This is a genomic window from Mesorhizobium sp. L48C026A00, from assembly GCF_000502375.1.
Classification (GTDB): Bacteria; Pseudomonadota; Alphaproteobacteria; order Rhizobiales; family Rhizobiaceae; genus Mesorhizobium; species Mesorhizobium muleiense.
This window is the reverse complement of the sequence record NZ_AYWU01000002.1, coordinates 55147-281882: the sequence shown is the minus strand read 5'-3', so window position 1 is coordinate 281882 and position 226736 is coordinate 55147. Positions and strand designations below refer to the sequence as shown.

Here is a 226736-nt window from a genome sequence, read left to right as displayed (position 1 = left end):
GGTTCTTTCTCCGCCACCCTATATCAGAGTGCGGAAACCAGGAACTGTCAGTTGCAACCTATAGTCGATACTTCTCTCTGGCTGGCGCACAAGCGCCGGGCCCTCGCCAGCCCGGCTGCCGGCGCGGATTTCCTGATGCGGCGGGCGGCCGAGGAACTCGCCGACCGGCTGGGCGCAGTGGAACGCAAATTCGACAGGGCGGCCGTCCTGTTTTGCCAGACGCCGGCGGCAGTCGACGTGCTCGCGACAAGCGGCAAGGTGGCGGACATCGTGCGCGTCGAGGCGGATGCGGCTTTCCTGGGCGACGGGGCGGGGGGCGATGGAGCGGGGGGCGATGCCGCGGGACTGGTGGCGCCGTTGGAGACCGTGCCATTCGAGCCGGAAAGCCTCGACCTCGCGGTGTCGCTTTTGTCGCTTCAGGCAATGAACGACATTCCCGGCATGCTGGTGCAGATCCGCCGCGCACTGAAGCCGGACGGTCTTTTCCTTGGCGCTTTTGCCGGCGCCGGCACGCTTTCCGAGCTGCGCGAATGCCTGCTCGCCGCCGAGACCGAGTTTTACGGCGGCGCCAGCCCGCGCGTCATCCCGTTCACCGACGTGCGCGACGCCGGCGCGCTTTTGCAACGCGCCGGTCTGGCCTTGCCCGTCGCCGACGTCGAGACGGTGACGGTGCGCTACGATTCCCTGTTCGGCCTGATGGCGGACCTGCGGGCGATGGGCGAGACCAGCGCGCTCATCGACCGCAGCAGGCGACCGGCCACACGAAAGCTGTTTGCCCGCGCCGCCGAAATCTATGCCGAACGATTTTCGGATGCCGATGGCCGCGTCAGGGCGAGTTTTCCGATCGTCTGGATGTCAGGCTGGGCGCCCGACGCCTCGCAGCAAAAACCGCTGAAGCCGGGCTCGGCAAAACTGTCGCTGAAGACAATCCTGGAAAATCCCGGCCGGCGCTGACCGGTTTATTATGGACGCGGCTGGTCGGTTACTGCGCGAAAGCCTTCACAAGCTTGCTGGCATTGTCGCTGAACAGCCACGTGATTGCGTCGGCGACCTTGCCGACGCCGCCTACGATGGTAAGCGACAGCACGGCCACGATCAGCCCATACTCGACAGCCGTCGCGCCGGTCTTGTCTTCCCAAAATCGTTGCAGCAATGTTTTCATGGCCGTCGATCCCGCTTGCCGGAACCCTAGCGCGGACCTGTTAAGAAAGGTTAATGACACAGGCTTAACAGGCGATGAAAGCACCCGCTTTGGCCGGTGTCAGCAGTCGCCGCTGCGCTGGCCATTGTCGCGTATCACGCAGATCGAAGTGGGCAGCGGCTGCAGCACGCTCCTGCGCAGCGTGTAGGTATCACGACGGCCGGTCGAGCCCGTGCTTCCAATCGAACCCGTGCTTTCAACCGACCCTGTGCTCATCCTGTCGAGGCCGCCGGCAAAATCGTCGCGGGCTGATCGCGTCCGGTTGTCGAGCAAGGGCGTGGCGATCAGGGCCAGCGCCACCGCGGCCGAGCCGAACAAAAGCGTGATCCGCAATATTCCCATGCCGGCAGCCCTAAAGCTGCGGTCGGGTCGGATCGAATCCCAGTCCCTGTCGAGGCTCATGCAACCGCCCTCCGGCGAAGGCCTGGACACGACCTTCCTTCGATTTCTGCCGTCATTTTTTCACGGCCAGATAAATCTTCCATTAACGTTGTCTATGTCTCGGAGGGCAAAATCACAGAAGATCGATGAGGAACTGGATCAGCGGCGCGTCGGCCGGCGGCATCGGAAAATCGCGCATCTGGCGCGGCCGCACCCATTTCAGCACCTGCCCCTCCTTCGGCTGTGCGATGCCGCGGAAGCGACGGCAGACGAACAGCGGCATCAGCAGGTGAAAATCATCGTAGGAATGGCTGGCGAAGGTGAACGGCGCCAGGCAGGGAATATCGGTTTCGATGCCGATCTCCTCGTACAATTCGCGGATGAGGCATTCTTCCGGCGTCTCGCCGGGCTCGACCTTGCCGCCCGGAAACTCCCACAGGCCGGCCAGTTGCTTGCCTTCGGGGCGCTGCGCCAGAAGCACGCGGCCGTCGGTATCGACCAGCGCGCAGGCTGCGACCAGGAGCAGGCGCTTGCCGACAGGGTGCGGGCCGGTCATGCGCCGGGCGGCCGGCGATAATGGTAACGATAGACTTCGTCGAACCCGAGCGAACGATAAAGCGCCAGCGCCGGCGCGTTGTCGGCCTCGACCTGCAGCCAGGCTTCCCGGGCGCCGCGCAGCCGTGCCCATTTCAGCGCTGACAGGATGAGGTGGCGGCCATGGCCCTGGTTGCGCACCGATTTGTCGGTGGCGATCTCGAACAGCCCGGCAAGATCGCCGTCATGGACGCAGATCAGCGTCGCCAGCGGTTCGGTGCCGTCTTCGAGCGCGAACAGCCCGGCTTCCGGCTGGATGGCGCCGATGATCTCCGACAGGCCCGGCCGCAGAGACACATCCGAGCCGCTTACCTTGAGCGCCGCGCCGATGAAGCGGCTGATGTCCTTCAGCGGGATCTGGTCCATGGCGGCATCGAGCTGGGCGTCCGCCAGCGGCAGCCGCATCACCAGCGATTCGTCGAATGTGCTCCAGCCCTCGCTGTCGAGATGTTTGGCAAGGATCGGCCCCGACAGCGGCGATATGCGGAAGGTCAGCGGCCGGCCATAGGCGTCGAAACGGCGGCTGGCGCGGCCGATGCGATCGGCAATGTGCTGGATGTCGCCCGGATCGAGCGGGTTGACGGAATTCAGCCGCTTGGCCGGATGGCCCGCCGTCAGCCGCACCACCCAGGTGCCGTCATAATGCACGGCCGCCGCCGGCCAGGCGCGAAAGCCGGCCGCCTCGTAGCGGCGCACGATGGCAAGCACGCTTGCCGGATGTCTGGAAACCAACGCCATCAACTCCGATAATCGCCGTTGATGGCGACATACTCCTTGGTGAGGTCGCAAGTCCACACCGTCGCCTTGCCGCGGCCGATGCCGATATCGGCACGGATGCGGATCTCGTCGCGCTTCATGTAGGCCGACGTCGCCTCCTCGGAGTAGGCGGCGTCGCGCTCGCCCTGATGCGCCAGCCTGATGTCGCCGAACCAGATCGACAGCAGGTCGCGGTCGGCCGGTTCGCCGGCCTTGCCGACGGCCATGACGACGCGGCCCCAATTGGCGTCTTCGCCGGCGACCGCCGTCTTGACCAGCGGCGAATTGGCGATCGACAGCGCGATGCGCTTGGCCGAGCGGGCCGATTTCGCGCCGGTGACGGTGACCTCGACCTGTTTTCGCGCGCCCTCGCCGTCGCGCACCACTTGCAGTGCCAGCGCTTTCAGCACCTTGCCGAGCGCGCGGCGGAAGGCGCCGAGGCGCGCATCGCCGGCATTCGTGATATCAGGCGCGCCGCGCCGGGCGGCCGTGCCGGTGGCGAACATCAGCAGTGTGTCGCTGGTCGAGGTGTCGCTGTCGACGGTGACCGCATTGAAGGTCTTGGCGGTGCCGCGCGACAAAAGATCCTGCAGCACGGGGGCTGCGATCGGCGCGTCGGTAGCGATGAAGGAGAGCATCGTCGCCATGTCGGGCGCGATCATGCCGGCGCCCTTGGCAATGCCGTTGATGGTGACGTCGGCGTCGCCGAGTTTTACCGTCGCGGTCGCCAGTTTCGGATAGGTGTCGGTGGTCATGATCGCCTTGGCGGCTTCGGTCCACAGGTCCGGCCTGCCGTCCTTGACCAGTCCGGCGAGCAAATGGCCGAACTTGCCGGCATCGAGCGGCTCGCCGATGACGCCGGTCGAGGCCAGAAACACCTCGTCCGGCGTGCAGCCCGCAGCCTTGGCCGCAGCCTCGCCGGTCATTGCCGTGGAGGCTCGGCCCTTGCTGCCGGTGAAGGCATTGGCATTGCCGGAATTGACGACCAGGACGCGCGCCTTGCCGGCGCTAAGATTCTGCCGGCAGAAATCGACCGGCGCCGACGGGCATTTCGACTTGGTGAACACGCCGGCGACCGTGGTGCCGGCATCGAAGACCATGGTCAGCAGGTCGGTGCGGTTCTTGTACTTTATCCCGGCCTCGGCTGTGGCGATGCGGACGCCCTCGATGTCAGGCATTTTGGGATATTTCTTCGGCGCAAGCGGCGAAATCGTGGCTGACATGAGGACCTCGGGCGGGAGAAACGCAAGAGAGCGCCGGTTTGCCCGATAGCGGGCGCCGGCGCAAGGGCGTTTGGTGGTTGAGCACGTTCCCCTTTCTCATCGAAACGAAACGCTCAGTTGCACGAAACGGACCGTTTCGTTTCGACTGGAAAGTGTGTACGATGTGCCGACGAAAATCGTGGGCAAGGAAAACAGGATGGGGCTGGTTCCGGGGCGCAGGTCGATCGGCGCGCGGCGCAACCCCGACAGCGCCGACGCCATTCTCGACGCCGCCGAGGCAGTTCTGGTCGAGGCCGGTTATTCCGGCTTCTCGATCGAAGCGGTGGCGCGGCGGGCGCGTGCGGGAAAGCCGACAATCTATCGCTGGTGGCCGAGCAAGGCCGCCTTGCTGTTCGACGTCTATCAGCGGCTAAAGCGCGTCGATTATCCCGATACTGGGAACCTCGAGGACGATCTCGTCGGCTTCCTCAAAAGCCTGTTCTCGCACTGGCGCGAAACATCGTCAGGCAGCATCTTCAGATCGCTGATCGCCGAGGCGCAGTCGGACGCGACCGTGGCAGCCGTGCTTGCCGAATACACCAAAGGACGCCATGCCCATACCGGCCAGATGATCGAACGCGCCAAGGCAAGAGGCGAAGTCGCGGCCGACGTCGATTCCGCGCTCGTCGCCGACCTGGTCGCCTCGTTTGCCTGGACGCACCTTTTGACCAATCGCCTCGACGAAGACGAAACGACGCTGCGCAAGGCGGTTGGCTATCTGTTGAAAGGCATAGAAGCTGACGATGCCGGCTCGGTCGACGCCGCGGCTGTCCGGCGGAGGCGTCGACGTGTCATCGGTCGCACCGCCCGGTAGAGCGGCAGGGTGGCGGGGCAAGACCCTGGCGTGGTGCAGACCACCAGAGGAACAATTGTCGGAGGCTGCGCTGCCCCTCATCGCCCTGCCGGGCACTTCTCCCCGTATAGTGACGGGGAGAAGGACGCCTTCGCAACGGATTTCGCCAACCTCCAGCGTTGCAGGAATGGCGCCGGGGTCGCGGCCAGCCCCCTTCTCCCCGTCACTACACAGGGAGAAGATGCCGGCAGGCAGATGAGGGGCGGCGCCGACGCCAACAATTTTGCACAGGCGATTGCCCTCGCCTACTTGGTGTTTTCCAGCGCGTCGACCGTCTTCTTCAGCTTCTCGTCCGGGATCTCGACCTTGGCCTGGGCGCGCAGCGACTTGACCAGCGCGATGTATTTGTCGCGGATGACAGCCTGACGGGCCTGATCCTTGACCTGGTCGAAGGCCGGCGGCTGCTTGGCCCGCTTGTCCTCGACCTGGATGACGTGCCAGCCGAACTGCGACTGCACCGGCTGCTCGGTGTACTTGCCGACCGCCAGCGCGAACACCGCCTTGTCGAATTCCGGCACCATCTGACCGGGTCCGAACCAGCCGAGATCGCCGCCGCTGGTCTTGCCGCTCGGATCGCTGGTGTGCTCGTTGGCGAGTTTCTGGAAATCGGCGCCGCCATCGAGCTGCTTGATGATCGCATCGGCCTCTTCCTTCGTCTTCACGAGGATGTGACGGGCATGGACCTCGTTGGCCGGCGGCGTGTTGGCGATTTCCTGGTCGTAGCGGGCGCGAACCTCGGCATCGGTGATCTTGCCGACGACATCCTTCTCGACCATTTCGCCATGCAGGGCGCGCTGCTGCAGGAATGCCATGCGGCGCTGGAAGTCGGGATCCTTGTCGAGGCCGGTGGTGACCGCCTGGGCGGCCATGACTTTGATTTCGATCGCCGCCGAAAGGGCTGCGGCGCGGCGCTGTTCGGGCGGCATCTGCGCAAACTGCTGCGACAGTTCGCCTTCGGCAAGCGCAAGGTCGGCCTCGGTCAGCGACTGGCCATTGATCGTGGCGACCACGGCGTTCGGATCGACCGGCGCGGCCGGCTGGGCGGGTGCGCCCGGTTGGGCGGGGGCTGGTTGGGCGGGCGCGGTGTCCTGCGCCATCGCTGGCGACAGCGACAGCGCCGTCAGCCCGAATGCCAAGCCAAGGCTGGCGAGCGACGCGCGGCGGAACAATAAGGACATACAATTAACTCCAATGGGGATAGCTAGGGCGGGATGGCTTCCAGACCAGCCGGATTGTGGCGGAATTTGGCACGGTCGTCAGGGCCAGCGCGCCGTTGACATCGATTGAGCCCCCTCTTATCTGTCCAACGACTTTGCGTCCAGAACCGTTTTCCGGGCGCTTTTTGCGTTTGTCCGCGTTTCACGTGGATTTGATGGGGCCGGCCGGCACCCGTCGCAACGACTTGGAATGCTATCGAAAGGACCATTGAATGGTCAGTTTTGGCGGTCTCGCCCGTAAGGTTTTCGGCTCCTCCAACGATCGCCGGGTCAAGTCGACCCGACCGCGCGTCGAAGCGATCAACGCCATGGAAAACGAGATGCGGGCGCTCTCCGATGCCGAACTGACGGCCCGCACGGAAAAATTCCGCCAGGACGTCGCCAACGGCGCCAGTCTCGACGATCTCCTGGTGCCGGCCTTCGCCACCGTGCGCGAAGCGGCGCGCCGCGTGCTCGGCATGCGCCCGTTCGACGTGCAGCTGATCGGCGGCATGGTGCTGCACAATGGCGGCATCGCCGAGATGCGCACCGGCGAGGGCAAGACGCTGGTCGCCACGCTGCCCGTCTATCTCAACGCGCTCGCCGGCAAAGGCGTCCATGTCGTCACCGTCAACGACTATCTTGCCACACGCGACTCCGAATGGATGGGCCGCGTCTACAAATTCCTCGGCCTTACCGTCGGCGTCATCGTCCATGGCCTGTCCGACGAGGAACGCCACGCCGCCTATGCCGCCGACGTCACCTACGCCACCAACAACGAGCTCGGCTTCGACTATCTGCGCGACAACATGAAATACGAGCGCGCCCAGATGGTGCAGCGCGGCCACAGCTACGCGATCGTCGACGAGGTCGATTCCATCCTCGTCGACGAGGCGCGCACGCCGCTGATCATTTCCGGTCCGCTCGAGGACCGCTCGGAAATGTACAATACCATCGACGCCTTCATGCTGAAGCTCGAGCCGGCCGACTATGAGATCGACGAGAAGCAGAAGACCTCGATCTTTACCGAGGATGGCACCGAGAAGCTGGAAAACCTTTTGCGCGACGCCGGCCTGCTCAAGGGTGAGTCGCTCTACGACGTCGAGAACGTCGCCATCGTCCACCACGTCAACAATGCGCTCAAGGCGCACCAGCTGTTCCAGAAGGACAAGGACTACATCGTGCGCAACGGCGAGATCGTCATCATCGACGAATTCACCGGCCGCATGATGCCGGGCCGCCGCTATTCGGAAGGCCTGCACCAGGCGCTCGAGGCCAAGGAGCATGTGGCGATCCAGCCGGAGAACCAGACGCTCGCCTCCGTCACCTTCCAGAACTATTTCCGCCTCTACAAGAAGCTCGCCGGCATGACCGGCACGGCGCTGACCGAGGCCGAGGAATTCGCCAACATCTACAATCTCGACGTCACCGAGATCCCGACCAATCTGCCGGTCATCCGTATTGACGAGGACGACGAGGTCTACCGGACCGTCGAGGAGAAGTACAAGGCGATCGTCAGGGAGATCAAGGAAGCTCGCGAAAAAGGCCAGCCTACCTTGGTCGGCACCACCTCGATCGAGAAATCCGAGCTGCTGGCGGCACGCCTGCGCAAGGAAGGTTTTGCCGATTTCGAGGTGCTGAACGCCCGCCACCATGAGCGTGAGGCGGCGATCGTCGCCCAGGCGGGTAAACCCGGCGCCATTACCATTGCCACCAACATGGCCGGCCGCGGCACCGACATCCAGCTCGGCGGCAATGCCGACATGCGCATCGCCGAGGAGCTTGGCGACATGCCGGCCGGCCCCGAGCGCGACGCCAGGGAAAAGGCAATCCGCGACGACGTCGCCCGGCTGAAGGAGAAGGCGCTCGCCGCCGGCGGCCTCTACGTGCTCGCCACCGAACGCCATGAATCGCGCCGCATCGACAACCAGTTGCGCGGCCGCTCGGGCCGCCAGGGCGATCCCGGGCGCTCAAAATTCTTCCTGTCGCTGCAGGACGATCTGATGCGCATCTTCGGCTCCGAGCGCATGGACGGCATGCTGCAGAAGCTTGGCCTCAAGGAAGACGAGGCGATCATCCACCCCTGGATCAACAAGGCGCTGGAAAAGGCGCAGAAGAAGGTCGAGGCGCGCAACTTCGACATCCGCAAGAACCTGCTGAAATATGACGACGTCTCGAACGACCAGCGCAAGGTGGTGTTCGAGCAGCGCCTCGAGCTGATGGACGGTGAAGGCCTGTCCGAGACCATCGCCGAAATGCGCGAGGGCGTCATCGAGGAGGTCGTCGCCAAGGCTATTCCCGAAAACGCCTATGCCGAGCAGTGGAACGTCGCTGGCCTCAAGGCCGAGGTCGCCGAATTCCTCAATCTCGACCTGCCCATCGAGGACTGGGTCAAGGAAGAGGGCATTGCCGAGGACGACATCCGCGAGCGCATCAGCCAGGCCGCCGAGACCGCTGCCAAGGAGCGTGCAGAGCGCTTCGGCCCCGACGTGATGGCCTATGTCGAGCGCTCCGTGGTGCTGCAGACGCTCGACCATCTGTGGCGCGAGCACATCGTCAACCTCGACCACCTGCGCTCGGTCGTCGGCTTCCGCGGCTACGCCCAGCGCGATCCGCTGCAGGAATACAAGGGCGAGGCGTTCGAGCTGTTCCAGGCGATGCTGGGCAATCTGCGCCAGGCCGTCACCGCACAATTGATGCGCGTCGAGCTGGTCCGCCAAGCCGCCGAAGCGCCGCCGCCCGAGGCGCCCGACATGTTCGGCAGTCATCTCGACGGCACCACCGGCGAGGACGATTTTGATGGCGGCGAGACCGGCCTTCTGGTTCGCCAGGAGACCCACGCCACCGTCGCCCCCGAGAACCGCGACCCGCAAAACCCCGCCACCTGGGGCAAGGTCGGCCGCAACGAGGCCTGCCCGTGCGGGTCAGGGAAAAAGTACAAGCATTGCCACGGGGCGTTCGCGTAAGCACCCACTTCCCTTCTCCCCGTTCACGGGGAGAAGGTGCCCGAAGGGCAGATGAGGGGCGACGCCAACGCCCACGATTAGCCAATCTCCCCACCCGTGGGGGGATGGCCGGCTGGCGAGAGGGGGGCGCTGTCCCGTCGACACCGGAAATGGGCCTTCAGCTCTTATTTCTTTCCATCAGCTGGCCTGTCGTTTCGTCGCGTTCTGCCGCGAACGGTGAACATGGCACAAAGCCGGCGCCCCTCATCCGCCTGCCGGCACCTTCTCCCCGTGAACGGGGAGAAGGGAACACTCCTACCTCCCACCCAACCGTTTCTTAATGTGTTTTGACTACACCTAGACCCGAAAAGAAGCCGAGAACGGAGTGTGATCAGGGTGCGCTTTTCCGCGGCGACGACAGCCGGGCGGTTCCTGCCGCAGCGCCTTGCGCTGCGCGCAAAGCCGCTGCTTGGCCGCATCGATGCCGTGCTGTTCACCGCCGACGAGCGCGGCGAAGCCAGCCGCATGTCGCTGATCGCCTTTTCCATCCGCATCGTCAGCGCCGTCATCGCTTTCGTCAGTCAGGTGCTGATGGCGCGCTGGATGGGCTCGTTCGAGTATGGCATTTTTGTCCTTGTCTGGGTGACGATGGTGATCGTCGGCAATCTCGCCTGCCTCGGCTTCCACACCTCGATCATCCGCTTCATTCCCGAATATCGCGAGCGCAACATGCTGGCCGAACTGCGCGGCATCGTGCTGACCAGCCGCCTGTTCGTGCTGGTCGCCTCGACGGCGATCGCCGGACTGGGCGCGCTCGGCGTCTGGCTGCTCTCGCCGTTTATCGAGAACTACTATGTCGTGCCGTTCATTCTCGGCCTCATCTGCATGCCGATGATCGCCATGTCCGATCTGCTGCAGGGGCTGGCGCGGGCCAACTCGTGGGCGCTGTTTGCGCTGGCGCCGACTTATCTGGTGCGGCCGGTGCTGATCCTGGCGCTGATGGCGCTGATGCTTCTGGTCGGCTTTGCGCCCGATGCCAGGACGGCGATCTTCGCCTCGATCGCCGCCACCTATGCCACCACGCTCGGCCAGCTCATCGGCATCACTGCGCGCATCGGCAAAAAAATCCCGGCCGGGCCGAGGAAGCTGCATTTCGCGCAATGGTTCCTCGTGTCGCTGCCGATCTTCCTGGTCGAAGGCTTCTTCTTCCTGCTCACCAATGCCGACGTGCTGATGGTCGGCGCCTATATGAATCCCAACGACGTCGCCGTCTATTTCGCCACGGTCAAGACGCTGGCACTGGTGCATTTCGTCTATTTTGCGGTCAAGGCGGGCGTTGCCCAGCGCTACGCGCAATTCACCCATGGCGAGCCCGAAAAGCTCGCCGCCTTCGCCCGCGAAACCGTGTCGTGGACGTTCTGGCCATCGCTGTTGATGGCGCTGCTGGTGCTGGTGCTGGGCGAGCCTATGCTGAGCTTGTTCGGGCCTGAATTCGTTGCCGGCTACCAGCTGTTGTTCCTGCTGGTCTTCGGCGTCGTCGCCCGCGCCGCCGTCGGCCCCTGCGAAAGCCTGCTCACCATGAGCGGCAACCAGAATATCTGCGCCGCCGTCTACGCCATGACGCTGGCCTTCAACATCGGCCTCAATCTGGTGCTGATCCCGCTTTTCGGCCTGTGGGGCGCGGCGATGGCCACCGCCTTCGCGATGATCTTCGAAGCCGGCGCGCTGTCCTTCACGGTCTGGCGCAGGCTCGGCATCGTCATGGTCATTTTCGTAGCCGCCAAAGGAGCCGCGTGATGGCTGCCATCCCGTTGCTCGAGGAAACCAGCGGCGGCCCGGCCGGCGCCCTGGTGTCGGGCCTCGCCGGGCTCGCCCGCGAAGCCGATCCCGCCCATATCGAATTGTTGGCCAACGGCCGGCCCCAGCGCAAACTGGCAATTTACGCCGCCTCCGCCGGCTTCGACCTGGTCGAGGAACTCGACTATCTCTGCGCCCGCACGATCGAGCCCAACGTGTTCTTCAACCCGCGCTTCCTGGCACCCGCCATGCCGCGACTGGAAGACCGCGAGGTGCGGCTGGCGGTCATCCGCGACGGCGACGAATACCGCAACCGGCTGCGCTTGCTGGTGCCGTTCTCGGTGGAGCGGCCGGCGACGCCGCTCGGCGTGCGGGTGATGCGCACATGGTCGAGCCCGTTCGGGCCGATCGGCACGCCGCTGGTCGACCGCGACGATCCCGTCGGCGTCATCGAGGATTTCTTCGCGATGCTGTCGCGGCCGCATCTCAAACTGCCAAAAGTCTTCGTGCTGCCCGACATCCGGCTCGACGGCCCGGTGGCCAGCCTGCTGGCCACCGTCGCCGAGACGCGTGGCCTGACGCTGGTCACCACCGGCAAGGCCGAACGGCCGATGCTCGAAAGCGAGATCGACGGCGATGAGTATCTGAAGGCCTCGCTGCGCTCGCACCATTATCGCGAGTTCCGCCGCCTAAAACGCCGCCTCGCCGACCTGGGCAGGCTGGAGCATCAGGTGGCGCGCGGACCGGAAAACATCCGCCATGCCATCGAGCGTTTTTTGACGCTTGAGGCCGCCGGCTGGAAAGGCCGCGAGCGCACCGCCATGGCCATCGACCGCTACCGCGCCGCCTTTGCCCGCGAGGCCGTGCACCGGCTGGCCGAACGCGACCTGTGCCGCATCCATTCACTGACGCTCGATGACCGCACCATCGCTTGCCTGGTCGTCTTCGTCGAGGCCGGCGTCGCCTACACCTGGAAGACGGCCTATGACGAGACGCTCGCCGCCTATTCGCCGGGCACGCTGCTGATGATCGAGGTGACCAGGCAGCATCTCGACGATCCCAACATCATGATGACCGATTCCTGCGCCGTGCCCGACCATCCGGTGATGAGCCGGCTATGGACGGAGCGACGGCCGATCGGCACGCTGGTCCTCGGCCTGACGCCGGACGCCGACCGCCTCGCCCGCCAGGCGGCGTCGCAGATCCACCTCTACCGCGAAACCCGCAACATGGCGCGCCTGCTGCGCAACCGGGTGAAGAGCTTGCTGGGACGGCGGTAGGGCAAAGTGCGGCTCCCCTTCTCCCCTTGTTGTGGGAGAAAGTGGCCTCGCGAAGCGAGGTCGGATGAGGGGGTGCTCCAGTGGCACCCAACAGCACTCCGTCCAGTAACCGTCTTGGCGCTGCGCGCCAATCCACCGCCCGGGGCGAGTCACGGGCCTCGCCCGCCCTTCGGGCCCCACAAGGGGAGAAGGNCCGTCTTGGCGCTGCGCGCCAATCCACCGCCCGGGGCGAGTCACGGGCCTCGCCCGCCCTTCGGGCCCCACAAGGGGAGAAGGCAGAGAGGGGCAGCGCCGGCTGGTGGTCGCGGCGCATCATCCAGGACCATCGCCTGGTCTACCGCGCCGCCGCGTCGCTTCGCTCCTTGCTCCGGCCTGGGAATGACGAAGGCGCAGGGGCTTACGCTAATCACCAGCGCTGGAAATTGGCAGCTGCAGGCCGGACGGCACCGACCGTCCACAGTCCCTTTCAGACTCAGTCGAAGAACTGTGTCGAAGGCCTAGGTCATCAGGGTTAATTCTCCCAACCAGCGGAAAGGATTAGCATCGGCGACAATCTCGGCCGCGCAACCAGCATCATTGCCGCCTCGGTCCTGCACGGCCAGAACAAAAATCTGGGAGGAATGCATGACGAAAAGAATTCACTTCAGGCGTCGCAGTATTCTCGCTTTGACCGGCCTCATCGGCGCCTGCCTGATTGCGGCCGCGGGTCAGGCCGCCGAGCCCGGCAAGGTCGAGATCGATGCCCTGAAACAATCGCTTTCGAAGTACGAAGACTACAAGGCCGCCATTCGCGACCTCTACCTGTCGACGGTCGGATGCGTTTATTACAGCGGCGAAAAAGTGGCTGGAGCTATGGATTACCCAAAGGGCGCGATGGGCATTCATTTCGTCAACGTCGCGAGCGTCAGCCCGACACCAGATCCGACGCGCCCCAATGTCCTTATCTATGAGCCGGTCGACGGCGGCTTGCGCCTGGTGGCCGTGGAATGGCTTGTTCCGCTGACGCCCGACACCAAGGAGCCGCCGAAACTGTTTGGACAGACGTTCCAGGGGCCGATGGAGGGGCATTATCCGCTTATTCCGTTGGAGTTCTACCATTACGATCTTCACGTCTGGCTGTTCAAAGACAACCCACTTGGAATGTTCAGCCCGACGAACCCCGACGTGAAATGCGACAATTACGCGTTTCCGATGCCGGAGCAGCCGACCAAGATGGTGCCGGGGCCGATGTAATGGCGACTTAGTCTACGCAATGGCCCGGCCTCAATTGGGGTATCCCAGGTGCGCCTGGGATAACCTCCCACCGAGCTTTCAAGGTGTCTCGGGTAGAAAATGGTGCCCCTAGCCGGGAGGCAAGATTTGAACCTTTTCAACGCTCAATTTCGAAAGTGGGACAGAATAGGCCATTCAAGATCCTTATCTTTTTCGTCGAGATTGTCTCACCGAAACCTAGCTAGGACAGGACCTCTTCGATGCCTGACCGGGACCAATCGATAGCGATCGACCGGCTAACTTGCACGGCAAAGGGGTCGCAAGTTCAAACCGTGCCGCTGTAGACGTCACAGCATCGGAATGGCTTGAAAGGGGCCGGCAGGAGACGGTCAGCTCCTGGCTACGGATCTTCTAGGGCGGACATTCAGGTCACGGTGGGCATCGTCGTGATCTGACCCGTTCCAGAAGTTCGGGTGCGAGCGCACAATGACGCAAGGCGGCCCCTCTGCCGACCTTCCGCACCCAATATTCCTTGCGAAGGATGATCCCTTTGAGGGCAACCAGCGCTCATAACACAATTGCTTCAACGTAGCGACCCAGTCGGTCTTCTGCGGGGTCGCGCTCGGACAGCCGTTCACTCCGGCAAGCCCGCGAACCGCATGTGTCCGATCCAGCGCTCAAGGGCTCCGGGGGCGGTGTAATTCTTCTCCCACTGCTTGCGTTGTTTGCTGATGGAGTCGCCGGGCGAGTCTTTGAGGAAAACCGCAAGCGCTTCCTTTGCCTCCCGCTTGTTTCCCAGACAAGCGTGGATCCCCGCAAGCATTCGGTGTGCGCCGCTCGGGATTCTGGACATTTTCCGCATCGCCGTCAGCGCAGCCCGGCAATCGTTCTTTTCGTAGAGCGCCCAGCCCATGTCCCAGTGGAACCAGTCAGGGTGGAAAGGATCGATGCCCATAGCCTGCTTGATCCGATCGATAGCTTCGTCGGTGCGGCCAACATTCAGCAGCACGCCCGCACTGTTGACGAGGGTATCCGAATTGCTTGGGTTCAGGGCTATCGCCTGATCGTACCGGACAAGGGCCTGCTCCACCTCGCCGGCTTCCGCATGAATTCTGGCGCGGACATGATGCGCTTCAGCATCATCAGGAGCGAGCAGGATGGCCTTGTCGGCGTATTCGGCGGCGCGCTTCAACGCCTCGTCAGGGTTATTTTCCTGCTTGTGCCAGAAAACCGCGTCATGGCGATAGGACCAGGCCAGCCCGATATAGCCGAACTGGGAGTCCGGATCCGCTTCGATCGCCTTGAGGCTGAACTGCCGTAGCAGCTCGTTCCCCGCGGCAGAGAAATCCTTGTCGGTCTCGGCAAACCCAATCAGGACATAGCGGAGCGCGCTGACCTGCGCGGCGTCGCTCCTTGGCAAGGGTCGCTCGATCCTGCGCCCGACCCTATCCGCAAGCGTGCGGATGATCTCCTCCTGGACGACGAAAAGATCGGCAATTTCGCGGTTGTAAGTGTTGGCCCAGACATGCGATCCGTCATGCGCATTCAGCAACTGGGCGGTCACTTTCAGCTGGTCTCCGATCTTCTGCTGGCTGCCTTCGAGGAGGTAGTCGACGCCGAGTTCATCTCCGATCTGCCTAGCGTCAACCGGGTGGCCGCGGTACCTGAAGCTCGAGTTCCGGGCGATGACGGCATAAGTCTTGCTCCGAGCAAGCTCGGTGATGATCCCCTCGGCGACGGCATCGCTGAGATATCCCTTGTCCGCGCCGGTACTGAAATCGTCGAAGGGAAGGACCGCAATCCTCGGCATGTCGCTCGAACGAACCGGAGCGGCCCGCCATATTTCCGCGCCGTAGTATACGCCGATCGCTGCCGCAACGAGAACGAGTGCAGCAAGAATGAAGCCGCGTCGCGAGAATCTTGCCTTGGCTCGTTCCGTGCCGGCTGCGGCGTGCAGCCACGGCGCGTCGGCGAAGAGGTTGACGTTGTAAACGCGGACCGGTCGATCAATGTTCTTCAGCGTCTGCTCGCCAGTGTCCTCGAAGGTCAGATCGAGCCGGTTGCCGATATGGTCTCGCACAGAGCCGGACACGGCGACGCCGCCGGGCCTGGCGATGCTCTCGATGCGCGCCGCGATGTTGACGCCATCGCCATAGATGTCGTTGTCCTCGAAAATGATGTCGCCGAGATGAATGCCGATGCGAAATTCGATGCGGTGGTCCTCCGGCACGTCGACGTTGCGCTGGCGCATCCTGCGCTGGATATCTGCGGCGCAGGCAACTGCATTCACCACGCTCGGGAATTCGACCAGCATACCGTCGCCGGTGACCTTGACGATGTGGCCCTGATGCTCGGCGATCTTGGCGTCCGCCATCTCGCGCCGGTGCGTCTTTAGCGCCGACAGCGTACCGGCCTCATCCAGCCCCATGAGGCGGCTGTAGCCAACCACGTCGGCGGCGAGGATCGCAGTGAGCCGGCGCTCCATGAGGGAAATCCGGGTTATTCAGAGGAGCCTAATTATCATGTTCAGCGCTGCGTGCCATACGAAATCCCGCTGGCGCGCCGCCCCGAGCATCAGGAGTGGCTCGGAAACGGTTCGATAAACCGAACCTGCGCCTTTGCGGTACCCGTTTGGCGCTTTTTGGCAGGCGAGCCGCGCCTGCGCACCCCATGTCCGGAATTGGCGCGGCAAGCCGACGTTGGCGCAGCGATCTGTACAGATCCGTAAATGGCGCATTCACGTCTGTCAGCGGTCGCCGGGAAGGTCGGCTTTCAGGCGGCGATCAAGTAGCCCTGAACGGCTGACATTGGGCGCAAAGCAGCCATGCCGCCGTCGCGTGTGAGACTCTGCTTCGGGTCACAAGCAGAACAGCAGCCCCCTACGGCTCGTCACCTCAACGCTTCGACGGCGGACGAGCAAAGCGTTCCCCGTAAGGGATCGGCTTATCCCTGCGACCGCGGAGTTGTGGGGTTTCGACATGGTTGGGGACTACGTCCTTGTCCCCGACGATTAGAGGATTATCCTTGACACGTTTGGGCGAGGCGATCGCCCATGGAGGTTGTCATGGCAGACGACAAGTCAAAGCGTGGTCCGCAAGATAGAGCACGGGTCGACGGTGGCGAAGACTATGAAGTCGGGTACCTCATGAAGAAGCACCATCTCGAACGGGCTGATGCCCTCAGGCTGGTAAAAAAGTATGGAAACAACCGCGCAAAGTTCGAAGAGGAACTCGTTGCCCGAAAGGTTTGATCGTGTATTGCCGAGAGGCTGGCATAGAGCCAAGCACGCCTGAGTGTGACCAGGCTGCAGGCATAATCATGGCGCTTTTCAACAACGGCATCGGCACTGCTGAGGAATTGAAGACAGCGCTCCAGTTCCGTTTAGAGAGTGAGTTGCGACGGTACGGTCAACGCCTATCCCGCCTAGCTGAGAACCGCTCTAGATCGTAATTGTACATCGAATTCCAAGTGGAGGTCGCGTTAGATGCAAAACGCGAGCCCTCTGAAAAAACCCATTGTCCAATTAAGGCAGTGGGTTTGGAGGATGTATGAAAGGGGTCGTTGTTTGGCGCTATTTCACGGGCATGCCGTGTCAGATGCACGCGGACCTCCGGGGAGTAACATGCTGCTGAGGCTGCACCGGATCGACAAATTCTACCCCACTGGCGAGGGGCCGTTGCATGTTCTGCACGGGATCGATCTTTCGCTGGAGGCGGGCAAGAGCCTTGCGCTGACCGGCGAGTCTGGCAGCGGCAAGAGCACGCTTTTGCACCTTGTTGCAGGGCTCGACAGCCCTGATGCGGGAGAAATCCACCTTGGCGGTACCAATATTGTGGGGCTGAACGATACAGCCCTTGCCGCCCTGCGGCGGGGAACAGTCGGACTTGTGTTCCAGCAGTTCAACCTGATCCCTTCGCTTGATGTGGCGGCCAACCTTGCCTTTCAGGCTCGGCTTGCTGGCCGCCCTGATCCGGCATGGTTGAAAGTCCTTTCCAAACGGCTGGGCCTCGCCCAAGTCCTCACGCGCTACCCTGAACAACTGTCGGCCGGCCAGCAACAGCGGGTGGCGATCGGCCGGACGTTGGCCGCTCGGCCCCGGCTGGTTTTGGCCGATGAGCCCACGGGCAATCTCGATGAAGCAACAGGGGACGCTGTACTCGATCTTATGCTGTCGCTGGTGGCTGAAACGGGTGCCGCCCTGTTAATGGTTACCCATTCCAACCGTCTGGCAAACCGGCTGAACGCCCACGTTCACCTGCACGCGGGACGGCTGGCTTGATGGTGTGGACCGGGTTGTCAGCGCTCTTGTCGCATTGGCGCAGGCGGCCTGTCCAACTGGCGATGCTGCTTTTGGGGCTATCGCTGGCAACGGCGTTGTGGTCAGCGGTTCAGGCGATCAACGGTGAGGCGCGGGCGAGCTATGACCGTGCAGCGGCGATCCTTGGGCAGGACCGGCTCGCGCAACTGGTGCGTGAGGACGGGGCCCGGATGGATCAACAGGTGTTTGTGAGACTGCGGCGAGCAGGCTGGCTGGCTTCGCCGGTGATTGAAGGTGAAATGCGGTTTGGGGATGTGCGGTTGCGCGTCCTCGGCATTGACCCACTGACTTTGCCGCCGCAGGCGCAGCAGGTGGATGTTGCGGTGGGTGATGAGCTATTGCCGTTCATCACGGCGCCCGGTGTGCTCTATGCAGCTCCGGAAACCGCGGCACGACTTACCGAGCAAGCAACACCTCCCGTGCGCGTGGCCGAGGGTTTGCCGCCTGGTACAGTCCTCACCGACATCGGGCAGGCGCAGGTCTTGCTTGGGACAAAGGACAAGATCTCTCGTCTTTTGCTCTGGCCGGACCAACCGATTGGCCGTGCCCCTCTAGAGGTGACAGCCCCCGGCCTGACCCTGCGCGAGCCGAGCGAAACGGGGGATCTTGCCAGGCTGACCGACAGTTTTCACCTGAACCTGACGGCTTTCGGTTTTCTTGCCTTTGCGGTGGGGCTCTTCATCGTGCATTCCGCCATCGGTCTGGCTTTTGAACAGCGCCGCCAGGTATTTCGCACGCTGCGCGCACTGGGCTTGCCGTCCCGCGTGCTGGTCCTTTTGCTGATCACCGAGCTGCTGATCTTCGCCCTCCTCGCGGGACTGGTGGGCGTGGCACTTGGCTATGTAGTCGCCTCGGCCCTTTTGCCCGACGTCGCCGCCACCCTGCGCGGGCTTTACGGGGCCGATGTGCCGGGAACGCTCTCGATCCGCCCCGCAGTGTGGGCAGCGGGGCTGGCGATCGCGGTAATCGGCACGCTGGTAGCGGCCGCACAGAGCCTCTGGCGGCTATGGCACCTGCCGCTGCTTGCGTCGGCCCAGCCTCGGGCCTGGGCGCGGGCTTCGGAGCGGGCACTGCGCGCGCAAGGCGTGGCTGCGATGGTGCTCCTGTTGACGGCGGCGGGAATTGCACAGTTCGGATCCGGCCTCGAGGCGGGTTTTGCGCTTCTGGCGGCACTGCTGTTGGGGGCGGCACTGGCGCTGCCGCTCGTGCTGACGGGGATATTGCACCTTGGCGGCCGCTTGGCGCGTGGACCATTGGCTGAATGGTTTTGGGCCGACACGCGTCAACAGCTTCCCGGCCTGTCATTGGCGCTAATGGCACTGCTGCTTGCGCTGGCCGTCAATGTGGGCGTCAGCACGATGGTGTCGAGCTTTCGGCTGACCTTCACCGGCTGGCTCGATCAGCGTCTCGCCTCTGAGCTTTACGTGACCGCCCGCACTGAAGCAGAGGCCACGGCGATACACGACTGGCTGGCCCAGCGCAGCGACGCGGTCCTGCCGATCTGGAGCATTGAGGGCCGGGTCGCAGGCCAGCCCGCGGCAATATACGGCGTGGCCGATCATGCCACCTATCGCGACAACTGGCCGATCCTCTCTGCAGTGCCGGAGGTGTGGGACCGGATCGCCACAGGCGACGGCGCCCTGATCAACGAACAACTGGCGCGGCGCCAGGAGTTGGGCTTGGGGGACCAGATCACGCTGCCCGGTGGCTGGCGGGCCAGCATCGCCGGCGTCTATGCCGACTATGGCAACCCGATCGGCCAAGTGATCATCGGGATCGACACACTGCTCCAGCACTATCCTGACGTCTCCCGCCTGCGCTATGCAATTCGGATTGCCCCCGGCAAGGCCGAAGCACTGGCTGCGGGTTTGCGGGCGGAATTCGGGCTGCCCGCGCAGAATGTGATTGACCAGGCCGGGATCAAGGTCTTTTCGCTCAAAGTGTTTGAGCGCACATTCAGAGTGACAGCCGCGCTGAATGTGCTGACGCTGGGAGTCGCGGGGCTGGCGATGTTTGCGAGCCTCATGACCCTGTCGGGGATGCGCCTACCGCAACTGGCGCCGGTCTGGGCCATGGGTCTGCCCCGCCGCCACCTCGTATGGCTGGAGCTTTGGCGCGGCTTGTTGTTGGCAGCCTTGACCATGCTGGCCGCTCTGCCTGTAGGTATCGGGCTCGCCTTTGTTCTGCTGGCGGTGGTGAATGTCGAGGCTTTTGGCTGGCGTCTGCCGATGCACCTTTTTCCCGGTGACTGGGCGCGGCTGGCGGCGCTCGCGCTGCTGGCGGCCGGACTTGCAGCCGCCGTGCCTGCCTGGCGGCTGGCGCGTCTTTCGCCATCGGATTTGCTGAAGGTATTTGCACATGAGCGTTAGAGCATTGCTGATCTATATGTGCTTGGCCGCACCTGCCTTTGGCCAAGGTTTTGCTGGGCTTGGCACAGAGGCTGACGGGTTTTCAGTGCCGCAGCCGGGGACTGCATTCAACTTTCCGGCAGACCACGGCCCGCACCCCGGTTACCGGATCGAATGGTGGTATTTGACCGCCAACCTGCAAGCTGCGGATGGAGCGGACTATGGCGTGCAATGGACTCTTTTCCGATCCGCCCTGGCCCCGGTGGAGCGGTCAGGCTGGTCCAGTCCGCAGCTTTGGATGGGCCATGCGGGGCTGACGTCGCAAACGCACCAATTCGTGGCCGAACGGATGGCACGGGGCGGCATCGGCCAAGCGGGGGTTACGGCTGCGCCCTTTGCGGCCTGGATTGACAACTGGCAGATGGCAGGCCGGGCCCTGCCAGAGGCGGATGCGCTGTCGGCGCTCGATCTGCGTGCGGCGGGACAGGCGTTTTCCTACGAACTGGCGCTGGACGCCAAAGGCCCTCTGGTGCCGCAGGGAGTGCAAGGCTATTCGGTGAAATCCGAGAAGGGGCAGGCGAGCTATTATTACTCGCAACCATTCTACCACGTGACCGGCACGCTGACCCTTCCGGCAGGCGCGATTGCGGTGACCGGTCAGGCGTGGTTGGACCACGAATGGTCCTCGCAGCCGCTGGCTGAGGATCAAACCGGGTGGGACTGGTTCTCGCTGCATTTCGACAGCGGCGAAAAGATGATGGGCTTTCGCCTGCGCGACAGAGGCGCGGGCTTTACATCGGCCACATGGATCAAGGCCGACGGCAGGCCGCAGCCGCAGGCCCCCGGCGCGCTAAGGGTGACGCCGCTCGAAACGGCGGCAGTCGCGGGACGTAGCGTGCCGATCCGCTGGAGGGTGCAATTGTCGGAAAAAGGGGTGGATGTGACCATCCGGACGCTAAACCCAGAAGCCTGGATGGACACACGCTTTCCCTATTGGGAAGGCCCGATCCGATTTGAGGGCACCCATGCCGGGCGCGGCTATCTCGAGATGACAGGCTATGAGTGACTGGAGGACGCTGCTCGATCGCGAGATCGCGACGGTTGGCGAATTGCCGAAAATGGAGAAGGTTAGTTTCCAGCGCCCTTCCCTCTACCATTTAGACGTTTAACGGCATGATATTGTTGGATTTTTTCGGCAAAGAGTCGGAAAAATGGCTCCGGCGTCAGTCCGGGTTCTGACCGCCTTGGTGCCGCCACGCGACAGCCGGCAACAGAGATCGACTGGCGCCGCTTCCGGGCAGTTCACCCTAGTCGGGGTTTGCATCCTCAGGGATAAGGGGTCCCGGCAGGAAACGGAGTGGGTCGCCACGGAGGTCGTGGAAGCGGACCGAGCGGTCATTCCTGCTTTGTATTTGAACGGCTGTTTTCGCTGGATCAGCGGAATTAGCCGACGGCGCAATTACCTCGACGTAGAAGTTCGAATCCCGCTCGGCTCGGTCTTGGGACCGATTGCACGCCATCCCGCGGGTTCGTTCCCCGGAGGCTTTCGGACGCCGGCTCCGGCACCAGGCCAACACGTGGAACCGCCCGCATCCGAAAGCCATCACAGTAGCGGATGTTGGCTTGAAGAAAACGCAAGTCTGCTTGGAGAACATTCAACCCCGGCGCCATTCCCGAGTGGCTTGATCCCACTTGAACTGGGCGGGATCCGATGTCCGCGTATTCGATCGGGCCGATGTCGAGGTTGGCGACCAGACTGCCTCGGCTGGCGGCGTCGCGCATGCGGCCAAGCTCGTTCTGTAAAGCAAGGAAAGCCACACCGGCTGTGGTCGCTACCCGCGAATACTGCTGCCCGCGCGCGTGGGGGAACCCTCAACGCGTATGCACCGTTAAGACGATTGCCAGGGAGAATCGCCATGAATAGCGCGGACCCGACCCACCGAATTCAGCCTGAAGTGCGCGCCGCAATTAGCGCCTTCCTCAACGAGGTCCAAAGAGACCTGAAACCATTTGCTCTCTCGGAAGCCCTAGCAGCAATAAGACAGATCTTTCCTGAACTGGAAATCTCCGACGCCGATCTTGCCGACGCCATCGCGAGTGAAGCTCTATCGGCTGGCGTCGGCATTGAGTTCGACGTGCTTAAGACGCGTAAGGCGCTCGAACGGAGGGCGATCGAGCGATGGGAGAATGAAGGCGGCGCTAGCGGAAGGAAGAAGAACTCAGATCGGGCTCAAAGCGACGCGGCGCAGCGAGTTAAAACCAATGACACCAGTGGCACGAGGCGACGGGCAAACGAATCTAAGGAGCGGCATCGGTTGATCTAGCCAAGTCACTTCCTTAAGCCGCCTCTTTCTTCCGCCGGCGTTCGTTGCGCTTGGTAGCCGAGGGCAGTCGCCGATCAAGAACTCCATCAACGCAATAGCGCTGCTTGTGCGTGAGTGCCGCGTATGGTTTCTTTCAAGCGTATCGGGAGGACATGGAATGGCAAAGCTTTCGGCTCCGTGCCCGATTTGCAGGAAGGCGACGAAACAATTACAACTGACTGCCGGTGACTATCTGGAGTTCGACTGCTCTGACTGTGGGTACTTCCAGATATCCAGAGCATTTCAACAGGTAGCCTCGAAAACAGCCGGTTTCACGAGGCGGCAATCACTTGAGCGGGCGAGAATAAGGGCGAGATACGGTCGCTGCCGACCGTCACTACCTACGACCTGCCATAGCGACCGGGTGATCAGAACGGCGCCATCGCCTCCGCCCTCTCTCGGGTTGTTCACGTCGGCCCACCGGAACGCTCGATTCCCAACCCGCCATGCGCTCGTAGCTCAACTGGATAGAGCACCGGACTTCGAATCCGTAGGTTGCAGGTTCGAACCCTGCCGAGCGCGTCATTTTGATTTCCTTTGGTTCCCCGACGGACTATTGAAATGGGGCATTCCGTGGTTTGCTGCCCATCTAGGAGGCGAGCATGATCATTCCCAGCGACGACCAAGAAGCCCAGAGTATCATAGCCGAGATCAAGGCAATCCTTGCCGAACTATCCGCGATCGACGTTCGGACTGACCTCGCCCGGTGGATGGCGTTGGAGCAACGGCACCATGAGCTTGCGGGGAAGCTTTATGAGCGGCGCATCGATCGTCCGTCCTAGTGTGTCGCTCTACTTAGGCGAAGAATCGCCGAACCGCGCACTTCCCGCCGGAGACACACATGAAGCGCAAGCCCAGCAAAACGGGATACAACAGACTGCTTGCCAGCGATGCCCACCCTAATCTCACACGAGATCCGCTGATCGGTATTCTTGAACTGGATACCGATTCTGACCCGATCGAACTGGCCATGAACCGAAAAGTTGCCGAGCGTCTGATGTCGACCGTTGTCGAATTCCTTCAGGCTGCCGAAAGAGCCGACGCGCCGACATTTGGCGGTCGAGCGCCTGGAGCAGGCCGCAGACGGAGCGGCGGCGGAACCGAAAAGAGGCGAAGAAGGACGTCTTTAGGCGCCTCGCGCTGCTGTGAATGGCGCGCGGCGCGAGCATCACCGCGAGGCATTAGTAGGGCCGCGCCTTAAGCCTCGACCTTCTTCAGCTCCGAGAGCCGCACAAGGCCGTTCTGGCTGCGGAATGTCAGTGTCGCATCCGTACTTTGCGCCTGGGCGATCCCCGAAATAACGTGATCGCCGGTGTCGTAGATCGTGCGCCGGCCGGCATCCTCGATGACCAGTCGCCGCGTGTCGGGATAGATCGCGTAGCGCAAATGGTTCTGCGATCCAGTCGATGAGGGTGTGCCGAGTCCGCCCGGCCAACTTTCAGGTACCTGCTGATGCGATCTATAGCTCACTTCGGCAGGCTCATTATGGGCAACCTCAGGATTCTCCCGCAGATAGGCTGCGAGATCCGTGGCCACAGCGTTCAGCTTCGCCCTTAGCGCATCGTTGAACATGTCGCCGACCATTGTCATGCCTGATGACCACTGCGACATGCCGGCCGAATTCGGCATGGCTGAATTGGGCCATGGAACCCCCGCCCGAGCGCAGGGCACGCAGCACGGTTTCTACCGCGTCCCTTGACAACCCGTGCCGCGCCGCCAGCCGCGCGACCAATGCCGTCTCTTTGAGATCAGCCGCCGTACTGCCTCCCTCTTTTCGCCATTTAACACTGCGATAGGGACATCGTTCCACATGCCCTATCCTCCGAGCACGCCAAGGGGCAATTACAGCCCTTGCCCACGGGCCAACGCGTGTAGGCCGACATCTTTCCGCCTTTGCCGGCATGGGCCTCAACGAGGCACTCTGGGCGACCAAGATATGTGCAACGAGCACCTACCACAGTTTGCGGCCGCGCGCCTGCCCTGAGCGGAACGTTCGAGTTCCACGCCGCCTTTTATGAAACTCTACATTGACCACGGAATCGACAGCGGTGCAGCTTGCAATTTTTCGCCGAACGGCGTCACACGGTGATGGTCGTGCAGCACCAGCCCGCGCACAAACGATCGCGGACTCCTTCCTGCAACTGGCGCAATCCCCGAAAGTCCTGCGGAACCGTTGCGGAGGCCTTCACTTCGATACCGACGACCCGACCGCGCGATCCTCGATCACGACGTGACCTAGTCCTGATCCTTGGTCCGGTAGTGTGAGAAAGACACCCGTCGCTCTGACCACGACGCGAGCTTCAGGAATTCAGACACCACGAAGCTCTCGAGCAAAGCACCGAACCGCGATCGGTCCTACGTCCTTCATCTACGGCCGGTCACCAGATTGTCAACAATCTTTAAAAGTTTTGTTGACAGGTGATTGATTTGAGCCTTCACTCACAAAAGTCCGCGTATCGGTCGAGTTCTGTCGCAACAATGCGCGGCCTCCAAGGGGAAGAACAATGATCAACAGACGTTCAATAATCACATTCGCCGCGCTCGGCGCCGTCTCCGCACTGGCAATCATGGCCGGCGGCACAATCACGGTGCACGCCGCCAACAAGGAACTCAAGATCGGCTTTGTCGGCGTGACGAGTGGCGCGGCCGCTGCGTGGGGCACATCCAACGTCCGCTCGATGCAGACACGCGCCGCCTGGATCAACGAAACCGGCGGTGTGAAGATTGGTGACGAGACCTATGACATTAAAATCGTCACCTTCGACGACCAGAAGGACCCGAAGCGGGCGATCGCCGGCATGGAGAAGATGGCCCAGGAGGGCATCCACTATGTCGTCGGTCCGAATGTCGACGACGGCGCGGCGGCGGTGCGTCCCGTGGCAGAATCCAAGGGCATCATCTATTTTCCCTACGCATTCCCGAAGGAACTCTACACCCCGCCGGCGTCTAACGCCGTGCTCGGCATGATCGCCAACTACCAGTCGGCTCCGGCGATCTACAAATATCTCATGGAAAACAGGGGCGTGAAAAAAGTTGCCTTTGTCGCCGCCAACGAATCCGATCCGCTGAGCCAGCGGGATGGCGGTGTTGCCGCGGCAAAGGCACTCGGGCTCGAGGTTGTGGCTGCCACGGATGTCTACCAAAACGATACCCGCGATTTCACGCCGGTACTGACGCCGATCGTTTTGCAAAAACCGGACCTGCTGGTGCTTTCGGGCGTCGCGCCGGGCAATGCGCCGCTGCTGATCCGCGCCGCGCGCGAGCTCGGCTACGAAGGCCTGATCTCCACCGAAACGGCGCAGGATGCCAAGGTGCTGGAAGAGGGCGCGGGCGAGTTGGCCAACGGCTTCATCTCGGTCGGCGGCGCATCGACGCCCGAAATCGCATCCGACACGATGAAAGAGTTCGTCGAACGCTATACGAAAATGTTCGGCGAATACAATGACGAGTCCAACACCAAGGTCTACGCGCTCGAATACATCATCGAGACGCTGAAGGCGAACCCGGCTGCGATCGACAATGTCGAGGAGTTCAAGAAGACGATCGACACTTTCTCGGCGCCCAATCCCTATCTGAAGGACGATGCCAAACTGACCTATGTCGGAATGACGTCGTTTGGCCAGAAGCGCCAGCTTTCGGTCCCGATGGTGGTCACGGAATACCGCGACGGCAAGTTCGAGACGCTCTTCGTCGCTCAAGTCGATTGACGCAACTGCACCGAAGCGGATTGCCGCACAGGCTCGAGCATTCGTCTTCAGCCTCTGAACGGCCGGAACCATCTTGATGGAACAAGTCATCGCCAACGGGCTTTATCTTGGCGCGCAATACGCCTTGATCGCGCTCGGTCTGACCCTGATCTTCGCGCTGATGAACGTGCTTAACTTTGCCCATGGGCAGATGTACGTTCTCGGCGGCTTCGTCACCTACACCGTCTATGGCCAGCTCGGCATACCTTTCGTCGTCGCGCTCGTCGCGTCCGGGATCACGCTGCTGGTCATTGGAGCGCTGGTCGAGAAATTCCTTTTCAGAACGGTGATTAGGCGAAGCGTGCGGGAGGAAAGTACGATGCTTCTCGCGGCGGCGGTCGCATTCTTCCTCGACGCCGTGATCCTCCTCCTGTTCGGTGAAAAGCAGCGCGGCGTGCCGAAGATCGTCAACGGCGTCTTCGTCTCCGACAGCCTCATAATGCCTTACGACCGGCTGCTGGTCGGCGCACTCGCCATACTGTTCATCGCCTCCTTCGTGCTTTTCATGCAGTACAGCAAGCCGGGACGCGCCATGCGGGCGCTGGCGCAGGACCGGGTCGCGGCGCAGCTGATGGGCGTCGAGGTCGACCGCTATTCGATGATCGGCTTTGCGCTCGGCGCCATGCTTGCCGGCATAGTCGGCGGGCTGCTGGTCGCCATCACCGGCGTCAATTCGGGCATCGGCGGGCCGATCTCGATCAAGGCGTTCTTGATGGTGATGATCGGCGGGGCCGGCGTGGTCAGCGGAGCGATCGCAGGCGGCTTCATCCTCGGCATGATGGAATCGGTCGGCCTGACGGTGCTACGCCAATATGGCGACGTCACTTATCTCGTCATCTTCGCCGCGCTGATGGTGTTCCTGAGCATCCGCCCGAACGGGCTCATGGGCAAGCCGTGGGGATGATGAACATGAAGCGTACACGCAACATCCTCGCCGTCGCTGTCTTCCTGCTGGTCGTACTCGTCGGCGTGCCCTGGCTGATCGAGGCGACCGGTCGGCTCGACCTCTACTACACGCTGACCTCGGTCGCGCTGCTCAGCATCGCCAGCGCCGGGGTGTGGGTGACTTTCTACATCGGCCGCATCAATATCGGCCAGGGCGCCTTCGCGCTTATGGGCGGCTATGTTTCGGCCATTCTTGTCGTCCAGTACGGTGTGTCGTTCTGGCTGACACTGCCGCTGGCTGGGCTATTCTGCGCCGCTGCAAGCGTGCTGATCGGACTGCCCATCCTCAGGCTTCGCGGCGTCTATTTCGCCATGGTCACGCTGGTTTTGACCGAAGTGGCGCGGCTGCTGGCGCTGGCGCTGCCGATCACCAACGGCGCCAAGGGCATGGTCAGCATTCCGCTCCCCGGCGGCATCTCGATCTTCGGGCTGACCATCCTTCCAGATTTCGCGACGCTCGCCAATCCGCGTCCCGCCTTCTATCTGGTGTCGGTTGTGCTGATGGTGCTGTGCTTTGCGGCGCTCTACCGCCTAGTCCATTCGCGCATCGGCAAACTCTGCCAGTCGTTGCAGCAGAACGAGGAACTGGCCTCCTCGATCGGCGTCAACATCGCCTATCTGCGCGTTATCGCCTACGCCATCTCCTCATTCCTCGGCGGTCTCGGCGGTGCGATGTTCGTCGCCATCTCGCAGTCGATCTATCCGTCGAGCTTCACCGTCACCGACTCGGTGAACTTCATGCTGAACTGCTTCCTCGGCGGGCTCGGCCACGTCTTCGGGCCGATGATCGGCACCTTCGTGCTCTATTTCGGCTGGGATTTCCTGTTCGAGACCGGCGAGTTCCAGTTGCTGATCTTCTCTTCGGTGCTGATCGCGCTGATGCTGTTCCTTCCCAATGGCCTGCTCAGCCTCAGGCTGTTCGGCAAGAAGCAGGGCTAGGACCATGACTGAGCTTCTCCAGATCAAGGCCGTGACCAAACGCTTCGGCGGGCTGGTCGCGGTCAACAATGTTTCCTTCGCGGTCCGCGAACGCGAAATCCTCTCCGTCATCGGCCCCAACGGCGCCGGCAAGTCGACGCTGTTCAAGCTGATTTCCTCTTTCCTCAATCCGACCTCGGGCGAAGTGCTGTTCCGGGGAGAGCGGATTTCAGGCCTGGCGCCGCATATCGTCGCCCGGAAGGGCGTGGTGCGCACGTTCCAGGAGACGACGATCTTCAAGGGCATGACGGTGCGCGACAATGTCATCATCGCGCATCACCTGCGTTCCAATGCCAGCCTTGCCGGCTTCTATCTCGGCACGAATACCGCACGGCGCGACGAGGATGAATTCGGCCGCTCGGCCGACGAGATCATCGACTTCCTCGATCTCGGCGCGCAACGGCATGAGATCGCCAGCACGCTGCCGCACGGCCATCTGCGCGCGCTCGGGATTGCCATCGGGCTCGCCACCAACCCGACCGTTGTTCTGCTCGACGAGCCCTTCGCCGGCATGAACCATGACGAAACCGTGCGCGCGGTGGAGATGGTGCGCGGCGTGCGGAAGCGCGGCGTGACTGTCCTGCTGGTCGAGCACGATATGCCCGCCGTCATGAACATTTCCGACCGCATCGTCGTCCTGAACTTCGGTGTGAAAATCGCCGAGGGAACGCCGAAGGAAATCCAGGAGAACGAAAAGGTCATCGAGGCCTATCTCGGCGCCGAAGATGAGACGATCGGATTTTAGCCATGAGCGAACTGCTGAAAGTCTCCGACGTCGAACTCTACTACGACCATGTCTATGCATTGAAGGGCGTGTCGCTCAACGTCAACGAGGGCGAGACCGTCGCGCTGATCGGCGCGAACGGCGCGGGCAAATCCTCGATCCTGCGCGCCATCACCGGCCTGAAGAAAGTCCGCAGCGGCGAGATTCATTTCCGGGGCCACCGCATCGACGGAACGCGCCCGGACGAGCTGGTCAGGATGGGCATCGCCATGGTGCCGGAGGGTCGGCGCGTCTTTTCCTACATGACGGTGCGCGACAATCTGATGATGGGTGCCTTCACCCGCACCGACAAGGCCGAAATCGCCAGGACGCTGGACATGGTGCTCGGGCGCTTTCCGCGCCTGAAGGAACGCTATTCCCAGACGGCGGGCACGATGAGCGGCGGCGAACAGCAGATGCTGGTGATCGGGCGGGCGCTGATGGCCAAACCGAAGCTTCTGCTGCTCGATGAACCCTCGCTCGGCGTCGCGCCGAAGCTCGTCCAGGACATCGCCCGCTCCATCGTGGCGATCAATCGCGACGAAAAGGTCAGCGTTCTCTTGGTCGAGCAGAATTCGCGCATGGCGCTGCGCATCTCGCAGCGCGCCTACGCGCTGACGACCGGAAAGATCGCGCTGGCCGGACATTCGGCTGAGCTGCTTGGCGACGACCGGGTCAAGAAACTCTATCTCGGCGGCGAAATATGAAAGCGCAAATGGACATACTCGTCGTCAATCCCAACACCACCGCGTCCATGACCGAAAAGATCGGCGAGGCGGCGCGCGGCGCGGCTTCGGCCGGCACCAAGATCATCGCCGTCAATCCGAAGGACGGGCCGCCGAGCGTCGAAGGCTATTTCGACGAGGTCTTCGCCATCCCGGGAATGATCGGCGAGATCCAGAGACATCCGGCGGCGAGCGCCTGCGTCATCGCCTGCTTCGACGACACCGGCCTCGACGCAGTACGCTGCGTTGGCGAGATGCCGGTGGTCGGCATCGGCGAAGCGGCGTTTCACATGGCGAGCCTGATTGCCGGCAAGTTCAGCGTGGTGACGACGCTGTCGCGTTCGGTGCCGGCGATTGAGCACAATCTGGTGCGCTACGGCCTCGCCAGCCGCTGCGCCAGGGTGCGGGCAAGCGACGTTCCCGTTCTGGAGCTCGAAGCGCCCGGCTCCAACGCCCGCCATCGAATTTCGGAGGAGATCGAGCGCGCCATCCGCGACGACCGGGCCGAAGCGATTGTGCTGGGATGCGCCGGCATGGCCGACCTCGCCGCCGCGCTCAGCCGCGAACATGGCCTTCCCGTGCTCGACGGCGTCGCCTGCGCGGTAAAACTCTGCGAGAGCCTCGTCGGCCTTGGCCTGTCGACCTCGAAGCGCGGCGGCTACCAGCTTCCACTCGAAAAATCCTTCGCCGGAATCTTTGCGCCCTTCTCGCCCTCCGGCCGTGCACCCTGATGCGTGCAAATTTGTTGACATTCCCGCACAGGATGTTCGATGTCCGGCCTGAAACGCGGTGTTCGCGCCGCTATGCGATCCGGCCGCCGGGACAATGAGACGATGGACCTGCTTCGACCAAAGACACGGGACGACAAGCCGGCGATGCGCTGGTTTCCGGTCTATGCCGGCCTGCGCGATGCCATCGTCAGCCACCGCCTCGCACCGGGCACAAAACTACCCGAGGACGAACTCGCCTCGATCTATTCGGTGAGCCGCGCGGTGATACGCGCGGCGCTGCAGGCGCTGTCGCATGACCGCTTGGCCCGGCTCGAGCCGAACCGCGGCGCGTTCGTCGCCCAGCCGACCAAGCAGGAAGCGCGCGAGGTGTTCGAAGCGCGGGCGCTGATCGAGCCCAAGGTAGCGGCGCTTGCCGCCGACGTGGCAAAGCCGGCCGAGATCGCGCAACTGCGGCTTCATCTCGAAAAAGAGCACGAGGCCCTGCATGCCGGCCGCGACAGCGACGCCATAATGCTGTCGGCAAAATTCCATGTCGGCATCGCCGAAATCGCCGGCCATTCGATCCTGACCGGCTTCGTCAAAGACCTGTTGTCGCGGTCGTCGCTGATCATCGCGCTCTACTGGCACCGCCGCGACACCACCTGCGAAAGCCACGCCCATCGCGCCCTCGTCGATGCAATCGAAAAGCACGACGCAAAAAACGCGTCCGACCTGATGCGAAGTCATCTCATCGACCTTCTGTCGGGCCTTGATCTGTCGCTTGGCGAGAAGAAGCCCGAGAGCCTGTCGGACATCTTGCGCTGATCTCCGCTGTCAAACTCTTCGCCGGAGTTCGCCTATGTCCGCACCATGCTGGGCGTGCATAGCATGCATCGGCCCATGAGGACTGCTTCTTCGTTCCTGCTGTCATAACAGTAGCGCTCGTTAAGTCCGCGGCGCTGCCCTCCAACTGCACCTGCTCCTGCTGGGCCATAGAGTCCCTCCCGCACAACGGTCGGGCAACGCGCCCGATCAGAGCTTGACTCAGCGCAGTCGCAGCAAGGATTGGGCAAACTGCCGGTTTTTCTTATGGCCTTAGATACGACCTGATGCGATCGGTCGGCCCTCGCGAGAGGCCAGTTCCAGACTGCACTTTTATGCGACTTTGGGCGAACAAACGTCCAACAACGTCAGAACGACTTCGCTCACATGCTGGGATCCGCTGTTCGTCATGGGCTCAGTTGTGCCAAGAGCGACCCTTCCGAGCCGAGAACCAAATGTGCCGCATTAGGGCCGACAGCGGACTGGCAGCTTCCAGCTGCCGATCTTCAAGAGCGGACATTCAGTCCGGTGTCAGTATTGTCGTGACCTGACCCTCTGCTGCTCTTCAAGCCCTCGTCTCGGAACGTCGTGATTGGTGGAGCATTGCCAGCAGAAAAATGTATGACGCGAGCACACCAGTTTCCCGACGTTCGCGATGCGCTGCCAAAGCAGACTTTCGCGTAACCACCGGAGTCGACCCCTTGCGGACCCTTCCATCGAAGGCGTCGTACGGGAAGACCTGACCCATCCGGCAGCGTGTAGCAGATAAGTCCTACCCCTCGACAATGTCGCTTTTCATCGGAGCCAAAAGACCGAGCAACTCGTCTTTTTCCTGCTTTGGCACCTTGAAGTGATCGAGCGCCGCGGTGAGGTCTTCAACCAGGGCGTTAAAGTCCGCCTCCGTAATCCCCAAGCCTTGGTGAGCGGCTTTCATGTCCTTGCCGGTGTAAGTGCAGGGTCCGCCCGAGGCCTGACAGACTTGATCGACCAGATTGCTCTTGAAGGCCGGAATATCGGAGTTGGCGAAAAAGGTGTTGATGCGCTTGTCAGCGGCGAGATTAGCGACGAACCTGTCCACGACTGCGGTAATCGCCGGCTGTCCGCCTAGGCGCTCATAAAGGCTCTTCTGCTGCGCGCCCGCCGCGAGCGTGACACCAATCACTACCGCCGCTGCAAGCAAAAACTCCTTGGCGATTGATCTCATTGCGACTTCCTCCCTTTGCCAGGCAGCGCGCGAGAGGCGCTGGGGAAGATTGCAGCGTCTAGTCCCCTCAACGCCCTAGAAATTCTACACGTAAAAGCTTGCTCCAGCTATGCCAATTTCGCGATCAGGCCGTATAGGCGGCGAAACGCAAAGCGTCCCTTCGATTTCCAGTGATTTACCGCGCGGTGTGCCGCTGGACCGGCAAGCCGCCGCGCCACCTGCAAGGGTGATGCGGACACTCATTGGCTGGACCATGAAAGACCGCTCCTGGCGCGAGTTCGCCGTTTACTGACCCAATCCGGCGGCTAGAATCGGCGGCGCAAACCGGTTCTGTTCGGGTTTGAGCTTGCCGTTCACAATACCTGCGCCATAATGGTCATGTGGGAATGGATTTTCGCAACGCCGTCGATGAAGCGACCGATGGGTATCAAGATCCGCTGGCTGGAGTGACCGGGCGATACAGACAAGTCGCCGGCGCTGGTGGCCAGAGAGCGTCCTCGGTTCAGGCTCACGATCGGCGGCCCCCGGTCGAGATCGTCTCTTGAACGGAAGGCGGCCCCGTTGCCGCAGGTGATTTGAGATGCACAATCACCCGAAACAGAGCCGGGGCACCGATCGACTGAGTCCACAAAAGCACAGCGATCGGCCGAGGGAGACCGACAACAAGCGCTTTGCCGAGCAGATTCGCAAGTTTCTCCGCAAGCACTATGCGAGCAAATATCGGGTGCGGTAAACAGTGGTCGCTGCACCAGGAACCCCGATGTGCAATAAGGGAGATCGTCATGGCAGAGAGCATTGCCCAGAAAACCTGTACGCCCTGCCGTGGCGGCATACCGCCGCTGACCGAGAAGGAAGCCGGCGGATATCTTTCCCAGACGCCCGGCTGGGATCTTCTGGAGGCGGGACACCTGATACGCCGCAAATTTAAGTTCGCGGACTTCCGGGAAGCACTCACCTTCATCGACGAGGTCGGCCGGTTGGCGGAAGAGGAGGGGCACCATCCGGACATCTGCTTCGGCTGGGGCTACGCGGAAATCTCGCTGCAGACCCATAAGATCAGGGGCCTGCACGAGAACGATTTCATCATGGCAGCGAAGATCAATCAGCTAGCCGGTTTGTAAAGGGCGCTCGGCTCTGAACGGCCGGAACGGGTCTATTGCCCGGTTCGCCAACGGCTCAGTCGCGCCAGGAGTGACACACCGATTCCTTAGATTGGGAGGGTTCGACGGCGGTGATTGCCATCGGGCCGGCTCCCTTGGCGCGACGCTCACGGATTCCAGCCGCCGCTGCCGTACGGACGCGTGATGATTTCGAGCAGATGCCCGTTCGGGTCTTCAAAGTAGAGACCGCGCCCACCGTCGTGGTCGTTGGTCTCCCCCCGGCTTTCGTTGGCCGGGGTCAGCCCAGTAAGGCAAGTTCCGTTCGCGGATGCGGTTGAATATCTGTTCGAATTCGGCGTCGTCGACCAGAAAGGCGTAATGCTGGCGCACGACCTTCTCCTCGGTATCCATATAGTCGAGATTGGCGTCGTTGTCGGTCGTGACCATTGGAACGGCCCCCAGCGCCGCGGCGCCGGCAGCCCCAGCATGTCGGCCAGGAAATCTGCCGAGGCCTTGCTGTCGCGAGCCGGCAGAATCGTATGATTGAAATGGATCTCCATATTAGGCCCTCTGCAACGAGGTGAGCTTCATTTTCGAAGGAGGCTTCGCCCGGTTACACCCGGGCCTGCCCGTTGTTCCGGGCCTCGCGAATTGAGAGCTGAAAGCCGAATGGCCGCAAATCCTGGCGTGGATACCGGCTGCCGCGCCTGGCACCAGCACGGCCCTATGCCGCCGCAATGCGTGCGCGACGCCACCACCGCCTATCTCAAGGCCGAAGACGCCATCGGCCAATGGCTGGCCGAATGCTGCGCGCAAAGGCGGCGAAGTGCCGACCAAATGCGCCTACGCACCGTGGAAAAGCTGGGCGAGCGCAACAACGAAACCTCGGCTCGAAAAGGCGTTTACGCAAAAACTGGAAGACCGCGGCTATGGGCAGCGACACGGCCATGGCACCGACTGGTTCTACCCGGCTTCAGCGTCCCGGAAAACGAGACCGAGCTGGCGGAACGCGAACGGCAGGTAGCTTATGAAAACCGCCGCTACGGAGGTAAATCGTGGGTTTCAGTGACTTGATTCGCCTGAAAAGGGAGCACCCCGCCCATCCCGCGCAGACCTCCGCCGCGCATCTTGTGCATCGGCCCGCGCAGCCGCGTGACGACAAGGGCCGTTTCGCCCAAGCCGCCAAGGATCAGGCGCGGCAATTCGGGTTGGCTCTGGAGATGGAGGAAGCATTGTGAACACGCACAAGGATGCGATGGCTTGGGTTATGCTGATCAACAACGTGATGTGCCTGTGTGCCCGCAATCCCGCCGCATCTGGGCCGAAAGCGGTAAGTCCGCTTGCGGCGCAGGGAGAGCGTTAGCGGACGTTTAACTTGCGAGGCCCGCTGGCGCGGTCTGACCCTCTCCGGACCTTCGTGTCGATTCGTCGGAGGGGCTGCAATAAAGTGGATAGCGGACTTGCAGGCAGGTAACCGCGGATTCCTTGGTACCCGTGAAAGGGTGCGTACTGTGGTCGGGCTGCTTGCCGTCCCATTTGCGGTCGCCGCCTTAACCCGAGGCGGAAGGCGCCTTCTGACGCACCTTAACCTCCAACGGGGTTGATCCGGGCCTGGTGCCGCGACATGTTTGGTGTGAGATCGGACCGGCGTTCGCTTAAAATGGCCGCCGCCTTTGTTCTCGCGTCGTGGGCCAGGAGAGATTCATGAGTGCTCTAGCCCTGTGCCGAGCGTTGCTGGCCGCGTTTGTCGCCGTTGCCGCCGTCTTCGTTTCGACGTCGGCGCCCGCCCAGGACCGCGCAGCGGAGCGTGCGGCCATGATCGAGACGATAAAGGGGCACGCCCGCTCCGGGGCACAGAGTATCGATCCGGCGGTGCTCAGGACGATGGGCACGGTGCCGCGCCACCGTTTCGTATCCGAGGCGCAGCGCGGCGCGGCCTATGATGACCGGCCCCTGCCGATCGGGCACGGTCAGACGATCTCGCAGCCCTTTATCGTCGCGCTTATGACCGACCTGATCAATATCCGGCCAGGCGACACCGTTCTCGAGATCGGCACCGGCTCGGGCTATCAGGCAGCCGTCCTGTCGCCGCTCGCCGACAAGGTTTACTCCATCGAAATTATCCCGGAATTGGGCAACAGGGCAGCGGCACGACTTGCGGAGCTTCGCTTCGACAACGTCGAGGTGAAGGTGTACGACGGCTACTACGGCTGGCCTGAGCGCGCACCCTTCGACGGCATCGTGGTGACTGCGGCGGCCAGCCATATCCCGCCGCCGCTTGTCGAGCAGCTCGCTGAAGGAGGCCGAATGGTCATCCCTGTGGGAGGACCCTTTGCAACCCAGTTTCTCATGCTCGTCGAGAAGCGACGAGACGGAGGCGTCACGACCCGGCAGCTGCTGCCGGTGAGCTTCGTTCCGCTGCGGGGAGGTCCCTCCCGGTGAGAGCGGGCCGCATGCTGCCAGTCGGTCTCATTTCGGCAGCGGTTCTCGGTTACGAACTGCTGCTGATGCGATTGTTTTCGATCGTTCAATGGCACCATTTTGCCTACATGATCATCAGCATCGCGCTCTTGGGCTTCGGCGCGAGCGGTACGTTCATTGCGCTCGCACAGCGCTGGCTAGTGGAGCGGTACCCGGCTGCTTTCGCGGCGTCGGCAGCGCTGTTCGGCATGACCGCGGTCGCCAGCTTCGCCATCGCCGAACGTCTGCCGTTCAACGCGCTCGAGATCATCTGGGATCCGCGACAGCTCGGTTGGCTCGCGGCCAGCTATGCGCTTCTGATCCTGCCGTTCTTCTTTGGCGCGACCTCCGTCGGCCTTGCTTTCTGCCGCCATCCCGGACAGATCGGACGCGTCTACGCCTTCGACTTGGCCGGCGCAGGGATCGGTGCGCTGGGTGTCGTCGGGCTCCTGTTCCTGGTCTTTCCATCTACGGCGCTGCGTTTCGTTGCAGCCCTGGCATTCGCGGCGGCTGCCTTTGCCGCGTTCGGCATGGTCCGCCATCGGTGGCTCGCAGCGGGCGGCCTTGGGTTAGCAGCGGCGTTCGTTGCAGTATCGCTACCGCCGTCCTGGGTGGCCCCCGAGCCGCATATGTCGCAATATAAGGGCCTCCGCATGGCCCTGGAGGTTCCTAACGCGCGGGTGATCGAGGAGCGGTCGAGCCCGCTCGGGTTGCTGACGGTTGTCGAGAGTCCGACCATCCCCTTCCGTTACGCGCCTGGCCTCAGCCTTGCCAATACCCAAGAGCCGCCTGCGCAACTCGCCGTCTTCACCGATGGCGACAGTATTGCGGCGATCACCGCCTATGGAGGCGATCCGGCGAAGGTCGCCTATCTCGACCGGACAACGGCGGCGCTGCCGTACCGCATCCTCGAGCGGCCGCGGGTACTAATCCTCGGCGCCGGGGGCGGCGAGCAGGTGCTGCTGGCGCTGCGCGCCGGGGCCGATACGGTGGATGCGGTAGAAGTCAACCCGCAAATGATCGACTTGGCTCGGAATCGCTTCGCCGACTTCGCTGGCGGTATCTTCAGCCGACCGAACCTGCGCTTGCATTTGGCCGAGGCGCGCGCCTTCGCTGCGACTGCCGGCGAGCGCTACGACCTGATCCAGATGCCGCTCCTCGATTCCTTCAGCGCGGCCGCAGCCGGCGTGCAGAGCTTGCATGAAAATTACACCTATACCGTGGAGGCAATGCGGGATTACCTCGCGATTCTCGGACCAGAGGGTGTCGTCGCTATCACGCGATGGCTGCGAGTGCCGCCGCGTGATAGCCTTAAGCTGTTCGCCACCGCCATAGCAGCGCTCGAGGCGGAAGGCGTGGCCGAGCCGGATCGGCACCTGGCGCTGATCCGGAGCTGGAATACCGCAACTTTGCTCGTCGCCAAGTCGCCGTTCAAAGGCGAAGACATTGCGGTCATTCGCAGCTTCGCGGCCGAGAACTTCTTCGACATCTCTTGGGTGCCGGGCATCTCCGCGAGCGACGTGAACCACTTCAACCAGCTCGATCAGGAATATCTCTACGAGGGAGCCCTCGCGCTCCTCGGCCCTGAGCGCGCCGACTTCATCGAGCGCTACAAGTTCGCCATCGCACCGGCCACCGACAATCGGCCCTATTTCTTCGACTTCTTCCGCTGGCGCGCCCTGCCCGAACTCCTAGCCCTGCGCACCCAGGGCGGGGCAGCGATGCTCGACTGGAGCTACCTGATCCTCGTGACGACTCTGGTCCAGGCTGCCATCCTCAGCGCCATCCTGATCCTCCTGCCGCTATGGATTCGCAGAGACGCGCTCGGAAAAGCTTTGCACCGGCTGCGCTTCGGGCTCTACTTCCTTGCCTTGGGGCTAGCCTTCCTCTTCATCGAAATCGCCTTCATCCAGCGCTTTGTGCTGTTGCTCGGTCATCCGTTCTACGCTGTCGCTGTCGTGCTTGCGGGCTTCCTCGCATTCGCCGGTCTCGGTAGCGCCGTTGCCGCACGCTGGGCCGCGACGGTTGGGCGCGGGTCGGCGGTGCGCGGCATCGCCCTCGCTGTCGGGGTTATCGCGATCCTGGCTGCCACCTACCTTCTCGCGCTGCCCTCAGTATTCGAAAGGCTGCTGGCGTTCCCGGACGCCGCTAAGATCGCGATCGCGCTCCTTCTCATAGCGCCGCTCGCTCTTTTTATGGGCATGCCGTTTCCCCTCGGCCTCGGGCATGTCGGCGCGCGTTCGGAGACATTCATTCCCTGGGCGTGGGGAATCAACGGCTGTGCGTCCGTGCTGAGCGCGATTCTCGCCACGCTGCTTGCAATGCATGTCGGGTTCTCTGGCGTCGTGATGATCGCCGTGGTCCTTTATCTTGTCGCCCCAGCCTTGCTGGCAAATCGGCTCACGATCCGAACCATGATTCCTTTCCAGTCGTGAAGCTCTTCGCGCCCACGTGGCGCCATCGACCAGATCACCTCCGCACTTGACCCCGAATTGGTTGCCGAGATGCTCGGCGTCCAGGGAACTTGCCGCCGACGGCATCACGCTCTTGATGGTCATCCAATGCAATGCGTTTCGCTAGCAGCGCCGTTTTAATTCATGAAGGCCGCATCGACGAGATCGGCCCGCCCGGCAAGGTCTTCGCCAGCCCTAACACGCCCGACCCGACTAAGATTCAACGGCTTATCGTGCCGATCGGCGCGGAGACCCCCATGCCGATTGACACCCGGCCTATTTCGGCGCCGCGGCTACGGTTTCGCCCGGCGGCATGATCCGGAACATGAAGCTCGACACCTTTTCCCCCGGTTTGAACGGGCCCGGGACCTGGTTGCCCACCGGCTTCACGCTTTGAAGGAATGCTGCGATCGCCGTTGCGTCATCGGCCGTCAGATGCGCAAAAGCGTGCCAAGGCATAATCGGCGCAAGGATGCGGCCGTCCGGCCGTTCGCCCGTCTGAATCGCGGCAACGATCTGCTCGGGGGTCCAACTGCCAATCCCGGTCTCCTTGTCCGGCGTGATGTTGCGGCCGACAAAAACACCCTGACCAGGAATCTCGAAGCCTACGTCCGAGCCGCCAAGAAAGCGCGACATGTCGGGCCTTCCGAAGAAGTAACCCGGCGTGGCAGTCGTTGCATCCGCCGATCGTGACGAGGTATTCGCCGCGCTTAATCTGCGCGTCGTCGGCAATGGCTGTGACCAAAGAAAGCGCAGCTAACAACGCGGTCAAGAACGCGAGGCGAACTGGTGTCCGAAGCATCGTTTCCTCCCTTTCATTATCGCAACGCGGCCGGGCTTTGTGGCGTCATTACTGCACTAGCCCCGCTTGGCGCAGGCCAACGGTAAACTTCTCGGCATCCGAGGGATCCCTGAACGGCAAACGGCCGATATGCTCGACGGGGGAGTACCTCGGATTGATTTCCTTGAGTTCGCGCCAAACTTCGCCGGCCTCGTCCAATTTGCCAAGGTGGCCCAATGCTGAGGCGAGGAACGCGCGCGACAAGTCCGTGGTGGGATTGAGCGCGATACGATCCCTGAACAGAGCCGCCGCAGTCTCGTAATCGCCGGCTACGAAATAAGCGGTGCCCAGGAAGTGTACGTGCTGCTGTCGTGAAATCGGATCGAGGCGTATCGCCCGTTCAATCATGGGAATGGCTTTCGCCGGCTCTCCCGTATAAATGTGAACGGTACCCCGCATGTTGAGCGCGGGAGCGTAGTTGGGATTTAGCAACAACGCCCGGTCGGCCTCATGGGCCCATCGCTCATAGTCCCTCATGAACATGGCCACCATTGCGGCGACATAATGGGCGAAAGGGTCCTGGTCGTCCCTGGCGATCGCTTGGGCTGTGAAGCGATCGGCTTGATCAAGTGACTTCTCGGGCGCGTCGGTCCAATGGTTCTGATAATCTAGGATATAGGCCATGCCCAGACCCGCATAAGCGGCGGCGTAGGACGGATCGATCTCGATCGCCCGACGGAAATAGGTGGTCGATTGATCGAACATCTCACGATCTCTCTTGAGCCCAAGGATCAACTCGCGACCCCTCAAAAAGAGATCGTGGGCGTTCACGTCTTTCGTGCCGCCATCGACAATCAAGGATTTCTCCGCCTCGCTGAGCCTGACCTTCAGCGCAGCAACGATTTGTTGCGTGATGTCGTCCTGGACCTCGAAAATGTCAGTGAGGTCACGGTCGTAGCGCTCGGCCCAGAGATGTCCGCCACGTGTGCCATCGATCAGCTGGGCGGTGACGCGAACCCGGTCGCCGGCCTTTCGAATGCTGCCTTCGACAGCGAACTTGACGCCGAGTTCGCGGCATACGTGAGGGACACTGAATGTCTTTTCTTTGTAGACGAAAGCCGAGTTGCGCGCGATGACGAACAGGCCGGATGCCTTGCTGAGATCGGTGATGATATCCTCAGTGATGCCGTCACTGAAGTATTCTTGCTCCGGATCGCGGCTCATGTTGTTGAAGGGAAGGACCACGATCGATGGTCGTTCCGGGAGCGGCATCTGATCAACACCGGGCGACGACGCCACGGTGTCACGAACCCAGCGCCAGATGCGGACCGGCCGGTCGATATTCTTGACCCGCTGTTCCCCCAGATCCTCGAACGGCAACTCAATGCGATCGCGCACCTGGTCATAGACTGCCGCCGATACGCAAACACCGCCCGGTTCCGCCAATCCCTCCAAACGGGCCGCGACGTTGACACCGTCTCCGTGGATGTCGTCGCCATCGATCACCACGTCGCCCAGAAAGCTACCAAAGGGCGTTTCCCCTGATCGTGACCGACACGGAAACGTGCGCCTGTACTTTCGCGCCCTCGGCCGGTCCAAAGTCCGACTACGGGAGAAGCCGGGGACAAAGGAGTTTGAGGCCGAGGTGGCTTGTGCTGGCTAAACGTTCCCTACGCGCCTCTGAAACTCAGCGGCACCGCGGACCGAAATGAACCGGTGTCCCAGAGGGACTTTCGCTGGCTATGCCAGGAGTACAAGCGACGTGTAAGGCTCTCACCCAAAATCCTTGCTCGACGGTCATCGGTTCTCGATGAAATCTGCAACAGCGAGCACAAAAGCGGCAGCAAGCGGGGGACACTCCCCTTCGACCTCCTGGAGCGGAAGCACGTCCTCGAAATTCGAGATGATCTCCGTTCGACGCCAGGTGCTCAGAATGAGGTCGTGAAGGTCATCTCGGCCATGTACGGTTGGGCGATTGAGAACGAGATCGTCCGGAGCAATCCAGCTCTCGGGATCAAGCGCCTGAAATCTGGCGATGGATTTCACACATGGTCCGTCGCAGAGGTGCGTCAGTTCGAGGCACGCCATCCACCTGGCAGCAAGGCACGTCTGGCACTGCATCTGGGACTGTTTACGGGACTGCGTCGCCAGGATCTTGCCATCCTTGGGCGCCAGCACGTCAGGAATGGATGGCTACACATCCGTCCCCAGAAGACCAGCAAATCGTCGGGTGTCGAGGTGGAGCTTCCCATTCTTCCTCAGTTGAGGGCGACAATCGACGCCAGTGCCTGCGGTGACCTGACCTTCTTGACGTCGGAATGGGGAAAACCATTCACCGTTAATTCACTTGGTAACAAAATGCGGGACTGGTGCGATCAAGCGGAGTTGCCCCACTGCACCCTTCACGGCCTTCGAAAAGCAGGAGCCACTATAGCAGCCGAGAACGGTGCTACTGACGAGCAGCTCATGGCGATCTTCGGTTGGACCACCAAGCAGCAAACGACGCACTACACGAGGAAGGCGCAACGCCGCCGGATGGCTGGACAGGCCGCCCATCTCTTGGTTATTCCGGAACAAAATCTGGACGAAATTGTCCCACCGAAAAAGTCGATGACAAAGAGTGGGACAAAAATCAGAAAAAGGTCCGGCAAATCAACACCGGTATAAAGGTGGTGGTGCCCCTAGCCGGGATCGAACCAGCACTCCTTGCGGAACTCGATTTTGAGTCGAGCGCGTCTACCAATTCCGCCATAGGGGCTCAGGCCGGGCGGCCTGGATGGGCGCGGACTATACGGTTGGAGGCCTGTTCGTCAACTGGCCAATTCGGGGTGGCCAATTCCGGGCATTCGGCTTTCGCTCGGCCGCGGCCTTTCGATTTCGTGAAGCTACGGCCATTGTGCGGCGCGAAAAATCTTTCTAGACAGGCAGCGCATTGAAGCGCGCCGCGTCTGGAGAGATTCATCTGGCGTGCTTTTGGTCTTGGTTTTTATGCATTGTTGTCCCAAAGGCGCTGCGCTTTTTTGGGCGACGTGCATCAGGAGTGCCGATGCTTCGCGGACTTTACGACTGGACCTTGTCGCTGGCGGCGAAGAAATCCGCCGAATGGTGGCTGGCCTTCATCGCTTTCGTCGAAAGCTCGGTATTTCTCGTGCCGGCCGACGTGCTCTATCTGCCGATGGCGCTGTCGCGGCCGGATCGCGCCTATCGCTACGCGCTGGTCGCCACGCTGGCCTCCGTTCTGGGTGGCATAGCCGGCTGGTACATCGGCAACTACGCCTATGACACGGTGGCGCGGCCGATCCTTGTATTCTACGGCAAGTATGACGACTTCGAGACACTGCGCGTCTCGGCGGGCACCGGATTCATCGTGCTGATGCTGATCACCTCCGGCCTCGCCCATCTGCCGCCGATCAAGGTGGTGACGATCCTGTCCGGCGTCATCGGCACGCCTTTGCTGCTGTTCATCGTGCTGGCGATCGTGGCGCGCGGCGCCCGTTTCCTGTTCCTCGCCTGGCTGCTGCGCCGCTATGGCGAGCCGATCCGCGAGTTCATCGAAAAGCGCCTCGGCATGATCGCCGGCGCCGGCGCCGCTGCCCTGATTTCGCTCTATATCGTCGTCAAATACGCGTTTTAGAGCATGATCCCGAACCGAAGGTCAGCGTAGCAAAAAGTGGGCGCCGGCTTTCGGAAAAGTTCATGCTCAACAACAAGGCGAACGGCAGATCGATGACAGCGACCGTGAATGCCGACCCTGGACGCCAGCGCATGCGGACGGCGTTGTTCCTCGCCGCCGCCATGGCCGCCACCGTCGGCTCGGCGCTGGCCTTCCAGCATCTCGGCGGCTACATCCCCTGCAAGCTCTGCCTGGAGCAACGCACCCCCTATTACATCGGCGTGCCGCTGATGCTGCTGGCGGCGCTTGCGACGACCTTGCGCTGGCCGGCCTGGCTGACACGCGGCCTGCTGGCCGTCGGCGGCCTGCTGATGGTCTACGGCGTCTATCTCGGCGTCTATCATTCCGGCGTCGAATGGGCGTGGTGGCCGGGGCCGACCGACTGCGGAGCGGCTGCCGGACCGGTCGACACCGGCGGCAAGGGCGTGCTCGATGCGCTCGACAGATTCGTCCCGCCCTCCTGCGACAAGGCGGCCGTGCGCATCCTTGGCTTGTCGCTGGCCGGCTGGAACGCCATCGCCAGCTTCGTCCTGGCAATCATCGCCTTCCGCGGCGCCTTTGCCCGCGGCTGAGCTGCACAGCGCAGAGTTCGTCCAGAAATTCGTCAGGCCGGAGCGCATGACGTGGGTTTCGAGAACCGGAGCGGAGCGTACTTACAGTACGTGAGCAGAGCAACGGAAGCGCAGAAAGCTGCGTCAGGCGACCGGCATGGCGGATTTCTGCCGAACTCTATGGCTCCAGTTCGACATCCCAGTAGAGATAATCCATCCAGCTTTCATGCAGATGGTTGGGCGGGAACAGGCGGCCATTGTTGTGCAGATCATGCACCGTCGGCTGAAAAGGTTTCTGCAGCGGCCACATCTTGGCGTGCGCCGGCATCATGCCGCCTTTCCTCAGATTGCAGGGCGAGCAGGCGGCGACGACATTCTCCCACGTCGTTGCGCCGCCGCGATGGCGGGGAACGACATGGTCGAAGGTCAGATCCTCCGGCGTGCCGCAATACTGACACTGGAAACGGTCGCGCAGGAAGACGTTGAAGCGGGTGAAGGCCGGATGCCGCGATGGCTTCACATAAGCTTTCAGGCTGACGACGCTCGGCAACTTCATCGAGAAGGTCGGCGACGACACCGCGTGCTCGTATTCGGCGACGATGTTGACCCGCTCGAGGAACACCGCCTTGATGGCGTCCTGCCACGACCAGAGCGACAGGGGGTAATAGCTGAGCGGACGGTAATCCGCGTTCAGCACCAGTGCTGGAAGCCCATCCGGAGATACGGCAACCGTCACGTCATTGACCTCCTTGGTCCAGTGCATGACCCCGAAAATCGAATCGATTTTCGGAAAGGATCATGCACAGATTCAAAAAGTCTTACAGCGTCCTTTGCGCATCCAGTCGGATGCGCGGCGCTGTAGCCTGTCGGCGCGGATACTGTAAGCCCGACATGACAGGGATGTGAAGCGGCTTGTCGATCAATCGCAGCGCTAAAAATGCATGATTTTCATGCTTTCTTACGGATTCAGCCAGGCGGCGCGGCGTCCCTGCCCCGGGTTTCACGATAATACGCCCAAAAAAGCCGTGATGCGACACCGCGCCACGGGCTCCATGATTCGGCGAGCTTGATCAGCGTTTTCTCGGGCGGGCGCGGGTCGATGCCGAGCGCGTGGCCGACCGCGCTCTGCAGGGCAACGTCGCGTGCCGGGAAGACGTCGGGGTGGCCGGCGGCGAACAGAAGATAGACTTCCGCCGTCCACGGACCGATGCCTGACACCTTGGTCATCGCCGCGATCGCCTCCGCGGCGTCGAGCAAACAGAGATGATCGAGGTCGAGCCCATCGACCACCGCCTGGGCGACGGCGATCAGCCCGCGCTGTTTCGGCCGCGACAGTCCGGCTTCGCGAAAGATGGCTTCGTCAGCGGCAAGGATGGCTTGCGGCGTCAGCGGATCGACGAGTTTTGTCAGCCGCCCGAAGATCGCGTCGGCGCTGGCGCGGGATACCTGCTGCGAGACGATGATCGAGGCAAGGCTTCTGAACCCCGGCTCAGACAGCCGAAGCGGCACCTCGCCGGCCATGCCGCGCACCTTTTCCAGGCGCGGGTCGAGCAGGCAGAGTGCGTCGAGCCCTTGCGAGACGTCGTCGAGCGTGGCGATGCGTTGCATGTCTGCTTGTTCCCGGCCCAAAGTGGCAGATGTAATCAGGCGCAAAGTAGCAACTGGCGAAAGCGCCGCACAACCCGATTGCCGCCGAACGATGACACTCCTGACATTCCGTTTCGCGCCGAGCCCGAATGGCGAACTGCATCTCGGCCATGCCTATTCGGCGCTGCTCAATCAAAAGTTGGCCAGCGCAACCGGCGGGCGGCTGTTGCTGCGCATCGAGGACATCGATACGACGCGCTGCACACCGGAATTCGAGGCCGGTATTTTTCGCGACCTGGAATGGCTCGGGCTTGGCTGGGAACAACCGGTGCGCCGCCAGTCCGAGCATTTTTCGGACTATCAGGCGGTGCTCGATCGGCTGATCAGCGAGGAACTCGTCTACCCGGCCTTCATGAGCCGTGGCGAAATCCGCGCCTTCATTGCCGACCGCGAAAGGCGCGGCCGCGACTGGCCGCGCGACCCGGACGGGGTGCCGCTCTATCCCGCCGTCGACAAGGCGCTGACTATGAAGGAACGCCAGCAACGGATGGCCGAGAATGTGCCCTTCGCCTGGCGGCTCGACGTCGATGCTGCGGTGGCGCGCGTCGGCACGGGTCTGTCATGGCTGGAATTTTCCGATGAAAGCCTTTCCGCGACACGCACGATAGAAGCCCGGCCGCAGGACTGGGGCGACGTGATCGTGGCGCGCCGTGAAATCCCGACAAGCTATCATCTCGCCGTCGTCGTCGACGACGCGCTGCAAGGCGTCAGCCATGTGGTGCGCGGCCAGGACCTCTATTCCGCCACCGGCGTGCAGCGCCTGCTCCAGGAACTCCTCGGCCTGCCGCAATCAGGCTACTTCCACCATCGGCTGGTCCTGGGCCCGGACGGACGAAAGCTGTCGAAGAGTTTTGCCGATACCGGCCTTGCCGCCTTGCGCGAGGCCGGCACATCACCGGAAGACGTCCGGCGGTTGGTTGGGATTTAGTCCCAGACACGGTCGTTTTTGACAGGGCAGCGACCGGCAGCGAACGGCTCAAAATAAAAGCGCTCTGTAGCGATCCTTCGCGCCCCCCTCTGTCCTGCCGGACATCTCCCCCACTTGGGGGGAGATCGGACTTCATCACTGATTTCGCCAACCACCAACCGTGCAAAAAAGGACGCTGTCCGCGAAGCTGCCGATCTCCCCCCTTGTGGGGGAGATGTCCGGCAGGACAGAGGGGGGCGCGAAGGATCACGACAGATGAGCATTTATCCGAGTGGAACTGGATCATGTTTTGATCCTCCCTGATCCAGGGCGCATCCTTCAATTCGGATGAGCCTATGGATCAACCGTTTGGTTTTGCTAGCAGGGTTGAACCGCATTACAGCAGTCCCGTACAAAACCCCTCACCGAGCACGCGGCAGCCTTTCAAAAATGCGCAGCATCAAGCGGTTCATCCCCGCCTCCTTTGTCGTCCTGTGGGCGACCGGCTTCATCGGCGCGCGTTATGCCATGCCGTGGGCCGAGCCTTTCACCTTCCTGGCCGCTCGTTTCGTGCTGGCCGCCGTGCTGTTGGCCGCCTTGATGGCAGCACTCGGCTCCAGGCGAGCGACGCGCAAGGAGGCGTTTCACGCGACCGGCGCCGGCATCCTGATGCATGGCGTCTATCTCGGCGGCGTGTTCTGGGCCATCCACAGGGGCATGCCGGCCGGGTTATCGGCCTTGATCGTCGGGCTGCAGCCGCTGATCACCGCAGTGATGGCCGGCCGGTTTCTCGGCGAGGCGATCCTGCCGCGCCATTGGGCCGGCCTCACTGTCGGACTTGCCGGCGTGGTCATCGTGCTTTGGCCGAAGCTCGGAACGCTCGGCGGCGGCGTGACGGCCGAGACGCTGGCCGCCTCGCTTGTCTCGGTGCTTGGCATGAGCGCCGGCACGATCTGGCAGAAGCGCTTCGCCTCCGGCGGCGATCTCGTGGCGGCCACCACTTGGCAATATGTCGGCGGTGCATCGGTGATGGCTTTGGCCTCGCTCGCTTTCGAGACGCGAACCGTCATCGTCAATGGCGAGTTGATCTTCGCCATGGGATGGCTGGTGCTGGTGCTGTCGATCGGCGCCATCTTCCTGTTGATGGTAATGATCCGCGACGGCGAGATGTCGAAAGTCGCTTCGCTGTTCTATCTGGTCCCGGCCGTCACCGCGGTCATCGCCTGGCTGTTGTTCGGCGAACAGTTGAACCTGGTCCAGATCGTCGGCATGGCGATCGCGACGCTCGGCGTCGGGCTGGCAACCGCTCAGTCGACCAAAGCATGACCCCAAAAAGTGGGAACCGGTTTCGGAAAAGATCATGCTCAAAACAAGAATCAGCCAACGCGCGCGCGTGCCTCCAGATAGCGGCTGATCGCGGCATTGAGTTCACCGCCGAGAATGAAGATCGCCGAGACCATATAGAGGAAGACGACCGCGACCATGATCGAGGCAAGGCCGGCATAGGTCGTCACATAGGACGAGAAACGGTCGAGATAGGCGGCGAAGATGGTCGACCCGATAAGCCAGGCAATCAGCGTGAAGATGATGCCCGGTATGATCGAGACGAAGCGGCGCTTGCCGGCAGGCAGCCAGTAATGCACCGCGAACAGCCCGCCGACGATGACGACCGAGGCGATGATGTAACGCCACAGCGTGATCGTTCCCATATAGGGTTTTACCCATTCGAAATTGGCCTCGGCCAGCCGCGCCAGCAACGGCGCAAACACCAGAAGCACGCTGATCGCCAGAAAACCTGCCGTGGCGATCAGCACGAAGGCGATGCTCTGTACCCGGCGGTATATGATGCCGCGCGTTTCGGAAACGCGGTAGGCGCGGTTGAGCGAGGTGCGCAGCGCCTCGATGCCGTTCGAGGCGAAGAAGGCGGCAAGCAGCACGCCATAGGTCAACAGGTCGGTGCGTTGCACGGTGAGCACGTTGAGCACCTCGCGCGCGATCGGCTCGGCGATCTGCTCGGGCCAGGTGTCGAAGACGATATGCACGGCGGTGTCGGCAAAAGCCTGTGCGCCGAGGAAGCTGGCCAGCGTCGTGGCGAAAATCAGAAAAGGGAATAGCGCCATCAGCGCCGTGATCGCCAGATGACTGGCCATTGCCCAGCCATCGTCTGCATCGAAATGGCCGAACGCGTCATAGAGCACGCGCTTGAGGGCTACGATCTTCCGCAACAAGAACCGCGTTCCCTTCGATTGTCTCGACGCCGCGAATATGGGAAGGGATTGCGGCAAATGGCAAGCCTAGGTCAAAGCACGCTTCCTCCTGGAGAAGAGTTGCGCACCATCATCGTCACCGGAGCTTCTTCCGGGATAGGCGCCTATTGCACCCGGGCGCTGAAGGCGGAAGGCTGGCGGGTGTTCGCGACGGCACGCAAGCCGGAGGACATCGCCGCCCTCGAGGCCGACGGCATCGAGGCTTTCTATCTGGATTATTGCGAACCGGGATCCATCGAGACGCTGGTGGCGTCGGTGCTGGAGCGGACCGGCGGACGGCTCGATGCCCTGTTCAACAACGGCGCCTACGCCCAGCCCGGCGCCGTCGAGGACCTGCCGGTCGCGGCGCTCAGGGAGCAATTCGAGGCGAATGTCTTCGGCTGGCATGACCTCACCCGCCGTGTCGTGCCGGTGATGCGGCGCCAGGGCCATGGCCGTCTTGTCCACTGCTCCTCGATCCTCGGCCTGGCGCCGCTGCCCTTTCGCGGCGCCTATTCGGCGTCGAAGCACGCGATCGAAGGGCTGATGCTGTGCATGCATCAGGAACTCAAGGGCAGCGGCATCCATGTCTCGCTGATCGAGCCGGGGCCGGTGACATCGAAGATCGCCAGCAACGGCCTTGTGTGGTTTCTCAGGAATATCGACCGTGAGAATTCCGTGCACCGCCTCGCTTACGAGGCGCAGCTGCAACGGCTGCAGGCCGGCGGCAGCACGTCACGGCTGAAGCCCGGGCCGGAGGTGGTTCATGCGGCCTTGCGCCATGCGCTTCTGTCGCGGCGCCCGCGTCCGCATTATGTGGTAACGGTGCCGGCCAGGATCGGCGTTATCCTCAAACGCATCCTGCCGGCACCAATGCTCTACCGCCTGCTTGCCAAACGCGCCTGAACGCAATCGACTGGAAAACACACTATGGCAACCGTCTTCAACATCCTCGCTGTTCTCGTCATGGTCGCCGTGGTGATCGTGCTGATCCGCGGCCTTATCAATATGATGCGCGGCGGCTCCGGCATGACCTCCAACAAGCTGATGCAGACGCGCGTGCTGCTGCAGTTCGTGGCATTGGTGCTGATCATGCTGGCGGTGTATTTCACCCGCAAGTGACGAGGGTGGCGATTTCGGGAGGCAGAGCGTGGTCAAGCTCAACAAGATCTACACCCGCACCGGCGACGACGGCACCACCGGCCTCGGCACCGGTGAACGGCGGCTGAAATCCGATCTGCGCATCGACGCCTATGGCACGATCGACGAAGCCAATGCCTGCATCGGCATGGCCCGCATCCACACCGCAGCAACATATCCGGCGATCGACGCTATGCTCGGCCGCATCCAGAACGACCTTTTCGACCTCGGCGCCGATCTGGCGGTGCCGGATGACGGCAAGCCGCTCGGCTATGAGCCGCTGCGCATCACCGCTGTGCAGACCGACCGCGTCGAAAAGGACATCGACCTGCTCAACAAGGATTTGCAGCCGCTCAAATCCTTCGTGCTCAACGGCGGCACCCCGGCGGCGGCGGCCCTTCACCTTGCCCGCACGGTGGCGCGGCGGGCCGAGCGCATCATGGTGGCTTTGGCGCAAAACCCAGGCGAGCATCTCAACCGCGAGGCGATAAGATACATCAACCGCGTATCGGACTTTCTGTTCGTCGCCGCACGCGCGGTCAATGACAATGGAAACGCCGACGTGCTATGGATTCCCGGCAAGAACCGCTGAATCTGCCGAGACGGGAGGGGGTCCGATGTTCATCCCGCTTTATGACACCAACCGGCTGCGCCACATCAAGCAGCAATATGTCACGATCGGCCTGATCGCGTTCAACACGCTCATCTACTTCGCCACCGCGCTTGGCGGCGAGCAATTCACCAACGCCGCGGTGCTGGGGCTCGGCTTCATCCCGTCGGTGGTCCACGACAGCGCCGAACTGGCTCCGCAGTTTGTGGTCATCCCGGAGAGCCTGAGCTACGTCACCTATTCCTTCCTGCATGCCGATATTTTCCATCTCGGCGGCAACATGCTGTTCCTGTGGGTGTTCGGCGACAATGTCGAGGACGCGCTCGGTCATATCCGCTTTCTCGCCTTCTACCTGCTGTGCGCCATCGCCGGCGCCTTCTTCCAGGGCCTGATCGCGTGGGACTCGCAGGTTCCGCTGATCGGCGCCTCAGGCGCCATTGCCGGCGTGGTCGCTGCCTATCTGATCCTCTATCCCAGGGTGAAGGTATGGGTGCTGGCCTTCGCCCGCATTCCGCTGCGCATCCCGGCCTTCATCCCGCTCATCCTGTGGATCCTGTTCCAGATCGTGATGTTCGCCGCCGGTGGCGAGGATCAGATTTCCTGGGCCTGCCATGTCGGCGGCATCATCGCCGGGGCCGTGCTGGTGCTCATCTTGCGCAACCGCGCCGTACCGCTGCTTGCCGGTGCGGACGAAGAGGCAGTGGTGGTCGCCGGCCAAATGCCTGTTGCCGCAGAGCCGGCGCCAAGCGAGCCGCTGCCGGCGCAGCCGGCGCCGCGCTGGGGACGGGCAAGCGCCTCCAGTCCGGACTGAACCGATTTGAGTGCGTCGCGGATGATTTGGGCGCGCCCCGGATATTGACGTGCGGGGTCGCCGCAACTACGGAAGCGTTCCCACACCAATGCATGTCGCGCAAAACTGTGCAGCGGTTTTGCGATAACGGCATGCATGGAACACACAACCTGAAGCGCGTCGCGTGAGGTCGGCCAAATGCGACGCGCTTTAGACGGTCGGAGACCAGAATTCCGTCCGGAATGTCGGCTTTCGACAACTCTGAAGAGGCGCACGCTGCTATAGCGCGCCGATTATCTTGAAAAAGGTGACTATCTTGAAAGAGGTGGCTATCGTGAAAGAGGTGACAGGCAAATGAAGATCCTTGTGCCCGTGAAGCGGGTTGTGGATGCGAATGTGAAGGTTCGTGTGAAGGCTGACGGTTCGGCGGTGGAACTCGCCAACGTCAAGATGGCGATGAACCCGTTCGACGAGATCGCGGTCGAAGAGGCGATCCGGCTGAAGGAGGCCGGCAAGGCGGAGGAGATCATCGTTGTCTCGATCGGGCCGCAGCAGGCGCAGGAGACCTTGCGCACCGCGCTCGCCATGGGCGCCGACCGCGCCATCCTGGTCAAGACCGACGAGCAGACCGAGCCGCTGGGTGTCGCCAAGGTGCTGAAGGGCGTGGTCGAGGCGGAAAAGCCCGGTCTCGTCATTCTCGGCAAGCAGGCGATCGACGACGATTCGAACCAGACCGGCCAGATGCTGGCCGCACTTCTGGGCTGGGCGCAAGGCACTTTTGCCTCCAAGGTCGTTATCGATGGCGACAAGGCCAAGGTGACGCGTGAGGTCGATGGCGGCCTGCAGACGGTGGAGCTGAAGATGCCGGCGATTGTCACCGCGGATCTTCGCCTCAACCAGCCGCGGTATGCCTCGCTGCCCAACATCATGAAGGCCAAGAAGAAGCCGCTCGACGAGAAATCTCCCGCCGATTACGGCGCCGACGTCAAGCCGCGGCTGAAGGTAATCAAGACCGAGGAGCCGGGCGGCCGCAAGGCGGGCGTCAAGGTCAAGAGCGTCGCCGAACTGGTAGACAAGCTCAAGAACGAAGCCGGCGTGCTGTAGGGCTGGGAGGGACAAAAAAGATGACAATTCTTCTGATTGCCGAACACGACAATGCGACGCTTTCCGACCAGACCGCCAAGGCGCTTTCGGCGGCACTGCAGATCGGCTCCGACGTGCATGTGCTGGTCGCCGGCAACGGCGCCAAGCCGGCAGCGGACGCCGCCGCCAAGCTCAAGGGCGTGAGCAAGGTGCTGCTCGCCGAAGCCGACGAACTCACCGAGCGTCTCGCCGAACCGCTGGCGGCGCTCGTCATCGGCATGGCCGATGCCTATGACACGATCGTCGCGCCGGCGACCTCCTCGGGCAAGAATGTCGCGCCGCGCGTGGCAGCCCTGCTCGATGTCGCGCAGGTGTCGGAGATCATCGAGATTGTCTCGCCCGACACCTTCAAGCGGCCGATCTATGCCGGCAACGCCATCCAGACGGTGCAGTCGAGCGACGCCAAGAAGGTGATCACCGTGCGCACCGCCTCCTTCCAGGCTGCACCCGAGGGCGGTTCAGCCCCGGTCGAGACGGTTCAAGCAGCAGTCAATCCCGGCCTGTCGAGCTTCGTCGAGAACAAACTTTCCGAGACCGACCGTCCGGAGCTGACTTCGGCCAGGATCATCATCTCGGGCGGCCGCGCGCTGGGCTCCTCGGAGAAGTTCCAGGAAGTCATCCTGCCGATCGCCGACAAGCTCGGCGCCGCCGTCGGCGCCTCTCGTGCCGCAGTCGATGCCGGCTATGCGCCGAACGACTGGCAGGTCGGCCAGACCGGCAAGGTGGTCGCACCCGATCTCTACATCGCCGTCGGCATCTCCGGCGCCATCCAGCATCTTGCCGGCATGAAGGATTCGAAGGTCATCGTCGCCATCAACAAGGATGAAGAAGCGCCGATCTTCCAGGTTGCCGACTACGGCCTCGTCGGCGACCTTTTCGTCATTCTGCCGGAACTGCAAAAGGCGCTTTGACGCCTTCTGCCAAAGCGTATTAAATTGTGAAGGGCGGGGTAGACGAAGTCGCCCCGCCCTTTTAGTTTGCACCGCACAAAAAGCAGGCCGCAAAGGCCATTTGACGGGATCGGTGTAATGAACAAGATCGAGACGATCGGCATCATCGGGGCGGGCCAGATGGGCGGCGGCATCGCCCATGTGTCCGCGCTGGCGGGCTACAAGGTGCTGGTTTACGACATCTCGCCCGAGCGCATCGAAAAGGGCATCGCCACGATCAGCGGCAACATGGCCCGCCAGGTCGGCTCCGGCAAGCTCGAGGAAAAGCTGCGCAACGAGGCGATGGCGCGCATTTCGTCAGCACCGACCATGGCCGACCTTGCCGGTGCCGATCTGGTGATCGAGGCAGCGACCGAGGACGAGACGGTCAAGCGCAAGATCTACGCCCAGCTCTGCCCGCAGCTCAATCCGGAAGCCATCCTGGCGACGAACACCTCATCGATCTCGATCACGCGTCTCGCCGCGCAGACCGACAGGCCGGAGCGTTTCATCGGCATCCATTTCATGAATCCGGTTCCAGTGATGAAGCTGGTCGAACTGGTGCGCGGCATCGCCACCGAGGACCAGACCTTCGAAGCGGCAAAGGCCTATGTGAATCATCTCGAGAAGACGATCACCGTCTCGGAGGATTTTCCGGCCTTCATCGTCAATCGCATCCTGCTGCCGATGATCAACGAGGCGATCTACACGCTCTATGAAGGGGTCGGCTCGGTCGACGCGATCGACACCGCCATGCGGCTCGGCGCCAACCATCCGATGGGACCGCTGCAGCTTGCCGATTTCATCGGCCTCGACACCTGCCTGTCGATCATGCAGGTGCTGCATGACGGCCTGTCGGACTCGAAATACCGGCCCTGCCCGCTGCTGGTCAAATATGTCGAGGCCGGCTGGCTCGGCCGCAAGACCGGACGCGGCTTCTACGACTATCGCGGCGAGCATCCCGTTCCGACGCGCTGACCGGCGATACGAGCCAGCGGACATCGCGCGCGGCCGCGCTGAGTGAAGACCATGCGGCTGTTCTGTCGACAGCTTGGTGGCCGCGGATCGAAGACCGGCCGATCCTTGCCCGTTTGCTTTGCTCGCCGACCGCCGAAGCCCGATCGATTTGGCTCAAACCAGCTCGGCAGGGCGTTTCACGTCGACGTTGACTTTACAACTGGTCGAAGTGGCTGCACTCTGGTAATGTATTGTAGCTGGAGCAATATTTGCGCGGGGAGGAACCCATGGCGGCGTTAGTAAATTTCACAGCAGTTCAATCTAGGAAGTATTTGCGAATCACTGACAAATTCCCCACCGTTTCACACTCGGATGGTGGTTTGGTGGAGATTGGCGCTGTTTTTCCTTTCAAGGTTGAGACTTACGATGGAGAAACAGGCACAGTAAAAGTCGAGGTGAGTAGGGACGGAACAAATTTCGTTTCTCATGACGACGAAATGCAAGTCGTTCACGAAGAGTTATACCCGATTGACGATAGCAAGCTTCCAGTACCGCCTCCAGAAACGAAGACGCAACAGTCGCCAACCTAACGCCAATTGCTGTACGCACAGTTGCACGTTTTGCGACGAATGCTAGCCTTAACTTCCACCTCCCTGGTTCAGCCGACCGCCTCGATGTGCCAGCGCCATATTGTTTCCGTAGGTATTGGGACTGCGGTTTCCGGGAAGATTAGCATTCAAGACGATCTCTTCCGCAAAGTCTTTACTTGCGGCTAGTTCCATTATTGGGGTCTTTTTTGTGATCTGCCACATCTTATATCCCAGGTTTTCAAAACCGCATCCTTTTGCGTTGGGCTCCTCCACTCCTGGGCGGAATACGAGTAGCTTTGGCTTGTCATAGCGATAGCATTGGCCCTCGAACGCATATCCGTAGACGGCCGCAATTGCCATGATGTCAGGATCCTGTGGATCGTCTGATCCGATCGGCACAACGGCCAGGCGGATGAAGTGTCGTTCAAACGGAAGATTGGCCATCTTGGTAGGTGCGAGGTTCAACGTGACCCCGTAAAGTGTAATCTGATCTGGCCAATACCTATTTGCATCGGGCGCATATGGAATATCTTCAGACGACATAATGCTTCTCCTTACGATCGGCCGTCGCGGCCTTAATCCATCATCCGGCATGCGCTTCTCCTCACAAGATCTCGCGCCAGGCGAAGTTGTCGATGACGCTCCGGGCAAAGCGCTTCGCGCGGCCGCTCTCGGCCGCCACAATCATCATCTCCGCCGCCCAGCGATAGTCGAGGGTTTCCGGCTCAAGCCCTTCCCATGATCGGACCAGGATCTCGCCGACGAAATCCCGGGCCTCTTCTAGCGCCGACTTCAGGATAAAATGCCGGCTATCGTTTCCGCCGAGCGAAGCCGAAAGCTGCTCCTCAAGTTCCTTTTCCGAAAGTTCGCTCCTGAGGTCTCGGAAATCGCGCGGATCGAGATCGGAAAGCCCGCGCTCGAAAAGCAGCACCTGATAGATCTCGACCAGGATGTCGAACAGTGCGCCAGCGAAGGGTTTGGAGAGGTCGTGCACCTCGGCGCTGACGTCGCTCATCCGCAGCGAATGGCTGAACAAGCGCACCTGCTTTTCATCGGAAAGCTCGCCAAAGCGGTCAAGCTCGTTTGCGATCAGCAAATTGCCGCGCGTCCGGCGCAGCAGCAGATCGAGGGCCGTATCGAAGTGCAGGAGGCCGATCAGTGCGATGAAGTCGGCGACGGCCTCATGATAGGCGAAGTATTCGTGCGGCGGGTCGACTCGGGGTGCCCCCATAACGCCAAAAATAATCAGATGGCCAGTCTCGTGCGCAAGGGCGTCAAAGTTTAGCGCGAAGGGCTGCGGCTCGCCGCGCGCCTCGTCCTCTCCCATCTCCAGAAAACCATAGCCCGACTGCGCATTGTCCCACCGGAGCCTCGGCACAATCTCGAGGCGGTCATAGGTCGGTTCGAAAAACCAGGGAATCTCACGCCCGAGATAACTCTCGCAGATGTCGAGCACGCGCCGGATGCAGGCGTAGGCATGCGCAGCCTCGAATTCCGGCGTACCGATCGGAATACTGTCGAAGTGACCATCCGGACCCGCTTCCGCAGGCGGTCTAAGGGCGCCGGCATAGGGAGGTAGGTAAGGGAACTGATAGGGTTGCTTCTCGACCAGCGGGTCGATCACGTACATCCGGCGGTCGGCCGGCCCCGGGCCGATCCGGTTGGGCGGAGTGGAGATCCAAATCGTCTCCGGGCGCTCATAGCCAGGGATAAAAGGAGGTTGCGGGAAAATGAGAAATCGGGTCCCAAGGCGCCAAACGGGAACCCGCTCGCCAAACTGCAATTGCCCGGTAGCATCCATGCCGCCGCTCCCACCTCTCCGCTACACGGATGGCCGAAGTCATTCTTAAGTCATTCAGGTGTTGTCTGCAAGAATTGTTGGAATATCGTCGCCCCAGAGCCCTGCCGCGTCGAGGTCGTACGCCCATGCCTCGGTCAGTTGGAAGGGTGGAGTGTCCGGGCGCTTGCTAAACAGTTCCGGATAATCCGCGAGTTTCGACAATAATCCCGTCGCGTCCTCACGCTTGCGGTCGATCGCCCCCGACGGGAGCCAGTCGGCCAGGCGGTCGACAGCGCCGTTTAACCGCCCAGATAAGGTGGACCGTGCATCGGCGAGCAGGCGGGGGTAGCTGCGATTTACAAAATGCGTGTCGCGCGCCAAAGCTTCGAGCGTGTGCCTTTCCTCGGCCGTCACTATTCCGGCGCGCATCGCGCGACGCAAGGTGAGACGAATATTGATGAGGGCTTCGCTCAGCGGAGCTGCGCCTAGCTCGGGAGGGCACATCGCCACTGCAACTTCATCGTCGTCCGCGAGGAGCGTCAGCGAGTACCATCGATAGATGAAACCGTGGCCCTGCATCCCTACCGCCGCAAGCTCGGCTGCTCGCAGGGCACCCATGCTCGCCGCCCCGAATATCGGGATTCCCTTCGCAAGCGCCCACAGGATCTCCTTGTGACGCACGGCCGGCACTTTTCCGAACGAGCCGTCGATTAAGACGATCGCTCTCGGCAGATATGTTCGCACCGCACGCACGACCGAACCCTGCTCAGCGGGTGGCAGATAGGTGGCCTCGAGAACCGCTGCGGCTTCAGCACGCGGCAGCGTCGGTCCGAGGAAGACAATCAGAGAGGCCGCCATCCTATACTCCGGTGACGTCTCTGAGCGGGGGGACGACGAGGCGCACCACCTCGACGTCCGGATCCCTGCCGCCGTAGAGAGGTACGACCAGCGCAGCCTGTCCTCCGGCATCCCTAAGCGCATCGAGCACGTAACGGAGCGCGGCGGCCGCAGAGCCGGGTCCGTCGCGCTCATCGGTAAGCACGTGCGTTTCGCTTGCGGACAGGAATGCATGTCGGCGCGCATCGAGATCTTCGCGGTCGTAGCGCTCCGGGTAGGACGCACGCGTTATGTCCTCGCGGGCGCCCGCAAGCGCGGTCACCCGCGCCTGTGCCGCCTCCATAAGGGCTCTCACCAGGGCGCGGTCGTGGGTGAAATCGCAAGCAAAACCTTCACCCGGCATCGGCGCAATCTCCCGATGGCTCTGCGTCTCGATAACCTCGCATCGGAAGACGGGCAAGCCGTGATCGCCCGGGACCAGCCAGATGCCGGCAGCAAGGTCCGCGGCGCTGAGGCGGGCGATCGTCCTCGACGAAAGCGGTCCGCTGGCGTTGGCCGGATCGATGCGAATCTCCGGATAGGAACGCGGATATCGTCGTGCGCCTGCTACGTTCGCCCGTTCCAGGATTTCGAGCGCCCCATGTATGATCGCTGCAAGCAAGGTTGGACCAGCGGCAAGTCCCCGCGTCGATCGCGGAAAAGCGACAGGGTGCGGGGAGGGAAGCGTGTAGATCGTATCGACCAACGCGACGGGCACCGGCAGCACGCGTTTCGAGATCAGATCGTAGCCGTCCGTCCAGCCGAGCCTGAGCTGATCCCAGCCGGCGTCGAAACCATGAACGCGGCAGCCGGCGTAGAGATTGCGTATCTCGTCGCCCAAGTCCCGCGCGCTCGCGACCGTAATGCGCTCCACGGCAATCCTTTCCGCCGCCCAGCACTCCAGCGCTTCCATCATAGCGGATGCGGCCGCTTCCATGAGGTTCTCGCCCTTGCCCTGGGAGACCGCGTTGGAAAGCGACAGCGGCCGCACCACTTGAGCGACCACGACGCCGGCACTATCCAGCCGGGTCAGCGATCCGATCCGCGTTATTCCGAAGCGTCGCCGCGCAGAGAAGAACGCCCGGACGAGCGCTTCGGTAGCTCTAGGCTCCCGGCCTCGGAAGTCGCTGCAGGCGCCAAGTTCGCGCTCGAAGCGTTCGGCTAGCTCGGCGACGGGTGCCACATGTGTCCCGTTCATGTACCAGGGGACCGGTCGGCGTGCCGGTCTGGGGGCAGGCCTCGAAGTCCGAGCCGCTTTAGATCGAGGCGCACCCGCGAAACGAGCGCCGCGGCGCGCTGTTCCGTCGCGGCTTCGAGCGCGCGACTGAGGTCCAGCGCGACCGCCTCTTCCGTCTCATGACGGGCACCGCCAAGAAGTGCCCGCTGCCGCAGCAGTTCCGCCAGCCAGTACACTTGGCCGCTCCGAGTCGAGGCAGCGATTGCGTTGTCCAGGATAGACAAGGATTCGTCGTTGCGTCCAGCACGCGCGAACAGCTGCGCGCGCATGCCTTCATAGACCGGCACGCCCTCGGGGGTGGCGATCTCATGTTGGCGCGCCAGGCCGGCTTCGAATTCCACCAGTCCACTCGCCGGGTCCCCGCTCAGGCCTCGCGCCCAGGCGCGAAAGAGCACCGCCTTGGCGAGCACGCCCGGCGCGGCTCCCGCGAGTTCGCCGATCCTGTCCGCCACCGCGATCACGCCCGCATGATCGTTCCGATAATGTTTCAGCTCGATCTCGAACTCCAACGCATGAAGTACGCTGTTCAGATGGTTGATGTGCTTGGCCCACTGCTTCGCCGCATCAATGCTTTCCGACGATCCGGCGTCGTCGCCCATGAACCAGAGAGAGAAGGCCCGTTCGCCCAAGCCGCAGACCTTCGCGTCGTGGCCGCCGTAGCGACCGCGGCTGAATCGTGCGCGGTTCTCGTCGTAAAGCTTGAGTCCGTCCTCGACGCATTTCAGGCAGTGCGAGTGGAGCCCGGCATCTTCGTTCGTCGCCCACGCGCAATGGAGCGACTGGAGCCGGACCTCCGGATCGGCCGAGTCCTTGAGGTCGCGCAGGAGGATGTCCGATCTCACGCGCTGCGTCTCGTAGTCGGGAGCGGTAAACCACCAACCCCAGTAAAGCGGGAACCATTCTGCACGATCCCGATCCTTAATCGCGGCGCACAGTGATACCCCGCACTCATAGATCGCACGCGCTTGCTTGCTGCCTCTACCGAAAAGAGCCGCAACGACCGGCCCGCGAACTGTGAGGAGGCGAAGCAGTTGCTCATTCGACTCGGCATTCCTGCCGGCCTGAGCGAGTTGTTTCTCAGCGAAATCCAGCAGGTTTTCTGCTTCCTGCATTGCTGACCGAACATCGCAAGCCTCTGCCGCCTGAATAGCATGGCGCGCCGCCTGCAAAGGCTGTCCGGCCTGCCCGAAATGCCACGCCATCGTCTCGTCGGAGAGCGGCGGAGCAGCGCCAGATTGAATGAGATTTACAACGCTTGTGTGGATTTCCTGCCGCTCGGATTTCAGGAGGCTCTCGTAGGCCGCTTCCTGGATCAGCACGTGGCGGAAGCGAATCTCCATACCGCCAGACTTCCGACGGATAATCCCGGCTTGGACAAGACCTTCAATTGCTTCGTCCAAGGGTGTGGCAAGATACCCAAGTTCAAGCACACAAGCCAGCAGTTTCCGTCGGAACTGTCGCCCCAGGACGCTTGCGATTTGTGCGATACGTCTCAATGGCCCCAGGCTGGCGAGGCGGGCTGCGATAAGATCCCGGAGATCCAGAATGCTATCCGCACGAAGCAACGCCTCCAATCTAGCCCGATCGGGCAAGCCAGCGTTCGCTCGTTCGCGGATCCAAAGCGCCAGCTGTTCGGCAAACAGGGGCACGCCATCGCTCTTCTCGTAGATAAAGGCGACCAGTTCATCTGGTGGCGAATCCTCCCAGATCGTGCTGATCAGCTCCGCGGTAGCTTGAGCAGTTAGGCCAGACAAGGCGACGGCAAGCACGTTTGGATCGCCGAAACCGTCCGGCGCGATGGCCTCGCGCGACGTTACTGCGGCAAGGATCGGCCGTGTTTCGATCCACCCACTCAGCTTGGCGACAAGTGCTTTGGTGAGCGTGTCTGCCCAGTGAACGTCCTCGATTATCAGGAGGAGCGGTCCAAGAGCGGACGGCGACGTCAGAAGTGACAGCATGGCCTCGACAACACGCGCCCTGATCTCCTCGTCCGAGAGATCGACCTGCCAGGCTTCGCCAGAACCCCCTTCCGTCTCGCCCGCGACAAGGAATGTGATTATCTCGGCATTCAACGGGCTAAGTTCCGAGCCATGTGACCGCAGGTAGCGCGTGACTGCATCCCGATCCAGGTCGGCGTTGCCGGTCGTTTCTGCGATTGCCTTTCTGAGAGGTTCCAGAAACGGGTGCAGCGGTTCCGAATTGCCGCGCGGCTGACATTGAAACACCAGGGTGCGCACACCCTTAGCGGCGAGATCACGGCGGAACTCGGCGATCAGCCGGGATTTTCCAATCCCCGGGTCGCCATGGAGAAGAATGAACTGGCCATTGCCGCTTGCAGCTCTAACCCAACGCCGGCCACACAATTCAAGCTCGTCTTCGCGACCGATTAGCGGCGCGGAAACGCGCCGGTACGCTGTGAAGCGGTCGAACTGCTGACGGCGAGTTATTGGCCGCCACAAAAGCACCGGTTCGTCAAATCCTTTCACGTGCCTTGGACCGATCTCCTCGAATTCGAACGCGCCCATGGTAAGCCGATAGGTGGATTCTGCGACAGCAACACTGTTCGGCGCTGCTTCGGACTGGATGCGCGCAGCCAGTGCCGGCGCGACGCCAATAAACTCGGTGGCGCCCGGAAGGTTCGTTTTCGAAGCGTCAGCGATGACGACCACACCTGTGGTGATGCCGACCCTTACCTTGAGGCTGGATTCGGACTGTCTCGCCAGTTTCTCGCACCACTCGACAATCTCGATTGCCGACGCAACCGCACATTCGGCGGCATCTTCCCTGGACTCGGGAAAGCCGAAATAGGCGCAGCCGCCGTCGCCTTGAACCCGCTCGAGGTAGCCATTGTAGTCGCTGATCAATGCAGCCGCTCCATTGTGGAGCGAACGTTGCATAGTGCCGAATTCTTCGGGGTCCAGCTGATTTAACAAAGTGGTCGAACCAACAATGTCATAGTACAGCGCGGTCACATGCCTGCGCTCACCTGCAAGCGACCCGGTCTGAACTCGTTCCCTGTTGGTCATAGGACGTCCTGCAACACGCCTGAGAGCGCCACGCGGCTTTCTCGGATGTTATCGAAGCTCCATCGCGAGCACTAAGGCTTAGAATAGTCCCATTGGCAACGGCATACTATGTTCCTGGCCTACCCGTCCGCTATCCATTCGCAACTCAGCCGTGATCATCAAGGCGGGCTTTCAGTTCACTGCAACGACAGGAATGGGTTGCCTTTAGCCTAACAGGAGCATCGGCTGGAGGAGCGCGCCCGGTCTCCGCTCGCGCGCCGTCGCTACCAGCGCACGAAAAGCCGCCCGCCGAGGGCGCCGAGCGCGGCGAGGATGGCAATCGCGATCGTGTACCAGGTGGCGACGAAAAGCGGCGAATCGTCGAAGCAGTGTGCGGCATAGAAGGTTGCCGCCAGCCCGCCGGCGAGCAGGCCCCCCACCGTTCCGGCAAGCACCGGCCGCGTCGGCGCGCCATAGCGCAGCACCGCCAGGAAGACGGCAAGCGGACCGATGCCGATCAGCGGAATGAAGGTCAGGCAGATAACCATGTTGCTTCCGACCAGCCGCCGGCCCCAGTCGGCCGCAGGTACCAAAAGGAATTCCAGCACTACGGCAATGACCACCAGCAGCGGTGCGGCAATCATCCAGGCCGCCGCCCTGCTCGTCGCTGCACCGGGAGTCGACAGGGCGCGGATCAAGGCGAAGGCGCTGACCGCCAGAGCCATCGTGAACACAAACTTGGCAACGAAACGCGTCGTATACATGGCGGTGGCGATGTCGGTGCGTGGGCCGATCGCCAGCCAGAAAACCACCGCCGCGATCAGCGTAGCCGCACCTGCGCCTATCCACCAGGCCGAGCCAAGCGGCATCGCCGTGCTGCGGACATCGGCGTCGAGCGCCTTGATGAGATCGTCGGTCCTCATGTTATTCCCGCTTGAATTGTTTGGCCCGCCCGAATTGTTTGGCCCCGAACCGTTTGGCAATGGCGGCGAGACCGCGATGCAGCGACACGCGCACCGCCGTCTCGCTGATGCCGAACTTCGCTGCCGTCTCGCCGATGGAACGGCCTTCGACCGACACCGACGAAACCACCGAACGCTGCGCCGGCGGCAGGCCCTCCAACGCCCGGTTGATGTCACGCCCGCTGACCGTTTCGGCCTCCGGTTCGGCGAAGGTCTCGGCGATCTCGTCGATCTCGATCTCGATGCGCCGCCCGCGCCGTCGAAAGGCATCGATCAGCTTGAAGCGCGCGATGGCGTAGACCCAGGGCAGCACAGGTAAATCCTGGCGCCAGGTATGCCGCTTCACATGAATGGCCAGCAAGGTTTCCTGCACGACATCCTCGGGATCGACCCCGCCCTGAACGATCTTGCGCCTGATGAAGCCGCGAACGAGGGCAGCCGTCCGGCGCAGAAAGTCGGCGTAAGCCCTTTCATCTCCCGCAATCGCGGCCCGCATCAGCCGGGAAAGCTCGGCCTCATCCTTGCCGGTCACAAGAGTTAACTCCCCAGTATTCGCGCCTCGGCCCGATTTGTTACGTGGCCGGCGAAATAATGTCCAAGCCAAAATATGGGAATATCACGACGGTTTCACCTCCGGCGGCCGATTGCGCAGCGCATCAATGTTGACTACACCGATCAGGAATTGATAGTGCAGTCATGCTAAATCAAAGACCATCGAGATCGAGCGGGATGACGTCCATGAAACATGCTCTTTCCGTGCTTGCCGGAGCCACAGCACTTGCAATCAGCCTGGTCGCCAGCCCGGTTATGGCCCAGGACAGCGGCATCGTCGTCTACAATGCCCAGCATGAGAGCCTGACCAATGCCTGGGTGGAAAGTTTCACCAAGGAAACCGGCATCAAGGTCACCGTTCGCCACGGCGGCGACAGCGATTTTTCCAACCAGATCGTTGCCGAAGGCGCCGCCTCGCCGGCCGACGTCTTCCTGACGGAAAACTCGCCCGCCATGGTGCTGGTCGAATCCGCCGGCCTGTTCGCGCCGGTCGACGCCGACACGCTGGCGCAGATTCCCAAGGAGTACCAGCCGGCCAGCGGCAAGTGGGTGGGCATCGCCGCGCGCGCCACCGTCTTTGCTTACAGCAAGACCAGACTGACCGGCGAGCAGTTGCCCAAGTCGCTGCTTGAACTCGCCGATCCGAGCTGGAAGGGACGCTGGGCCGCTTCGCCCTCCGGCGCCGATTTCCAGGCGATCGTCAGCGCGCTTTTGCAGCTCAAAGGCGAGGCCGCAACGGCCGACTGGCTGAAGGCGATGAAGGAGAATTTTACCGCCTACAAAGGCAACAGCACGGTGATGAAGGCGGTCAATGCCGGCGAGGTCGATGGCGGCGTGATCTATCACTATTATTACTACGGCGACCAGGCCAAGACCGGCGAGAACAGCAAGAATATCGGTCTCCACTATTTCAAGAACCAGGATCCGGGCGCGTTCGTCTCGGTTTCCGGCGGTGGCGTGCTGGCCTCGAGCAAGCACCCGAAGGAAGCCCAGGCCTTCCTGAAATGGGTGACCGGCAAGGCTGGTCAGGACGTGCTGAAGACCGGCAATTCCTTCGAATACGCGGTCGGCAAGGGTGCGGAGTCCAATTCGGCGCTGGTGCCGCTGGCCGATCTGCAGGCGCCGAAGGTCGATGCGACGACGCTGAACTCCAGGAAGGTGACCGACCTGATGACGGCAGCCGGCTTGCTTTAGTTCGCGTTCGTCCTAAAACGGCAGCCGACTGCGCTCCTGCGGGAATTCGCTTCCGCAGGAGCGCTCTGTTTTTCGAGGTGGCATTCGTCCATGACGACAAGCTGCATTTTTGGCCGTGTTTGCGGCTCTGCGATCGTTTCCGCCACCGGGCGGCAACGGCTCGGCGTCTGAGCTGATGCAGCCTGCGGCCGACCTTGCACGTTCAGGCTTGCCGACCGGCGTGGCGGCTGGGCAATGGAGGCGCCGGCGGCCGATATCCTGGATTTCGCTCGCCGCCATCCTGGTCTCACTGTTCTCGCTGCTGCCGCTCGCCTTCATCATCTGGATTGCCGTGCAGACCGGCTGGGACACCGTATCGGCACTGGTCTTCCGGCCACGTGTCGGCGAGCTCCTGGTCAACACCCTGCTTTTGGTGGTGCTGGCGGTGCCGATCTGCATTGTGCTCTCGGTGGCGCTGGCCTGGCTGACCGAACGCAGCAGCCTTCCCGGTGCACGCCTGTGGGCCTGGCTGTCGGTGGCGCCGCTCGCCATCCCCGCCTTCGTCCACAGCTACGCCTGGATCACCCTGGTGCCGGGACTGCACGGGCTGTGGGCCGGCGTCCTGGTTTCAGTCGTCGCCTATTTCCCGTTCCTCTATCTGCCGGTGGCGGCAGCCTTGCGCCGGCTCGATCCTGCTCTCGAAGACGCCGCGGCAGCCGTCGGCCTCGGGCCATGGCGCGTGTTCCGGCGGGTCGTGCTGCCGCAGCTCAGGCTCGCCATCTGCGGCGGCTCGCTGCTGGTCGGCCTGCATCTCCTGGCCGAGTACGGCCTCTACGTTTTCATCCGCTTCGATACCTTCACCACGGCGATCGTCGACCAGTTCCAGTCGACCTTCAACGGCCCCGCCGCCAACATGCTGGCTGCGGTGCTGGTGACATGCTGTTTCGTGCTGCTCGGGATCGAAGTGCTGGTGCGCGGCGAGGAGCGCTATGCCCGCGTCGGCTCGGGCGCCGCGCGGCAGCAGCAACGCACAAGGCTCGGCCGCGCCACCATCCCGTGCTTGGCTCTGCCCGTTGTCACCGCGCTGCTGGCGCTCGGCGTGCCGTTCGTCACCATCGGCCGCTGGCTTGTGGCCGGCGGCGCCGATGTCTGGCGCCTCGATGATATCGGCCTGGCGCTCGGCCAGACCCTGTTCCTGGCGCTCGCCGGCGCCCTGCTCGCCACTATCGCCGCCATGCCGATGGCTTGGATTTCGATCCGGGCACCGGGGCCGCTGCAGCGCCTTCTGGAGGGCTGCAACTACATCGTCGGATCGCTGCCCGGCGTCGTCGTGGCGCTGGCGCTGGTCACCATCACGGTGCGCATCGCCCTGCCGCTCTATCAGACCCTGTTCACGATCCTCGTAGCCTATGCGCTGATGTTCCTGCCGCGCGCCCTGATCAGCCTGCGAGCATCGATCGCGCAGGCACCGGTCGAGCTCGAGCGCGCCGCCGCCAGTCTCGGCCGGCCACCGCTCAGGGCGCTGTGGTCGACGACGATCCGCGTGTCGGCGCCGGGTGCCGCGGCGGGCATGGCGCTGGTGGCGCTCGGCATCATGAATGAATTGACCGCCACCCAGATGCTGGCGCCCAACGGCACCCGCACGCTGGCGATGGCGTTCTGGGCCCACAGCGGCGAGATCGACTATGCGTCCGCCGCACCTTACGCGCTCATCATGGTGGCGATGTCGCTGCCGCTGACCTGGCTGCTCTACGTCCAGTCGAAGCGGATGGCCGGGCGATGAGCTTCCTCGAACTCACCGATGTGCACAAGCACTACGGCCCGGTGGCCGCACTGGCCGGCGTCGACCTCAGCGTGGCCAGCGGCAGCCGCACGGCGATCGTCGGGCCGTCCGGCTGCGGCAAGACGACCTTGCTGCGGTTGATCGCCGGTTTTGAGGCGCCGGACCAGGGTCGCATCGTGCTCGACGGCGAGGTGCTGGCCAATGGCGGCGCTGCCGTGCCGGCATATCGGCGCGGCATCGGCGTGGTGGCGCAGGACGGCGCCCTGTTCCCGCATCTGAGCATCGCCGCCAATATCGGTTTCGGCATGCGGCATCACCAGGACAAGCGCAGCGAGCGTATCGCCGAGCTCGCCTATATCGTCGGGCTCGACAAGGCGATCCTGAAACGGCGGCCGCACGAGCTCTCAGGCGGCCAGCAGCAGCGTGTGGCGCTGGCCCGCGCCATGGCCATGAAGCCGCGGCTGATGCTGCTCGACGAACCGTTCTCGGCGCTCGACACCGGCCTGCGCGCCTCGATGCGCAAGGCGGTGGCCGAGCTTCTGGAGGCCGCCGGCATCACCACGATCCTGGTCACGCACGACCAGCCCGAGGCGCTGTCCTTTGCCAGCCAGGTCGCGGTGATGCGCGACGGCAAATTCTCGCAGGTCGGCACGCCGCGCGAGCTTTATCTCAAGCCGAAGGACCGGATGGTCGCCGAATTCCTCGGCGACGCCATCATCCTGCCGGCCAGGATCGCGGACGGCTTCGCCAACTCGCCGCTCGGCCGCATCGCCGTCGACAGCACCGAGCGGCGCGATCTCGTCCGCATCATGCTGCGGCCGGAACAGGTGCTGTTGAAACGGACATCGCGCGAAGGCATGTCGGGCACGCCGGACATGCTGTTCGGCGAAGTGACGGAATCCGAATTCGCCGGCTCGATGTGCACCATCGCGGTGCGGCTCTTGAACAGTCCCGATCCGCCGGACGCAGCCGCGATCGGCAACACGCCACTGGTCCTGCGCAAGCCAGGCATGGACACACCGGTGGTTGGCGAGATCGTCCGACTGACGGTGTCGGGCAAGGCGCATGTGTTTGCCTGAACGCTCGGGTAGCGCGCCGATCAGGCCGACAGGCCGGCTTCAATCGACCCGCTTGCCGGCCTGATCGAACCAGTGCAGCTTTTCGGCAATGGCCACGACACGCAACTGGTCGCCGGGCTTTGCGGTGGCGCGCCCTGAGACGCGCACGATGATACGGCTGCCGGCTGCGGCGCAGTGAAGAAAGCTTTCGGCCCCGACCGGCTCGACCGCTTCGACTGCCGCCGGCAGGACGAGCGCACCGGGCAGCGCCTCCGCATTGAAGGTGACGTCGGTATCTTCAGGGCGAAACCCCAGCGTCACAGCTTGTGTTCCGGGAGCCGCAAAGCCGATCGCGGTTCCGTCAGCCAGCATCGGGCCTGAGGAACTTCCGGTCAGCGCCAGGAGGTTCATCGGCGGCGCGCCGATGAAGGAAGCGACGAAGATCGACGCCGGCTTTTCGTAGATGTCGAGCGGCGCGCCCGTTTGCTCGACCAGCCCGGCGTTCATGACAACGAGGATGTCGGCCAGCGTCATCGCCTCGAGCTGGTCGTGGGTGACATAGACCGAGGTGACGCCGAGCGTGCGCTGCAAGTTCTTGATCTCGACCCGCATCTGCCCGCGCAATTTGGCATCGAGATTGCTGAGCGGCTCGTCGAACAGGAAGACTTTCGGATTGCGCACGATGGCACGGCCCATGGCGACACGCTGGCGCTGGCCGCCGGAAAGCTCGCGCGGCCGGCGGTCGAGCAGCGCCGAAAGCTCCAGCACCTTGGCGGTCGAACGCACCCTGCTGTCGATCTCGTCCTTCGGCGTGCCGCGATTGCGCAGGCCATAGGCCATGTTGTCATAGACTTTCATATGCGGGTAAAGCGCGTAGTTCTGGAACACCATGGCGATGTCGCGCTCGGTCGGGCCGATGGCGTTGACCACCTTGCCGTCGATGGCGACTGTGCCGGCGGAAATGGTCTCCAAACCGGCGATCATCCTCAGCAGCGTGGACTTGCCGCAACCGGAGGGGCCGACCAGCACGCAAAGCTCCTTGTCGGGAATGGCGATGGAGACCCCCTTCACGGCTTCGACGCCGCTGGGATAGACCTTCTTCACGTCCTTCAAATCGACGGTCGCCATCAGCTTCTCACTTTTCGGATTCGACCAGGCCGCGCACGAACCAGCGTTGCATCAGCACCACCACCAGGATCGGCGGCACGATGGCCAGCATCGCGGTGACCATGACCAGGTGCCATTCGGTATCGGCATCGGCGAAGGAAACCATCTTTCTCAACGCGATGACGATGGTGTTCATGTCGTTGCTGTTGGTGACCAGCAGCGGCCAAAGATACTGCGTCCAGCCGTAGATGAAGAGGATCACGAACAGCGCCGCGATGTTGGTGCGCGACAATGGCAACAGGATATCGAAGAAGAAGCGCCATGGCCCGGCGCCGTCGACGCGCGCCGCCTCGACCAATTCGCCCGGTATGGTCATGAAGAACTGGCGGAACAGCAGCGTCGCGGTGGCCGAGGCGATCAGCGGGATGATCAGGCCGGCATAGGTGTCGATCATGCCGAGATCGACCATCACCTTGTAGGTCGGCAGGATGCGCACCTCGACCGGAAGCATCAAGGTGATGAAGATCAGCCAGAAGAAGGTCATGCGCAGGGGAAAGCGGAAGAAAACGATCGCATAGGCCGACAAAATCGAGATGCAGATCTTTCCCACCGCAACACCGAGCGCCATGATCGTGGTGTTGAGGAGCAGTTGGCCGACGCTGACACCGCCGATGCGGCCAATGCCGCCGAACAGCGCCTCGCTGTAGTTGTTCCAGAGCTGGCCGCCGGGCAAGAGCGGCAGCGGCGGCCTGAGGATGGTTTGCAGCGTGTGCGTCGAGGCAACGAACGTGTAGTAGATCGGGAAAGCCACGATCAATATGCCGAGGATCAGCACGGCATGGGCGATGAAAGTGCGGAGCGGGGACTGGCCGATCATCGCTGCCCTCAACCGTAGTGGACTTTGCGTTCCACGTAGCGGAACTGGATGGCGGTGAGCGCAATGACGATCGCCATCAGGATGACCGACTGCGCCGCCGAGTCGCCCAGGATCAGATTGACGAAGCCGTCATTGTAGACCTTGTAGACCAGCGTCTCGGTCGCCTTGCCCGGCCCGCCGCCGGTGACGGCATGAACGATGCCGAACGTGTCGAACAGGGCATAGACGGTGTTGACGACCAGCAGGAAAAAGGTGGTCGGCGCGAGCAGCGGGAAGACGATGGTCCAGAAGCGCTTGGTCTCCCCGGCGCCGTCCATGGCCGCCGCCTCGATCAGCGTTTTCGGCACTGCCTGCAGACCGGCTACGAAGAACAGGAAATTGTAGCTGATCTGCTTCCAGGCAGCCGCCGACACAAGCAGGATCATGGCGTGGGTTCCGTTGAGCAGCGGATCCCATGCGATGCCGAGGCTTCTCAGCAAATACGCCAACGAGCCGATCGAAGGATTGAACAGAAACAGCCACAGCATGCCGGCAATCGCCGGCGCCACGGCATAAGGCCATATCAACAGCGTGCGGTAGAGGCCTTTGCCGCGCACCGCCTTCTCGGCCATGACCGCAAGCAAAAGGGCCACGCACATCGCGACGATCGCGGTCGCAAGCGAGAACACCACGGTGACCTTGATCGAATTGAGGTAGGCCGGATCGGCCAGCACCTTGCGGAAATTGGCAAACCAGACGAACCTGGTCCTCAGCCCGAACGGATCCTGTCTGAGCATCGACTGGTAAAGCGCCTGACCGGCCGGCCAGTAGAAGAAAACCAGTGTTATGGCGAGTTGCGGCGCCACCAGAAGGAAGGGCAGGATCTTGTTGGGAAAGACGACGCGTGGAGACAGGCTGATTTCCTTCGCTATCTCGGGAGACGCCCACGCGAGCTCGCGTGGGCGATATTCAAACCGACACCAACCGAGATAATCTCGTCAGTTCTCCAGCGCTTCCTTGATTGCGGCGTTGCCGCGCGCGACCGCGTTGTCGAGCGCCTGCTGAGCGGTTTGCTGGCCGGCCAGCATCTTCTCGAACTCCTCGTTCTGGATATCGCGCACTTGCGGCAGGTTCGGCAGGCGCACGCCCTTCGAGTTGTCGGTCGGCGCCTTGCCCGTCATCTGCTGGATGGGTGTCTCACGGCCGGGGTTCTTGTCATAGAAGCCCGATTTCTTGGTCGCCTCGTAGGCAGCGAGCGTCACCGGCAGGTATCCCGACTTCTGGTGCAGATATTCCTGCACATCGGTCTTGGACAGGTAGGCGAAGAATGCCGCAACGCCCTTGTATTGCTCGTCCGACTTGGCGCCGAACACCCACAGGCTGGCGCCGCCCGGCGTGGTGTTCTGCGGTGCGCCCTTGGCGTCGCTGTCGTAGGGAAGCTGGCCGATGCCATAGTTCATGCCGGACTTGACGATGTCGCCGAGGCCGCCCGACGATTCGGTGAAGATGCCGCATTCGCCGGCGAGGAAGATCTGCTTGGCTTCGGAGGTACGCCCACCATATTTGAATGTGCCGTCCTTGGCGAGGTCTGCGAGCGCCTGGAAGTGGTTGACGAAAATCGGCGCGTTGATCTTGAGTTCGACATCACCGCCGGCCAGACCGTTCTGCTGGGTCGCCCACGACACATCATTCCACGCCGCGAAATTCTCCAGATGGATCCAGGTCAGCCAGGTCGAGGTATAGCCACAAGGGGCGGCGCCGCTCGTCTTGATCTTCTTGGCGGCTTCCCACACCTCATTCCAGGTCTTGGGTGGATTGTTCACGTCGAGGCCGGCCTTCTGGAAGATATCCTTGTTGTAGTAGAGGATCGGCGAGGAGGAGTTGTAGGGGAAGGACAGCATGGTGCCGTCCGGCTTCGAATAATAGCCGACGATACCGGGCAGATACTGGCTCTTGTCGAAGGTCATACCGGCACCGGTCATCACCTCGGCAACCGGCTTGATCGCACCCTCGGCCGCCATCATCACGCCGGTGCCGACGTCGAACACCTGGAGGATATCGGGCGCCTGGCCAGCGCGGAAGGCGGCGATGCCGGCGTTCAGCGTCTCCGGATAGGTGCCCTTGAACACCGGAACCAGTTCATAGTCGCTCTGGCTGGCGTTGAAATCCTTGGAGATCTTGCCGACGACCTCGGCGTTGGCGCCGGTCATGGCGTGCCACCAGCTGATCTGCGTGACGGCGAAGGCGGAGGTGGTGGAAAGCAGGGTCAAGGTGGCGGCGACACCGGCCGCGAAGCCGAAGAACTTCATGTTTCATCTCCCGTTTGTCATTGGCGAAAGGGGCACTCTCGCAAAGCCAATATGTGCCGCCCGTGACAATTGGACAACGGTTTTGTTGCGGGCCGATGAACTTGATTTCCACTTAAAGTAGCGCACGCTTCCGAATAGGAGCCGGTGGAAAGGAATTGCCAAGCCGGCTTACGAACAAACCGGCAATAATCACCGGCGCCTAAAAGCGCGTCGCACTTTGCGCGACATGCATTAGTCCGACTTGCCGAGCGCCGTCTCGACCAGCCGCTTGGCGTCCGGGCTCGACCATTCTGCCGGGCCGTTCATGTGGGCAATCAGGCAGCCTTCACCGTCGATCAGCATGGTGACCGGCAGGCCGAGCGCCAGGCCGCGTGTCTTGAGATCGTTGAACAGCGCCATCGTCGAATCGCGGTAGTAGCCGAGCGCCTTGACGCCGGTCTCCTCGAGGAACTTCTTCGGTTTGGCGTCGTCGCCAGCATCGACATTGACCGCGACGACCTCGAAGGCGTCGCTGCCCATTTCATTCTGCAGCGCGTCGAGCGCCGGCATTTCGGCGCGGCAGGGCGCGCACCATGTCGCCCACAGATTGAGCAGCACCGTCTTGCCGGCATGGTCGGCGAGCGTCATCGGCTTGCCGTCGGGGCTGTTGAAGGCAAGGCCCTTCAGCGATTGCGGCGGATCGGCGGGCAAAAGTGCTGCAACCTGGCCGGTGGCAGCCGCCGCGACCGACTTGGCGCGGTCGGCCTTGGCGGCGCAGGCGACATCGTCCTTGCTGTCGCCAACCGCCACTTGAGCGGGGGCGTTGTTGCCAGAACCGCTTTCGCTGACATATACCGCGATCGCGCCGGCAAGCACGCCTGCCACCAAAGCGGCGAGGATGAGGCGCGGGGCCGGGAAAAATCGATTGCCGTCTGCCATTTTTTAAAACTGCTCCGGAGCACGGGTTATAGCGATGAGCGACAAGAAGGCCAGCAACCAGATGTGGGGCGGACGTTTTGCCTCGGGTCCGGCCGCGATCATGGAAGCGATCAACGCGTCGATCTCGTTCGACCGCAAACTCTACGCGCAGGACATCCGAGGCTCGATCGCCCATAGCGAGATGCTAGCGCAAACCGGCATTATTTCGGCGGCCGACCAAGAAAAAATCGCTCACGGGCTGAACACGATCCTGGCAGAGATCGAAGCCGGCACGTTCGAGTTCTCGACCAGGCTGGAAGACATCCACATGAATGTCGAGGCCCGCCTTGCCGAGCTGATCGGCCCGGCTGCCGGCCGCCTGCATACCGCCCGTTCGCGCAACGACCAGGTGGCGGTCGATCTCAGGCTATGGGTCAAGGACGAGTGCTTTCGCGTCGCCGAGGCGCTGAAGGGCCTGATCACGGCGTTCCTGGAGCGGGCCGAGGAGCATGCGGCAACGGTGATGCCGGGCTTCACCCACATGCAGGCGGCGCAGCCGGTAACCTTCGGCCATCACTGCATGGCCTATGTCGAGATGTTCTCGCGCGACCTGTCGCGTGTTCGCGACGCTATCGAACGGATGGACGAAAGCCCGCTCGGTGCGGCCGCGCTTGCCGGCACCAGCTTTCCGATCGACCGGCACCAGACGGCCAGGGCGCTCGGCTTCCGTGAGCCGATGCGCAATTCCCTCGACAGCGTTTCGGACCGCGATTTCGCGCTCGAGTTTTTGGGGCTGGCGGCGATCTGCGCGACGCATCTGTCGCGGCTGGCCGAAGAAATCATCATCTGGTCGACGCCGCAATTCGGCTTCGTCAGGCTGTCGGACTCATTCTCCACCGGCTCCTCGATCATGCCGCAGAAGAAGAACCCCGACGCCGCCGAGCTGGTGCGCGGCAAGACCGGCCGCGTCACCGGCCATCTGGTCGGCCTGCTGACTGTGATGAAGGGCATGCCACTGACCTACGGCAAGGACATGCAGGAAGACAAGGAATCCGTGTTCGACGTCGCCGAGACGCTCGACCTGATGCTGGCTGCGATGACCGGCATGGTGCGCGACATGACGGTGAATGCCGCCGCCATGAAGAAGGCCGCCGGGTCAGGCTATGCGACCGCGACCGATCTTGCCGACTGGCTGGTGCGCAGCCTTGGCTTGCCGTTCCGCGAGGCGCACCACGTCACCGGCCGCGCCGTGGCGCTGGCCGAAGAGAGGAAGATCGGGCTCGACAAGCTGCCGCTGGAAGACTTGCAGTCCATTCACCCCGGCATCACGGCGGACGTGTTTTCGGTGCTTGCCGTGCAGAACTCGGTGAAGAGCCGCACCAGCTTCGGCGGCACCGCGCCGTCGGAAGTGAGGAAGCAGACTCGCTACTGGAAAAAGCACATTGCCAGGGCGTGATGCCGGGGTGCAATGCCAGCAAAACTCCGCTAAAAGCGGCGGGCAAAAGTTTCGGACGGATGGATCGATGACCGCAAGCAGGATTTTGGTGACGCTGACGCTGCTGGCGGCGCTGGCAACCGTAACGGCCTGCGGCAGGAAAGCCGGGCTCGATACGCCCTATGAGGCGGCCGTGCAGGCGCGCAAGGACGCACAAAAGGCAGAGCAGCCCGTGCCGCCGGAGCCGGAAAAACCGGTCGAGGACAAGAAGTTCATTCTCGATCCGTTGATCTAGAGCCGATGAGATCGGCCGATCTCATCGTGCTCCAACTTCCGGAACCACTCTCGTGAACCATTTCGACTACCGCGACGGCGTGCTGCATGCCGAGGACGTGGCGATATCAGAGATCGCCGCAAGCATCGGCACGCCGTTCTATTGCTATTCGACGGCGACGCTGACCAGGCATTTCCGCGTGTTTGCGCAGGCCTTTGCCGGGCTCGACGCGCTGGTCTGCTATGCCATGAAGGCGAATTCCAACCAGGCTGTGCTAAAAATCCTGGCAAAACTCGGTGCCGGCGCCGACGTGGTCTCGGAAGGCGAACTGCGCCGCGCGCTGGCCGCCGGCATTCCGGCCAACAAGATCCTGTTTTCCGGCGTCGGCAAGACCGCGCGCGAAATGGATCTTGCACTCTCGGCCGGCATTTTGTGCTTCAACGTCGAATCCGAGCCGGAACTGGAATTGCTGTCAGCCCGCGCCGCGGCGTTGGACAAGGTGGCGCCGATCTCGTTGCGCATCAATCCGGATGTCGATGCCAGGACCCACAAGAAGATCTCCACCGGCAGGGCCGAGAACAAGTTCGGCATTCCCTGGCAGAAGGCGCGAAAGGTCTATGCCCGCGCAGCTGAGCTGCCTGGCATCAAGGTCACCGGCATCGACACTCATATCGGCAGCCAGATCACCGAGTTGCAGCCCTTCGACGACGCTTTTGCGCTGCTGGTGGAGCTGGTCGGCGTGCTGCGCGCCGACGGGCACGCCATCGAGCATATCGACCTCGGCGGCGGCCTCGGCATTCCCTACCGCGTCGACAACAGCCCGCCTCCCCTGCCGGACGCTTATGCTCAGATTGTCAAGAAGCACGTCGCCAAGCTCGGGCTGAAGGTGATGTTCGAGCCGGGCCGGCTGATATCAGGCAATGCCGGCATCCTGGTCTCGCAGGTGATCTTCGTGAAGGAGGGCGACGCCAGGAATTTCCTGGTCGTCGACGCCGCGATGAACGATCTGATCCGGCCGACGCTCTATGACGCCTTCCATGACATCAAGCCGGTGGTGCAGCAGCCGGCCGCGGCGCCGCGCATGACGGTCGACGTGGTCGGCCCGGTCTGCGAGACCGGCGATTATCTCGGCCTCGACCGCGATCTGCCGCGGCTGAAGGCCGGCGACCTGATCGCCGTCGCCACCGCCGGCGCCTATGGCGCGGTGCAGGCCGGCACCTACAACACCAGGCCGCTGGTGCCTGAAGTGCTGGTCGACGGCGACCGTTTCCATGTCGTGCGCCGGCGCCAGACCTATGACGAGCTGATCGGCCTCGATTCGCTGCCTGATTGGCTTGAATAGACCCATGATCCCGAAAAAGTGAGAACCGGTTTTCGGAAAGAATCATGGTCAAACAAGAATAGATCGTCTGCGGCGCTACAGCCGGTGCTGGAGGAGCGCCCTGGTCTCGGAGATCCTGCCTTCGTCGCGGCGATAGAACGTCCACTGCTTGATACGCTTGCTGCGCAGAAGGCCAGCCTGGGTCAGCACCCGCATATGCTCGCTGAGCGTCGCCTGGGTGATGCCAAGCTTTTCCGCAATCAGCAGCGCGCAGACGCCGTCCTCGACCAGATCGCCATCGGTCTGCGGCGGAAAATGCGCGCGCGGATCCTTCAGCCAATCGAGGATTTGCAGCCTGCGCTCGTTGGCGATCGCCTTGAAGACATCAACCTCTTGCATTTAGCTATTTTGCTAAGTTACTAAGTGATGTCAACCCTTGGGAGCAGACCATGCTGAACGGCAATAGCATCACCCGCGAACGCATCGCCGCAATGGAGCCGCGCATCCGGCCCTTCGTGCGCCACACGCCGGTGCTGCGCGTCGACATGGCCGATTTCGGCCGTCAGCCTCTTGGCGTCGACCTGAAGCTCGAATGCCTGCAGCATTCCGGCTCGTTCAAGGCGCGCGGCGCCTTCACCAATCTTCTCGAGCGCCTGGTTCCCAAGGCTGGCGTCGTCGCCGCATCGGGCGGCAATCATGGTGCCGCGGTCGCCTACGCTGCCATGCGGCTCGGCCACAAGGCGACCATCTTCGTTCCCGAAGTCAGCCCGCCGGCCAAGCTGGAACGCATCCGCGGCTATGGCGCCGAGCTGGTCGTCGGTGGCGCACGCTATGCCGAAGCGCTGGCCGCCAGCGAAGACTTTGCCGAAAGGTCCGGCGCGCTGCAGATCCATGCGTTCAACCAGGAGGAAACGCTGATCGGGCAAGGCACGCTCGGCCTTGAGATCGAGACCGACCTGCCTGAACTCGACACGCTGCTGGTCGCCGTAGGCGGCGGCGGCCTGATCGGCGGCATCGCCGCCTGGTTTGCCGGCCGCATCAGGATCATCGCCGTCGAGCCGGAGGGCGCGCCGACGCTTCATCGCGCCTTCGGGGCCGGCCGGCCTGTCGATGCGCCGACTGAGGGCATCGCCGCCGATTCGCTGGCGCCGAAGCGCGTCGGCGAAATGATGTTTCCGATCGCCGAGGCCTTCGTCGAGCGTTCCATACTGGTCAGCGACGACGAGATCATCGCCGCACAGACGGCGCTTTGGGACCGGGTGCGAATCATCTCCGAGCCGGGCGGCGCCGCGGCCTTCGCGGCGATCCTGTCAGGCCGCTACGCGCCGGCTGCGGGCGAGCGTGTCGCCGTGCTGGTCTGCGGTGCAAACGCCAATCCGGGTAAATTCTGACGATAGCGGGGGCAGTCCTGTTCACGTTTTAGGGAACTGCCTCGCCTTCGCCGTGTTTCTTGGTATGTTTGGAGCGACGTGCATCTAAGACTTTGAGTCCTTCGCATCCGATTTTCGGGCCGGTGCGATAGATTTGTGAGGTTCGGGTTATCCCGCCCGAACAGGAAGGGCCGATGACGCAACGACCCACCTTCACCAGCGATCGCAGCCTGGCCAGGCGCCTTGCCCTGAGCCGGCTGGCAACGCGGGTCTCGATGACGGTCGAGCGTGGCTGGCCGTTGCTGCTTCCACTCGTCATCGTCGCCAGCCTGTTCCTCAGCGTCTCGTGGCTCGGCCTCTTCCTTTTGCTGCCCGACATGGCGCGCATCGGTCTTGTGGCTGTGTTCGCCATCGCAGCCCTTGTCGCGCTCTATCCCCTGCGTTTCTTCCGGGTGCCGTCCAGTGCCGAGATCGATCGGCGCATCGAGGCCGCCAACCTATTGCTGCACAGCCCGGTGCTGGTGCAGACCGACCGGCCGAGCGGCAGGGAAAGCATTTTTTCGCAAGCGCTGTGGCGCGAGCACCAGAAACGCATGGCCGAAAAACTCGGCAACCTCGGTGGCGACCTGCCACGCACCCGGGTGCCGGAGCGCGACCCGTGGGGGCTGCGCGCCGTGGCGGCGCTTGTGTTGGTCACCGCTTTCGCCTTCTCGTTCGGACCGTCGGGCGGCCGCATCGCGGACGGGTTCAGTGCCCACGCGGCGCGCGACGCCGTGCCGCCGCGCATCGACGCCTGGGTGACGCCGCCGGCCTACACCGGCAGGGCACCGGTCTTCCTCACTTCCCCAGCCTTCGCCAACCCGGCCCTCGCCAGCAATGACAATCAGGCTGCGTCCACCTTCACCGTTCCGGAAGGCAGCGATGTCTCGCTGCGCGTCACCGGGGGCTCGGGCGAGGAAACGCTGAGCTATGCCGACGCCGACGGCAACGCCCGCACTATCGAGCCGGCCGGGCAGCAGGCCGACGCGGCCAAGCCGGCGGCGGCAACGCCCTCCACGGCAACGCCCTCCACGGTGCGCCAGTTCACCGGCAAGCTGACGGCCAACGGCACGCTGACGCTGAACTCGGGCGGCGACGAACTCGGCAGCTGGGCCTTCGCGGTGATCCCGGACAAGCCGCCACAAATCCGCTTCGTCGGCGAGCCGAAACGCGCCGTCAACGGCTCCTTCGAACTCAACTACCAGATCGACGACGACTATGGCGCGGCCTCCGCCAAGGCGGATTTCGTATTGGCCGACCCACCGGCGCCGAATGCGCATCCGCTCTATGGCCCGCCCGAAATGACGCTGACGCTGCCGCGCCGCGGCGTCAAGGGGAATGCCGCCAAGACCACGAAGGACCTGACCGAGCATGTCTGGGCCGGCGGCGACATCAAGCTCAGGCTTGTCGCCACCGACGATGCCGGACATACCGCAACCAGCGAAACCAGGACCCTGGTGATGCCGGAGCGGCCATTCTCCAATCCGCTGGCCAGGGCCGTGATCGAGCAGCGCCGCGCGCTGGCGCTCGACGCCAACGCCAAGAGCCGCGTGCTCGACCTGATGGATGCGATCACGCTCAGGCCCGAAGACACGTTCGACGATATGGCGCACTACCTCGCCATCATGAGCGCCCGCACCCGGCTGAAGATGGCCGACAACGACGACAAATTGCGCGACGAAGTCGCCTATCTCTGGGAGATCGCGCTCGGCATCGAGGAAGGCAATCTTTCGGACGCCGAGCGGCGGCTGCGCCAGGCGCAGCAGGCGTTGCAGGACGCGATCAAGAACGGCGCCAGCGACGAGGAAATCGACAAGGCGATGAAGGAACTGCGCGAGGCGATGAACCAGTTCCTGCAGGAATTCGCCCAGCGTGCGCAGCAGAATCCGAACGCGCCGCAGATGCAGCAGAACGGCCAGGAACTGCGCCAGAGTGATATCGAACGGATGATGGACCAGATCGAGAATCTGGCGAAGTCCGGCGATCGCGACAGCGCGCAGCAATTGCTTTCGCAACTGCAGGACATGATGAACAACCTGCAGGCCGGACGTCAGCAGCAGGGCGGCCAGCAGAACAGCGAAATGCGCCAGCAGATGGACAAGCTCGGCGAGATCATGCGGCGCCAGCAGGAGATGATGAACGAAACCTTCCGCATGGACCAGATGCAGCGCGGCCAGCAACAGCGTGGGCAGAACCGAGACGAGCAGCTCGGCGAGAACGGCGAGCAGGGCCAAATGGGCGAACAGGGCGAGCAGCCCGGCCCAGGCGAAGACCGCGATCCGCTCGGCCGGCCGAAGCCGATGACGCCGGAGGAATTCGCCGACGCGCTGAAGCAGTTGCAGGAAGGCCAGGGCAAACTGCAAAGCGAGCTCGACCAGTTGAGAAAGGGTCTCGAAGGTATGGGGCTCGAGCCCAATGAGGGATTTGGCGAGGCCGGCAAATCCATGGGCGATGCCGAACAGGCGCTTGGCGACAGCGATGGCGATCAGGCGGTCGGTCACCAGGGCCGCGCGCTGGAGGCGTTGCGCAAGGGCGCCAAGGACATGATGAAGCAATTGCAGGCCATGCAGGGCGACGAGGGCGACGGCCAGCGCGGCGGCCGCCAGCAGAATGCCGACCGCGATCCGCTCGGCCGGCCACGCGCCACCGAGGGTCCAGATTTCGGCGATTCGGTGAAGGTGCCGGACGAGATCGACGTGCAGCGCGCCCGCCAGATCCTCGACGCCATCCGCAAGCGGCTCGGCAACGCGCTCAGCCCCGATATCGAGCGCAGCTATCTGGAGCGGCTGCTGGAGTTGAAGTAAAGCCGGCCTGCTCTACCGGTTGGTGAACGCCTCGCGGATCGCCTCTTCCATGCTGACGATGGCCTCGCCGGAAGCGTTCGCATTGCGCCGCAGCACCACATTCGAGGAATCGATGTCGCCGAATCCATCGGCGGCGGTAAGCTCGCGGCAGCCGGCCGGGATGTTGCTGCGCGAGATCGGCGCAATCGCCAGCCCGGAGGTGACGGCAAGCCGCAGGCCGCCATTGGTATCGCTGGTATAGGCGACACGATAGGCGAGACCACGCTGTTCCAGCGACTTGATCGCAAAATCCTTGCACCAGCCGGCGCGATTGTAGAGCGCGATCGGCACCGGCCGCTCCTCATGCATATGGTGCAGCTCCGACGTCACCCACACGGTCGGATCATGCATCAGCACTTCACCGCCGGAGAGGTCCTGCCATTCGAACACCACCGCCAGATCGAGCTCGCCGGCGGCGAGCGCCGCGATCTGCGCACCGGAATGCGCGTAACGGACGGTGATGTCGACCTGAGGATGGCGCTTGGCAAAGGCGCCGAGCGCGCGCGACAGGATCGCGTGGCCATATTCCTCCGGAATGCCGATGCGCACCGGTCCGCCAAGCGGCGCCGCGACCATCGATGCCGCCGTCTCGTCCAGCAGCGACACGATGCGGCGGGCGTTGACGATAAGTTCGCCGCCGCGGCGCGTCAGCGCCACACCCCGCGAGCCGCGCTCGAACAGGCTGTCGCCGACCATATCCTCGAGCTTCTTCATCTGCATCGAAACCGCTGACTGGGTACGGCCAGCCTGCACCGCAGCCTTGGTGAAATTGCCGGCGTCGGCGACCGCGACGAAGGTGCGCAGCAGATCGCTGTCGAGCGTGGGCTTCATTTGTCCGCCATAAGAAAATCTGATTGCTGGCATCATTCCAATTCGTTTGCAACATGTCAAACGGCGGATAATAGTCGCTTCACCCATTGGATATGCGGCTGCGAAATCGGCTGCGGACCAACGAAGTCCTCACTCGTACCCGCTGCCCGAAATGGTGGCGGGTTCTTTTTGATGCAGGTCGCCCAAAAGCATGCCCTCGGGCCTGACCCTGGGCCTGACCCGAGGGTGCGAAGCGGTTTTGGGCGATGTGCATAAAACAAAGTTACGCGGGCCCGGCTCTCGGGCCACGCACGCAAGGAGCCGTCGAACGCCATGCAGAACCGGATCGTCCTCGGCATGGCAAGCCTTTGCCTCGGCGTTCTGGTGTTCTCGCTCCAGGATCCGCTGATCAAGGCCGTATCGGGCACCTATCCGGTGACCGAGGTGATGGCGATCCGCTCGATCGTCGCCCTGCCCATTCTTCTCGTGCTGGTTCATGCCGATGTCGGGCTCAGGGCGATCTTTTCGAAGCGGTTTCGCATGCTGACGATGCGCGCCTTGATCCTGTTCACCTCCTACACGCTCTACTACCTGGCGATCGCCGCCCTGCCGCTTGCCGACGCGGTGGCGCTCTATTTCATGGCACCGCTGTTCATCATGGCGCTTGCCGGCCCCTATCTCGGCGAACGGGTAGCGGGGCAGACGCTGGTCACCGTCATGGTCGGCATGCTCGGCGTGCTGGTGATGCTGCGACCCGGCGCCGGGCTGTTCGACTGGGCGGCGCTGCTGTCGCTGGCCTCGGCGGTGCTGTACGGTTTTTCGCAGTTGATGGCCCGCAAGATCGGCGACACCGAATCATCCACGGTCATGGCGTTCTATCAAAACGGCGTCTATCTCCTGGGCGCTGCAGCGGTCGCCGGGCTGTTCTGGCTGGCAGGAATAGCTCATGCCACGCATCCGAGCCTCGAATTCCTGGTCAGGCCATGGATCTGGCCGACGTCAATCGACTTCCTGACGATGGCCGCCTGCGGCGTCGTGGCTTCGGCCGGGATGATCTTGTTGTCGCAGGCCTACCGGCTGGCGCCGGCCAACGGCGTCGCCACCTTCGAATACACCGGCATCATCTGGTCGCCGCTGTGGGGCTTCCTGTTCTTTGCGGAAGTGCCGCGATCGACCACCGTCATCGGCGCCGCCCTCATCATCGGCGCCGGTCTGTTCGCGCTCAACGCCAGCCGGCGCCGGAGCAGCGCGCCGGCAATCGCAGCGACCTGCGATCCGGCCTGACCGCGCGGAATCTTAAGCAAAACAGGCGAGCGCCTGTTCGACGCGCGCGCGGATTTCGGCCAGCGTGAACGGCTTCTGCACGACGTTCAATTCCTCGGCGCGCTCGCGCTGGTCGGCATAGCCGGTCATCAGCAAGATCTTCATCGCCGGGAAAAGCGATGCAGCCGCCTTGGCCATTTGGATGCCGTCCATCTCCGGCATCCGGATATCCGAGACGACAAGGTCGTAGCCGCCACGTGCAGCGCGGATCAGGGCAAGCCCCTGCGCGCCGTCGGCGGCGATGTCGATCATATGCCCGGCGCGTTCGAGCGCGCGAGCGGCGAGGGTGCGGACGGACTCATCGTCCTCAACGATCAGGAGCTTTGCCATAGCCGAATGTTGGCGTGGAAAAGTTGACTTTTCCTGAACCGCAACCGCATCGAAGATAAATCTAGGCGTCGCCCTTTACGACGCCGACAAACGGCAGTTCGCGAAAGGCGTGGGCCACATCCATGCCGTAGCCGACGACGAAATAGTCGGGGCAGTCGAAGCCGACATAGTCGGCGTTGAGCGTGGTCTGGCGGCGCATGCGCTTGTCGAGCAGCACGGCGATGGCGCAGCTTTTGGCGCCGCGCGACAGCATCAGGTCTCGGGTGAAGGACAGCGTCTTGCCGGATTCGAGGATGTCGTCGATCAACAGCACGTCTCGGCCGGCGACCTCATTGTCGATGTCGCGCAGCACCCTCACCTCGCCGCTGGTGGTGCCGGCGCCGTAGCTGGAGATGAAGATGAACTCGACCTCCGGCGACAGGCCGACATCGTGCATGGCGCGGATGAGGTCGGCGGCGAAGATGAACGATCCCTTCAGCACCGAAATCACCAGAAGGTCGTGATAGTCGTGCCCGGCGATCTCCTTGGCGAGCTCCAGATTGCGGCGGGCGATCGCCGACGCCGAAAACAGGACCTCGATATCCTTGCCGCGCACGATTGGCATTGGCTGCCCTTCCAGAAATGATCGCCGCTAATTGGCGAAGGTGACCGAGACGGTCTTGACCCCGTTTCTAGGCACGTCGAGCCGGCTGGAAAAGCCAAATCTTTCGCCGGGCGCCAGCGAACGGTTAAATGTCGCCAGCCTATAACGGGTTGTGCGCCTGTCATTGCCGGTGACCCGGACTTCCAGCGGTGGCAATGGCGACGGGCTGGCGCCGTCANGTCATTCGCGGCCTCGCCACCGACGAACAGGACAGGTTGCGGCCCGGACGCATCGATACGCGACGTAACGCCTGAAATGGTCAGGGCAGCGCCCGCTTGTCGCGCCGCCAGAAGAAGCGGCGTCTGGCGCACCAGCGCGTGCCCGCCCGAGATCCAGAAGGCTGCAAACGCGGCACTGAGGCCGGCGATCCAGAAGATCGGCCCGCCGCGCGACGCCCGCAGCCGTTCCATCGCGGCTACCGGCTTGCGCAGCATGTCCATGCCTTTGATCGATGGCGTGGTGATCACGCGCAAAAGCGGCGGTGAAACGCCCGTGCTGGCGGTTAAACGCGGCAGCACCTCGTAGTCGGCGTCGACGATGTCACCAGGCGGATCACGCATGATGCGTTCCGGCGCAGGATTTGCGGCCGTATCGGTCATGATTTCGCCGGAAACCGGGCGCGCGGTTCGATCGTCAGCCATCGCGGCCCCAGCACTTCGCACTTGTTCGCTCTTCGTTTCTTATGCGTAAACGGAAATGGTTAACGTTTCCCCCGGAAACCCCTTGTGACGCGCCCAAAAAACCCCAAAATTAACCGCCGGTTAACCATGCCGGCCGATGGTCTTTTCTCAGAGAAGGCTGCCTCGTCGCCGCCGCAAGTTTCAGGTCGTCGAACGTGATCCGCTTCGAAAATGTCGGCCTCCGCTATGGCATGGGTCCGGAAATCCTCCGCGACATTTCCTTGCACATACCGGAGCGCTCCTTCCAGTTCCTGAGCGGCCCTTCGGGCGCCGGCAAGACGACGCTGCTGCGGCTTTTGTTCATGTCGCTCAAGCCGACGCGTGGGCTGATCACCATCTTCGGCAAAGACCGCTCGCGCATCTCGCGCGCCGAGCTGCCGCATCTGCGGCGGCGCATCGGCGTGGTGTTCCAGGACTTTCGCCTGCTCGACCACATGACGACCTATGAGAATGTGGCCTTGCCGCTGCGCGTGCGCGGGCGCGAGGAGGCCAGCTACCGCACCGATGTGACCGAGCTCTTGAAATGGGTCGGCCTTGGCGAGCGCATGCATGTGCTGCCGCCGGTGCTGTCGGGTGGCGAGAAGCAGCGCGCCGCAATCGCCAGGGCGCTGATCGAGCAGCCCGAAATCCTGCTTGCCGATGAGCCAACCGGGAATGTCGACCCGCCGCTGGCGCGACGCCTGTTGCGGCTGTTCATCGAACTCAACCGGCTGGGCACCGCCGTGGTGATCGCAACGCACGACCTCGGCCTGATGGAACAGGTCGACGCACGCCGCATGATCCTGTCCGGCGGAAGGCTGGATATCTATGACTGACCTGTCCGCTCGCCATGTCGAAGACCAACACGCTGAGAGGGCCGGGACGCAGCGCGTTCAGCGCAAGATGGCGCCGATCGTGCCGGCGCAGAACATCGCCGGCCGGGCGCTGGTCCTGGTCATTGCCATCATGACGTTCCTCTCCTGCCTGACTTTCGGCGCGGTGACGCTAGTGCGTGACACCGCCTCGGCCTGGGAGAACCAGATCTCACGCGAGGCGACGATCCAGATCAAGCCGATAGACGGCCTCGACATCGAGGCAGCCCTTGCCCAGGCCTCGCAGATCGCCGGCGAATTTCCTGGCGTGAAGAGCGCCAGGATCGTCGACCGCGATGCCACGGCGCGGCTTTTAGAACCCTGGCTGGGTTCGGGTCTCAACATCGACGAGTTGCCGGTGCCGCGTCTGATCATCGTCACCATAGACGAGACCAACCCTCCCGATTTCGCCGCAATGCGCGCCGCGATCACGCCGAAACTGCCCAGTGCCTCGCTTGACGACCATCGCACCTGGGTCGACCGGCTGGTCGCCATGGCCCGCACCACGGTGACCATCGGCATCGCCGTGTTGGCGCTGATGCTGGCGGCAACCGTGCTGACCGTGGTATTCGCGACGCGCGGCGCCATGGCCGGCAACGGCCACATCATCGAGGTGCTGCATTTCGTCGGCGCCGAAGCGCGCTTTATCGCGCGCGAATTCCGCCACCACTTTCTCGTCACCGGCATGAAGGGCGCCGCCGCCGGGGGTGCGGCGGCGGTGTTCGTCTTCATCGTCTTCTCGTGGTGGTCGTCGCGAAACATGGCGACGCCGCAGGCCGATCAGGCGACCGCCCTGTTCGGCAATTTCGCCATCGGTTCGGCGGGCTATCTCGGCGTTGTTCTCATGGTGCTGGTCATCGGTGCGCTGACGGCGGCAACCTCCCATGTCACCGTCGTCACCTATCTCAGCGACATCGATGTCCGCCAGCCGGACGCAGGGTGATCACGAATAGAGAATTAGCGTAACGAAATTTGTGCTTTCCGACCTACTAAACGCCGTATTTCGGAGTTAACGATAAGGACGATGGACGCGCGCGACTCGACCGGAATGGCTGGACAGTTGCCCTTGGTGATCACGCGTTCTAGCGAGCGCGTCAAGCCCCGCCGATTGGTGAGCGCGCTACGCATCTCAGCTTTCTTTCTGCTCGTGCTGGCAACGTTGTTTGCCGGCGGCTTTGGCTGGTTCGCCAGCACCGTCAGCCGTCTCGCGACGCCCGCCAATCCGGCAAGGGCCGATGCCATCATCGTGCTGACCGGCGGCCATTCGCGTCTCGACGCGGCCATGGGCCTGCTGGCGTCCGGCAAGGGCGAGCGGCTGCTGATCAGTGGCGTGCATCCTTCCGCCAGCCGCCGCCAGCTTCAGGTCGCGACCCGCGGCGACAAGGAATTGTTTTCCTGCTGCGTCGACATCGACCGTGCCGCGCTCGACACGATCGGCAATGCCGAGGAAAGTGCCAAGTGGGTGGAAGACCACGCCTATGGCACCGTGATTCTCGTCACCAACAACTATCACATGCCGCGCAGCCTGCTGGAAATAGGCCGGCTGCTGCACAAGGCCAAGCTCGAGCCCTATCCGGTGGTCAACAGCAACCTTGGCAATGGCGGCTGGCTGACCAAGCCGAGAGCCTTGCGCGTGCTGTTCACTGAATACAACAAATATCTGCTGGCGCTGGCGCGCGGCATCGTGCCGGTCAAGCCAACGCCAACCGGCATCGCGCTGGCCGAGGCTGTTGCGCCGAACTGAGCCGATCTGGAACCGGCAGCGCTATCATTCCTTGAGCGTGGCGCTTGAGATGCTGCGCAGCCGCGCGATCTCGTGTTCGAGACGTTCGATACGCTTGTCCCGCTCGGCCAGCGCCGCCGCCACATCGGCCGCTTCGAAACGCTGTGGAATGTGCTGCGGGCAATTGGAATCCCAGGCCGAAACCGTGAACAGGATGATCTGCTCCGGGCGCGCCTTGTAGCCTTCCGGCATCAGCTTCGCCTTCAGTTCGGCGTCCTGCTCGACGACCCGCGCGGTGCCCCAAATCTTGATGCGCTGCCGATGCGCATAGTCGATCAGGAACAGGAAAGCGCGCGGGTTGTCGTCCAGATTGCCCTGGGTGATGAATTGCCTGTTGCCAGAGAAATCGACGAAGCCGATCGTCCGCTCGTCAAGCACCTTGAGGAAGCCGGCCGGCCCGCCGCGATGCTGGATGTAGGGCTGGCCCTCACCATTGGCCGTCGACAGGAAGACGCTGGTCTGCGCCTCGATGAAGGCGGCGAGCTCGGGCGTGATATCAGCTTGCCAACTGCCGCGCTGTTCGACGCGGGCATAGGCCTCGCGTGAGCCTTTGCGGGCCTGGATCGCCTTGACGGTTGGCGTAAAGGCGACATCGCTGGTGAAGACTTGAGCATTCATCGAAAGCCTCCTTCAAAGGCCGAGTTCCGATAGAGAGGGATGACCGTCCGGCCGGCGGCCAAGCGGCCAATGATATTTGCGGTCGGCCTCGAGGATCGGCAGGTCGTTGATGCTGGCGATGCGCAGGCGCATCAATCCAAGCTCATCGAACTCCCAGTTCTCATTGCCGTAGCTGCGAAACCACGAGCCGCTGTGGTCGTGCCATTCATAAGCGAAACGCACGGCGATACGGTTGTCGCGGAAGGCCCAGACCTCCTTGATGAGCCGGTAGTCGCGTTCGCGACCCCATTTGCGTGTGAGGAATGTCTGGATAGCCTCGCGCCCTTGCAGGAACTCGGCCCGGTTGCGCCAGCGGCTGTCGATTGTGTAGGCAAGCGCGACCCGTGCCGGATCACGGGAGTTCCAGGCATCCTCAGCCATGCGTGCCTTCTGTGCGGCGGTCTCGGCGGTGAATGGCGGGAGCGGCGGGCGGCTTTCAGACATGGGAACTCCTTGCGACTGACTCAGGCTGCCCTGCGGGCAGAAACGACCGGAAAGTCGATTTCCGTCCTGGCGACCTCATTGACATAGTTGGTCCAGACATTGAGAGCGACATGCTGGACGATCTCGATGATCTGCGCATCGTCGTAGCCTGCGAGCCTGACGGCGCTGAGATCCTCGTCACCGATATGGCCGCGGTCGCGCGCAATCTTGGTGGCGAAACGCACGGCTGCGGCGGCCTTGGGATCGTTGGAACTGCCCGCGCGATTGGCGACCATTTCGGCATCATCAAGCTTGGCGAGATTCTTGCCGAGATAGGTGTGAGCGGAAAGGCAGTAGTTGCAGCCATTGACCTCGGCAACCGCCAGAGCAATGCGCTCGCGCGTCGGCGCGGGCAGTCGGCCTTTGGCAAGCGCTCCAGACAGGCTGAGATAGCCTTCAAGCGCAGCCGGGCTATTGGAAACAAGCCTGAAGAGGTTAGGCACGACGCCGAGTTGCTTCTCGACGGCATGTAACATCGGCTGCGACGCAGCAGGCGCGGCCTCTATGGACGCTGGTGTAGGGATACGGGGCATCGGCATTCCTTCTCGTTGATCAGCTCGCCGCCAAAACATGGCCCCTTCCATCGCTCGGATGTAGATGCCATATTTGCAACCTATCCTTCTATTTTCCGGGAGAAATATGGATCGCCTCGAGGCCATGTCGCTTTTTGTCGCCGCGGCGGAGGCCGGCAGCCTTTCGGCCGCCGGACGCCGTTTCGGCATCCCGCTTGCAACGGTCAGCCGCAAGGTCTCCGACCTGGAGCGGCATCTGAAGACGCGTCTTCTGAATCGCTCGACGCGGCAGCTGACGCTGACCGACACAGGTCACGCCTACCTCGCTGCCTGCCGTCGCATTCTCGACGAGGTCGGCGAGGCCGAGCGGACTGCCGCCGGCGAATACAGCGCCCCGACAGGCGAACTGATCATCACCGCACCGATCGTCTTTGGCCGCCTGCATGTGCTGCCGGTCGTCACCGGCTTTCTCGCTGCCTACCCCGACGTGGCTATTCGGCTGATGCTTGCGGACCGGATAACCCAGTTGACCGAGGAGCACATCGATCTCGCCGTCCGCATCGGCCAGCTTCCCGACTCCAGCCTTGTGGCCACCCGCATCGGCTCGATCCGGCGCGTTGTTTGCGCGAGCCCGGCCTATCTGGCCGAGCACGGCACGCCGGAGGCGCCGAAAGACCTCGCAGCACACAACTGCGTCACCTTCGAGGGGCTCACCGCTCCCGCCGCATGGACTTTTGCCACGGGCAAGACCGACCTCACCGTTCCGATCCGCTCACGACTTCGGGTCAACACCGCGGAAGCGGCGATCGATGCCGCGATTGCCGGCATCGGGTTAACAAGGGTGCTTTCCTACCAGATCGCAGCTGCAGTGCGGTCGGGCACCCTCCGCACCATGCTGGAGGCATTCGAGCCGCAGCCATGGCCGGTCAGCCTGGTGCATGCCGGCAATGGCCTGCTGCCGGTGAAACTGCGTGCGTTTCTCGATTTCGCCGTCCCACGCCTGAAGAAACGGCTGGTGCAAGAGACGTGGCAGGCCTGACGAACGGGCCGCGGCTTCATCAAGGCGGATCGATCTCCGGCCATCGCACGGTTTCCTTTTTGCCCGCGCTTGGTGTAACCAACGCACACCTCCTCACCGGGCTCTTCCTGCATGCTTTATGTCCGCTCGCTGGCGTTCAACTTCGTCTTCTACGTCAATCTGATCGTCCAGATGATCCTCTGGACCCCGTACTATTTCCTGTCTCCGCGCCACCGTGCCTGGTTCGTGCCGAAATTCTGGTCACACACCAGCATGTGGCTCTATGACAAGATCGCCGGCACCAAAAGTGAGATCACCGGCCAGGAAAACCTGCCCGAGGGTTCCTTCATCCTGGCGCCGAAGCACCAGTCCTTCTGGGACGCGATCGCCTTTTTCCCGTTCCTGCAGGATCCGATCTACATCCTCAAGCGGGAACTGACCTGGATCCCGTTCTTCGGCTGGTACATCCTGAAAATGCGGATGATCCCGGTCGACCGCGGCAGCCGCTCGAAGGCGCTGAAAGCGGTGGTCGCCGCGACCAGGCAGGAGCTGGCGCGCAATCCCCGCCAGCTGATCATCTATCCCGAGGGTACGCGCCGGGCGCCGGGCGACGAGCCGGCCTATAAATACGGCATCGTCGAGCTCTATACCCAGCTTGGCATTCCGGTGGTGCCGGTCGCCCATGTCGCCGGCCTCTACTGGCCGCGGCGGAAATTCCTGCGCTATCCCGGCACGATCAAGGCCCGCTTCCTGCCGCCGATCCCGGCGGGTTTGGGCAAGCAAGAATTCATGGAACGGCTGATCGGCGAGACGGAAGCCGCCTGCGACCAGCTGCTCATCGAGGCGTCCCAGGCGCCAAACCCGCCGCCAATGCCGCCGACGGCGGTAAAGCGGCTGGGGGAACTTGGCTCCGATACCCCGACCTGACCATCTAAGCTTGCGGCACTGTCCCCTAGCGAATCACAGCCAGCGCCGTGGTCAACACCAGTGTTGCCGCGAACGTCAGATTAATGATCCGCGAGGCCAGCGGCTTGCGCAGGAACCGCGCAAACGCTGCCCCGGCGAGAAGCCACAGGACATGGATGGCGACGATCATCGAAGCGAGGACCGCCAACCTGAGCCCTGCATCGAGCTCACCGGCGGACGACGTGCCGGCAAATACGGCGGCAATCGCCACATAGGCTTTCGGGTTGGCGACGGCCAGAAGAAACCCGCCGAGGAATGTGGGACGCGCCGCCCCGCCGCTACGCACGGCCAGAGGCGGGGCCGTTGCTATCTTGAAGGCGAGGTAGAGGATGTAGGCTGCGGATGCCACTGCCAGGAGCGGTGTGAGCGTCGGCACAGAGGCGAGCATGGTCGTAATGCCCGTCGCCACGACCAAAAGCACGGCGACCGTACCAAGAATGATGCCCGAGGCATAGCGGAGCGAATCGCGCAGGCCGAAGGCGGCGCCGACGGCGGTGACGCTTATCGTCGCCGGCCCCGGACTGCCCATCACAACCGCCGATGCCAGCACAAGCGCGAGCAATTGCTGCCATAGTTCCGGATGGGAAAAGACCTGTTCGGCCATCTGTATACCAGTATCCAGGCGCGATGCCGGCAAGGGTATGGCAGGGCACACCAGGGCGTCTTGAACGATCGTGCAGGGAGCCTTCCGGCGCAGGCCACGCAGGGTTCTTGGCTGCTGTTTGATCAAGCCGCCGCTTCGCGCTGGCGTCTATGCGCTCGCGCTGTCGAGCTCGGCGATATCGTCCGGACTGAGCTCCAATGATGCGGCGCGGACGAGGCTGTCGACCTGGTCCAGCGTCGTGGCGCTGGCGATCGGCGCAGCTACGCCGGGCCGCGCGATCACCCAGGCGAGCGCCACTTCCGCCGGCTTGGCCGAGTGACGCGCCGACACAGCGTCGAGTGCCGCCAGGACGCGCATGCCGCGCGCGTTGAGATAGTTCTTCACGTCGTCGCCACGCGCGCTTTTGCCGAGATCGGCTTCGCTGCGGTACTTGCCACTCAAAAACCCCTTGGCGAGGCTGAAATAGGTGATGACGCCGATATCCTCGGCCATGCACAGATCGCGCAGCGGTCCATCGAAAGAGGCGCGATCGTAGAGATTGTATTCCGGCTGCAGCACCGAATAGCGCGGCAGGCCCCGCAAGCTTGCCACGTCGAGCGCGGCGCGCATCTGGCCGGCATCGAGATTGGAGGCGCCGACGTGGCGGATCTTGCCCTTGTCGAGCAGCTTCTGATAGGCGCCAAGCGTTTCCTCGTAAGGGGTGGCCGGGTCCGGCCAGTGCGACAGATAGAGATCGACGACATCGGTCTGCAGCCGCTTCAGCGACGCATCGAGGGCCTTTTCGATATAGGCCGCGGAGAGGTCTTTCCTGCCCTGCCCCATGTCCGACCCGACCTTGGTGATCACCACAACCTTGTCGCGATTGCCGCGGCTTTTCATCCATTTGCCGATGATCGTTTCGGATTCGCCGCCCTTGTTGCCGGGAACCCAGCGCGAATAGGCATCGGCGGTGTCGATGGCGTTGAGGCCGGCGCCGACGAACCGGTCGAGCAGGTCGCAAGAGGTTTTCTCGTCGGCGGTCCAGCCGAAGACGTTGCCACCCAGAACCAGCGGCGCGATGGACAGGTCGGTTTGACCGAGACGACGTTTCTGCAAGACTGATCTCCGTGGGGAATGGAAAGAAGCGGGCGAAAAGCCCCGTGACCGGCTTAACCTATGGCGGGCCGCACCAACGTCAAAGGGCCGGCCGACTTTTCCACCGACCAGCGCTTCACAAAGGCGCGATCCGTTTCGCCACCTCTTCCAGCCAATGGTCGCGGATCCCCAGCGCCTCGAGGTGCTCCAGCGTGCTGGACACGTAGTCCTCATTCTTTCCCGACTGGCCGACGGCGCCGCGAACGACGCTCGCCGCATCGGCCGCATCGAGCGCACCGGCATATTGCTCGTGGGTACGGTCGACGACATAGGCGACAGCCTCGACCGTCTCGCCTCCGTCCGTCTCGCCGCCATTCTCGCCCCAACCCTTGTCGGCCTCACGCGTGCCCCCCTTGTCGAGGCGAATGCTAAGCATGCGCTCAAGATAGACATTGGTGACCAGTTCGCGCTCGCGCAGATAGGTGATGACCTCGTTGCGCAGATCGCCGGGGACGCGGAAAGCCAGCCCGATGCAGGAGCCGCCACGGTCGAGGCCGAGCACCAGGCCGGGCCGTTCGCGCGTGCCGCGATGCACGAAGGAGTAGACGCACAGCGAGCGGCGATAGCCATGGAGGCGGGCCCGCCGCGTCTCGACATGCGCAAATCCCGGCCGCCAGATCAGCGAGCCGTAGCCAAAAACCCAAAAATCGCCCATATCGCCAAGCCTGGTTGCAGCACCGCACTGGAATCGGTGTTTTTTTCAATCCGTCTCCGTCTACCCGATCTTGCCGGAAACGACACCTCTGCAACACGCGCCAACGAGAGCCGCAGCATGACGTCAAATGACGAACGCCCGCCGAATTTTCTCCGCCGGCTGTTCTGGCTCGGCGTTTTCATCGTCGTGCTGTTTGGCCTCTACAGCGCCGGCTGGTTCTACCTGGCAGACAAGGTCAAGAGCGAAGCCGGCAAAGCGGTGGCCGAGTTCAACGGCAATGGCATCGAGGCGGACTGCGTCAATCTCACGGTCAGCGGGTACCCCTTAAGCTTCGCCGTTACCTGCGACAGCCTGGCTTATCAGGACGACAGCAGGAACGTCGCCGCCTCGCTCGGCAGCCTCAAAGCAGTCACGCACATCACCCAGATCCTGTCCCCTGGCGCCGACCTGCAGGGGCCGCTCAGGACCTCCGTGCCGGGGATGGCGCCGCTGTGGATCGACTGGGATAATCTGCGAGCGAACGTCAAACTGTCCTGGCCCCTGCCCCAGCGCGTTTCACTGGAGGCAGAGGCTCTGTCAGCCCAGACCGATCCCGCCGATGGCACAGACCCGGTCGAGCTGTTCAGCGCTGGGACAGCGGTCGGAGAATTGCGTCCGAACGGCCAGGACATCGACTATGCCGGGGGTTTTACCGATCTCGAAATCGATCCGGGCGCGATCGATGGCCGCGTGCTGCCGCCGCTCGACGGCAGCGGCGACGTGACGCTGAGGAACGGCGTGGCGCTGATCAAGACACAAACAGAGAGCCTGCGCGGTCAGGCGGTGGATATCGGCAAGCTCGATCTGTCGTCGGGAAGCGCGCGCGTCACCGTTTCCGGGCCGGTCTCGGTCGATGCCGACGGGCTGATCGACGCCGATTTGATGATCAGGTTCAGCGATCCGAAGGCGGTGGCGGAAATCCTCGGCAAAGCCATTCCCGAGCAGAAGAGCCAGATCAAAACCGGCTTTGCCGGGCTGGCGCTGCTTGGCAACGAACCGTCGATGCCGCTCAAGATCGTCAAGGGCAAGGCCTCGCTCGGTTTTATCCCTCTGGGCAGCATCAAGCCGGTTGATTAGGCGATGATTGCGAACCTCCAGTTCGGAAAGACCATGGCCAAACAGGAAGATAGATGAACCGCCCGGTGAAGCTCCTGAGTGTTGGCGCGCTGACGCTCGATACGATCCTTCGCGTCGACACGCTTCCGGCGCGTCAGGGCAAGTTCATCGCGTCCGACGGCGTCCAGATCGCCTCGGGCATGGCTTCGAGCGCGGCCTGCGCCGCACGCCGCCTCGGCGCGGAGGTATCGCTGTGGGCGAGCGCGGGAGACGACCTCGTCGGCGATCAGCTGGTCGCAGGCATTGAGGCCGAAGGCGTCGATTGCAGCTTTGTCCGGCGCGTCGCCGGCGCGCGGTCGGCACTGTCGGCCATCCTGGTCGACACCAATGGCGAGCGCATTATTGTTCCATTCTATGACAAGCTCGCGCAGGCCGACCCCGAAGCGCTCCCCATTCAGGATCTCACCGCATTCGACGCCGTCCTGGTCGACGTGCGCTGGCCGGGCGCGGCAGCTCTGGCCCTGACGGCGGCGCGCGCAAACGGCCGTCCAGCCATACTCGATGCCGACACCGCGCCACGGGCCGTGCTGGAACGGCTGTTTCCGCTCGCCTCGCACATCGTCGCGTCGGAGCCGGCGGCGTTCATCCTCTGCGGCGAGGAGCGAGGCCCGCAGGAGGCCTGTGAAGCGCTGGCCAGACGCACCGATGCATTCGTAGCGGTGACCGGCGGCGCAGCGGGAAGCTGGTGGTTCGACCGTTCGGTGGCGTCGGTGCACCACGTCGCCGCGCCAAGGATCAAGGCAGTGGATACGCTTGCCGCCGGCGACGTGTTTCATGGCGCCTTTGCCGTCGGGCTGGCCGAGGCCATGCCGATCGAACGGACATTGCGCTTTGCCAGCGCCGCCGCCGCGCTCAAATGCCTGCGCTTCGGCGGCAGGCTGGGCGCGCCGGACAGGGCCGAGACACTGGCGATGATGGCGGCTCACTGGCCGGATTGAGCGCGAGGCGGCCTTCAAATCGGATGGTACCGCCGCTCTATCTTTTGCTTGAGCATCGGATTTCACCTAAAACCGGTTCGGGTCCGATGCTCTATCCCTTGGCCGGATGCTCGACTGCCTGCCGGCCAAAGTCCGGCACGTCGATGTCCTGGCCGGCCTCGATGATCGAGCGGCGCACGGCGCGGGTGCGGGTGAACAGGTCGAACAGCTTTTCGCCGTCGCCCCAGCGGATCGCCCGCTGCAGCGAGGCCAGATCCTCCGAGAACCGCGCCAGCATTTCGAGGATGGCATCCTTGTTGTGCAGGCAGACGTCCCGCCACATCGTCGGGTCGGACGCGGCAAGGCGCGTGAAGTCGCGAAAGCCGGAGGCCGAATATTTTATGACCTCGGACTTGGTCACCGACTCCAGATCGTCGGCGGTGCCGACGATGTTATAGGCGATGATGTGCGGCAGGTGCGAGACGATGGCCAATGTCATGTCGTGATGCTGGGGATCCATCGTGTCGATGTTGGAGCCGCAGCGGCGCCAGAATTCCGAGAGCCTTTCCAGCGCCTCGGGATCGGTGCCGGGTAGCGGCGTGAAGATGCACCAGCGGTTTTCGAACAATTCGGCAAAGCCGGCGTCCGGGCCCGATTTTTCAGTGCCGGCCAGTGGATGGCCGGGAATGAAATGCACGCCGGCAGGCACATGCGGCTGCATCTGCGCGATGACCGACGCCTTGGTCGAGCCGACATCGGTGAGGATCGCGCCCTGCTTCAGCGCCGGTGCGATTTCCTCGGCGACCTCGCCTGAAGAACCGACCGGCACCGAAACGATGACCAGGTCGGCATCGCCGACCGCCTCTTTCGCATCAGTCGTGTAGGAGGAGCCGAGGCCGAGTTGCTTCGCCCGCGCCAGCGTCGTTTCGCTGCGCGTCGAGATGGCGACGTGACCGGCAAGGCCTTCCCGATGGATGACGCGGGCCAGCGACGAGCCGATCAGGCCGATGCCGACCAGCGCGATCTTTTCGAACATCGGTGATGTCATGGTGTTCTAGCTTTTCAGAAATGTCGCGAGGGCGGCGACAACGCCGCGATTGGCCTCTTCGGTGCCGATGCTCATGCGCAGCGCATTTGGGAAGCCGTAACCGGAAACGCGCCGCAATATGTAGCCGCGCGCACAGAGGTAATCGTCCGCGGCTGCCGCAGAATGTTTTTTGTCCTCGGGAAAGTGGATGAGGACGAAATTGCCGACGCTCGGCGTCACCCGCAGTCCGAGCCTGGTCAATTCCTCGCTGACCCAGGTCAGCCAGGTCTCGTTATGCGCCACGCTTCGCTCGACATGGGCGCGGTCGCGGATCGCGGCAATGCCGGCCTCGATTGCCGTCGCGTTGACGTTGAAGGGACCCCGCACCCGGTTGATCGCATCGATGACATGCATCGGCGCGTACATCCAGCCGATCCGCGCACCGCCAAGGCCGAGCTTGGAGAAGGTGCGGGTCATAACCACGTTTTCCGCACCAGCCACCAGTTCGACGCCGGCTTCATAATCGTTGCGGCGGACATATTCGGCATAGGCTGCATCCAGCACCAGAAGCACGTTTCGAGGCAGGCCAGCATGCAGGCGGCGCACCTCCTGGAACGGCAAATAGGTGCCGGTTGGGTTGTTGGGATTGGCGAGGAAAATGATCCGCGTACGCGGCGTCACCGCAGCGAGGATCGCATCGACGTCGGCGCGCTCCTTGGTTTCCTTGACCGAGACCGGGACAGCACCTGCCGACTGGATGTAGATCTTGTAGACCATGAATCCGTGTTCGGTGATCACAGCCTCGTCGCCCGGCGCGAGATAGGTCTGCGCAAGCAGGCCCAGAATCTCGTCGGAACCATTGGAACAAACTATGTTCGCCGGGTTGAGGCCATGCACCTCGGCGATCGCCTCCCGCAGGCGCCTGGCGGTGCCGTCGGGATATATGTCGAGCTTGGCCGCGACGTCGCGCGCGGCTTCTATTGCTTTCGGCGAGGGGCCGAGCGGGTTCTCGTTCGACGACAATTTGTGGACCTTGGCAACGCCGGCCGGCGCCGTGCTTTTGCCCGGCACATAGGCTTCGATGTCCATGATCCCCGCGCGGGGCGTTGGACGTGCCTGATCCGATACTTGGTTCATATTGCAAAAATCCGTCGAGAACGCTTCCGCTGCTCCAACGCGATGCGAATTTCGGATCCGCCACACTGGAAGCCGCCGCGGAAATACAAGCCGTGGCCTGGAATGTCGAGAGGCGGCAATGATCGGTGCGTGGCTGGCCGTTGACGGCGAGGCGCGCCGGTCCTAGAAGAAGGCGAAATCCCGTGGTGATTTGGCCGGTCGGCTTGCAGCCACGTTAAACAACTCGCTAAAGGGCCGTTTGCATCTTGTAACCGGCTTTGCGAAGGCAATGCCGGTTTTTTTGTTGTCCGCAGCCGGCCGGACAGTCGCATCGACCCGAAAATCTTAATCGACTTTCGGAAAACACGATGGGTTAATGTAAGAGGATGCGATGGTCGCGCTGCGCACGAAAAGAACCAACAACGAGGCCGACGAGCCGTCGAGCCCGGTGTTGCGGTTCGGCGCCGACAAGCCGCTCAAGCTCGATGCCGGCACGCTGCTGTCGCCGTTCCAGATCGCCTACAAGACTTACGGCACGCTCAACGACGCCCGCTCCAACGCCATCCTCGTCTGCCATGCACTGACCGGCGACCAGCATGTCGCCAGCACCAATCCAGTGACCGGCAAGCCGGGCTGGTGGGAAGTGCTGATCGGCCCCGGCAAGATCATCGACACCAGCCGCTTCTTCGTCATCTGCTCGAACGTCATCGGCGGCTGCCTCGGCTCGACCGGCCCCGCCTCGACCAATCCCGCCACCGGCAAGCCGTACGGGCTCGACCTGCCGATCATCACCATCCGCGACATGGTGCGGGCGCAGTTGATGCTGGTCGACCATTTCGGCATCGAAAAGCTGTTCTCGGTGCTCGGCGGCTCGATGGGCGGCATGCAGGTGCTGCAATGGGCGTCGAGCTATCCGGAGCGCGTTTTCTCGGCGCTGCCGATCGCCACCGGCGCGCGTCATTCCTCGCAGAACATCGCCTTCCATGAGGTCGGCCGGCAGGCGGTGATGGCCGATCCCGACTGGCATGGCGGCAAATATTTCGAGCAGGGCAAGCGTCCAGAAAAGGGGCTGGCCGTGGCGCGGATGGCCGCTCACATCACCTATCTGTCGGAGGCGGCCCTGCACCGGAAGTTTGGCCGCAACCTGCAGGACCGTGAAGCGCTCACCTTCGGTTTCGACGCCGACTTCCAGATTGAGAGCTATCTGCGCCATCAGGGCATGACCTTCGTAGACCGCTTCGACGCCAACTCCTATCTCTACATGACCCGGGCGATGGACTATTTCGACCTCGCCGCCGATCATGGCGGCCGGCTGGCCGACGCCTTTGCCGGCACCAGGACCCGTTTCTGCCTGGTCTCCTTCACCAGCGACTGGCTGTTCCCGACCGAGGAGAGCCGCTCGGTCGTTCACGCGCTGAACGCGGCCGGCGCCTCGGTGTCCTTCGTCGAGATCGAGACCGATCGCGGCCACGACGCCTTCCTNCGCCTTCCTGCTCGACGAGCCGGAGCTGTTCGCCGCCATCAACGGCTTCATCGCGTCGGCGGCCCGCGCCAGGGGGCTCAGCGCATGACCCCCAAAGATTACAGCCTGTTCGAACCGGCATCTTGCGCCAGGCATCAGCGCATGGCCCCGAAAAGTTGCAGACTTTTCGGATCAAGGTCATGCGCCAGTCAAGAGGCACGATCATGAGTGTCAACCACGCCCAGCGCGTCGACCTCGAAGTCGTCGCCGATCTCATCCCGCCGCAGTCGCGGGTGCTGGACGTCGGCTCCGGTGATGGCCTGCTGCTCGAATTGCTGCAGGCAACGAAGCAGGTCGACGGCCGTGGGATGGAACTGTCGCAGCGCGGCGTCAACGAATGCGTGGCACGCGGCCTGTCCGTCATCCAGGGCGACGCCGACAAGGACCTCAAATTCTATCCCGACAAGGGTTTTGATTTCGTCGTCCTGTCGCAGACCTTGCAGGCGACCCGCAACCCGAAGCTGGTGCTCGACGAGTTGCTCAGGATCGGCAAGCACGCCATCGTCTCCTTCCCCAATTTCGGCCACTGGCGGGTTCGCCTTTCGCTGTTCGTCGAAGGGCGGATGCCGGTGACCAAGGACCTGCCCTATTCCTGGTACGACACGCCCAACATCCATTTCTGCACCATCCGCGACTTCGTCAATCTCTGCGAAGAGCTCGGCGCAACGGTGGAAAAGGCAACCGCGCTCGACGCCAATGGCCAGAAAATCGGCCTGTCGATGCCATGGTGGTTCTGGAATTTCTTTGGCCAGCAGGCGGTGTTCCTGCTGAAGCGATAACGGCGACCCGTCGCTTCGGCCAGCCGGCCCGAGTCCGGAGACATCTGGGACTGATCGCCGTTCGTCGAGGTCTAACGATCAAGTTCCGGAAAATACGGATCGGAGAAAAACCGCCGACCGCGCTCGCCTTGCAAACAGTCGACCGGTGCTGCCGCGTCGACCGGGACGGACCCGGGATCGGCCCCGGGACCGGCATTAGGATCGGTAACACCGCTGACCTCGAGGACCAGCTTGCGGCGTATGGCGGTCACGAATTCCGAAGCGGCATAGACCGGCAGCACGAAGGAGCCTGGCCCGCCAGTGACGCACTCGGCATAGTATTGGTCGAGATGGCTGAAGCTGGGCGACGGGCTGATCAGGATCGGCAGGCCATTGATGACGATGCCCTTTGCTATCGCGGCGTCGCGTGTCGTGGCGACGGGCATCCCGATATTGTTGGGGCCATCGCCTGAGATGTCGATGACGCTGCGCGTCGCGTCGAAGGCGGCTCCATCCAAAAGCTTGGCGCCGAAGGCGAGCGCACTGGAAATCGAGGTGCCGCGAAAGCTCCTGAACGGGCGCGCCTCGATCTTGCCGGCGAATACCTCGGCGCTCTCGGCATCGTCGATGACCTGCCAGGCAATGACGGCGTCGTCGCGGACGGTGCCTGCCCATTCGAAATAGGCCAGCGCAATGCGGCCGTTCACGCCCGAACGCACCGCATTGATGAAGTCGGGGTGGCGCAGCGCCTTGACATAGCCGGCGCGCTGCAGGGCGAATTCCTTTTCGTCCATCGAGTGCGAGATGTCGACCGCCAGCACCAGTTCGACGTCCACGGCAATGGTGTCGGCAGGCGCGGCCAAAGGTGCTGCCTGGGCACGGGCAAGGCAGGCAAGCAGGCAGACGCAGGTCGCCCAAAAGCGCGCAGCGGTTTTGGGGTAACGACAAGCATCGAAGCAAAGACTCAAAGCGTGTCGCATGAATCCAACGCCGCAGGCTTCCGAACGATGCCGGCAATCTTTCGCCGCGATCACGGCAAAATAAAGCTTACGGCCGGCTATGCCTGTTGGTGGGCTTTGGCGACGGCCGGGGGTGGTTCGATCGCGCCGGCCCTGACGCGGACTGGCTTGAGAGCCGGTCGCTCGACGTCTTTCACGATCGCCAATGAGCGCGGGAAGAATTCGATATTCTGCTGGCCACGGCCGATATTGAGGATCGCGGCGTCGGCAAGACGCGCCTCCAGCATCGACAGCACCCGCCGCAGCGTCGCGCCGTCGAACGTGTCCAAAGCCTCATCGATGATCACCCATTTCGGCTGCCGCAAGACCAGCCGGGCAAAGGCAAGCAGGCGCTGCTCGTCATCGCTCAATTCGCGCTCCCAGCGCGCCGACCGGTCGAGCGAGGATGACAGCCGCCCGAGACCGACCTCGGCAAGCACCGCCGAGATCTCGGCGTCGCTGACCGCGGCATCGGCGTGGTCGAGCACCTCGCGCAGCGTGCCGAGCGGGAAATAGGGTTTTCGGGGAACGAAGGCCGGCACCTCTCCGGCCGGCATGCCGATCCGCCCGCTTCCCCACGGCCACAGACCGGCAATGGCGCGGAAGAACAGCGTCTTGCCGGCGCGCGGATCTCCGGTGATCATGACGCGCTCGCCGGCGCGGATCTCGACATGGGGCTCGGCGAGCTTGGTGCATCCATCCCGCGACGCAATTTCGAGCTTGTCGAATGTCAGCCTGCCGTCCGGATTTTCGCCGAACTCGATGCGCCTCTCGCTGTGGTGGAGCACATCCGTTTCGGCAAGCGCGATGCGGAAATCGGCGACGCGCATCAGCGTGGCGCGCCAATCGGCGATGCCGCCGATATTGTTGATGAACCAGCGCAACGAGGAATGCACCTGGTTGAAGGCGCCGACAGCCATCATCAGCCCGCCGAAGCTGATGTCACCGGCGAAATAGACCGGCGCGGCGACGAGGATCGGCGCGACGACAGTGATCCAGCCATAGGTGTCGGTCACCCAGGAAAGATTGATCTGGGCGCTGTAGATGCGCCGCATCGCGCCCAGCACCGTGCCGAGGTCGAGCTCAAGCCGCCGTCGCGCGTCGGCCTCGCCGTGCGCAAGCGCGATGGCATCGACATTCTCGTTGACGCGGACCACCGAGGAGCGCAGCTCCGCCTCGCGCGTATAGCGGTCGCTGTTGAAGCGGATGAGCGGCCGTCCGACCAGCCAGCTCAGCCAGGAGGCGGTGCCGGCATAGAGGATTGCGGCCCACACCATGTAGCCCGGAATCGCCAGCGAATAGCCGCCGACATGGAAGACGAAGCCGGAAGACAGCGACCAAAGGACGCCGACGAACGAAACAAGCAGAATGAACGACTGCAATAGCCCTATGCCGAGACCTGTCGAAAGATCGGAGAGATGCCCGGCATCCTGCTGCAGGCGCTGGTCGGGGTTGACGCCGATGGCGCCGGCGTTGGCGAGCCGGAAAGCCCGCGCCGGCCGCATCCATTCACCGATCAGATCGACGGTCAACGCCTCACGCAGCTTCAGCCGGATCGTCTGGTCGAGCCAGGTCTGGCCGACATTGAGCACCACAAGCCCGCCGGCGATGGCGGAAAACACCAGAAGCTGGTGCAGGAAACCCTGCATGTCGCGCCGAGCCAGCGCGTCGTAAAAGGGCTCGTTCCAGCGATTGAGCAGAACCTGCCCGATCGAGGTTGCCACAATGACGGCGACTATGCCGAGGCAGGCCCAGAGCAGTTGTTTGCGGATCGGCGACTTCGCCAGCGCCAGCCTGATTGTCGCCAGCTGGTCGCGCAGGCTGCTAGCTTCGACCGACGCGGCAATCGGCTTGGCGCTGGCCTCGAAATCCGGATGATCAGCCATTGATGAAGACCCTTCGCAAGCGGTGCTGAAACCGGTGAGCAAGTCGACTCAATCGGGTAGCAAACCCGCCCACGACAGATAGGTGGGAAAAAGCGTGATTCCGATCACGAAAACGTCATCGACGGCCCGGCGACGGCGCGTTCCCGGTCGGCGATATCCGGCCGAGCCTTGTGGCGCCATGCGGCGAGAAAACCGGCACGAAGACGCGGCGAGAGGCGCGCTGGACGACCGGCACACCCTGATAGAGCCGCTTCTGCGCCTCGACGACGATGACGCCGGAAAAGATCGGCCAGAACCTGCGGCCGGCGCGCTCCAGCACATTGTGGAACCGCATCATGAAGCGTCGCCGCGATGGCGGGAAGAACAGGGCGTCGGACCAGGCCGCGGGCGTGAAATTCGCTTCGCGCAGCAATTCGGTGAGCTGGCCGCGCGAGAAAGGCCGGCCGCTGCCGAACGGCGTATGCTCGAAACGGGCCCAGACACCGCGCCGGTTGGGCACGACGATGACGACGCGGCCTGCGGGCGACAGCACCCGCCAGATTTCGTTCAGCGTCTCGCGCGGGTTCTCGGCATGTTCGAGTGAATGGACGAGCAGCATGCGGTCGATGGAGGCATCGACCAACGGCAATTCCTCATCGAAGACCAGCGCGGTCGCGGTCGGCCCGGTGGCCGGCCAGACCACCGCGCCTTGTGTCGCCGGCATGAAGGCAAAGACACGTTCGGCATCGGTGCCGAACCGCTCCAGCCACGGCAAGGTGTAGCCGAGGCCGACCAGCCGCTCATTGGGCACGACAGCCCATATCGAGGACAACGCCATGGTGATCGAGCGTTCGGCCAATCGCCCGAGCGTGGTCGAATAAAAGGAGCGAAGGTCGACGATATCGGAATGCATGCGCGGCACGCTATCTTCGATGCTGTCCAAGTTCAACAAAGGCGCCCAGTTCTACAAAGACGGATGACATCCGCGGGCAAGCGCCCTATGTCTGCGGCGACTGCTGCATCGGCCAGAAATCGGTTTCGATTTCGGAAGACACGATGCAGCAGGTAAAAAGTGTCAGAAGCGTCCTTTGTGCGTCCAACTGGACGCGCGGCGCTCTCGTGGAGAGATGCGATGCCGGTTGAAATCGAACAATTCATGTGCCGCAGCGACAATTTCGGCGTGCTGGTGCATGACCCGAAAAGCGGCCAGACCGCGATCATCGACGCGCCCGAGGAGGCGCCGATCCTGGCTGCGATCGAGCGCACCGGCTGGACGCCGACTATGATCCTGACCACCCACCACCATGTCGACCATGTCGAGGCCAATCTGGCGCTGAAGGAGCGCTTCAAGCTGCGCATCGTCGGACCGGAAGCGGAAAAGGCAAAAATCCCCGGCATCGACGAAACCGTCGAGCAGGGTTCCGTCATCCACCTCGGCGAGGAGAGGATCGACGTGATCGCCACGCCCGGCCACACGGCGGGCCATGTCTCCTATCATTTGCCGGAGTCGAAAGTGGCGTTCACCGCCGACACGCTGTTCGCACTCGGCTGCGGCCGGCTGTTCGAATGCAAGCCGCCGGTGATGTACGATTCGTTGAAGAAGCTCGCGGCGCTTCCGGCCGAGACGGTCGTCTATTGCGGCCATGAATACACGCTTTCCAACGCCCGCTTCGCGCTGACCGTCGACCCGACCAATTCGGCATTGAAGGAGCGCGCCGCGAAAATCGAAGCGCTGCGCGCCGACGGCAAGCCGACGCTGCCGACCACGATCGGTGAGGAACTGTCGACCAATCCGCTCCTGCGCTGGCACGATCCGGCAATCCGCAAGCATCTCGGCATGGAGAAGGCCTCCGACGCCGAAGTGTTCGCCGAAATACGCAAGCGCAAGGATAATTTCTGAGCACCGTTGATGGTCTGGCATCCATGAAGGTCTGAGGAAAATGACCAGTCCCGCCGAAATCATCGCGGCGCTCGGCCTGAAACCGCATCCGGAAGGCGGCTGGTATGCCGAGACCNCCGAGACCTTTCGCGATGGCGCGGAAGGCGCTCGCGGCCATTCGACCGCGATCTATTTCCTTTTGGAGCAGGAGCAAGTGTCGGCCTGGCACCGCGTCAAGGACGCCGCCGAGGTCTGGCATTTCTATGCCGGCGCCCCGCTGGCACTGTCGATGCATCGGGAAAACGGGCCGGTGATCGAGCAGGTGCTCGGCACGGCATTGGCGGCGGGCGAGCGGCCGCAGATCGTTGTGCCGGCAGGCTGGTGGCAGTCGGCGCGCAGCCTGGGCGAGTGGACGCTGGCCGGCTGCACCGTGGCGCCGGGCTTCGATTTCGCCGCCTTCGAGCTGGCCGAACCAGGCTGGAGTCCTAGCCCAGCAGGAAACCCATCGTGATCGCCAGCTGGGCGGCATAATACAGCACCCAGACCGCGCGGCGCGTCCAGATACGGTGCGGCGAGATGGCGGTCAGCAGGAACTTTTCCGCGGCGAGCAGCGCGTCGGACGCCATGAACAGCACGGCGCCGACGACGACCCAGAAATTGCTCAGGGTCAGCGCCGAAATGCCCATGGCAAAAATTGTCGCGATATAGACGCTGATGGGAAGGCGCAGGGCGGGGCCGACACGGCGCCAGAGCGCAAAAAGCATGGCGAGCGCCAACACGGCCATTGCCACGGCAATCGCCGCGCGCCACGGCTCGGCCGAGAGCAGCCCGACCCCCTCGCCGGAGCGCAGGAACAGCGCGATGTAAAGCCCATGCGCCACGAGAAAACTGGCCAGCCCGCCGACAAAAGCCTTTTCACCGTCGCGCGACAGAAATGCGTCGCCGATGGCGCTGAGCGCCAGCGCCGCGATGAGCAGCCACGGACCGCCCTGCAGCGATGCCAGCACGGTGAGCATTGCCACGGCCAGCGTCTTGACCGCGGAACGCGCAAGCTTCGGCGGCATGTCGATGGTGAAGGCGTAGATCACCGCGGCGGCCAGCGAAAACAGCAGCGTCGCAGTGGCGTCGGCGTCGATGCCGCCGGGAAACGGCATCACGCCCCTGCCTCGCTCGCAGCCCTCTTGCGCAAGAACAGCGATTTCGCCGCAAGCGCTGCGCCGCCGGTGATCAGCACGCAGGCGGCGAGGATGCGCAGGGACGGCTCGGCGAAGCCGGCTGATATCAGCACCAGCGTCGACAGCAGCGGCGCGGCATAGCTTGCCGCGCCCAGCACCTGGATGTTGCCGCGCTTGACGCCGATATCCCAGGCGTAGAAGGCCGCGCCCACCGGCATCAGGCCGAGGCCGAGCACGGCCAGCCACTGGCCGGCGCCGACAGGCAGCACCGTCTCTTCCAGCATCAGATGGCAGACAAGCGAAAGCGCTGCCGTGGCCGCACAGAACCAGGTGACGATGCTGGTCGGCACCGACGGAAAGCGGCGCGACAACAGCGAATAGGACGCCCACAGCACGGCGCAGAGGCCGGCCATCGCATAGCCGAAGGCATAGCGCGCGTCGAAGGCAAGCCCGCCGCCCTTGGTGACGATCAGAAAAGTGCCGGCAAGGCCAAGCAGTGCGCCGACGACATGGTTCCAGGCCAGCCGCTCGCCCGGCATCAGCGCCGATCCGAGCACGATGAGCAGCGGCCACAGATAGGCGATGAGGCTCGCCTCCACCGCCGGCGCGTTGCGCAGCGCAGTGAAATAGAAGAAGTGATAGCCGAACAGGCCGGCAATGCCGATCAGCCAAACTTGCGGCGGTATCTTCTCGCTCCCGGCGGTGGCCGGCATGAACAGCCGCGCGACGAGCCCGACGCCAGTGCCGATCGTGAAGGTGATCGCCGAGAGCAGGAATGGCGGCACCGCGCCGGAAGCGTCCGTAAGCAGCGCCAGCAGCGCCCACATGGCGACCGCCGAGAAGCCGATCAGTGTTGCGCGCCCCATGTCCGTCTCCGGCGGCGCGCGATCGCGCCTATTCTGTCGCTTCGAACCGCTCCGCGCTGACGGTGAGGGTGCCGATTTTCGTGCCGACCGTGGCGTGGATCGGCGCATATACGCCGGTTTGGCCGACCGGTGCAAACGTCACCATGATGCGGCTGCGCTTTCTCAGGTAATCCAAGGATTTGCGGTTCTTGCGATAACCGGCCACCGGCTCAAAATCCAGCCGGCAAGTGACAGTATCGCCGTTGTAGCCGCGCACCGAGGTCGAGCCTTTCGACTCGTAGGTCAGCGTCAGATCGGCGCGCATCTCGCCGTCATAGAGCTTCACCGTGCGCCCGCAGACCTTGTCGAGGCTATCGGCATGGATGACGGTGGCGGCCATTGGATCGAGCACCGAGGCGAGATGGCTGGCGGCCAGCGGTATCCATTTCTTGGAATTGCGCTTCTTCGGCGCAGGCACGACCTTGGTCGCGGTAACAGTGCCGTTGGCGAACTGGATATCGATCATCGATGCCTTGTCGCCCGATTTGTAGTCGGCGCGGAACGCCTGCGGCTGCAATTGCTTGCCCAAAATCTTGCCCTTCGACGAGACCGTGCCACGCGTGTCGTCGAATATTGTGGCGAGGCCGGCGCTGGAGACGCTGCCTTCGATCGAATAGGTATCGCCTTCGTAACTGCTGGAAAAGCTTGCCTTGGCGACCGAGAAGCCGTGGACCGAAACCGTATACTCGCCCTTGAAGGATTGTTGCGTGGCGGCAGAAATTGCCGTCGGCAGCGCCACGGCGAGCGATGCAAGGAGAGCATGAGACGAACGAAGCATGGCGGGATCGATCCTCGATTTCAGCAGAAGCGCGCAACTCCAGCCTGGCATCTCCTTGTGCGACCGCTTATAGACTGAATTTCGGCCTTTATGTGAAAGACGTCGTCACACCCGGGCGCAAGCCGGAGCTTGACGCATCGCCGAAATGCAACTATGGAACGCCAACTTTTTCCATAAGGCCGCCTGACCGAAACCGCGTGCCACCCGGCGCGGGTTGAATGTTTGGCCAGACCGAGAACTGAAGGTTTAGAACCATGTCCCGCACCTGCGAACTCACTGCCAAGGCAGTCATGTCCGGCAACAATGTGAGCCACGCCAATAACAAGAGCAAGCGTCGCTTCCTGCCCAATCTCGTCAATGTGACGCTGATCTCGGAAGCGCTGAACCAGAATGTGCGCCTGCGCATTTCGGCCAACGCGCTGCGTTCGGTCGAGCATCGCGGCGGCCTTGATGCGTTCCTGGCCAAGGCCGACGCCAAGGAGCTGTCGCAGCGCGCGCGGCTGCTGAAGAAGCAGATCGCCAAGAAGCTCGCCGAACAGCCGGCTGCTTAATTTTTCAGGCAGCCGCCTTCGGCATCGGACCGAAAAGTGCGAAGCGGTTTTCGGAGAAATCCGATGGCCAAACAGCAATGGAGTGTCGTCCGAACTCGGCATGACACCCCGCTGGTTCCATTACCCAGGATAAAAAAATGAGCTTTTTCTCCCGATATCTGCCCTTTGTTGCGGCCATGGCGCTTGTCGTGGTGGCGTCGAACGTCCTCGTGCAGTTCCCGCTGCAGGGTGCAGTCGGCGGCCTGTCGCTGGCCGACATTCTGACCTGGGGCGCCTTCACCTACCCGTTCTCCTTCCTGGTCACCGACCTTGCCAATCGCCGCTACGGCCCGGCTGTGGCGCGCCGGATCGTGTTTGTCGGCTTCACGGCGGCAGTGATCTGCTCGGTCGTCATCCCGCCCTTGCTGTTCCGCTACGGCCTGATCGAATTCGAAACGGCTGCCGACCGGCTGGTGCGCATTGCGGCGGCTTCCGGCACCGCGTTCCTGATCGCGCAGCTGCTCGACGTGACCGTGTTCAACCAGTTGCGCCGGCAGAGCTGGTGGCGGGCGCCGATCGTCGGCACGCTGGTCGGCTCGGTGTTCGACACCGCGGTGTTCTTCACGATCGCCTTTTCGGCGGCTTTCGCCTTCGCTGGCCCGAACGATGGCTTTGCGCTCGAAACCGCGCCGCTGATGGGCGTGCTGCCGGTCGAGGCCATGCGCTGGGTGTCATGGGCGCTCGGCGACCTCGGCGTGAAGCTGATCATAGCCGTGGTGGCGCTGATCCCCTACCGGCTGCTTGCCGCCCGCTGGAGCCAGCCGGCACTGGCGGCATAGAGCATGATCCCAAAAGTGGGAACCGGTTCGGAAAAGATCATGCTCACAGGTTCTCAAGCATGATCCCATGGGTCCAACTCGATACCGCGAAAACGCCTGACGGCGACCATGAGCTCCGCCTGAAACAACGCGGCGCCGAGTTCTCGATCATGCTCGGCTCGAACGAGCTGATGAACAGCCGCCTCAGCGGTTCTGAGGAAGCGCTGGCGAGGCTGTCCTGCCACAGGATTTCCGGCCGCCGGCAGCCGAAAATCCTGATCGGCGGGCTGGGCATGGGTTTCACGCTGCGCGCCGCGATTGCCGAGCTTGGCGCCGATGCCGGCATCGTTGTCGCCGAGTTGGTGCCCGCCGTGGTGGCGTGGGCGCGCGGCCCGATGGCCTCGCTGTTCGGCGGCTGTCTCGACGATCCGCGCGTGACCATTCGCGAGGCGGATGTCGGGCAGATCATACGATCGGAAGCCTCGGCCTGGGATGTCATCCTGCTCGACGTCGACAATGGGCCGGAAGGGATCGTCCACAAGGCCAACGATGCTCTTTACAGTATAGCCGGGCTGATCAGCGCGAGAGCAGCGCTCAAGCCCGGCGGCGTGCTGGCGGTCTGGTCGCAGGGATCCGACAGCGGTTTTACCCGCAGGCTCAAGCAGGCGGGCTTCGCGGTCGAGGAGGCCAAGGTGCGAGCCAATGGCAGGCGCGGGGCACGCCACGCCATCTGGATAGCGACCAACGGACCCCGGCCTGCCGCAACCGGCGCCAAGCTGTAGCCTGTTATCGGCCGTTCTTTGCCGACCGCCTCTCAATCCTCGTGCAGCAGAAATTCCAGATACAGGTTACGCTGCAGCATCGAGTGGTTGTCGTCCGAGACCAGCGAAACCATCAGCGCGCCGTCGTCGCGGGTCCAGACGTCGAGCCCTTCCATATTGTCGATCTGGTAGCCCATGTCGGCTTCCATCAGCACCGGCCCGTCGGCAACGGTGCCCCTCTCGACGCTTTCGCCATAGATGCGCCGCAGCCGCATCTTGACGCCGCCGGCCATCGAAAAGCTGCGCTCCAAAAGCAAGAGGTCGCCGTCCGGCAGGAAGGCGCCGTCGGCAATGTCGAAATTGCCGTTGCGCTTGACTGTGAAGACGCCCTTGTGCTGCCCTTCGATAACAGCCGCATAGATGTTGCCTGATTTGTCGAGGCTCTTTTCCGACACCACGACCAGCCCGCCTTGGTGCTGGCCGTCAGGATTGGCGTGGGTGACGGTCTCAAAGCCGCGATTGCGGCGAAGCTCCCAAGCTAGAATCAGGAAGTCCAATTGCCTGAACTGCGGCTTCATGTCGTCCGGGTCTATTCTGAACTGGGCGACACGGTGGTTGCGCTCGAAGCCGACCGTGGCAATGCCGTCCTTGAGCGCAAGGCCTTCGGCGTCGACCTCCCATTTCTCGTCGATCAGCTGGCCCGCCTCGTCGGCCATCTGCTGCATACGGAAATTCCGGATGCCGGATGGGCGCTTGTCGGCATCATGGGTGACGGTGCCGAAGAACCAGAAACCGGTGTCGGCGACGCCGATGAAATCACTGCCGGGCTTACGGAAGCGAAACGCCGACAGCGCGCCGAAATCACGTGACGGCGAGGTCATTTCCAGCCCGCCGACGAATTCGAGCGGGCCGAACCGCTTTTCGTCACCGCCGATATGAAACCGGTCTATCGGCCGTGCCGAGATTTCGATCGGCTCGACCGAAGCGGTGCCGGCAGCGATGGGAGGCGACAAGGCGATGCCGGCAACGAACAGCGCTGTGGCGGCGAAAAGCGTCTGCCGAAAGCCGCCCCGCGAAAAAATCATCCGGCGCGCCGCATGCCGCCGCGTCGCGTGTCGCGCATGCTTTCCTCGCCAAACAGCGAGGCCAGTTGCTCGGTCATGGCGCCCGCCAGTTCCTCGGCATCAACGATGGTGACGGCGCGGCGATAGTAGCGGGTAACGTCGTGGCCAATGCCGATGGCCAGGAGCTCGACCGGCGAGCGTGTCTCGATCAGTTCGATGACGGCCCGAAGATGCCGTTCGAGATAGTTGCCCGGATTGACCGACAGCGTCGAATCGTCGACCGGCGCGCCGTCCGAGATCATCATCAGGATCTTGCGCTGCTCCAGCCGGGCGATCAGGCGGTTGTGGGCCCACAGCAGCGCCTCACCGTCGATGTTTTCCTTGAGCAGGCCCTCGCGCATCATCAGGCCGAGATTGCGCCGCGCCCGCCGCCATGGATGGTCGGCGGATTTGTAGATGATGTGGCGCAGATCGTTGAGCCGCCCAGGATTTGGCGGCTTGCCTTCCTTCAGCCATTTCTCGCGTGCCTGCCCGCCCTTCCAGGCGCGGGTGGTGAAGCCGAGGATCTCGACCGAGACGCCGCAGCGTTCCAGCGTGCGCGCCAGAATGTCGGCGCAGGTGGCGGCGACGGTGATCGGCCGGCCGCGCATCGAGCCCGAATTGTCGAGCACCAGCGTCACCACCGTGTCGCGGAATTTGGTGTCGCGCTCCTGCTTGAAGGACAGCGGCTGCATCGGGTCGATGACGACGCGCACCAGCCGCGCCGGATCGAGATAACCCTCTTCGAGATCGAAATCCCAGGACCGGTTCTGCTGCGCCATGAGGCGGCGCTGCAGCCGGTTGGCCAGCCGGCCGACGACGCCGGACAGGTTGGCAAGCTGCTTGTCGAGGAAGGCGCGCAGCCGATCCAGTTCTTCCTCTTCGCACAGATCCTCCGCACCCACCGTCTCGTCGAAGGCGGTGGTGAAGACCTTATAATCGATCTCCTTCGACAGATTGGTGAAGGGATTGTCGTTGCGGCGCGCCTCGCCGGGTGTCTCGGCATCGGCGTCGTCATCGTCGGACAGGTCGTCGGCGGTAGCATCGGATGCCTCCGTCTCGGCCGATTGCTCGTCGTCGGACGACGCCTCGGTATCGTCCGACTGCGACTGCTCGGAGCCGGAATCGTCTTCGCCGCCCTCCTCGCTCTGGTCCTCGCCTTGCGGCTGGTTTTCATCGTTGTCTTCGGAGTCTTCGGTCTCCTGGTCGTCACCGAGTTCCTCGGCCATTTCCATGGAAGCCAGCATCTCGCGCACGACACGGGCGAAGGCCTGCTGGTCGTCGAGCTTTGCCGACAGTCCGTCGAGATCGGCACTTGCCTTCTCCTCGACCCAAGGGCGCCAGAGGTCGACCAGCCGCTCGCCGCTCTTCGGCACGGCGCGGCCGGTCAGCTTTTCGCGCACCATCAGGGCCAGCGCTTCCTCGATCGGCGCATCGGCCTTGTCCTTGACATCGATGAGGTTGGCCCTGGCGTATTTGTCCTCGAGCATCGAGCCGATATTGTCGGCCACACCCTGCATGGCGCGCGAGCCGATCGCCTCGACGCGGNACGCGGGCCTGCTCGACCGCATCGTAGATGGCGCGGGCCTGTTTGCCCTCCGGCGCCAGCCTGGTGTGGATGCGCGTGTCGTGGCAGGCGCGCTTCAGCGCCATGGAATCGCCGAGCCCTCGGGTGATGGCGATGTCGGCCTTCGAGGCTTTCTTCGGCAGTTCAGGCAACCGGGCGCGGCTGCCGGCGAGCGCCGGCCGATCCTTGGCGAAACCGACCTCGAGGTCCTTGTCGCCGGCAATCGCGCGCATGCAGACGGTGACGGCGCGCTTGAAGCTGTCGGCTTCAGACCCCGTCTTCGACTTGTTGCGCGTGTTGTCGCCCGGACCCGCCATCGATCATTCCCCGACGCATGACCCCGAAAATCGGAAACGATTTTCGGAAAGGATCATGCGCGAAATCAAAGTTCTACAGCGTCCGTCGCGCGTCCAATTGGACGCGCGGCGCTGTAGCGCACGACCTTGTCCGAAAAGCGTTGCGACTTTTCAGAGCCATGCTTAGCCCAGAACCACGTTGGCGGCGCTCTCCGGCAAATCCTGGCCGAAGGCGCGCTGGTAGAACTCGGCCACGAGCGAGCGTTCCAGCTCGTCGCACTTGTTGAGGAAGGTCAGCCTGAACGCCATGCCGATATCGCCGAAGATCTCGGCATTCTCAGCCCAGGTGATGACCGTGCGCGGACTCATGACGGTCGACAGGTCGCCATTGATGAAGGCCGAACGCGTCATGTCGGCGACACGCACCATCTTGCTGACGATCTCCTTGCCCTTGGCATCGCGATAGTGCTTGGCCTTGGCCAGCACGATGTTCACCTCATTGTCGTGCGGCAGATAGTTCAGCGTGGTGACGATCGACCAGCGGTCCATCTGCGCCTGATTGATCTGCTGGGTGCCGTGATAGAGGCCGGTGGTATCGCCGAGACCGACGGTGTTGGCGGTCGAGAACAGCCGGAACGCCGGATGCGGGCGGATGACCCGGCTCTGGTCGAGCAGCGTCAGCCGGCCGGACGATTCCAGCACGCGCTGGATGACGAACATCACGTCCGGGCGGCCGGCATCGTACTCGTCGAAGCACAGCGCGACATTGTGCTGGTAGGCCCAGGGCAGGATGCCGTCGCGGAATTCGGTGATCTGCAGCCCTTCCTTGACGACGATCGCGTCCTTGCCGACGAGGTCGATGCGGCTGACATGGCTGTCGAGATTGACGCGCACCATAGGCCAGTTGAGACGGGCGGCGACCTGCTCGATATGCGTCGACTTGCCGGTGCCGTGATAGCCCGACACCATGACGCGGCGGTTGTAGGCAAAGCCGGCGAGGATCGCCATCGTCGTGTTCTTGTCGAACAGATAGTCGGGATCGATGTCGGGCACATGCTCGCTCGTCACCGAATAGGCCGGCACCACCATCTTGGAGTCGAAGCCAAATTTCTCCTTCACCGGCACGGTGGTATCGGGCAGGTTGGCGATGTCGCGATCGACCTTGTTCATCTTTATCAACGTCTCCACGGGCGAAGCGCCTGATTTCGCCGGCAATCGAATTTGTCCGGGGGCGGTCTTAGAGCCTTTTCCAACCTTATGAAAGTTGGAAAGCGACACGAACCGTAAGGTCGCTCAGCACAATCCTGCCTGCTTGAGCACGCGATAGGCCTGGAGCACATCGCGGAACCGGTCTTCCGAACCTCTGTCGCCGCCATTCGCATCCGGATGGTGGCGTTTCACCAGTTCCTTATACCGCGCCTTGATATCCTTGCCAGTCGCCTTTGTATCAAGGCCAAGCGTTTCCAGCGCCTTGGCCTCAAGCGGCTTGGCCTTGCGCTCACGCGCCTCGCGCGGATCTTTTGGGCCTTTGAACAAGTCGAACGGATCGCGCATGCGGTTGTAGTAGCCGGCGCGGCCGGAACGCTGCTGCGCGAAATCGGGCGAGGAGCGCGTCGAGGCGCCGTTGACGCCCATCTTCCATGTCGGCCGGTGGCCGGTCATCGCTTCCTTCTGGAAGCGGGCGATCTCGGTGTCGGGGACACCGGAGAAATAATTGAAGCCCTTGTTGTACTCACGCACATGATCGAAGCAGAACTGAAAATACTCGCCCTCCTTCATGCGCCCGACCGGCGCCCGATGGGTGCCGGCCTCCTTGCAACCGTCCCACTGGCAGATCGGCGAACGAGACTTCAGCTCCGCATCCTTCTCCGGGCGGATGCGAATTTTCTCGAAATATTTGGGGTACGGTTTCATCTCACCCATTTATGGGCTGTTCGCCGGTGCGAAACAAGAATTGACATTTTCGCGATGATCGCCCTAACCGCTGAATCGCGGCATAAAGCGGGCGATCGGCGAATTTTGTCGCGACGGCGGCGCCGCGCGTCCTTCCGGACGCGCAAACGGCACCGATTTTCGGGGGTCATGCGCCAGCCATATGTGGTGAAGGGAAGTACGAATGTCCATACAGTCGACGATGGAAGGCAAGTTGAAGAAGGCGTTTTTGCCGGAGCGACTGGTCATCATAAACGAAAGCCATCTGCATGCCGGCCATCACCATCAGGACTCCGACCATCACGGAATCTATGACGGCACCGGTGAGACGCATTTCCGCGTCCGCATCGTCTCCTCAGCCTTTGCCGGCATGAGTCGCATCGAGCGCCACCGCGCGGTCAACGCATTGCTGGCCGACGAATTGAAGGCTGGTGTCCATGCGCTGGCGATCGAGCCGGCCGCGCCGGACGAAAAGACCAGGTGGTAGACCTCAGACGAGCGCTGCCTTCAGGAAAATCATCACCGCACCGGTCAACGCGTCGCCTTCGTCGCCGAAATCGCGATTGATCGACATGTGCGAATAGGCGCTGCCGTCGAACAGTGTCACCTCCGTTCCGGTCGCCTGCAGGCGACCGGCGAAGGCCCGTGAGGCTGCCGCACGACCCGCTGCGCGCGAATAGGCGATGAAGGTCGCCGGATGTTTGCGGCTCCCGACATGGGTGGCCGGCGACAGCGTTCGCCACTGCGCCGGGTCGGGAAAGGCCTTTGCATAGGCCCGTGTCATGCCGCCGCTCCTCGCAAGCGCCTCCAGGTCATAAGCCCTGGTATCGTTCAGAACCAGCGCCGCGACGCCGGGCAGACCGCCGCGCAGCCCGGTCAGTGCGGCGAGATGGCTGCCGGCCGAATGGCCCATCACCGCAATCCGGTTCGGATCGCCGCCGTATCTGGCAATGTTGGCGTGCACGTAGCGATAGGCCTGCTCGACATCGTTGGCCTGGGTGGCGACATCAGCCTCAGGCAGCATCCGGTAGTCGATCGAGACGAAGCAGAAGCCATTGTCAAGCAGGAAGTCCGGCTTGACGTCGACGTTGGTGCGATTGCCGGCTCGCCAGGCACCGCCATGGATGAAAACGATCACAGGCAGGGAGCTTGCGCCGGCGCGCGCGTAGATGTCGAGCCTGGCCGGACCGTAGTCGATAGTTTGCGGAGATGGCGAAAGCCGGCGCGACGCCGCCGAAGCCCTGGCCGTCAACAAAGCCATCGACGTCAAAAGCAGGGTTCGCCGATCGATCACCGTCACCTCCAGACAGCCCGGTCGAAAGTGCACGCCGGCGCGGCGAACGTCCAGGATTGATTAGCCGCGAAAGAACCTATCAGAACTAAATCTCGCCGGCCGGCCTGATCCTCAGCCTTGCAATCCGGTTCTTGTCGCGCTTCATGACGACGAAGCGCTTGCCGTGAAAGGTGAAAGCCTGCTTCTCGTCCGGGATCAATTGCGTCTCGTGGATGACGAGACCGGCAATGGTGGTGGCTTCTTCGTCCGGCAGGTCCCAGTCGAGCGCGCGGTTCAGGTCGCGGATCGACACAGTGCCGTCGACGACGACGGAGCCGTCGGCTTCCTGCTTGACGCCCTGCATGTCGATATCGTGCTCGTCGGCGATCTCGCCGACGATCTCCTCGATGATGTCCTCCAGCGTCACCAGCCCCTCGACCTCGCCATACTCGTCGACGACGATAGCGAAATGCGCCTTGCGCCGCAGGAAGGCGTTGAGCTGTTCCTGCAGCGTCGTGGTATCGGGCACGAACCACGGTTTTGAAGCGATCTTCATCACATCGATCTTGGAAAAGTCGTTGCCGACATCGTTCAACGCGCGCAGCAGGTCCTTGGCGTGCAGCACGCCGACGATGTTGTCGAGCGAGCCCTTCCACAAGGGCATGCGGGTATGCGGGCTCTGCAGGATCTCGCGCACTACCGCTTCCGGCGGATTGTCGGCATTGACCGAGCGCATGTTGGTGCGATGGACCATGACATCGGACACTTCGAGCTCATCGAGATCGGATAGGCGACCGATGCGGGCGCGATCCTCGCGCACCACCTGTCCGTCGCGACGAAAATCGTCGACGGCGCCCCGCGATTCATCATGGTTCGAATGCTGCGGCTCGATGCGCTGCAATTCATAGCCGAAGGCGGCGAGCAGGCGCGCGCGAAAGGCAAAGGCAAGCAGGCCGAGCCCGGCAAGGACAGCAGCGACAATCCAGCCGGCCTCGTTCATCCCGGTCGGCCTCTCGGCTGACCCGGTCGGCCTCCCGGCCGACCCGGGCGGCTGTTCTGCTGACCCGGATGGTTCTCCCTCATAAACGACAGCACTTCCGACGCCGGCACATCCTTGGCGATGAAGGCCTGGCCGATGCCGCGCGTCAGGATGAAGGTCAGCGCGCCGCGCGACACCTTCTTGTCCTGGGCGATAAAGGCAAGCAGCGCCTCGGCGTCAGGCAATTCACCCGGAATATCGGCCACGCGCCAGGGCAGGCCAACGGTGCGAAGATGCGCCTCGACGCGCGCCGCATCGTCGGGACTTGCCAGGTTGAGGCGTGACGAAAAGCGATAGGCCAGCGCCATGCCGATGGCGACGCCCTCGCCGTGGACGAGACGGGCGCTGTCATACCGGGTGGCAGCCTCGAGCGCGTGGCCGAACGTGTGGCCGAGATTTAGCAGCGCGCGGTCGCCGGTCTCGAACTCGTCGCGGCCGACGACATCGGCCTTGGCGCGGCAGGCCTCGGCGATGGCCTCGGTCCGCTGCGGGCCGCCGGCGAACACCTTGCCCCAGTTTTCCTCCAGCCACGCGAAGAAGTCGGGGCGATCGATGAGCCCGTACTTGGCGAGTTCGGCGTAACCCGCCCGGAATTCCCGGATCGGAAGCGTGTCGAGCACTTCGGTGTCGGCCAGCACCAGTTTCGGCTGATGGAAGACGCCGACGAGGTTCTTGCCGCGCGCACTGTTGATGCCGGTCTTGCCGCCGACGGAAGAGTCGACCTGCGCCAGCAGCGAGGTCGGGATCTGCACGAAATTCATGCCGCGGCGCACGATGCCGGCGGCAAATCCGGCCAGATCGCCGATGACACCGCCACCGAGCGCGACGACGACATCGCCGCGTTCCAGTCTTGCGGCGAGCACGCCGTCCACCACCTCTTCGAGATGCGCGAAACTCTTGGTCTTTTCCCCCGCCGGCAGCGTGATGACGGCGGGCCGAATGCCGCCCTTTTCAAGGCCGGCCCTCAACGTCTCAAGGTGGGCGGCGGCGACATTGACGTCGGTGACGACCGCGGCGCGCGTGCCGGGCAGGCGGCGCGAAATCTCGGTGCCGGCGCGCAACAGCAGGCCGGAGCCGATCAATATGTCATAGGCGCGATCGCCGAGCCCGACTTCGACGGTGACTGTCGCATTGCTGCTCATGAGCCCACCTCGCCTGTCGCGGCTGCCACGCCGAAATACCCGCAAAGCGCGTTCACCACCTCGGCGGCGATGACCTCCTTGCGATCGTCGCGGGTCGGCACGGTAACATCGGCGCTTGCGTAGACCGGATAACGCTCGGCCATCAACCGCTCGATCACTGCACGGGGATCGGCGCTTTTCAGGAGCGGCCGGTTCTGCTTCTTGGAAACGCGGTCCATCAACAGGTCGATCTCGGCCTTCAGCCATACCGACACGCCATGGCCGGCAATGGCCTCCCGCGTCGGCGCGCTCATGAAGGCGCCGCCGCCCGTCGACAGCACCTGCGGGCCGTGTTCCAATATGCGCAGGATGACGCGCTGCTCCAGCGCCCGGAACTCGGGCTCGCCATAGCGTTCGAACAGTTCCGGGACGCTCATCCGCGACACGCTTTCAATTTCCTGATCACTGTCCATGAAAGGCAGTCCCAGCATCCCCGCCACCTTGCGGCCGATTGCCGTTTTGCCGGCGCCCATAAGACCGACAAAGACGATGGAACGGCTGCCCAGCCGGCCGAGCAGCGCGGCATGGCTCTCATCGGGAGGATTGGCGGGCAAAGCGTTCATGACACCATGATGTTTCTAAGCAGGTCCGCAAAAGTTGTCCCACGGTTTTGCGACAGAACCTGCGACAAGCCAAAGAATCCAGGCAGGCATTTTCTGGCTAGCCCGTGAATGCCTGCTTAGACCCCTCTTTGCCGGCGTATCGACATCAAAAGCCTGATTGCGTCAAGCGTGGCGCCGCCGCACGTCGTCCGCGCTTCGCCCTTGAATTGGCCGGATTGGCGTCTCATAAGGCACTGGGTTTGGAAACGCAGAACAACAAGACGGGCGAGAATTGATGCCGACACTGTTCCGCTTTGTCGTGACGCTCACGATTCTGGCCGGCATTGTCTATGGCGCGATGTTCGCTCTGGCGATGTTCGTCGAGCCGAGAAAGGCCGAAATGAGCGTGCGCATCCCTCCTGAAAAGCTGAACCCCAAAAAAAATGACCCGAAGCAATGAACAGCGCGGCCCGCATCGAAGCCTTTCTGGAAATGATGAGCGCCGAGCGCGGCGCTGCCGAAAACACGCTTTCCAGCTATCGCCGCGACCTCGAAGACGCGTCAGCCGAGATCGACGGCGGGCTCGCTGGTGCCGCCGCTGCCGATATTCGCAACTATCTCGACGAGATAGCCGCACGCGGCTTTGCCGCCACCTCGCAGGCACGCAAGCTGTCGGCGATGCGCCAGTTCTTCAAGTTCCTCTACGCCGAGGGTCTGCGCGGCGACGACCCGACCGGAACCCTGGACAGTCCGAAGAAGGGCCGGCCGCTGCCGAAGACGATGAGCGAGGCCGACACCGGCCGGCTGATCGACCGAGCGGCGCAGGAGGCAGCTGACGCCTCGCTGAACGATGGCGACGGCCTGGCGGCGCTACGTCTGCATGCGCTGGTCGAGGTGCTCTACGCCACCGGCCTGCGGATTTCCGAACTGGTCGGCCTGCCGGTGACGGTGGCGTTGCGCGACGATCGTTTCTTCATGGTGCGCGGCAAGGGTGACAAGGAACGCATGGTGCCGCTATCGGCAAAGGCGCGCGTGGCCATGCGGGCCTGGCTCGCTGCCCGGACAACGGTGCCGGCTTTAGCGGATAGCCCGTTCCTGTTTCCGGCGGCAAGCGACAGCGGCTATCTCTCCAGGCAGGTCTTCGCCCGCGACCTGAAGGGCCTTGCCGCGCGGGCCGGCATCGCCTCGGCGAAAATATCGCCGCATGTGCTGCGCCATGCTTTTGCCAGCCATCTCTTGCAGAACGGCGCCGATCTCAGGGCCGTGCAGCAGTTGCTTGGCCATGCCGATATTTCAACGACGCAGATTTACACACATGTTCTGGAGGAGCGGCTGGTGCGGCTGGTCAACGATCATCATCCGCTTGCCGACTAGGCGTCATATCGCTATGTGAGGACGACGTTCCACCGCCCGGAGCCTCTATTTTCCAGGTTCCGTCAGTCATTGCCTCCCGGCTTATCGGTCCGCTCAAGAATGTACAATTACCTCGATTTCGAAAAGCCGGTCGCCGATCTCGAAGGCAAGATCATCGAGTTGAAGAAGCTCGCCGAGAATGGCGAGGCGGTCGATGTCGGCGATGAGATCAGCCGTCTCGAGAAACGCGTGCGCGACGCATTGCGCGACACTTACAAGGCACTGACCCCGTGGCAGAAGGTGCAGGTGGCGCGCCATCCGGACAGGCCGCATTGCGTCGACTACATCAAGGGGCTGTTCAACGATTTCACGCCGCTTGCCGGCGATCGCAATTTTGGCGAGGACCAGGCGATCGTCGGCGGCTTCGCCCGCTTCCGCGGCGAGCCGGTGGCGATCATCGGCCAGGAAAAGGGCTCGGACACGGCCAGCCGGCTGAGGCATAATTTCGGCTCGGTGCGGCCGGAGGGCTATCGCAAGGCGGTGCGGCTGATGGAACTCGCCGACCGCTTCAATATCCCGTTGCTGACGCTGGTCGACACGGCCGGCGCCTATCCCGGCGTCAATGCCGAGGAGCGCGGCCAGGCCGAAGCCATCGCCCGCTCGACCTCGGCCTGTCTTCGCCTGAAGGTGCCGTCGATCTCGGTGGTCATCGGCGAAGGCGGCTCGGGCGGCGCCATCGCGATCGCCACCGCCAACCGCGTCTACATGCTCGAACACGCCATCTATTCGGTGATCTCGCCGGAGGGCGCCGCCTCGATCCTGTGGCGCGACACCACCCGCTCGAAGGATGCGGCGACCAACATGAAGATCACCGCCCAGGATCTGCTGGAGCTGAAGATCATTGACGCCATCGTTCCCGAACCGCTCGGCGGCGCCCATCGTGGCCCGGATACGGTGATTGCCGCCACCGGCGATCTCATTGCGAAAACGATGAAAGAATTCTCCGGCGCCAACACCGATTTTCGTGAGCAGCGCCGCGAGAAATATCTGGCTATGGGGCGAAACCTCTAGACCATGATCCCGAACCGAAGGTCAGCGCAGCAAAAAGTGGGTACCGGTTTTCGGAAAGGCATAGTCAAACAAGAGGATTCAGGCCGGCCGATTTCAATCGAACGGACCGCCGGACGGTTTCGGCGCCGCAATGTGGCGAGATTGAGCACCTTCGCCACAAAAATGCCGCTGCGCTCGTTTCAATCGGATTGCCGTAAGGCCCGGCGCTTGCGGTAAGGAATTTTCAAGGTTAACGGGCTTAGGGTTGGGGCTGTCGGCGCCAATGCCTGCGGTACGAAAGAAAAGACATAGCCATGTTTGCCAAGCTTGCCCGCACCGCACTTGTGATTGCCGCGATAGGCGTCGCCGGCTGCAATGATTCTTCGATGAAGGATTTTGCCCCCCACGCCAACAAGCCGTTGCCCGACAAGATCCTGGCCAGCATGAAGGCCAAGGGGATGACCCGCACCTCGCCGGTGATGGCCCGCATCTTCAAGGAAGAGGGCAAGCTCGAAATCTGGAAGGCCAAGACCAACGGTCGCTATGACTTGGTCGCCAGCTACGACATCTGCAAATGGTCGGGCAAGCTGGGTCCCAAATACACCGAAGGCGACCGCCAGGCGCCGGAGGGCTTCTATACGGTCCGTCCGGCGCAGATGAATCCGCGGTCGAGCTACCACCTTGCCTTCAACATCGGCTATCCCAACGTCTACGACCGCGCCAATGGCCGCACCGGTTCCCATCTGATGGTCCATGGCGCCTGCTCGTCGTCGGGCTGTTATTCGATGACCGACGCGCAGATCGAGCAGATCTACGCCTTCGGCCGCGACGCTTTCCAGGGCGGGCAGACCGAGTTCCAGATCCAGGCCTTTCCGTTCCGCATGACCGCCGCCAACATGGCGCGCTATCGCAAAGATCCGAACTACGAATTCTGGAAGATGCTGAAGGTCGGCTACGACAATTTCGAGATCACGAAAGTGCCACCGAAGGTCGATGTCTGCGAGAAGCGCTATGTCTTCAACCAGGTCGCGCCTGACGGCGAGACCTTCGATCCGACCGGCGCCTGCCCCGCGACGACGCAGCCGGATTCGCTGAAGAGCGCCTTCAATGCCTACCAGAGCACCTACGAGGCGGCTTTCAGCGGCGCGGTCAAGGCCAGCGTGCCGGCGCCCAAGCCGACCATCGGCGGGATCAAGGAAGCCAGCATCGTTTCCGAGTGGTCGAAGAAACGCGCCCGTGGCGAACGCGTGCCGATCGATCCGCCGTCGTTCAACGCCGACGGCTCGGTGACCGAGACGGCGCGCATGGGCCGCATCGATTCGCCGGCGGGCCGCAAGATGGCCGCGCTCGACGCGGAGAAGGCCGCCAAGCAGAAGGCCGAGGAGCAAAGGCTTGCCGCTATAGAAGCGGCCAAGGCCGCGAAAGAGGCGGCCAGGGCTCAGGCTCTGGCCGAAAAGCAAACCGCCAGGATCAATTCGCTGGCCGAAGAGGAGGAGGCCAGGGCCGCAGCCGAAGCGCCTGTCGCTACCGCGACAATCGCGTCTTCCCCCGATGCCGCCCCGGCCGCAACGCAGGCGGCGAATGCCGGTGAAAGCAGGACGACAAGGCTGAAGAAGAAGCTGCTCGGCATGTTCGGCGGCTGAGCTTCATGCCTGAACACGGAGATGGGGGCCAGGAAGACAGGCCCTCAACCAGCCCCGCCCCCGCCCCTGTCTACGACCTCAAAGGCCTGAACTGCCCGTTGCCCGTGCTCAAGGCAAAAAAGCGGTTGGCCACAATGCGGCCGGGCAGCCGCCTATGGCTCGAAACCACTGACCCCCTCGCCGTCATCGACATTCCCGCCTTCTGCGCCGAGAGCGGCCATCGATTGATCGAAACGGCAGCGGTTTCCGGCGGCCATCGCTTTCTGGTCGAGCGCGGCGGCTGAGAGCTAATCTCCCCCCTCGAGGGGGAGATGGCCGGCAGGCCAGAGGGGGTTGCCTCGCGTGAAGCGCCAACCTTGATCTGCCGCAGGAGGCCGCGTCCGGTCGCGCCGACCCCCTCTGTCGCCTTCGGCGACATCTCCCCCTCGAGGGGGGAGATCAGCCGCTTCACCGCCCGGCGATGGCCAGCGGGTTGTTTTCCAGCGCTGCGCGGTCCGGTGTGTCGATCGACGGCCGGTTGGTGAAGGCGGCAAACAGCCGGCGGACGTAATCTTCCGGCATGTCGAGCGTGATCAGCACCAGCCTTGTGCCGCGTTGGCCGTCCGGCCAGGACGGCAGCCGCGCCGGCGGATGCAGGATCTTCTGCACGCCGTGGACGACCAGTGGCCGTGACGGGTCTTCCAGCAATTCGATGACGCCCTTCATGCGCAACAGGCGCTCGCCATGTGCTGATCGCAACAGGTCGAGGAACATCTCGATCGCCGAAAACGGCACCGGCCCCTCATGAACGAGCGAGTAGGAGCGCACCCGGGAATCGTGCCGATGGTCATGATCGTGGTCGTGGTCGCCGTGGTCATGGTCGTCATGGTGGTGGTGATCATGGGCGGCTTCCTCGCCCAGCCAGCGCCGCACGTCGGCGGACTTGGTGGCCGGGTTGTAGAGGCCGCAATCGAACAGCGCCGCTACATCGGTCCTTCTGTCACCCGCATCGAGCAGTTCGGCACCCGGATTGATCTGCCGCAGCCGCGCCCGCAAGGCCTCGACGTCGCGCGGATCGGTGGCCAGATCGGTTTTCGTCAGCACGATGCGGTCGGCGACCGCCGCCTGCTTCACCGCCTCGACATGGGCGTTTAGCGTCGCATCGCCGTTGACCGCGTCGACTAGCGTGATGACCCCGTCGAGCCGGAAGGCCTCGACCAGCGCCGGATGGGCCATGATCGACTGCAGCACCGGCGCCGGATCGGCGAGGCCGGTGGTTTCGATGACGACGCGGGCAAGCCGGGCGATGCGGCCGGTCTGCAGCCGGTCGACGAGATCGGCCAGCGTGTCGACCAGTTCGCCGCGCACCGTGCAGCAGAGACAGCCGTCGGAAAGCTGGATGATCCCGTCGGAGGCCTGTTCGACCAGGAGATGGTCGATAGCCACCTCGCCGAACTCGTTGATGATGACCGCGGTGTCGGCGAGCGCGGGATCCCTGAGCAGCCGGTTGAGCAGCGTCGTCTTGCCGGCGCCGAGAAAACCGGTCAGCATCGAGACGGCGATGGGAAAGCCGCTGCTCATCAGGCTAGTTCACGGCCTTGGCGGGCTCCTGGGCCGCAGTGGCGGAACCGATCACTGCCGGCTCGGCGCCGGGCGGCGGCGGCAGGTCGGGCCGCCAACTCGGCAGCGGCACGTCGGCATATTCCTGGCCCGATGCATCGAGCATGGCTTTCGGTATCGGCCCGGTGGCGCCGCCAAGGCCGACTGCGACCAATGTCGGCGCGTGATCGAGTTTTTTTCGATAGGTAGATTTTGCCGCATTCTTATCGCCGACGGGGGGAGCTTCCGACTGCTCCTTAGCCGGCTTCTTCCTGCAAATCTCGTCATTCAGGTTGTTGATCGATGTGGTGTCGCCATAGGAAGGCAGCGCGGCCACCGTCAGCCAGCCCGGTGTCGGCGTGGCAAAGCCGTGGTCGAGCAGCCTGGCGACGGTCTCGGCGCGGGTGATGGCCGACTTCTCGCCAAGCACCACCGCCACCAGCGTGCGCCCGTCGCGTGTTGCCGAGCCGATCATGTTGAAGCCCGAGGGACAGACGAAACCGGTCTTCATGCCGTCGGCGCCGGGATAGCGGCCGATCAGAAGATTGTAATTCGGGATCTGCTTCTTGCCGACGGCCAGGCCCTCGATCGAGAACCATGGGGCATATTGCGGAAATTCCGTGCGGATCGCCATCACCAGCAAGCCGAGATCGCGCGCAGTCGTATACTGGTCCGGCGAAAACAGCCCGTTCGGGTTGACGAAATGCGATCCGGTCATGCCGAGCCGGCGCGCCTCGGCGTTCATGCGTTCGGCGAAAGCGGCCTGCGAACCGGCGATGTTCTCGCCGACGGCCATGGCGACGTCGTTGGCCGATTTGACCAGCATCATCTTCAGCGCGTTATCGAGCCGCATGACCGAGCCCGGCTTGAAGCCCATCTTGCTCGGCGGCTCGCTGGCGGAACGCTTGGTGACCTTGATCGGCGAATCGAGCCGGACCTCGCCCGCGGCAATCGCACGAAATGCCACATAGGCGGTCATCAGCTTGGTCAGCGAGGCAGGATACCAGCGCTTGAAAGCCTCCTGGTGCTGGAGGATCTTGCCATTCTCCAGGTCGAACACGATCGTCGGATTGGCGAGAGCCGGACCGGCCAGCGCCGGCAGCGCCACGGCGCCCGCCAGCAATGCATGTCGCGCAAAAGTGCGCAGCGGTTTTGCGATAACGACATGCATAAAAACAACAATGCTAAAGCGCGCCGCATGAGGCCGGTCAAACGCGACGCGCTTTAGTTTGAGGAAATGCCTGTACCGCATGGTGGAATCCGAAATCGCCTCTTGCCGCAGTCGCCTCTGGCTCCGTAAGATTTGTTACGCGATCGCCAGCATGGTGATCCGGTCCCTCTAACCGGATCACTGTCTTGCGGTGCTATTTAGCCTATGTGACGTCAAGATGGCAAAGTGCCTGAATGACAATTCTAAAACAGCAGGCACAATTGCAAAGCAGCAGGCTGAATCCGTCTGCTCCAACAGCGAGATGGAACATCATGCCGATCCTGAACCGCGCCGCCGAAATGCAAGACGAGGTCGCCGGCTGGCGCCGCCATCTGCACCAGACGCCAGAGCTGAATTTCGACGTCTTCGAGACCGCCGCCTTCGTCACCGAGAAGCTGAAGGCCTTCGGTTGCGACGACGTGGTGACCGGCCTCGGCAAGACCGGTGTCGTCGGCATCATCCGCGGTCGACTGGGCGAAGGCACGAGCGTCGGCCTGCGCGCCGACATGGATGCGCTGCCGCTCAACGAGATCACCGGGAAACCCTACGCCTCGACCATTCCAGGCAGGATGCACGCCTGCGGCCATGACGGCCACACCGCGATGCTGCTCGGCGCCGCCAAATACCTTGCCGAGACGCGCAATTTCGCCGGCTCCGTCGCAGTAATCTTCCAGCCGGCCGAAGAAGGCGGCGGCGGCGGCAACGAGATGGTCAAGGACGGCATGATGGAGCGCTTCGGCATCTCCAAGGTGTTCGGCATGCACAACATGCCGGGCCTGCCGGTCGGACAATTCGCCATCAAGCCGGGCCCGATCATGGCGGCGACCGCCGAATTCACCATCACCGTCAAGGGCAAGGGCGGACATGCGGCGATGCCGCACGGCACAATCGACCCGATCGTCGTCACCAGCCAGCTCGTCGGCGCTCTGCAGACGATCGCCTCGCGCAGCACCGATCCGGTCGAGGCTGTCGTGGTGTCGGTGACGAAATTCCACGCCGGCGACGCCTACAATGTCATTCCCGAGAGCGCCGAGATCGCCGGCACCGTGCGCACGCTGAAGAAGGAGGTCGCCAGGAAGGCTGAGCAGCGCCTGCGCGCCATCTGCGAGGGCGTGGGCGCGGCCTTCGGCGCAACGATCGAGGTCGATTACAAAGCCAATTATCCCGTCACCTTCAACCATCCGGAGGAGACGGTCTTTGCCAGCGATGTCGCCGCTGAAATCGCCGGCGAGGCACAGGTGCAACGCGCCATCCAGCCGGTGATGGGCGGCGAGGATTTCTCCTACATGCTGGAAGCGCGGCCGGGCGCCTTCATCTTCATCGGCAATGGCGACACCGCCGGTCTCCACAACCCTGCCTACGACTTCAACGACGAGATCATCCCGCACGGCATGAGCTATTGGGTGAAGCTCGCGGAGACGGCGCTGGCCGCTTGATGCGTCGGCCATAAAACCGCCCTGCGGCTTGATCCGAGGGGTGCGCCGTGATTTGGGATGGCTACAAGGCGGTCGGGCCTGGGACGTGGCGATGCTCCGATCGTCACTTCCGACCGGACCGCCTCCGCGCAAGACCCAGGGCAATGCCCAGGGCGATACCGATTCCGATACCCGCAATAATATTGTCCAATGCGACGCCGATAGCCACGCCGATCACGACGCCGAGTGTGATGTGTTTGGCATCTATCATGCCGGGTCATGTAGAGTGGAAGGGGAGAGCCGCAACCGCTGGTCGGCTGCCATCCGATGTTGCCTGGGACCGCTACGGCCCGCTCTTCGGGTCGTCGACCTCCAGCGCCTCCATGACGGGCGCCAGATCACTCTCTTCGGCCGGATCGGCAGCCGGCGGCTGTTCGCCTGTCCTGGCCTTGCTCAGAGCTTTCTCAATGGCCTCTTCGATGTCGCCGATCTCGTCTTGGCGCACCTCGTGACCATAGCCGGCCGCATCGGCATCCTGCTCGAATTGCTGAACCAGGACGGCCACGCTCACTTCGCTTTCCGCGGGCAGGTTACCGACGTTCTCCTGGAGCCAGGTTTCGAAGAATTCTTTCGTGGCACTCATGCGGGTCTCTCCTTCGGCACACTAAAGCGCGGCGGTGGTCCGAAGTTCCGCTGTTTCCGGCTCATCTTTGCGGTCCACACTCGTGGTTCAATCGTAGGCTGACGAGGATGCAATTTCGAATTGTGAGCAGAAGCCTCTCGACGGCTATGCTTCATCGGCCATTGTCGAAACCGATTGATTGGGTACAGAGCGCCTCTTGGCGAAACGATCCGAAGCGGTTATGTGTCGGCCGCGTGGTCCCGTAGCTCAGTAGGATAGAGCGGCAGATTCCTAATCTGTAGGTCACAGGTTCGATTCCTGTCGGGATCACCACGCTATTCAATTACTTAGCGAGCCACCGCCGTAACCGGGGCAAAACCGGTGGCGGACGCGGCGATATAACTCGGGTGTATCGGGTTAGAGCGGGTGGCGGTTTGGCGGGCGGCGTGATTCTGTCGGGCTATGGCGAAGCCACCGCGGGCAGCATGAGCGGTTTTTTCACGACCATAGCCGTGGCAAGAGCGAAAACCAGAAGCAGCACTGAAATTAGGACGAGGCCGCTGCCACCGATCAGCAACGGCACCACCACCACCAGCGCCTGCGGCATCGGAGAGACTCTTTCGCGGACGTTGCAATAGGCCCGAGCAGTGCAATTCGGATGCTTACGCCCGATGTGGCGAGCGGTCCGGCCGGCTATCTGTGGCCATCATAAGATTGCCGCGGCAAGTGACTAGCGGAACAGATATTTTGATACCTCTGGATTGCCTCGTCGCCACATAACGTTATCCAGGAAGTAGTGGTGCACGTTGATGAATATCCACGCTATGAAGAGGAACAGCGACGAGCCGAGCACCTCTTCATTATAAGGAATCAAAGCAGACAACGCGATCGGGACCAGCCAGAAACCGAGAATCCCAAGAATACTGCCAATGATGATAAAGCCCAGCACTCGCAACCTATACATCGGGCCAATAATGGACAGGACCTTGAATTCGGGTTCTATAACAGCATCTGAACGGTCGAGCTCTACATTGGTCTGATAACGCCAGACCACCGCCAGGTACTGCAACGAATGGAGCGCCGGCACCACAAGCAACCAGAGCGGGTTTATCCTCACAAATAGAATCCAGGCGTATAGAGACACGACGTAAGCGACGACGCCGTTGTACGGTAGCGTGCCACCATGCTTGCGCCAGCGATTGATCAGCATCACGACCGTGGCTGCCGTGGAAGCAGCGGCGGCAAATNAGCGTGCCACCATGCTTGCGCCAGCGATTGATCAGCATCACGACCGTGGCTGCCGTGGAAGCAGCGGCGGCAAATACGGCAATATTGGTGACCCATGAGGGGGCGGCAAATGTGTAGTAGTCCAAGCCCCAGAATTGCCTTTCGGTGATCACCGCGTTTGTCTGAAGCCAAGCGAACAGCCATACGGCATAGCCGTTGAACAGCAGCACTTTCTTGTCTTGCTCGTTGAAGAACCTGCGCTTCAATACGGCGTCCACCATCAGCATGCCGTAGCCTTGCTTGACATAGTGCCAGCCCACAAAAAAGGCCATCGCATTGCCAGCATACCCCAGCAGGCGCGCATTCCCCGCTATTGAACCGTAAGCAAAAAAGCCGCCCATGATCAGCGGGACGACAATGCCCGCGAAGATGTAACGGACCTGAAGGTTCTTGTCATATCCGTCTCCGCGCACCTTCCGCCCGAAATTGCGATAGAAAAGTTGATACGAGTGGGCAAAGTGCGGATGGTTTATCAGATGAGCCAGCAACAACATCGTTGCGCCCACGAAACCTTCGTATTTAAGAGGGACAAAAAACAAGACCGGCAGGATGAGGAACGCGCTCCCGCCAAGCATGAGAAAGTCAGCGNTTAAGAGGGACAAAAAACAAGACCGGCAGGATGAGGAACGCGCTCCCGCCAAGCATGAGAAAGTCAGCGACCGGACCAAAAAGATACTTCTGTGGGGCCGCCGCCACAGGAACCGCATCCGCCGAAAGGTGAAGTGCCATATTTATGCCCCTTGGGGAAACTCATTTAACAAGCCCGTCGTTTCCTAACGGTTAACGTGAAACGGTTGTGATCACGATAATTGTTGGTCGTTCCATCGCTGCGGCATTCTTCTTCTTATGCCCGTCGCGATAGCGTTCCAGGCAAAGCGCATTGTGGGATTCGCAATCGCGTGCATGCCGACGATCTCGTCGGCATGCGCCAACCCGAACGCGATGGCGATCTCATCACGATAGAACTGGATTGCTGCCGCCGCCGAAGGAGTAAGTCGGCGCGCTCCACAGGCTCAGGGGTACGGCAGCGGTGACAACTGCCCTGACGCCACTGTCGCCATGATCCCATACCCAAATGGGTCATGCGCGGCCCATGGAACCACTCTATTCTCGATGAGGGGTAGCTTGCTGCGAGCAAAATCGCACTTGGCAATTGGTGGGGCAGGGGGAAACTACGATCATTCCTACGACCGCGCTGATGTCAAAGCTCAGTGGGCGGCGAGCGAATGCCTCAGGCCTTGCTTCATGCTGGAGGGCAACATGCGCGCCTCTTTTCGACGTATGTTCATCAATCTGGATCGAGTACTCCTTAAGCTCGCGTCAGCTGTACTTCTCTTTTGCGCGTGGAGCGGGGATATCCATGCCGGAGAGTTCAAGAAAACGAATTGCTGGTTCGAGGTTCCGCGCGACCGTGGTATGACGTGCGGGACTCTCAATGTCCCTGAAAACCGCAAGAAAGCTTCTGGGACCGAAATCACTCTATCGGTGGTGGTCTTCGAACCTGACCGCGAGCGGCATGAGCCCATTGTGTTTCTCACGGGCGGGCCTGGCCAGCCCACCGATATTGGCGACAGGGAAGACATCGAGGCATGGTGGCAGTTCATAAGTGATCAAAATTGGATGATCGGGCGCCGAGTGGTCGTGGTCGCCAACGAGGGATAGGCAAGTCAATTCCCAGGCTCAGCTGTTCGCGATACTTCAAGGCCGGTCATTGGAACTCCATTTCGCTAAGCGTCGACGCTGAGATCAGCTTTGACAAGCTCATGAGAGATGAGGTGGTCGCGTGCCGAAGCGCGCTGATAGCAAAGGGCATTGACCTCTTCGCTTACAACACCACCGAAAATGCAGCAGACGTCAACGACGTTCGGAAGGCTCTTGGCATAAAGAAGTGGGTACTCTACGGCGTCTCTTACGGCACAAGAGTTGCCTTGGAAGTGATGAACGAGCATCCAGAGGGCGTCTCGGCGAGTATTCTGGATTCCGTTCTTCCCCTTGATATCGACCACCTCAAGGAAGATGGGCGAAATCTGGATCGTTCTTTGCGCCTGCTGGAACGAGATTGCCAAAAATCGAAAAATTGCATGCGCGGACTGGGAGACGCGGTGCGAGCGATCGTAAAGCAATTGGACAAACAACCGGTGCTTTTGCGGAGCGCAGACAAAGAAAACGCGCCCGCGCAGTACAGATATGTCTCTGGCGCAGATTTTCTCGAGATTATATTCGGGTCGTTATATGATCGCTACGCTATCGAAAATATGCCGACGTTAATCGAGAGGACATACAAAAACGATTTTAGACCGCTTGCGGATATGGTCTTTGAAGAAGACGATATCGAGATTTCGCAAGGCATGGATTTTTCGGTCACTTGCTCTGAGACCAGCAGATCCGAGCTGCCTGACAAGCGCTTCGAATACTGGACGAAGTGGATCGGAGAGGCCGACTATACCTGGGTTTGCCCGCTCTGGTTTCCCCAGGGAATGACGGTTTCGCAAAAGCATCCCCGCCGCCTGGATATCCCGACCCTGCTGTTGTCGGGCGAGTATGATCCGGCAACACCAACTCACTGGGCATATCGTGCGGCCAAAAGCCTTCCTTTTGGGCAGGTCGTCGTGCTTCGCGGGATTGGGCACGATGTGATCGATTCCGACCCTTGCGGATCGGAGGTCGTCGCCGACTTCCTGGCAAACCCCAGACGCAAGCTGAAGACTGAGTGCATTGGGCGGATGCAGGCTCCGCAGTTCACCGCCGCGGCGGAGGAGCAGTGGCAGGAGCCAGCAACACAGCGGGCTGCGGCGATAAGGTCGCCAAAGCAGATGAGGTCGCCGTTCCGGTTCAGGCATCGCTCTTCAACATTGCCCAGAAAACACTAGTTCTCCTGGCGGCAAGCACCGCCAAGCTGCATCACGATCGCGGGCGGCCCTGAGGGCGGCCCGACTCGCTATTCGAGATTCGGTGTGTTTAGATAGGTGCCTACCAAGGGGCTAGCGGTGGGCGCTGCTTTCGATTTTGACGCGATCGGTGTTGCCTTTGTCGAGGCAGCCCTCGATCCATCACGCTGGGATGCCGCGATGGAGGTGGCCGAAAAGGCCACCGGGAGCGCCGGAGCGCTTCTCTTCGACATAAAAGGGCATCTGCCACTCGTGCCTTGCAGCCGCACTATGGCCCCTGCTCTCGACACCTATGTCCGCGACGGCTGGATAAACCGCGACGAGCGGTATCGCCTCGTCAACTTCCTCGATCGGAAAGGCGTCACCTCGGAGTTCGACCTCCTGACTTCAGACGATATCGCCAAGCATCCATACTACCAGGAATTCCTCGCGCCTTTCGGCCTGCGATGGTGCGCGGCCGTCAAAATCGCTGCAGGAGACGACTTCTGGGCACTGTCGCTGCAGAGGTCGATCCAACAGGGTCCGTTCACGCCAGACGAAATGAGACAGCTGGCGGACCTTTCGAAACAGCTGGGCTCTGTGGCCGCAGTTGCGCGGGCAATAGGTTTCGGGAGGGCCGACGCGGCACTGGATGCGTTTAGCGCCACCGAAACGCCTGCCGTCATGTTGGATAGGAGCGGCAATGTCCTCCGGTCCAATGCTCCGGCGGAAAGGCTTCTGGGGCGAGGCCTGCAGATTACGCGCCGGCGTCTGGTCTCCTTTGACCGAACCGCGACAGATGCTCTCGACCGATCGCTGAAAGCGCTGCTGTGTTCGCCGGACACGGCCGCATCGATGCCACCCGTGCCGCTGCCCAGACTGCAAGGGCGGCCGCTCCTTGCCTATCCGTTGCGACTGCCGAAAGTCTCCTACAACGCGCTGGCGCCTTCCAGGCAATCGTCATCCTCATTGATCCTGACGCGAGACCTCCTGCTGCCGAAGCCGTGCTGCAGTCCTGCTTCAGGCTGACAGCGTCCGAAGCGAGGCTGGCGAGAAAGATTTGCTCGGGACACGGCGTTGAAGCGGCAGCCGACGAACTTGGCGTTTCCTATGAGACCGGGCGCAACCAGCTGAAATCGGTCTTCGCGAAGACGCAGACGCATCGGCAGTCGGAGCTGGTCGCGCTTCTCACAAGGCTCTCGAGCGGCCGATAGTTCGGGCATGACCGTTCTGTCCAGTGCCATCGGGCACGTTATTGTCGGTGGAAACGCGTTTGGCGACAGGCGCCGCAATTGGTACTGCGACGCTTTTGCGTGAGTATCGTCTTGGCGTCGGCGAACCCGCCGCGCAGGCCACGCCAATCACATACGCCGGCCGGTTTTCGCTTCGAACAGGTGGGCGCAGGCGCGATCGACTTCGATCCGTATCGGCGCGCCCTGCTTGAGCGGCAGCCGCTCGCGGAACAGGCAGGCGATTTCCTCGCCGGCGCAGTCGACCTTGGCGAAGATTTCCGAACCCGTGGCTTCCAGAAGCGTGACCGTGCCCGGCATGCCCTCGGCAGTTGCGCGGATGTGCTCGGGACGGATGCCGTAGACAAGTTCGCGTCCTGCAGCGTCGGTCGGACGGGCGCCTTCCGGCAGCGGCAGGATCAGCCCACCAGCGCTGCGGAACACGCCTTCCTCGATGCGGCCGGCAATAAAATTCATGGCGGGCGAGCCGATAAAGCCGGCAACGAAGAGGTTGGCCGGCTGGTCGTAGAGGTCGAGCGGCGCGCCGATCTGCTCGACCAGGCCGTCATGCAGCACGACGATCTTGTCGGCCATCGTCATGGCTTCGATCTGGTCATGCGTGACGTAGATGGTTGTGGTGCCGAGCCGCTGGTGCAGCGCCTTGATCTCGCCGCGCATCTGGACGCGCAGCTTGGCGTCGAGATTGGAGAGCGGCTCGTCGAACAGGAAAACCTGCGGGTCGCGCACGATGGCGCGGCCCATGGCAACGCGCTGGCGCTGGCCGCCGGAGAGCTGACGCGGATAGCGCTCAAGCAGCTTTTCCAGGCCGAGGATATTGGCGGCATTCCTGACGCGGCCGGCGGTATCGGCCGGATCGGCTTTCTTGATCTTGAGCGCAAAGCCCATATTGTCGGCCACGGTCATATGCGGATAGAGCGCGTAATTCTGGAACACCATGGCGATGTTGCGGTCCCGCGCCCGCAGATTGTTGACCATGCGTTCGCCAATGGTGATCTTCCCGCCCGAGATCGTTTCAAGTCCGGCGATCATGCGCAGCAGCGTCGACTTTCCGCATCCCGACGGGCCGACCAGGATGACGAATTCGCCGTCGGCGATATCGACACTGACGTCGTGAATGATCTTGGTGGCTCCGAAAGCCTTCTGCACGTTGTTGATGGTTACCGATGCCATTGGATTTCTCCGGGAGAAAAATTGATGTCGAGCTAGAGTTCGTCTTCAGCCGCCCTTGACCGCGCCGGCGGTCAGTCCGGCGACGATCTGCTTTTGCGCGAACATGGTCAGCACCAGCACCGGCAGCGTCACCACCAGTGCGGCGGCGGCGAGCGGCCCCCAGCTCACCTGCTCGTAGGAAAGCATATTGTAGACGGCGACCGGCAGCGTCCGCGTCTCACGGCTGGCGAGCACCACGCCGAAGACGAAATTGTTCCACGAAAAGATGACCGACAGGATGAAGGCGACAACGATGCCCGGCTTGGCGATGGGCAGGGCGACCAGCCGGAACACCTGCCAGGAGCTGGCGCCGTCGATATTGGCCGCCTCTTCCAGTTCCATCGGCGTGGTTTCGAAATAGCCGATCATCACCCAGACCACGATCGGCACCGTCACCACCAGGTGGATGATGATCTGCGGCCAGAGCGTGCCGAGTATCCCGATCCACTGGAACAGCAAAAACAGCGGGATGAGATAGGACAATCCCGGCGTCATGCGGGCGATCATGATGACGACCGCCGATTTTTCGGCCTTGAGCCGCGCTATGCCATAGCCGGCCGGTACGCCGATCAGCAGCGCCAGCAGTGTCGCCGTGCCGGTCACCAGAACCGAATTCCAGAGATAGAGCAGGAAATTGTTCTCCTCGAACACTTTTACATAGTTCGACCAGGCGAAGCGTTCGGGGATCAGGATCGGCGGATAGGCGCCGTTGTCGATCTCGAATTTCAGCGACAGCGAGATCATCCAGAGAAAGAAAAGAATCGCCGGCGAGACGATGACCAGGGCCGCGAAAAACAGGCCGATCTGGTTGAGCAACCGTGAGCTCATCTATTTGCCCTCCGCGTCGTTCCACTGCGAGCGCTGGCGCAGCATCAGGAGAATGAAGGACAGCGCCACGATGACGATGAAGAACACCACGGCCATGGCCGAGCCATAGCCGATGTCGTAGTAGGAGAAGGCGGTGTTGTAGAGATAGATGTTGATGGTTTCCGACGCGGTGCCCGGTCCGCCCTGGGTCATCGCATAGATGATGTCGAAGCTCTTCAGCGCATCGATGGTGCGGATGATCAACGCAATCATCAGGAACGGCGCGATCATCGGCAAAGTGAGGTAGCGGAATTGCTGCCAGGCATTGGCGCCGTCGATCTCGGCGCTCTCGAACGGCTCGCGCGGCACCGAGGCCAGCCCGCCCAGCACGATCAGCATCACCAGCGGCGTCCACTGCCAGGTCTCGACCGCGACCAGCGAAGGAATGACCGTGTTGGCGTTGAATATCCATTCCTGCGCCGGGATGCCGACCAGCGATAGAAGGTAGTTGAGCACGCCGAGCTGGGGATGGAACATCATGGTCCAGACCAGCGCCACGGCAACCGGCGTTGCCATCATCGGCATGACGAAGACGCCGCGCAGCAGGCCGCGCAGCGGAAACCTGGCATCGAAGATCAGGGCGGCGACAGTGCCCAACAACATCGGCGCTGCCACCGACAGCGAGGTGTAGGTCAACGTATGAACAAGCGATTCCCAGAATCGGGGGTCGCTGGCCAGACGGAGATAGTTTTCCATCCCGGCAAAGCTCCGTGACTGGCCAAGCGTCCAGCGGTTGACGCTCATCCAGAGCGTGAAAGCCCAGGGAAAGACGATCACGGCGCTAACGACGACGAGCGCCGGGACGACGAAGGGCCAGTAGTTGGGAGCCAGCCGGATCGTCTGGCTCCCTTCGATGGCCTGTTCAGTCGTCACCGCGGTGCGATCCGTCGTCGCCCCGGTGCGTTCTGGGGCGATGACAGACATCAGCCCTGCTCGCTCCTGTCGAGAACCGGCTGGAACTGCGCGGTGGCCTTCTTCAGCTCTTCGGCAGGATCGGCACCGGCAATCATGTTGGTCAGCGCCACGCCGTAGATGTCGCGGAACTCGGTGACCGGGATGATCACCGGCAGCGCCAGCCGGCTGATGTTGCCGGACTGAACCACCGCATCGAGCCAGCTTGCCGGCATGGTGACGCCTTCGCGCACCTTGGGATCTTCCAGCACCGACTTGCGGAACGGCACGCCGGCGCCGGCCTGGAGCAGGCGTGCGCCCATCGCCGGGGAAACCGCCCACTGACAGAACAGATAGGCGGCCTCCTTCTTTTCACTGGAGGCGGTCACGCCGAGGCCGTCGCCAAACGTCCCGGAGGCATGCGCCTTGGGCCCCTTGGGCATGACGCCGTAGCCGACCTTGCCGACCACGCGCGACTTTTCGGGATTTTCCATCGGCGGGGCAAAACCGACGCCATCGAACCACATGCCGATCTTGCCTTGCAGGAAGGCGGACTGCGCTTCCGCCCAATTGAAGCCGGTGACGCCCGGAGGGGCGGACTTGGTCATCAGCCTCTGGTAGAGGGCAGCGGCCTCGATCGCCTCGGGCGTTTCGGTGCGCAGCTTTCCCTTGTCGTCGAGCGGCGTCATGTCGTAGCCGAGCATCAGCGACGTCCACACCGGCGTGTTGGCATTCTTGAGGCCGCGGGCGACGAAACCGAACGTGTTGGTCGATGGATCGGTCAGCGCTTCGGCGGCGGCCACCAGTTGGTCGAACGATTCAGGGTATTTGAGGCCCTTGGCCTCGAACAGCTCCTTGTTCCAGTAGACGATCCAGTAGTCCACCGAGAAGGGCAGCGAACGCAGCACGCCCTGGTTGTCCTTGGCGAAAAGCATGCCGGCCTCGGCGAAATCGCTTTCGACCAGGCCGGGATCGGTCAGGGTCGGATCGGCGAGATAGCCGGCAATGTCGGCCAGCCAGCCACCCTTTTCGAACTGGCGCTTCTGCACGTGATAGCTCAAATGCACGACATCGAAGCTCGGTCTGCCGGAACTGAGCTCGATCACTGTCTTCTGCCGCTGCTGCTGTTCCGGCGTCGCCTCGGCATTGACCTTGATGCCGGTCAGTTCCTCGAATTCGGCGATGTATTTCAGGATGGTGTCGCTGCGCGGGCTTTTCACCAGATTGACGTCGAGCGTGGTGCCGGCAAAGCGCTTCCAGTCGACACCGGCGGAAAAGCTCGGGCGAAGGCCGGCCAGGCCGACGGCTGCCAGCGCCGTGGTTCCTGCAAGGACTTGCCTTCTCGTTGGCTTGAACGGATTGGACGACATTTCTTCCTCCCTTGGGTTGCTGTCGTTGTGGATAACGTCGCGGCAGCCGCGAACCATACGTCCTCAGATCTGGAGCGCCAACCGGCGCGCATTGTCGATATGCCGACTGATCGCCTCGACCGCCTTTTGCGGATCGCGGCTCTCGAGCGCTTCGATCACCGTCAGGTGCTCCTGCATCACCGGCACGACGCGCCCATCGATGCGGAAACGCTCCTGGTGGATCAGCCTGATCTTTACCGAATTGACCAGATACGCCTTGGCGATGATCTCGTTGCCCAGCGCATCGATGAAGGTGTCGTGCATGGCCCAATCGATGTTCTGGGCCTTGGCTTCCATTTCCGGCGTGGGCGTCTGCGACAAGGCTTGAGCCAGCATGTCCTCATGTTCGCGCCGCAGGCGGGCAAGCACGGCGTCGGAGGCGTTGACGGTGAACAGCGCCACCGCCTCACGCTCCATGAACAGGCGAAACTGGAAGGCCTCGCGGATCAGGTTGATGTCGATATGGGCGATCTGCATGCCGCGCTGCGGGATGGTCGTCAAAAGCCCTTCGGCCTCGAGACGCGGCACGATCTCGCGGATGGCGCCAAGCGGCAGCCCGGTAAAGGCAACCAGTTCGCGCTGCGACACGAACTGTCCCGGCCGCAGATCGCGGGCCAGCAAATGCCGCGTGAAGCTGGCATAAGCTCTTTCCCTGAGGGTTGCCGGTTCGCTGCTGTCGTCCATTTCAGCGCGCTTCCCTTTGCCGGTCAGGCCGGCTCTGTCGCAAACAGCCTGTCATAGGCGGCAGCAAGCTGTTGCCGCCCCTGCGAACCGATCGGCTCCAGCGGCGGACGGACCGCCAGCCAGCGCTCGTCGCCGGTTTTGCGCGCCACCATGACCTTCACCGCCGGGATGACCGAATATCTAAGCAATTCGAGCACGAAGCTCTCGACACGGGCATCGTCGCGCCCATCCTCGGTCATGGCGCGGATTTCGCCGGTTACGAAATTGGCCATGCCGGAAATGGCGCCCTGCCCGCCCTGGCGCACGCTTCTGGCCAGGTGCCGCTCGTCGCCGATCAGGATCACCATATCGCCATGGGCTCTTAGCAGCGCCTCGCTGTAACTCCAGTCGCCACCCGAATCCTTGACACCGGCGATCACGCCGGGGAAGGCCGCACACAGCCGACCGATCAGGGTAAGCGGGAGCGGCACCATGGTGACAGAGGGGATGTTGTAGAGGAGGATGCCTCGAGCCAGCGGCCCGAGCGCAGCGAAGACGGCAGAAAACCATCCGAACAGCCCGTCCTCGCCGACATTCTTGAAGTAGCTCGGCGGAGCCAGCAGGATATTGCGGACGCCGCACTGCAAGGCATGCCGCGCCTGTTCGGCGGCGTCTTCGGCTGCATCGACCAGCACGCCGGCAACGAGCCGATGTGCCGGAATGCCGGCGGCCAGCATGGCCTCGGTAACAATCCGCCGCTCTGCCGTGCCCACGGAGGCGCCTTCCCCGGTGGTGCCAAAGAGCGTGGCGCTGCTGCAGCCGGCGCCAAGGCAAGCCCGGGCCTGCGTGACCATGGGAAGGATGGCGATTTGCCCGGACGCATCGAAAGGCGTGGCGAGAGCAACCGAAAGACCAAAGCGCGAGACCACTATTCTCTCCAGATGTCGATGTGCAGCACTCCTAGCGCACTAACATGTTAGTTGTAAACTGCGGAGGGGCTTTTCGAACACGGCGTCGACATCAGACGAATATATGATGCGGATTTGGGCGGCTGCCGTCTTTCCGGCAGCGCGATCCCTACTGTCCCGTCGCGTCCGCGTAGATATCGAGGACACGGGTGATGCTGCCGATCAGAATCTCGTGAGCGAGGGGCTTGACCCGGCGTGCGGCAACCTCGGCGCCGAGTTGCCCCAGATACTGGCTGATCAGCGGCCGGGGTATATCCTTCTCGCCCAATACGTCTAGCAGCATCCGTGTTGCGCGCTGCGCCTCCGGCGTCGGCCAATAATAGCGGATGCGGTCACTAAACGAGAAATGCCGCTGCATGCGCTGCTCGTCCGGCGTGCCCGGATAGTATTGCTGCCAATTGTCCGGCGACGCCAGCATGATGCGTTCCATCGCGGCAGGCAGGCTTTCGCACGAAAAGTCCGGCGCGAGGATATCGGCGATATGGCTGAGCCCATACAGCGCTTCGCGAAGCGCGAAGGTCAGCCAGGGGCCGACCTTGAGGATGGCAAAACCGTCGCGAACGAGAGCATTGAGCGCTTCAGCCGGCTGGTAGTCGGTCGAATGCGCCTCAAAAACCAATTGCGGCATACGGTCGAGCACAGCCACCAGTTCAGTCGCCTTGGCCGGTGCATAGGGCACGATCTCGGTGTTGCCGAACTCGACGCCGGGCTGGACGACGACACCGACCGCACGGTCAAATGCGGCTTCGAGGCCGGCGCGGGAAAACGCTCGCGCGTGGATTTCTACGGTGCGCAAGGCATCGCCGGGCGCCGTCACATGCAGGTGGTCGAGCGCCTCCAGCGCCCCGCCCGGGACCGGAACTTCGGTGCCGATGACGTAGACCGGTTTTTCGCCGCCTGCCCGCTCGACCGCCGCCTCGGCGATTTCAGCAAGTTCGGCCGCACGCGCGGCGATCGTTTCATCGGCAAGCACGGCTGGATCGTCGGCGCAGGCCATGCTCGTATCCAGATGCATCTTGGTGAAGCCGGCGCTCGCATAGGCATCGATCATCGCCGCAGCCTTCTTCATCGCGGCGGCCGCAGCCATGTGCTTCCAGGGATTCGGCCCGAGATGATCGCCGCCGAGGATCAGGCGATCGACGGGGAAGCCGACTTTGTGCGCTTGCGCCTCGACGAAGCTGCGGAACCCCGCAGGTGTCATCCCGGTGTAGCCGCCGTCGTGGTTGACCTGGTTGCAGGTGGCCTCGATCAGCACATCCGCGCGCCGCGCCGCGCCATGGCGCAGGGCAGCCTCGATGACCAGCGGATGCGCCGAGCAGACCGAGGCGATGCCGCTTTTCTCGCCTGCGGCGCGCCTCGCCGCAATGTTCGCAAACCTTCGCGTCGCGTCACTCACTGCGTGTTCCCCGTGGCGATGAATGCCTCGACCGCTTCAAGCGGGAAAATGCCCTCCATCGGCCCCTTGCGGGTGACGGCAAGCGCACCGCAGGCATTGGCGATCCGCAGGGCTTCGGCAGGAGCCGCCCCGCGCAGCCAGAACGAGACGAAAGCAGCACCGAAGCAATCGCCCGCGCCGGTCGGATCGACCTCGTCGACGGTAAAGCCGGACGAGGCGACCGCACCGTGATGATCATGATAGACGGCGCCGGCGGCGCCTTTCTTCAGGACAATGCAGGACAGGCCGCGGGCCAGCAGTTCGTCGACTGCACCCTTCTCGTCCCTGGCGGATGAAAACAGGAAGAGCTCCTCGCCGCTCGGCAGGAAGATGTCGGCTCGCGCCAGCACTTGGTCGAGTGCTTCGCGCATGCCGGATGCCTGCATGATCTCGCGGCGGATGTTCGGATCGAAGGACACGGTTCCCCCTCTGGCCTTGACCGTCTCGATCGCCGATAGCGCCACCGCGATGGCGCGGTCGGAAAACAGCGACGAGCCCATGACATGGACATGATCGGCACCGGCGAGCAGCTTTGTCGCCGCCGCATTTGTCTCGATCAGGCCGGCGGCGCTGTTGCGGATGTTGAAGACGAAATGCCGGCTGGCGTCGGCCCGGTAGGTGACGAAGGCCGTGCCCGTCGCATGGCCCGTGTGAACCGCGATCGCCGACACGTCGGCGCCCAGTGCCCGCAGCCGATCGATGTTCAGCCTGCCGAAATCGTCGTCGCCGACGGCGCCGATGAGACCGGCCGGCTGGCCGAGCGCCGCCGCCTGGCCGATGAAGATCGCGGGCGCGCCTGACGGGTAGGGTCCAAGCAGCGGACCAGGCTCGAGAAAGCTCTGGCCGATCCGCTCGGCCATGATCTCGACCAGAATCTCGCCGGCACCGACCAGCTTCTTCATCTCGCGGAATCCCTCAAATTCGCCTACTGCACTCAAATTCGCCTACTGCAAGTGAATACGGCTTGTGCATTTTCGCGTCAATTAATAAATTTACGCATGGAAACTATACAATTTTACTGTAAAGTTTCGCCTTGCATTCGAGGGCTTTGATGTCGATGCCGCACAAGACGATGGAGGATTTTGCTCGCTCTTGCGGCGTCTCCAGGCCGACACTGTCGAAATATTTCGACGATCCGACCAGCGTCAAGCCGGCGACACGTCAGCGGATCGAAGTGGCGCTGCGCTCGTCCGACTACCAGCCCAATCTGTTTGCGCGCAACCTCAACCGCAAGCGGACCCGCAGCATCGGCATTGTCGTGCCGACGCTCGCCGATCCCTTCTATTCGGAAATGGTGAGCCGCATCGAACTCAGGCTGCGCGACGACGGCTACTGGCCGATCGTGATCTCCTCGCACGGCTCGCGCGAGCTCGAAGTGGAAGCGACGCGAACCATTCTTTCGCTAAAAGTTTCCGGCGCGCTGATCGCGCCGCTCGGCCTACGCTCCGACGAGCGCACGCTGGAGAAGCTGACACAGACCATACCGATCGTCTATTTCGACACTTATCTCGAGGGCGACACGCCGTTCGTCGGCAACAACAACAGCCAGAGCGTCTCGACCATCGTCGATTATCTCTGCCGCTCCGGTGACGCCCCGGTCTATTTCGACATCCCGCACGTCAACCACAATTCGCGCGAGCGCCTGAACAGCTATGTCGGCGCCATGCAGCGGCTCGGGCATGAGCCGGTGCTCATCGGCACCCCTTATGACTACACTTGGGATTTCGAACGGATCGGCTACCAGCAGATGGAAGCGATGCTCGCGCGTGGCGGTCTGCCGGGCAAGACCATTCTGTGCGCCAACGACCGTCTCGCCTTCGGCGTGATGGCCGCCGCCTACTCGCAAGGCCGCAAGGTCGGCCGCAAGGGCGATTGCGACCTGCGGGTCGCAGCCCATGACGACCATCCGCTGAGCCGCTACACCTGCCCTGCCCTCACCACCATGGCGCAGGACTTCGCTTCGATGGCCGGACGCAGCGTCGAGACGCTGCTGGCCTTGCTGGATGAGGACGACGCGACAGTTGCACGCAAGGTCAGTCTCGACGCGACGCTGGTCATGCGTCAGTCGGCCTGAGCGTTTCCAAACACAGGATCGAAGCCGCGCCATGCGGCAACTGCCGCGCCGACCGCTTGCCGCGCCGCCGGACCATGGCGGCCCATCGAAACGAAGCCGTGGATCTGGCCGGGCCAGCGCCGCAGAACGACCGGCACCTCGTCATCTTCCAGACGCTTCGCGTAGGCCTCGCCTTCGTCGGCGAGGATATCATGGCCGGCGATTGCGACAAAAGCCGGCGCTGCGCCGGCAAGGCTTGCGGCCTTGAGCGGCGACACGCGCCAGTCATCAATCTCGCCAGCATGGTTGATATAGTGGTCGCGGAACCAGGCCATGGTCGCCGAAGTCAGGCCATAACCGTCGGCAAAGCGGCGATAGCTGTCCGCCGCCTGCGAGGCGTCCGTGTTCGGATAGAACAGCAGCTGCGCCGCCGGCGGCTTCTTGTCGCCGCGCGCAAGCAGGCAAAGGACGGTAGCGAGATTGCCGCCGGCACTGTCGCCGGCGACAGCGATCCGTTCGGCGTCGATGCCGAGATCGCCCGCGCCGCCCTGCATGAAGGAAAGTACGGCGCGGCAATCTTCGATGGCCGCCGGAAATTTGTGTTCCGGCGCCAGCCGGTAGTCGGGAGAGACGACGACGCAGGCCGCCATATTCGCAAGCCAGCGGCAGATCTCGTCATGCGACTCGAGATTGCCGATCACCCAGCCGCCGCCATGCAGATAGAGCAGCGCCGGGGCAGCGGCTCCGACCGCGCCCTGTCCGCGATAGATTCTGAGCGTCAACGGGCCGCCGGGTCCGGTGATGGTGCGCTCGGTCAATGAGCCGACCGGCTCGCGCTCGCCCTGGAGTGCCGGAACGCCCTCCTCATAGGCGCGGCGCGCCTCTTCAGGCGTGCCGGCTTCGAATGGCGGGGCGGCCGCCTGCCGGTCAAGGTCGAGCACATGCCGGGCCTCCGGATCGAGCAAGGGTGAAAGCAATGTCGTCATCGTAAGCCCTCCGATATCAGGCGAGCAGGCTCGCCGCTTCGGCGTCCTGGAAGAGCGGCGGCTGATCGACCGTTGCGTTGACGGCGACGGACTCGCGGCTCTCACCCGAAGCGAGGATCGCCTCCATGATTTCCAGCACATGAAGCGCAAGGTCGCCGGACGCCCGCGGCTTTCTTCCTGTTGTCAGCGCGCGCGAAAGATCGGCAACGCCGAGCATGCGGTAATTCGCGCGGTCGGGCGCGGCGAAGGGCCAATTGCGCGCGCCATAGAGTTCGCTCTCGCTGTGGAAGTCGGCCCAGTCGGCCCCTCGTTCCGAGAGCGAGACGGTGCCGCCGAACGTATCCGGATCGGGCAGCCTGAGCGAGCCTTCCGTCCCATGCAGCTCGATCGGGTGGTTGGAGTGCCTGAAGACATCCCACGAGGCGCCGAAGGTGACGGTGGCGCCTGAGCGGAACTCCAGCAGCGACAGGATGTTGGTCGGTGTGCCGACCTTGAAGCTGGTGTTCCGGTAGGGGCCTTCGGCGGTGATCAGCCGCTCCTCCTGGCCCCGCGTCGCCATCGCCATCACGCGGGCCACCGGCCCGAGCAAATTGACCAGCATCGTCAGGTAGTAGGGACCCATGTCGAAGACCGGTCCGCCGCCGGGCTGATAATAGAATTGCGGATTGGGATGCCAGTGCTCCATGCCGCGCCCCATCATGAAAGCGGTGCCGGTCACCGGCCGGCCGATCGCACCCTCGTCCATGAGGCGGCGTGCCCGCCGTCCGGCGGCGCCAAGGAAGGTGTCCGGGGCCGAGCCCAGCAGCAGCCCGCGCTCCGCCGCCTCGGCGACAAGCCGCCTGCCGTCCTTGGCCGAGGTCGCCAGCGGCTTTTCGGTGAAGACGTGCTTTCCCGCCGAAAGCGCCGAAAGCGAAATATCGAAATGCGCCGCCGGGATCGTCAAGTTGAGGACAAGGTCGATGTTCGGGTCGGCCAAAAGCGCGTCGACGCCGAGCGCGCGGATGCCATATTCCTTGGCGCGCAGCGCAGCCATATCGGCCGAAATGTCGGCGCAGGCGCTGAGCTCGACCCCGCCGAACAAAGCCGCATTGCGCAGATAGGTCATCGAGATGTTGCCGCAGCCGATGACGCCAATGCCAAGCTTTGTCTTTGATCTCCCGTGCATTTTAGATCGTACCTCCCAACGCGGTGATGGTCTGCCTCAGCCGTTGCGTCCAACGGATCACAGTCGAAAGCCGCTATACAACATTTTAAATATTGACGTGCGTAAAATTATTACAGAACATGCGAAAATGATGGCGCAACATTGGAGGCCAGCCTTGAGGAGGAGAACATGACTGACGGCCAACAGCCGATGCGAATCCCGTGGGTCATGCGCGCATTGGATCTTTCCGTCGCGGTCAGGGACCGAGATGGGTTCAGGCATAGATCACCTTGGCCCCGGTCATCTCAAGCTGGCTGCGTATTGGACCGGGCAGGCCATCGTCGGTGATCACCACATCGACGGCCGACAGCGAAAATGCCTTGGAGGTCCCGCTGACGCCCCATTTGCTCGAATCGGCGAGGAGGACAACGCGCCGGGCCATGCGAACGAGGTTTCGCTTCGTTCGCGCCATGTCTTCGTTCACGTCGACCACATCCAGTGACGAGTCTATCGCATGCGCTCCAACAAAGACCTGATGCGCTACCAAGCCGCCGAGAGCCGTATCGGCATCGGTGATCAGCGTGCTCACCGTGTCGGGATAGACCCGGCCGCCGATCATATGAACGTCGAGCCCGGGACGATGCATAAGATGCTGCACGATATTCATGGCCGTGGCCGCGACCACGACATTGCTGAGCGGCGGTAACTGCATGGCAACCTGCATCAATGTCGAGCCGCCGTCGAAGATGACCGATTGGTTGTCCTCGAACAGGTCTAGCGCCGCCCGGGCGATGCGCTTCTTTGCGTCGAGGTTCGTTTGCATCCGCCGGGCGAACGCGGCCGTAGTCGAATCGGTGGTCCGGGTCACCGCCCCTCCACGGGTCTTGGTCAGTAGTCCCTTGCGATCAAGTATCTCGAGGTCGGAACGCACCGTGACCTCCGACACGCCAAACCCGTCTGACAGGTCCTTCGTGCGCACCTGTCCGCTGCGCTGCACCTCACCCAGGATCGATTGGCGTCTCTGCTCCGACAACATTGCCCTGCCCTTCCCTCGCCAAGCAACCGCTCCGGCCTCGGCTCAGCTTACCAAAAATATGCAAATTCGAAAGCTTTCGAAAGATTGTATTTCTTGTTTCTTTCGGAAACACTGGGTCCAGGATTTTGAAATCAAACGATTGGGGAATTTTGCACTCATGAGCCTAGGAACCAAGGTGCGTCTTGCGCGCCTCTTCTCGCATCCATCGGGGAAACTTTTTGGCGGCGCGGTCGACCACTTCGTCGGCTATGGCGACGTGCGCAAAGGCGGCCTTGCCGACCTGCCGGGTGCGCTCGCACGCGTCATGGTGGGCAAACCCGACTACGTCAGCATCCAGCCTGGCACCGCGCGCCATCTGTGGCCGCAATATGCGGGCAAAGCTTCCCTGGTGATTCAGGCGGGCTGCTTCACTCCGGACGATCGCATCAGCGAGTTGATCGCAACGCCCGAGGATGCGGTGCGCGCGGGGGCCGATGCGTTGGCCGTGGCCATTCCGGTACGCGGCGCGACCGAGGGCAAATACATACGCTGGCTGACCGATTCGGTAAATGCAGCGGCCCGCTACGGCATGCCTGTGGTGGCGCATATCTACCCTCGCGATTTCACCGACGGAGCAAAAATCGTCTTCACCCCCGACGAGATCGCCTATGCGGCGCGCATCGGCTACGAGTCCGGCGTCGACGTGATCAAGATCGGCTACACGGGCGATTTCGAGTCGTTCCGAGAGACCGTCCGGACCTGCCCGGTGCCGGTCGTGATCGCGGGCGGTCCAAAGACAGATACGCTGCTCGGCGCGCTTCAGCAGACGGCGGACGCCATCCGTGCCGGCGCACGCGGCGCCGTGGTAGGCCGCAATCTCTGGGGGCATGGCGATCCGGAGAAGGCAGCGCTTGCCTTTCGGGGCGTCATCCATGACGGCCTTTCGGCGCAAGACGCCCTGGCGAAGGCGGGTGCCTGAACGATGCCCACCGTCCCCGCGATCCTCGGCTTCGGCGCTATTGCGATCGACGACATCGTCTACGTCGATCAGCCGTTGTCGGCGGGCAAGGGGAAGGTTCTGCAAAGTGCCCGCGCTTTCGGGGGAAATGTTGCGACGGCGCTGGCCGCCGTCGTGCGACTCGGCGGAACCGCCGGGTTCGCCGGATGGCTGGGCAGTGCCGCGGACGACGCCGTGCTGCGCGATCTCGTTGCGAGCGGTGTTGAAACCGCATTCGCGCCGCGCCACCCCGACGCGCGCCCGGTGCGCTCGCGGATCACCGTCGGCTCGGACGGGGAACGGTTCATCGCGTATGACGACGATGCGATGCTGGGCACCGCTCCGGATTTTCCGGACGATATCCTCAGCCGCGCGACCGTCCTGATCGTCGATAGCTACGCGATCCGGTCCCTGGATGTCGTGGCTCGGGCTCGCGATCTCGGCCTTGCGATCCTCGGCGATATCGAATGGAGCAGCGGCCCAGCCACGGAGCGGCTGATTGCGCTCTGCGACCATCTCATTCTTCCACTCGGCTTTGCGCGGACTGCCACGGGGTGCCGATCGCCCGCCGAGATGCTCGATGCATTGTGGTTGCCGTCGCGGTCCGCAGTGGTTCTGACCGACGGTGGCAGGGGCGTGTACTATCGCGGGCGTGAAGAGACAGGTCTCTGGCACCTGCCTCCGCACAGGATTGTGGTCGTCGACTCGACCGGTGCGGGTGACTGCTTTCATGGCGCCTATGCCCATGCGTTGACGCGCGGAGCCGGCACCGCAGGCCGGGTGGCATTCGCGGCCGCGGCGGCAGCCCTTTCGATAACGGGCCGTGGCGGGCGCGAGGCGCTTCCGACCGACGACCAGGTTACGGAACTCCTGGCATCGACGAACGCGCCGTCAGCAGTCGAACTGAAAAAAACGCATGTCAATACTGGAACATAGCTAGAAACTATACGATGAAATATTTCGCAGGTGAACATGATCCGAGGAGGGTTATAAAAATCAGCGGCTTATACTTGCGGAGGGAGGAATATGGCAGAAGTCATTCTTGAGAATATCTGCAAAACCTACGGTAACAATTTTCGCGCAATCGACCAATTGAACCTATCGGTCGAGGACGGCGAGTTCTTGATTCTCGTCGGGCCGTCCGGCTGCGGCAAATCCACCGCGTTGCGAATGATCGCGGGATTGGAGGACATCACCAGCGGCAGCCTTCGGATCGGCGGAGTCGACGTCGTCGACATGCCGCCCAAGGACCGCGACATCGCGATGGTCTTCCAAAGCTACGCGCTCTACCCGCATATGACGGTGTTCGAAAACATCGCCTTTTCGATGCGGCTGGCAGGCAAGCCGAAGGCCGAGCGCAAGAAGCGCGTGGACGAGATCGCCAAAACCCTTCAGCTGACGTCTTTGCTGGACAGCAAACCCGCGAACCTTTCAGGCGGACAGCGTCAACGGGTTGCCATGGGCCGCGCCATGGTGCGCGAGCCGGCCGCCTTTCTCATGGACGAACCCCTTTCCAATCTGGACGCGAAACTGCGCGTGCAAATGCGCGCCGAAATCACCAGTCTGCAAAAGCAGCTCGGCGTAACGACCATATACGTGACCCACGATCAAATCGAAGCGATGACGATGGGGGACAGGGTCGCGGTGTTGAAAGGCGGCGTGCTGCAGCAGGTCGATACACCCAAGAGGCTCTATGAATCGCCGGTGAACGCCTTCGTTGCCGGCTTCATCGGCTCTCCTTCGATGAACCTTTTCGAGGCGACCCTGACGGGCGACGAACTGATGTCCGGCACCTTCGCCATCCGGCTGCAGGAGGCAGCGTTCGAGCGCAGGCCGGGCTTGAGGTCGTTTGCGGGGCGCAAGGTCGTGTTCGGCATACGACCGGAGGATCTTTATGACAGCAGCCTCGAATCCGGTCGCAAGTATCAGACGATACCGGCCAAGGTGACCTCGATCGAAGAACTCGGATCCGAACATATTGTCCATCTGGACATCGACGCGGTCCGGGTGGACTCCGGCGATCCGGACGCGGTGGACGATTTTGGCCTGGCATCGAACGCGGTGGCGAGATTCGAGCCGATCAGCGCCGTCCACTCCGGCTCGGAAATCCGGTTGGCCCTGGATGATGCCAAGTTCCATTTCTTCGATCCCGAGACGCATCTGGCGATCTGAAGATCTGCGGCAGACCGCAGGCGAGAGCGAGGCGCCTGCGAAATGCAAGAAGGCTTCTGAGTAGAGCAGACGATCGTCCGCATTGTGCGGTCGATCTTAAAGAAGGAGGAGAAAATGATGTTTCGGATACAACCCGCGATGCTGAAAATAGCCGCGGCCGCATGGTTGCTTGGCGCAACCGGCGCCATGGCGGACACGACGCTGGAATTCACCCAATGGTGGGAGCCAGAATTGCCGGCCGGCTCGCTCAGGGCAATCATGAATGACTTCGAGGCTGCAAACCCCGGAATCAAGGTGACGCTGGTCAGCGGCCCCTATGCGACCACGCGAGACCAGATCTCGGTTGGTGCTGCAACTGGAACGCTTAGCGACGTCGTCGGTCTCGACGGCGCCTGGGTGAACAATCTGAACGCGCAGAATGCGCTGGCCGACATGAACCCGATGATGGATGCGAGCGAGTTCGACCAGACCCAGGTCGCGGATATCATCAAAGTGGACGGCAAGGCGGTGATGTTTCCCGTGGCTTCGTTCGTCTATCCGGTCTTCGTGAACATGGATCTCGCCGCCCAGGCAGGCGTGACCAAGCTGCCGTCGACCCGCGCGGAGTTTCTCGAAGCCGCCAAGAAGATGACCCATGCCGACAAGAACCAGTATGGCTGGGTGCTGCCCTTGTCGCTGCAAACGCCGTCCGGTGTCCAGAACGACCTGATGTCGTGGGTCTGGGCCTCGGGTCAATCGATGATGGCTGACGGCAAGCCGGCTCTCGAGGGCAAGCCGGTCGTCGATATGCTCACCTTCGTCAAATCGCTGAACGACGCCGGCGTCATTTCGCCCGGCATTGCCACCAAGACCGAGCAGGAAAAGGTCGAGGAATTCGTGAACGATCGGGTCGGAATGATGATCGACTCGCTCGCGCATGTGAACCTCATTCGCAAACGCAATCCCAAGCTGAACTTCGACCTCATCCCCGTCCCGGTCGTGGAGAATTACAACGGCAAGCGCGGCCTTCCCTACGCCTCCTGGGGCATCGGCATCTCTGCGGCCTCAAAACATCAGGAGGAAGCCTGGAAGCTCGTCCAATATCTGATGAGTGAAAAGGTGAACGCCAAGCTCGTGACGCTTGCAAACGCCTTCCCGGGCAACGTCAATGCCAAGCCCGATTTCGTGACCTCGGACAAGGCTTTCGCCAAGGCTTTCGAAATCTTCAAGACCGGCTATCTCGCCAACGAGTTCACGGGTCTGCCGGTGGCTGAAGACCTGATGACCCAGTTCGACGTGGAAGCCCAGAAGATGCTCGCCGGCGAGCAGTCTCCGGAAGAAGCCGCAGCCAACGCTCAAAAGGGCTGGATGGCGAAATTCTGAGCGACCTGTTCCCCGTTGCTATCTTCCACCGGGTAGCCTGACTTAGGGCAGGCCACCCGTCAACAACGGATCGGCAATTTGAGATGGACCTCTTTCCGAAGCTTACCTTCCTCTTGAAGGCACATCCCAAGGGTTGCACATGACTCGGCAGAAGCGCTCCCACCATCGACTGAAACGAGCGGTCGCACCCTATCTCTATCTGTCACCCTCGCTCCTCATCATCGGCCTTCTGATGCTACTGCCGATGGTGACGGTGATTGGCTATTCGTTCCAGAACAGCGCGGTGCTGCGTCGCGACCCATCCTTTGCCGGACTGAAACACTACCACGCGATCTTTGCCGATCCGGTGTTCTGGGCCTCGCTGTGGCACACGCTCTACTTCACCTGCATGGGTGTCATCTTCCATATGACCATCGGCATGGTCTTCGCACTCATGCTGAACAGCGACCGCATCAATCCGACGCTGCGCAACATTCTGCGCGTGCTCTACATATTGCCTTGGCTGTTCACCGCGGTGATTATCGCCGTGATCTGGCGCCTCCTGCTCGAGCCGAACGGTGTCGTGAACAGCGTTCTCATGCAGATGGGCATCATCGGTTCCAAGGTCGAGTGGTTTTCCTCGACGGCGACCGCGCTGCACGCCGTCACCTTCGCCAATATCTGGGCGGGCTACCCGCTTTTCATGGTCAGCTTGCTCGCAGGCTTGCAGGGCATTCCCAAGGATTTCTACGAGGCCGCCGATATCGACGGGGCGAAGGCCTACCAGAAGCTGATCTTCATCACCATCCCGCAGCTGATGCCGATCATCATCAGCATCTCGCTGCTCGACTTCATCTGGACCATGCAGGTCTTTCCATTGATCTGGATAACGACGGGCGGCGGTCCGATCTACTCGACCGAGGTCCTCAGCACCTACACGTACAAGCTGGCGTTTTCGAGCTACAACCTGTCGCAGGCGTCGGCGAGCGCCGTGGTCATCCTGCTGATCTCTCTCGGCCTGACGCTGTTCTACATCCGCTATCAAAAGGCTCGGTAGTCACCATGAGGAAAAGGCACACACCGAAAGACAGACTGATCACCGTCGCGCTCCATGTCGCGCTTGCCGCAGGGCTCTTTTTCGCGGCCTTCCCGATCTACTGGATGCTGAGCAGCTCGTTCAAGTCGAATACCGAAATCTTTGCCCTGCCACCAACCGTCCTGCCGAAGGCCTTCACGCTGGAAGCGTATGCGGCCATCCTTGGCGACCCGGTAAAGCTGCGCTTCTTCTTCAACAGCTACTTCGTGGCCGGAGCGGTGACCGTGCTGACGGTCCTGATCGCCTTGCTGGCGGCTTATGGGTTCAGCCGTTTCAATTTCCGCGGAAAGGGCAGCCTCAACACACTCATCATCAGCACGCAGACGATTCCGCCGATCACGCTTTTGATCCCCTTCTTCGGGCTTGTCGTCTCGTATGGCATCTTCGACACCTACGTCGCACTGATCCTGACTTACCTGGTGTTTACGCTGCCCTACGCGATCCTGCTGATGACTGGATATCTGAACACCTTGCCCCGCGATCTCGATGAAGCGGTGGCTGTCGACGGCGGCACCAGCTGGACCGCACTCTGGCGGGTGATCGTCCCGATTTCACTGCCTGGTATCGTGGCGACGTCGGTCTACACCTTCCTGTTGTGCTGGAACGAATTTCTCTTTGCGCTGACGCTGACGAAGTCAACGTCCATGCGCACCGTCCCGATCGGCATCCAACTTTTGATGGGGCAGCACGCCTTCGAATGGAACCAGATGATGGCGATGAGCGTGCTGGGCTCGCTCCCGCTCTTGCTCATCTACCTCGTTGCCCAGAGGTTCTTCCTCGCCGGCATGACCGCGGGCTCGGTCAAGTAGGATGTCCCTCCCACGGAGAACCGATGGGGAAGGCCGCGCGTCGAAATCGATGGATTGGACCTTCTCTGCTGGCAGGCGATATCGCCGCGGCCTCGGGCGTCTTCATAGCGCCGCTGAATCGTGCTCGTGCTGTTCATCCAGCGCCACATCAACAAAGGGCTGACGCAGGGCGGCATCAAGGAATGAAAGCATGAAAGACCTGAAAGTCGGTTGCCAGACCTTCACCTGGGAAATGCTCGGAGACCGGTTTGCCGGTGGTCCCGACGATCTGCTCAAGGCGATCGCCGATGGCGGTTATGCCGGCATCGAGATCACCGACACGATGATCGGCCGCTATGCAGACAGGCCGGCGGAATTCGCCGCGGCGCTGAGATCGGCCGGCCTCACCCTTGTTTCTTTCGCCTTCGGCTCGAAGAGCGGCTTTACGCTGATGGAGAGCATCGGCGCCGACCTGGAGACAGCGAAACGCTGGATCGATTTTGCCGCTGCCTTTCCAGGCGCGCTGGTTTCGATGGGCTCGGCCACCGTCGTGTCCGACGGCCCGCGTGACGACAAGTTTGCCATCGCGGCCGAGGTCTACAACAAGGCCGGCGAACTCGGACGCAGGGCCGGCGTCGACATCGCCGTCCATCCCAGTTCCCACCACAACACGCTGCTGTTCGACCGTGCCGACTACGATCGGATTTTCGAACTGGTCGATCCGTCGCTCGTCGGCTGGGTGCCCGACACCGGACACATATTGCGCGGCCGTCAAGACATGATCGACACGCTCACCACCTACCGCGACCGCATCCGCTACGTGCATCTGAAAGACGTCGATCCCAGCGGCACTTGGGCGATGCTCGGCAAGGGCGTCTGCGATACCCAAGCGGTGATCGATATCGCCAGCGCCGCACCTCGTTTCAACGGCTGGCTGGTGCTGGAAGAAGAATCCGAGACCGCCGCCGGCGATCCGGCCGCCGCGGTCAAGACCAACCGCCAGACGATGCGCGGCTACGGCGCGTGAGGAAGAGACCATGATCCGGAAGCAAGACCGTCGCCTTCGTGTCGGCGTGCTCGGCTGCGGGCCGATCGCCCAATTCGCCCATCTCGAATCCTGCGTGAAGGCCGGCAACGCCGATCTCTATGCGATCTGCGATGCCGCCCCCGATCTTCTGGCGCGTATGGCCGCGACCTATGAACCCGAAAAAGTCTATGGCGATTACGATGAGATGCTGGCCGACCCGCAACTGGAAGCGGTGATCGTGGCGACCTCCGACGCCTATCACGTGCCGATGTCGATCAAGGCGCTCGAGGCCGGCAAGCACGTGCTGTGTGAAAAGCCGATCGGCGTCTCGGTCGAGGAAGGCGAGATGCTCGCCGATGCGGTCCGGCGCTCCGGCAAGGTGCTGCAGGTCGGCCATATGAAGCGCTTCGACCCGGCACTGGAAGCGGCGCGCGATTTCGTCCGCGATGAGATCGGCGAGATCCTGGCGCTAAAAGCCTGGTATTGCGATTCCACGCACCGCTACACCAACACCGACGCGGTCCAGCCGTTGCCGGTCACCAGCAAGCTGGCGCGCAAGCCGGGCGGCAATCCGAAGGCTGATCTCAGGCAGTATTTCATGCTCGCGCACGGCTCGCACCTCGTCGACACCGCGCGCTTCCTGTGCGGCGAGATCGTTGCCGTGCGCGCCCGCCTCAACAAACGTTTCGGCGCCTATTGCTGGTTCGTCGAAACCGAGTTCGCCAATGGCGCGCTTGGCCATCTCGACCTCACCGTGGCTGTCCGCATGGACTGGCACGAGGGTTTTCAGCTCTATGGCGAACACGGCTCGGTGATCGCGAAGACCTTCAATCCCTGGTATTTCCGGGCGAGTGAGGTCGATATCTTTCACGAGAAGGATGCAACGTCGCGAAGGCCGCTCGGCGCCGACGGGCATTTCTTCAGGCGCCAGCTCGAAGGCCTCGCCGAGACAATCCTTGACGGCAAGCCGATGCGCGGCGCCAACGTCGAGGACGGACTTGCCTCGATCCGCGCCATGGTGGCGATCGCCCGTTCGGTCGAAACCGGTGATCGCGTCGAGATCGCTTCCGTAACGGGGGCGGTCTGATGCAGATCGGGGTGTTCGCCAAGACCTTCCCCGGCAGCGAGCCGGCTGGCGTGCTGGCAGCGGTCCGCGACGCGGGATTTGCCGTCACCCAGTTCAACCTTGCCTGCGCCGGGCTGCCGTCGATGCCGGATGCGGTGCAAAAAGACGCCATTGATGCCATCGCGGCCGCATCGAATGCTTGCGGTGTCGTCCTTGCAGCGCTCTCGGGAACCTACAACATGGCCCATCCCGCCAAAGCTGTGCGCGACGACGGCCTGCGTCGGCTTGGCGTGGTCATCAAGACCGCGGCAGACATTTCCGTTCCGCTGGTCACCCTGTGCACGGGAACGCGCAACGCGGACGATCAGTGGGCATATCATCCCGACAATACCGAGCCCTCGGCATGGGACGACATGGCGAGCGAGATGGAAAAGGCGTTGCAGCTCGCGGAGCGCCACGGCGTCGATCTCGGCATCGAGCCCGAACAGGCCAACATCGTCACCTCGGCGTCGGACGCGATGCGCCTCATCGCCGAGATGGGGTCGACACGGCTGCGCATCGTGCTCGATCCGGCCAACCTGTTCGAGCAGGCGAGCTCGGCCGAAGCACGCGCCATCGTCGCCGCCGCCGTCGAACGCACTGCGGGCCACGTCGCCATGGCGCATGCCAAGGACCGTTTCGCTGACGGCCGCTTCACGACGGCCGGCCGGGGTGTCGTCGACTTTGCGGATTTCGTCGCCAGGCTGAAAGCATCGGGCTTTGATGGGCCGCTGGTCACGCATGGCCTCTCGGCCGAAGAGGCACCCAGCGTTGCCCGCTTCCTCAAAGGGCTGGTGTGATGGCGCGCCTGGCCACGCTGCTTCGCGATGACGCCAAGCTTCGGATTTCCGATAGTGGCGACGGCATTGCGGTCATCTTTCAGCATGGGCTGGGCGGTGGCGACGCGCAGGTCGCCCAGGCCTTCCCTTCCGGGCCGGGCTTGCGGCGCATCACGCTGGAATGCCGCGGGCACGGCGCGTCCGGACTGGGCAGCCGCCGGCCGTTTTCCCTGGAGATGTTCGCGGACGATGTTGTTGCCGCCGCCGATCAGGCCGGCCTCGATCGTTTCGTCGCCGGCGGCATTTCCATGGGCGCGGCGATCGCCATGCGCCTGGCCTGCCGTCATCCGGACCGCGTCGCGGGTCTTCTCCTGGTGCGGCCGGCCTGGATTTTCGACAGCGCGCCGGTGAACCTGCGGCCGATCGCCGAGGTTGCCAGGCTTATCCTGGACCACGGCCACGACAAGGCGAGGGCGATCTTCGCGCAATCGGAAACCACCGCGCGCCTGCAGCGCGAAGCGCCCGACAACCTTGCCTCGCTGTTCGGGTATCTTGACCGGCCGGACGCCGCGCCGTTCGCGCAGGTCCTCGCCGACATTGCCGCCGACGGCCCGGGAGTTTCAGCGAGTGACGCCGCTGCCCTTGGCATCCCCACGCTCGTCATCGGCAATGCCATGGATGCGGTGCATCCGCTGCCGGCTGCGCGCTCGCTTGCCGCCGCCATTCCCGGCGCGACCTTTGCCGAAGTCGCTCCCAAGGCGCTCGACAGCGTCAGGCATTTCGCCGAGCTGCAGGCTGATATCACGACCTTCCTTCACACCTCCTCGAACTTCCGGAGCCTCATTCCGTCATGACGACCAAATCCTTGTCCGGTCCCGACGCCATTGCCGCCCTGCCGCGCAACCGGCTGCTCGGCGAATTTTCCTTGTGGTCGGCCGACCTTGCCAATATGGAGCGCGACCTGAAGCGCATAGAACCTCACGTCGACCTCCACCACATCGACGTCGCAGACGCCCGCTTCACCCCCGGCTTCCTGTTCTTCCCGGACCTGGTAGCGCGGATCGCCAGGCTGACGGCAAAACCGATCCATGTGCACCTGATGGTCGAAGCCGAGATCGTCGAGGAGCAGACGCGTCAGTTCATCGATGCCGGTGCCGACATGGTCAGTGTGCACGCCGAAAACGGCGAAGCCGGCCTGCGCGCCGTGCGGCTGGCGCATGCGCTCGGCGCCGAGACCGGCGTGGTGCTCAGGCTGGAAACGCCGGTGGCCGCGGTCACGCCTTTCCTGTCGCAAGTGGCGTTTGTGACGCTTCTCGGCACATCCATCGGCATCAAGGGCCAGAGCCTTTCCGAGCAGGCCTGCCCACGTTTGGTCGAAGCGCGCGCACTGATGAGAAAAGCCGGTCGCGAAACCGATATCATCCTGGCTGCCGACGGCGGGATCCGCCACGAGACGGTGCCGCGCCTGCGCGCCGCCGGGGCCGAGACGGTGGTGCTCGGATCGCTGGCATTCGGCGACCCTGACCTCGCGCAGCGCATGGCCTGGCTGAGTGGACTGAAGGTCGCCGCCTGATGACAAGACTGGCCCTCGCCTTCGATCTCGGCGGAACGGAGCTGCGCGGCGCGCTGGTCGAGAGCGGCGGCCGCATTGTCGCGCAGGTTTCGGCGCCGACGATGGCGATAGCGGGATCGGATGCGGTGATCGGCCAGATCATTGCACTGGCCGGGGCGCTTCTGGCACAGCGCCCACAGGCGGATGTCGCCGGCATCGGCATCGGCGCGCCGGGACCGCTCGACCCCAAGGCCGGCATCGTGATCGCGCCGCCGACGCTGGCCGGCTGGCACGACGTGCCGTTGATCGACATCCTCGGCAAGCATTTCGGCCTGCCGGTGCGGCTGGAAAACGACGCAAACGCGGCCGCCCTTGGCGAATGGCGCTTCGGCGCCGGCCGGGGCAGCGGCTCCCTGGTGTTCGTCACCGTGTCGACCGGCATCGGCGGCGGGGTCGTTGCCGACGGCCACATCTATCACGGCCGGCGCGGGCTGGCGGCCGAGATCGGCCACATGACCATCACCGGCGAGGGCGACCGCTGCTTCTGCGGCGCCGTCGGCTGTTTCGAGGCGGTCGCCTCCGGAACCGCGCTCGGGCGGCGTGCCACAGCGCTGACAACGCCGGGCGACGGCTCCCGGCTCAGGCGCCTTTCGGCTGACGGCAACGTTTCGGCCAGGCACGTCGTCGAAGCCGCACGTGCCGGCGATATCAGCGCGCTCGAATTGATCGAGGCGGAGGCGAAGTGGCTCGGCATCGGCTTCACCAACCTGCTTCACCTCTATTCGCCGGACCTGATCGTCATGGGCGGCGGCCTCGCCAATGGCTTCGACCTGTTGGCTCCAACCATCAGGGCGACCGTCGAGCAGCGGGCGATGCCGGCCTACAGGGATGTACCGATCGTGCCGGCGCAGCTTGGCGACCGCGCAGGACTGATCGGCGCGGCCAGCCTGATCCTGTGGGAAGGCGAACCGGGCGTATCTACTTGACCAGTGGCCGAATGCGCCATGGTGCAAAACCCTTGAGGGCCGGCAGGACAGAGGGGGCGCCAAGGATCGCTGCAGTCTTCATTCTGCGCCGCTGCATCGCCCGACTGAGCTTGNGGGACAGCGCCCCCCTCTGTCCTGCCGGACATCTCCCCCACTTGGGGGGAGATTGGCTGTCATCGCCGCTTTCGCCAATCGCCAACGCTGGACGGATCAAGCTGCGGGTGAAGCAGCCAATCTCCCCCCAAGTGGGGGAGATGTCCGGCAGGACAGAGGGGGCGCCAAGGATCGCTGCAGTCTTCATTCTGCGCCGCTGCATCGCCCGACTGAGCTTGGCGGGCGCGCAGCCTGCCGCCTACTTCCCGCAATGGTGATCGTTGATCTTGTTCAAGGCATTCGCGTCGGGTCCGACCCTGTGGTAGGAGCAGGCTCCTGCGGCTGTCGTGAACAACTGCCGATCATAGTAGCGCGGGCCGCCGAACAGAATGTCGATGATGTTGCCTTCGGCGGGAACGTAGCGATCACGGTCAGGCCGATCATCGCGATCTCCAGCCAAGGCCGCGACAGACATGCTGCACCCCATTGCGAAAACGAGAGCGCGGATCGCAAAACGTTTTGTTGTCATCGGGGAATGCCTTTCTGGCCGTTCGGCTTCTCACCATACATCCAAAATCGCCAGCCGGACAAAAGTTCCCTCACCCTGGCTGGACCAAGCTCACCATATGACCTGTCACAATAGGTTTATCCTGCGGCACTGCGCGGCAATCTACCCCGCGATCTCCAGCAAGGACGATACCAGCAACCGACGTTCGTCCTGTGAGAGGACGTCCGAATCGAAGAGATTCATGCTGCGAAGTCCTTCGATGGCGAGGTAGCAGACCAACAGCGCCTTGAGGTCCGGCGTCTCTCCCTTGAGCCGCTCGAAAACCTGCCGCCTGAACGCTTTTATCGGCGTCAGGAAATCGGGGTCCTCGGCGATCGCCGAAAATATCCAGGAGGCTGACGGTTTCGATTCCGCGGCATGTTCGGCCGAAAGCTTGATGTAGGTCGCAAGCGGGCTCTCGCCGCTGACGCCGGCAGTGCGGGCGGCGTCCAGCGCCTGCTCGAAGGCGCGCAGATAATCCTCAACCAGCGCCTGCATCAGTTTCGCCTTGGTCGGGAAATTGTACAGCAAGCCGCCTTTCGACACCCCGGCCCGGCTGGCGACGGCGTCCAGCGACAGGCTGCCGGGCCCTGTCTCGCGTGCCACATCAGCGGCGGCGGCGAGAATTTTATCACGCGAATTTGCTCTGCGGGCTTTCATCAATCGTTCCCCTATACATTAGCCTACGCGGAATTGACAAGACCGTCCAGACGGTACAGTAAGGTCGCCGTCATTTGATATCGGGACCAGTCACAGATATGTGTTTGGGTCATCCGACTGTTGTGCCGGGCCATGGCCAAGGGGACTGTTCGTGATCAAGCGTTTTATCATTGCCTTCATTCTGCTCGTGCTGGTCTGCGGCGGCATCGTCGGCTTCAATTTGTTCCGCGACAATGCAATGCAGCAATTCTTCGCCACGATGAAACCGCCGGCCGCGACCGTGTCGACGACAATCGTCAAGCCGACGGAGTGGACGCCGGGCGTCGAGGCGATCGGCACTGTCAGCGCGGTCCGCGGCGTCGACCTGACCGTCGAAACCGCCGGCATCGTCAAGGACATCCTTTTTCACGCCAATCAGAAGGTTGAAGCCAACGCGAGTCTCCTTCAGCTCGACGATGCCGCCGAACGCGCCGATCTCGATGCGACGAAGGCGCAAGCAGCGCTCGACCAGACGGCGTTGACACGCGCCCTTGAATTGCAGAAACGCGATGTCGGCTCGGAATCGACGCTCGATACGGCGCGGGCAGCCGCATTGGCTTCCGCTTCGCGGGTCAACAGGCTGCAGGCGGTGCTCAAGCAGAAGCTGCTGACAGCGCCCTTCGGCGGCACCGTCGGTATCCCCAGGATCGACCTCGGCCAGTATCTCTCACCCGGCACTTCCGTAGCGACCCTGCAGGATCTGGAGACGATGCGGGCCGATTTCTCGGTTCCCGAACAGCAGCTTCCGCTGCTGAAGATCGGCCAGACGGTGCGGCTGGGCATTGGTGACGGCGAACTGCCGTTCGCCGGCACCATCCGCGGTATCGACCCGAAGATCGATCCGACCAGCCGGCTGGTGACGGTCAGGGCCGAGGTCGCCAACCCCGAAGGCAAGCTGACCCCTGGCCAGTTCGTGCAGGTGCGCGTCGAACTGCCCGAGGAAAACAACGTGCTGACGGTGCCGCAGACCGCGCTGACCTCCAGCCTCTACGGTGACTTCGTCTACGTGGTGCGTCCGGCAAAGCCAGCCGCGGCCAACGGCGCCGCCCCTGCCGCTGCGGAGCCGGAAGAAAAGCCGGCCACAGACCCCGCGGCCGAAGCGTCCGCAGCAAAACCCGAGGAACAATCGGCTGCTGCGCCGGCCGAACCGACGGCGGAAGAACAGAAGCCGCAGCTCGTGCTCGCCCAGGTGTTCGTCAAGCCAGGCCGCCGCAACGCCGGCCTGGTTGAGATCCTGGAAGGCATCGCCCCCGGCGACGAAGTCGTTACCGCCGGCCAGAACCGCCTTTCCAACGGCATGTCCGTTGCCGTCGACAACACCATCGATCCGTCCAAGCCGGCAAACCAGCAGGCAGCCCAGAAATGAGCTTCTCCGACATCTTCATTCGCCGTCCGGTCCTTTCGACCGTGCTCGCCTTGATGATCCTGCTTCTGGGTTTCCAGGGCATCTTCAGCCTCTCGATCCGGCAGTATCCGGAGGTCGAAGAAACGGCCATCACGATCACCACAGCCTATCCCGGCGCCAGCGCCGACCTGATCCAGGGGTTCATTTCCGCGCCGATCGCCCGTGCCGTCGCCTCGACCGAAAACATCGATTACGTCACGTCGGCGAGCCGGCCGTCCTCAAGCACCGTGACGGTGCAGATGAAACTCGGGTCCAACCCCGACGTCGCGCTGAACGAAGTCTTGTCGAAGGTACAAAGCGTGCGCGGCGACCTGCCGGACGAGTCCGAAGACCCGGTGATCGTCAAGGGCACCGGCGAGCAGTTCGCGATGATGTATATCTCGATGCAGAATCCGAACATGACGCCGGAACAGCTCACCGAATATATCGAGCGCGTCGTGCGGCCGCGCATGTCGACGGTCGAGGGTGTCGCCGACGTGCAGATTTTCGGGGCCGCCGAATATTCGATGCGCGTCTGGATCGACCCGATCAAACTGGCGGCGCGCGGCGTGACGGCGTCGGACGTGCTGACCGCCATCAACGCATCGAATTTCCTCTCAGCACCCGGAAATACCGAAAGCGAGTACGTCGCCTCCTCGATCACCGTCCGCTCGACGCTGCAGACGCCGGAGGCTTTCGCCGCTCTTCCGCTTCGTTCCACAGACGGCAATGTGGTGAGGCTGCGCGACGTGGCGCGCGTTGAGCTCGCCGCGGCGAACACCGACACCAGGGTTACTTTCAACGGCAAGCCCGGCATCTTTCTCGCCATCTTCCCGACGCCGGCCGCCAATCCGCTGACGACAGCGGAGGCGATCCACGAAATCGTGCCGACGATCCAGGAGACGCTGCCGCAAGGCATGACGATCGAGATCGTCTACGATTCGACCGAGCAGATCAGCGCCTCGATCGAGGAAGTGTTCAAGACCATCGGCGAAGCGGTCGCTATCGTCATCGTCGTCATCCTGCTCTTCCTCGGCTCGTTCCGCTCGGTGCTGATGCCGATCGTGACCATTCCGCTGTCGCTGATCGGCGTCTGCTTCCTGCTGTTTACATTGGGCTATTCGATCAATCTCTTGTCGTTGCTGGCCATGGTGCTGGCGATCGGCCTCGTCGTCGACGATGCCATCGTGGTGGTGGAAAACATTCACCGCCACATGGAGGAAGACGGCTTGTCGCCGATGCAGGCGGCCTTCAACGGCATGCGGGAGATCTCGTCCGCCGTCATCGCCATGACGATAACGCTGGCCGCCGTGTTCGCGCCGCTGGCCTTCACCGGCGGCCTGACCGGCGCACTGTTTCGCGAATTCGCGGTAACGCTTGCCGGCTCGGTGGTGCTTTCGGGTGTCGTTGCCCTCACCGTCACGCCGATGATGTCAGCACGCATCCTGAGGGCCGGCTCGCACAGCCGCTTCCAGCGCATTGTCGACAACACGTTCAGGCGCGTCGAAAACGTCTATGAGCGGCTGGTCAGCGGCTCGCTAAAATATCGTCCGGTGACGCTGATGATCGTCATCGCACTGGTCGCCACTACCGGCTTCATGTTCACCAAGACCGCCGGCGAACTGGCGCCGGAAGAAGACCAGGGCTTCTTGCTGTCTCTTGTGAACGCGCCGCGCTACGCGACGTCGGACTACACCGAGACCTATGTGAACCAGATTCTCGGGCTGATGAATGATATTCCCGAAACCAGGGCGCGGTTCTCTGCCGTCGCCTTTCAGGGCCCGACGAACAGCGCCTTCGTCGGCTTCGCATTCAAGGACTGGGCCGAGCGCGAGCGCAGCTCGAAGGAGCTTCAGGAAGACATCACCGCCCGCCTTACCAAGGTGGCGGGCGTCGAGGCTTTCGTCTTCGCCCCACCGACGCTGCCCGGCTCCGGCGGCGGCCTGCCGGTCACCATGGTGGTGCGCTCGACCGGCGATGCCTCCCAGGTGTTCGAGGCGGCCGAGGACATCAAGAACAAGGCGCAGGCCTCCGGTCGCTTCCTCGCCGTGCAGAATTCGATGTCCTTCGATGCGCCGCAAGTGACGGTGACGATCGACCGCGACCGCGCCGCGGCGCTCAACCTGCCGATCGCCGACATCGGCCGGACGCTGACCCTTTTGGTCGGTGGCGCCGAGGTGGCGCAATTCGACCGCGAGTCCAACAGCTACGACATCATTCCGCAGGTGCCGCAGAACTTCCGCGACAACCCTGAAAAGCTGGCCGAGTATTTCGTGCGCAGCGCGTCGGGCGAGATGGTGCCGCTCTCGGCGGTGGTGAAGATCTCGACCAACGCCTCGCCGGCCGTGATCGAGCAGTTCAACCAGTTGAACTCCGCGACGATTTCCGCTCTGCCATTGCCCACGCTGACCACCGGCGACGGGCTGAGGACCATCGAGGACATCGCCAGAGAAAGCCTGCCCGACACGTTCTTCATCGACTATACCGGCCAGTCGCGACAGGAGAAGGAACAGGGCTACACGATCATCATCGCCTTCGCGGCAGCTGTTCTCGTCATCTATCTGGTGCTGGCGGCGCAGTTCGAAAGCTTCCGCGATCCGTTGATCATCATGATGTCGGTGCCGCTGTCGATCTTCGGCGCAATCGTGCCGCTCAATCTGGGGCTGGGAACGCTCAACATCTACACGCAGGTCGGGCTGATCACGCTGATCGGCCTGATCACCAAACACGGCATTCTTCTGGTCGAATTCGCCAACCAGCAGCGCGAGCTCCACGGGATGCGGCGGCGCGATGCGATCGTCGCCTCGGCCAGGGTGCGGCTAAGACCGATCCTGATGACGACGGCGGCGATGGCGCTCGGCGTGGTGCCGCTGATCATTTCCAGCGGCGCTGGCGCCGCAGCGCGCTATTCGATGGGCCTGGTGATCTTCACCGGCATTCTGGTGGGAACCATGTTCACCCTGTTCGTGGTGCCGATGTTCTACACCTTCATCGCCAGCAAGGACCTGCCGCATCACGCCGAGAAGCCGGACCCGAAGCTGATGCCGGTGCCGGTTGATTGATTGACAAAAAGGCCGGAAACTTCCGGCCTTTTTTCTTGGGCAGTGATGTCCGAATCGCCTTCTTTATCTATTTGACGATGACGATCCTGGTGTTGGTCGGACCGAACATCTCGAGAAGCTGGTAGAAGTCGGCGGCGTTGTCCGGATGCAGCCGCACGCAGCCATGCGAAGCCGGCTGGCCGAGGCGCCTGACGAAATTGGTCGCATGCACGGCGTAGCCACCCTTGAAGAAGACCGAATGCGGCATCGGCGCGTTGTCATATTTCCTCGAATACCACATCTGGTGCATGCGGGTCGGCTTGAACGACCCGGTCGGGGTGAGATGCCCCCTACCGCCGGTCGAGACTTTCCACGCGAAGGTCGGCCGGCCGTCGACGAGGACTTCCATCGTCTGCTGCGAAAGCGAAATCCGCGCCACGATCTGATTGGCGGCCCGATTGGCAGCATCGGCAACGCCGTTGTCGGCGCCGAACAGAAGAACCGTGCCCGCGGTGACGGCGGCGGCGATGTTGATGAGCTTGGCGGAAATGGCAGTGTACATGATATCCCCTGTCTGCCGGGTATGGCCCGGCTCCAATTCGATGACTGGGCTTGTCGTTGGGTCACGTTTCGAATTGATTTCGCACAGCCGACGTTTCTGTTTCGAAACTGTTTCCTCTGGTTAACGGCCGGAGGCCCATCCGAGGCATTTGCAGGGGTGAAACCAAGGACAGGACGGTTTGCCTGGTCGAGCTCGGACCCGCGAAAAGGTACTCTGTCGTCTCTGGGGAAAGTGCGATCTTGCCTCACATGAAAGAAATTTGACTTGGCTCGAAACCAATCGGCAACAAAGCGCGGACTCGAGCGGCATGATCTGGATACAGGCCGCCCGCAGAGTTGACCCAACGAAAACAGCCGGCACAAACGAAGATGAACATGCAGTCTAACGCGATCTCCTGGCTGTTCAGGATAAGCATAGCCGCAGTGTTGATTTGCATGCCTCACTGTTTTCGCCACGGTCTGGATCGTCTCCAGCCTGCGCATAACCGGCTCAAGGCCCTCTGGCGGGTCGGTTTTGGGCTGAAGAAGATGCGCGGCACCTCCGGCAACTTGCAGCCGAGAGGACCGAAGGCCCGCGCCGCAACGGGGGGCTCCGATGGCGGCGCGGGCACTTCGGGGTTTTCCCTGAAGCGAACCTGAAACCAAATTTGGGGGACGAAAACGATGAACACGAAATTTGCAGCTTCGGTACTTTCCGCACTGCTCTACGCACAGGGCCTGCTCGGCTTTGCCGGCCTCGCCACCGTGCTTCTCAGGGATCGTGCCCATGCCAGCGAATTCGTCGCGGCCAGCGAAATGCCGTCAGGTCCGTCGCTTCTCGTGGTGCGCTGAGCGTCTGGGCCTGTGGACAGTACGGTGAGGGCCGCGGCCTCAGTCGGCGAACTGCGTCGGCGGATCGAACCGGTAGCCCGCACCCCGTATGGTGGTGATGGTTTCGGTGTCGAGCTTGCGGCGCAGTCGCACGATGCGCGAATCGATCGAGCGATCGAAGGCATCGGCATTTTCGGCGGGCGCGGCGGCAATGATATCGTCGCGCGTCAAGACCTTGCGCGGACTGGCCAGGAACAATCTGAGCAGCGCCACCTGACCCGGCGACAACTGTTCTTCCGTGCCGGAGCGATGCATGACCATGGCCGACCGGAGGTCGACCGTCGCGTTCTCCAGCACGACCAATTCCCCGGCGTTCCGGCCGCGCCGTGCCAGCAAGCCGCCGATACGGGCGGCGAGTTCCCTGACGTTGAGCGGGCTCTCGACGACGTCGGCGGCGCCGAGCTCGAGCGCCAGCACCTTGTCGACGAGATCGGCCGGCCGGCAGATCAGGATGAAATCCGGCCCGCCCTCGCCGCCATGGCGCTTGAGCAGGTCACGCCCTTCCGCCTGGCTGAGGCTGTCGCCGACGACAACGACATCGATGCCGTTTCCGGAAAGCAAGGATTCGGCCTCCCACGGCTGCCGCACTGCGCGCACGTCATGACCGCGCCGTTCGAGATGGTCGGCCAGATCGGTTGCGACCACTTCGGCGACGGAAACAAGCGCGATGATGGATCGTGCAGCCATTTTTTTCCACCCTGCAACCCGGCAACCCAAGATGAGTGCTGGACATGATGTTTATACCCAATCTACTTTCCGCTGAAAGTGGGAGCGAGAGCATCGTGCGGGCACGAATTGTCGTCGTCGAGGACGAGCCGGATCTGAGGGACGCGGTTGCCGAGTATCTCGACGCCAGCGGCTACGATGTCGCTACGGCCGAGAGTGCCAGCGCTGCGCGAACCTTGCTGGAAACGCAGTCGTTTCACCTGGCCATCCTCGACATCGCCATGCCGGGCGAGGACGGCCTGTCGCTTGGCCGCTGGATGCGCTCGAAAACGCCGATCGGCATCATCTATGCCACTGCCGCCGGCACCGCGCTCGACCGCATCGTCGGGCTGGAACTCGGCGCCGACGACTACATCGTCAAGCCCTACGAATTGCGCGAGGTGCTGGCGCGGGTCCGCAGCGTGCTGCGCCGCGTGCCGCAGCCGGCCGAGCCGCAGGCCGCCAAGGCCGAAACAACTGCCAACCGCCGTTCCATGAGCTTCGGACCTTTCCATGCCGATCTCGACGGTCGGTTCGTCACCGGCACCAATGGGACGGTCATCGACCTGGCCAAGAGCGAGTTCGACGTGCTGGAGGTCTTCCTGACGCGTGCCAACCGCTTGCTGACGCGTGCGGCGATCTCCGAGGCGATCGGCTTCGCGGAAGATCCTGAATCCTCACGTGCAGTCGATATCCGCATCATGAGGCTGAGGAAGAAGATCGAGGCGGACCCGGCCAATCCGAAATTCCTGCGCACAGTCCGCGGCGAAGGCTATATCTTCTCGCTGCCGACCGGCGAAGGCAACTGAGCGGCGCGACCAACCACTCTCGGTGGCACGACTGTGAAATGACGGCTGACCATGACGGCTGAAGCACGCAGCGATAGGCACGGCGTCAGGCAGGGCGCGGCGATGGCCGCTGTTCACATCGTTCGCCGGCTTCACGAAGCTGGCGACTGGCAGCGCGAGATGGGCAGCATCCTTGAAACGCTGTGCGGGGCCATGGATTGCCAGCGCGGCATCCTGTTTCGGCTGCGCGAACTGCCCGGCCAAGGCTTTGCCCAATCGGTGGCGGCCTACTGGATCGACCCCCGATATGGTGGCGAGCTGGCATCGCCGACGGTGATCATGCAGTCGGTTGTCAATTCGGACCCACTGCTGGAACGGTTGGCGGAGGACGAGCGGCAAGGCAAGATCTTCGCGGGACACACGCGCGACCTCGAAGGCTTTCTGAGAACCGACTTCGAAAAGCAGCACATCAAGTCGTTCCTGTCGGTGTCGGTCTTTGCGCATGGCCATCTGTGGGGCACGCTGGCGGTCAACGACTGCGTGAACGAGCGCGAATGGACCGACGAGGAAGTGGCGACGCTGCACATCGTGGCGCTGGCCATCGGCGACGCCATCGAACGATCGCTTTCCGATGCCCACGCCAGCGAAGTCATCCGCCGCACCATGCTGCAGGCCTCGCTCGACGCGATCATCGTCATCGACGAGACCGGTTCGATCATCGAGTTCAATCCGGCGGCCGAAAAGATGTTCGGCTACCAGCGCAGCGACATCCTCGGCAAGGACCTGCTCGACACCGTCGTTCCGGACTATTATCGCAAGGGCTATGTGTCGGGCGCCGAATACATGTCGGGCCGCGGCGCGCCGATGGTCGGGCAGCGGATCGAGACCGTCACCCAGAATGCTGCCGGCGAGGTCTTTCCGATCGAATTGACGGCAACCGAGATGCGGGTCGCCGACCGCCGCCTGATCTTCGGCTCGATCCGCGACCTCCGCGACAAATTGCGTGCCGAGGAGGAGATCGGCCGCCAGCGCGAAAAGCTGCACCAGAACGAGAAGATGGCGGCGATGGGCTCGCTGCTTGCCGGCGTGTCACACGAGCTCAACAACCCGCTTGCCGTGGTCGTCGCCCAATCGACTTTGTTGCACGAGTTCGCTTCAGACCCGCAGACCAAGGTGCGCGCCGAAAAGGTGCGCGCCGCCGCAGAGCGCTGCGGCCGCATCGTCAAGAGCTTCCTCTCGATGGTCCGCCTGCATCCGGCGTCGCAGGCCGAGACCGACCTCAACCAGGTGGTCCGCGCGGCACTCGAAGTGACCGCCTACGGCGCCAGGTCGACCGGCATCATTATCGATACCGATTTCGCCAGCGGCCCGCTGCTGGCCATGGCCGACGCCGACCATGTGACGCAAGTTGCCGCCAACTTCCTCATCAACAGCCAGCACGCTCTGGCCGGCATCGGCGGCGACCGGCTGATCAAGGTTCGCACGTTTCGCAGCGATCGCGGCAATCCCTGTTTCTCGGTCGAGGACAACGGGCCGGGCGTGCCGGAAGCGATACGCTCTCGCATCTTCGAATCGTATTTCACCACCAAGCCGGTCGGCGTCGGCACCGGCATCGGCCTGTCGATTTCGAAATCGATCATCGAACGGCACAATGGCAATGTCTGGTTCGAGGAAGTTCTGCCGAGAGGCGCCCGTTTCGTTGTCCAGTTGCCGGCGATCGCCGGCGGCGCGGCCGCCGCCGGCGAAAACCCGTCGCGCTCGAGCGGATTGCGCCACGCCCTGATCATCGACGACGAGCCGGATGTCGCCGCCTCGCTGTCCGACATTCTGGAGTTGATGGGCATCAAGTCGCGGATCGTGCCGGCCTGGGCGTCAGCCGCCGCGACCTTGTCGGGCCATATGCCGCCGGACATCGTCTTTTCCGATCTGCGCATGCCCGGCACCAGCGGCATATCGATCTATCGCGAACTGCTCGCCGAAAAGCCTGATCTGGCGCGGCGCTTCGTTCTGGTCACCGGCGACCTGATCGGCGCGAAAGCCGAAATCGAGGCATTGCCGGCGCCGCAGCGGCCGCAGATCCTGGAAAAGCCGTTCAGCACGCTGGACGTGCGCGGGGTGCTGTCGGCCATCGCCGAGCAGGCCGCATTGGGCAGCTAGGACTTCGGACTGGTGGAAATCGGTTTTTGAAAAAATCCGATGCTCAACAAAGGGGCTTTCCAGAGAAAAAAGACTCCCGGCCGAGGATGCGGCGGGAGCCTGCCTGGAGCGCTGGAGGGGTCGCTCGGGCATCAAAAAACGTTCGGCGTATCGGTCAGCGGCGCGGCATTGGCGATCACGCGAACCGCGCGGGCCTTGTGAATGCCGGATTGCTCAGCAATGACGCGCAGGCACTCCGCACTCTCGGCGCCCCAGGCCTGCCCCTTGCAGACAAAATCGATCTCCGGCATCGGCAGCCGCGCGGTCTTGGTCGTGGTCGGGGCGCCCTTGACGATGTTTGCCGGCGGGTTCAGTGAAGCAAAGGCGGGACCAACAGTCGGCGCGAACGCCATGCCGGCGAACGCGGCGGCGCCCAGCACCACGAACAGCGCCATCGGATGGTCGTTGGCGCGCTGGCGCAGCGCCAGCTTCGGCCGCCGATCCTTGCCCTTCAGCGCTTGCAGACGGCGGTCATTGCAGGCAGTCCGGATTTTCGTATACATCGCGCTTCCCTTCGTCGATCTTCTTTTTTTGTTGAAACGAACTTAGTCGCACCTTGTAACGGACGAACGACGCACGCAAACTGACCGTGTAACAGCTTTGAAACGGGATTTCGGCGGGCACATCCGGTCATCGCAGGGGCGCGGGATCAAATCGCGCCGCCGCTCCGGCCCGGCGACGTCCGGTCGCCACTTTGAGACGCCCTCGCCTGCACCATGGGGCGCTGGTGATTACTGCAGATTAAATTCCCTGAGGATTTTCTGTGCCGCAATGCGCCCAGCCACGATTGCGCCTTCGACATAGCCCGGAAACGACGGCGACAATTCCGAAGATGCAAAATACACCGGCGGCTCGCCGGCCAGGATAGTTTGTTCGGCCTCGGTGGCGCTTGTATCGATGATGAGATCGGCGTAGCCGCCGCCGCTCCAGCGATCATCGGTCCAGTCGCGACAGCTGAAATCGGTGAACTTGCCTGCATCCGTGCCGAGCGCCTGCTGCAGCCGCGCCGTAACCTCGGTGCGCAACGCGGCATCTCCAAGTTCCCGCCAGCGGAGGGCAAGCGGCCCGCCGACAAAGACGACCAACGCGGGGTGGCCGTCGTCCTTGCTGGCGTCACAGGCAAAAAGTGCGGGCGGATCGCGCCACATCACCATGCCGCTCAGGCCCTTGGCGCGCCAAAACGCGGTGGCATAGCGCATTTGTACTTTGATCACCGCGCCGCTCTGCCAGACGCCGAGAGCCTTTTGCAAGGCAGCCGGCAGCGGCGGCGCGAAGTCCAGCTTCGAAGCCATCATCGGCGGCATGGCGATCAGCGCTATTCGAGCCGTGATCGAGCCCGTCGTCGACGCGAGACGAACGCGTCCCGGTCTGCGCTCGATCGTTCTGACCGGTGTGTTCAATCGCAGGCGGTTGCCGAGATCGCCAGCCAGATCATCCGCCAGGGACTGCATGGTTTCGTGCACGAAATACTGCAGCTCCGACACCTCGTTGGTGATACGGCGGTCATTGTCGATGAGGTGCCAAAGCGGCAGTTTTTCAAGCGCTTGGCACCACAGGCCCTCGATCATCGAGCGGAAAGCCGCCTTGGCCTCGCCGGGATCGTTCTGGCGATCGAGCCATGCGGCGACGGTCAAGCCGGCGATAGCCGGATCGCCCGGTGCGATCGCGTTCATGCGGTCGCGGATCGACATCGAGGCGTGGTAGATTCGCTCGACTTGCTTTGCGCCGGTCAGCGGCTGGGCAACGAACTCGCCCTTAGCATAGGTCTCGACCAACGTCTTGCCGCGCGTTCGCACCAGGGCCATCAGTTCCGGCATGTCCTCGCACAGGAACTGACCGCCGCTGTCGATCCGCTCGCCAAGCCCGTTCCACTGGGACTCGACCCGCCCGCCGACGCGGCCGCGCGCCTCGAGCAGCGCAAGATCGATGCCGGCCTTGCTCAATTCATGCGCGGCTGACAGGCCGGTAAAGCCGGCGCCGACGATGGCGACATCGGTTCGTACGGTCTGGCGCTTCAAGAGCCGGCCCTGAAGGTCTCGAAGTCCGCAATCATCCGCGGCTTGAGCTTCGGAGACAACGTTCCTGTCGAGATCATCAAACCCCGCTCGATCGAATTGCAGGTTGCTGGCTGCTCCGCCGGGCGACCCGCTTTAGCCAATGGTCTTTTCCAGCATGCTTATCCAGTTGCGGTAGGCGATCTTCTCGATCAGCGCGCGACCGAAGCCGCGCGCGGCGAACGCGTCGAGCAGCTTCGGCAGGCCGGTGACGTCGCCGACCACAGCCGGGATCATGGCGCCGTCGAAGTCGGACCCGAGCCCGACGCCGTCTTCGCCCAAAGCCTGCAGCAGTGAATCGACATGGCGCACCATGACGTCGAGACTGGTATCGGCATTCATCCTGCCGTCTTCGCGCAAAAACCCGGTCGCGAAATTCAGCCCGACCATGCCGCCCGAGTCGCGGATCGCGCCGAGCTGCCATTCGGTGAGGTTACGCGAATGGCCGCAGATCGCATGGACATTGGAATGGGTCGCGACCAGTGGTGCGTCGCTGATCTCGGCGACGTCGCGAAACCCCTTCTCGTTGAGGTGCGAAAGATCGACCATGATGCCGAGCTGGTTGCAGGCCTTGACCAGCGCCTTGCCGGCATCGGTCAGGCCAGGTCCGGTGTCGGGCGTCGACGGGAAACGGAACGGCACGCCATGGCCGAAAGCGTTCGGGCGGCTCCAGACGATGCCGAGCGAGCGCAAGCCGGCCGCATGCAGCACGTCGAGCATGGTCAGTTCGGGGTCGATCGCCTCGACGCCTTCGATATGGAACACCGCTGCGATCGACCCTTGCGCCATCGCGTTTCGCACATCGCCGGCGCTGCGGCAGACGGTGAGCGCCGACGCTCGTTCCAGCCTGAACAGGATCGAGGCCATGGCGATGGTGGAAGCAAGCGCGTCGGCGCGCGGAATTTCGGGCGGCAAGGGCTCGATATCGCTTGGCGCGGGAGGAACCGCACTGCGCTTGGATTTCTCGACCGGCGGCGGAAAGATTGCGAACATGCCGCCGGCAAAGCCGCCCTGTTTCGCACGCGGCAGGTCGATGTGGCCACCCGATGTTCCCTCGATGAACAGCTTTTCGACATCCGCGTCTTTCGACTGATAGAGCCTGAGCAGCGTGTCGTTGTGGCCGTCGAAGACGGGAACAAGATCGGTTTCGGTCATCAAGGGATCATTTCGGTTCGATTGGTCGGGCGGGCAATATCCTACTTAGGCAAGGCAATACCCACTAGGCAAGACGAGCGCTCGAACGATCGGGTAGGGGACGCCGAATTGAAGGCGAAGGGCTTTGGGCGCGTTCTTGCCTTCTCCCCTTGTGGGAGAAGGTGGATCGGCGCGCAGCGCCGAGACGGTTGAGGGGTGTTGGACGGAGTGCTGTCGGTGCCAAGCTGGAGCACCCCTCATCCGACCGAGCTTCGCTCGGCCACCTTCTCCCACAAGGGGAGAAGGNTGCCAAGCTGGAGCACCCCTCATCCGACCGAGCTTCGCTCGGCCACCTTCTCCCACAAGGGGAGAAGGTGGAGCCACTGGCGCCAGGACCGGCGCTATTGCTTCAGCACGTCGGCCCATTCCTGGTGACGCCGGAACTGGGCGTTGGCGAACGGGCAGAGCGGAATGATCTTCTTGCCCGCCGCGCGCGCGTCCTCGACGGCGCGGGTAACGAGCCTAAGTCCCGCGCCCTGGCCGCGAAACGCATCCGGCACTTCGGTGTGGTCGATGATGATCTGGTGCTCGCCGACCTTGGTAAAAGTCATCTCCGCCTCGGCGCCGTCAGGCCCGCGCAGGAGATAACGGCCCTTGGAACCGCGATCCTCCAGTTCGACCTCCGGCAATTGGTCAGGCATTGCTTACGCTCCTTCTGCCGGCGTAGCGGACAGGAACCGCCGCGCCGCCTCGATCTCGTTCGACTGCACCTCATGGCCGCCGTCGTGCCACTCCACTGTGACATCGGCGCCATCGGCGCGCAAATGGGCTTCTAGCCGCGACGTCAGGTTGGGCGGACAGATCGGATCGCGCCTGCCTGCTGTGACCAGGATGCGGCGGCCGGCGAGACTTCCCTCGATTTCCGGCTCGAATGGGATCAGCGGATGCATCAGCACCGCCGCGTCGAACAGAGAGGGCGCCGCGAACACCACCGAGGCCAGGATGTTGGCGCCGTTGGAATAGCCGAGGCCAAGCACCGACGCGGGCTTTGACGCCTCGACATGCGCCCCGATATGCGCCTTGACGAAGCCAATCATCTTGTCCGTCGCCCGCGCCAGGTCGTCCATGTCGTAGACGCCCTCGCCGGTTCGGCGAAAGAAGCGCGCAGCACCGTCTTCCGAGACATCGCCGCGCGGCGAAACGATAGTCGCCTGCGGCGCGAGATCACGCCCGAGCGACAGAAGCTGGTTCTCGTCGGCCCCGGTGCCGTGGAAGACGAAGAGCAGCGATCCATCAGGCGAACCCGGCAGTGTCCTATAGGTGTAAGCGTCCTTGCTCATGGCCTTGTCCTTAATGCATGTCGCGCAAAAGTGCGCAGCGGTTTTGCGATGACGACATGCACAAAACCAAACTAAAAGCGCGTCGCCCAACCTGGTCAAACGCGATGCGCTTTTAGTCTTCCAGCTTTTGCAGATGTTGCTCGAGATAGGGCCTCAGATGCTGGTGCTGCGACGGCAGCTTCAGCGCCTCGCCGAGATGGGCGGCGTCCTCGTCGCGATCGAAGCCCGGCTCGTTGGTGGCGACTTCGAACAGCACGCCGCCCGGCGTGCGGAAATAGATCGCCCAGAAATAATCGCGGTCGATCACCGGCGTCACCTGGTAGCCGGTGTCCATCAGCGCCTTGCGCACTTCGAGCTGCTTGGCGCGGTTTTCGACAGCGAAGGCGACGTGGTGGACCGAGCCGGCGCCGAGATCGGCAAAAGCGGCGCCCTGCAGCGATTCGATATCGACGATGTTGGCGCCGTTGCCGTCCTTCAGCGCCAGCCTTTTTACAGTGCCGGACGTGTCGACTTCCTCATAGCCCATGAAATTCAGCAGCTCTTCCGTGGCGCCGCCGTCCTTCAGCCTGAGCGACACCGAGTGAAAGCCGCGGATCGCCTCGTCGGACGGAACATCGCCCTTCGCCCATGGCGCGCGGGTGTCGGCCTTGTTCTCGACCAGCGCAAACCCGTCGCCATCGGGACCGGCGAAGCCAAGGCGCTTGTCGCCGAAGCTCTCTTCGCGCGACAGCCCGGCGACGCCCTCATCGGCAAAACGCTTTTCCCAATAGGCAAGCGTGCCTTCGGGCACCGAATAGACCGTGGTGCCGACCTCGCCAACGCCGTGGCGGCCCTTGCCGATGTTGGGGAACGGAAAATAGGTCATCACCGAACCGGGCGTGCCGAGCTCGTCGGCATAGTAGAGATGGTAGACATCCGGCGCGTCGAAATTGACGGTTTTCTTGACCCGGCGCAGGCCGAGCTTTTTTGTGAAGAACTCGTTGTTCTGGCGCGCATCCCTGGCCATCGAGGTGACGTGATGCAGACCCCTGATCTGGTTGAGCATTTTCCTGCTCCTTCCTTGTCCTGTGCGGCCCATGCCGCGGTCCACGCCAATATGAGGAGCCGCCAGCCGGCGGCAAAGGCCGCAAACACAGAATAGACTGTGCTTTATAAGTGAACAATAAAGCGACTTTTGTTCACCATTTTGCGAACACCTGAGGCTTGTGTCGCCACAAAAATTCGGCTCCATGAGCGACAGGTTTTCAATGAAGGACACCAGCATTGGTCAGAAAAGACAGACGCCCGAATGTTCTCCTGATCACCTGCGACCAGTGGCGCGGCGACTGCCTGTCGGCGGCAGGCCACAAGGTGGTGCGAACGCCGAATGCCGATGCGCTCGCCGCCGAGGGTGTGCTGTTTCGACAGCATTTTGGCGGGGCGGCGCCCTGCTCGCCGGCACGCGCCTGCCTCTACACCGGCCTTTACCAGATGAACAACCGCGTCTGCCGCAACGGCACGCCGCTCGACGCTCGCCATGGCAACATCGCACTCTCGGCACGCAGTCTCGGCTATGATCCGACGCTGTTCGGCTATACCGACGTGTCGCCCGATCCGCGCACGCTGACGCCAGGCGACCCGCGGCTGAAAAGCTATGAAGGCGTGCTGCCCGGCTTCACCGTGCGCCAACTCCTGCCGGAGCACCAGAAACCGTGGCTGTCATGGCTCAAGGCGCGCGGCATCGATAGCAGCGCCGGTTTTCCCGATATCCATCGCCCAGCGGACGAAATCGTTGCTGCCACGACGGACGGCGCCGTGACCACCTCACCGCCCGTCTACTCGAAGGACGAGACCCCAGCCGCCTTCCTGACCGGCGAATTCGTCCGCTGGCTCGGCGAACAGGAGCGCGGTACACCGTGGTTTGCGCATCTTTCCTTCCTCAGCCCGCATCCGCCCTTCATCGTGCCGGAGCCTTACAACAAGATGTATGATCCAGCCGACGGAACAACCTTCCGCCGCGCCGCGAACTGGCAGGCCGAGGCGCAGAGCCACCCCTACCTTGCCTATGAACTTGGGCAGCAGCAGCGGGCAAATTTCCGCCCCGGCGCAGAGGGCAAGGTGCGCGACTGGGGCGACGACAATTTTCGCCGCATCCGCGCGCTTTATTACGGCATGATCTCGGAAGTCGACGCGCAGCTTGGCCGCATCTGGCAGGTGGTCAAGGCGGCGGATGCCTGGGACGACACCATCATCGTGCTGACCTCTGACCATGCCGAGATGATGGGCGACCATTTCATGCTGGGCAAGGGCGGCTTCTTCGACGGTAGTTTTCATATTCCGCTGATCATCCGCGACCCGCGTCGCCGCAAGGCGGCCGGCGCCAGCGTCGACCGCTTCACCGAAGCAGTCGACATAGCGCCGACATTGCTCGATCTGCTTGGCGAGGTATTCCCGCCGCATCTCGACGGACAATCGCTGAAGCCGTTCCTGGATGCCGGGGAGCCGGACAATTGGCGCGAGGCCGCGCATTGGGAGTTCGATTTCCGCTCGGTTGCCGACGCTGATGCCGAGCGCTATTTCGGCATCGGTCCGCGCCAGTGCAATCTGGCGGTCATCCGCACGAAACAATTCAAATATGTACATTTCGCCGGCGGCCTGCCGCCGCTGCTGTTCGACCTGGAGAAGGATCAGGACGAACTGAGCAATGTCGCTGCCGATCCGGCCTATCTGCCGGTCCGGCTGGAGCTTGCCGAAAGGCTGCTTGCCTGGCGGGCCGAACATCTCGATCAGTCGCTGGCGCTTGCCGAACTGACCGAGGATGGCGTGGTCGGCCACGTCGCAGGCCTGCCACCTTTCCCATCATGAAAAGGCCCGCGCCGTTGCCGGCGCGGGCCTCTTTCATCGTTGGCGCAAGCTAGCGCATCATCATGCGCTGGGTGTCGCGGTTTTGCGCATATGTGGCCTTGTCATAGGGGGCCTGCGCCTCGAGCTGCTCCTTGGTGAAGTTCGTGTAGAGATAGCGATTGCCATCCTTGTCGGTCATGAATTTAAGGTTGTCCATGCCGATCGCCACTTCCTTCTCGCCAACGCCGAGGAAACCGCCAACGTCGATGATGACGGCGTCGACCTTCTTGTCGCCGGTCAGCACGACGTCACCAATCTCACCGACGTTGACATCGTTGGCGCCATAGACCGTGGTTCCAACCAAATCCTCGGAGCGGATTTCGTTGATCGGCATTTCGGTCAGCGCCGACTTGTCGATCGCCGCGGTCTTCGTCTGGTCGGGGGTTGCGTCAGGCGTTGCTGCAGCCGGAGCCTCGGCTGTCTTGTCCGCCGGTGCCGGAGCAGCCGGGTCAGGCGTTGCTGCAGCCGGAGCCTCGGCTGTCTTGTCCGCCGGTGCCGGAGCAGCCGGGTCTGGCGTCGTCGCCGGAGCCTCGGCTGTCTTGTCCATTGGAGCCGGAGCAGCGGGTTCAGGCGTTGCCGCCGGAGCTTCCGCAGTCTTCTCCGCCGGGGCTGGAGCCGCAGTGACAGCAGGGGTGGTGGTCACTGGCGCCGGCGTCGCCGCGTCAGTCGATGCGGTTGTCGCCGGGGCGGGATCATAGGGCTCGCGGTCGAACTCCGGCAGCGCCTCCAGGTCTTCCTTCGTGGTCTCGGCGACCAGCCAGCGGTCGCCGTCCCTCTCCGCCCACTTGGCCTTGTCGAACTGATAGGCGACATTCTTTTCGCCAACCTCAAGGAAGCCGCCGACGCCAATGATCAGCGACTCGGCCTTGCCATCCTTGGCCAGAACGATGTCGTTCACATCGCCGATGTTTTGAGCGTCGTCGCCAGTGCCGTTATAGACGGTTTCGCCGATGATATTCGTGGCAAGGTTGCCGTCGGCACTCTTCACAGGTTCGGCCGGAGCTGCGGCGCTATCGGCTGGAGCCGCCGGAGCATTCTGCGCCGTTGTATCCGTCGAGGTCGATGGAGCGGGAGCCGTAGCCGTGGTGTCGGTGGCCGCAGGAGCCGGATCATAGGGCTTGCGATCGAAGTCCGGCTGAGCCGTCAACTCATCTTTTGTGGTTTCGGCAATCAGCCAGCGGTCGCCATTCCGTTCGGCCCATTGCAGCTTGTTGTAGTCGAAAGCGACATTCTTGGCACCGACGCCAAGAAAGCCGCCGACGCCGATGACGACGGATTTCGCCTGACCGTTTTCATCGAAGACGACATCACTGACCTCACCGATATTCTCGGCATCGTCGCCGGTGCCGTTATAGACGGATTCACCAATGATATTGGTCATCAGGCTGCCCTCGGCCCGCGCAACGGGAGCCGCCGGAGCGGTCTCCTGGACCGCCGGGTCCTGGGTGGGCGCCGGTGTGGTGGCTTCCTGCGCATACGCACCGGTCGCAATCAACGCTGCCAGTGCGGTGGTGGATAAAAGGGTGCGGATCATCGTAATCCTCCTCGTGCGTTATCTCTGGCCGCGAGCAGGGGAGATCGGTCGCGGCGTTACACATTCACAACGTCGTGACCGCGCCGTTGTTCCGACACCAGGGCGAGCGTTGTGAAAAAACCACCCGAATCGCGCTCAATTATGCGTTTGGCCGGGTGAGATTGGCTCCTGTATTTTCGTTAGAGCTGCGGAACTTTTTTTCAACCGCCCCGTTTCGGCCCATGGCTCGGTCTGTTACGGCCGATGATTATCCAATGGTAGCCAAGAAAAATCGGAGCGGGGGAATGCGATTTGCGGCGGTGCTGAACCAGGAGGGCGGCACCCTGCGAACGGTTGATCTCTCCGCCTTCACCGACCGAATGCGCCAGACATTGGAGGCAGCAGGCCACCGCATCGATATCGAAATCGTTGCCGGCAGGGACATTGTCGCAACGCTGGACCGCATCGCTTCCAGGCATGGTGTCGACATTGTGCTGGCCGGTGGCGGCGACGGCACCATTTCGGCCGCGGCGGCTCGGTTGATGGGCAGCAAGAAAGCGCTTGCCATTTTACCGGCTGGCACGATGAACCTGTTCGCGCGCGGGCTCGGCATTCCACAAACCCTTGACGCGGCCGTGAAATCCTTTGCCGACGGTGAGGTTATTGCAGTCGATATGGCAACCGCCAACGGCAAGCCATTCGTGCATCAATTCTCGATCGGCATGCATGCTAGGATGGTCCAGCTTCGCCAAGCCATGGAGTATGGCTCGCGGTTGGGAAAGATGCGGGCCTCGGCAAAGGCTGCCTGGGCGGCGATCAACAAACCTTCGGCGATGAAGGTGACGCTGACCATCGGCGAGGCCGAGATCGTGACGCGCACCACCGGCATCGGCATCACCAACAATCTGTTCGGTGAGGGTCATCTGCCCTATGCCGACAATCCCGCCGGCGGCGTGCTCGGCATCTATGTCACGGTGGCGCGGCGGCGTGGCGAACTGGTCAGGGTCCTCTTCGACATGGCGCGCGGCAAATGGCGCGACAGCGAGCATGTGGAGATCCACCAGGCTGACCGGGCTGTTTTGAAACTCCACTCGGCTGCGAAGAAATTTCGCGCCGTCATGGATGGCGAACTGGTCAGGCTTGACCGCGAAACGACGATGGAAATTCATCCTGGTGCGCTGAACGTTCTCGTCCCGGCGCGCGCCGTCCAAGCGAGGGCAGCGTGATGCATCCCGGCACAGTCGATCGGAAGGCTTCAGCCTCTGGGAATCTCGCCCTGCTCATTCCTGGGAAGCTCGCCCTGTTCGGTTGTCGGCGTCCGGTCTATCATGTTGCCGTAGATCTCGGCGATGCCCCAGGCGATAAACGCCAAAAGCAGCGCAGCGATCAAGATACGGAAGGTGTGCCACCCCCAGCGTCCCTGCCGGGCTTTGTCTTCAGGAACGATCTTGGGCATGATCGGCCTCCATTTCGGTTGGCGCTGGCATTTCGTTTGGCGCTGGCATGTCGGTTGGCGCTGGCGGCGCGGCTGGCAAAATGTGGTTGGGTAACGGTTCCTCAGGGCGAAGGTTCCGGTTTCAGGGCCCGGCAACTGGGCCCAGCGCGGATGGCTGCAAGCCGATGCATCTGGGGGACTTGTGGATAGCAGGGTAGTGACAAAGCCGAATCTGCCGGTCGATGTCCTTAGCGTGGTAACGGCGCAGGATCGGCTTGCCGTGCTCCATGATCTCGATGCAATCGACACGGCGGCCGATCCTGACTTCGACACTATCAGTGGGCTCGCCGCCGCGGTGATGCAAACACCTGTCGCGCTGGTGACGGTCGTCGATGTCGAGCGGCAGTGGTTCACGTCCTGTGTCGGCCTGGACGAGACCGAGGCCGCGACCGATACATCCTTCTGCGCCCACACCATTGCTGCCGGCGACCAGCCGATGGTGGTGACGGATGCGACCATGGATTCACGCTTCAACGCCAGCCCGCTGGTCACTGGCGAGCATCATTTCCGTTTCTATGCGGGTGCGGCGATTGTGGTGGCCGGTGCCCGGATCGGCACGCTCTGCGTGCTCGACCGGAGGCCGCGCGGGTCGCCGTCCGCCGCCCAGCTCGAACAATTGACGGCGCTCGCCAGCCTCGCTGCCAGCCTGTTCGCATTGAAGGACGCCACCCGCAACGCCGCCAGCGCCGCTGCGGCACTGGCGCGCGAGGAAAAGCGGCGCGGCATTGCGCTCGATGCCGCATCGCTCGCGAGCTGGGCATGGGATATCCATAGCGATATGATCGAATGCGATGCCCGATTATCCGAGCTGTTCGACCTGCCGCGCTCGACCCGGCTGAGAGCACGCGATATCCTCGCCGCCATCGACCCGCGTGACGCCTACCAGACCGAGACGCGCTTTCGCGACGTGCTGAGCGGCGGCGACGATTATTTTGGCGAATACCGCGTCAAGGGCTTCAGCCCGCCGCGCTGGCTCGCTACGCGCGGCCGGGTCATCGAGCGTGACGGCGACGGCAAGCCGACGCTGATCTTCGGCGTCAACTACGACATCACCGAACGCAAGCTCGGCGATGAGCGGCAGCGGCTGTTGCTGCGCGAGCTGAACCATCGCGTCAAGAACACGCTGGCCACCGTCCAGGCGCTGGCGACGCAGACAGTTCGCCATGCCCGCCAGCCGAGGAATTTCCTCGACGCCTTCAGCGCCAGGCTTCAGGCGCTGGGCGCCGCCCACAGCCTGCTGTCCGACCGCGAGTGGCGCGGCATTGGCATCCGCGAACTCGTGCAGATCGAGGTCAAGCCGTTCGACACCGCCGATCAGCCGCGCATGACGATCTCAGGCGCCGATCTGCTGCTTTCGCCTGACCAGGCAGTCGGGCTTGGCCTGATCCTGCATGAACTGGCCAGCAACGCGCTGCAACACGGAGCGCTGTCGGCGGTGTCGGGCACGGTCGATCTCGACTGGAAGGCACAGGTTAGGAAAGGCGCCCGGCGCCTGGTCCTGACCTGGCGCGAAAGCGGCGGGCCTGAAGTTGCCTCGCCCGAACGCCACGGCTTTGGCTCGATCCTGATCCGCCGCAGCCTGGCCAAGGTCATCTCCAGTGAAGTGACCCACGAATTCCGGCCGGAAGGCGTGTTCGCTGAAATATCGATGCCGCTGGAGGATCTGCCGAAGTGACCGCTCGACTATGGACCCGAACCAAAGGTCCGCGTCAGGGAAAAGTGGAACCCGGTTTTTCGGATCATTGCCGAACAAGAAGAAACGCTTCGAGCTATTTCGCCTCGCCGGCATCCGGATCGTCGGCATCGGGCTTTGTGTTCTCGCGGTAGATGGCGTAGGCGGCGAGCGCAATCGCCGGGGCGAGTATGGTGCCGAGGCCGCCTTTCCCCTTGAGTAGCGCCGGCAGCACGGCGAGCGCGGCCGTGATGCCGACCGCCTTCATATCGGCATTGCGCCTCCGCGCCCGGCGTCGGGCGCGCGCGCCGGCCGACAGCTGATGGATGAGCAGGAGGAGCCCTGCGGTCACCAGGAAGCCGACCCCGAAACCAAGGCAGGCTGCCATCGGCCCATAGCGACCCGCCACCCAGACATAGGCCGCTCCGACGAGGAAACCGAGGCCGCACAGCGCTGCAAGTGCTGCGAGCGCATAGACGATCGCAGCCGTGCGCGCGCGGCGCACGGCGGCAACGGCTTCACCCGAGGCGAGGCCCGAGATCAACGATGCCAGCATTCGCATCTGGGCTGAGACTAGCGGCGCGCGAGAAGCGCAAACAGAAAGCCGACGCCTGCCGCGATTGCCAGCGACGTCACCGGCTTTTCGCGCACGCTCGCCACCACTTGCGCTTCGAGATCCTTGGCGTTGCTGCGCATATTTTCAAAGGCTGCTTCGCCTTGGGCGCGCAATTGCTCGACCCCTTCCGCAGCAACGCGACGGGCAGTCCCGTAACCATGTTGGCCGGTCTCGGCCAGCTGTTCGGTGAGTTTCTGAATGTCGACTTTCAGCTGCCTGATGTCGTCTTCAAGGTCCGAATTCGGCCGGCTTTCGTTCGGGGACTTTCCTGCGGCAGTCGCCATTGCTTGACTCCTTGCATTTGCTCGGGTCGAAACGTTCGACCCACCCCAAGGTTCCGAAATCGGAACAACTGCCATGAAAGGGTTTTTGCGCAGCCGAGTCCAGCCCGGCACGTCTCCGGCAGCCGCTCAGATCAGCGGTCGGCGACCTTCGCTCAACCCTTCCCAGCGGGCGAGGTCCTTGAGCCTTTCGTTGTCGACCACCTCGCAGCCGCCGTCGCGCCAGAAGATAAGCTTGCGATCGATCAGCTTGCGGATCGTCTTGTTGGTGTGGACCAGCGACAGGCCGAGCGTATCGGCGAGGTGCTGCTGGGTGATCGGAATCTGCACGGGCGTCCTGCCGTTCCGCCCGACCACCCTGGCGCGAGTGGAGATGAAGGCGATGAGATAGGCAGCACGCTCGAGCGCGGTGCGTCTGCCGATACTGAGCAGGTTCTCGTCGAGCATGCGCTCCTCTCGCGCGGCGATCCAGGTGATGTCGTAGGCGAGGCCCGGATGGCTGCGGTAGAGTTCGGGGAGGGCCTCCCGCTCGAAGAGGCAGAGCAGCATCGGCGACAGAGCTTCCACGGAGTGCTGCATTTCGCCCATCAGACTGCCTTGCAGACCGATGAGGTCGCCTGGCATGGAATAATTCAGAATCTGCCGGCGGCCATCCGACAGCAATTTGTAGCGGAAGGCCCAACCCGACAGCACTGTATACAGATGGGCACTGCGGCTTCCCTCAACCAGAACCGTGTCGCCCTTCTCGACGGCCAGTTCGCCCTTCTTGAAGCCATTGACGAAGACGAGTTCCTGCTTCTCGAACGCCCGGAACGCCGGCAACGGCCGCAGCGGGCAGTTCTCGCATGAATACCGGCGGGCGGACAAGGAACGGCCGTTCTGGCCAGACATTTCAATCCTCTTCGAAGCCCTCTTCCGGAGGGCGATAGCAAACGTCCTGCAGGCGTCGAGGTTCCGCCATCTGCGGCGGCATGTCTTTTTTAAATGACAGGATGCGAAATAACTTTAAATGACAGGAAGCCAAATAGGGATCATGACTCCTCTAGCCCTTGCGCTCCCTGTTCCCTGCGCCCCACGGAGACATCGCCACGTGCCCCCATTGCTGGACGGATTGCGGATTCTTGTTCTGGAGGATGAATTCCTGATCGCCATGGATGTCGAGCAGCTTTGCCGCGACTATGGCGCCGGCGATGTGGTCATCGCCCGCGATCTGGCTGAGATCGATCGGCAGAGCATTGCCTCGCAATTCGACGCGGCCATCGTCGACCTCATGCTGGGCGGCACTTCGACACTCGATTTCGCTTCGCGGCTGCGCGAATCGGGCGTGCCTTTCGTGTTCGCCTCGGGCTATTCCGAGATGGACGAAATCAGGGTGGCGTTTCCGGATGTCAGGTTGGTCACCAAGCCCTATTCGGGAGACGATCTCGTGGAGGCGGTGGCGTCGGCGTGCGGGCGCGGACCTGTTGTTTGATGTCCGCAAACCGGAGCCCGATTACCGGGCCCGACATTAATTACAGGGTCCCACATTACCGGTGCTGCGTATTCAGGCGGCGTTCGACCCTGTCACCTGAGCCGAGATCGCATCCGGGCCAAACTCGTCGTCGCCGGAAATCTTCAGGATTTCCTGCAGCCGCGTGCGGGCGCGGCTGACGCGGCTCTTGATCGTTCCGACCGCACAGCCGCAAATTTCGGCGGCTTCCTCGTAGGAAAAGCCCGACGCGCCGATGAGGATGATGGCTTCGCGCTGGTCCTCTGGCAATTGCTCGAGCGCGCTCCGAAAGTCCTTGAGGTCGAGCTGGCCGTGCTGGGCCGGATGGACGGCCAGTCTGGCGGTCATGATGCCGTCGCTATCCTGCACCTCGCGGCCGCGCTTGCGCATCTGCGAATAGAATTCGTTGCGCAGGATGGTGAACAGCCATGCCTTGAGATTGGTGCCCGGCTCGAAGCTCTCATGCTTGTCCCACGCCTTCACCAGCGTTTCCTGGACCAGATCGTCGGCCTTGTCGGCGTTTTGCGTCAACGACACGGCAAAGGCCCGCAGGCTCGGAATCGAGGCGAGCAGATCCGTCTTGAAGCTCTGGGAGACGGCCGCCATGCCTCAGTCCTTTTTCCGTGCAGGTTGGGCCTGTTCCAACTGGCTGAGCAATTGGGCGAAACGATCCGGCACGCTGTCGGAGACCAGCTCGTCGTAATATTGTTTGAGTTTGCGGCCGATTTCCGAGTTTGGCCCGAGCGGGTCGCCGGAAGCAGCCCGGCGCCTGTTCTTTGCAGCGCCAGCCGTGTTGTCTTTCCTCATGTCGTCATTTCGCCCTTTGTTCCCAGCACCCTGCCGCCCTTCAATACGCGACGCAAAGCAGCCGGCCCCCTCGTCTGGTTGCCCGTCCCGATCTCAAACGCCTTCCGCTTACATTAGTTCCAACCCCTCGGAACTTTTTCGGAAAGCCGGCGTTTATGCTTTCAGGGTTTATTCTCGGGGCTTGTCATTAGCTTGGCCTGCAATCTATGCAATTACGTCAGAGGGAGACGTCTATCATGAGCCTATCCGCAACCATCGCTCCACACCTGCCGTTCCTGCGCCGCTTTTCGCGGGCCGTCTCCGGATCGCAGGAGAGTGGTGACGCGCTGGTCGCCGCGATGCTCGAGGCCATCATCGCCGACGTCGACATCTTTCCAAACGCGTCGAATGACCGCATCGCGCTCTACAAGGTCTTCGCCAGGCTATTCACCTCGGTCGCCATCCGCGTTCCGCAGGAACACCCGCAGTCGGCGTGGGAACAGCGCGCCGCCGCCAATCTGAACGCGATCTCACCCCGCCCCCGCCAGGCCTTCCTGCTGGTCGCCGTCGAAGGTTTCAGCGAAGACGAGGCGGCGGAGATCCTCGACGTCGACGATCAGGAGTTCTCCGAGCTTCTTGCCGAGGCCAGCAACGAGATTTCCCGCCAGGTGGCAACCGATGTGCTGATCATCGAGGACGAGCCGCTGATCGCCATGGACATCGAGCAAATGGTCGAGAGCCTGGGGCATCGCGTTGTCGGAACGGCGCGTACCCATGCCGAGGCGGTGGCGATGTTCGCCAAGACGCGGCCGAAGATGGTGCTGGCCGACATCCAGCTTGCCGACGGCAGCTCGGGCATCGAAGCGGTCAACGAGATCCTGTCGACCACCCCGGTGCCGGTGATCTTCATCACCGCTTTTCCCGAGCGCCTGCTGACCGGCGAGCGGCCGGAGCCGGCCTTCCTCGTCACCAAGCCGTTCAATCCGGAGATGGTCAAGGCCCTGATCAGCCAGGCGCTGTTCTTCGATCGGCACGCGAAAGCCGCTGCATAGGCCGGGCAGCCCGGCCCTGAGCGGCCCTTTCCACAGTTCCTCCGATCGCCCGTTTTCCACAGATGAATAACGCTGGCCGCTTGCGGCCGGCACACGCCACTTGCAACTCACCTGCACATGACGATCCAATTCGAGCGGGAAAGCTTTCCGGGGCTCGTCTTTTTCGGGAAATGCTGGAACAAACGGCAGCGAAAGACGTTTTTGGCATACTATTTGAAGGAGATGGACCATGCTTTACTGGGCCCTCGTATTTCTCGTCGTCGCGATCATTGCAGGCGCTCTTGGCTTCGGCGGCATTGCCGGCACCTCGGCTGGTATAGCGCAGATCTTGTTTTTCATCTTTCTCGCTTTCCTGATCATTTCGCTTATTGCGGGCTTGTTCAAACGCGCGTCGTGAACTGCGATCGAACACTGGGAGCCGCACCCCTCAAGCGGTTTCCAGCTACCGCCGGGCGGTGTCCTTAGCAGGACGTCGCTCGGCGGACTCTTTTTGGAACCCAATTTTCCGTCAGCCGTTCAGCCTGCATTGGGCGGGTGAAGTGACCGATGCAATCCAGAGCTGGAGACATGAAAGACAGCGGACGGAGCGATGAGATCATCGCTTTGCAGTCCGCTGAGAGTGGAATGCAGGTTGGCCGGGCCCTTCTCCATGCACTGCACAATGCCGGTATTTCGGTTCTCTATCAGGATCGCGAGATGAAAACCGTCTGGGCCCGCAACATGCGCCCGCCCTGGATTGCCGACACGGGGATTTCCGGCACGGGGGTTTCCGACACGGGGGGTTCCGACACGGGCGACGGCATCGGCATCCTGCCGCTTGCGCAGGAGGAGCGCATCGGCGCGGCCAAACGCAAGGTCGTCGCATCCGGCAATCCGGAACATCTTGAGTTCAGCATTCCGGCCGACGATGGCGTCCGCTGGTTCCAAATATGGGTGGACGCGGATCATGACGACGGCGGTGCCGTGCAGGGCGTCGTCACCACCATGGTCGAAACGACCGAGCAGAAACGTCGCGAGCAAACCCTGAAGACGCTGCTGCGCGAGGTCAGCCACCGTTCGAAGAACCTTTTGGCGATCATCCAGAGCATCGCCACCCAGACCAGCCGTTATTCGGACACGCTCAGTGATTTCCTGACGCGCTTTCGCGGCCGGCTGCAGTCGCTTGCCTCATCCCAGGACCTGGTGACCTCGTCCAACTGGCGGGGAGCGGCACTGCGCGAACTGGTGTCCGGCCAGGTCGGCCGCTATGGCGCCGACCCTGTGCGCAGCCTGCGTTTTCGCGGTGCAAACCCATACCTCAATCCCAATGCGGCCCTGCATATCGGCTTGGCCATGCACGAGCTTGCCGTCAATTCTGTCAGCTACGGCGCTCTGTCGCGAGCCGACGGCTTCGTCGAGGTGACGGCCGATCTGACGGCCGCTGCCGCTGGCGAGACCGCGCTGTCGCTGACATGGGCCGAGGCCATCGGAGCCAATGACAATCAGCCCAGCGAGAAGCGCTTTGGCAGCGTCGCGCTCGAGCGCGTCGTGCCTGCATCGTTGAACGGCACGGCGAAACTTGAAATCAGCGGGGATCGTCTCGAGTACCATCTCGTCGTTCCTCGCAGCAATTTCGAGACGGATTGAACGGGCAACAGCCGAGCCCAAGAGAGGTGGCCGAGGGGGGTTGGGGCCAAGAGGGGTGGGGATTGATACCAGCCGCGCCGGCTTTAACCATCTGTTCACCATAAGGTTCGATGCTGTTTTTCTCAGGCACCACTCCGCACGACGTTTTCGATCGTAGTTTGCTGCGCACTACAGGAGAAATGGCTTTGACGGTTGCCGACATCAACAGGCTGGAACAGGCCGCACGCGTTTCGATGAGCGGGTTTCAGGATATCGAAGCATCCGCAATGCGGTCGCCCCGTGATTCCCTGCCGATTCCCGGCCTCGCCGCAATCGGGCTAGCTGCAGTGGTCGTCCTGGCCGCCGCGTTCCAGTTGGTCTGATGCATTCGCGCAGAAGCAGGCCCCTCGGGCCTGAACCAAGGGTGTGCAGTGGTTTTGCGATAACAATTTTAAGCAAAGCGTCGGACGCAAAGCGGCCGGCGGCTCGTGCTTGCCTGATGTCGGCCTGTTCTCCATGGTCGCGCGGGCCTGTATCGCCGGAACTTTGGCGGATGTGGCCCGTTCTATGGCGGGAGGACCGTCGCCATGGAACATATCGCTGCCGTGCTGCTGGTCATCGGCTGTTCGAACACGATGACCGAGTGCCGCGAACTGCCCGTATCGGTGAGCGTTTTCGAAACCGCTCAGGAGTGCACCGCGGCGCGTCCGTTTGCCATGGGCGATGTGCAGGGTCAGGCTCCGCGCATCATTGCCAAATGCCTTTCCGTCGATCCGGCACTTGAGGATGACTACGACCGGATCGTCTGGAACGTACGCCCGGACGGCACCCTCGACGCTTCCGTGGAGATTTCCGACCTCGAGCTTGCCTCGAGCGGCGCGCGCCCCGAAAAAGATTCTCTTAGCCAACAATGAAATCGAGCAGGGCAAAACACTTTTTCGCGTGATAAATGACGGGCGGAGCTACAAGTGAGGACAAAGGCGAGGAGTGACCCTATGCGGAAGATGATTATTGCCATGGTTGCCGCAATCGCGGTCAGCGGTTGCAGCACCACCGAACAGGATGTCGGCATCGGCGCCGGTGTCGGCGCTCTGGCCGGCGGCCTGATTGACGGCGGCAAGGGTGCGCTGGTGGGCGCAGCCATCGGTGCCGGTACCGGCCTGCTGGTGCGCAACCTGCGCAATGGCTATTGCCAGTACCGCGACAACCGTGGACGTCTGTTTACGGCGCGCTGCTGATCCGTTTCAAACGCAAGAGGCATTGGAAGCGGAGACCGGACGAGCCGGTCTCTGTTTACTTGGACGCTGTATTTTGGGACGCTGTATTTGGCACGCTGTATTTGGGGCGCTGCATTTGGGCGCCTTTGAAATCGGTCGGTTTGCGGCAGTGTTTCAGTCCGACAGCGGGATCCTGATTTCCACGCTTAGCCCGCTATCGTGAAAATCGCGATTGATCGTACCGCGCAATTCGCGCGTCACGTTCAGATCGATCAGCTTGGTGCCAAAACCTGTTTTGACCGGTGGTTCGAGCTTCTTCTTGCCGGCTTCGCGCCAGTTGAGAACCAGCGTTCGGTCGCTCCTGTGGCCTTCGACCGACCAGTCGACCTTGAGCGACCAGTCGCCGTTCCTGGTAATGGCCGAATTGCCGGTTTCGCCATATTTTAGCGCGTTCGTCGCCAGTTCGTGAAAGGTCAGGCCGAGCGCTTGCGTCGTCGTCTCGTCGAGCAACACCTCTGGCCCCGACAATATCCCGTCGGGAAGCTCCTTGCCGAACACCTGGCCAAGCTCGATGCGCAAGAGATCGCCAAGATCGGCCTTCTGCCAGCGCGAGCGCGTCAGCATGTCCTGGGACGCCGCCATCGCTTGCAGCCGAGCCGAAAAAGAGGACGAGAACTCGTGGACGTCGGTGGCGTGCGACGCCGTCTGGCGCGCAATCGCCAGCACCCGCGTGATCGAGTTCTTGATGCGGTGCTTCATCTCCTGCAGCATCAGGTCTTTTTCGAGCAGGCTTTTTTCCGTCGTCTCATGAAGCAGCGAGACCGCGTCATAGGCCCGCTCCTGATAGCGGGCCACCAGCGCGATGGTGCCCGCGAGCAGCAGCCCGAACAGGCCGAGCATCACCGGAATGGCGCGCGAGGACGGTTGCGAGAAGGCGCTTGTCGGCCTGAACAGGACGGTCCATGGACGTCCGGCGATGGTGAGTTCGCGAGAAACCAGTAACCTGTCGCCGAAGCCCGACGCCGGCGGCGTTTCCGACTGGAACAAAAGATGGTCGGCATCCACCTTGCCGTCATAGATTTCGATGTTGACCGGCAGCAGCGGCGTCCGGCTGAGCGCGGTCTGGAACAGGTCGCGGGCGCGGAACGCCGCATAAAGCAAGCCTGTTGTCGAGGATCTGGACGCATCGATGCCGTCCGCCGCGGTTTCGATGTTGAGCCGCACGAAGACCAGGAAGCCGGTGAAGGTCTGCGCAGCACCTGTTTCCTGGCCTAGCTGCACGCGCCCGCTCGCGTGCTGCTGGTTGTCGGCCATCGCCCTTTCGATCGCCTCGCGCCGCACCGGTTCGGTGAACATGTCGTAGCCGATCCCGGATTGATTGGAAGGGTCCAGCGGCTCGAACAGCGTGATGGGCGCACGCCATGGCAGCGTCGTCGTGGCCGGATAGATCGCATCGCTGACGCCATAGTCGTGCAGGATGGCACGCTCGACCGCTGCCTCGTCGCCGGCTCTCACCAGCCGGAGAAAGCCGATGCCGCGCAGGCCAGCGAAATTGTCGTTGATACCCAGCGCATCGAAGAACGCCTTGAACTCGCCCCGCGAAATGTCACCATTGCGAGCCTCGAACAGCGCATGTGTCGATCGCAGCAGTGACAGATGCAGGTCGATGCGGCTATCGATCCGGTTGAGGGCGTCGTCCGCCGTCGCCTCGAATTTGATGCGCGCCGCTTCCTGGGTGGCGAAATAGGCGAATCCCGCCATTGTCAGGCTGATCAGCGCGACGGCAATGAACGCGACGATCGGGAAGAACTTCTTCAAATTGCTGCTGCGACCCATGGTTTCCCATCTTATGGGCAACTCCCCGTGGCAACACAATGGCGCGGCCAAACCATCATGACGGCTGGCATATCACATGACAGGTATTTGACGCTTCAGGCGGCGATCTTCAGCGCGCCTGGTCCCGGAATGGCGCCGGGCGGGCACTTGCCCAGAATGATCATGCCGAGCACCTCGTCCTGGGTGACGTCGCCGGTGCGCGCCGTTCCAACGACCCGGCCATTCTTCATGACGCAGACGCGGTCGGCAAGCTCGAAGACATCGTGGATGTCATGGCTGATCAGGAAGATGCCGATGCCGTCGGCCTTGAGCTGCATGACCAGTTCGCCGACCTGCGCCGTTTCCTGCGGTCCCAGCGCCGCCGTCGGCTCATCCATGATCAGGATGCGGGCGTTGAACAGGATGGCCCGCGCGATCGCCACCGACTGCCGCTGGCCGCCCGAAAGCTTGACCACCGGCTCCTTGAATCGCTGGAAGCGGGGATTGAGCCTGCCCATCACCTTGCGCGCCTCGGCCTCCATGGCGCCATCGTCGAGCGTGCCCCAGCCGGTCATCAGCTCGCGGCCGAGGAACAGGTTGGCGGCGGCGTCGACATTGTCGGCGAGCGCCAGCGTCTGGTAGATCGTCTCGATGCCGTATTTCTTGGCGTCGCGCGGATTGGCGATCGAAGCCTCCTCGCCATTGACGAAGATTTGGCCCGAATCGCGCTTGTAGGCGCCGGACAGGATCTTGATCAGCGTCGACTTTCCCGCACCGTTGTGGCCGAGCAGCGCCACGACCTCGCCCGGGAAAAGGTCGATCGACGCATCGTCGACGGCGTGAATGCCGCCGAAGGCAATCGAGATGTTGCGCATGTCGATCAGTGGCGTGGGAGCAGTCGTGTCAGCCATGATCGTCCCTTTCCATGGTTTTGCCGAGCATGATGTTGGACCGAAACGGATGTCCACTTTTCGCTGACGCGGACCTTCGGCTCGGGATCATGCTCAGACCCGCTTGCGGTAGACTGTGTCGAGCCAGACGGCGACGACCAGCACGGCGCCGACGACGACGCTCTGAAGCGGCGAATCGATGCCGAGCAATACCATGCCGGACTGCAGCGACTGCATCAGAAGCGCGCCCAGCATGGCGCCGAGCACAGTGCCGGAGCCGCCGGCCAGCGACGTGCCGCCGATGACGGCTGCTGCGATCACCAAGAGTTCGTCCAGCGTGCCCAGCGCATTGGTCGCCGCATTGAGGCGGGCCGAAGCAATTGCCGCGCTGATCGCGGCCAGAACGCCCATGATCATGAACACTTTCATGGTCACCCAGCGCGTGTTGATGCCGGCGAGTTCCGCCGCTTCCGGGTTGCCGCCGATGGCAAAGACGTAGCGGCCGAAACGGGTGCGCCGGGTGATGAAGGTCATGACGATGCCGACTGCGACCGCGATCAGCACCGGTATCGCGATGCCATGGGCGATGAACAGCCCGCCTTCGGGGATGGTGATGCCGTTCCGCTGGGCGTATTGGCGAACGATGCCGATCGGCCAGGGGTAGGAATTGGCGATCCAGACGGCGCCGAGGATGGCGGCGCAGGCGACAACACCAAGCAGGCTCTCCGCCCAGACCGGGCGCAACGGAAACTTGAAGCGCTTGCGCTGCGACCGGCCGTTGAGCAGCATCAAGGCGACGGCCACACAGGCGAGAATGCCGACGATCCAGCTCGCGGTCGCCCCGATCGAGCCACGCGGCCCGCCACCCATGAGCTGGAACGTGGCATCGAGCGGCGCGACGGTGCGCCCGCTCGTCATCAGCCACGCCATGCCGCGCCAGATCAGCAGGCCGCCCAGCGTCACGATGAAGGCCGGAACCTCGAGATAGGCGATGATGAAGCCCTGAAGCGCGCCGATCATGAGGCCGAGCACCACGCCGGCAGCCAGTGCGATGACCCATATCCAGGGATTTCCAAGCTGGAATCCCATGACGCGGATGAGGAATTCTGCCTGCGCAACGCCCATCACCATGCCGATGACGCCTTCGACGGAGCCGACCGAAAGATCGATGTTGCGCATCACGATGACCAGCACCATGCCGGTCGCCATGATCGCGACCGAGGAAGTTTGCACCGACAGGTTCCAGAGATTGCGCGGCGTGAGGAAAAGCCCACCCGACAGGATGTGGATTCCAACCCAGATGATCAGCAGCGCGCCGACCATGCCGAGCATGCGTATGTCGAGCTCGGTTGCCTTGAGGAAGCGGCCGAAGGGGCTGAGCTCGGATTCACGCGCCCGGTCAGCAACCGGCGTGTTGGAAATCGTGTCGGTCATGATGTCCTCCCACCGTTGCCGTCTGCCGCGGATGCCGGAAGCAGCTTAGAAATTACCCGCGAGACGCGGAAAAACAACTCTTTTGAAAAAAACGCCGCGGCGTGAAGCCGCGGCGTTTCAGGTTTTTTGGCGAAGGCGGATCAGTTGCAGACCGGGACGGTGCCCGCCGCCACGCCGGCGCAGACCTCTTCCTGCTTGATCCAGCCGGCGTCGATGACGACGTTGAGATTGTCCCTGGTGATGGCAATCGGCGTCAGGAACAGCGACTTGACGACATTGCCGCCCGGCGTGGTGAAATCCTTGACACCGGCAATGTCTGTCATCGGCTTGCCGTCGGCCAGCTGCGAGGCGATCTCGGCGGCGTTCTTGCCGAGCTCGCGCGCGTCTTTCCACACCGATACGGTCTGTGTGCCGAGCGCGATACGGTTCAGCGCGGCATGGTCGCCGTCCTGGCCCGAAACCGGGACGGATCCGGCCAGGCCTTGCGCCGTCAGCGCCGCGACGACGCCACCGGCGGTGCCGTCATTGGCGGCAACCACCGCATCGACCTTGTTGTCGTTGGCGGTCAGGAACTGTTCCATGTTCTTCTGGGCGTTGGCGGGAAGCCAGCCGTCCGTATAAGCCTCGCCGACATTCTTGATCTTGCCGCTGTCGATGGCATCCTTGAGCACTTCCATGGAGCCGGCGAACAGGAAATCGGCATTAGGGTCGGCGCCCGAGCCCTTGATGAAGACGTAATTGCCTTCCGGCGCCACCTTGAACACTTCGCGGGCCTGCATGCGGCCGACTTCCTGGTTGTCGAAGGTCAGATAGAAGACGTCCTTGTTCTCGATCAGCCGGTCATAGCCGACGACCGGAATGCCTTCGTCCAGCGCCTTCTGCACCGCCGGACCGATGGCCGAGGCATCCTGCGCAAGGATGATCAGCGCGTTGGCGCCCTGCGAGATCAGGCTTTCGACGTCGGTCAGCTGCTTGCCGGGATTGGACTGTGCGTCAGCGGAAATATACTTGTCGCCGGCGGCCTCGATCGCCGCTTTCATGGCGGCTTCGTCGGTCTTCCAACGCTCTTCCTGGAAGTTCGACCACGAAACGCCAATGACCTTGTCCTTGGCCTGCGCGACCGACGCGAGCGTCAGCGACATGGCGACCCCCGCCAGAATGGCGGCTGCGAATCTCTTCATGATATTCCTCCCTGCGCCGCGTAGGGCGCGACCAACTGGCCCGAAGGCCGGCACAAAGGCTCTATTTTTTCGAGCCTCGAAAAAATACTGGTCCAACGCCGAAGCACTGTCAACACCAATTCTGATGTCCTGTCGGGCTTTTTTTCGAGGCTCGGAATAAATAATGACAGCCCCTTCTGCTTCTGCCAGTATTTGTCCGACATACCGACGGCTTCCGATTCATGAGCGGCCGCGGCAATGAGGAGGAAACAAAAAATGTCGGTGGGAATCCGTCATGACGATCTGCGCCGGCGCAACCGGGCGATGGTGATTTCGGCCGTGCGCCGGGCAGGCCAGCCGTCGCGGACCGAGATCGCCGCGACCACCGGCCTCAGCCATTCGACCATATCGGCGATCTCTGCCGACCTGATCCAGGAAGGCATCCTGGCCGAGAGCAAGGCGAGCGAGACGGTTTCGCTGAAACGCGGCCGGCCGCAGGTCGGCCTCAGCCTCAATCCGCAAGCCGCTGCGGTGTTGGCCGTCGTGTTGTCGCTGAATTTCCTGTCGGTCGCCGTCATCGATTATGCCGGACAAGTGGTCGCCGAGGAACAGCGCCGGCTGGACACGCTGACCATGTCGCGTGACGCGCTGATCGACGAATGTGTCGCCATCGTCCGGCGCCGGCTCGAAGATCCCGACCTCGATGTCCAAAGCGTCGCCCGCATCGCGCTGGCGATCCAGGGCATCACCGATTCCCACGCGCGCGCCATGTTGTGGTCGCCGATCACGCCGCAGACGAACATCGCCTTCGCCGACATTCTGGAACGCGAGTTCGGCATCCCGGCCATCATGGAGAACGACTGCAACATGATGGCCGTGGCGCTGCGCTGGCGCCACCCGGATCGCTACCGCGACGATTTCATCGCCATCCTGCTCTCGCACGGCATCGGTATGGGGCTGGTGCTGAAGGGCGAGCTGTTCACCGGCACCCACTCCTCAGGCGGCGAATTCGGCCACATGATCCATCGGCCGGGCGGCGCGCTTTGCCGCTGCGGGCGGCGCGGCTGCATCGAGGCTTATGCCGGCAACTACGCCATCTGGCGCAACGCAAGGCTGTTGAGCGAGAACGCCGAGCCGGTCGCCGATGTCAGCGACGCCGACATGCGGGCCTTGGCGGCCCGGGCGCGCGAGATGGACGGACCGGAGCGGGAAGCCTACCGCAAGGCCGGCGAGGCGCTCGGCTTCGGGCTCGGCAGCCTGTTTGCGCTGATCGATCCGGCGCCGGTGGCCATGGTCGGCGCCAGCGCTGCCGCCTTCGACCTGATTGAGCCGGCGTTGCGCGAGGCTATCGCCCAGACCGCCGGCGGCCAGCATTCGGGTTCGATTTCCTTCGACACCGAGCCGAACGAGCTGCCGCTGATCCGCGAAGGCTGCGCCATGCGGGCGCTAAGCTTCGTCGATCAGGAGATTTTCGCGCCGAGCATCCAGGCACGAGCCGGCTCGGTCGGAAAGAACGTGGCTTGAAGGATTCCCGGGTCGCGACTTGGGGTGTGTTGAGATTCAGGTCAGGCCGAGTCGAGAATGGTGGGTTCCGAGAACCGGAGCGGAGCGTACTTTTGGGTACGTGAGCCCGCGCATGACCCCGAAATCGAGGTCGATTTCGGAAAGGTCGTGCGCAAAATCAAAGTTCTACAGCGTGCTTTGCGTGCCCAACAGGGCGCGCGGCGCTGTAGGTAAGCGCAGGTATCAGCCGTTCGCAGGCCGGCATCACCTGAATATCAGCACATCCCCTAGTCTTCCCTGATAGCATAGCCCGCGCCGCGGATGGTGCGGATGACATCGGGCATGCGACCATTGTTGACCGCCTTGCGCAACCGGCCGACATGGACGTCCACCGTGCGCTCGTCGATGTAGATCGTCTCGCCCCAGACATTGTCGAGCAACTGACTGCGCGAGAAGACCCGGCCGGGGTGGCGCATCATGAATTCGAGCAGCCGGAATTCGGTCGGCCCGAGCCGGATCTCGCTCTTCTTGCGATATACCCGGTGCGATTCACGATCGAGCATGATGTCGCCGACCTTGAGCACGCTGGACAGCACTTCCGGCTTGGCGCGGCGCAGCAGCGCCTTGACCCTGGCCATGAATTCCGGTGTCGAGAACGGCTTGACCAGATAGTCGTCGGCCCCGGTCGAAAGGCCGCGCACCCGGTCGCTCTCCTCGCCGCGCGCGGTCAGCATGATGATCGGCAGCCGCTCGGTTTCGGGGCGCACCCGAAGGCGCCGGCAAAGCTCGATGCCGGAAACCGCCGGCACCATCCAGTCGAGCACCAAAAGATCGGGCACGTTTTCCTGCAGCCGGATTTCGGCCTCGTCGCCGCGCGTCACCACCTCGACCTGATAGCCTTCGGATTCAAGATTGTAACGGAGGAGGACGCCCAGCGGCTCTTCATCCTCCACCACCATGATGCGCGGCGCGATCATCGGCCGGTCACTCCTGTCATGTCGCCGGCGCCGACATCGTCGTTTCGTCGAGCTTCGGGCGATCCGCCGGCAATTGCTGCCCGGTCACGACAAAGTAGGCGTTTTCGGCGATGTTGGTGACGTGATCGCCGATACGCTCGAGATTCTTGGCGCAGAACAGAAGGTGCGTGCAGGCGGTGATGTTGCGCGGATCCTCCATCATGTAGGTCAGGAGCTCGCGAAAAACCGCCGTGTATTTCACGTCGATCTTCTGGTCGTCGGCGCGCAGTTCCTTCAACGCGCCGGCATCGCGCGACACATAGTGCTCGACCACGCCGCGCAGCTGCACAAGAACGAGGTCCGCCATCGCGTCGATACCGTGCGACAGATTACGCGGCGTCGCGCTCTGCCCGACTGCGCTGACCCGCTTGGCTATGTTCTTGGCCAGATCGCCGATGCGCTCGAGATCGCCCGCCATGCGGATTGCGCCAACCACGGCGCGCAGATCCTGCGCCATCGGCTGCCGCTTGGCGATCAGCGTGATGGCGCTGTCATCGAGTTCGCGCTGCCTCGCATCCATGATGGCGTCGTCCGAGACGACGCGCTGCGCCATCGCATTGTCCGACGCAAGCAACGCGCGGATCGAGGCCGCGACCATTGCGGCGGCGAGCTCGTCCATGTCGCGGATCAGCCGGTCGATGTGCTCCAGTTCCTCGTCGAAAGATGCGACGGTGTGTTCACCCATGGTGCTGTCCTCGTGTTCGAAATTCGCCGGACCGCTCAGCCGAACCGGCCGGTGATGTAGTCCTGGGTGCGCTTGTCGTCGGGGTTGGTGAACATCTTGTCGGTCGCGCCCTCCTCGACCAGATAGCCGAGATGGAACATCGCCGTGCGTTGCGACACGCGCGCCGCCTGCTGCATCGAATGGGTGACGATGACGATCGTATAGTTCTGGCGCAGTTCGTCGATCAGTTCCTCGACGCGGGCGGTGGCGATCGGATCGAGCGCCGAACAGGGCTCGTCCATCAGGATCACTTCCGGCGACACCGCGATGGCGCGCGCGATGCACAGGCGCTGCTGCTGTCCGCCGGACAGTCCGGTACCCGACTCGAGCAGGCGATCCTTGACCTCGTTGAACAGGCCGGCCTTCTTCAGGCTCGATTCGACGATGCCGTCCAACTCAGCCTTGCTCCTGGCCAGGCCGTGGATGCGCGGACCGTAGGCGACGTTTTCGTAGATCGACTTCGGAAACGGATTCGGCTTCTGGAATACCATGCCGACGCGAGCTCGCAGCTCGACGACATCGATTTTCGGATCGTAGACGTCCTCGCCGTCGAGCGTGATCTTGCCGCTCACCCGCGCGATATCGATGGTGTCGTTCATTCGGTTCAGGCAACGCAGGAACGTCGACTTGCCGCAGCCCGATGGCCCGATCAACGCCGTCACCTGATGCTCGCGGACATCGAGATCGACGTCGAACAGAGCTCGCTTCTCGCCGTAGTGAACAGAGACCTTTTCGCCCTTCATCTTGATCGAAGGGGCGTTGGTTGCGCTGCTCAGTTTCTGCTCGACGCCGGCTTCCGTCATGATGTTCATATCCTCTACTCCTTACCAGCGCCGCTCGAAGCGCCTGCGCAGTATCACCGCGATGGCGTTCATGATGACCAAAAACACCAGCAAAATCAAAATCGCCGCCGAAGTCTTCTGCTGGAATCCCGCTTCCGGGAAATCCGCCCACATGAAAATCTGCACCGGCAGGATCGTCGCGGGATCGGTGAAGCCGCCGGGAATGTCGACGATGAAGGCGACCATGCCGATCATCAGCAACGGCGCGGTTTCGCCGAGCGCATGCGCCATTCCGAGGATGGTGCCGGTCATGATGCCCGGCATCGCCAGTGGCAGGACGTGATGGAATACGGTCTGGACCTTGGACGCTCCGATGCCAAGCGCCGCCTCGCGGATCGAAGGCGGCACGGCGCGCAGCGAAGCGCGCGAGGCGATAATGATGATCGGCAGGGTCATCAGCGCCAGCACCATGCCGCCGACCACCGGGGCTGAGCGCGGCATGCCGAAGAAATTCAGGAATACGGCAAGTCCAAGCAGGCCGAAGACGATCGAAGGCACCGCCGCCAGATTGTTGATATTCACTTCGATCATCGTCGTCAGCCGGTTCTTGGGCGCAAATTCCTCAAGATAGATCGCCGCTGAAACGCCGATCGGGAAGGCGATTGCGAGGGTTACGATCATGGTCAGGAACGATCCGACGACCGCGCCCCAGACACCAGCCAATTCCGGCTCGCGGCTTGCGCCGGTGAAGAAGAAGATCGAGTTGAACCGGCTTTCGATCAGGCCGGCGCTCTTCAGCGTGTCGAGCCAGACGATCACCTTGTCCGAAATCTTTCGCGATGCTTCCGGCGTCTCGATGACGCGCAGGAATGCCTGGCCGCTCGCGGCGGGCGCCGTGCTGTCCAGCGCCTCGATCACCGTGCCTTTTGCGATCACCGTGCCGTTGGCCGCAGACGACAGCGAGGTCAGCTTGACCGTGCCGCCATTGAACGCGACCAGCAGCGACGACGCGCCGCTCGTCAGCGTAAACATGCCGTTTTCGCCCTCGGTCGCACCATGGCCGCGCGCCAGCGCCAGCATGGCATCGTCGCCGAAGGTCAGATCGATGTCGCCGCTGGTTTCCGAAGGCGTGACGCTTGTCGAAATCGCTTCGTCCGAACCGACGTCGGCAAGCAAACCCTTGAGATAGAGGTCGGCAAAATCGTCAACTGGAACCGCATAGTCCACCGTTCCTCCGAGCATCCCCGGATCAGCCGCAATATCCTTGCGCAGGAACACGCCTGTGCCGGTGGAAATCAGCCCGCGCAGAAGGCGCTTGTCCTGGCGGCTCTTCACATCCGGAAATTTTGCCGTAAGCGCTTCCTGAGCGATGGCGTCGTAGTTCACTTCGTCGAGTTTCGCCGGGTCGACCTTGGCCGCTGAAAGATCGATCGGCAGCGTCACATAGTTCTGCCGCAGCGCCGGAATCGCCTGCGTGACGATCGTCGACAGGAGCAGCACAAGGAACAAGCCGGCCAACGCGACAGCTGCGGCGCCGAGCCATTTGAACCATTTTTCCGTGCGGTAGCGGCCCTTCAGCCGCGCCTTCGCGGCATCGTCGGTATGAACGCTGACCGGCCGTCCGACGCCGCCGAATGACGAGATCGCATCAGTCATATTGCTCTCGGTATTTCTGGACGACGCGCAAAGCGACGATGTTGAGGGTAAGCGTGATGCAGAACAGCACCAGGCCGAGTGCGAAGGCTGCAAGCGTCTTGGCGCTGTCGAACTCCTGGTCGCCCACAAGCAGTGTCACGATCTGCACGGTCACGGTGGTGACCGCTTCGAGCGGATTTGCCGTGAGGTTTGCCGCCAGCCCCGCCGCCATGACTACGATCATCGTTTCGCCGATTGCGCGGCTGACGGCAAGCAGCATCGCCGAAACGATGCCCGGAAGGGCAGCGGGAAGGACCACCTTGCGGATGGTTTCCGACTTGGTCGCGCCGAGGCCCGCGGAACCGTCTCTCAGGGATTGCGGAACGGCGTTGATCACATCGTCGGAAAGCGAGGAAACGAAGGGAATGATCATGATACCCATGACCACGCCTGCGGCGAGCGCGGATTCAGACGCGACGTTGAGGCCCAGGCTTTCGCCGATACCGCGGAAGTAGGGCGCAACCGTCAGCGCGGCGAAGAAGCCGTAGACGACGGTCGGAATGCCGGCGAGGATTTCCAGAACCGGCTTTGCGACCGCGCGGACGCTTTTGGAGGCGTAATCCGAAAGGTAGATCGCAGCCATCAGCCCGATAGGCGCAGCCACCAGCATGGCGATGAAGGTGATGAGCAACGTGCCGGCAAAGAGCGGCACCATGCCAAAAATGTCCTCGTTGACCGCCCCGGCCTCCGCTCCCGCGCCGGTGAAGGCGCTCTGCGGCGACCAATGCGTGCCGAACAGGAACTTGTAGAACGGCACCTGTTGGAAGAACCGCAGCGACTCGAAGATCAGCGACAGGACGATGCCGATCGTCGTCAGGATCGCGACCACCGAACAGGCGATCAAGAATGCGCGAAGAACGCGCTCGACCACGTGGCGCGCCCGGTAGGCCTGTGCGATGCGTGAATAGGCCCAGTAAAATCCGGACGCGGAAAGCACGAGCGCGACGGTCCAGATGATCCAGGTGCTGGTCGCATGGACCGATTTGTAGAGCGCGGCGGCCGCCTCTTTCGTTGGATCGGCAAAGCCGACAAGCCCGCCAAAGGCCATCGCGCGAGCGTCGCGGATGAAAGCTTCGACCTGCGGGACGCCCATTCCCGACAACTCGGAGGAGAAGCGGTCGGTAACGATCGACGATTCAATTCCTGGCGTCACCAGCGACCACAACACGATCGCAAGCAGCGCGGGACCGGCAGCAAAAAGCGCCAGAAACATGCCATGCTGGCCAGGCAGCGAATGCAGTCGCGCGACGTTGCCATTGACGCTGGCAATGGCGCGGGTCCGGCCGAGCCAATAGGCAGCAGCGGCCAGAACCACCAGAAGAACAACGAGATAACCGACCATGATTCGGGACGTCCCCTCGACCGCCGGTCATTCACCGGCTCAAAGCACGGGACCTATGGTCCCGCGCTTTGTGCTTTAGGATATGAGGGGTCAGAGCGGTACGCTCGGACCCCCGAAACATCAGGAGCCCATGCCCTTCAGGGCCTTGGCGTTTTCGGCCGACTTGGCGCGCTCGGCGTCCGGCAGCGGGATCAGGCCCTTGTCGGCCAGATAACCATCAGGACCCCATGCAGCCTCCGAGGTGTACTCGGCGATGAACTCCTGCATGCCGGGGATGACGCCGACATGCTCTTTTTTGGCATAGACAAAGAGCGAGCGGGAAACGCCGTAATCGCCGGATGCGATGTTCTCGAAAGTCGGCTCGACGCCATCGACCTTGTGGCCCTGCAGCTTGTCGGCGTTCTGGTCAAGGAACGAGAAGCCAAAGACGCCGAAGGCGTTGGGGTTGGCTTCCAGCTTCTGGACGATCAGATTGTCGTTTTCGCCGGCCTCGACAAAAGCGCCGTCTTCGCGGATCTCGCCGCAGCCCTTTTCATTAGCCGCCTTCACTTCTTCCTGGCAGGCCGCATCCATGACGAGCTCGACGAATGCATCGCGCGTGCCGGAAGTCGGCGGCGGGCCAAGCACCTCGATTTTTGTCGCGGGAAGCGATGCATCGACATCCGACCAGTTCTTGTAGGGGTTGGGGACGACCTTGCCGTCAACAGCGACGTTCTTGGCGAGCGCCTTGAAAACCTGTTCCTTGGTCAGATCGACGACAGTCCCTGCCTTCGAGTTGGCCAGTACGATGCCGTCGAAGCCGACCTTGATCTCGACCGGCGTCACGCCGTTTGCTTTGCAGGTTTTAAGCTCGCTATCCTTGATGGCGCGCGAGGCATTGGTGAAGTCGGCGGTGTTTTCGCCGACGCCCTGGCAAAACAGCTTCATGCCGCCGCCGGTGCCAGTCGACTCGACGACCGGGGTCTTGATCTTTCCGCTCTGGCCGAGCTTTTCAGCGACAGCCGTCGTGAAGGGGAACACTGTGGACGAACCGACGATTTGAATCTGGTCGCGCGCGGCGGCATAACCAGCCGACGCGGCGAGCGCAAGCGCCGCGGCCGACGCCGTAAGGAGGAATTTTTTCATGTGGCCTGCTCCTGTTCGGAAAAATGGTCTCTCGGCGCCATTCCTTCGGCGCCCGCTGAGGCCATAGCCCCCGATTATTACAGTCACATGACAGTTTGATGTCAGCCCGGTAACCGCCGCACAGCCCTGTCAAAAGGAAGGGCCGCGGGTCTCGCCGGTACGGCCGTGGTTTGCCGCTGGAATCAGCAGCTTGCGCGAATTGCGGCCGGCATTTGCCTGGACAGGCGAACAACTGGCGCCGAAAAAGAAAATCCGGGCGGAAGCGCGTTGCATGCGGCCAAGGAGGTCATGGCCGTGCCATCGCCGAAGCAGGTCCGTTGGGGTAAATCTGACCCTGCTTCTTGCCGGCGGTCGCTGCTCCCGCCCGTAACTGGAGGAGCGGAACTCGAATGCGCTTATTGTTCCAACCGGACGCATGCTTTGGTATGGTGCGATCGCACCATAGTCTTGTCGCAACGCGTCGCCGAATCGGCTGGACCTGATAGGCTGACGTGGCTATCTCGCGCTTGGATTTCCCGTCCGCGGACCTTTTCGAGCAAGGCGCCGCCTGGGGCTAATGGGCTTAGGGCTGATGGGCTTGGGCAGGCAATCGTACATGCCCGACCCAATCGCGCCGAAGTCGCGCCAGGGACGCTGCGGCACTTTGATTTTTGCGCATGATCCCCAGCGAAATCGATTCCGATTCTCCGGGTCATGCGCTAGCCTTGCCCGCAGTGTATTCCGACGGTTGTCGGTAGAACCGAAGCCGCGTTATAGATCCCGCAAGGGTGTTGCCGATGTTGCGACGGATCCTGCCTTTTTTCGTGTGCCCGATGCTGCTGCTAGGGGGCGGCTGCTCGCGCAGCTACGACGGCACCGTCGTCATTCCAAGGCCGCTCGATGTCCGGCGGTTCTGGGACCGGCCGCAGCAGCAGGCGCAAGCCGAACAGCCGCAGTTGCTGCAGACCGATGTCTTTCCTGCGGCGCCCGAAACGCCGGAAACAGCGGCGGCCCGCAAAATCGACACCTCCGCGGCGCCGAGAAGGAAAATCGCCAGGATTGCCAAACAGCCGCCGACGCCGTCATCCGAGCCGGCGAAACCGCTCACCTGCAGGAACGTCAGCCAACCCGGAAAACGGGTCCGCATGGTCTGCGAATAGCCAGCCGGCATTCAAGCGCTAGCAGCTAAAAAGATGCGCCGCCTTGAAAACGTTGCTGCGCAGCTGCCGCAGCGGTTCGGTCAGACGCGCAGGCCGAAAGCATGAGCCGAGCTGGTGGGTTTCGGGCTGCCTGATCGGCGTTACCGCCAGCCGCGTTGAACCTTATCCGGCCTTCGACGTTAAACAGCCATTGCAGCGCCGCGCGTCGCTTTGGACGCACAACACACGCTGTAGCGTTTTGATTTGGCGCATGGTCCTTTCCGAACCGAAGGCAGCGGAGCGGAGATCGATCCCGATCCCTGGGCGCTGGATGGTCAAAGGAGACCGAACACATGTCGATCCACTTCATTGTCTCGGACGTGACCAGAAATCTGTTTCACTTGCCCGGAAATCTGCTTCACTCGCCCAGAAGTCTGTTTCACTCGCTGAGAATGGACCATGAGCGCGCGCCGAGACCTCTCAGTCCTGAGCAAAGTCTTTTGCTGGAATGCTATCTGGCCGGTCAGATTCCGGAATCGGCCTGGAGCGACTACGTCTTCGAGACGCCGGAATTAGCACGCCATGTCAATGCGAGACGCGGGCAACACTGATATCTGGTGAACCGGTCCGATCGCTCAAGGTGACGCCACCGAACAACGCTTGGCTGAATCGGCGGCCCGATCAGCGTGCCGTTGCGCTTGAAGCTGAGGGTGCCCGACGACAATAGCCCTCCAGACAAAAAGGCCGGCACATGGCCGACCTTTCCTTCCACCTCGACCGCGCCAGTACATCCGTGGTCACGGGTTGGAGGTGAATTGCCGACCAGTAGATAGGGATTTGGTGAACGAATCCTTAACCGACGGGAACCGCTCGTCGACGCGTCGTGGCCAATCTGATTTGCGTCTTCGTGATCAGTGCAGAAAGTCGTCTTTAAATGCGGCACATATTATTAATCGTTGTACACCAACGTGTTAGCTTATGAGGCATATCGAAGATGCATGTCGCGCAAAAGCATGCCCTCGGGCCTGACCCGAGGCTGCGCAGCGTTTTTGCGATAACGACATGCATAAAAACAAGAACTTAAAGCGCGTCGCATTGGATCCGTTCAGCCGCAACGCGCTTTAGCCTATTCTGGAAGTCGACTTATGGCCGTGCTTGGCGCTCTCCCTCCTGGCGTTCACTGTCGACCAATTCGCGAAGCAGATTGGCAAGGAGTGGTCGACTGCCTGTGCCGGGGGTTTCCGAAGCGTGACCGGAGTTACTGGATACAGGCGCTGACCCGTTTGTCGCAGCGGCCTCCCGTCGCCGAGTTCCCACAATACGGCTTGGCCTTGGAGAAGGCCGATCGGATCGTCGGCGTTGTGCTGACCCTTTATACCCGTTATCCCGGGCAGGAAGGCGACGAAGTCCGCTGCAACCTTTCAAGCTGGTCCGTCGATGCAGAATTCCGTCCCTATGGCGCCAAATTGGTCACGACGATTCTCAAGCGAAGGGACGTGACCTACACCAATATTTCGCCGGCGCCCGCAACGTTGAAAGCCAACTGGGCGCTCGGTTTTCGGCCCTTCACCACCGGACAATTTGCCTTCTTGCCGGCTTTTAGTTCGGCGCAGCGGTCATGTCGCGTGCTTGAAGCTCGTCCCGATCTTGCGGAAATGGCGATGCTGTCCGACAGCGAGAGGTACATACTCTCGGAACACTCAGCACTTGGCTGCCGGTCATTGATTTGCATTTGCGACGGAGCAGCGTTTCCTTTCGTATTGATGCCGCGCCGGATATTGCGCGGTCTTATCCCATCCTATCAGATCGTCTATTGCCGCTCCCTCGCGGATTTGAGCCGGTGCGCCGGTGCCATCGGGCGCTTTCTCTTGCGAAGCGGCATCCTGCTTTGCGTCGTCGACGCCAGGGAGCCGATTGGAGGTCTGTTCGGGTGGTACCGCGCCAACAGCGGGCTGAAATATTTTAGGGGTCCCAGACCACCCTCGCTTGGAGATCTGTCGTTCACCGAGCTTGTAATGTTCGGTCCCTGAACGACAAGCGCAGCATCAGTCATGCCGCACCGCTTTGCAGCTGAAATGGCAAAAGCGAACCCCCGCCTCTCGGGGCGAGGGTTCCTTTTTGAAAACGACGATCTGCTACTGAACAGGGGCTGTCTGAGCTGGCGGGGTTGCGGGTGCCGGCGTCATCGTGTCGGCTGGAGGTGGCGGCAATTGGCCAGCGGTCGTCGCCTGCGTTCCTCCCGATTGAGTTTGGTCACACGCCGCCAGGGCAGCAAGCGCCAGGCCGAACGCGGCGAATAAGGGTAGTTTGCGGGTCATATATAGTCCTTCCATGGACGCCACCCGCGCTGGCCCCATCATCGGGATCGATGCCCGCAGGTCAACCGTCGCTCCTTCGTCGACGCTTCAAACATTCTTACGTCCGGTAAAAGGCGGCGGGCCCTCGGGCTCGGTTTAGATCGGCCTGGGCAAGCAAAACCGTGAGAGTGAAAGCCTCACGCGCCTGCCTGCGACTTCACATAGGCGATATAGCCGCGCACGTCAGCCGCCGGCTCGGCATAGGCCTTGCCGAGCTTCTTTTCGATCGCCGCCATATACTCCTTCGCCCATTGCGGCAGCGCGTAGTCGATGGCGGCCAGGAATTCGAGCGTCGCCGCCAGGCGGATGTCGGCGATCGACGGGTACTTGCCGCCGATGAACGGCTTGCCGTTCCTGAAGAAGCTGTGAAAGACCTCCAGCGGCTCGGCTATCGCTGCTATAGCGGCCTTCTGGGCTTCCGCCTTCTTGTCGGGATGAGCGTCGCTGTGGCCGACCTCGCCGGCATATTGCGGGAAATTCAGCGCAGGATAGGTGGCGCGCGCGACATAGGGGTAGAGCGTGCCGATCAGGTAGAACATGGCGCTGTCGATCATCGCCCGCTTGGCCGGCGCCTTGGGATATAATTTGTCCAGCCCGTGCTTGTTGGCGAGATACTGCATGATGGCGCAGCTTTCCCACAACACGCCCCTGGGCAGGCCCTTGTCCTCGATCATCGGGGTCAGATGGGCCGGGTTTCGCGCCATATACTCGGGCGAGCGCGTGTGGCCCCATACGTCGGTCTCGGAATGGTCGAGCCCGGCCGCGCGCGCAAACACCCGTACGCTCATATTGTTGACGCTCGGCTTCAGCATGCTGAGCATCAGTGCAGACTTCTTTCCTGATTTCGCCTTGGTCTTCCGCGCCGATTTCGCGGACGCCTTGTCTGCAGGTTTTGCGGCGGCTTTCGTTGCCGACTTGGCGGAAGCGCCTGACGCCTTGGCCGCAGGCGTTGTCGCCTTGGCCGCAGGCTTTGTCGCCTTGGCAGCTGGTTTCGTAGCGGCCTTGGCGGCCGGCTTCTTCGCACTTTTCGTGGTCGTCTTTGCCATTGTGTTCCTCCCTTTTTTGGCCTGTCGTCAGTATGGATTTTTCGGCGCGCGGTCTTCTGACAAGGTCGCACGGGAGCGCTCGACCAGCGCCTGGATCGCGTCGGCGAGATGCACTTCGGCGATTGCGTAGTCGCCGCGCGCGACGCGAAGCTTGTGCGCCTGCATCAGCACGTCGGCATGGGTAAATCCCGCCGGCGGCTCGAAACGGTAGGAAGCGAGCTCGATCAGCAGGCCGAGCGGATCCTCGAAGTAGATCGAATCCATAAAACCGCGATCCTTGACGCCGCTGTGCTTGATGGCGCGCTCGTCGAGCCGGGCGACCGCCTGCAGGAAGGTGACCCGCGACACCGCAAACGCGATGTGATGGACGCAGCCCGGATCGGTCGGCGTGCGCCGTTTGACCGGCGTGCGGCTCTCGTCGGTGAAGATGGTGATCAGCCGGCCGTCGCCCGGATCGAAATAGAGGTGGCTTTCGCTGGCCTTGTCGAGGTTGGGCTGCTCGAAGATGAAAGGCATGCCAAGCACGCCTTCCCAGAAATCGATCGAGGTCTGGCGCGCGGCGCCGACCAGCGTGATGTGATGGACGCCTTGCGATTGCAGCTTCTGCATTGGCCGTCTCCCTGGCAGCCGGATGTCGTCGTCGTGTTCACCTCGCCCCGGTGCCGCTCGCAGTTGTGCTGCCTTGTGCCTGACACGAGGATTATCAGGAGATGCTAAATCAACCGGTGACGATGCGCCAGAAGCCAGGCCACATAGGGACGCTTGCATTGGAAGGCCATGGGTAGCGCAAACGGTAGCTAAGCGCTGCGAGCCTTTCGGCCGCCCTCAAGCTCGATGATTCTTTGAGCCGCCTTCGCGATAAAGCCGGACCGGGTATAACCGTGCGCCTCGGCAAAGGCGTCAATTTGGCTTGGAACATCTTCAGCGAGCGTGATGTTGACGCGGACAGCTTTCTTGGCCTCGGTCTTCACCGCAACCAAGATTGCGACGCCGTCTCGATTATCGGCGTCGGCCATGACATCTTCCAAGCTGGAGGGTTCTGGAATGGCTTCGCCATCTTCCACAAGCCCTTCGATGTGAAGGGCAAGGGCCTCCTCAGCCATAGCACGAGCGTCGTCCAGATCGGTGCCGGCGGTGACAACGCCGGGAAAATCAGGAAAGGACACACCGAAGTCGCTGCCGGTACCGTTACCGCTTCGGCGGATTGTAAGACCACTGGCAACGGTGGCAGGCCATTGCGAGGACGATAACAAGTCTGCAACGGCCTTAGAATCAAAACCCCGCTCCGGCGGGGTTTTGTGTATCGCCGCCTGACTATCCCTTCTTCGGTAAGAGGTTATCGCCTCGCGTTCTCCGCCAGAGGCGCGGGCTTTTTCAAAATGACAGTTCATAAAGTCCGTGGGCCTCATGAAGGGGCCTGGTGATCTGGTGAGCCAGTTATCCGATCCCCCGCTCAGAAATTTCTACCAAACATTCCGGCCCCTAATGCAACCATTCTGTGACCTGCGAGTTGCGGCCCTTGGGCGGGTTGGGACATGCAGACATGGCAAAGCGTGATGCAGCGGGCCATAAGACCCTTGCCGACGCCGTTCGGGAGCTGATCGGCACCGAAGACAATCGTCATCACGTACACAAGCTGCTTGGGCTGGAGGTCGAACCAGAACTGCCGCCAACTCTGGCATCATTGTTTGAGGCAATCGGCAAGGCCGGGCGGGACGAAACTCCATAGCTGCCCTTACGGGTCCTGCTAAGGGGAGCCCGCCGCCGTTGAGGGACAAGCGACGAGCCCACAGCGGCTGTGCTTCCACGGAGAACTGACCGCCGCAATTCTAAACACGCGCGAGTTCGTGAAGACCGAATTGGTCGGCGTCAGCTATGCCTGCAACAATGTCCGAGGTGCATCCGAGCAGCTGGTCCAAGCGGGGACCCAAGTGGAAACGTGCATCGGCCCTCTGCCCTTCAAGCCTTAGGTGGCGAGGAGGAGGGGTACTATGGCCATGAAGCTCTCACTTTAGTTCGCATGAGCCTGTTGGCCCGGATATTCCGACCCCTCCTTTTGACCCCGTTGAACCCGCTCACCCGAATTGTCTATCCGAGCTAGCTCAAGCGGCCGATTTGGGGGCGATCTTTATCGGCTACTAATGACCTGTCGCTTGACGCTGGGTTGGGTGGGCACGCGCGTCAGGCCGGAGTGTAGGCTGGGGTACGGAAGTCGCAATCTTTGAAGGCCCGTCCCCGGCCGCACTCTTGAGACACCCGCCCGGGTGGCCTTTGGGGCCGGCACTAGCCGGTGTAAGACTGACAGGGTGCCCAAGGCTCCGCTGTCTGGGTCCTGTCATCGCTCAGTCACTATTTAGTTGTGCTGCCACTGCACCCCGCGAAGGCAGCTCAAAGCAGCGGGGACTAACCCCAAGCCCCCCACCCGGTCCCCGCTGCTCATTTCACGCCAGGCTCTTCGGACGTCCAGCCCCTTAGACCGAGCAACGCGGCGTCAGCCTCGATGCCGTCGGGCAGTGTTGACTGGCGAGCGGTCAAAATTTTACATTAGAAACTTGGAACATAAGTGAGGCAGAGAACATTGTTGGCGCCATGGACAAGAACGATGGCGACAATCTTCCTGAGGGGTTTCCGGGCAACCTGCCCGAGGATCCAGTGATCCGAGCCGATATCGCGAAAAGAATTTCGAGAGAAGCTGAGAGTAAAATTGGGCCGCACGGTTTGGTGGTCACGAAGGCCCAGGCGGGATCGCAATCTGATCGAGGAACTGGAAAGAGCTGACCCCGCCCTCGACAGCCAGCCGTCCGTGCTTCCGTTCCTGGTTCTGTATGTGCTCTCAATGTTGGGCTTGGCATGGTACGCCCTCGCTGGCAGGTATTTTCTATAGCGCCTGAGTTTCCGTTACGCACGGCGAAGGTGTGCACGTCGCAGCCCGAGCTTTGAGTAGCGAGAGCGAGAGTCAATGGGCGGCCCAGCAGTCAGTTGGAGTTGGGCGGGTGGCCGCTGGGCCTGACCGGCGAGGGGGCGTCTGCGGGACGGTCGCCGGCTACTTCTACGATAGGCGGCTAAAAGCATCATTTGTAATTTAGTAAAATGGTCACGTTCCGTTCCCCTGGCTGTCAAATCGGATGAGCCTAGAGTCAATTTGGTGCCTAAAAGAGTGAGTGCCGGCGCTGGCACAAGGGGCCGCCAGGACGCGCGAGGTGCTTCGGCGGTGTAGGACAGCGGCCAGCGGGAACGCACGCTGGCGAGGCTCTGTACGGCACGGAAAAACCACGGCGCCCGTGGGCCTGTCCCACAGTGGGTCATTTGCTGCTGGCACCGCAATTGCATGGTCAGCATCGGGGCGAGTGGGGGGCCCGCCGCTTCGCAAATGGAGCGGCGGGGCTTTTTGCAGTTCAGCCATCACCGCAAGTTCGAGCGGCCCGACAGCCACTATTGGGGGTGACCAACAGCCGGCCTCCGGGCCTAACCAGCAAACGGGGTAGGTTCGCCGGCTGGGAAGACTGTAGGCCGCTCAAGCATCGCTGCTAACTTAGCAAGACGGCTGTGTTCGGTTCCTCTAGCCCTCAAATCGGATGAGCCTAGACTCGGTTCCATGAGTGGGTGTCGGGCAGGCTTGTTCAACGCTTTAGTCAGAACGCGCATTTCTTGTATTTAAAGGCACCAACCATCGCATCAAAGCGCTCAAAGTGGGTTGCGTCGATGATGCGGAATGACCATGAAAAGTTCCGGGATACAACAGCGTCCGCACAGGTTAATAGGGCGGAGAAGCGGTCGTTCTCCTCGTTGACTTGCGAGATCGTGCAGGCGCCCCCAACCGGGCCCTTTGCCTTGTTGCCGGTAATGATGAAACCGTTCTCGGACGAATAGGTACGGTCCTTGAAGCGGACTTTCCCCTGGATCTTCTCGAACACCCTCGTGCAGTCGGCGCGTTCCCCGACCCAGACGCCTTGCAAAACCTCAAGAGCATCGGCCCATGCTACGGATGCGCTAGCGGCGAAAAGTGCCGATCCCAGGAGCAGTGCTGCCTTCGAACGATTGGACCGCCATCTCAGTGCTGCTATGACGAGGTGCATCAGGAATCTCCAAAGCGGTTTCAGTTGATGCCCCTCCAACCGCAAAAGCGGAAGTCACTAGAAAGCTTTTACCGGCAGAATGTTGAACGACTAAGGCCACTAGCTTTGGTTCGATGCAAGCTTCCTCCGAATTGCGCTAATGGCGTTGACGATCGCCTCCGCTGCCTGGCGGTCGAGCGCAACATCCAGGCGGCCTTCTGTCGTCTGGTTGAGAGGATTCCGAGATTGCCGATCTTGTCCGTGACCGTTCCGACATGAATCTCTGTCGGCACATAAGGCGGCTTTTCCATAGGACCCATCGCTTACCTCCTGGTAGCGGTGTGCTGCTGGAGATCTCTCCTTTGACAACTCCCAAGGGCAGCATCGCGCCGATCTGGCGCAAAGGCAAGCCAGAGCAATCCGCATAAAGGGTTATCGGCATAAAAGTGTAGTTTCAAGTGCAAGGGCGCGCTGACGATTTCCGCGTTATTTCTTCCTCAACCTCACCCCGGCGCCGCCGCCGTTCTCCGGGATGAACTCGATTCGCCCCTTAGTCATCATTGCTGGCGTCCATGTCACGGCTGTTTGATGCAGAACAGACGCAGATGGCGGCCGCCCGTGAGGCATGTTGCTACAATCCTGCCGTTTGCATCTGATTGGAGTGCCGGACCACTCGCTGAGATGCTTCGGCCGGCATCAGAGAAGCAGTAGGCGCTCAGCAGGAGTTCGCCAGCATCGCACGATGCACCAGCGCTCACCGCGTCAACGATCCGATATGCCGAGCCGGCTGGCTCTTGTGGTGAGTCACCGCAGCCCGTCAGGATTGCGGCCGCAAGCAATATCGCGGACAGCGGGATGGTCGGTCGCCCTTTACACATCATCATCACCGACGATCCCGCCCTCATTTTCCAGCCTTTCGATCGCCTTGACCTCACGGCGGTTGAACTTCAGGCGGACACCCGCACCGCCTCCATTTTCAGGGATAAAGACGACGCCGGCGGATTCGAGAGCGCGCTTCACCTTGTCTCGGGTATCAGCATGCATCCCGCCGCGCTCGTTTTCGTAGCGCGTCAGGGTGGCAGTCGTCACGTTCGCCATTTCCGCCAAATCGCGGACACCGATCTTAAGCGCGGCCCGAGCCATTCGCATCTGGGAAGGCGTCAAGTTATCACCCTGTGCTGAGTAGTCATTACTGCGTGTTGACATTAACACCAGATACAAAGTATCTATCACAATGTAACAACTTTTCAAAGGGAAACACCATGCCGAACATCACTGTTCGGGCTGCCGCCGAAGGCATGCCCGCAATCAACCGCCGCCGCCTGCTCAACCTAGAGCGACCATCAATCAGAATCGACCGGCGGCGAATGCTGCTCGGCATGGGGGCAACCGCGGCGGCCTTGGCTGCCGCTTCAACGATCGCGCTCGTTCACACGAAAGTGGACAACTTGTCCAGCTTCGCCAAAGACACAGCCGGCGAGTTAGACGCTGGCGCGATCCCATCTACGGGCAAAGAAAGTCTCGACGCATTGCTGCTGCAGCTGCCGCCGGAAGAGGCGCACCGATTGAGGATAGAATTTATTGCGATCATCNCTGTCGCTGACGCGATCCCATCTACGGGCAAAAAAGTCTCGACGCATTGCTGCTGCAGCTGCCGCCGGAAGAGGCGCACCGATTGAGGATAGAATTTATTGCGATCATCTCCACTGTCAGAGAGATGTGCGCCCGAGGCGAAGATCGCCAATTGATCAGGGATTTTGTCAGAACCCGGTGTCAGCAAAAACGAGATGGACTGGAAGAGGGAACAGGGAATATGAGCACCGCACCCGATCGAGATTGAACGGAAACCAACCTGATGCCAACCCGCCTCCGCGAATGCCCATTCGACAAAAGCCGCGAGCTCCAGTCGAGCATTTCGACGGCGACGACTATCACGTCAAGTGCAAGCGCTGCGGCGCACAGGGGCCGCCTGCTGGCACATGGGCAGAAGCGGAGCGTCTTTGGAACGATCGCGACGGCAGAGACAAGCACTAAACCCGCCACACCAGAAGCCCGCTGCCTCACGGTGGCGGGCTTTTTATGCTTTGAGAGCGGGCCCTTTGACCGCGCATGGAAGAAGGTGGCGAAGTCACCGCCGCCTAAGGACAAGCCAAAGGCGGGCGGAGAAGTAGCGGCTACTTTCTACCCGCGATCTTTTTCGGCTCATACAACGCCGCGATCTGCTCTGCATCGTCCATCCCGCCAGACAAGACGCTTGCCTTTTTCAGGATGTAGGCGGGGTATTTGGTCGGCAGATATTCGTGCCTAAACCACCGTCTGAATTCGGGTAGCGCGCTATCGGGATATGCCCACGGCAGCTGCGGGTTGCTGGCTGATTGCGGGTAGTAGTTGGGGTAGTTGTGCTCGAACTTGATGCGATCATCGTGGTCTTCGCTGAGGCCGCTGTCTTCCCAATGCTTGCTCCAGCACTTGCCAACGCTAATATCCGGGATGGTCTTGTCATTGACCGGCAGGCCGGCGCGGATGAGATCGACCACCATACCCGTAGTTTCCTTGAAAACGATGAAGTAGCCATCGGGCGAACTGTCTTGCAGGATGGTCACGCGGTCATTGAAATAGACCCACTTGTCGGTCGGCTTATATCCAAGGGCATCGTAGATGAACCGGTTGAGGCCATACCGGGCAAGTTTGCGGAAGTTGCGTTGCGCGGTGTCATTCGTTCTTTGAGCCTCGAAGGCAAAGAACTCGATGAAGGCCATACAGACGACCTCAGGGTAGGCATAGTGAGTTGTTCCGTTGTGCTCTATTTCCATATAGAGGGTCGGATCGTCATAACCAGCTTGCCTCAGATAGTCGGAGAAATAGAGCGACCGCCCGCGCTGAAGGTCGAGACCGAAGTTGCCTTCCCATTCTTTGGAGATTTCCTGGATCGTGGAACGGGCCGCGCCGCAGATTGCGGAAAGTCCTCGTTGCGTGAGATAGGTCATGCCATTTTCGAGCACGCCCATCTCAATGCCGTTTACGTCTCGCTCCACCTCGATTCCAAGGTCAAGGCGAAGCTGTCTAGGGGTGGCCGGCAGTCGTGGCGATTTTGCTATTAAACTATTGATCCTTTAGATAAAAAGGGTGGCCGGTTTCGAGAGGTTCAGCAACCCATGATTCGAGTTACGCAAGGTAACACAACCTGAGCGATTCCTAATGGTGGCTCACACTGAATAAAACGTGATGCCCGCCTTCCCACATGGGCCCCATTCCTAACAAGGCGGTTCCGGCTCGCGCCAATCTGTTCGCTGAAATTCGCGGGGGTTTATTCGGTGGATATTCGATGAAATCGGCCCGGTGAGGCTTAAGTGCTTGATTTTGCTGGTACGCCCAAGGGGAATCGAACCCCTGTTCCCGCCGTGAGAGGGCGGTGTCCTGACCGCTAGACGATGGGCGCGTTCAAGAACCGGCGATATAGGCTGACGGCCGGGAAAAAGCAACTGGGCTTCTGGCAGTCAATGATGTCGGGGAAATATCCGTTGCAGGCCTATCGTTTTGGCTCGATCAAGTCCCAGAGATTTCCATGGAGATCGGCGAAAACCGCCACAGTGCCATAGGGCTCAACGCGGGGCGCCTCACGGAATTCAACGCCCTTTTCGAGCATTGCCGCGTGGTCGCGGACAAAATCGTCGGTCTCGAGGATCAGAAAGACGCGGCCGCCGGTCTGGTTGCCGATGCGGCTTGCTTGCATATCGTCCGACGCTTCGGCCAGCAGCAGTTGCGCGCCTTGTCCGTTCGCCGGCGCCACCGTGACCCAGCGCTTGCCGCCGCCGAGATCGACGTCCTCGGTGAGCAAAAAGCCCAGCCTGTCGACATACCAGGCGATCGCCTCATCGTAATTTGCGACGACAAGCGCGACGGTGGCGACGCGGCGATTTTCGGCGAAACCAATCATTTGTTGCGGATCGAAAAGCGACCGATGATGCGGCGCTCAGTGATGTCGTAGACAAAAATGGCGCGGCTGCCGTCGGCAAGCTCCGCATCGATGGAGACGCGGTCGCCGGAAAGCGACTGGCTGATGACCTTGGCGCCGACCGGCAGCACGATGTCGCCGGTCAGCGGCTCGCCTGATGGCACGTGGATGTCGCCGGCAAGGGACGGGTCTGCCGGTGGCGCGGTGCGCGTTTTGTAGACAAGGGCTGCAATCACCACCATAAGGGCGAGGAACAGCAAGCCGAGATTGATAGCGACGAAGCGGACGAGCTTCTTGCGCACCTTTTCGACTTCGGGGTCGAGCGGCTTTTCCTCGTCTTCATCGGCAGCAGCCATGGCAAACCATTCCGGAACGATTTTCGATGAGCGCTCATAACGAAGAGACCCCGATATTGATAGAGGATGGATTGACGGGCGGATCGCCAAATGGGGGATCGCCAGACGGATCGGTCGTGCTGGAAGCAGGCCCCGATGCGGCGGGCCAGCGGCTCGACCAATGGCTGGCGGGCAAGCTCGGCCCGGACATGTCGCGCAGCCGGGTGCAGATGCTGATCCGGCAGGGCGCCGTCAAGGTCGGCGGCCAGCCGGTCATCGAGACCAAACGCAAGATGGCAGCCGGTGACCGCGTATCGGTCGACATGCCGGAGCCGGAGCCGGCGGAGCCGCAAGGCGAGAACATCCCGCTCGACGTCCTCTATGAAGACAATGAATTGATCGTCATCGACAAGCCTCCGGGGCTGGTCGTCCATCCCGGCGCCGGCAACTGGACCGGCACGCTGGTCAACGCGCTGATCCACCATTGCGGCGACAGTCTTTCCGGCATCGGCGGTGTGCGGCGGCCGGGCATCGTCCACCGCCTGGACAAGGAGACCAGCGGCGTCATGGTCGTGGCCAAGACCGACCGCGCCCACAAATCATTGTCGGAGGCGTTTGCCGACCATGGCCTGACCGGCGATCTCAAACGCGCCTATCTGGCGCTGGTCTGGGGCATTCCGATGAGACCGACAGGCACGGTCGACGAGCCGCTTGGCCGCGCCGCCGACCGCGTGCGCCGTGCCGTGGTGCCGGAGGGCCGCGACGATGCCCGCCACGCCGTCACCCATTTCACGGTGGTCGAGCGCTTTGGCGAGCAGCAAAAGGAGTTTGCCACGGCGAGCCTGGTCGAATGCCGGCTCGAGACCGGCCGCACCCATCAGATCCGCGTCCACATGGCTCATATCGGCCATCCGGTCGTCGGCGATCCGGATTACGGCCAGGCCTTTCGCACCAAGGCGAACCGGCTGCCCGAGCCGCTGAAAGGCCAGGTGAAGGCCTTTCCGCGACAGGCATTGCATGCCCGCCTCCTTGAATTTCGGCATCCGACTACCCATTTACCGATGAGGTTCGAGGCGCCGCTACCGAGCGACATGGAGGAACTCGTGGACGGCTTCCGCAGACTCTGAACCAGCTTCATCCATTCAAAACCAGATCGGCAAAAACCTGACCCGCGTTGTTCACTTTGGCGTGACACACTGTTTCGTGTTGAACCAAATGCTGTCCTTTCTGGTTTTGTTCCTGTATACATCCGCTGTCGCGAACGAGCCTTTTGGCGTTCGTGACATATGCCCGCCGCGTTAGGGGGCACCACTCCAAGAGAGAGGGGCGCTATCATGGCCCAGTCACTACCCAGTATCGTTTCCGGCGAAGGCGGCCTCAGCCGCTACCTGGAAGAAATCCGTCGCTTTCCGATGCTTCAGCCGCAGGAAGAGTACATGCTCGCCAAGCGTTACGCTGAGCATGAGGACACCACGGCTGCGCACAAGCTCGTCACCAGCCACCTTCGGCTCGTCGCCAAGATCGCCATGGGCTATCGCGGCTACGGCCTGCCGATCGGCGAAGTGATCTCGGAAGGCAATGTCGGCCTGATGCAGGCCGTCAAGAAATTCGAACCGGAGCGCGGCTTCCGGCTCGCCACCTACGCCATGTGGTGGATCAAGGCCTCGATCCAGGAATACATCCTGCGCTCGTGGAGCCTGGTCAAAATGGGCACCACCGCCAACCAGAAGCGCCTGTTCTTCAACCTGCGCAAGGTGAAGGGCAAGATCCAGGCGCTCGACGACGGCGACTTGAAGCCCGAGCAGATCGCCGAGATCGCCACCCGCCTCAACGTGTCGGAAGCGGAAGTGGTGTCGATGAACCGCCGCCTGTCGGGCGACGCCTCGCTCAACGCGCCGATCCGGGCAAGCGAAGGCGAGTCCGGTGAGTGGCAGGACTGGCTGGTCGATGACCACGAAAGCCAGGAAGAGGCGCTGATCGAGCAGGACGAGTTGGAAAACCGGCGCGGCATGCTGTCCGGCGCTCTTGCCGTGCTCAACGAGCGCGAGCGGCGCATCTTCGAGGCGCGCCGCCTGGCCGAGGAGCCGCTGACGCTGGAAGAGCTGTCGGCCGAGTTCGACATCAGCCGCGAGCGCGTGCGCCAGATCGAGGTGCGCGCCTTCGAGAAGGTGCAGGACGCGGTCAAGGCCGCAGCCAAGCGCCAGATGCAGGCGCTGCGCACCATCGAGGCGCAGCCGGCGGCGTAAAACCTTCCGACGGAAACAAATAACGGCGGCGTCAGGTAACTGGCGCCGCCTTTTTATGGTCCACCGACTGCCGGGAACTGTCCCTTGGTGTCATATTCCAGCTGGGTTGCCGGTTCCGCCGCGCCGATCCGTCGCCATAAACCGCTCAATCATCGGTGTGATCAGCCTGGCCGGCTCATAGCGGCATTATAGCAATTTTCCCCAAGCCCTGGAAACCGCAACGCTGCAAATTGTGGCGGCAATGTTCCGGCGCCGACACGGCTTCCGTCGCGAAATTTCACGAGGCGGCGCTTGCGGCAAGCGGGCGCGACAACGGGCCGTCGGGGCTTCGCTGGGCAGTTGAGCTCGCCTACTTGGAAACCAAAGGCAGTATGACGATGACGATTTCTCCGTTTCTCACCGCTCTCGGATCCGACGGTCCCCCAGCCGACCGAGCGAAAGACATGAACCTGTATGGATGGCTAATTGGAAGCTGGGAAATGGACACGGTCCACTACCGCGACGACGGCACAATCCAGAAATGGGATGGAGAATGCCATTTTGGCTGGGTGCTCGAAGGCCGCGCGATTCAGGACGTCTGGATCAGGCCCAAGCGCCCTGCGCCATCCACGATGTATGGCACGACTTTGCGCATCTTCGATCCTGGGATCGATGGCTGGCACATCATATGGAATGACCCGCTCAACCGAGATCACTCGCGCCAGATCGGGCGGGCCGAGGGTAAGGACATTGTCCAACTCGGCACTGATTCGCGCGGTCTGAAAACTCGATGGCGTTTCACCGAGATCACCGCCAGCAGCTTCCATTGGATCGGCGAGGAAAGATCTTCCGAGAGCGACCGTTGGCAAATCACGTATGAACATTTAGTCCGCCGAACAAAACCCTGAAGCTAGACTGGCTGGCGTCTGCGCTGCCCCTCATCCGGCTGCCGGTGTCCAGTTGATAGATGGGTACCTTCTCCCCGTATAGTGGCGGGGAGAAGCGGCAGATCGCACCGCCGGCACTCTTTGTTGCAACGTCGAACATTAGCGAAATCGTCAGTGAAAGCGTCTTTCTCCCCGTCACTATACGGAGAGAAATGTCCGGTCCACCCTCCGCAGCTGCAGCGCAGCTGCTGGGGAGGACGGGCAGGACAATGAGGGGCGGCGCTGGCTTCCGGAATGCGAAGTTCCGTCTGCCAACGACTCCTCAAAGGCAATCGAGCGGAAATTTCAAATAGCGGCGGCCGTTGGATTCCGGTTCCGGCAACCGCCCGCCATTCATGTTGACCTGCAGCGCGTGCAGGATCAGCCTCGGCATCGGCAGCGTCCTGTCGCGCGCCTCGCGCAACGCAACGAAATCGGCCTCGGTCCTGCAAGCGGCAACATGGGTGTTCTTGGATTTTTGTTCCGCGACCGTGCTCTCCCACAAGGGCTCGCGCCCCTCCGCCTGGTAGTCATGACCGACGAACAGACGTGTCTCGTCCGGCAGCGCGAGGATATTTTGGATCGAGCGCCAGAGTTGCGCGGCACTGCCGCCGGGAAAGTCCGCTCTCGCCGTGCCGCTGTCCGGCATGAACAGCGTATCATGGATGAAAGCGGCGTCGCCGATCACATAGGTGATCGAGGCCAGCGTGTGGCCCGGCGAAAAAAGCACCTTTGCCGGAACGCCGCCGACCGAAAAGGTCTCGCCGTCGGCAAACAGCCTGTTCCACTGGGATCCGTCAGCAGGAAACCCCGGCCAGTTGTAGATTGCCTTCCACAGTTTCTGGACGTCGACGACCTTCTCGCCGATCGCCGTCGGCGCTCCTGTCTTCGTGCTGAGATAGTGTGCCGCCGAGAAATGGTCGGCATGCGGGTGGGTGTCGAGGATCCATTCGACAACCAGCCGTTGATCTCTAATGAAGTCGAGCAGGGCGTCGGCATTTTTCGTGGCAGTGCTGCCGGACTTCTCGTCGAAATCCAGGACCGGATCGATGATTGCGCATCGTCGCGTCTGCGGGTCGGCAACGACATACTGGATGGACCCGCTCGGCTTGTCGTAAAAGCCTGCCACCTGCAGCTTGGCCGATGATGCGTCCAATCCCGGCTCCCTCAACTCCCACCCGGCAGGAATGGTTTTCCCTGCCGGAGTAAAAGAAGAGCATGGTCATTCGCCAGCGCCACGCCGTCAAGCACCGCATGCTTCGCCGAGGCAAAAAGGCCAAAAATCCTTCCGTGCCGCCTTCTCAGGCGGAGGGCTGCTTGGTCTTGCGGAGATACGGCAGGATCGTCTCGAAGGCGCCGAAACGCTTGACCGCATCCTCGTTGGAAACGGCGGCGGTGATGATGACGTCCTCGCCCTGCTTCCAGTTCGCCGGCGTCGCCACCTGGTGCTTGGCGGTCAACTGTATGGAATCGATCGCACGCAGGATCTCATCGAAGTTACGGCCGGTGGTCATCGGATAGGTGAGAACCAGCTTGATCTTCTTGTCTGGGCCGATGACATAAACTGAACGCACCGTAGCGTTGTCGGCGGGCGTGCGGCCTTCCGAGGTTTCGCCGGCTCCCGCCGGCAGCATCTCGTAGAGCTTGGCGACCTTGAGGTCCTTGTCGCCGATCAACGGGTAGTTCACCGATTGGCCGGTCGCCTTCTTGATATCTTCCCGCCATTTGCCATGGCTCTCGACCGGATCGACGGAAATGCCGATGATCTTGACGTTGCGCTTCTTGAACTCGCCTTCCAGCCCGGCCATCGTGCCGAGCTCGGTCGTGCAGACCGGCGTGAAATTCTTCGGATGGCTGAAAAGCACCGCCCAGCCGTCACCGATCCATTCGTGGAAGTTAATCGTCCCTTGCGTGGTTTCGGCCGTGAAATCCGGCGCGGTGTCGTTGATACGAAGGCTCATGATGCGTCCCTACCCTGTGATTGCAGCCGGCATGGACCATCCACCGGCCCTGCTTCCGCCTTTTTACCACTGCGGCGTCATCCTTCATACGCCTGTTGCACCGGCACCGGGGCCGGCGACGACAACTTTTTCGCCTTTTGTCGTAAACAGCAGCATTTCCCGCCCATTGATGCCGTTGCAACAGGGGCGCGATGGCAGTGGAAGTCTAGGCCTTGTTCACCGCCAGCGTCGTCGCCAGATCTTCCATCCGCTGGGCGAGCGCGCCAAGCGCCTGGGTCAGCACGGAATCGTTCTTGTCGGCCTTGGTCAGCGCATCGTCACGCGTCTTGCGCAGCGTCAGCACTTCGCTTTCCATGCCCTTCACGCGTTTTTGCAGTTCCGAAAGCTCGTCCATGACCATGATGCCGGCCATCACCGTCAGCCGCTGGTCGCCGATCTCGCCGAATGAGTCTTTCAGATGCGAGACATAGCGGTCGAAGCGTTCGGCAAGGTCGATCAGATGCTCTTCCTGGCCCTCGTCGCAAGCCATGCGATACTGCTTGCCATCGATGGAAACCGTGACTTGTGCCATTGGGCCAGCCCCTATCTATCCAACACGGCGCGGATGGTTTCCATGGCGGTCACCAGCCGACGCGACACTTCCTTGTTGGCGTCTTCCAGCCGTTCGGCGCGCGCTTCGGAATTGTCGAGTTCCTGCGCCAGCCGCGAGCGGTCGGCGTTCATGCGCTGCACCTCCGCCTCGGCTTCCGTATAGTCGCGCTCGTGCTCGAGCTTGGCCGCGACGGCGTTTTCCAGCCCCTCGATGGCCTTACCCAGCCTGGCGATGACTTCCTTGAGTGTCGTTTCCCCGGTCATGGCTTTCGTCCTGCGCCCTGCCCATCACCGAATCATCCACGTTCAGAATGCGTTATGTCTGAAACATTACGCGCCGTGTGAAGCCAACGTCAATAAAGCTCTCGCGACTGTCCCCTGCTAACGCTAATTTAGGTCACCAAAGCCCTCCTGGCGCCATCGCAAGACCGGCAAAACGCCGGTTTACTGACCAACAAGATCGGCAAAAGTGCGCCGGTTTGTTGACTAAAAAGCCGCGCCTGCTATGTGTCGCGCACCCCTTTCCAGGGCTCTTCCAAGGCCCCGACCCCCCACATTGGAGGAAGCATGACCTCGCGCGAACAACATGACCGGATGGCCAATGCGATCCGTTTTCTTTCCATGGACGCCGTCGAGAAGGCCCAGTCCGGCCACCCGGGCCTGCCCATGGGCTGCGCCGACATCGCCACGGTGCTGTTCACGCGTTTCCTGAAATACGATGCGAAGAACCCGCATTGGCCCGATCGCGACCGCTTCATCCTGTCGGCCGGCCACGGTTCGATGCTGCTTTATTCGCTGCTCTATCTGACCGGCTACGAGGACATCACCCTCGACCAGATCAAGCATTTCCGCCAGGTGGGGTCGAGGACGGCAGGCCATCCCGAATATGGCCATGCCGCCGGCATCGAGACGACGACCGGCCCGCTCGGCCAGGGCCTTGCCAATTCGGTCGGCTTCGCGCTCGGCGAGCGCATCATGAATGCCGCCTTCGGCAACGACCTCGTCGACCACTACACCTATGTGCTGGCCGGTGACGGCTGCCTGATGGAGGGCGTTTCCCAGGAAGCCATCGCGCTTGCCGGACATCTCAAGCTGAACAAGCTGATCGTCTTTTGGGACAACAACAACATCTCGATCGACGGCCCGGTTTCGCTGGCCGACAACACCGATCAGGTCGCCCGCTTCCAGGCGTCCGGCTGGAACGCCAGCCACATCGACGGCCAGGATCCGGAAGCGATCGCCTATGCCATCGAGGCGGCGCGCCATTCCGACAAACCGACGATGATCGCCTGCAAGACGACGATCGGCTTCGGCGCGCCGACCAAGGCCGGCACCAACAAGGCGCACGGTTCGCCGCTCGGCGCCGAGGAAATCGCCGGCGCGAGAAAATTCTTCGGCTGGGATTATCCGCCCTTCGAAGTTCCTGCCGATATCCTCGATGCCTGGCGCGACGCCGGCAAGACCGGCGTCAAGGCACGCACCGACTGGGAAGGCCGCCTTGCCAGGGCCGACACGCAATTGCTCAGCGAATTCGAGCGCCGCATCAGTGGCACGCTGCCGGCTAATTTCGACTCCGTCATCACCGACTACAAGAAGAAGCTCAGCACGGACAAACCGAAGGTCGCTACCCGCAAATCGTCGGAAATGGCGCTCGAGATCATCAACGGCGCCGTGCCGGAAACCATCGGCGGCTCGGCCGACCTGACCGGCTCCAACAACACCAAGACCAGCCAGACCAAGAACATCACGGCAGACGATTACGGCCAGCGCTACGTTCACTACGGCATCCGCGAGCACGGTATGGCCGCCGCGCTCAACGGACTGACGCTGCATGGCGGCCTCATCGCCTATGGCGGCACGTTCATGTGCTTTTCCGACTACGCCCGTCCGTCGATGCGGCTTGCCTCGCTGATGGGCATCCGCTCGATCTTCGTCATGACCCACGATTCCATCGGTCTCGGCGAAGACGGCCCCACCCATCAGCCGGTCGAGCATCTGGCCGCACTGCGCGCCATTCCGAACCACAATGTCTTCCGCCCGGCCGACGCGGTCGAGACCGCCGAATGCTGGCAATTGGCCATCGAACAGGAAAAGACGCCTTCGACGCTGGCGCTGACCCGGCAGAACCTGGCTACGGTGCGCAACGACTTCGTTGCGGAAAATCTCAGCCGCCAGGGCGCCTATGAGCTGGCCGCCGCCAGTGGCGATGCGGCGGTGACGATCTTCGCTTCGGGCTCCGAGGTCGAGATTGCGCTGGCGGCGCGCGAGGCGCTGGAGAAGCACGGCCATCCGACCCGCGTCGTCTCTGTGCCCTGCTTCGAATTGTTCGACAAGCAAAATGCTGATTACCGCAAGAAGACGATCGGCAACGCGCCGGTCAAGATCGCCATCGAAGCCGGCATCCGCCAGGGCTGGGATCATTTCATCGGCATCGACGGCATCTTCATCGGCATGACCGGCTTCGGCGCCTCTGGCACGATCGAGCAGCTCTATCCGCATTTCGGCATCACCGCCGAAGCGACGGTGAAGGCGGCGGAAGCCCGCCTGCACGGCGAGTGAATGTGCTGGTCTCCGGCGAAGCGCACATGGCGGTTTCGCCGGCAGCCGCGACCTAATGGACTTAAATCCAACCCATCGACGGCTGGATTCTTTGCCAGCCCGCCGTTATGAAGCTGCGGACTTGATCTTCGGCCTCCAACTCCCAGGGAGAGAAAAATGACCGTCAGAGTTGCCATCAACGGATTCGGCCGCATCGGCCGCAACATCCTGCGCGCCATCCACGAATCCGGCCGCAAGGACATCGATGTCGTCGCCGTCAACGACCTCGGCCCGGTCGAGACCAATGCGCATCTGCTGCGCTACGACAGCGTGCATGGCCGCTTTCCGCATGAAGTGACTGTCGACGGTGACCAGATCACCGTCGGCAGCGAAAAATTCAAGGTCACCGCGATCAAGGACCCGACGCAGCTGCCGTGGAAGGAACTCGGCATCGATATTGCGCTCGAATGCACCGGCATCTTCACCGCACGCGACAAGGCCGCCGCGCACCTCGCCGCCGGCGCCAAGCGCGTCCTCGTCTCGGCGCCGGCCGAGGGCGCCGACCTCACCGTCGTCTATGGCATCAACCATGACAAGCTGACCAAGGACCACATTGTCATCTCGAATGCCTCCTGCACCACCAACTGCCTGGCACCGCTGGCAGCCGTGCTGCATGAGGCCGTCGGCATCGAGAAGGGCATGATGACGACGATCCACTCCTACACCGGCGACCAGCCGACATTGGACACCATGCACAAGGATCTCTACCGCGCCCGCGCCGCGGCGCTGTCGCAGATCCCGACCTCGACCGGCGCGGCCAAGGCGATCGGCCTGGTGCTGCCCGATCTCAAGGGCAAGCTCGATGGGATCTCCATTCGCGTGCCGACCCCGAACGTCTCGGTTGTCGACTTCAAGTTCATCGCCAAGCGTTCGACCACGGTGCAGGAAATCAACGAGGCGGTGATCGCCGCCTCCAACGGCAAGTTGAAGGGCGTTCTCGCCGTCACCAGTCACCCGAACGTGTCGATCGACTTCAACCACGATCCGCATTCCTCGATCATGGCGCTCGACCAGACCAAGGTCATGGACGGCAACTTCGTTTCGGTGCTGTCCTGGTACGACAATGAATGGGGTTTTTCCAACCGCATGGCCGACACATCAGTCGCCTTCGGCAAGACCATCGCCTGATCGCGGAACCATCCTCTCGCGACATGAAAACGCCCGGCCTGTCCGGGCGTTTTCATGAGAGCGCCCAGCGCCCTTTTGAATGCGCAACGACGCTCTAAGGGTTTGTTTGGCAAGACCCGCGCCTTGAGCGCCAAAACACTCGAAAATCAGCGGCATAGGGCAAAAAACCACCCTAACGCCTTGCACCGGTCATGTCTTCGCCTCACTCTCCCGTAAAGCGAGAGGGACACGAATTCGAGGGGCAATTGGCGGATGGAGCATGCGATCTATCTCGTGACGCTGGTCGGTGCCGCGCTCGTCGTCGCCGCCGCGTTTTCGAGCCTGATCGCCTTCCGCTTCGGCGCCCCTCTCTTGCTGCTGTTTCTCTGCATTGGCCTGGCCACTGGAACCGACGGCCTCGGCATCCAGTTCGACAATGCGCGGCTGGCTTATTTTGCCGGCTCACTGGCGTTGGCGGTGATCCTGTTCGATTCCGGCTTCGGCACACCGCTCAACGCCCTGCGGCAGGCGGCCGGACCGGCGCTGTCGCTGGCGACCGTCGGCGTCCTTTTGACCACCGGCCTGTTCGGCGCCGTCGCCCATTATCTGCTCGATCTTAGCTGGCTGGAATCCTTCCTGCTCGGGGCCGCTGTCGCCTCGACCGACGCGGCAGCGGTGTTCTTCCTGTTGCGCGCCGGCGAGATCAATTTGCGCGAACGCGTGCGTTCCACGCTCGAGGTGGAATCCGGCACCAATGACCCGATCGCCATCTTCCTGACCATAAGCCTGGTCGAGATCATCGCCGCCAACGCCAGCCCCGAGGCCAGGGTGCTGGTTACCGACCTCGTCCTCGGCTTCCTTCTCAACATGGGGCTTGGCGCCGTCGTCGGCATTTTCGGCGGCCTCGCCATCGTTCGCCTCGTCGACCGGCTCAATCTCGACCACGGGCTGCTGCCGATCTTCGTGCTGACGCTGTCGCTGATGGTGTTCGCCGCCGCCGGCGCCATTGGCGGCTCCGGCTTTCTGGCGGTCTATCTCGCCGGCCTCATTGCCGGCAATTCCGACATCCGCGCCGTCACCATCCTCAAGCGCTTCCAGGACGGCATGTCGTGGCTGGCGCAGATCATCATGTTCCTGATCCTCGGCCTGTTCGCGACGCCCTCGCAATTTCCGGCGATCCTGCTGCCGGCGGTGCTGCTGGGCCTGTTCCTGATATTCGTGGCGCGGCCGATCGCCGTCTGGCTTTGCCTGATGCCGTTTCGTCTGCCGCGCCCGGAAGTCGCCTTCGTCTCATGGGTGGGTCTGCGTGGCGCCGTGTCGATCCTGCTCGCCATCACGCCACTGCTTGGCGGTCTTGAGAATGGCCGCCTCATCTTCAACACCGCCTTCATCGTGGTGTTGGTATCGCTGGTCATCCAGGGATGGACCGTCGGACCGCTGGCGCGCCGGCTCGGTCTGATCGTGCCCGCCCGGCTGGGTCCGTTGGACAAGGTCGAGCTCGAACTGCCTGGCTCCGCCCATCACGAACTGCTCGCCTACCGCGTGGCACCAGGCAGCCCGGTGGCGCGCGGCGAGCGCATTCCGCGCTGGGCGCGGCCGTCGCTCGTGCTGCGCGACGGCCGCTCGATGCGCTTCCAGGACATGGGCAGGCTCGCCGCCGGCGACCATGTCTACATCTTCGTGCCGGATCGCTATCCGGCCCTGCTCGACAAGCTGTTCGCCAGCCGCGCCGTGGTCGATCCCGAGGATGCCGACTTCTTCGGCGCCTTCGCCGTCGATCCGGCACGCTCCGCCGCAGAACTGGAAGCCGCTTACGCGCCGGGCCTGACCGAGGAGGAACACAAGCTGACCGTCGGCGACCTGGTGACGGCGCGGCTCGGCGGCCATGCCGAATATGCCGACCGCGTGCTGATTGGTCCGATCGAGCTGATCGTCCGCGACGTCGACGACAAGGGCAGGATCACCGGTCTCGGTCTTTCCCTCGAGCCGACCGCGCCGGTGGCGCGGGTGCCGGTGTTCCTGAGTGCCGGCGAAATCGCCGACCGCATCGTTGGCTTTGTTCGCAATTGGCGCAAGCGGACCAAAAGGCCGGGTGCCGAGGCGCCGGACGACGCGGAACCGGCTCCACAGCCAGTGATGAAAAAAACAACCGGCGAGGGCTGACTGCTTGCGACCGAGGCGTGGATCATATTTTCCGTGAACTCCCATGCAGGTCTTGCATCGTCGTTGATGCGGGGTAAGGTCCCCGCGATTTTTCGCGAAAGGGAACAGCATGGCCGGCTTTAAGACACTTGACGACATCGGCAATATCGACGGCAAGCGCGTGCTGGTGCGCGTCGACCTCAACGTTCCCGTCGCCGACGGCAAGGTCACCGACGCCACCCGCATCGAGCGCATCGCGCCGACCATCGCCGAGCTTTCCGGCAAGGGCGCCAAGGTCATCCTGCTTGCCCATTTCGGCCGGCCCAAGGATGGACCTTCGCCCGAATTCTCGCTTGAGCCGATCGCCATGCCGGCCGCGGAGGTGCTTGGCCGCCCTGTCGGCTTCGCGGCCGATTGCATCGGCGACAAGGCCGCGAGCGCCGTCGCCGCCATGAACAACGGCGACGTGCTGCTGCTCGAAAACACCCGCTTCTACAAGGCCGAGGAGAAGAACGACCCGGCCTTCACCGAAAAGCTCGCCGCAAATGGCGACATCTTCGTCAACGACGCCTTTTCCGCCGCCCACCGCGCCCATTCGTCGACGGAAGGGCTTGCGCACCTGCTGCCGGCCTTCGCCGGCCGTACCATGCAAGCCGAGCTCGACGCGCTGGAAAAGGGCCTCGGCAATCCCGTCCGCCCTGTCGTCGCCATCGTCGGCGGCGCCAAGGTCTCGAGCAAGATCGACCTCCTGATGAATCTGGTGAAGAAGGTCGACGCGCTGGTCATCGGCGGCGGCATGGCCAACACCTTCCTCGCCGCGCGCGGCACCGCCGTCGGAAAATCGCTGTGCGAGCATGATCTCGCCAACACCGCCAAGCAGATCATGATCGAGGCGGCCGAAGCCGGCTGCGCCGTCATCCTGCCCGTCGACGGTGTCGTCGCCAGGGAATTCAAGGCGGGCGCCGCCAGCGAAACCGTCGCCATATCAGAGGTGCCGGCCGACGCCATGATCCTCGATGTCGGCGAAAACACCGTGAAGACCGTTGCCGACTGGATCGACCGCGCCGCGACGCTGGTCTGGAACGGCCCGCTCGGCGCCTTCGAGATCGAGCCGTTCGACCGGGCGACGGTGGCGGCGGCCAGGCACGCCGCGGCCCGCACCAAGGTCGGCAAATTGATCTCGGTGGCAGGTGGCGGCGACACGGTGGCCGCCCTCAACCATGCCGGCGTCGCCGACGACTTCACCTATGTCTCGACCGCCGGCGGCGCCTTCCTGGAATGGATGGAGGGCAAGCCGTTGCCCGGTGTCGACGTACTGAAGCGCTGAGGCCCTAGGCCCTGGGCAACAGGCGAACAGGGGCGTTTGCGCGTTTCAATCGATTCGAGCTTTCCGCTTGGAATGGTTCGACTTGAACCTGCTTTGCTCTAGTGGTCTGCTAGCCCGGATTTTCACACTGTTTGGAACAACCGGTTCAGGAGGATGCACAATGAGCGAACGACTCGAGGACATTGCCGCTGCGATGGTGGCCGACGGCAAGGGTCTTTTGGCCGCCGACGAGAGTTCCGGCACCATCAAGAAGCGCTTCGACGTCATCGGCGTCGAATCGACCGCCGACAGCCGCCGCGACTATCGCGAGATGATGTTCCGCGCCAGGGAGGCGNCGTCATCGGCGTCGAATCGACCGCCGACAGCCGCCGCGACTATCGCGAGATGATGTTCCGCGCCAGGGAGGCGATGACCAGATACATCTCCGGCGTCATCCTCTATGACGAGACCATTCGCCAGAAAGCCGCCGATGGCACGCCGCTGGTCGACATCATCAAGGCGACCGGCGCCATTCCAGGCATCAAGGTCGATGCCGGCGCCAAGCCGCTGGCCGGGTACCCCGGCGACACCATCACCGAAGGCCTCGACGGCCTGCGCGAGCGGCTCGCCGACTATTACAAGCTCGGCGCCCGTTTCGCCAAATGGCGTGCGGTGATCGACATCGACGTCGCCAGGGGCGTGCCCTCCGCCACGTCGATCGGCTCGAACGCCCATGCGCTCGCCCGCTATGCGGCGCTCTGTCAGGAGGCCGGCATCGTGCCGATCGTCGAGCCGGAGGTGCTGATGGACGGCGCCCACGACATCGGCACCTGCTACGAGATCAGCAAGGCAACGCTGGCGAAACTCTACACCGAGCTCTACGCCGCCCGCGTCGTCCTTGAAGGCACCATTCTGAAGCCGAACATGGTTCTCGCCGGCAAAAAGTCCGGCAGCACCAGCAGCCCCGAGGAAGTCGCCGAAAAGACCATAAAACTGTTCCGCGAGACGGTGCCGGCAGCGATTGGCGGCATCGCCTTTCTCTCCGGTGGGCAATCGGATGAGGAGGCGACCGCCAACCTCAACGCCATCAACGCCATCGGCCCGCATCCATGGAAGCTGACCTTCTCCTATGGCCGCGCCTTGCAGGCGGCGCCACAGAAGGCATGGAGCGGCAAGGCGGCCAACGTCGCCGCTGCCCAGGCAGCCTTCGCCCACCGTGCCCACATGAACCATCTGGCAGCGCTTGGCAAATGGCAGCCGGAACTGGAACAGGCCGCCTGACCGGTTTTTCTATCTTCGTCCGAACCCGGGCCATGTGCCCGGGTTCCATCTGCTCCAATGCTCCAGAAAAACGACGCCGGTGTCGGCTTGCGTTGAGCCCGAACGTCGCTTGCCCCCATTAACTGGCTTTTGATGCAGCGCTTTCTTGCCCTCCTCACCTGGCTCGCCTTTCCGGTCTATGTCTGGCAGGGGCTCGGCGTGCGCCGCCGCACCAGCCGCATGCTGCCGGCGCAAGGTCCGGTCATGCACGAGATTTCGGGCCTGGCGCCGGCGATCTCGCTGCTGATGCTTGGCGATTCTTCCGCCGCATCGGTCGGCATCGGCAATTCCGAGTACGGGCTCGCCGCGCAACTGGCCGAGCTGATCTCAAAACGCACCGGCCGCGCGGTGCGCTGGCGGGCAGCCGGCTTCAACTCGGCGACCTCAGGCCAGATCCGCGATCATGTGCTGCCCAATCTGTCGGCCGATCCGTGGCCGCATATCGTGCTCGCCGTCGGCACCAACGACACCAAGAACTTTCACTCGGTGCCACGCTTCAAAAGCGATTTTGGCGGCCTGCTCTACGCGCTGCGCGCCAAATGGCCGGAGGCGCGCGTGGTGTGGTCGCCGGTGCTGGAATTCACCCGCGC

Annotated in this window: 221 protein-coding genes, 4 tRNA genes, 6 pseudogenes and 1 riboswitch (1 of these 232 running past the window's edge); of the genes and pseudogenes, 118 read left to right on the top strand and 113 right to left on the bottom strand. The window is 62.6% G+C overall.

All coding sequences use genetic code 11. The annotated features are described in order from the left end of the window. Positions 1-51: 51 nt before the first annotated feature. Positions 52-954 carry a methyltransferase domain-containing protein gene (locus X738_RS48450; protein WP_023797291.1) on the top strand — a complete coding sequence of 301 codons (903 nt, stop codon included), beginning with the start codon at positions 52-54 and terminating at the stop codon, positions 952-954. Positions 955-982: 28 nt separating this feature from the next. Here the strand turns inward: X738_RS48450 and X738_RS48445 are convergent, their stop codons facing one another. The 5 genes from X738_RS48445 to argJ form a co-directional block, all read right to left on the bottom strand. Next, positions 983-1162 carry a Flp family type IVb pilin gene (locus tag X738_RS48445; RefSeq protein WP_023797290.1) on the bottom strand — a complete coding sequence of 60 codons (180 nt, stop codon included), beginning with the start codon at positions 1160-1162 and terminating at the stop codon, positions 983-985. 99 nt (positions 1163-1261) lie between these two features. Further along, positions 1262-1603 carry a hypothetical protein gene (locus tag X738_RS48440; RefSeq protein ID WP_023797289.1) on the bottom strand — a complete coding sequence of 114 codons (342 nt, stop codon included), beginning with the start codon at positions 1601-1603 and terminating at the stop codon, positions 1262-1264. A gap of 112 nt (positions 1604-1715) precedes the next feature. Further along, positions 1716-2138 (bottom strand): (deoxy)nucleoside triphosphate pyrophosphohydrolase, encoded by a 423-nt coding sequence (locus X738_RS48435; RefSeq protein WP_023797288.1) that lies wholly within the window; start codon positions 2136-2138, stop codon positions 1716-1718. After that, complete coding sequence (locus X738_RS48430) at positions 2135-2914, bottom strand: GNAT family N-acetyltransferase (RefSeq protein WP_031254151.1); 780 nt, start codon at positions 2912-2914, stop codon at positions 2135-2137. The genes X738_RS48435 and X738_RS48430 overlap by 4 nt, the downstream gene beginning before the upstream one ends. Further along, positions 2914-4155, bottom strand: a complete 1242-nt coding sequence (gene argJ / locus X738_RS48425) for a bifunctional glutamate N-acetyltransferase/amino-acid acetyltransferase ArgJ (protein WP_023797286.1) — start codon at positions 4153-4155, stop codon at positions 2914-2916. The genes X738_RS48430 and argJ overlap by 1 nt, the downstream gene beginning before the upstream one ends. A 196-nt stretch (positions 4156-4351) precedes the next feature. Here argJ and X738_RS48420 point away from each other — a divergent pair, with 196 nt between their 5' ends. Further along, complete coding sequence (locus tag X738_RS48420) at positions 4352-5008, top strand: TetR/AcrR family transcriptional regulator (protein WP_023797285.1); 657 nt, start codon at positions 4352-4354, stop codon at positions 5006-5008. Positions 5009-5292: 284 nt separating this feature from the next. Here the strand turns inward: X738_RS48420 and X738_RS48415 are convergent, their stop codons facing one another. Continuing rightward, positions 5293-6225, bottom strand: coding sequence for a peptidylprolyl isomerase (locus X738_RS48415; RefSeq protein ID WP_023797284.1), 933 nt, complete (start codon positions 6223-6225; stop codon positions 5293-5295). A 251-nt stretch (positions 6226-6476) separates the two neighbouring features. Between X738_RS48415 and secA the strand changes: the two genes are divergently transcribed. From secA to X738_RS48395, 4 genes are all read left to right on the top strand, one after another. Continuing rightward, a complete protein-coding gene (gene secA / locus X738_RS48410) occupies positions 6477-9209 on the top strand; it encodes a preprotein translocase subunit SecA (protein ID WP_023797283.1) in 2733 nt (910 codons plus the stop codon). A 375-nt stretch (positions 9210-9584) separates the two neighbouring features. Next, positions 9585-10985 carry a lipopolysaccharide biosynthesis protein gene (locus X738_RS48405; protein ID WP_023797282.1) on the top strand — a complete coding sequence of 467 codons (1401 nt, stop codon included), beginning with the start codon at positions 9585-9587 and terminating at the stop codon, positions 10983-10985. Further along, positions 10985-12265: a GNAT family N-acetyltransferase gene (locus X738_RS48400; RefSeq protein WP_023797281.1), complete on the top strand. Its 1281-nt coding sequence runs from the start codon at positions 10985-10987 to the stop codon at positions 12263-12265. Before X738_RS48405 ends, X738_RS48400 begins: the two co-directional genes overlap by 1 nt. Positions 12266-12889: 624 nt before the next feature. Further along, entirely contained in the window at positions 12890-13498 is a 609-nt protein-coding gene (locus X738_RS48395; protein ID WP_023797279.1) for a hypothetical protein, read from the top strand. Positions 13499-14111: 613 nt separating this feature from the next. On the opposite strand, the gene X738_RS48390 is transcribed toward X738_RS48395, so the two are convergent. Continuing rightward, positions 14112-15962 (bottom strand): adenylate/guanylate cyclase domain-containing protein, encoded by a 1851-nt coding sequence (locus tag X738_RS48390; RefSeq protein ID WP_023797278.1) that lies wholly within the window; start codon positions 15960-15962, stop codon positions 14112-14114. A gap of 579 nt (positions 15963-16541) precedes the next feature. On the opposite strand from X738_RS48390, the gene X738_RS48385 reads away from it, so the two are divergent. The 8 genes from X738_RS48385 to X738_RS85890 all read left to right on the top strand — a co-directional run bounded on the left by X738_RS48385 (position 16542) and on the right by X738_RS85890 (position 23707). After that, positions 16542-16727 (top strand): DUF3606 domain-containing protein, encoded by a 186-nt coding sequence (locus tag X738_RS48385; RefSeq protein ID WP_023797277.1) that lies wholly within the window; start codon positions 16542-16544, stop codon positions 16725-16727. A gap of 372 nt (positions 16728-17099) precedes the next feature. Next, complete coding sequence (locus X738_RS48380; RefSeq protein WP_031254148.1) at positions 17100-17756, top strand: ABC transporter ATP-binding protein; 657 nt, start codon at positions 17100-17102, stop codon at positions 17754-17756. Continuing rightward, positions 17756-20164 carry an ABC transporter permease gene (locus X738_RS48375; RefSeq protein ID WP_023797275.1) on the top strand — a complete coding sequence of 803 codons (2409 nt, stop codon included), beginning with the start codon at positions 17756-17758 and terminating at the stop codon, positions 20162-20164. The genes X738_RS48380 and X738_RS48375 overlap by 1 nt, the downstream gene beginning before the upstream one ends. Further along, complete coding sequence (locus X738_RS48370) at positions 20154-21209, top strand: lipocalin-like domain-containing protein (protein WP_023797274.1); 1056 nt, start codon at positions 20154-20156, stop codon at positions 21207-21209. Before X738_RS48375 ends, X738_RS48370 begins: the two co-directional genes overlap by 11 nt. An 850-nt stretch (positions 21210-22059) precedes the next feature. After that, complete coding sequence (locus X738_RS48365; RefSeq protein ID WP_023797271.1) at positions 22060-22467, top strand: hypothetical protein; 408 nt, start codon at positions 22060-22062, stop codon at positions 22465-22467. Between the two features lie 487 nt (positions 22468-22954). After that, positions 22955-23028 (top strand) — tRNA-Arg (locus tag X738_RS48360). An 80-nt stretch (positions 23029-23108) separates the two neighbouring features. Then, on the top strand, positions 23109-23288 hold the full coding sequence (locus tag X738_RS48355) for a hypothetical protein (RefSeq protein WP_023797270.1): 180 nt from the start codon (positions 23109-23111) through the stop codon (positions 23286-23288). A gap of 59 nt (positions 23289-23347) precedes the next feature. Beyond that, positions 23348-23707: a hypothetical protein gene (locus tag X738_RS85890; protein WP_198032769.1), complete on the top strand. Its 360-nt coding sequence runs from the start codon at positions 23348-23350 to the stop codon at positions 23705-23707. On the opposite strand, the gene X738_RS48350 is transcribed toward X738_RS85890, so the two are convergent. Further along, on the bottom strand, positions 23704-24096 hold the full coding sequence (locus X738_RS48350; protein ID WP_245277587.1) for a hypothetical protein: 393 nt from the start codon (positions 24094-24096) through the stop codon (positions 23704-23706). The genes X738_RS85890 and X738_RS48350 overlap by 4 nt on opposite strands. Before the next feature lie 914 nt (positions 24097-25010). Between X738_RS48350 and X738_RS48345 the strand changes: the two genes are divergently transcribed. The 7 genes from X738_RS48345 to X738_RS48315 all read left to right on the top strand — a co-directional run bounded on the left by X738_RS48345 (position 25011) and on the right by X738_RS48315 (position 31198). Then, positions 25011-26213, top strand: a complete 1203-nt coding sequence (locus X738_RS48345) for an ABC transporter substrate-binding protein (RefSeq protein WP_031254146.1) — start codon at positions 25011-25013, stop codon at positions 26211-26213. Positions 26214-26289: 76 nt separating this feature from the next. Then, a complete protein-coding gene (locus X738_RS48340; RefSeq protein ID WP_023797268.1) occupies positions 26290-27156 on the top strand; it encodes a branched-chain amino acid ABC transporter permease in 867 nt (288 codons plus the stop codon). Positions 27157-27161: 5 nt separating this feature from the next. Further along, positions 27162-28136: a branched-chain amino acid ABC transporter permease gene (locus X738_RS48335; protein WP_023797267.1), complete on the top strand. Its 975-nt coding sequence runs from the start codon at positions 27162-27164 to the stop codon at positions 28134-28136. 4 nt (positions 28137-28140) lie between these two features. Continuing rightward, the gene (locus X738_RS48330; RefSeq protein WP_023797266.1) at positions 28141-28920 is read left to right on the top strand and encodes an ABC transporter ATP-binding protein; all 780 of its coding nucleotides are present in this window, start codon (positions 28141-28143) and stop codon (positions 28918-28920) included. A gap of 2 nt (positions 28921-28922) precedes the next feature. After that, a complete protein-coding gene (locus X738_RS48325; protein ID WP_023797265.1) occupies positions 28923-29645 on the top strand; it encodes an ABC transporter ATP-binding protein in 723 nt (240 codons plus the stop codon). 8 nt (positions 29646-29653) lie between these two features. Next, complete coding sequence (locus X738_RS48320) at positions 29654-30394, top strand: aspartate/glutamate racemase family protein (RefSeq protein ID WP_023797264.1); 741 nt, start codon at positions 29654-29656, stop codon at positions 30392-30394. Between the two features lie 102 nt (positions 30395-30496). Next, positions 30497-31198, top strand: coding sequence for a GntR family transcriptional regulator (locus tag X738_RS48315; RefSeq protein WP_031254144.1), 702 nt, complete (start codon positions 30497-30499; stop codon positions 31196-31198). Between the two features lie 769 nt (positions 31199-31967). Here X738_RS48315 and X738_RS48310 read toward each other — a convergent pair. After that, positions 31968-32399 (bottom strand): group I truncated hemoglobin, encoded by a 432-nt coding sequence (locus X738_RS48310; RefSeq protein ID WP_023797262.1) that lies wholly within the window; start codon positions 32397-32399, stop codon positions 31968-31970. A gap of 782 nt (positions 32400-33181) precedes the next feature. Here X738_RS48310 and X738_RS48305 point away from each other — a divergent pair. Continuing rightward, entirely contained in the window at positions 33182-33520 is a 339-nt protein-coding gene (locus tag X738_RS48305) for a 4a-hydroxytetrahydrobiopterin dehydratase (RefSeq protein WP_023797260.1), read from the top strand. Between the two features lie 146 nt (positions 33521-33666). Here X738_RS48305 and X738_RS86775 read toward each other — a convergent pair whose 3' ends face one another. Beyond that, complete coding sequence (locus X738_RS86775; RefSeq protein ID WP_373420391.1) at positions 33667-33987, bottom strand: VOC family protein; 321 nt, start codon at positions 33985-33987, stop codon at positions 33667-33669. 181 nt (positions 33988-34168) lie between these two features. Here X738_RS86775 and X738_RS48300 point away from each other — a divergent pair, with 181 nt between their 5' ends. The 3 genes from X738_RS48300 (at position 34169) to X738_RS48295 (ending at position 35941) form a co-directional block, all read left to right on the top strand. Next, a complete protein-coding gene (locus tag X738_RS48300) occupies positions 34169-34573 on the top strand; it encodes a hypothetical protein (protein WP_023797258.1) in 405 nt (134 codons plus the stop codon). Further along, positions 34555-34737, top strand: a complete 183-nt coding sequence (locus X738_RS84520) for a hypothetical protein (protein ID WP_156942545.1) — start codon at positions 34555-34557, stop codon at positions 34735-34737. Before X738_RS48300 ends, X738_RS84520 begins: the two co-directional genes overlap by 19 nt. Positions 34738-35203: 466 nt before the next feature. After that, the gene (locus X738_RS48295) at positions 35204-35941 is read left to right on the top strand and encodes a protein-L-isoaspartate(D-aspartate) O-methyltransferase (RefSeq protein WP_023797256.1); all 738 of its coding nucleotides are present in this window, start codon (positions 35204-35206) and stop codon (positions 35939-35941) included. Positions 35942-36117: 176 nt separating this feature from the next. Here X738_RS48295 and X738_RS86770 read toward each other — a convergent pair whose 3' ends face one another. Continuing rightward, positions 36118-36501 carry a hypothetical protein gene (locus tag X738_RS86770; RefSeq protein ID WP_245277585.1) on the bottom strand — a complete coding sequence of 128 codons (384 nt, stop codon included), beginning with the start codon at positions 36499-36501 and terminating at the stop codon, positions 36118-36120. A 111-nt stretch (positions 36502-36612) separates the two neighbouring features. On the opposite strand from X738_RS86770, the gene X738_RS48290 reads away from it, so the two are divergent. Both X738_RS48290 and X738_RS86765 read left to right on the top strand, forming a co-directional pair. Continuing rightward, positions 36613-38394 (top strand): SAM-dependent methyltransferase, encoded by a 1782-nt coding sequence (locus X738_RS48290; protein WP_245277584.1) that lies wholly within the window; start codon positions 36613-36615, stop codon positions 38392-38394. Positions 38395-38421: 27 nt separating this feature from the next. Continuing rightward, positions 38422-38621: pseudogene (locus X738_RS86765) on the top strand (amino acid ABC transporter ATP-binding protein); the annotation flags it as partial. 67 nt (positions 38622-38688) lie between these two features. Here X738_RS86765 and X738_RS48285 read toward each other — a convergent pair. Together X738_RS48285 and X738_RS48280 are read right to left on the bottom strand one after the other, a co-directional pair. Then, a pseudogene (locus X738_RS48285) lies at positions 38689-39214 on the bottom strand (cytochrome c). Between the two features lie 48 nt (positions 39215-39262). Then, entirely contained in the window at positions 39263-40699 is a 1437-nt protein-coding gene (locus X738_RS48280; protein ID WP_245277583.1) for an adenylate/guanylate cyclase domain-containing protein, read from the bottom strand. Positions 40700-41134: 435 nt separating this feature from the next. On the opposite strand from X738_RS48280, the gene X738_RS0140495 reads away from it, so the two are divergent. Beyond that, a complete protein-coding gene (locus X738_RS0140495; protein ID WP_245277582.1) occupies positions 41135-41860 on the top strand; it encodes a tyrosine-type recombinase/integrase in 726 nt (241 codons plus the stop codon). 6 nt (positions 41861-41866) lie between these two features. Here X738_RS0140495 and X738_RS48275 read toward each other — a convergent pair. Beyond that, positions 41867-41951, bottom strand: a tRNA-Leu gene (locus X738_RS48275). A gap of 288 nt (positions 41952-42239) precedes the next feature. Here X738_RS48275 and X738_RS48270 point away from each other — a divergent pair. Next, positions 42240-42827, top strand: coding sequence for a YqaA family protein (locus X738_RS48270; protein ID WP_023797252.1), 588 nt, complete (start codon positions 42240-42242; stop codon positions 42825-42827). 92 nt (positions 42828-42919) lie between these two features. Further along, positions 42920-43438 carry a disulfide bond formation protein B gene (locus tag X738_RS48265; RefSeq protein WP_023797251.1) on the top strand — a complete coding sequence of 173 codons (519 nt, stop codon included), beginning with the start codon at positions 42920-42922 and terminating at the stop codon, positions 43436-43438. Between the two features lie 157 nt (positions 43439-43595). On the opposite strand, the gene X738_RS48260 is transcribed toward X738_RS48265, so the two are convergent. Both X738_RS48260 and X738_RS48255 read right to left on the bottom strand, forming a co-directional pair. After that, positions 43596-44153, bottom strand: a complete 558-nt coding sequence (locus X738_RS48260; protein WP_023797250.1) for an HNH endonuclease — start codon at positions 44151-44153, stop codon at positions 43596-43598. Positions 44154-44383: 230 nt separating this feature from the next. After that, positions 44384-45025: a DNA-3-methyladenine glycosylase family protein gene (locus tag X738_RS48255; RefSeq protein WP_023797249.1), complete on the bottom strand. Its 642-nt coding sequence runs from the start codon at positions 45023-45025 to the stop codon at positions 44384-44386. Positions 45026-45116: 91 nt separating this feature from the next. Between X738_RS48255 and gluQRS the strand changes: the two genes are divergently transcribed. Together gluQRS and X738_RS48245 are read left to right on the top strand one after the other, a co-directional pair. After that, positions 45117-45992 (top strand): tRNA glutamyl-Q(34) synthetase GluQRS, encoded by an 876-nt coding sequence (gene gluQRS / locus X738_RS48250; protein ID WP_023797248.1) that lies wholly within the window; start codon positions 45117-45119, stop codon positions 45990-45992. Between the two features lie 429 nt (positions 45993-46421). Then, positions 46422-47297 carry a DMT family transporter gene (locus X738_RS48245; RefSeq protein ID WP_023797247.1) on the top strand — a complete coding sequence of 292 codons (876 nt, stop codon included), beginning with the start codon at positions 46422-46424 and terminating at the stop codon, positions 47295-47297. Positions 47298-47347: 50 nt separating this feature from the next. Here the strand turns inward: X738_RS48245 and X738_RS48240 are convergent, their stop codons facing one another. Further along, on the bottom strand, positions 47348-48199 hold the full coding sequence (locus X738_RS48240; RefSeq protein WP_031254136.1) for a YihY/virulence factor BrkB family protein: 852 nt from the start codon (positions 48197-48199) through the stop codon (positions 47348-47350). Positions 48200-48256: 57 nt separating this feature from the next. Here X738_RS48240 and X738_RS48235 point away from each other — a divergent pair, with 57 nt between their 5' ends. The 8 genes from X738_RS48235 (at position 48257) to X738_RS84515 (ending at position 54376) form a co-directional block, all read left to right on the top strand. Further along, positions 48257-49123, top strand: a complete 867-nt coding sequence (locus tag X738_RS48235; protein ID WP_084833607.1) for an SDR family oxidoreductase — start codon at positions 48257-48259, stop codon at positions 49121-49123. A gap of 24 nt (positions 49124-49147) precedes the next feature. Further along, positions 49148-49339, top strand: a complete 192-nt coding sequence (locus X738_RS48230; RefSeq protein WP_023797244.1) for a twin transmembrane helix small protein — start codon at positions 49148-49150, stop codon at positions 49337-49339. Positions 49340-49367: 28 nt separating this feature from the next. After that, entirely contained in the window at positions 49368-49949 is a 582-nt protein-coding gene (locus X738_RS48225; RefSeq protein WP_023797243.1) for a cob(I)yrinic acid a,c-diamide adenosyltransferase, read from the top strand. A gap of 25 nt (positions 49950-49974) precedes the next feature. Next, the gene (locus tag X738_RS48220; RefSeq protein ID WP_023797242.1) at positions 49975-50778 is read left to right on the top strand and encodes a rhomboid family intramembrane serine protease; all 804 of its coding nucleotides are present in this window, start codon (positions 49975-49977) and stop codon (positions 50776-50778) included. Positions 50779-51111: 333 nt separating this feature from the next. Further along, a complete protein-coding gene (locus X738_RS48215; RefSeq protein ID WP_023797241.1) occupies positions 51112-51861 on the top strand; it encodes an electron transfer flavoprotein subunit beta/FixA family protein in 750 nt (249 codons plus the stop codon). A 20-nt stretch (positions 51862-51881) separates the two neighbouring features. Next, entirely contained in the window at positions 51882-52811 is a 930-nt protein-coding gene (locus X738_RS48210; protein ID WP_023797240.1) for an electron transfer flavoprotein subunit alpha/FixB family protein, read from the top strand. A 117-nt stretch (positions 52812-52928) separates the two neighbouring features. After that, complete coding sequence (locus tag X738_RS48205; RefSeq protein WP_023797239.1) at positions 52929-53807, top strand: 3-hydroxybutyryl-CoA dehydrogenase; 879 nt, start codon at positions 52929-52931, stop codon at positions 53805-53807. A gap of 266 nt (positions 53808-54073) precedes the next feature. Continuing rightward, positions 54074-54376, top strand: coding sequence for a hypothetical protein (locus X738_RS84515; RefSeq protein WP_023797238.1), 303 nt, complete (start codon positions 54074-54076; stop codon positions 54374-54376). Positions 54377-54424: 48 nt separating this feature from the next. Here X738_RS84515 and X738_RS80695 read toward each other — a convergent pair whose 3' ends face one another. The 7 genes from X738_RS80695 to X738_RS48175 form a co-directional block, all read right to left on the bottom strand. Next, a complete protein-coding gene (locus X738_RS80695; RefSeq protein ID WP_023797237.1) occupies positions 54425-54919 on the bottom strand; it encodes a hypothetical protein in 495 nt (164 codons plus the stop codon). 61 nt (positions 54920-54980) lie between these two features. Then, entirely contained in the window at positions 54981-56006 is a 1026-nt protein-coding gene (locus X738_RS48200) for a hypothetical protein (RefSeq protein ID WP_306454930.1), read from the bottom strand. Positions 56007-56231: 225 nt separating this feature from the next. After that, entirely contained in the window at positions 56232-57014 is a 783-nt protein-coding gene (locus X738_RS48195; RefSeq protein ID WP_023797235.1) for a TfuA-like protein, read from the bottom strand. Position 57015: 1 nt separating this feature from the next. After that, a complete protein-coding gene (locus X738_RS48190; protein ID WP_023797234.1) occupies positions 57016-58230 on the bottom strand; it encodes a YcaO-like family protein in 1215 nt (404 codons plus the stop codon). After that, positions 58227-61295, bottom strand: a complete 3069-nt coding sequence (locus tag X738_RS48185; RefSeq protein WP_023797233.1) for an AAA family ATPase — start codon at positions 61293-61295, stop codon at positions 58227-58229. Before X738_RS48185 ends, X738_RS48190 begins: the two co-directional genes overlap by 4 nt. A gap of 263 nt (positions 61296-61558) precedes the next feature. Beyond that, positions 61559-62197, bottom strand: a complete 639-nt coding sequence (locus tag X738_RS48180) for an NrsF family protein (RefSeq protein ID WP_023797232.1) — start codon at positions 62195-62197, stop codon at positions 61559-61561. 1 nt (position 62198) lies between these two features. Further along, on the bottom strand, positions 62199-62768 hold the full coding sequence (locus X738_RS48175) for a sigma-70 family RNA polymerase sigma factor (protein WP_023797231.1): 570 nt from the start codon (positions 62766-62768) through the stop codon (positions 62199-62201). A gap of 206 nt (positions 62769-62974) precedes the next feature. Between X738_RS48175 and X738_RS48170 the strand changes: the two genes are divergently transcribed. The 3 genes from X738_RS48170 (at position 62975) to X738_RS48160 (ending at position 66823) form a co-directional block, all read left to right on the top strand. Continuing rightward, complete coding sequence (locus X738_RS48170; RefSeq protein WP_023797230.1) at positions 62975-63982, top strand: iron ABC transporter substrate-binding protein; 1008 nt, start codon at positions 62975-62977, stop codon at positions 63980-63982. A 175-nt stretch (positions 63983-64157) separates the two neighbouring features. Then, positions 64158-65744, top strand: coding sequence for an ABC transporter permease (locus X738_RS48165; RefSeq protein WP_023797229.1), 1587 nt, complete (start codon positions 64158-64160; stop codon positions 65742-65744). Continuing rightward, entirely contained in the window at positions 65741-66823 is a 1083-nt protein-coding gene (locus X738_RS48160) for an ABC transporter ATP-binding protein (RefSeq protein WP_023797228.1), read from the top strand. Before X738_RS48165 ends, X738_RS48160 begins: the two co-directional genes overlap by 4 nt. A 39-nt stretch (positions 66824-66862) precedes the next feature. Here X738_RS48160 and X738_RS48155 read toward each other — a convergent pair whose 3' ends face one another. From X738_RS48155 to tlpA, 5 genes are all read right to left on the bottom strand, one after another. Further along, positions 66863-67930: a sn-glycerol-3-phosphate import ATP-binding protein UgpC gene (locus X738_RS48155; RefSeq protein WP_023797227.1), complete on the bottom strand. Its 1068-nt coding sequence runs from the start codon at positions 67928-67930 to the stop codon at positions 66863-66865. 7 nt (positions 67931-67937) lie between these two features. Then, positions 67938-68786, bottom strand: a complete 849-nt coding sequence (gene ugpE, locus X738_RS48150; protein WP_023797226.1) for a sn-glycerol-3-phosphate ABC transporter permease UgpE — start codon at positions 68784-68786, stop codon at positions 67938-67940. 8 nt (positions 68787-68794) lie between these two features. Then, on the bottom strand, positions 68795-69679 hold the full coding sequence (ugpA, locus tag X738_RS48145; RefSeq protein WP_023797225.1) for a sn-glycerol-3-phosphate ABC transporter permease UgpA: 885 nt from the start codon (positions 69677-69679) through the stop codon (positions 68795-68797). 84 nt (positions 69680-69763) lie between these two features. Beyond that, a complete protein-coding gene (gene ugpB, locus X738_RS48140) occupies positions 69764-71074 on the bottom strand; it encodes a sn-glycerol-3-phosphate ABC transporter substrate-binding protein UgpB (RefSeq protein ID WP_023797224.1) in 1311 nt (436 codons plus the stop codon). A gap of 231 nt (positions 71075-71305) precedes the next feature. Further along, the gene (tlpA, locus tag X738_RS48135; RefSeq protein WP_023797223.1) at positions 71306-71992 is read right to left on the bottom strand and encodes a thiol:disulfide interchange protein TlpA; all 687 of its coding nucleotides are present in this window, start codon (positions 71990-71992) and stop codon (positions 71306-71308) included. 34 nt (positions 71993-72026) lie between these two features. On the opposite strand from tlpA, the gene argH reads away from it, so the two are divergent. The 3 genes from argH to lysA all read left to right on the top strand — a co-directional run bounded on the left by argH (position 72027) and on the right by lysA (position 75022). After that, entirely contained in the window at positions 72027-73427 is a 1401-nt protein-coding gene (argH, locus tag X738_RS48130) for an argininosuccinate lyase (RefSeq protein ID WP_023797222.1), read from the top strand. Between the two features lie 67 nt (positions 73428-73494). Next, positions 73495-73701, top strand: coding sequence for a hypothetical protein (locus X738_RS48125; RefSeq protein ID WP_023797221.1), 207 nt, complete (start codon positions 73495-73497; stop codon positions 73699-73701). Positions 73702-73753: 52 nt separating this feature from the next. Further along, positions 73754-75022, top strand: a complete 1269-nt coding sequence (gene lysA, locus X738_RS48120; protein WP_023797220.1) for a diaminopimelate decarboxylase — start codon at positions 73754-73756, stop codon at positions 75020-75022. A 75-nt stretch (positions 75023-75097) separates the two neighbouring features. Here lysA and X738_RS48115 read toward each other — a convergent pair whose 3' ends face one another. Then, the gene (locus tag X738_RS48115; protein ID WP_023797219.1) at positions 75098-75400 is read right to left on the bottom strand and encodes an ArsR/SmtB family transcription factor; all 303 of its coding nucleotides are present in this window, start codon (positions 75398-75400) and stop codon (positions 75098-75100) included. 50 nt (positions 75401-75450) lie between these two features. On the opposite strand from X738_RS48115, the gene X738_RS48110 reads away from it, so the two are divergent. Next, positions 75451-76392 carry a threonine/serine dehydratase gene (locus tag X738_RS48110; RefSeq protein WP_023797218.1) on the top strand — a complete coding sequence of 314 codons (942 nt, stop codon included), beginning with the start codon at positions 75451-75453 and terminating at the stop codon, positions 76390-76392. A gap of 173 nt (positions 76393-76565) precedes the next feature. Beyond that, complete coding sequence (locus X738_RS48105) at positions 76566-79214, top strand: TIGR02302 family protein (protein ID WP_023797217.1); 2649 nt, start codon at positions 76566-76568, stop codon at positions 79212-79214. Between the two features lie 12 nt (positions 79215-79226). Here the strand turns inward: X738_RS48105 and X738_RS0140485 are convergent, their stop codons facing one another. Further along, complete coding sequence (locus tag X738_RS0140485; protein ID WP_031254123.1) at positions 79227-80084, bottom strand: LysR family transcriptional regulator; 858 nt, start codon at positions 80082-80084, stop codon at positions 79227-79229. 312 nt (positions 80085-80396) lie between these two features. Here X738_RS0140485 and X738_RS48100 point away from each other — a divergent pair, with 312 nt between their 5' ends. Continuing rightward, complete coding sequence (locus X738_RS48100) at positions 80397-81347, top strand: DMT family transporter (RefSeq protein WP_023797216.1); 951 nt, start codon at positions 80397-80399, stop codon at positions 81345-81347. A gap of 12 nt (positions 81348-81359) precedes the next feature. On the opposite strand, the gene X738_RS48095 is transcribed toward X738_RS48100, so the two are convergent. Together X738_RS48095 and hpt are read right to left on the bottom strand one after the other, a co-directional pair. Next, the gene (locus tag X738_RS48095) at positions 81360-81716 is read right to left on the bottom strand and encodes a response regulator (RefSeq protein WP_023797215.1); all 357 of its coding nucleotides are present in this window, start codon (positions 81714-81716) and stop codon (positions 81360-81362) included. 61 nt (positions 81717-81777) lie between these two features. Then, positions 81778-82320, bottom strand: a complete 543-nt coding sequence (gene hpt, locus X738_RS48090) for a hypoxanthine phosphoribosyltransferase (RefSeq protein ID WP_023797214.1) — start codon at positions 82318-82320, stop codon at positions 81778-81780. 294 nt (positions 82321-82614) lie between these two features. Between hpt and X738_RS84510 the strand changes: the two genes are divergently transcribed. From X738_RS84510 to X738_RS48070, 4 genes are all read left to right on the top strand, one after another. Beyond that, positions 82615-82884, top strand: a complete 270-nt coding sequence (locus tag X738_RS84510) for a hypothetical protein (RefSeq protein ID WP_023797213.1) — start codon at positions 82615-82617, stop codon at positions 82882-82884. A 310-nt stretch (positions 82885-83194) separates the two neighbouring features. Continuing rightward, on the top strand, positions 83195-83854 hold the full coding sequence (gene ftsE / locus X738_RS48080) for a cell division ATP-binding protein FtsE (RefSeq protein ID WP_023797212.1): 660 nt from the start codon (positions 83195-83197) through the stop codon (positions 83852-83854). Then, positions 83847-84833 (top strand): cell division protein FtsX, encoded by a 987-nt coding sequence (locus X738_RS48075; protein ID WP_023797211.1) that lies wholly within the window; start codon positions 83847-83849, stop codon positions 84831-84833. Before ftsE ends, X738_RS48075 begins: the two co-directional genes overlap by 8 nt. Positions 84834-84914: 81 nt before the next feature. Next, on the top strand, positions 84915-85634 hold the full coding sequence (locus X738_RS48070; protein ID WP_023797210.1) for a YdcF family protein: 720 nt from the start codon (positions 84915-84917) through the stop codon (positions 85632-85634). Between the two features lie 24 nt (positions 85635-85658). Here the strand turns inward: X738_RS48070 and X738_RS48065 are convergent, their stop codons facing one another. The 3 genes from X738_RS48065 to X738_RS48055 are packed head-to-tail and all read right to left on the bottom strand — an operon-like array spanning position 85659 to position 87346. After that, on the bottom strand, positions 85659-86291 hold the full coding sequence (locus X738_RS48065; RefSeq protein ID WP_023797209.1) for a pyridoxamine 5'-phosphate oxidase family protein: 633 nt from the start codon (positions 86289-86291) through the stop codon (positions 85659-85661). Between the two features lie 12 nt (positions 86292-86303). Continuing rightward, positions 86304-86774 (bottom strand): nuclear transport factor 2 family protein, encoded by a 471-nt coding sequence (locus X738_RS48060; RefSeq protein WP_023797208.1) that lies wholly within the window; start codon positions 86772-86774, stop codon positions 86304-86306. 20 nt (positions 86775-86794) lie between these two features. Next, positions 86795-87346 (bottom strand): carboxymuconolactone decarboxylase family protein, encoded by a 552-nt coding sequence (locus X738_RS48055; protein WP_023797207.1) that lies wholly within the window; start codon positions 87344-87346, stop codon positions 86795-86797. A 106-nt stretch (positions 87347-87452) separates the two neighbouring features. Between X738_RS48055 and X738_RS48050 the strand changes: the two genes are divergently transcribed. Both X738_RS48050 and X738_RS48045 read left to right on the top strand, forming a co-directional pair. Next, positions 87453-88364, top strand: a complete 912-nt coding sequence (locus tag X738_RS48050) for a LysR family transcriptional regulator (RefSeq protein WP_023797206.1) — start codon at positions 87453-87455, stop codon at positions 88362-88364. 111 nt (positions 88365-88475) lie between these two features. Beyond that, positions 88476-89270 (top strand): lysophospholipid acyltransferase family protein, encoded by a 795-nt coding sequence (locus tag X738_RS48045; protein WP_023797205.1) that lies wholly within the window; start codon positions 88476-88478, stop codon positions 89268-89270. A 25-nt stretch (positions 89271-89295) separates the two neighbouring features. Here the strand turns inward: X738_RS48045 and X738_RS48040 are convergent, their stop codons facing one another. From X738_RS48040 to X738_RS48030, 3 genes are all read right to left on the bottom strand, one after another. Next, positions 89296-89913 carry a LysE family translocator gene (locus tag X738_RS48040; protein WP_023797204.1) on the bottom strand — a complete coding sequence of 206 codons (618 nt, stop codon included), beginning with the start codon at positions 89911-89913 and terminating at the stop codon, positions 89296-89298. Between the two features lie 147 nt (positions 89914-90060). After that, positions 90061-91008, bottom strand: a complete 948-nt coding sequence (locus tag X738_RS48035; protein WP_023797203.1) for an aldo/keto reductase — start codon at positions 91006-91008, stop codon at positions 90061-90063. A gap of 115 nt (positions 91009-91123) precedes the next feature. Further along, complete coding sequence (locus X738_RS48030) at positions 91124-91702, bottom strand: gamma-glutamylcyclotransferase (RefSeq protein WP_023797202.1); 579 nt, start codon at positions 91700-91702, stop codon at positions 91124-91126. 117 nt (positions 91703-91819) lie between these two features. Between X738_RS48030 and X738_RS48025 the strand changes: the two genes are divergently transcribed. Both X738_RS48025 and X738_RS48020 read left to right on the top strand, forming a co-directional pair. Continuing rightward, positions 91820-92818, top strand: coding sequence for a DUF2125 domain-containing protein (locus tag X738_RS48025; RefSeq protein WP_023797201.1), 999 nt, complete (start codon positions 91820-91822; stop codon positions 92816-92818). Between the two features lie 53 nt (positions 92819-92871). Further along, entirely contained in the window at positions 92872-93795 is a 924-nt protein-coding gene (locus tag X738_RS48020) for a sugar kinase (RefSeq protein ID WP_023797200.1), read from the top strand. A gap of 91 nt (positions 93796-93886) precedes the next feature. On the opposite strand, the gene X738_RS48015 is transcribed toward X738_RS48020, so the two are convergent. After that, positions 93887-94822 (bottom strand): prephenate/arogenate dehydrogenase family protein, encoded by a 936-nt coding sequence (locus X738_RS48015; RefSeq protein ID WP_023797199.1) that lies wholly within the window; start codon positions 94820-94822, stop codon positions 93887-93889. A 6-nt stretch (positions 94823-94828) separates the two neighbouring features. Further along, entirely contained in the window at positions 94829-95938 is a 1110-nt protein-coding gene (gene hisC, locus X738_RS48010; RefSeq protein WP_023797198.1) for a histidinol-phosphate transaminase, read from the bottom strand. 172 nt (positions 95939-96110) lie between these two features. Further along, a riboswitch (SAM riboswitch) is annotated at positions 96111-96188 on the top strand. A gap of 120 nt (positions 96189-96308) precedes the next feature. Here hisC and metX point away from each other — a divergent pair. Both metX and metW read left to right on the top strand, forming a co-directional pair. Next, positions 96309-97488 (top strand): annotated as a pseudogene (gene metX / locus X738_RS48005) (homoserine O-acetyltransferase MetX). A 115-nt stretch (positions 97489-97603) separates the two neighbouring features. Further along, a complete protein-coding gene (gene metW, locus X738_RS48000) occupies positions 97604-98218 on the top strand; it encodes a methionine biosynthesis protein MetW (RefSeq protein ID WP_023797197.1) in 615 nt (204 codons plus the stop codon). Between the two features lie 71 nt (positions 98219-98289). On the opposite strand, the gene X738_RS47995 is transcribed toward metW, so the two are convergent. The 3 genes from X738_RS47995 to X738_RS47985 all read right to left on the bottom strand — a co-directional run bounded on the left by X738_RS47995 (position 98290) and on the right by X738_RS47985 (position 101973). After that, positions 98290-99060, bottom strand: coding sequence for a DUF1194 domain-containing protein (locus tag X738_RS47995; RefSeq protein WP_245277581.1), 771 nt, complete (start codon positions 99058-99060; stop codon positions 98290-98292). Between the two features lie 194 nt (positions 99061-99254). Then, positions 99255-101081, bottom strand: coding sequence for an ABC transporter ATP-binding protein/permease (locus tag X738_RS47990; RefSeq protein ID WP_023797195.1), 1827 nt, complete (start codon positions 101079-101081; stop codon positions 99255-99257). A gap of 115 nt (positions 101082-101196) precedes the next feature. Then, the gene (locus X738_RS47985; RefSeq protein ID WP_023797194.1) at positions 101197-101973 is read right to left on the bottom strand and encodes a class I SAM-dependent methyltransferase; all 777 of its coding nucleotides are present in this window, start codon (positions 101971-101973) and stop codon (positions 101197-101199) included. 219 nt (positions 101974-102192) lie between these two features. Between X738_RS47985 and gloB the strand changes: the two genes are divergently transcribed. Next, complete coding sequence (gene gloB, locus X738_RS47980) at positions 102193-102960, top strand: hydroxyacylglutathione hydrolase (RefSeq protein ID WP_023797193.1); 768 nt, start codon at positions 102193-102195, stop codon at positions 102958-102960. Between the two features lie 40 nt (positions 102961-103000). Further along, a complete protein-coding gene (locus X738_RS47975; RefSeq protein WP_023797192.1) occupies positions 103001-103450 on the top strand; it encodes a cupin domain-containing protein in 450 nt (149 codons plus the stop codon). Here the strand turns inward: X738_RS47975 and X738_RS47970 are convergent. From X738_RS47970 to X738_RS47960, 3 genes are read right to left on the bottom strand one after another with little or no spacing between them, the layout of a single operon-like run. Next, positions 103425-104093, bottom strand: coding sequence for a lysoplasmalogenase family protein (locus X738_RS47970; protein WP_023797191.1), 669 nt, complete (start codon positions 104091-104093; stop codon positions 103425-103427). The two genes, X738_RS47975 and X738_RS47970, sit on opposite strands and share 26 nt — an antisense overlap. Next, positions 104093-104980 (bottom strand): aromatic amino acid exporter YddG, encoded by an 888-nt coding sequence (yddG, locus tag X738_RS47965; RefSeq protein WP_023797190.1) that lies wholly within the window; start codon positions 104978-104980, stop codon positions 104093-104095. Before yddG ends, X738_RS47970 begins: the two co-directional genes overlap by 1 nt. 28 nt (positions 104981-105008) lie before the next feature. Continuing rightward, positions 105009-105797 (bottom strand): DUF3108 domain-containing protein, encoded by a 789-nt coding sequence (locus tag X738_RS47960; protein ID WP_023797189.1) that lies wholly within the window; start codon positions 105795-105797, stop codon positions 105009-105011. Positions 105798-106051: 254 nt separating this feature from the next. Here X738_RS47960 and rpmB point away from each other — a divergent pair, with 254 nt between their 5' ends. From rpmB to X738_RS47945, 3 genes are all read left to right on the top strand, one after another. Next, entirely contained in the window at positions 106052-106348 is a 297-nt protein-coding gene (rpmB, locus tag X738_RS47955; protein ID WP_023797188.1) for a 50S ribosomal protein L28, read from the top strand. Positions 106349-106485: 137 nt separating this feature from the next. After that, a complete protein-coding gene (locus tag X738_RS47950; protein WP_023797187.1) occupies positions 106486-107166 on the top strand; it encodes a queuosine precursor transporter in 681 nt (226 codons plus the stop codon). Between the two features lie 59 nt (positions 107167-107225). Then, complete coding sequence (locus X738_RS47945; protein ID WP_023797186.1) at positions 107226-107927, top strand: spermidine synthase; 702 nt, start codon at positions 107226-107228, stop codon at positions 107925-107927. Positions 107928-107959: 32 nt separating this feature from the next. On the opposite strand, the gene X738_RS47940 is transcribed toward X738_RS47945, so the two are convergent. From X738_RS47940 to X738_RS47925, 4 genes and pseudogenes are all read right to left on the bottom strand, one after another. Next, complete coding sequence (locus tag X738_RS47940; protein WP_023797185.1) at positions 107960-108991, bottom strand: esterase-like activity of phytase family protein; 1032 nt, start codon at positions 108989-108991, stop codon at positions 107960-107962. Beyond that, positions 108988-110893 (bottom strand): annotated as a pseudogene (cobT, locus tag X738_RS47935) (cobaltochelatase subunit CobT). Before cobT ends, X738_RS47940 begins: the two are co-directional and overlap by 4 nt. A 162-nt stretch (positions 110894-111055) precedes the next feature. Further along, positions 111056-112042 carry a cobaltochelatase subunit CobS gene (gene cobS / locus X738_RS47930; RefSeq protein WP_023797184.1) on the bottom strand — a complete coding sequence of 329 codons (987 nt, stop codon included), beginning with the start codon at positions 112040-112042 and terminating at the stop codon, positions 111056-111058. Between the two features lie 123 nt (positions 112043-112165). Beyond that, positions 112166-112795, bottom strand: a complete 630-nt coding sequence (locus X738_RS47925; RefSeq protein ID WP_036262308.1) for a J domain-containing protein — start codon at positions 112793-112795, stop codon at positions 112166-112168. A 193-nt stretch (positions 112796-112988) separates the two neighbouring features. Between X738_RS47925 and X738_RS47920 the strand changes: the two genes are divergently transcribed. Then, positions 112989-113291 carry a BolA family protein gene (locus X738_RS47920; protein ID WP_023797182.1) on the top strand — a complete coding sequence of 101 codons (303 nt, stop codon included), beginning with the start codon at positions 112989-112991 and terminating at the stop codon, positions 113289-113291. A 3-nt stretch (positions 113292-113294) separates the two neighbouring features. On the opposite strand, the gene X738_RS47915 is transcribed toward X738_RS47920, so the two are convergent. The 4 genes from X738_RS47915 to X738_RS47900 form a co-directional block, all read right to left on the bottom strand. After that, positions 113295-114098 carry an alpha/beta hydrolase gene (locus X738_RS47915; protein ID WP_023797181.1) on the bottom strand — a complete coding sequence of 268 codons (804 nt, stop codon included), beginning with the start codon at positions 114096-114098 and terminating at the stop codon, positions 113295-113297. Positions 114099-114183: 85 nt separating this feature from the next. Beyond that, positions 114184-115077: an HlyC/CorC family transporter gene (locus X738_RS47910; protein ID WP_023797180.1), complete on the bottom strand. Its 894-nt coding sequence runs from the start codon at positions 115075-115077 to the stop codon at positions 114184-114186. Further along, entirely contained in the window at positions 115074-116258 is a 1185-nt protein-coding gene (gene aroB / locus X738_RS47905; protein WP_023797179.1) for a 3-dehydroquinate synthase, read from the bottom strand. The genes X738_RS47910 and aroB overlap by 4 nt, the downstream gene beginning before the upstream one ends. After that, positions 116255-116860, bottom strand: coding sequence for a shikimate kinase (locus X738_RS47900; RefSeq protein ID WP_023797178.1), 606 nt, complete (start codon positions 116858-116860; stop codon positions 116255-116257). The genes aroB and X738_RS47900 overlap by 4 nt, the downstream gene beginning before the upstream one ends. Before the next feature lie 274 nt (positions 116861-117134). Between X738_RS47900 and X738_RS47895 the strand changes: the two genes are divergently transcribed. The 5 genes from X738_RS47895 to X738_RS82120 all read left to right on the top strand — a co-directional run bounded on the left by X738_RS47895 (position 117135) and on the right by X738_RS82120 (position 121169). Then, the gene (locus tag X738_RS47895) at positions 117135-117299 is read left to right on the top strand and encodes a hypothetical protein (protein ID WP_023797177.1); all 165 of its coding nucleotides are present in this window, start codon (positions 117135-117137) and stop codon (positions 117297-117299) included. Further along, on the top strand, positions 117296-118213 hold the full coding sequence (locus X738_RS47890) for a site-specific tyrosine recombinase XerD (protein ID WP_023797176.1): 918 nt from the start codon (positions 117296-117298) through the stop codon (positions 118211-118213). The genes X738_RS47895 and X738_RS47890 overlap by 4 nt, the downstream gene beginning before the upstream one ends. A 99-nt stretch (positions 118214-118312) precedes the next feature. Further along, entirely contained in the window at positions 118313-119263 is a 951-nt protein-coding gene (locus tag X738_RS47885) for an acetyl-CoA carboxylase carboxyltransferase subunit alpha (RefSeq protein WP_023797175.1), read from the top strand. Between the two features lie 293 nt (positions 119264-119556). Then, the gene (locus X738_RS47880) at positions 119557-120885 is read left to right on the top strand and encodes a L,D-transpeptidase family protein (RefSeq protein WP_023797174.1); all 1329 of its coding nucleotides are present in this window, start codon (positions 119557-119559) and stop codon (positions 120883-120885) included. Positions 120886-120890: 5 nt separating this feature from the next. Next, positions 120891-121169, top strand: coding sequence for a sulfurtransferase TusA family protein (locus tag X738_RS82120; RefSeq protein ID WP_023797173.1), 279 nt, complete (start codon positions 120891-120893; stop codon positions 121167-121169). A gap of 163 nt (positions 121170-121332) precedes the next feature. Here the strand turns inward: X738_RS82120 and X738_RS47875 are convergent, their stop codons facing one another. Then, positions 121333-122445, bottom strand: coding sequence for a CobW family GTP-binding protein (locus X738_RS47875; RefSeq protein ID WP_023797172.1), 1113 nt, complete (start codon positions 122443-122445; stop codon positions 121333-121335). A 4-nt stretch (positions 122446-122449) separates the two neighbouring features. Continuing rightward, positions 122450-123634: a D-alanyl-D-alanine carboxypeptidase family protein gene (locus X738_RS47870; RefSeq protein WP_031254112.1), complete on the bottom strand. Its 1185-nt coding sequence runs from the start codon at positions 123632-123634 to the stop codon at positions 122450-122452. 311 nt (positions 123635-123945) lie between these two features. Between X738_RS47870 and X738_RS47865 the strand changes: the two genes are divergently transcribed. Next, positions 123946-125109 (top strand): M20 aminoacylase family protein, encoded by a 1164-nt coding sequence (locus tag X738_RS47865; protein ID WP_023797169.1) that lies wholly within the window; start codon positions 123946-123948, stop codon positions 125107-125109. 103 nt (positions 125110-125212) lie between these two features. On the opposite strand, the gene X738_RS85885 is transcribed toward X738_RS47865, so the two are convergent. Both X738_RS85885 and X738_RS47860 read right to left on the bottom strand, forming a co-directional pair. Beyond that, on the bottom strand, positions 125213-125359 hold the full coding sequence (locus tag X738_RS85885) for a hypothetical protein (RefSeq protein ID WP_023797168.1): 147 nt from the start codon (positions 125357-125359) through the stop codon (positions 125213-125215). Positions 125360-125431: 72 nt separating this feature from the next. Further along, positions 125432-125731 carry a DUF768 domain-containing protein gene (locus tag X738_RS47860; protein ID WP_023797167.1) on the bottom strand — a complete coding sequence of 100 codons (300 nt, stop codon included), beginning with the start codon at positions 125729-125731 and terminating at the stop codon, positions 125432-125434. A 235-nt stretch (positions 125732-125966) separates the two neighbouring features. On the opposite strand from X738_RS47860, the gene X738_RS47855 reads away from it, so the two are divergent. After that, positions 125967-126043 (top strand) — tRNA-Arg (locus X738_RS47855). 127 nt (positions 126044-126170) lie between these two features. Here the strand turns inward: X738_RS47855 and X738_RS84505 are convergent. Both X738_RS84505 and X738_RS86760 read right to left on the bottom strand, forming a co-directional pair. Next, positions 126171-126317 (bottom strand): hypothetical protein, encoded by a 147-nt coding sequence (locus tag X738_RS84505; RefSeq protein ID WP_023797166.1) that lies wholly within the window; start codon positions 126315-126317, stop codon positions 126171-126173. Between the two features lie 123 nt (positions 126318-126440). After that, a complete protein-coding gene (locus X738_RS86760) occupies positions 126441-126659 on the bottom strand; it encodes a hypothetical protein (protein WP_245277580.1) in 219 nt (72 codons plus the stop codon). Between the two features lie 1463 nt (positions 126660-128122). On the opposite strand from X738_RS86760, the gene X738_RS47845 reads away from it, so the two are divergent. From X738_RS47845 to X738_RS47835, 3 genes are all read left to right on the top strand, one after another. Further along, positions 128123-128659 carry a hypothetical protein gene (locus tag X738_RS47845; protein WP_156942544.1) on the top strand — a complete coding sequence of 179 codons (537 nt, stop codon included), beginning with the start codon at positions 128123-128125 and terminating at the stop codon, positions 128657-128659. Next, positions 128614-129867, top strand: a complete 1254-nt coding sequence (locus X738_RS47840; RefSeq protein WP_084833603.1) for an alpha/beta hydrolase — start codon at positions 128614-128616, stop codon at positions 129865-129867. Before X738_RS47845 ends, X738_RS47840 begins: the two co-directional genes overlap by 46 nt. A gap of 117 nt (positions 129868-129984) precedes the next feature. After that, the gene (locus tag X738_RS47835) at positions 129985-130893 is read left to right on the top strand and encodes a hypothetical protein (protein WP_023797163.1); all 909 of its coding nucleotides are present in this window, start codon (positions 129985-129987) and stop codon (positions 130891-130893) included. Between the two features lie 332 nt (positions 130894-131225). On the opposite strand, the gene X738_RS47830 is transcribed toward X738_RS47835, so the two are convergent. The 8 genes from X738_RS47830 to X738_RS47795 form a co-directional block, all read right to left on the bottom strand. After that, entirely contained in the window at positions 131226-132284 is a 1059-nt protein-coding gene (locus tag X738_RS47830; RefSeq protein ID WP_023797161.1) for an ABC transporter ATP-binding protein, read from the bottom strand. Positions 132285-132329: 45 nt separating this feature from the next. After that, on the bottom strand, positions 132330-133151 hold the full coding sequence (locus X738_RS47825) for a carbohydrate ABC transporter permease (protein WP_023797160.1): 822 nt from the start codon (positions 133149-133151) through the stop codon (positions 132330-132332). Next, positions 133152-134114 (bottom strand): carbohydrate ABC transporter permease, encoded by a 963-nt coding sequence (locus X738_RS47820; protein ID WP_023797159.1) that lies wholly within the window; start codon positions 134112-134114, stop codon positions 133152-133154. Further along, on the bottom strand, positions 134114-135451 hold the full coding sequence (locus X738_RS47815) for an ABC transporter substrate-binding protein (RefSeq protein ID WP_023797158.1): 1338 nt from the start codon (positions 135449-135451) through the stop codon (positions 134114-134116). Before X738_RS47815 ends, X738_RS47820 begins: the two co-directional genes overlap by 1 nt. Before the next feature lie 63 nt (positions 135452-135514). After that, positions 135515-136174 carry a GntR family transcriptional regulator gene (locus tag X738_RS47810; RefSeq protein WP_023797157.1) on the bottom strand — a complete coding sequence of 220 codons (660 nt, stop codon included), beginning with the start codon at positions 136172-136174 and terminating at the stop codon, positions 135515-135517. Positions 136175-136197: 23 nt separating this feature from the next. Further along, positions 136198-137082 carry a dihydrodipicolinate synthase family protein gene (locus X738_RS47805; RefSeq protein ID WP_023797156.1) on the bottom strand — a complete coding sequence of 295 codons (885 nt, stop codon included), beginning with the start codon at positions 137080-137082 and terminating at the stop codon, positions 136198-136200. A 148-nt stretch (positions 137083-137230) separates the two neighbouring features. Next, positions 137231-138517, bottom strand: coding sequence for a D-tagatose-bisphosphate aldolase, class II, non-catalytic subunit (locus tag X738_RS47800; RefSeq protein ID WP_023797155.1), 1287 nt, complete (start codon positions 138515-138517; stop codon positions 137231-137233). Further along, positions 138514-139458, bottom strand: a complete 945-nt coding sequence (locus X738_RS47795) for a sugar kinase (RefSeq protein ID WP_023797154.1) — start codon at positions 139456-139458, stop codon at positions 138514-138516. The genes X738_RS47800 and X738_RS47795 overlap by 4 nt, the downstream gene beginning before the upstream one ends. 149 nt (positions 139459-139607) lie before the next feature. Here X738_RS47795 and X738_RS47790 point away from each other — a divergent pair, with 149 nt between their 5' ends. Continuing rightward, positions 139608-140630, top strand: coding sequence for a LacI family DNA-binding transcriptional regulator (locus X738_RS47790; protein ID WP_031254108.1), 1023 nt, complete (start codon positions 139608-139610; stop codon positions 140628-140630). Here X738_RS47790 and X738_RS47785 read toward each other — a convergent pair. The 3 genes from X738_RS47785 to X738_RS47775 all read right to left on the bottom strand — a co-directional run bounded on the left by X738_RS47785 (position 140618) and on the right by X738_RS47775 (position 143775). Further along, on the bottom strand, positions 140618-141595 hold the full coding sequence (locus X738_RS47785; RefSeq protein WP_023797152.1) for an alpha/beta hydrolase: 978 nt from the start codon (positions 141593-141595) through the stop codon (positions 140618-140620). The two genes, X738_RS47790 and X738_RS47785, sit on opposite strands and share 13 nt — an antisense overlap. 16 nt (positions 141596-141611) lie before the next feature. Beyond that, on the bottom strand, positions 141612-142760 hold the full coding sequence (locus X738_RS47780; protein ID WP_023797151.1) for a Gfo/Idh/MocA family protein: 1149 nt from the start codon (positions 142758-142760) through the stop codon (positions 141612-141614). Between the two features lie 253 nt (positions 142761-143013). Then, a complete protein-coding gene (locus X738_RS47775; protein WP_023797150.1) occupies positions 143014-143775 on the bottom strand; it encodes a DeoR/GlpR family DNA-binding transcription regulator in 762 nt (253 codons plus the stop codon). A gap of 157 nt (positions 143776-143932) precedes the next feature. On the opposite strand from X738_RS47775, the gene X738_RS47770 reads away from it, so the two are divergent. The 12 genes from X738_RS47770 (at position 143933) to X738_RS47715 (ending at position 155597) form a co-directional block, all read left to right on the top strand. Further along, positions 143933-144733 (top strand): class I fructose-bisphosphate aldolase, encoded by an 801-nt coding sequence (locus X738_RS47770; RefSeq protein WP_023797149.1) that lies wholly within the window; start codon positions 143933-143935, stop codon positions 144731-144733. A gap of 3 nt (positions 144734-144736) precedes the next feature. Further along, the gene (locus X738_RS47765; protein ID WP_023797148.1) at positions 144737-145687 is read left to right on the top strand and encodes a PfkB family carbohydrate kinase; all 951 of its coding nucleotides are present in this window, start codon (positions 144737-144739) and stop codon (positions 145685-145687) included. Between the two features lie 90 nt (positions 145688-145777). Continuing rightward, the gene (locus X738_RS47760) at positions 145778-146923 is read left to right on the top strand and encodes an ABC transporter ATP-binding protein (RefSeq protein WP_023797147.1); all 1146 of its coding nucleotides are present in this window, start codon (positions 145778-145780) and stop codon (positions 146921-146923) included. Between the two features lie 114 nt (positions 146924-147037). Continuing rightward, positions 147038-148285, top strand: coding sequence for an ABC transporter substrate-binding protein (locus X738_RS47755; RefSeq protein WP_023797146.1), 1248 nt, complete (start codon positions 147038-147040; stop codon positions 148283-148285). Positions 148286-148424: 139 nt separating this feature from the next. After that, positions 148425-149321, top strand: coding sequence for a carbohydrate ABC transporter permease (locus X738_RS47750; protein WP_023797145.1), 897 nt, complete (start codon positions 148425-148427; stop codon positions 149319-149321). A gap of 5 nt (positions 149322-149326) precedes the next feature. Next, entirely contained in the window at positions 149327-150169 is an 843-nt protein-coding gene (locus tag X738_RS47745; protein ID WP_023797144.1) for a carbohydrate ABC transporter permease, read from the top strand. Positions 150170-150359: 190 nt separating this feature from the next. Then, positions 150360-151175 carry a sugar phosphate isomerase/epimerase family protein gene (locus X738_RS47740; RefSeq protein ID WP_023797143.1) on the top strand — a complete coding sequence of 272 codons (816 nt, stop codon included), beginning with the start codon at positions 150360-150362 and terminating at the stop codon, positions 151173-151175. Positions 151176-151185: 10 nt separating this feature from the next. After that, positions 151186-152262: a Gfo/Idh/MocA family protein gene (locus X738_RS47735; protein WP_023797142.1), complete on the top strand. Its 1077-nt coding sequence runs from the start codon at positions 151186-151188 to the stop codon at positions 152260-152262. Then, complete coding sequence (locus X738_RS47730) at positions 152262-153080, top strand: sugar phosphate isomerase/epimerase family protein (protein WP_023797141.1); 819 nt, start codon at positions 152262-152264, stop codon at positions 153078-153080. Before X738_RS47735 ends, X738_RS47730 begins: the two co-directional genes overlap by 1 nt. Then, a complete protein-coding gene (locus X738_RS47725) occupies positions 153080-153913 on the top strand; it encodes an alpha/beta fold hydrolase (RefSeq protein WP_023797140.1) in 834 nt (277 codons plus the stop codon). The genes X738_RS47730 and X738_RS47725 overlap by 1 nt, the downstream gene beginning before the upstream one ends. After that, positions 153910-154632: a ribulose-phosphate 3-epimerase gene (locus tag X738_RS47720; RefSeq protein WP_023797139.1), complete on the top strand. Its 723-nt coding sequence runs from the start codon at positions 153910-153912 to the stop codon at positions 154630-154632. The genes X738_RS47725 and X738_RS47720 overlap by 4 nt, the downstream gene beginning before the upstream one ends. Further along, the gene (locus tag X738_RS47715; protein WP_023797138.1) at positions 154632-155597 is read left to right on the top strand and encodes an ROK family protein; all 966 of its coding nucleotides are present in this window, start codon (positions 154632-154634) and stop codon (positions 155595-155597) included. Before X738_RS47720 ends, X738_RS47715 begins: the two co-directional genes overlap by 1 nt. Before the next feature lie 352 nt (positions 155598-155949). Here X738_RS47715 and X738_RS47705 read toward each other — a convergent pair whose 3' ends face one another. Both X738_RS47705 and X738_RS47700 read right to left on the bottom strand, forming a co-directional pair. Then, a complete protein-coding gene (locus X738_RS47705) occupies positions 155950-156165 on the bottom strand; it encodes a hypothetical protein (protein WP_306454928.1) in 216 nt (71 codons plus the stop codon). 195 nt (positions 156166-156360) lie between these two features. Further along, complete coding sequence (locus X738_RS47700) at positions 156361-156897, bottom strand: TetR/AcrR family transcriptional regulator (protein ID WP_023797135.1); 537 nt, start codon at positions 156895-156897, stop codon at positions 156361-156363. 151 nt (positions 156898-157048) lie between these two features. Here X738_RS47700 and X738_RS47695 point away from each other — a divergent pair, with 151 nt between their 5' ends. Together X738_RS47695 and X738_RS47690 are read left to right on the top strand one after the other, a co-directional pair. Further along, positions 157049-158302, top strand: a complete 1254-nt coding sequence (locus tag X738_RS47695; protein ID WP_373420389.1) for an efflux RND transporter periplasmic adaptor subunit — start codon at positions 157049-157051, stop codon at positions 158300-158302. Further along, a complete protein-coding gene (locus X738_RS47690) occupies positions 158299-161382 on the top strand; it encodes an efflux RND transporter permease subunit (protein ID WP_023797133.1) in 3084 nt (1027 codons plus the stop codon). Before X738_RS47695 ends, X738_RS47690 begins: the two co-directional genes overlap by 4 nt. 67 nt (positions 161383-161449) lie before the next feature. On the opposite strand, the gene X738_RS47685 is transcribed toward X738_RS47690, so the two are convergent. Beyond that, complete coding sequence (locus X738_RS47685) at positions 161450-161923, bottom strand: L,D-transpeptidase (protein WP_023797132.1); 474 nt, start codon at positions 161921-161923, stop codon at positions 161450-161452. A 662-nt stretch (positions 161924-162585) separates the two neighbouring features. Between X738_RS47685 and X738_RS82110 the strand changes: the two genes are divergently transcribed. Continuing rightward, positions 162586-162753, top strand: coding sequence for a hypothetical protein (locus X738_RS82110; protein WP_023797130.1), 168 nt, complete (start codon positions 162586-162588; stop codon positions 162751-162753). Positions 162754-162792: 39 nt separating this feature from the next. On the opposite strand, the gene X738_RS47675 is transcribed toward X738_RS82110, so the two are convergent. Beyond that, on the bottom strand, positions 162793-163479 hold the full coding sequence (locus X738_RS47675; protein ID WP_023797129.1) for a response regulator transcription factor: 687 nt from the start codon (positions 163477-163479) through the stop codon (positions 162793-162795). A 47-nt stretch (positions 163480-163526) separates the two neighbouring features. On the opposite strand from X738_RS47675, the gene X738_RS47670 reads away from it, so the two are divergent. Together X738_RS47670 and X738_RS47665 are read left to right on the top strand one after the other, a co-directional pair. After that, positions 163527-164306, top strand: a complete 780-nt coding sequence (locus X738_RS47670) for a response regulator (RefSeq protein WP_063830524.1) — start codon at positions 163527-163529, stop codon at positions 164304-164306. A gap of 51 nt (positions 164307-164357) precedes the next feature. Further along, positions 164358-166442: a PAS domain S-box protein gene (locus X738_RS47665; protein WP_031254100.1), complete on the top strand. Its 2085-nt coding sequence runs from the start codon at positions 164358-164360 to the stop codon at positions 166440-166442. 131 nt (positions 166443-166573) lie between these two features. Here X738_RS47665 and X738_RS47660 read toward each other — a convergent pair whose 3' ends face one another. From X738_RS47660 to X738_RS47640, 6 genes are all read right to left on the bottom strand, one after another. After that, positions 166574-166984 (bottom strand): hypothetical protein, encoded by a 411-nt coding sequence (locus X738_RS47660; protein ID WP_023797126.1) that lies wholly within the window; start codon positions 166982-166984, stop codon positions 166574-166576. Positions 166985-167212: 228 nt separating this feature from the next. Then, a complete protein-coding gene (locus X738_RS0140460; protein ID WP_031254099.1) occupies positions 167213-168499 on the bottom strand; it encodes a flavin monoamine oxidase family protein in 1287 nt (428 codons plus the stop codon). 132 nt (positions 168500-168631) lie between these two features. Beyond that, the gene (locus tag X738_RS47655) at positions 168632-169690 is read right to left on the bottom strand and encodes a dipeptidase (protein ID WP_023797124.1); all 1059 of its coding nucleotides are present in this window, start codon (positions 169688-169690) and stop codon (positions 168632-168634) included. A 380-nt stretch (positions 169691-170070) separates the two neighbouring features. Continuing rightward, positions 170071-170370, bottom strand: coding sequence for a GNAT family N-acetyltransferase (locus X738_RS47650; RefSeq protein ID WP_023797123.1), 300 nt, complete (start codon positions 170368-170370; stop codon positions 170071-170073). Positions 170371-170373: 3 nt separating this feature from the next. Next, a complete protein-coding gene (locus X738_RS47645) occupies positions 170374-171009 on the bottom strand; it encodes an alpha/beta hydrolase (RefSeq protein WP_023797122.1) in 636 nt (211 codons plus the stop codon). A gap of 112 nt (positions 171010-171121) precedes the next feature. Then, positions 171122-172054 carry a VOC family protein gene (locus X738_RS47640; protein ID WP_023797121.1) on the bottom strand — a complete coding sequence of 311 codons (933 nt, stop codon included), beginning with the start codon at positions 172052-172054 and terminating at the stop codon, positions 171122-171124. Positions 172055-172272: 218 nt separating this feature from the next. Between X738_RS47640 and X738_RS47635 the strand changes: the two genes are divergently transcribed. After that, on the top strand, positions 172273-173853 hold the full coding sequence (locus tag X738_RS47635; RefSeq protein WP_023797120.1) for an alkaline phosphatase family protein: 1581 nt from the start codon (positions 172273-172275) through the stop codon (positions 173851-173853). 49 nt (positions 173854-173902) lie between these two features. Here X738_RS47635 and X738_RS47630 read toward each other — a convergent pair whose 3' ends face one another. Beyond that, on the bottom strand, positions 173903-175426 hold the full coding sequence (locus X738_RS47630) for a PRC-barrel domain-containing protein (RefSeq protein WP_023797119.1): 1524 nt from the start codon (positions 175424-175426) through the stop codon (positions 173903-173905). Positions 175427-175710: 284 nt separating this feature from the next. Between X738_RS47630 and X738_RS47625 the strand changes: the two genes are divergently transcribed. Beyond that, a complete protein-coding gene (locus X738_RS47625; protein WP_023797118.1) occupies positions 175711-176631 on the top strand; it encodes a diacylglycerol/lipid kinase family protein in 921 nt (306 codons plus the stop codon). A gap of 29 nt (positions 176632-176660) precedes the next feature. On the opposite strand, the gene X738_RS47620 is transcribed toward X738_RS47625, so the two are convergent. Next, positions 176661-176861: a hypothetical protein gene (locus tag X738_RS47620; RefSeq protein WP_023797117.1), complete on the bottom strand. Its 201-nt coding sequence runs from the start codon at positions 176859-176861 to the stop codon at positions 176661-176663. Positions 176862-177057: 196 nt separating this feature from the next. On the opposite strand from X738_RS47620, the gene X738_RS47615 reads away from it, so the two are divergent. Then, positions 177058-178575 (top strand): sensor histidine kinase, encoded by a 1518-nt coding sequence (locus X738_RS47615; protein ID WP_245277579.1) that lies wholly within the window; start codon positions 177058-177060, stop codon positions 178573-178575. Between the two features lie 94 nt (positions 178576-178669). On the opposite strand, the gene X738_RS47610 is transcribed toward X738_RS47615, so the two are convergent. The 3 genes from X738_RS47610 to X738_RS47600 all read right to left on the bottom strand — a co-directional run bounded on the left by X738_RS47610 (position 178670) and on the right by X738_RS47600 (position 180360). After that, positions 178670-179134, bottom strand: a complete 465-nt coding sequence (locus X738_RS47610; RefSeq protein ID WP_023797114.1) for a hypothetical protein — start codon at positions 179132-179134, stop codon at positions 178670-178672. Between the two features lie 11 nt (positions 179135-179145). Beyond that, on the bottom strand, positions 179146-179472 hold the full coding sequence (locus tag X738_RS47605; protein ID WP_023797113.1) for a DUF883 family protein: 327 nt from the start codon (positions 179470-179472) through the stop codon (positions 179146-179148). Positions 179473-179598: 126 nt separating this feature from the next. Continuing rightward, positions 179599-180360, bottom strand: a complete 762-nt coding sequence (locus X738_RS47600; protein ID WP_023797112.1) for a Crp/Fnr family transcriptional regulator — start codon at positions 180358-180360, stop codon at positions 179599-179601. 259 nt (positions 180361-180619) lie between these two features. Here X738_RS47600 and X738_RS47595 point away from each other — a divergent pair, with 259 nt between their 5' ends. Further along, complete coding sequence (locus X738_RS47595; protein ID WP_051407703.1) at positions 180620-180940, top strand: response regulator; 321 nt, start codon at positions 180620-180622, stop codon at positions 180938-180940. A gap of 72 nt (positions 180941-181012) precedes the next feature. Here the strand turns inward: X738_RS47595 and X738_RS47590 are convergent, their stop codons facing one another. Together X738_RS47590 and X738_RS47585 are read right to left on the bottom strand one after the other, a co-directional pair. Continuing rightward, positions 181013-181564 (bottom strand): RNA polymerase sigma factor, encoded by a 552-nt coding sequence (locus X738_RS47590; RefSeq protein WP_023797110.1) that lies wholly within the window; start codon positions 181562-181564, stop codon positions 181013-181015. 3 nt (positions 181565-181567) lie between these two features. Beyond that, on the bottom strand, positions 181568-181765 hold the full coding sequence (locus tag X738_RS47585; RefSeq protein ID WP_023797109.1) for a NepR family anti-sigma factor: 198 nt from the start codon (positions 181763-181765) through the stop codon (positions 181568-181570). A gap of 236 nt (positions 181766-182001) precedes the next feature. On the opposite strand from X738_RS47585, the gene X738_RS47580 reads away from it, so the two are divergent. The 6 genes from X738_RS47580 (at position 182002) to X738_RS47555 (ending at position 185639) form a co-directional block, all read left to right on the top strand. Beyond that, positions 182002-182796 (top strand): response regulator, encoded by a 795-nt coding sequence (locus X738_RS47580; protein ID WP_023797108.1) that lies wholly within the window; start codon positions 182002-182004, stop codon positions 182794-182796. Positions 182797-183025: 229 nt separating this feature from the next. After that, positions 183026-183193: a DUF1328 domain-containing protein gene (locus X738_RS81985; RefSeq protein WP_023797107.1), complete on the top strand. Its 168-nt coding sequence runs from the start codon at positions 183026-183028 to the stop codon at positions 183191-183193. A 149-nt stretch (positions 183194-183342) separates the two neighbouring features. Continuing rightward, positions 183343-184422 (top strand): sensor histidine kinase, encoded by a 1080-nt coding sequence (locus X738_RS47570; protein ID WP_023797106.1) that lies wholly within the window; start codon positions 183343-183345, stop codon positions 184420-184422. Between the two features lie 110 nt (positions 184423-184532). Further along, positions 184533-184784 (top strand): hypothetical protein, encoded by a 252-nt coding sequence (locus X738_RS85880; protein WP_198032772.1) that lies wholly within the window; start codon positions 184533-184535, stop codon positions 184782-184784. Positions 184785-184988: 204 nt separating this feature from the next. Next, the gene (locus X738_RS47560; RefSeq protein ID WP_023797104.1) at positions 184989-185315 is read left to right on the top strand and encodes a hypothetical protein; all 327 of its coding nucleotides are present in this window, start codon (positions 184989-184991) and stop codon (positions 185313-185315) included. A gap of 81 nt (positions 185316-185396) precedes the next feature. After that, positions 185397-185639, top strand: a complete 243-nt coding sequence (locus X738_RS47555; RefSeq protein ID WP_023797103.1) for a YMGG-like glycine zipper-containing protein — start codon at positions 185397-185399, stop codon at positions 185637-185639. A gap of 153 nt (positions 185640-185792) precedes the next feature. Here X738_RS47555 and X738_RS47550 read toward each other — a convergent pair whose 3' ends face one another. The 4 genes from X738_RS47550 to xylF all read right to left on the bottom strand — a co-directional run bounded on the left by X738_RS47550 (position 185793) and on the right by xylF (position 190938). Further along, a complete protein-coding gene (locus X738_RS47550; protein ID WP_023797102.1) occupies positions 185793-187436 on the bottom strand; it encodes a CHASE domain-containing protein in 1644 nt (547 codons plus the stop codon). Between the two features lie 113 nt (positions 187437-187549). Next, positions 187550-188344, bottom strand: coding sequence for an ATP-binding cassette domain-containing protein (locus X738_RS47545; protein ID WP_023797101.1), 795 nt, complete (start codon positions 188342-188344; stop codon positions 187550-187552). A gap of 93 nt (positions 188345-188437) precedes the next feature. Continuing rightward, positions 188438-189757 carry a sugar ABC transporter permease gene (locus tag X738_RS47540; protein WP_023797100.1) on the bottom strand — a complete coding sequence of 440 codons (1320 nt, stop codon included), beginning with the start codon at positions 189755-189757 and terminating at the stop codon, positions 188438-188440. 140 nt (positions 189758-189897) lie between these two features. Further along, positions 189898-190938 carry a D-xylose ABC transporter substrate-binding protein gene (gene xylF / locus X738_RS47535; RefSeq protein WP_023797099.1) on the bottom strand — a complete coding sequence of 347 codons (1041 nt, stop codon included), beginning with the start codon at positions 190936-190938 and terminating at the stop codon, positions 189898-189900. Between the two features lie 255 nt (positions 190939-191193). On the opposite strand from xylF, the gene X738_RS47525 reads away from it, so the two are divergent. Beyond that, on the top strand, positions 191194-192441 hold the full coding sequence (locus X738_RS47525; RefSeq protein WP_023797097.1) for an ROK family protein: 1248 nt from the start codon (positions 191194-191196) through the stop codon (positions 192439-192441). 266 nt (positions 192442-192707) lie between these two features. Here X738_RS47525 and phoB read toward each other — a convergent pair whose 3' ends face one another. The 6 genes from phoB to X738_RS47495 all read right to left on the bottom strand — a co-directional run bounded on the left by phoB (position 192708) and on the right by X738_RS47495 (position 199104). Continuing rightward, positions 192708-193397 (bottom strand): phosphate regulon transcriptional regulator PhoB, encoded by a 690-nt coding sequence (gene phoB, locus X738_RS47520; protein WP_031254097.1) that lies wholly within the window; start codon positions 193395-193397, stop codon positions 192708-192710. Between the two features lie 16 nt (positions 193398-193413). After that, the gene (gene phoU, locus X738_RS47515) at positions 193414-194121 is read right to left on the bottom strand and encodes a phosphate signaling complex protein PhoU (RefSeq protein ID WP_023797095.1); all 708 of its coding nucleotides are present in this window, start codon (positions 194119-194121) and stop codon (positions 193414-193416) included. 35 nt (positions 194122-194156) lie between these two features. Further along, positions 194157-194972, bottom strand: coding sequence for a phosphate ABC transporter ATP-binding protein PstB (gene pstB / locus X738_RS47510; protein WP_023797094.1), 816 nt, complete (start codon positions 194970-194972; stop codon positions 194157-194159). A gap of 12 nt (positions 194973-194984) precedes the next feature. Continuing rightward, positions 194985-196598: a phosphate ABC transporter permease PstA gene (gene pstA, locus X738_RS47505; protein ID WP_023797093.1), complete on the bottom strand. Its 1614-nt coding sequence runs from the start codon at positions 196596-196598 to the stop codon at positions 194985-194987. After that, positions 196591-197979: a phosphate ABC transporter permease subunit PstC gene (pstC, locus tag X738_RS47500; RefSeq protein ID WP_023797092.1), complete on the bottom strand. Its 1389-nt coding sequence runs from the start codon at positions 197977-197979 to the stop codon at positions 196591-196593. Before pstC ends, pstA begins: the two co-directional genes overlap by 8 nt. 120 nt (positions 197980-198099) lie before the next feature. After that, positions 198100-199104, bottom strand: a complete 1005-nt coding sequence (locus X738_RS47495; protein ID WP_023797091.1) for a PstS family phosphate ABC transporter substrate-binding protein — start codon at positions 199102-199104, stop codon at positions 198100-198102. Positions 199105-199880: 776 nt separating this feature from the next. On the opposite strand from X738_RS47495, the gene X738_RS47490 reads away from it, so the two are divergent. The 3 genes from X738_RS47490 to X738_RS47485 all read left to right on the top strand — a co-directional run bounded on the left by X738_RS47490 (position 199881) and on the right by X738_RS47485 (position 202252). Beyond that, positions 199881-200243: a hypothetical protein gene (locus X738_RS47490; RefSeq protein ID WP_023797089.1), complete on the top strand. Its 363-nt coding sequence runs from the start codon at positions 199881-199883 to the stop codon at positions 200241-200243. Positions 200244-200575: 332 nt separating this feature from the next. Further along, positions 200576-200833: a hypothetical protein gene (locus X738_RS82100; RefSeq protein WP_023797088.1), complete on the top strand. Its 258-nt coding sequence runs from the start codon at positions 200576-200578 to the stop codon at positions 200831-200833. Between the two features lie 534 nt (positions 200834-201367). Further along, positions 201368-202252 carry a hypothetical protein gene (locus X738_RS47485; RefSeq protein WP_023797087.1) on the top strand — a complete coding sequence of 295 codons (885 nt, stop codon included), beginning with the start codon at positions 201368-201370 and terminating at the stop codon, positions 202250-202252. A gap of 464 nt (positions 202253-202716) precedes the next feature. Here the strand turns inward: X738_RS47485 and X738_RS47480 are convergent, their stop codons facing one another. The 3 genes from X738_RS47480 to X738_RS47470 form a co-directional block, all read right to left on the bottom strand. Further along, positions 202717-203625, bottom strand: coding sequence for a glutathione S-transferase family protein (locus X738_RS47480; RefSeq protein WP_023797086.1), 909 nt, complete (start codon positions 203623-203625; stop codon positions 202717-202719). A gap of 27 nt (positions 203626-203652) precedes the next feature. Beyond that, positions 203653-204234 carry a VOC family protein gene (locus tag X738_RS47475; protein WP_023797085.1) on the bottom strand — a complete coding sequence of 194 codons (582 nt, stop codon included), beginning with the start codon at positions 204232-204234 and terminating at the stop codon, positions 203653-203655. A 188-nt stretch (positions 204235-204422) separates the two neighbouring features. Beyond that, positions 204423-204830, bottom strand: a complete 408-nt coding sequence (locus X738_RS47470) for a type II toxin-antitoxin system HicB family antitoxin (RefSeq protein ID WP_031254093.1) — start codon at positions 204828-204830, stop codon at positions 204423-204425. A 338-nt stretch (positions 204831-205168) separates the two neighbouring features. Between X738_RS47470 and X738_RS47465 the strand changes: the two genes are divergently transcribed. Both X738_RS47465 and X738_RS84500 read left to right on the top strand, forming a co-directional pair. After that, positions 205169-205354: a hypothetical protein gene (locus X738_RS47465; protein WP_023797083.1), complete on the top strand. Its 186-nt coding sequence runs from the start codon at positions 205169-205171 to the stop codon at positions 205352-205354. An 860-nt stretch (positions 205355-206214) separates the two neighbouring features. Continuing rightward, the gene (locus X738_RS84500; RefSeq protein WP_156942542.1) at positions 206215-206403 is read left to right on the top strand and encodes a hypothetical protein; all 189 of its coding nucleotides are present in this window, start codon (positions 206215-206217) and stop codon (positions 206401-206403) included. Between the two features lie 854 nt (positions 206404-207257). On the opposite strand, the gene X738_RS47460 is transcribed toward X738_RS84500, so the two are convergent. From X738_RS47460 to X738_RS47430, 6 genes are all read right to left on the bottom strand, one after another. After that, positions 207258-207701, bottom strand: a complete 444-nt coding sequence (locus tag X738_RS47460; protein WP_023797081.1) for a hypothetical protein — start codon at positions 207699-207701, stop codon at positions 207258-207260. A gap of 849 nt (positions 207702-208550) precedes the next feature. Further along, positions 208551-208844, bottom strand: a complete 294-nt coding sequence (locus tag X738_RS47455; protein WP_023797080.1) for a LacI family DNA-binding transcriptional regulator — start codon at positions 208842-208844, stop codon at positions 208551-208553. 1010 nt (positions 208845-209854) lie between these two features. Next, entirely contained in the window at positions 209855-210688 is an 834-nt protein-coding gene (locus tag X738_RS47445; RefSeq protein ID WP_198032768.1) for a hypothetical protein, read from the bottom strand. Positions 210689-211044: 356 nt separating this feature from the next. Continuing rightward, a tRNA-Glu gene (locus X738_RS47440) sits at positions 211045-211119 on the bottom strand. 90 nt (positions 211120-211209) lie between these two features. Then, positions 211210-211617 (bottom strand): VOC family protein, encoded by a 408-nt coding sequence (locus X738_RS47435; protein WP_023797077.1) that lies wholly within the window; start codon positions 211615-211617, stop codon positions 211210-211212. After that, positions 211614-211991: a hypothetical protein gene (locus X738_RS47430; RefSeq protein ID WP_023797076.1), complete on the bottom strand. Its 378-nt coding sequence runs from the start codon at positions 211989-211991 to the stop codon at positions 211614-211616. The genes X738_RS47435 and X738_RS47430 overlap by 4 nt, the downstream gene beginning before the upstream one ends. 26 nt (positions 211992-212017) lie before the next feature. Between X738_RS47430 and X738_RS47425 the strand changes: the two genes are divergently transcribed. Next, the gene (locus tag X738_RS47425; RefSeq protein ID WP_023797075.1) at positions 212018-213097 is read left to right on the top strand and encodes an RluA family pseudouridine synthase; all 1080 of its coding nucleotides are present in this window, start codon (positions 212018-212020) and stop codon (positions 213095-213097) included. A 207-nt stretch (positions 213098-213304) separates the two neighbouring features. Beyond that, positions 213305-214216 (top strand): RNA polymerase sigma factor RpoH, encoded by a 912-nt coding sequence (gene rpoH / locus X738_RS47420; protein ID WP_023797074.1) that lies wholly within the window; start codon positions 213305-213307, stop codon positions 214214-214216. Between the two features lie 90 nt (positions 214217-214306). Here rpoH and X738_RS88940 read toward each other — a convergent pair. Then, positions 214307-214393, bottom strand: a pseudogene (locus X738_RS88940) (DUF2274 domain-containing protein); the annotation flags it as partial. Between the two features lie 302 nt (positions 214394-214695). Here X738_RS88940 and X738_RS47415 point away from each other — a divergent pair. Continuing rightward, a complete protein-coding gene (locus tag X738_RS47415) occupies positions 214696-215103 on the top strand; it encodes a hypothetical protein (protein WP_245277578.1) in 408 nt (135 codons plus the stop codon). Positions 215104-215404: 301 nt separating this feature from the next. Here X738_RS47415 and X738_RS47410 read toward each other — a convergent pair whose 3' ends face one another. The 4 genes from X738_RS47410 to X738_RS47395 form a co-directional block, all read right to left on the bottom strand. Continuing rightward, a complete protein-coding gene (locus X738_RS47410) occupies positions 215405-216277 on the bottom strand; it encodes an MBL fold metallo-hydrolase (protein ID WP_023797072.1) in 873 nt (290 codons plus the stop codon). Between the two features lie 145 nt (positions 216278-216422). Further along, complete coding sequence (locus tag X738_RS47405) at positions 216423-217082, bottom strand: peroxiredoxin (RefSeq protein ID WP_023797071.1); 660 nt, start codon at positions 217080-217082, stop codon at positions 216423-216425. A gap of 205 nt (positions 217083-217287) precedes the next feature. After that, entirely contained in the window at positions 217288-217653 is a 366-nt protein-coding gene (locus X738_RS47400) for a cell division protein ZapA (protein WP_023797070.1), read from the bottom strand. Positions 217654-217664: 11 nt separating this feature from the next. Next, the gene (locus X738_RS47395) at positions 217665-217937 is read right to left on the bottom strand and encodes a DUF4164 domain-containing protein (RefSeq protein WP_023797069.1); all 273 of its coding nucleotides are present in this window, start codon (positions 217935-217937) and stop codon (positions 217665-217667) included. Positions 217938-218240: 303 nt separating this feature from the next. On the opposite strand from X738_RS47395, the gene tkt reads away from it, so the two are divergent. The 6 genes and pseudogenes from tkt to X738_RS47365 form a co-directional block, all read left to right on the top strand. Then, on the top strand, positions 218241-220232 hold the full coding sequence (gene tkt / locus X738_RS47390) for a transketolase (protein WP_023797068.1): 1992 nt from the start codon (positions 218241-218243) through the stop codon (positions 220230-220232). Positions 220233-220388: 156 nt separating this feature from the next. Beyond that, positions 220389-221399, top strand: coding sequence for a type I glyceraldehyde-3-phosphate dehydrogenase (gene gap / locus X738_RS47385; protein ID WP_023797067.1), 1011 nt, complete (start codon positions 220389-220391; stop codon positions 221397-221399). Positions 221400-221651: 252 nt separating this feature from the next. Continuing rightward, a complete protein-coding gene (locus tag X738_RS47380; RefSeq protein WP_023797066.1) occupies positions 221652-223541 on the top strand; it encodes a potassium/proton antiporter in 1890 nt (629 codons plus the stop codon). Positions 223542-223650: 109 nt separating this feature from the next. Then, the gene (locus X738_RS47375) at positions 223651-224847 is read left to right on the top strand and encodes a phosphoglycerate kinase (protein ID WP_023797065.1); all 1197 of its coding nucleotides are present in this window, start codon (positions 223651-223653) and stop codon (positions 224845-224847) included. Between the two features lie 160 nt (positions 224848-225007). Continuing rightward, a pseudogene (locus X738_RS47370) lies at positions 225008-226107 on the top strand (class I fructose-bisphosphate aldolase). A 132-nt stretch (positions 226108-226239) separates the two neighbouring features. Further along, on the top strand, positions 226240-226736 hold the 5' portion of the coding sequence (locus X738_RS47365; RefSeq protein ID WP_023797064.1) for an SGNH/GDSL hydrolase family protein. Its footprint extends 235 nt past the window's final position; 497 of the gene's 732 nt are visible here — the first part of the coding sequence; the start codon lies at positions 226240-226242; the stop codon falls past the right edge of the window.

Coding starts and splice junctions, on each gene's coding strand:
- X738_RS48430 (WP_031254151.1), bottom strand. CDS start 2,914: ATGGCGTTGGTTTCCAGACATCCGGCAAGCGTGCTTGCCATCGTGCGC.
- X738_RS48195 (WP_023797235.1), bottom strand. CDS start 57,014: ATGGCGGCCTCTCTGATTGTCTTCCTCGGACCGACGCTGCCGCGTGCT.
- X738_RS48355 (WP_023797270.1), top strand. CDS start 23,109: ATGATCATTCCCAGCGACGACCAAGAAGCCCAGAGTATCATAGCCGAG.
- X738_RS82110 (WP_023797130.1), top strand. CDS start 162,586: ATGAACACGAAATTTGCAGCTTCGGTACTTTCCGCACTGCTCTACGCA.
- X738_RS47485 (WP_023797087.1), top strand. CDS start 201,368: ATGGCCGTGCTTGGCGCTCTCCCTCCTGGCGTTCACTGTCGACCAATT.
- X738_RS48315 (WP_031254144.1), top strand. CDS start 30,497: ATGGACCTGCTTCGACCAAAGACACGGGACGACAAGCCGGCGATGCGC.
- X738_RS47655 (WP_023797124.1), bottom strand. CDS start 169,690: ATGACCGAAACCGATCTTGTTCCCGTCTTCGACGGCCACAACGACACG.
- X738_RS47780 (WP_023797151.1), bottom strand. CDS start 142,760: ATGCACGGGAGATCAAAGACAAAGCTTGGCATTGGCGTCATCGGCTGC.
- X738_RS47910 (WP_023797180.1), bottom strand. CDS start 115,077: ATGAACGAGGCCGGCTGGATTGTCGCTGCTGTCCTTGCCGGGCTCGGC.
- cobS (WP_023797184.1), bottom strand. CDS start 112,042: ATGAACAAGGTCGATCGCGACATCGCCAACCTGCCCGATACCACCGTG.
- X738_RS48365 (WP_023797271.1), top strand. CDS start 22,060: ATGAATAGCGCGGACCCGACCCACCGAATTCAGCCTGAAGTGCGCGCC.
- X738_RS47580 (WP_023797108.1), top strand. CDS start 182,002: ATGAGCCTATCCGCAACCATCGCTCCACACCTGCCGTTCCTGCGCCGC.
- phoB (WP_031254097.1), bottom strand. CDS start 193,397: ATGATCGCGCCGCGCATCATGGTGGTGGAGGATGAAGAGCCGCTGGGC.
- X738_RS48050 (WP_023797206.1), top strand. CDS start 87,453: ATGGATCGCCTCGAGGCCATGTCGCTTTTTGTCGCCGCGGCGGAGGCC.
- X738_RS47810 (WP_023797157.1), bottom strand. CDS start 136,174: ATGGACGACAGCAGCGAACCGGCAACCCTCAGGGAAAGAGCTTATGCC.
- X738_RS47665 (WP_031254100.1), top strand. CDS start 164,358: ATGACGGCTGAAGCACGCAGCGATAGGCACGGCGTCAGGCAGGGCGCG.
- X738_RS47870 (WP_031254112.1), bottom strand. CDS start 123,634: ATGCATGTCGTTATCGCAAAACCGCTGCGCACTTTTGCGCGACATGCA.
- X738_RS0140485 (WP_031254123.1), bottom strand. CDS start 80,084: ATGAAGCCCACGCTCGACAGCGATCTGCTGCGCACCTTCGTCGCGGTC.
- gap (WP_023797067.1), top strand. CDS start 220,389: ATGACCGTCAGAGTTGCCATCAACGGATTCGGCCGCATCGGCCGCAAC.
- argH (WP_023797222.1), top strand. CDS start 72,027: ATGAGCGACAAGAAGGCCAGCAACCAGATGTGGGGCGGACGTTTTGCC.
- X738_RS47670 (WP_063830524.1), top strand. CDS start 163,527: ATGTTTATACCCAATCTACTTTCCGCTGAAAGTGGGAGCGAGAGCATC.
- X738_RS48385 (WP_023797277.1), top strand. CDS start 16,542: ATGGCAGACGACAAGTCAAAGCGTGGTCCGCAAGATAGAGCACGGGTC.
- X738_RS47375 (WP_023797065.1), top strand. CDS start 223,651: ATGGCCGGCTTTAAGACACTTGACGACATCGGCAATATCGACGGCAAG.
- X738_RS48115 (WP_023797219.1), bottom strand. CDS start 75,400: ATGCAAGAGGTTGATGTCTTCAAGGCGATCGCCAACGAGCGCAGGCTG.
- X738_RS84510 (WP_023797213.1), top strand. CDS start 82,615: ATGGTCAGGGCAGCGCCCGCTTGTCGCGCCGCCAGAAGAAGCGGCGTC.
- X738_RS47775 (WP_023797150.1), bottom strand. CDS start 143,775: ATGTTGTCGGAGCAGAGACGCCAATCGATCCTGGGTGAGGTGCAGCGC.
- tkt (WP_023797068.1), top strand. CDS start 218,241: ATGACCTCGCGCGAACAACATGACCGGATGGCCAATGCGATCCGTTTT.
- X738_RS47585 (WP_023797109.1), bottom strand. CDS start 181,765: ATGAGGAAAGACAACACGGCTGGCGCTGCAAAGAACAGGCGCCGGGCT.
- secA (WP_023797283.1), top strand. CDS start 6,477: ATGGTCAGTTTTGGCGGTCTCGCCCGTAAGGTTTTCGGCTCCTCCAAC.
- X738_RS48020 (WP_023797200.1), top strand. CDS start 92,872: ATGAACCGCCCGGTGAAGCTCCTGAGTGTTGGCGCGCTGACGCTCGAT.
- X738_RS47825 (WP_023797160.1), bottom strand. CDS start 133,151: ATGAGCTCACGGTTGCTCAACCAGATCGGCCTGTTTTTCGCGGCCCTG.
- X738_RS47945 (WP_023797186.1), top strand. CDS start 107,226: ATGATCCCATGGGTCCAACTCGATACCGCGAAAACGCCTGACGGCGAC.
- X738_RS47720 (WP_023797139.1), top strand. CDS start 153,910: ATGACGACCAAATCCTTGTCCGGTCCCGACGCCATTGCCGCCCTGCCG.
- X738_RS48185 (WP_023797233.1), bottom strand. CDS start 61,295: ATGACCAACAGGGAACGAGTTCAGACCGGGTCGCTTGCAGGTGAGCGC.
- X738_RS48265 (WP_023797251.1), top strand. CDS start 42,920: ATGACAGCGACCGTGAATGCCGACCCTGGACGCCAGCGCATGCGGACG.
- X738_RS47990 (WP_023797195.1), bottom strand. CDS start 101,081: ATGGCTGATCATCCGGATTTCGAGGCCAGCGCCAAGCCGATTGCCGCG.
- X738_RS47925 (WP_036262308.1), bottom strand. CDS start 112,795: ATGGGTGAGATGAAACCGTACCCCAAATATTTCGAGAAAATTCGCATC.
- X738_RS47900 (WP_023797178.1), bottom strand. CDS start 116,860: ATGAACGCTTTGCCCGCCAATCCTCCCGATGAGAGCCATGCCGCGCTG.
- X738_RS48215 (WP_023797241.1), top strand. CDS start 51,112: ATGAAGATCCTTGTGCCCGTGAAGCGGGTTGTGGATGCGAATGTGAAG.
- X738_RS48350 (WP_245277587.1), bottom strand. CDS start 24,096: ATGACAATGGTCGGCGACATGTTCAACGATGCGCTAAGGGCGAAGCTG.
- X738_RS47475 (WP_023797085.1), bottom strand. CDS start 204,234: ATGCAGAAGCTGCAATCGCAAGGCGTCCATCACATCACGCTGGTCGGC.
- X738_RS48310 (WP_023797262.1), bottom strand. CDS start 32,399: ATGAGATCAATCGCCAAGGAGTTTTTGCTTGCAGCGGCGGTAGTGATT.
- X738_RS47405 (WP_023797071.1), bottom strand. CDS start 217,082: ATGAGCCTTCGTATCAACGACACCGCGCCGGATTTCACGGCCGAAACC.
- X738_RS48165 (WP_023797229.1), top strand. CDS start 64,158: ATGCAGCCTGCGGCCGACCTTGCACGTTCAGGCTTGCCGACCGGCGTG.
- X738_RS47685 (WP_023797132.1), bottom strand. CDS start 161,923: ATGTACACTGCCATTTCCGCCAAGCTCATCAACATCGCCGCCGCCGTC.
- X738_RS48095 (WP_023797215.1), bottom strand. CDS start 81,716: ATGGCAAAGCTCCTGATCGTTGAGGACGATGAGTCCGTCCGCACCCTC.
- X738_RS48055 (WP_023797207.1), bottom strand. CDS start 87,346: ATGCCCCGTATCCCTACACCAGCGTCCATAGAGGCCGCGCCTGCTGCG.
- X738_RS47435 (WP_023797077.1), bottom strand. CDS start 211,617: ATGATTGGTTTCGCCGAAAATCGCCGCGTCGCCACCGTCGCGCTTGTC.
- X738_RS48255 (WP_023797249.1), bottom strand. CDS start 45,025: ATGCAACGCATCGCCACGCTCGACGACGTCTCGCAAGGGCTCGACGCA.
- X738_RS47645 (WP_023797122.1), bottom strand. CDS start 171,009: ATGAGCAAGGACGCTTACACCTATAGGACACTGCCGGGTTCGCCTGAT.
- metW (WP_023797197.1), top strand. CDS start 97,604: ATGAGTGTCAACCACGCCCAGCGCGTCGACCTCGAAGTCGTCGCCGAT.
- X738_RS82100 (WP_023797088.1), top strand. CDS start 200,576: ATGTCGATCCACTTCATTGTCTCGGACGTGACCAGAAATCTGTTTCAC.
- X738_RS47625 (WP_023797118.1), top strand. CDS start 175,711: ATGCGATTTGCGGCGGTGCTGAACCAGGAGGGCGGCACCCTGCGAACG.
- X738_RS86775 (WP_373420391.1), bottom strand. CDS start 33,987: ATGCTGGGGCTGCCGGCGCCGCGGCGCTGGGGGCCGTTCCAATGGTCA.
- X738_RS47595 (WP_051407703.1), top strand. CDS start 180,620: ATGGATGTCGAGCAGCTTTGCCGCGACTATGGCGCCGGCGATGTGGTC.
- X738_RS47525 (WP_023797097.1), top strand. CDS start 191,194: ATGTCGGTGGGAATCCGTCATGACGATCTGCGCCGGCGCAACCGGGCG.
- X738_RS47605 (WP_023797113.1), bottom strand. CDS start 179,472: ATGGCGACTGCCGCAGGAAAGTCCCCGAACGAAAGCCGGCCGAATTCG.
- X738_RS48245 (WP_023797247.1), top strand. CDS start 46,422: ATGCGCAGCATCAAGCGGTTCATCCCCGCCTCCTTTGTCGTCCTGTGG.
- X738_RS47920 (WP_023797182.1), top strand. CDS start 112,989: ATGTCCATACAGTCGACGATGGAAGGCAAGTTGAAGAAGGCGTTTTTG.
- X738_RS48200 (WP_306454930.1), bottom strand. CDS start 56,006: ATGTACGTGATCGACCCGCTGGTCGAGAAGCAACCCTATCAGTTCCCT.
- X738_RS48040 (WP_023797204.1), bottom strand. CDS start 89,913: ATGGCCGAACAGGTCTTTTCCCATCCGGAACTATGGCAGCAATTGCTC.
- X738_RS48435 (WP_023797288.1), bottom strand. CDS start 2,138: ATGACCGGCCCGCACCCTGTCGGCAAGCGCCTGCTCCTGGTCGCAGCC.
- X738_RS47465 (WP_023797083.1), top strand. CDS start 205,169: ATGGCAAAGCGTGATGCAGCGGGCCATAAGACCCTTGCCGACGCCGTT.
- X738_RS48065 (WP_023797209.1), bottom strand. CDS start 86,291: ATGAATGCTCAAGTCTTCACCAGCGATGTCGCCTTTACGCCAACCGTC.
- X738_RS48390 (WP_023797278.1), bottom strand. CDS start 15,962: ATGGAGCGCCGGCTCACTGCGATCCTCGCCGCCGACGTGGTTGGCTAC.
- X738_RS47380 (WP_023797066.1), top strand. CDS start 221,652: ATGGAGCATGCGATCTATCTCGTGACGCTGGTCGGTGCCGCGCTCGTC.
- X738_RS84505 (WP_023797166.1), bottom strand. CDS start 126,317: ATGCCGCAGGCGCTGGTGGTGGTGGTGCCGTTGCTGATCGGTGGCAGC.
- X738_RS84500 (WP_156942542.1), top strand. CDS start 206,215: ATGGACAAGAACGATGGCGACAATCTTCCTGAGGGGTTTCCGGGCAAC.
- X738_RS48325 (WP_023797265.1), top strand. CDS start 28,923: ATGAGCGAACTGCTGAAAGTCTCCGACGTCGAACTCTACTACGACCAT.
- X738_RS47740 (WP_023797143.1), top strand. CDS start 150,360: ATGAAAGACCTGAAAGTCGGTTGCCAGACCTTCACCTGGGAAATGCTC.
- X738_RS48190 (WP_023797234.1), bottom strand. CDS start 58,230: ATGAACGGGACACATGTGGCACCCGTCGCCGAGCTAGCCGAACGCTTC.
- X738_RS47795 (WP_023797154.1), bottom strand. CDS start 139,458: ATGAAGAAGCTGGTCGGTGCCGGCGAGATTCTGGTCGAGATCATGGCC.
- X738_RS47540 (WP_023797100.1), bottom strand. CDS start 189,757: ATGACCGACACGATTTCCAACACGCCGGTTGCTGACCGGGCGCGTGAA.
- X738_RS48295 (WP_023797256.1), top strand. CDS start 35,204: ATGAGTGCTCTAGCCCTGTGCCGAGCGTTGCTGGCCGCGTTTGTCGCC.
- X738_RS48155 (WP_023797227.1), bottom strand. CDS start 67,930: ATGGCGACCGTCGATTTGAAGGACGTGAAGAAGGTCTATCCCAGCGGC.
- X738_RS47985 (WP_023797194.1), bottom strand. CDS start 101,973: ATGCATTCCGATATCGTCGACCTTCGCTCCTTTTATTCGACCACGCTC.
- X738_RS47815 (WP_023797158.1), bottom strand. CDS start 135,451: ATGTCGTCCAATCCGTTCAAGCCAACGAGAAGGCAAGTCCTTGCAGGA.
- rpmB (WP_023797188.1), top strand. CDS start 106,052: ATGTCCCGCACCTGCGAACTCACTGCCAAGGCAGTCATGTCCGGCAAC.
- X738_RS48445 (WP_023797290.1), bottom strand. CDS start 1,162: ATGAAAACATTGCTGCAACGATTTTGGGAAGACAAGACCGGCGCGACG.
- xylF (WP_023797099.1), bottom strand. CDS start 190,938: ATGAAGAGATTCGCAGCCGCCATTCTGGCGGGGGTCGCCATGTCGCTG.
- X738_RS48345 (WP_031254146.1), top strand. CDS start 25,011: ATGATCAACAGACGTTCAATAATCACATTCGCCGCGCTCGGCGCCGTC.
- X738_RS48370 (WP_023797274.1), top strand. CDS start 20,154: ATGAGCGTTAGAGCATTGCTGATCTATATGTGCTTGGCCGCACCTGCC.
- X738_RS48025 (WP_023797201.1), top strand. CDS start 91,820: ATGACGTCAAATGACGAACGCCCGCCGAATTTTCTCCGCCGGCTGTTC.
- X738_RS47735 (WP_023797142.1), top strand. CDS start 151,186: ATGATCCGGAAGCAAGACCGTCGCCTTCGTGTCGGCGTGCTCGGCTGC.
- X738_RS47545 (WP_023797101.1), bottom strand. CDS start 188,344: ATGGCTGACACGACTGCTCCCACGCCACTGATCGACATGCGCAACATC.
- yddG (WP_023797190.1), bottom strand. CDS start 104,980: ATGGGGCGCGCAACACTGATCGGCTTCTCGGCGGTCGCCATGTGGGCG.
- X738_RS47745 (WP_023797144.1), top strand. CDS start 149,327: ATGAGGAAAAGGCACACACCGAAAGACAGACTGATCACCGTCGCGCTC.
- X738_RS47820 (WP_023797159.1), bottom strand. CDS start 134,114: ATGTCTGTCATCGCCCCAGAACGCACCGGGGCGACGACGGATCGCACC.
- X738_RS47590 (WP_023797110.1), bottom strand. CDS start 181,564: ATGGCGGCCGTCTCCCAGAGCTTCAAGACGGATCTGCTCGCCTCGATT.
- ugpB (WP_023797224.1), bottom strand. CDS start 71,074: ATGAAGTTCTTCGGCTTCGCGGCCGGTGTCGCCGCCACCTTGACCCTG.
- X738_RS47750 (WP_023797145.1), top strand. CDS start 148,425: ATGACTCGGCAGAAGCGCTCCCACCATCGACTGAAACGAGCGGTCGCA.
- X738_RS48300 (WP_023797258.1), top strand. CDS start 34,169: ATGGCCGCAAATCCTGGCGTGGATACCGGCTGCCGCGCCTGGCACCAG.
- X738_RS48105 (WP_023797217.1), top strand. CDS start 76,566: ATGACGCAACGACCCACCTTCACCAGCGATCGCAGCCTGGCCAGGCGC.
- X738_RS47415 (WP_245277578.1), top strand. CDS start 214,696: ATGGACACGGTCCACTACCGCGACGACGGCACAATCCAGAAATGGGAT.
- X738_RS48160 (WP_023797228.1), top strand. CDS start 65,741: ATGAGCTTCCTCGAACTCACCGATGTGCACAAGCACTACGGCCCGGTG.
- X738_RS48100 (WP_023797216.1), top strand. CDS start 80,397: ATGCAGAACCGGATCGTCCTCGGCATGGCAAGCCTTTGCCTCGGCGTT.
- X738_RS47640 (WP_023797121.1), bottom strand. CDS start 172,054: ATGCTCAACCAGATCAGGGGTCTGCATCACGTCACCTCGATGGCCAGG.
- X738_RS48180 (WP_023797232.1), bottom strand. CDS start 62,197: ATGAGGACCGACGATCTCATCAAGGCGCTCGACGCCGATGTCCGCAGC.
- X738_RS47400 (WP_023797070.1), bottom strand. CDS start 217,653: ATGGCACAAGTCACGGTTTCCATCGATGGCAAGCAGTATCGCATGGCT.
- X738_RS80695 (WP_023797237.1), bottom strand. CDS start 54,919: ATGTCGTCTGAAGATATTCCATATGCGCCCGATGCAAATAGGTATTGG.
- X738_RS47495 (WP_023797091.1), bottom strand. CDS start 199,104: ATGAAAAAATTCCTCCTTACGGCGTCGGCCGCGGCGCTTGCGCTCGCC.
- X738_RS47885 (WP_023797175.1), top strand. CDS start 118,313: ATGTACAATTACCTCGATTTCGAAAAGCCGGTCGCCGATCTCGAAGGC.
- X738_RS48335 (WP_023797267.1), top strand. CDS start 27,162: ATGAAGCGTACACGCAACATCCTCGCCGTCGCTGTCTTCCTGCTGGTC.
- X738_RS85890 (WP_198032769.1), top strand. CDS start 23,348: ATGAAGCGCAAGCCCAGCAAAACGGGATACAACAGACTGCTTGCCAGC.
- X738_RS85885 (WP_023797168.1), bottom strand. CDS start 125,359: ATGATAGATGCCAAACACATCACACTCGGCGTCGTGATCGGCGTGGCT.
- pstA (WP_023797093.1), bottom strand. CDS start 196,598: ATGACTGATGCGATCTCGTCATTCGGCGGCGTCGGACGGCCGGTCAGC.
- X738_RS47960 (WP_023797189.1), bottom strand. CDS start 105,797: ATGCTTCGTTCGTCTCATGCTCTCCTTGCATCGCTCGCCGTGGCGCTG.
- X738_RS47715 (WP_023797138.1), top strand. CDS start 154,632: ATGACAAGACTGGCCCTCGCCTTCGATCTCGGCGGAACGGAGCTGCGC.
- tlpA (WP_023797223.1), bottom strand. CDS start 71,992: ATGGCAGACGGCAATCGATTTTTCCCGGCCCCGCGCCTCATCCTCGCC.
- X738_RS47765 (WP_023797148.1), top strand. CDS start 144,737: ATGCCCACCGTCCCCGCGATCCTCGGCTTCGGCGCTATTGCGATCGAC.
- X738_RS48440 (WP_023797289.1), bottom strand. CDS start 1,603: ATGAGCCTCGACAGGGACTGGGATTCGATCCGACCCGACCGCAGCTTT.
- X738_RS47460 (WP_023797081.1), bottom strand. CDS start 207,701: ATGCACCTCGTCATAGCAGCACTGAGATGGCGGTCCAATCGTTCGAAG.
- X738_RS47785 (WP_023797152.1), bottom strand. CDS start 141,595: ATGACGACATTGCTTTCACCCTTGCTCGATCCGGAGGCCCGGCATGTG.
- X738_RS47730 (WP_023797141.1), top strand. CDS start 152,262: ATGCAGATCGGGGTGTTCGCCAAGACCTTCCCCGGCAGCGAGCCGGCT.
- argJ (WP_023797286.1), bottom strand. CDS start 4,155: ATGTCAGCCACGATTTCGCCGCTTGCGCCGAAGAAATATCCCAAAATG.
- X738_RS48030 (WP_023797202.1), bottom strand. CDS start 91,702: ATGGGCGATTTTTGGGTTTTTGGCTACGGCTCGCTGATCTGGCGGCCG.
- X738_RS48330 (WP_023797266.1), top strand. CDS start 28,141: ATGACTGAGCTTCTCCAGATCAAGGCCGTGACCAAACGCTTCGGCGGG.
- X738_RS47875 (WP_023797172.1), bottom strand. CDS start 122,445: ATGAGCAGCGGCTTTCCCATCGCCGTCTCGATGCTGACCGGTTTTCTC.
- X738_RS47790 (WP_031254108.1), top strand. CDS start 139,608: ATGTCGATGCCGCACAAGACGATGGAGGATTTTGCTCGCTCTTGCGGC.
- X738_RS48305 (WP_023797260.1), top strand. CDS start 33,182: ATGGCAGAGAGCATTGCCCAGAAAACCTGTACGCCCTGCCGTGGCGGC.
- X738_RS47970 (WP_023797191.1), bottom strand. CDS start 104,093: ATGCCGTTTCCCGGCGGCATCGACGCCGACGCCACTGCGACGCTGCTG.
- X738_RS48400 (WP_023797281.1), top strand. CDS start 10,985: ATGGCTGCCATCCCGTTGCTCGAGGAAACCAGCGGCGGCCCGGCCGGC.
- rpoH (WP_023797074.1), top strand. CDS start 213,305: ATGGCCCAGTCACTACCCAGTATCGTTTCCGGCGAAGGCGGCCTCAGC.
- X738_RS48395 (WP_023797279.1), top strand. CDS start 12,890: ATGACGAAAAGAATTCACTTCAGGCGTCGCAGTATTCTCGCTTTGACC.
- X738_RS86770 (WP_245277585.1), bottom strand. CDS start 36,501: ATGGCGGACCATGCCGAACGCGGCAAAGGCAGCCGCCGCGAATGCCAG.
- X738_RS47755 (WP_023797146.1), top strand. CDS start 147,038: ATGATGTTTCGGATACAACCCGCGATGCTGAAAATAGCCGCGGCCGCA.
- X738_RS47555 (WP_023797103.1), top strand. CDS start 185,397: ATGCGGAAGATGATTATTGCCATGGTTGCCGCAATCGCGGTCAGCGGT.
- X738_RS47620 (WP_023797117.1), bottom strand. CDS start 176,861: ATGCCCAAGATCGTTCCTGAAGACAAAGCCCGGCAGGGACGCTGGGGG.
- X738_RS48230 (WP_023797244.1), top strand. CDS start 49,148: ATGGCAACCGTCTTCAACATCCTCGCTGTTCTCGTCATGGTCGCCGTG.
- X738_RS47890 (WP_023797176.1), top strand. CDS start 117,296: ATGAACAGCGCGGCCCGCATCGAAGCCTTTCTGGAAATGATGAGCGCC.
- X738_RS48290 (WP_245277584.1), top strand. CDS start 36,613: ATGGCCCTGGAGGTTCCTAACGCGCGGGTGATCGAGGAGCGGTCGAGC.
- X738_RS48320 (WP_023797264.1), top strand. CDS start 29,654: ATGGACATACTCGTCGTCAATCCCAACACCACCGCGTCCATGACCGAA.
- phoU (WP_023797095.1), bottom strand. CDS start 194,121: ATGGGTGAACACACCGTCGCATCTTTCGACGAGGAACTGGAGCACATC.
- aroB (WP_023797179.1), bottom strand. CDS start 116,258: ATGAGCAGCAATGCGACAGTCACCGTCGAAGTCGGGCTCGGCGATCGC.
- X738_RS48205 (WP_023797239.1), top strand. CDS start 52,929: ATGAACAAGATCGAGACGATCGGCATCATCGGGGCGGGCCAGATGGGC.
- X738_RS85880 (WP_198032772.1), top strand. CDS start 184,533: ATGCTGTTTTTCTCAGGCACCACTCCGCACGACGTTTTCGATCGTAGT.
- X738_RS47560 (WP_023797104.1), top strand. CDS start 184,989: ATGGAACATATCGCTGCCGTGCTGCTGGTCATCGGCTGTTCGAACACG.
- X738_RS47430 (WP_023797076.1), bottom strand. CDS start 211,991: ATGGCTGCTGCCGATGAAGACGAGGAAAAGCCGCTCGACCCCGAAGTC.
- X738_RS48420 (WP_023797285.1), top strand. CDS start 4,352: ATGGGGCTGGTTCCGGGGCGCAGGTCGATCGGCGCGCGGCGCAACCCC.
- X738_RS47770 (WP_023797149.1), top strand. CDS start 143,933: ATGAGCCTAGGAACCAAGGTGCGTCTTGCGCGCCTCTTCTCGCATCCA.
- X738_RS47490 (WP_023797089.1), top strand. CDS start 199,881: ATGTTGCGACGGATCCTGCCTTTTTTCGTGTGCCCGATGCTGCTGCTA.
- pstC (WP_023797092.1), bottom strand. CDS start 197,979: ATGGTCGGTTATCTCGTTGTTCTTCTGGTGGTTCTGGCCGCTGCTGCC.
- X738_RS47690 (WP_023797133.1), top strand. CDS start 158,299: ATGAGCTTCTCCGACATCTTCATTCGCCGTCCGGTCCTTTCGACCGTG.
- gluQRS (WP_023797248.1), top strand. CDS start 45,117: ATGACACTCCTGACATTCCGTTTCGCGCCGAGCCCGAATGGCGAACTG.
- X738_RS82120 (WP_023797173.1), top strand. CDS start 120,891: ATGCCTGAACACGGAGATGGGGGCCAGGAAGACAGGCCCTCAACCAGC.
- X738_RS48380 (WP_031254148.1), top strand. CDS start 17,100: ATGCTGCTGAGGCTGCACCGGATCGACAAATTCTACCCCACTGGCGAG.
- X738_RS47425 (WP_023797075.1), top strand. CDS start 212,018: ATGAGCGCTCATAACGAAGAGACCCCGATATTGATAGAGGATGGATTG.
- hpt (WP_023797214.1), bottom strand. CDS start 82,320: ATGCCAATCGTGCGCGGCAAGGATATCGAGGTCCTGTTTTCGGCGTCG.
- X738_RS47570 (WP_023797106.1), top strand. CDS start 183,343: ATGCAATCCAGAGCTGGAGACATGAAAGACAGCGGACGGAGCGATGAG.
- X738_RS48075 (WP_023797211.1), top strand. CDS start 83,847: ATGACTGACCTGTCCGCTCGCCATGTCGAAGACCAACACGCTGAGAGG.
- X738_RS48415 (WP_023797284.1), bottom strand. CDS start 6,225: ATGTCCTTATTGTTCCGCCGCGCGTCGCTCGCCAGCCTTGGCTTGGCA.
- X738_RS47445 (WP_198032768.1), bottom strand. CDS start 210,688: ATGGGCGTGCTCGAAAATGGCATGACCTATCTCACGCAACGAGGACTT.
- X738_RS47860 (WP_023797167.1), bottom strand. CDS start 125,731: ATGAGTGCCACGAAAGAATTCTTCGAAACCTGGCTCCAGGAGAACGTC.
- X738_RS47950 (WP_023797187.1), top strand. CDS start 106,486: ATGAGCTTTTTCTCCCGATATCTGCCCTTTGTTGCGGCCATGGCGCTT.
- pstB (WP_023797094.1), bottom strand. CDS start 194,972: ATGAACATCATGACGGAAGCCGGCGTCGAGCAGAAACTGAGCAGCGCA.
- X738_RS48110 (WP_023797218.1), top strand. CDS start 75,451: ATGCTGAACGGCAATAGCATCACCCGCGAACGCATCGCCGCAATGGAG.
- X738_RS48270 (WP_023797252.1), top strand. CDS start 42,240: ATGCTTCGCGGACTTTACGACTGGACCTTGTCGCTGGCGGCGAAGAAA.
- X738_RS47705 (WP_306454928.1), bottom strand. CDS start 156,165: ATGTCTGTCGCGGCCTTGGCTGGAGATCGCGATGATCGGCCTGACCGT.
- X738_RS47940 (WP_023797185.1), bottom strand. CDS start 108,991: ATGATTTTTTCGCGGGGCGGCTTTCGGCAGACGCTTTTCGCCGCCACA.
- X738_RS48060 (WP_023797208.1), bottom strand. CDS start 86,774: ATGTCTGAAAGCCGCCCGCCGCTCCCGCCATTCACCGCCGAGACCGCC.
- X738_RS48045 (WP_023797205.1), top strand. CDS start 88,476: ATGCTTTATGTCCGCTCGCTGGCGTTCAACTTCGTCTTCTACGTCAAT.
- X738_RS48375 (WP_023797275.1), top strand. CDS start 17,756: ATGGTGTGGACCGGGTTGTCAGCGCTCTTGTCGCATTGGCGCAGGCGG.
- X738_RS47760 (WP_023797147.1), top strand. CDS start 145,778: ATGGCAGAAGTCATTCTTGAGAATATCTGCAAAACCTACGGTAACAAT.
- X738_RS47650 (WP_023797123.1), bottom strand. CDS start 170,370: ATGCCTGACCAATTGCCGGAGGTCGAACTGGAGGATCGCGGTTCCAAG.
- X738_RS47895 (WP_023797177.1), top strand. CDS start 117,135: ATGCCGACACTGTTCCGCTTTGTCGTGACGCTCACGATTCTGGCCGGC.
- X738_RS48125 (WP_023797221.1), top strand. CDS start 73,495: ATGACCGCAAGCAGGATTTTGGTGACGCTGACGCTGCTGGCGGCGCTG.
- X738_RS47725 (WP_023797140.1), top strand. CDS start 153,080: ATGGCGCGCCTGGCCACGCTGCTTCGCGATGACGCCAAGCTTCGGATT.
- X738_RS48235 (WP_084833607.1), top strand. CDS start 48,257: ATGGCAAGCCTAGGTCAAAGCACGCTTCCTCCTGGAGAAGAGTTGCGC.
- X738_RS47880 (WP_023797174.1), top strand. CDS start 119,557: ATGTTTGCCAAGCTTGCCCGCACCGCACTTGTGATTGCCGCGATAGGC.
- X738_RS48220 (WP_023797242.1), top strand. CDS start 49,975: ATGTTCATCCCGCTTTATGACACCAACCGGCTGCGCCACATCAAGCAG.
- X738_RS47610 (WP_023797114.1), bottom strand. CDS start 179,134: ATGCGAATGCTGGCATCGTTGATCTCGGGCCTCGCCTCGGGTGAAGCC.
- X738_RS47630 (WP_023797119.1), bottom strand. CDS start 175,426: ATGATCCGCACCCTTTTATCCACCACCGCACTGGCAGCGTTGATTGCG.
- X738_RS48340 (WP_023797268.1), top strand. CDS start 26,290: ATGGAACAAGTCATCGCCAACGGGCTTTATCTTGGCGCGCAATACGCC.
- hisC (WP_023797198.1), bottom strand. CDS start 95,938: ATGAACCAAGTATCGGATCAGGCACGTCCAACGCCCCGCGCGGGGATC.
- X738_RS48070 (WP_023797210.1), top strand. CDS start 84,915: ATGGACGCGCGCGACTCGACCGGAATGGCTGGACAGTTGCCCTTGGTG.
- X738_RS47480 (WP_023797086.1), bottom strand. CDS start 203,625: ATGGCAAAGACGACCACGAAAAGTGCGAAGAAGCCGGCCGCCAAGGCC.
- X738_RS47600 (WP_023797112.1), bottom strand. CDS start 180,360: ATGTCTGGCCAGAACGGCCGTTCCTTGTCCGCCCGCCGGTATTCATGC.
- X738_RS48015 (WP_023797199.1), bottom strand. CDS start 94,822: ATGACATCACCGATGTTCGAAAAGATCGCGCTGGTCGGCATCGGCCTG.
- X738_RS84515 (WP_023797238.1), top strand. CDS start 54,074: ATGGCGGCGTTAGTAAATTTCACAGCAGTTCAATCTAGGAAGTATTTG.
- X738_RS47700 (WP_023797135.1), bottom strand. CDS start 156,897: ATGAAAGCCCGCAGAGCAAATTCGCGTGATAAAATTCTCGCCGCCGCC.
- gloB (WP_023797193.1), top strand. CDS start 102,193: ATGCCGGTTGAAATCGAACAATTCATGTGCCGCAGCGACAATTTCGGC.
- X738_RS47675 (WP_023797129.1), bottom strand. CDS start 163,479: ATGGCTGCACGATCCATCATCGCGCTTGTTTCCGTCGCCGAAGTGGTC.
- X738_RS81985 (WP_023797107.1), top strand. CDS start 183,026: ATGCTTTACTGGGCCCTCGTATTTCTCGTCGTCGCGATCATTGCAGGC.
- ugpE (WP_023797226.1), bottom strand. CDS start 68,786: ATGATCGGCCAGTCCCCGCTCCGCACTTTCATCGCCCATGCCGTGCTG.
- X738_RS47660 (WP_023797126.1), bottom strand. CDS start 166,984: ATGTATACGAAAATCCGGACTGCCTGCAATGACCGCCGTCTGCAAGCG.
- X738_RS47830 (WP_023797161.1), bottom strand. CDS start 132,284: ATGGCATCGGTAACCATCAACAACGTGCAGAAGGCTTTCGGAGCCACC.
- X738_RS47865 (WP_023797169.1), top strand. CDS start 123,946: ATGCCGATCCTGAACCGCGCCGCCGAAATGCAAGACGAGGTCGCCGGC.
- X738_RS47395 (WP_023797069.1), bottom strand. CDS start 217,937: ATGACCGGGGAAACGACACTCAAGGAAGTCATCGCCAGGCTGGGTAAG.
- X738_RS48210 (WP_023797240.1), top strand. CDS start 51,882: ATGACAATTCTTCTGATTGCCGAACACGACAATGCGACGCTTTCCGAC.
- X738_RS48170 (WP_023797230.1), top strand. CDS start 62,975: ATGAAACATGCTCTTTCCGTGCTTGCCGGAGCCACAGCACTTGCAATC.